The sequence below is a fragment of the Celeribacter sp. genome, assembly GCF_048261515.1.
GTDB lineage: Bacteria > Pseudomonadota > Alphaproteobacteria > Rhodobacterales > Rhodobacteraceae > Celeribacter.
Genome location: NZ_JBLXFZ010000005.1, coordinates 114,403 through 298,919, shown reverse-complemented (window position 1 = coordinate 298,919; position 184,517 = coordinate 114,403). Strand labels below are relative to the sequence as shown.

Sequence of the window (184,517 nt, the reverse complement as noted above, 5' to 3'; positions counted from 1 at the left end):
GCGGGATGGAGCAGCCCGGTAGCTCGTCAGGCTCATAACCTGAAGGTCGTAGGTTCAAATCCTACTCCCGCAACCAGTTTTAGCGAATGACCGTTCGCTACTAAGCCCGCCTCCAAGGCGGGCTTAGTTGTGTTTAGCATCTCCAATAGCTTACCGCGTAGTTCAAGCGTGTGATGCTCCGCATCCCCGTCCCAGCTTACAACAACCGTGTCGATCAGATTGTGCAGTTCATCCGCAGCTGAGCCCGCCACGGCCTCGTCGCGGAGCAGCAACAAGAATGCCGATCTGTGGGCATAGAGGACTGAAAGTTTTCTGATGAACCGTTCCCAGCCATTCAGCGCAAATGCCCGTAAAAAAGGGCACCCGAAAGCGCCCTCTGTCTTGTCAGTGTTACCGCAGCCTTAGTACGGGCTGTCAGGGAAGTAGTAATGCTCGGCGTTTTCGGGTGTTGCGTCGATCGTGTAAACACCCGATACGGGAACGTTTTCCATGATGCCCGCCACGGTCATTTCAAGAACCGTACTCACCATTGCTGGCGGATAGAGCGCGTCGACGGGGATCATAGGATCGCCGTCCATGACTCGTTTGATCATGTCTTTGGAACCGGCGCCGCCGATGATGTATTTGATGTCGTCGCGCTGTGCTTGTTCGATGGCTTGAAGGACCCCAACAGTCATGTCGTCATCCTGACACCAGACCACATCGATATTGTCATATTTTGTCAGGTAGTACTGCATCACGCGGAACGCATCGTCGCGGTTCCAGTTGCCGAACTGGCGGTCGAGGATTTTGACGTTCGAACCTTCGATCCCCGCGTCGAAACCATCCTGACGTTCTTGGTCGATGGGGATGGGCATGCCACGGATGACAACGACTTTCGCATCGGGATCGCGCTCGGCAATGTACTTGCCGGCCACTTCACCCAGAGCGAAGTTGTTCCCTGCAACATAGAGGTCGCGCACGGAATTGTCGTTGACCGACGGCGCGCGGTCTACGAGGGCGACGAACTTGCCGTTGTTCTTGATCTGACGGATTGCGTTGACCAACGGGTCGGGATCGGTCGGCAGGATCACAAGAGCGTCGATGCCCTGAATTTCGAGGTCTTGCAGTGCGTTTGCCTGCGACCCTGGATCGGGTGAGGTCTCACGATCACGTCGAGATCGGGATAGGCGGCTTCGAGTTTCTCAGCCACGCGGTTTGCGTGATAGACGACGCCTGCGGTCCAGCCGTGGTCAGCAGCGGGGATGGAGACCCCGATCTTTGTATCGGCAGTTGCGATACCCGCGAAAGACACGGTTGCGAGCAATGCAGCGAGAAGTGATTTCTTCATTGTACTTCCTCCCTAGATCGGGCGCGTTACGTGAGACCGGCGCCCGTTGCGGTCTGTCTATGCCTTCCGTGACAGCAAGCGCTGAACCAGCATGGCACTGATGATGATCGTGCCTTGAATGGCGCCGATCAGATATTCGGAGATGAAGTTGGACAGCAGCATGATGTTCCCGACCAACTCCAGAATGAATGCACCGCAGATCGTGCCCCAGACACGTCCTGCGCCACCCTTGAGCGCGGTGCCTCCGACGACGACGGCGGTGATTGCTTGTAGCTCCCACATCATGCCGGTGGTGGCAGAAGTGGAGCCAAGGCGTGGAACGTAGAGCACCACCGCGATGGCAACGCAGATACCTTGAATGATGAAGGCATACATCCGCACGCGGTCCGCCATGATCCCAGAATAGCGGGCGACATCACGGTTCGATCCAACGGCGACCACGTGGCGACCGTAGCGGGTGCGATACATAATAATGGCGGCAACGACCGTAATAGCGAGGGTCATCCAGATCGGGAAGGGCAGGCCGAGGATGCGTCCAAAGTAGACGGGGCGATAGATGTCCTGCTGTTCGAAGGAACTCAGAGTAATCGCGCCACCCTACGACAGCCATGTCGTCAGGCCGCGAAAGATCCCCATGGTGCCGAGAGTAACGATAAAGGGTTCTATCCCACCCCAAGTCGTCACTGCGCCGTTGAAGAAACCACAGGCCGCGCCGAGGACAATGGCAACGACAATGGCGGCGAGCACCATCAGCCGCGGGTCTTCAATGATGCCCGAATTCATGAACAGGATCATCACCGAGGCGACAAAGGCCACCATAGAACCGACTGACAGGTCAAGGTCGCCCGGCGATATGACGAAGGTCGCGCCGATAGCGATGATCGCGATAAAGGTCGAACGCGTAGCCACATTGGCGAGGTTGGCGAGGTTGATGAAATTCGGGTTCACCAAAGCCCCTACGATCAGCAAGAGTATCAGGGCCACAAAGGGCGCCATGGCGCGCATGTCTAGGGATTGGAATGCCGATGCTGCCGATTTCCGTCTACGGTTTTGGTGTCGCCCACGTCTGTCTCCCTTGAGGTAGGTGCGGTCTTTTCGCCGCTCAACTCGCCTGCCGCAGGCCAGCGGCCGCGCGCATGATTTGGTTTTCGTTCACATCGTCACCGTTGAGGATTTCGACCAAGGCCCCCTCGCGCATCACGGCGACGCGCGTGCACATGCCGATAATCTCGGGCATCTCCGAGGAGATCATCACGACGGAGTGCCCTTCGTGGGCAAGCACCGAAATGAACTCGTAGTTCTGTTGCTTGGTGCTCACGTCGATCCCGCGGGTCGGTTCGTCGATGATGACAATCTGCGGCTCCATCTCCATGATCTTGGCGAGCAGGAGCTTTTGCTGGTCGCCGCCAGACATGCGACCGACAGTGATCCATTGATCGCGTACGCGAATGTCGAAGCGTCGTTTCGCGCGCTCCATGACCTTGGCTTCGCTGGCTGGGGAGACAAGACCGTGGCGACCGTGCAGGTGCAGTGATTGCAGAGTCAGGTTTGGGGTCATCATGTCGTGGAGGATCAGGCCCTTTCCCTTGCGATCCTTGGTCATGTAGGTCAGCCCCACGTCGGAGGAGGCGTCCATGTCCTCGGGCGGAAGTGGTTTTCCGTTGACGTGAACCGTGCCGCTCGTGCGCGTGTGCAGGCCCGCGACAGCCTCCATCAATTCCGTCCGCCCCGAGCCTATGAGGCCCGAAAATCCGAGGATCTCCCCGCGCCGTAATTCGAAAGACGCATTGCGAACGAAACCAGTCGAAACACCGTCCACCGTTAGGACAACATCGGCGTCGACATCGGGTTCGCGCTTCGTGGGGTAGAGGCTGGAAAGTTCGCGCCCGACCATGAGTTGCGCAATTGTTTCTCCGTCGAGATTCTTCGTGGGCGCTGTTTTCACCCATTGCCCGTCACGCAGGACGGTCACGCGGTCGGTCAGTTCCATGACCTCGCCGAGCTTATGCGAGACGAAGACGAAACTGGTGCTTTGGTCGCGGAGCTTGCGGACCTCGGCAAACAGGCGTGCCACTTCGTCTTGGGCCAGAACGACCGCGGGTTCATCCATGAAAATCACCCGCGGATTTCGGCTGATCGCCTTGGCGATTTCGACCATCTGTTTGTCGGCGCTTGTGAGGTCAGAGATCAGGGCATTTTAGTTGATCGAGGCACCAAGTTCATCGAGAGCCTTGCGCGTGCGGCGTCTCATTTCCGCGCGATCAAGAAGTCCGAACCGCGTGATCTCCCGTCCCAGAAAGAGACATTCGGTCACGGTAAGATGCTCGGCGAGGTTCATCTCTTGGTGGATCAGGACCATGCCGAGTGCCTCGGCCGTGCCATCAGGGGGCAGGACCACGTTCTCGCCATCAAGGATCAATTCGCCCGATGTGGGAGCTTCAAAACCTGAAAGGATTTTTTCCAGCGTGGATTTTCCTGCGCCGTTCTCCCCCATGAGTGCGTGGATTTCGCCCTCGCGAATGTCGAAGTCGATGCTGAAAAGCACGGGAACTTCGCCGACTGATTTCGATACCCCACGCGCAGCAAGCACCACGGGACGCCTGTCGGCGGCTGTGTCTTTTATAAGTCCTCCCAAGAGCTCCTCAACTCCCGTAGAGGAAGTCGGTAAACCTTTTCATCACCCATGTAAAGCTTTACATCCGTACGCCAAGACTAGCCACAGGAGGCGCTTTCTGCCAAGAGCTTTGCACGGTGGAGCGGAGATTTGGTCGGAGGAGACGCATTTGGCACCGAAGGGTCAGGCTACGATTGAGGACGTTGCACGCATCGCGGGGGTGTCGATTGCCACCGTTAGCCGTGCCGTTCACTCGCCTGATCGGGTCGCCAAGACCACGCGTCAAAAGGTCAATCAGGCCATTCTGGTCACGGGCTACACCACCAATGCCATGGCTCGCAGTCTCCGAATGGGCCGTTCCAACATCATTCTCGTTCTCGCGCCTGACATTGGTGATCCGAATTTTACGTCGACGCTCATCGGGATCGAAACACAGGCGCGCTCAATGGGACATGCGATCTTGATCGGCCATACGCAGAACGATCCCGAACGGGCCATCGACTACCTGCGCTACCTGACATCGCATAAAGCGGCGGGGCTGATCCTGTTTACGGGACGCCTGCCCGAGACGGATCTGATTAGTGCAGTGCCCCTGCCGCCTACGGTCGCGGCCTTCGAGCCGATCCGCAACACCGCCTACCCTTACGTTGGCGTCGATGACAAAGCGGGTGGGCGCAAGGCGACCGAGCATCTTCTGGCTGCGGGACATAGGCGGATTGCATTCGTCGGGGATGCTCAGGCCCGCGTTGCCTACAAACGGCGGCGCGACGGTTACGATCTGGCGATGGACGCCGCGCGGGTGCCGATGGATGACAGGCTGGTTGTCGAGGGGGACGGGTCGATCGAAAGCGGTCGCCATGCGGTCGAGCTACTTTTCATGCGCGACCAGTTGCCCACGGCCTTCATGTGCGTGAATGACAGCACTGCCATCGGCGTTATCAATGCCTTGGCGGCGCGTGGCTATAATGTGCCGCTCGATTTCTCTGTCACAGGGTTTGATGATGTGCCGCAAGCGACCTACGTCACGCCACCGCTCACCACGATCCGCCAACCGCGCTCGATCATTGGTAAGACCGCAATCGAGCGCCTGTTCAAAATGATCGAGGGCGAAGACGGGGCGTCGGTGCCGCGCGAGGAGTTGATTGCTCCAGACCTGATCCTTCGCGGCTCGGTGACGTCCCCGAACGGGCGCTTTGATCGCTAAAGCCTCCTCCCTGTTTGTCGCGTAAGGGTGGCGTTGCATGTCCTGTTGGTGCCGCGCGGCGCTTCCCCTTTTCTTTGGTCTTGTTTCAAGGTCGGCGTGACCACTATCCTGCAGGAGTTCGAAACGCAGGGGCTTGCGGGTGTTGAGGCTGTTGGGGATGCGCTTGAGGCGGAAACCAACAGTGACGCGTGCCGCCCCGAGATCGCCGCGCATTTTGCGTGGAGAGACAGGAAGGAAGTCGCTGTATGACACTCGCCAGCCATGTGCGTACGCTCGGGCGCGGGCCAGGGCGCTCGCGCTCATTGGCATTTGACGAGGCGCGGGATGCGATGGCCGAAATGCTGTCCGGTGATGCCGCGCCTGAATCTGTGGGCGCACTTTTGATGCTCTTGCGGATGAAGGGCGAGGAGACGCAGGAGATTGCGGGCTTTGTCTCTGCTGCCCAAGAGAGCCTGCCAGAATTGCCGCCAGTGGATCTGGATTGGTCGAGCTATGCGGCAGGGCGCACGCGGGGTCTGCCGTGGTTTCTTCTCTCAGCGCGTCTGGTCGCGGCGAGTGGTCATCGCGTTTTGATGCACGGATTTAACGGGATTGACGGGGCGGTGCGCGACGGGCTGGCACCCGCAGGTGTGCCCGTTGCCGAAGCGCCAACCGAAGTGGGGCGGCTGCTTGATGCGGACAACCTTGCCTATCTCCCGTTGGAGACCATCTCACCCGCCCTTTTCCACCTGCTTGGCCTGAGACCGAAGTTCAACCTGCGATCTTGTGTCAACACGGTCTGTCGCATGTTCAACCCCGCTCGCGCGCCGGTGAGTGTGCAGGGTGTGTTCCATCCCCCCTATCGCTTGCTCCAGTCGGATGCGGCGGCGCTCTTGGGGTGGGATGCGATGACGGTGATCAAGGGCGGCGGCGGGGAATTCGAGCGCAATCCCGCCAAGCCGGTCGCTGCCTTCGGCCTGCGTGGCGGTGCGGCGTGGGAGAAGACCGAGCCCGCTCTGATTGAAGTTGCAACGCGGATGAATGACGGGCCCGACCCAACAACGACACTTGCGGGCCTGTGGTCGGGCGAACAGCGTGACAGCTATGCGGAAGCCGTGGTGATTGGCACGGCGGCGCTGGCACTTGATGCGCTCGGTGTGGCAAATCCGCTGGACACCGCGCGCAATCTCTGGGACGACCGAGGTTAGCTTCTGCGTGATCCTGCCGATTGAGGAAGGCCTTCGATGAAAAGTTTCCCGATGTTTTTTCGCACAACCGAGCGCCGTATCGCGGTGATCGGAGGAGGCGAACAGGCGGCGCAAAAGACACGGCTCCTGCTCAAAACGGATGGGGAAATAGTGCTTTTCGCCCCCGAAATCGATGCAGAGCTTAAGGCCGTGGTCGACGAGGGGCGCGCGATCTGGGATCAATCGCCCATGCGCCCCGATCTTTTGGGCGATGCAGTGTTGGTCTTTGTTGCGACGGGTTGTCCTGGTGCGGATGCCAGCTATCACGCACTGGCGAAGGCAGCAGGGTGCATCGTTAATGTCGTGGACCAGCCGCACCTGTGTGACATCATCACTCCCTCAATCGTTGACCGTGATCCTTTAGTTGTGGCCATCGGCAGCGAGGGAACCGCACCCGTACTCGCGCGCCAAACCAAAACACGGGTGGAGGAATTGCTTGATCCCAGCCTCGGCGGGTTGGCTGCCTTTGCCGGTCGGATGCGGGGCGCGGTGGCGCAGCGTGTGCCACGCGAGGGACGGCGGGCGTTCTGGCGTTGGGTCTTCGCGGATGCGCCGCGCCGTGCGTGGGTGCGGGGCAGGGAGCGCGATGCGATTGCTCTGGTAAAAGGTGCCATCGACGCGGGCGGCGCGCCGCCATCCGCGGGAGAGGGTGTGTTGAGCTTCATCACCATGGCTACACCCGAACGCGACTTGCTGACCCTGCGCGCGGTGGAGCGGCTTCAGAACGCGGATGTGATTTTCTACGATGCCACGGTGAATACCGACGCGCTCGAACTTGCTCGGCGCGATGCGGAGCGGGTGCTGTTGGGCACGGATGGTGCTGCGATGGTTCTGGCAGCAGCACAAGAGGGGCAGTCCGTTGTTTGGTTGCAAACAGTTCCCACACCCGCGCATGAGGCGGAAGCGCGCGCGGCTGGGATCACAGTTGAGGTTTTGCCAGTCGTGTCCGAATGACTCGCGACGCTTTCCACATTCCCTGACGGACGATCGTGCGGGCGAGTGAGCGCAAGGGGAACTCGCTGCGGATCAGATCGAGTACCTCGTCCTCGTTCAGCCGCGCAATGCGGGCCACGCTCTTGTCCCATTGGGCTGCGTCATAGGTGGCAATGCGGCGGTTTGCGGCGAAGCCGATGCGGTAGTTTTTCCCAAAGGCTTTACGGCATTCACGCTCGTACCGTTCCAGCGGTGTGCGGCGTCCTGTAGCAAGTGTGTCGGCCAGAGCTGCGCCCAGAACCCTCCCGTATTTGATCGCGAACCGAATGCCTTCGCCGACCGTCGGCGTGGCGAAGTTGGCCGTGTCGCCGACGCGAATGACATTTCCGTGGAGCAGCGTTGGCGCGTAGGGAACGGAAGGGATAACGCCTGCATTGGTCTGAACCAGCGGGCCAAGCTCAAGGTCGTGGGCGCGGAGGAATTCGGGGGTTACAACCGTGTCGTAGACCTCGCGCGGAGAGATGTCGTGGTCGGGCTGGATGATGCCGACGCCGATGCGGATATGGTTGTTGGGTGCGGGGAAAATCCACCCGTAACCCGCGCGCACATCGCCACCGACGAAGAGAACCGCGCGGTCTTTCGGTGCAGAGATGATCTCGAACTCACGCTCGATCCCAACCCCTGTGCGTTCGGGGCGCGTGTCTATGCCAAGAGCGGTCAGCACTGCGTGCGGGGTGCCCGATGCGTCGACGATGTAACGGGAGCGAACGGTTTGGGTGTCTTTTGCCCCGAGGGCGCGGATCTCACTTTCGTAACCCTCGGCGGTCTCGTGTGTGGTGATGAATTTCGTGCCCGTCAGAATGGTGGCTCCCGCCGCGCGCGCGTCATCGGCGAGCCATTGATAGGTCGCGGTGATGTCGAGAACTGCGAGTTTGCGGCGGGTGAGGTGGTGGAGAGAGCGGGCGTTATCGGAGCGAATATCGAGTGTGTTGATGGTGTTGTAGAGATGGGGCGGGACACCGAGCGCCTCCATATCGTCCACGAAGGTGCCGCCACTGGTCCGCACAGGGCGTCCGATCTCGCGGTCTTGATGCACGACGAGCACACGGGCGTGGGGCGCAAGCGTTTGCGCCGTGGCCAGACCAGCCGGGCCGCCGCCCACAATCAACACATCACAGGTCACTGTCTCGCTTGGCATTCCGTCACCGCAAACTATTAACATCCGAACGCGCTTATACGCAGGCGGCACGCACTTGGCGAGATGGTGCGTGTGGCACTGCTCAATCGGCGGTTGGAATGGTGGGCGTTCTGACGCATAACGAGGCGGATTCAATGCGTTTTTCGAAAGGGCTGGCGATGACTGCTATTGACCTCATCATTTTTGATTTCGACGGGGTCGTAGTGGACAGCGAGGTGATTTCGGCCAACATGCTCATCGATGAACTGGTGGGCTATGGTGTCGAGATCGACAACGCATATGTTGCGCGGCACTTCCTCGGCCGCAGCTATCCCGTAGTGATGCAGCAAATCCGCGATGAGTTCGGTGTGGTCCTGCCGGACGGTTTCGAGGAGGACTATCGCGCGCGGCTGATCGCGGCATTCGAAGCAGGCCTGACGCCGATGCCGCATGTGCGTGATGTGATCGAGAGATTGGCTGTGCCTTATTGTCTGGCGACGAGTTCCAGTCCCGCTCGGTTGGAAAATTCGCTTGGTGTCGTCGGCTATACCGATCTGTTTTCGGGCCGGGCCAACACGGCGAGCGAGGTGAAACGGGGCAAACCTGCGCCTGATCTGTTCGAATATGTTGCTGCGAATGCGGGCGTTCCTCCCGAGCGGTGTCTCGTGATTGAGGATTCTCTGGCGGGCGTGCGGGCGGGTCTGGCGGCAGGGATGCAGGTCTGGCGCTTTGTCGGAGGGAGCCACCTCTCGGGCATGGACTATCCGCGCGATCCATCTGCCGAGCCTCATCGGACGTTTGCAAGTTTTGAGGAATTCTTCCAGATTGCACCACAGATTGAAAAGAAAGGCTGTGAGGCATGAGCAAGGACAGTGGCGAGGATGGTGATCGATCCGCGCGGGCATTGGCGGCGCGCGCGGCGTGGCTGTCGCATGTCGGTGGCATGACGCAAGACCAGATCGCTGTCGAGCTCGGCATTTCGCGCCAACGAGCCCAAAGGTTGGTGGCGCGGGCTGCTGCCGAAGGGCTGATCCGTATCCGTATAGATCATCCACTTGCCGATTGCCTCGAACTCGAACGTCGTCTGAAGCGCCGATACGAGTTGAATTCGGTGCGTGTTGCGCCAGCGCTCGGAGCAACAGCCGACCCGACGCACGGACTGGCGACCTTCACAGCGCCGCTTTTCGAAAAGCTGGTCAGTGAAGAGGTGCCGCAGGTCTTTGCGCTTGGCACGGGGCGGACGCTCAACACCATCGTGGACCAGATGCAGGCGGTCGATGGGGCGCATCACAAGTTGGTTTCGCTCATCGGGAACGTGTCGCCAGATGGCTCGGCCTCTTTTTACGAAGTTATCATGAAGCTCGCCGAAAAGGTGGGGGCGACATACTATCCGATGTCGGCTCCCGTGGTGGCACGCACGGACGAGGAAATGGCGCTCTATCGTTCTCTGCCGCATGTTAAATCCGCCCGCGCTCTGGCTGAACATGCCGATGTCGCGTTGGTCGGGATCGGGCAAATGGGTGCCGATGCGCCGCTGTTTGTCGACGGGTTCATTTCCGAACCTGAACTGTTGGAACTTCAACGTGCGGGGGCAGCTGGCGAGATTTGCGGGCATGTCTTCGACGCCGACGGCGTGCTGATCGATCACCCGCTCAATCACCGGATGGTCGGGGTCTTTCCGAGTGTCTCGGCAATGCGTGTGATGTGCATTGGCGGAGGTGAGAAAAAGATTCCCGCGCTCCGCGCCGCGCTTGGTGGCGGCCTGATGTCCGACTTGGTCACTGACGAGCGGACGGCCCAAGCCCTTCTAAAATAACCAAAACCCGAATTCCCCAAACTGCTTTGGTAGAAGCAGCTTGACAAGAATCATGGGATTGGTTGAATATTTGCCCATGAGGTGAGCAAATGCTCATTCATGACTGGGAGGAAACCATGACCAAAACGTTCCGCGCCCTATTGGGTGCAACGGCAGTGACGGCTATTGCCGCAACCGCCTATGCCGACACCATCACCATCGCCACCGTGAACAACGGTGACATGATCCGCATGCAGGGTCTGACCGATGATTTCACCGCGAAAACAGGCCACGAAGTCGAGTGGGTAACTCTTGAGGAAAACGTCTTGCGCCAGCGCGTGACGACGGACATTTCCACCAAGGGCGGTCAGTTCGACATCATGACCATCGGCATGTATGAAACACCGATCTGGGGTGCCAACGACTGGCTCGTGCCGCTCGACGATCTTTCCGAAGAATATGACGTAGACGACATCTTGCCCGCAATGCGCGGCGGTCTGTCCGTGGATGGTACGCTCTATGCAGCGCCTTTCTACGGCGAAAGCTCGATGATCATGTATCGCACAGATCTTATGGAAGCAGCTGGCCTTGAAATGCCCGATGCACCGACTTGGGACTTCGTGGCGGAAGCGGCGCGCGCGATGACCGACCGGGATGCGGAAATCTACGGCATCTGTCTGCGCGGTAAAGCGGGCTGGGGCGAAAACGTGGCGTTCCTCACTGCAACGTCTAATGCCTTCGGCGCACGCTGGTTCGACGAGGACTGGAACCCGCAATTCGACTCCGACGCATGGGCCAACACGCTCAACTTCTACATTGACCTGTTGAACGATGCAGGCCCTCCAGGTGCGGCCAACAACGGGTTCAACGAGAACCTCGCGCTGTTCCAGCAAGGTAAATGCGGCATGTGGATCGACGCAACGGTTGCAGCGTCCTTCGTGACCAACCCCGATGACTCGACCGTGGCAGACAAGGTCGGCTTCGCGCTGGCACCTGACGCGGGCCTTGGAAAACGCAGCAACTGGCTGTGGGCATGGGCGCTTGCGATCCCCGCAGGCACGCAGAAGGAAGATGCGGCCAAGCAATTCGTCGAATGGGCAACCTCGAAAGCCTACATCGAACTGGTTGCAGAGAAAGAAGGCTGGGCCAACGTTCCTCCTGGTGCGCGTATCTCGCTCTATGAGAACGAGAACTACAAGGACATCCCCTTTGCCAAGATGACGCTCGAAAGCATCCTCTCGGCTGATCCGAACAATCCGACGATTGATCCGGTGCCATACGTTGGTGTCCAGTTCGCTGCGATCCCCGAGTTTGCAGGGATTGCAACGCAGGTCGGTCAGGAGTTCTCCGCCGCTCTCGCAGGTCAGCAAACCGCCGAGGAAGCCCTCGAAAAGGCGCAAGAGTTGACCAACGAGGAAATGGAAGCCGCTGGCTACAAATAAGCCTCCCTAGGCTCGACGTCGGGGACCGTGCACGCGGTCCCCGATACTTCCGACGACAAGACACAAGCCAAGCCCGTTCCGCATCATTAGCGGGGTCTCGACGCGAAGGATCAGCGCATCCTTTGTCTCTGGACCGGTGACAGCCGATCTTATTCCGAGCTACCCAAGGAGCCCGACATGGCGACCCAACATTCGAGATCCGCGGCCCGCCTGATGGTCATGCCCGCAGTTATTGTGTTGTTCCTGTGGATGATCGTGCCACTGGGGATGACGCTTTACTTCTCCTTCATGGACTACCGCCCCATGCGCGGTGTCTTCGATTGCTGCGTCGGGTTTGACAACTACGCGCGGTTCATGTCGTCGGGGTCGTTCTGGGACGCCGTTTCTGTGACGCTCGCCATGGTCGGAGGCATTCTGGCCGTGACGGTCGTGGGCGGGGTTGCGCTGTCGCTTCTGCTTGATCGCCCGATGTGGGGGCAGGGGATGGTGCGCATTCTGGTGATCGCGCCTTTCTTCGTTATGCCCACGGTTTCTGCGCTGGTGTGGAAGAACATGTTCATGAACCCCGTGAACGGCCTTTTCGCGCACCTTTGGAAATTCTTCGGCGCGCAGCCCGTGGACTGGTTGAGCCAAGCGCCGCTCTTCTCCATCATCTTTATCGTGTCTTGGCAGTGGCTGCCCTTTGCAACCTTGATCCTGTTCACCGCGATCCAGTCGCTTGACAGTGAACAACTGGAGGCTGCAGAGATGGATGGTGCGCCCGCGCGCTCACGGTTCATCTACATCATTCTGCCGCACCTGAGCCGTGCCATCACGGTTGTGATCCTGATCGAAACCATCTTCCTGTTGTCGATCTTTGCGGAGATTTTCGTGACCACGGGCGGCGCCTTCGGCACCCGAACCCTAACCTATCTCATCTTCCAGAGGGTGATCGAGAGCCAGAACATCGGCCTCGGCTCCGCAGGCGGTATCTTCGCTGTCATTCTCGCAAACATCATCGCGCTCTTCTTGATGCGCATCGTTGGCAAAAGCCTCGACTCCTAAGGAGGACACACTATGACGCGTGCAGTCTCGCATCAGAAGAAAGCCTTCAACACCGCAGTCGCGTGGGGTGTGGCCTTGCTCATCTTCTTCCCGATCCTCTGGATCATTCTGACCTCGTTCAAAACCGAGGCCACAGCCATCGCCGATCCGCCCGTCTTCCTGTTCTTCGACTGGACGCTGGAAAACTACACGGTCGTGCAAGAGCGGTCCGACTACGGGCGTTTCCTGTGGAACTCGGTGGTGCTTTCGGTCGGGTCGACCATCATCGGCCTGATCATTGCCGTGCCTGCCGCATGGGCTATGGCCTTCGTGCCGGGACGTCGGACCAAAGACGTGCTGATGTGGATGCTCTCGACCAAGATGCTGCCCGCCGTCGGCGTCCTCTTTCCAATCGTGCTGATCGCGCGGACGTTCAATATCTACGACAGCTATGTCCTGTTGATCGGGGTGCTGACGCTCATCAACCTGCCGATCATCATCTGGATGCTCTACACCTACTTCAAGGAAATCCCAGGTGAGATCCTTGAGGCGGCGCGGATGGACGGGGCGAACCTGCGCAACGAGATCCTCTATGTGCTCACGCCGATGGCGGTGCCTGGGATCGCATCCACCATGCTGCTCAACATCATTCTCGCGTGGAACGAAGCTTTCTGGACACTCAACCTGACGACCATTGATGCGGCTCCGCTGACCGCGTTTATCGCCAGCTACTCCAGCCCTGAAGGCCTGTTCTACGCCAAACTTTCCGCAGCCTCCACGATGGCGATCGCTCCGATCCTCATCATGGGCTGGTTCAGTCAAAAACAACTCGTCCGAGGCCTGACCTTCGGCGCGGTGAAATAAGAGGGATTACCCATGGGACGCATCACACTTGACAAGGTGAGTAAAGCCTTCGGCGATGTCGAAGTTATTCCGCCGCTGGACCTGACAATCGATGACGGGGAATTCGTTGTCTTCGTCGGCCCCTCGGGCTGCGGTAAGTCTACCCTTTTGCGCCTGATTGCGGGGCTTGAGGATGTGTCGGGCGGCCAGATTCGCATCGACGGTGAGGACGCAACCATGGCACCGCCCGCAAAGCGTGGGTTGGCGATGGTGTTCCAGAGCTACGCGCTCTACCCGCACATGTCCGTGCGCAAGAACATTGCCTTCCCGATGAAGATGGCGGGCATCCCGAAAGAAGAGCAAGACCGCCGTATCGAAAGCGCGGCCAAGGCTCTGAACCTTACCGACTATCTCGACCGCCGTCCCGGTCAGCTTTCTGGCGGACAGCGCCAGCGTGTTGCGATCGGCCGTGCCATTGTGCGTGAGCCTGCGGCCTTCCTCTTTGACGAGCCGCTGTCCAACCTTGACGCCGCACTGCGTGTGGGGATGCGTCTGGAGATTTCCGAGCTGCACAAGCGCCTTGATACCACGATGATCTATGTGACCCACGATCAGGTGGAAGCCATGACCATGGCGGACAAGATTGTTGTGTTGCGCGCGGGTGTGATCGAACAGGTCGGCAGTCCGCTGGAACTCTACCGCACACCGCGCAACCTCTTCGTCGCTGGCTTTATCGGATCGCCGAAAATGAACCTCCTCGGCGGCGCGATTTCTGCGAAATATGGCGTAGCCACCATCGGCATCCGTCCCGAGCACCTGAACATTGACGCCAAGGAGGGCGCTTGGAAAGGCACCGTTGGTGTCTCAGAGCATCTCGGGTCCGACACCTTCTTCCACGTTGCGCTTGAGGGTGTTGACGAGCCGCTTACCGTGCGGGCTGGTGGCGAGGTTCAAATGACCTATGGCGATACTGTCTACCTCACCCCCGATGAGAAGCATCTGCACCGCTTTGGCGCGGACGGACTTCGGATCGCCTGAGGACGTCAAGAATAACAAGAAATGCGGGACGTGCGCTCAGGCACGCGCGGCGGCAACTGCGATCTTCCCGCGAGAAATGGACATACGGGTATGAAGCTTTCCAACGCCACACTCGCGGCACTTCCTGATCAGATCAAGCGCCCCACCTATGACCGCTCCTCGTTGAGCGCGGGGATTGTGCATATCGGTCTGGGTAACTTCCACCGTGCGCATCAGGCTTGGTATCTGCACCGTCTGATGGAGCAGGGAGCGGCGCAGGACTGGGCGATTGTCGGAGCAGGTGTGCGGCCCTACGACGAAACCATGCGCAAGAAGATGGCGGCGCAGGACTATCTCACCACGCTTATCGAGTTGGACCCCGCGAGCAGTTCTGCAGAGGTCACAGGCTCGATGATTGACTACGTGCCTGTCGAGGAGGGCAACGGTCCGCTCATTGAGCGGATTGCGCAACCCGATATCCGTATCGTAGCGCTGACTGTGACGGAGGGAGGATATTTTATCGACCCTGCCACGCAGAGGTTCGATCAGAGCCACCCTGATATCATCCACGATGCGACACACCCCGAACGCCCGCGCACCGCATTCGGCGCGATGGTTGCAGCCCTTAAGCTCCGTCGAGATCGTGGTGTTGGTCCCTTCACAGGGCAATCCTGCGACAACATTCAGGGCAACGGCGCGATCTTGCGTCAGACCGTCGTGACGCTTGCAGGCATGTCCGACCCCGATCTCGCCGCATGGATCGACGTAAATTGCTCGTTCCCGAACTCGATGGTGGATTGCATCGTGCCCGCCACGGGGCCGCGCGAGCTAGAGATCGCCTCCGACCTTGGTGTTGAGGATCAGGTGCCTGTCACCCACGAGAATTTCCGCCAATGGGTGATCGAGGATGACTTCTGCGCGGGTCGCCCCGACTGGGATCGTGTGGGCGCGACGTTCAGTGATGACGTGCATGCCTACGAGATGATGAAAATCCGAATCCTCAACGGCGGACATCAGGTGGTGTCGACGGCGGGTGAGGTGCTTGGTGTCGAAACTATCGCGGGCTGTATGGAGCATCCGTTGATCGCGGCGCTCTTTGACAAGGTGGAGCGCGAGGAGATCATGCCCAATGTCGCGCCCGTGCCCGAGTTCACTCCCGAGGAATATGTCTCCCTGATCGCCACGCGGTTTGCCAATCCGAAGATTGTCGACACCACACGGCGTGTGGCCTTTGACGGGTCGTCGCGCCAACCGGGGTTCCTCATTCCCTCCGCGCGCGAGAGCCTCGCGGCGGGACGTCCGGTCGAGGGGGTGGCGTTGTGTTCCGCAATATGGGCGCGCTATTGTCTCGGCACGCGTGAAGATGGTTCCGAGGTCGCACCAAACGATCCGTTTTGGGACGATCTGACTGCACTTGCGCAACGGGCGAAATCCGACCCCGCCGCGTGGCTGTCGATGCGTCATGTCTATGGGGATCTGGCTGAGGACGCAGGTTTCGCTGCGCCCTTCTCCAAATGGCTGACGCTGATCTATGCCGAGGGTGTCGAGGCCGCGATCAAAGCCTACATCGCCTAAGCGCGACGCAGAACGCGGGCCAAGGAAACTACTGCGAAAATCACGGCAGCCGTGCTCACGATCGTGGGCCCCGTAGGCGTGTCGAACTGATAGGCCGCGCCGATCCCGCCGGTCACTGACAGAGCGCCCACCCCGAGCGCGATCAGTGCCATCGCTTCGGGGGAGCGGGCAAAGGGGCGCGCGGCGGCGGCAGGGATGAGCAGGAGCGCAACGATCAGCAGCACACCGACGACCTTGATCGCGGTGCCGACTACAAGCGCGAGCGCAATGGATAGGCCCACCTGCTCGCGCAGGGGGGATATGCCTGCCGAGGCGGCCAGGTCGGGGTTCAGCGTGGCGGTCAGGAGCGCCTGCCACCGCCATGCGAGCAGAGCCAGAACCAGTGCCGCCCCACCCCAGATCACCGCCACATCGGTTCGGTTCACGGCCAGAATGTCGCCAAAGAGGTAGGCGTTCAGGTCGACGCGTGCCCCTTGGATAAAGGAAACTGCGACCAGTCCGATCGCCAGCGACGAATGCGCCATGACGCCGAGTAGCGTGTCGATTGCCAACCCGCGCCCGTCGAGTAGGGACACGGTCAGAGCCATGATAAATGAAACCGCCAAAACACCCGCAATGACCGAGATATTGAAGGTCAGGGCGAGGGCCACACCGAGCATGGCCGCATGGGCCGTCGCGTCGCCGAAATATGCCATGCGCCGCCACACAACGAAGCAGCCAAGTGGCGCCGCGGCGAGGACAACGCCGAGCCCTGCAAGAATGGCGCGCGTCAGAAAGTCGTCGAGAAGGCTCATGCCGCATCTCCCGTGTCGTCGTGTTGGTCGTGCTCGAGGTTGTTCGGGTCGTGGTGGTGTGTGTGACTGTGCTGGTGGCGGTACAGTGCCAATGCGCCATGCGTCCCTCTACCGAACAGGGCGCGGTACTCGGGTGCGGAGGCGACATGCTCTGGCGCGCCTTGGCAGCAAACGTGTCCGTTGAGGCAGACCACCCGATCAGAGGCCGCCATGACAACGTGCAACTCGTGGCTGACCATCAGGATGGCGGCGCCTGTATCTCGACGAACCTCTTCGATCTGGTCGTAAAAATCCGCAGATCCCGCTTGATCGAGGCCCTGAGTCGCCTCGTCGAGAATGAGCAGGTCGGGACGGCACAGAAGTGCGCGCGCCAGAAGGACGCGCTGGAACTGGCCGCCCGAAAGATCCGTCATGCGGTGATAGCACAGGTGCCCCGCGCCCGCGCGATCAAGCGCGGCATGGATGGTGGCGTGGTCCACGCGTTTGGGCAGGCTCATGAACCGCTTTACAGTGAGGGGCAGAGTCGGGTCGATATGCAACCTCTGCGGCACATAGCCGATCCGCAAATCAGGTGCGTGTTCTATTTGGCCCCGCGTTGGCTTGATCGCCCCGATGACGGTGCGCAGAAGGGTGGATTTTCCCGAGCCGTTCGGGCCTACAATTGTGAGAATTTCACCGCGATCAATGTGGAGGGAAATGTCATGCAGCACCTCCCGCCGACCAAGAGTTACCGAGATGTTTTTCAGTGTGATGAGGCTCATGCCGTTTCCTCGCAGGTGCAGCTCGGGCAGCGCCCCTCGATCTCGATCACGGCCTTTTCGATAGTAAAGCCCGTGGTCTCCGCCAAGGTAGCGAAGCGGCCTGTTTCGATATCGGTTCCCGCTTCGGCCACTGTTCCGCAAAGTCTGCAAATCAGGAAGGCGGGTGTATGGCACTCGTCGGGATGGGTGCAAGCGATAAATGCGTTGAGCCGCTCTACCTTATGCGCAAAGCCGTTTCGGGTCAGGAAGTCGAGCGCACGATAGGCGACGGGCGGTTGCGAGCCGAACCCCGCGTCGTGTAGCCGCTCCAATACATCGTAAGCGCCGAGCGCACGGTGTTCTTCCAACAGGATTTCGAGTGCCTTTTTGCGGACGGGGGTCAGGTTCAACCCATGATCCGTGCACATCTTCTCAACCTGCGTGACCGTGTCCTGAACGCAGTGGTTGTGGTCGTGTTGGGCGAATCCGACGGTGGGCATGGGGTTCTCCAGATGGGTAACGGCTTTGCAATTCCCTATAGAGGGGGATTGATGTGTTATACTATATCATCTATCAAGTCGCCTCGTCCAGATTTCACACCTCGGAGACCCATACGATGAATAACGTTCCGCTGTTCCGGTTCGCCCTTGCGGGCGTCATGGCCACCCTTTCCAGTCCGGCTCTTGCCGATGCGCCCAAAGTTGTGACTGACATCGCCCCGATCCACGGCCTTGTCGCGCGCGTGATGGACGGTGTTGGCACGCCTGATGTCCTTCTGCCCCCTGGAGCGTCGGCCCACCACTATTCGATGCGTCCCTCGGATGCGCGCGCAGTGCAGAATGCGGATATTGTGATTTGGACGGACCCGTATCTGTCGCCATGGTTGGGGGAAACACTGGAGGGTATCGCCCCTGATACAGAGCAGGTTGTTCTGGGCGGGGTCGAAGGTACCCTTCAACTGCCGTTCCGTGAAAGCGCAGTGTTTGACTTGCACGATCATGACGAAGATGAGCATGATCACGACGAACATGCGCATGATGGTCACGACCACGACGAAGACCATGATCACGACGATCATGAGGATCACGATCACGACGACGATCACGATCATGACCATGAAGCGCACGATGACCACGATCACGATGATGCTCATGACCACGACCATGATCACGAAGACGCAGAGCATGCCGATGACCATGACGAACATGAGCATGATGATCATGACGATGCTCATGAGCACGATCACGTCCACGGGCCCTACGATCCGCACCTGTGGCTGTCGCCCGACAACGCAATTCTCTGGCTCGACGTGATCGCACAGGAACTGGCCGAGATTGATCCCGAAAACGCCGAAACTTACCGCGCGAATGCGCAGGCGGGGCAAGGCGAGATTGCTGATGCGGTGGACGCTGTTGCCGCGCGCATTGATGCCCTCGACGACGTGCGTTTCGTCGTGTTCCACGATGCCTACCGCTACTTCGAAGACCGTTTCGGCATTGAGGCCGTTGGTGCCATCTCGATTAGCGACGCATCCGCGCCCAGCCCCAAGCGTCTCAGCGAAGTGCGTGACGCGGTCAAAGATGCGGGCGTGAACTGCGCCTTCTCCGAGCCGCAATTTTCGCCGAAACTGGTTGATGCTGTGACCGATGGTCTGGACGTGACGAAAGCCGTTCTTGATCCGCTCGGTTCGGACATCGCGCTTGGCAGCACCTTCTATGTGGAATTGCTCGAAAGCTTCGCGACCGCGTTCGAGAGCTGCGAGTAAATCGGCAACTGAGGATGTAAAGCGGAACGGCACCTGAGCGGGCATTTCTTTCGTCGCCCCTTGTTTGGCGCCCTGTGCCGCTTTACATCCACCTCATGAACCGATTAGTTCCCTTCCGAAAATCGCCGCCGCGCGTAAACGTGGTGCGCCTTCACGGCGCTGTTACAACACGTCGCGGCGGTCTTAATGACGTCACGCTCGCGCCCGTAATCGAGCGTGCGTTTCGCAAGGGGAAGCCTGCTGCCGTGGCGCTTTCGATCAACTCGCCTGGCGGTTCCCCTGTCCAATCCTCCCTTATCGGCGCGCGGATTGCGCGGCTGGCGAAGGAAAAAGGCGTGCGCGTCTATGCCTTCATCGAGGATGTCGCGGCGTCGGGTGGTTATTGGATCGCTTGTGCCGCCGACGAAATATTTGCCGATCACAGCTCGATTATCGGCTCGATTGGCGTCATCTCGGCAGGTTTCGGCTTCGACGATTTCATCTCCCGCCACGGTATCGCGCGCCGCGTCTATACCTCGGGCGGCTCCAAGAGTCAGCTTGACCCATTTCGCCCCGAAAACCCCGACGATGTGGCGCGCCTCAAAGACCTTCAAGGCGACGTTCACGAGGCCTTCATCGCGCATGTCAAAAAGGCGCGCGGAGAGACACTTTCCACTGATGTCGAATTGTTCGATGGAAGTTTCTGGACAGGGCAACGCGCGGTCGACCTTGGGCTGGCCGACGGGATTGATCATCTCGTGCCGCACATGAAACACGTGTTTGGCGATAAGGTGCGCCTGTCGGTTTTCGGCCCGAGGCAGCCCTTTCTGACACGGTTCGGCGCGTCAATTTCCGAAGGCGCTGTGTTGGGCGTAGAGGAGCGTGTGCAATGGGCGCGGTTCGGTCTCTGACATGATTTTCAAAATTATCAGTCTGTTTCTCGTCTTCATCATGGTGTTAGCCGTATTCGGGCGCTTGCGTTTTCCTGGTCAGGCGAAACTTGCTTCGCGCAAATGCCCTGACTGCGGACGGTATCGGATTGGATCGGGCGATTGCGCCTGTCGAAAGGGGCGGCCCTGATGGACTTCCTGATTGCCTTAGGCGGGCTGGTGATCTTGTTGATTGCGGGCGACACATTGGTGCGCGGGGCAGTGAACCTGTCGTTGCGTCTTGGCGTGCCGGCCCTGATCGTGTCCCTGACGATTGTGGCCTTAGGCACCTCCGCGCCAGAACTTCTGATCTCGATCTCCGCAATCTATGACGGCGTTCCTGACCTCGCGCTTGGTAATGTGGTGGGGTCGAACACGGCGAATATCCTGCTCGTCCTTGGTATACCCGCCATCATTTCAACTCTGCGCGTGACCGATGACAGCTCCCGTGTGAGCTATTTGCAGATGATCGGTGCCACGCTTCTCTTCATCGTTCTGGCCTTTGTGGGCCCATTCACTTGGGTGTCGGGGTTGATCCTGCTGGGCGCGCTGACGGCGATGCTCCTCCATGCAGCCTATTCCGCCCGCTGCCATCGTAACGAAGCCATCGCTGCGGCAGCCTGCTGCGAGGAAGAGTTGGAAGGGGCGGACCCGCATATGTCGTGGTTCCGCATTATGACCTTCCTCTTGGTGGGCTTGATCGGCCTGCCACTTGGCGCGGAACTGCTCGTGCGGGCGTCTGTGAACATCGCGCGCGCCTTTGATGTGTCGGAGACGGTGATCGGTCTGACGCTGGTTGCGCTTGGCACATCGCTGCCGGAGCTGGCGACAACGGTCATGGCTGCGCTGCGCCGTGAAACCGATGTGGCGCTCGGCAATGTGATCGGGTCGAATATGTTCAACCTCCTCGGCATCATCGGTGTTGCGAGCCTCTTCGGGGATATTCCTGTCGATCCTTCGGTGCGGTCATTCGACATCTGGGTGATGCTGGGAGCCTCTCTCGTGTTGGGGGCCTTCGTGCTGCGAAAGGCCGATATCACGCGCACTTGGGGCATCGTTCTTTCGGCGCTCTATGTGGTTTATATCGCTTGGGTTATCGTTTAGCGCTCGCGCCGCGCGGTATTGGGGCACCACACACGAGGCCTGCTCATTCCCTCGATCTGCGCGCTTCTGCCGCAAGTTGTGCACGGGGCGCGAATTCCCTCCGCCTGTGTAAATAAAATGTAAATAGTTTCAATGGGTTGCGTGAGGCGCTCTAAAGTTCACAACAATTACAATGAGTTATTGCTGTGCTTAAAAAGTGGGCAAATCGTGGAAGCGGCAGCGTAGCAACGAAAATCTGCCGTTCACGAAAACTTATCTTCAGAGTTATCCACAAAAACAGTGGATGAGTTTCCTCTTGCGGTGGAGCCGCTAAGATTGCAGAGCGCATTGGGAATCACGGGCAGGGCCAAATGGACGCTGACGCTGGAAAAACTGAGCAGGATGCACCACCGCGCGGCCATGCGGTGATCGAGGGCTATCTGAAAACGCTTGACGGATCGCCGGGCGTCTATCGGATGCTCGATCCCGAACACAACGTGCTCTACGTCGGCAAGGCGCGACACCTCAAGAATCGCGTATCCAACTACGCACGCCCCCACGGCCACTCGCCGCGCATTGCTCGGATGATCTCCGAGACAAGCCAGATGATGTTCCTGACGACGCGCACAGAGACCGAGGCGCTGTTGCTTGAACAGAACCTCATCAAGCAGCTCAAGCCGCGCTACAACGTGCTTCTGCGCGATGACAAATCCTTCCCCAATATTCTGGTGACGAAGGACCACGATTTCCCCGCGATCACCAAGCATCGCGGCGCGAAGAAACGGAAGGGGGCCTACTACGGCCCGTTCGCCAGTGCGAGCAACGTCAATTCGACCCTGAACCAGTTGCAGAAAATCTTCCTCCTGCGCAATTGCTCCGACAGTGACTTCGCCACCCGCACGCGCCCGTGTCTCCAGCATCAGATCAAACGCTGCGCCGCGCCCTGTGTGGGCAAGATATCGGAGGTCGACTATGCCGAGCTGGTCGCGGAAGCGGAGCGGTTCTTGCAGGGCAAGGACACCGGGCTACAGGCCAAGCTCGCCAAAGAGATGAGCGAGGCGGCCGAGGCGATGGAGTTCGAGCGTGCCGCCGCATTGCGCGACCGTATTCGCGCGATGACCTCTGTGCAGACCTCGCAGGGCATCAACCCGCGCACCGTGCGTGAGGCGGATATTCTGGGGCTGCACATGGAAGGTGGGCAGGCCTGTATGCAGGTCTTCTTCATCCGCGCGAACCAGAACTGGGGGAATCGCGATTTCTACCCGCGTGTCGGCAATGACGTGTCTTCGGCGGAGGTCATGGGCGCGTTCATCGGCCAGTTCTATGACAAGAAGGAACCGCCGCGTCAGTTGATCCTGAGCCATGATGTAGACGACAAGGAGTTGCTGGAAGCCGCTCTATCGGAAGCAGCAGGGCATCGGGTCGAGATCCTCGTTCCGCAACGGGGGGAAAAGTCGGAACTGGTCGCGGGCGCGGTGCGCAATGCGCGTGAAAGCCTTGGTCGCAAGATGAGCGAAAGCGCGGCGCAGGCGAAGTTGCTTAAGGGCGTTGCGGAGGCTTTCGGGCTCGATGAGCCTCCCGCGCGGATCGAGGTCTACGACAACTCCCATATTCAGGGCGCACACGCAGTTGGCGCGATGATCGTGGCGGGACCAGAAGGGTTCATGAAATCCCAGTACCGCAAGTTCAATATTCGAGGTGACGAGATCACGGCGGGTGACGATTTCGGCATGATGAAGGAAGTTTTGACCCGCAGGTTCCAACGTCTGTTGAAAGAAGATCCCGAGCGTAAAGGCGAGAATTGGCCCGAACTATTGCTCATTGATGGTGGCGCGGGGCAGGTCTCGGCGGTCCATGAGATCATGCGCGATCTAGGTGTGACGGATATCCCGATGGTCGGCGTGGCCAAGGGGGTGGATCGTGACCACGGGAAAGAAGAATTTCACCGCATAGGCCAGCGCCCCTTCGCCCTGCAACGCAATGATCCCGTGCTCTACTTCATCCAGCGCCTACGCGACGAGGCGCACCGCTTTGCCATCGGCACGCACCGTGCGAAACGGTCCAAGGCCATCAGCGCCACGCCGCTTGACGATGTGCCTGGCGTGGGGGCTGCGCGCAAACGGGCGTTGCTGGCGCATTTCGGTTCGGCAAAAGCGGTGTCTCGCGCCCACCTTGCGGACCTCAAGGCCGTTGACGGAATTTCCGAGAAGGTGGCGCAGACGGTTTACGACTTCTTCCATGAGGGCGGATAAGCCTGTAAGCAGGATGCTATGACCTGGAATATACCGAATATACTCACCGTCTTTCGCTTGCTCTGTGCTCCTGGCATTGCGCTGGTGTTCTTGTTCCTGCCGCATCCTGTTGCTGACTGGCTGGCCTTGGGGCTGTTCGTCGGGGCGTCGTTGACGGATTTCGTGGACGGCTACATCGCGCGCGCGTGGAACCAGATGTCGCGCTTTGGGGCGATGCTTGATCCGATTGCGGACAAGGCGATGGTCGTTACCGCGCTTGTCGTTCTGGCGATGAATTTCGGCCCCACACCGCTCATCATTTTCCCCGCCGCATTCATTCTGTTGCGCGAGACATTCGTTTCGGGATTGCGCGAGTTTCTGGGCACGACGGCGGGGCTGTTGAAGGTCACGAAACTGGCCAAATGGAAAACCACGGCGCAGATGGTGTCGATTGCTATCCTGTTGAGTTACGGACTGTTTTCGCACTACGTCGGCATGGGCACCTTCGGCATGGACGGGGCCACGATCGACGGGATTCTGGCGGGAGAGATTGCCGACGAGACAGGGCTGCGGTGGAAGTATTACGGCATGGTCTGGTCCTATGGCGGGGGGATCACCCTGCTGTGGGTCGCGGCGCTTTTGACGGTCATCACGGGGATTGACTACCTTCGCAAAGCGATGCCCTTCCTTAAGGAACCTACCGATGATTGACGTGCTCTATTTCGCATGGGTGCGGGAGCGGATCGGGGTGCCTCGGGAGCGGGTGGAGACGGGGGCTGCGACTGTGGCTGGTCTGGTCAATGAGCTGAAAGCCCGCGACGAGAGATATGCCTTTGCATTCGGTGACTTAGGCTCTTTGCGCGTGGCGGTGGATCAGGAATTGACCGACTTCGATGCCTCGCTTGACGGTGCGCGTGAAGTGGCATTCTTCCCGCCGATGACAGGGGGCTGACATATGATCCCGCAAGTGCGCGTGCAGGCCGAGGATTTCGATCTGGCCTGCGAGCTTGAGGGCTTCGGGACGGGGGCCAATACGGGCGCAACTGTCTCATTTACGGGACGGGTGCGCGACGATACGGGCGATCTGCAACACCTTGAAATTGAACACTATCCTGCCATGTGTGAGGCGGCGATTGAGGCCATTGCACAGGAGGCTGTGACGCGCTGGGCGCTGACCGATTGCCGTGTCATACACCGCTTCGGCGCGATCCCAGTGGGCGATCAGATCATGATGGTTGCGACCGCCGCGCGGCACCGAAAGGCGGCATTCGAGGCTGCCGAATTTCTGATGGATTACCTTAAATCCCGCGCGCCTTTCTGGAAGAAGGAAGTGACCAAATCGGGCACCTCGTGGGTCGAAGCCAAGGATGAGGACGAGGCGGCGCTAAGGCGCTGGTAAAACACCGAAAACCCCTGTCGGACATCCGTCGGCTATGCGTCGGACATCTGTCGGACCCCTGCGCGCGTTGCGTTCATTCCTTCACTGAGCCACGGCACATGAAAAAGGCGCCCCCGCAAGGGCGCCTTTCGTTGTCTTGATGCGCCTCGGCGCGATCCCTTAGCCGAGCGTCGGCATGGTGAATTCGGGATCGGTACGCTGACCCGTGGGCCAGCGCTGCGTCGTGGTCTTGATGCGGGTGTAGAAACGGACACCCTCCATCCCGTGCATGTGGTGATCGCCGAAGATCGACGCTTTCCAGCCACCAAAGGAGTGGAAGGCCATCGGCACGGGGATCGGAACGTTCACGCCGACCATGCCAACTTCGATGTCCTGCGAGAAGGCGCGGGCGGTGTCACCGTCACGGGTGAAGATCGCGGTGCCGTTGGCGTATTCGCACTGGTCGATCAGAGCCACTGCGTCGTCATAGGTGTTGCGGCGCACGACCGAGAGGACGGGGCCGAAGATTTCCTCTTTCCACAGACGCATGTCGGGCTCGACATTATCGACGAGCGAACCGCCGATGTAGAAGCCGTTCTCGTAGCCTTGCTTGTCCTGCTTGAACTCACGACCATCGACGACGATTTTCGCGCCTTCGGCTTCGGCACCGTCGAGGAAGCCATGGATGCGCTCAAGCGATTGCGCGGTGACGATGGGGCCCATGTCGGAGTCTTTGTCCGTGGACGGGCCGACTTTGAGCGATTCGATCATCGGTGTCAGTTTCTCGATCAGTGCATCTGCCACAGCGTCGGTGACGGGAACCGCCACGGAGATCGCCATGCAGCGTTCGCCAGCCGAACCGAAGGCCGCGCCCATGAGAGCGTTTGCAGCCATGTCGAGGTCGGCGTCGGGCATGATGACCATGTGGTTTTTCGCGCCGCCAAGAGCCTGAACGCGCTTGCCGTTCGCGGTGCCTGTCTGGTGGATGTATTGCGCGATGGGCGTGGAGCCGACGAAGGAGATGGCTTTCACGTCAGGATGCTCAAGGAGCGCATCCACGGCCACCTTGTCGCCTTGGACCACGTTGAACACACCATCAGGCAGGCCCGCTTCTTTTAGCCATTCTGCGAGCAGGAGGGAGGCGGAGGGGTCACGCTCGGAGGGCTTCAGGACGAAAGTGTTGCCCGTGACCAGTGCTACGGGGAACATCCACAGCGGCACCATGGCGGGGAAGTTGAACGGGGTGATCCCCGCGACAACGCCGAGTGCCTGGCGGATGTTGAAGCTGTCTACATTGGTGCCGACGTTCTCGGAGAACTCGCCTTTGAGGAAGCTCGGTGCGCCGACTGCAAATTCGACGACTTCGATGCCGCGGGTCACTTCGCCGAGCGCGTCGTCATGGGTCTTACCGTGTTCGGCAGAGATGGCACGTGCGAGGTCTTCGGCGCGGTCCCACAGGATGTTCTTGAACTTGTCGAGGATGCGGGCGCGGCGCAGGGCTGGAGTTTTGGACCATGCGGGCCAAGCGGCTTTCGCAGCGGCAACGGCGGCGTCGACCTCGGCGGTGGACGCAAGCGCGACGGTGTTGGCCTCTTCACCCGTAGCAGGGTTGAAGACGGGCTGGTTACGGCCAGACGTGCTTGCGACGCGGGCGTTGTTGATGAAGTGGGCAATCTCGGTCATGGGTCTCTCCATTGGTCCTATTGAGGGCACGATAGAGTTTGTGGAATTGTTTGTATGCACGTCAAATATTGCTTTTCGATATGCATATACGCATAACAGGAAAAGATAGCGGGGCAGATGGCAACGGCAGGAGCGTGTGATGAATTGGGATGACGGGCGGATATTTCTGGCCGTTGTGCGCGCGGGCACGCTTTTGGGTGCTGCGCGGGCAGTCGGGCTTAATCAGGCGACCTTGAGCCGGAGGCTCTCGGCGCTGGAGGCGGATTTGCAGACCACACTGGTCGTGCGCGGGCCATCGGGGTGTCGCGTGACGGAGGATGGTGAGGCGCTGGCGGCGCGGCTGGAGCGGGCGGAAAGCGCGGTTCTGGAGGGGCAGGCGCTTTTTGCTGCTGATCGCACGAAGCCCAGCGGTGTGGTTCGGATCGGTGCGCCAGACGGGTTTGGGGTCTCATATCTCTCGCCGCGTCTTGCGCCGCTGTTGGACCGTTACCCTGACTTGCGGATCGAGTTGGTGCCCATCCCGCGCAGTTTCTCGCTGTCACAGCGGGAGGCGGATTTGGCGATCATGGTGGGGCGTCCGCAAAAGGGGCGGTTGGTGGCGCGCAAGCTCACGGAGTATTCGCTCGGGCTATATGCGTCGCGGAGTTACATCGCGCGTCACGGCGTGCCTGATGCGGCGCGGGATTTCGAGGGGCATCGGGTGATCGGCTATGTGGAGGATCTGCTGTTTTCGCCGTCGCTGGACTATGCCGCCGAATACTTTGGCGGGATCGCGCCGCAGCTTGGAATCGCCTCGGCGGTGGCGCAGATGCAGGCGGTGAAGGCGGGCGCGGGGATTGGCGTGTTGCACGACTATCTGGCGTTGTCCGAGCCTGATCTGGTGCGCCTTGAGACGCCGCTATCGACGCGGCGGGAATACTGGCTGGCCTATCACGAGACGCAGAGGGAGTTGCGCCGCCTCAAGGCGGTGGTGGCCTATATCACGGAGTTGGTGAGCGCGAACCGCGATTGGGTTCACGAGGGGTAGCTCAGCCTGCGGCGTTGATGCGCTCGATGTAGCTGCGCAGTTCCTCGGCCTCTTGGCGTGCCTCGCGCAGACCGTCCATCGCCGCACCCAGTTCCGCCTCGGTCTGGCTCAACTGGTTGGTGATTTCGGCTTCGCGTTGCTGGAAGTAGGCGACCGCCTGATCGCGTTGTTCCTCGGCTTCGTGGAGTTGTTGCGCCATCTGGTCGAGGTCGGACATATCGCCCTGTCCGACGCGAACGAAACGGTGAACGATCCAATGCGCGAACCATCCCATCAAGAAGGCCAGAAACAGCACAATGGCCGTGTAGATGATCATCTCGGTTCCGTTCATTCCGTCTCTCCCTCGTCCGTCGCTTCGGCGTCGGTGTCAGTTTCTGCGGGCGCGTCTGTCGCCTCGTCGCTTTGTTCTTCGTCTGCTGCCGCGTCGTCGCTTGCGTCGTCGGTCATGGCGGCGTCATCTGTTTCTTCGGTTTCGCTGGTCGCCTCAGTCGCGTCCGCTTCGTCGCCGTTGTCGTCCGCTGCTTCGTCCGTAGTCTCGGCAGCACCTGCGAGTTTGAACTCGATGCGGCGGTTGGCCTCGCGGCCTTCTTCGGTCTCGTTGGTGGCGATCGGATGGGCTTCGCCATAGCCGACTGCGGTGAAGTCGACGCTGACCACGCGGCGCGCGATCAGGGCGTTGAGCACGGAATTGGCGCGGGCCTGACTCAGTTGCAGGTTCATCTCTTCGCGGCCCTGACTGTCGGAGTGGGCGCCGATTTCGATCTCCATGTTCTCACAGTTCTCGAAGGCTTTTGCGAGGCGGTCGAGCGTGTCGGTGGAGCTGGCGTCGACATCGGTGGAGCCAGGGGGGAAGACGATCTTGGCCGACTGGATCACCGCATTGGCGCGGTCGACGCATTCTTGTGGTTCGGGCAGGTCGAGGACGGGATCAAGCTTGCGGACGTATTCCACTTCGATGTCGAACTCGGAGCCTGATCCCAGTTTCTCGGCCAGAAGCCGCGTGATGAGCGCCTTGCCATCGGGGTCGCCCGTGCGGCCACGGATGCGGACGTGATCCTCTTTCATCGTGACCGAGCCGTTTTGAAGCTGTGCGAGGGCTTCGATGGCGGCGAGTGCGCGGATCGACCAGCCCTGCGGCAGATCGGTGTCCTGACGCAGAGCGGAGTAAACCGTGTTCGCGCCGAAGGCGGCTTTTGCATAGGCTTCGGTGGCGGTTTGGGTGCGGTCGTCGGGGATGCGACCGCGCAGTTGGACCTGCCCTTCGGGGGAGCGGATGGCGAGGAATTGCGGGGCTTCCTCGGCCTCGTCGGTCTCAGGCTCGGGCAGGCGTGCGTGCAGGGTGAAGCTGTCGGGCAGGTCGGCTTCCAACTCGCCCGCGACCTTGTCGAAGAGAACGGTGGAGGTGCCTGCGGTGCCTATGAGAGAAACCTCACCGTCGGAGAAAGTGACCGTGCCCGTGCCAAGCTCGGCAACCGCGCGCATGGCACCTTCAACGATAGCGGCCCAGTCGTCGGTCGGCGCGCCGAGACCGATGACACAGGAGGGATCGCTGACGCCAAGGGCACGTGCGGCGGCAATCAGGCGGGCATGACCTTCGGGTGTCTCCACCGAGCAGGCATCAAAGCGCGCACCCTCTTCGTCGATCAGGAAGCGCACGGTAAAGGGCGTGATGACGGGGCGCGGGGCGGCCACGTCGATGGTCACGTCGATCCCGTTGGGGCTCATCTCATGCAGCGCGCGTTCGAGCCGTGCCTTCTGCTCCTTGCTGTCGGCCAGAGCGGTCACGTCGATCCCGTCGGCAGCCAGCGAGATTTTCGAGCGCGGCAGGCGTTCGATGGCCTCAAGGCCAAACTCGGCAACATCCTCCCATGCGGGCGGGATCGGGTAGTCGGCCTGTTCGAGAAGATCGGCTACGGCACCTGTCGAGGCGGCTTTCTCAACGGAGCGGATAAAGGCCTCGCGGTCCCATTGCGTCGGCACGAGGCCGATGAGGGAAATGCCGTGGTCGTTGCGCAGGATCTCCATGGAGAAGCGCGGCGCGCCGATGGATTCGCGGGCTTCCATGTCCATCACGTTGATCACACGGGCGGGATCGACAACGTGACCTGCGGCGCGCTGGGCGGCGAGTTGGGTGCTTTCGTCGGGGGCGGTGCCTGACAGGACGACCTGTAGCCCGTCTGTTTGCACCTCGACCCAGTTGAACCCTTCGACAGCGAGCTTTTCCTGAACCGCGTTTTGGGAGACCGTTTCGATGGCCCGTGTGCTGAAATTCGCACCGACCAAAGACATCGCAGCAGCGAGAACGAAAGCAACGACGGTCGGCACGAAGGAAGATAAGCGCATGGACGGGGGCTCTGCTCTCGGTTTATGTGGTTTGCCCTTCTCTTAGGACGATACTCGTTAACCCGCAATCACACGAACACAGAAGTGGCAAGAAATAGCGCAGCGAGAAGGCCCGCGTCGCGGTTGCTTCGGAAAAGATGCAGGCATCTATCGGTGTTGTCTATGTCAAGACGGGAGAGTTGCCACGCCATATGCCAGCCCATTGCCCAAGGGGCGCCAATGGCGACAACGAGGGAGAGAACGCCGCCTTCTGACAGTGCTTCAACCACGGCGCCAGTCATCAACAGGACGGTGGCGATCAGGAAGCGTTTAAGCCAACGCGCGGTGTCGTCGCCAAAGAGGCGCGCGGTGGATTTCACACCGATGAGGGCATCGTCCTCTTTGTCTTGGTGGGCATAGATCGTGTCGTAGAACAGGGTCCACGCCAGTCCCGCGAGGTAGAGGAAGACGGGCGCGGCGTTGAGTTCACCCGCCACGGCGGCATAGGCGAGAAGCGCACCCCAGTTGAACGCAATGCCCAGAAAGACCTGGGGCCACCATGTGAAGCGTTTGGCAAAGGGGTAGATCGCGACGGGGGCGAGGGAGACGAAGCCGAGAAGAATCGCAAGGGGCCCGAATGTCAGCAGGATGCAGAGGGCCAGCAGGGCTTGCAGGCACATCCAAGCCAGCGCCTGTTTCGTGGAGACCTGTCCCGAGGGGAGGGGGCGGGAGCGGGTGCGCGCCACGCCCGCGTCGATCTTGCGGTCGGTGATGTCGTTCCATGTGCAGCCCGCGCCGCGCATCAGCCACGCGCCGAGCGCACATCCGATCATGATCCAGAGGGTGCGGGGTGTGAACCCGCCCGCCTGTGACGCGGCCAGAAGCGCCCCCCACCAGCATGGGATGAGCAGTAGCCAAGTGCCCACGGGACGGTCCGCGCGGCTCAGGCGCAGGTAGGGGCGCGACCATTGCGGCGCGTAGTGGTCCACCCAGTTCCCACGAACGGCGTCGAAAACCTGTCCCTCGGTTTCTGGTCCATCGCTCTCTGGCGTTACGCGGTCATCGGTCATATATCGGTCTCATGGTTGAAACGAAAATCCGTCTCTTTGTAGATCACCCTTTGGCCGAAGGGCAAACCGTTCCTCTGGATCGGGACCAGTCGCATTATCTCTTTGGCGTGATGCGTCAGGGCGAGGGGGCGATGATCGCGCTTTTTAACGGGCGCGATGGAGAGTTTGCCGCTGAAGTGACGCGCGCGCACAAGAAGGCGGGGGAGTTGACCTGTCGGGTCAAGACCCGCGATTTGCAGATGCCGCCCGACCTGTGGCTTCTATTCGCGCCGATCAAGAAGGCACGCACGGATTTCATCGTCGAGAAGGCCGCCGAGATGGGTGCCGCGAAGATTTGTCCCGTACAGACGGAGTTCACCAATTCCGAGCGCATCCGTCAGGACCGTTTGCAGGCGCATGCGTTGGAAGCCGCCGAGCAATGCGGCGGGACTTATGTGCCTGAAGTGACGGGGTTGGAGAAGCTCGACCGTGTACTGGCCGACTGGGATGCCGAGCGTCAGATCATGTTTTGCGACGAGGCGCTTGTCGGCGCGGCGCAGACCTTGAGCGCGGTGAAGGGGGGCAAATGGGCCATCCTCATTGGGCCGGAGGGTGGTTTTTCTGAAGCCGAACGCAAGAGGCTTCACGCGCTTGATTTTGCCCATGCGGTCTCGCTCGGGCCGCGTATCCTGCGTGCTGACACGGCGGCGGTGGCGGCCTTGACGCTTTGGCAGGAACATTTGGGGGATTGGTCCTGATGCGCCCTGAAGTGCAAGCTCTCCTGTGGCGTTGGCGCGAAGTGATCGTCGGGGGCGTAGTTGTTGCGCTCTTGTTGTGGTGGGCGTCGGCGTCCTTTGGTGTGGTCCGCTGGGTCGCGCTGGGCGCGAGTGCGGTTGCCGTGATCTTTGCCATTGCCGCAATCCAGCGCGCGCGGTTCAAGGGCGCGTCGGGTGGTTATGGTGCGGTTGAGGTGGACGAGGGGGTGGTGAGCTATCTCACGCCTATGGGCGGCGGGCAGGTGGAGATTGCCGATCTGACCTGCGTGCTGCTCCTGCCTGCCGAACGCGGCCCCGCCCATTGGCAGATCGAAGCATCGGGACAGACCCCGCTCCAGATCCCTCTGGATGCGCATGGGGCAGACAAATTGTTTGACGTTTTCGTGACCTTGGAAGGGATCGAGACCGAGAAAATGCTACGGCAGTTGAAGGCTGCGCCGAAATCGCCAGTGCAGATATGGCGCAAACGCACAGTCTCCGTGCATTGACTTCCCGCGCGTTACAGCACAACTCTTCCTTCAATTCTCTACCCTAGATCCGATCGGAGACCTCCATGTCCATACCCCAAACCGGCGGCGGCCTGATCGAAAGCCACGACGATCTTGTGACTTTCCTTGCCAGCGGGTGCAAACCCGAAGCCGATTGGAAGATCGGCACGGAGCACGAGAAGTTCGGCTATTGTCAGGACACGCTGAAACCGCTGCCCTATGACGGAGACCGCTCGATCAAGGCGATCCTTGAGGGGTTGCAGGACCGTTTCGGATGGAACCCGATTTTCGAGGGCGAGTATCTCATCGGTTTGGAGTTGAACGGCGCGAATATCTCTTTGGAGCCGGGCGGTCAGTTGGAACTGTCGGGCGCTCCGCTCGATACGATCCACCAGACCTGTGACGAGGTGAACGAACACCTGCGCGAAGTGCAATCGGTGGCCGACGAGATCGGTGGCCGCTTCATCGGTCTGGGCTTTGCGCCGCATTGGACCCACGACCAAATGCCGCTGATGCCCAAGGGGCGTTACAAGCTCATGGATGCCTATATGGACAGCGTGGGCGAGACAGGGCGCGACATGATGCGGCGCACCTGCACGGTGCAGGTGAACCTCGATTTCGGCTCTGAAACGGACATGGTGCAGAAGTTCCGCACCGCGCTGGCGCTGCAACCCGTGGCCAATGCGCTCTTCGGCAATTCGCCGTTCAAGGAGGGCAAGCTCAACGGGCATAAGTCGTGGCGCGGGCGGATCTGGAAACACCTCGACGAGGCACGCACGGGGATGCTGCCCTTTGTCTTTGAAGACGGCATGGGGTTTGATCGCTACGTGGATTACGCGCTCGATGTGCCGATGTATTTCGTCTACCGCGACGGTCAGTATATCGACGCGCTGGGCATGTCCTTCCGCGATTTCCTCAAAGGCGAATTGCCTGCCCTGCCAGGTGAAAAGCCGACGCTGAGCGACTGGGCCGATCACCTGACGACGATCTTCCCTGAAGCGCGGATCAAGAAGTATATGGAAATGCGCGGTGCCGATGGTGGCCCGTGGCGGCGCCTGTGCGCCTTGCCCGCTTTCTGGGTTGGCATGATGTATGACCAGAACGCGCTGGATGCGACGACGGATATGATCAAGGGCTGGACGCCCGAATTCCGCGAGGAGCTGCGCGTGGCGGCCTTTACCGACGGGATGGCGGCGGAAGTGGACGGGGTCAAAATGATGGACCTTGCCCGCCAATGCGTCGAGATCGCGGATGCGGGACTTACTGCGCGCGGGCGCGAAGGGGCGGGCGGGCTTGTTCCCGACGAGACCCACTTCCTCAACGCGCTCAAGGATACCATCGAGACGGGGCAGGCCCCTGCCGACGAGTTGATCGAACGGTTCGAAGGCGACTGGAACGGTGACGTGACCCGCGTCTTCGGCGAGTATTCTTACTAGGCGCGTTTAGCCCTTTTTACCGATCTTGGTTTCCGTACCCGCCTTCAGCCGCGCGATGTTTTCGCGGTGCTTGAAGAAGATCAGGCATGACAGGACCAGCACGAGGATTGCGCCGTGCAGGTGATAGAGCCATGCGGTGTAGATCGGTGCGAGCAGGGCGGCAATGAGGGCGGAGAGCGACGAGTAGCGCGTGATAACCGCCACGGCGAGCCATGTCGCACAGGCCATCAGGCCCACGGGGAAAGACAGGGCGAGGAGCGTGCCGAGGAAGGTCGCCACGCCCTTGCCGCCTTTGAACTTCAAAAACACAGGGTAGAGATGGCCGAGCATGGCGCAAAGCCCCGCGATGCCTGCCGCCTCCTCGCTGATCAAACGCGCGAGCAGCACGGCGGCGGCACCCTTGCCGCTATCACCTAAAAGCGTGAGGAAGGCGGCGAGTTTGTTGCCTGTGCGCAGGACGTTGGTCGCTCCGATGTTGCCCGACCCGATGGCACGCAGGTCACCAAGGCCGAAGAGCTTCGCCATGGCGATGCCGAAGGGGATGGAGCCGAGCAGGTAGGCGAGGACTGCGGTGACGATGAGCATGGCTATTCTCCGAAGACGCGGTTGCCCGCAACCCAAGTGCCCAGCACACGCCCTTGCAGGCGGGCACCGTCGAAGGGCGTGTTTTTCGATTTCGAATTGAGCGCGAAACGGTCAAGCACGAAGGGCTGGTCGGGATCGAACAGCACCAGATCGGCGGGTGCGCCGACCTCAATCGTGCCCGCATCGAGGCCGAGGCGGCGGGCGGGATTGAGCGACATCGCACGCCAGAGCATCGGCAGGGTGATTTGATCCGCGTGAACAAGACGCATCGCGGCGGGCAGCAGGGTTTCCAGCGCGACCGCCCCCGATGCCGCTTCCTCAAAGGGCAGGCGTTTGCTTTCCTCGTCCTGCGGGGTGTGCATCGAGGAGATCACGTCGATCAGGCCATTGGCCACCGCCTCAACCATGGCAAGGCGGTCGTCTTCGGACCGCAGCGGCGGTTTGACTTTGAAGAAGGTGCGGTAGTCGCCCACGTCCAACTCGTTGAGTGTGAGGTGGTGGATCGAGACACCAGCGGTGACATCGAACCCGTTTGCCTTCGCCCGTTCAAGCGGCGGTAGGGCGCGGGCGGTTGTGATCTGATCGAAGTGGTAGGAGACACCCGTGATCTCGACGAGCGCAATGTCGCGGTCTATGCCCATGCGTTCGGCCATAGGCGAGACAGCGGGCAACCCGCGCAGCGTGGCGAATTTTCCAGAGGTTGCGGCGGCACCCTGCGATAGGGTGGGATCTTGTGGATGGCCGATGACGAGTGCGTTGCAAGAGCGCGCATAGGTCAGTGCGCGGACCAACACCTTTGCGTTGCCGACAACGTGATCGCAATCTGTGAAAGCCACGGCGCCCGCGTCCTTCATGAAGCCGATTTCGACCATTTCCTGACCTTCGCGGCCCTTGGTCAACGCGGACATGTGGTGGACGTTTACAATCGCATCGGTGGAGGCGCGGCGGGTGACGAATTCCAGCGTTTCTGGCGTGTCGATGGCCGCGAGCGTGTCGGGGCGTGTGATCATCGTGGTGACACCGCCCGCGGCGGCGGCGCGTCCTGCGGAGGCGAAGCTCTCTTTATGACGCTCGCCAGGTTCGGAGACTTTCACGCCGAGATCAACGATCCCGGGGGCGAGGCATTTGCCACCGCAATCCATGTGATCGCCTGTCGGTGGTGTGCCTGTGCCGCGTGCCGTGATGACGCCGTTTTCGATTGTGAGCCAGCCGATCTCGTCGGTCAGGGCTTCGGGGTCGATCAGGCGGGCATTGGTAAACGTCGTCATGCGATGCCTTTCTGGATATCGCGGATCTGTTGGAAGACAGCATGCGCGTTCTGGATATAGTCAAAGGACGGGGTGGCAATCGGGCGACCGCCATTGAGTGAGCGCGCGGCGGCCCGAAACCGTATGGTGCCAAAATTTGCGTCGTTAACTTCGATGACGGTATTGGGCGTGATGCGCAGTGCGTTGAGCGTGCGTCCGATAAAAGGGAAGTCGCGGGCGATGAACGCGCGACGGTTTGTGAGGGAATACCATGTGCGTTTACGCAAGTAGGGGCGAACAACTATCGGGGCGAGGGCAATATACATACCGATCGCAAAATGGATTAGGCCAAACATCCAGAATGGCCCCGCATTTTGCGCGGCGGTTCGCATGTAGAGGTAGGCGAAACCTGCGAAGAGCGCCCCAAAGGTCATCAAGGCTACCTGTCGCCCCGACAGGTGAATAGTGTCATCGGGCTGGCCCTGCCATAAGACCTGCTCGTCATTCGCCAGAAGGTCGTCCCAGCCGCTGCTCATCCCGCCACCCATACGAAGGCTGCGACGAAAATCGCGAGGAAGATCAGAACAACGGTTGCCACCATGCCGCCAATGCGTGCGTCGCTCTTGGGTGGTTTGCCCTGCGCGAGCATCCCTTCGGCGCCTGCGCTTTCTAGGCGCTGCATGGAGGGCACTTCGGGCGCGGTGCCGTAACGCCCGATCAGGGTGAAGGGCGGCTCGGGGGCGAATTTGGTGTTGGAGGTGGCGAGTGCTTTCGAGTAGATCAGGCACAGGCTGCCTTCCAGCGCGTCGAGTCTCTGCGCGTCGGATGCATTCACGTCCATGCCGTTGGCATCCGCGACATATTTGGCCAACCCGTATTCGGCGATGGTGCTGGCATCGAAGCGTTCGACATGAGCGGGGTCGGGCGCGGTCCACAGGCCAAGCGCCTCGGCCAGTTCGGCAGGTTCCATCGCGTCGAGCGCCTCGGCGGGCATGTCCACGGCAAAGACCCAGACCATGCGCTGATGGCCTTCGGGGATGATCGCAGCTTCGCTCACACCATCACCCCTTGATTGGCGGCCTCGCGTTCGGCCCGCAGGTTGCGCGCCAGCAGGTCCATCGCGGCCATGCGCACGGCGACACCCATTTCCACCTGTTCCTGAATGACCGAGCGGTTGATGTCGTCGGCGATTGTACCGTCGATCTCTACACCGCGGTTCATCGGGCCGGGGTGCATGACAATGGCATCGGGTTTGGCGTGGGCGAGTTTCTCGGCGTCGAGCCCGTAGCGGTGGTAATACTCGCGCTCGGATGGGATGAAGCCGCCGTCCATGCGTTCTTTCTGGAGCCGCAGCATCATCACCACGTCCACGTCCTGTAGCCCCTCGGCCATGTCGTCGTAAATCTCGCAGCCGAATTCGGCGAAATGGGCGGGCACCAGCGTCGGCGGTCCGACGAGGCGGACGCGGTTTTCCATCTTGCCCAGAAGGATCAGGTTGGAGCGCGCCACGCGGCTATGGGCCACGTCGCCGCAGATCGCGATGTTGAGACGGTGAAGCCGTCCTTTGGCGCGGCGAATCGTCAGCGCGTCGAGAAGCGCCTGCGTAGGGTGTTCATGTTTGCCATCGCCCGCGTTGAGCACGGCGGCGTTGACCTTTTGCGCAAGCAGATCCACCGCGCCCGAATGCGGGTGGCGGACCACCAGAAGATCGGGGTGCATCGCGTTGAGCGTGAGCGCCGTGTCGATCAGGGTTTCGCCCTTTTTGATCGAGGAGGCCTGCATCGCCATGTTCATCACATCCGCGCCGAGCCGCTTGCCCGCGAGTTCAAAGGAGGCCTGCGTGCGGGTGGAGTTTTCGAAGAACATGTTGATTTGCGTCAGCCCTGCAAGCGCATCGGAGTGCTTGTTGGCGCGGCGGTTGAGATCGACGTAGCTTTCGGCCACATCCAGCACTGTCTTGATTTCGTCGGGATGGAGCGGCTCGATCCCCAGAAGGTGTTTCTGTCGGAATGCCATATGTGCCTCCCCCTCGTGCTGCGGTGCGGTTGCTTCGCTTATAGAAACTGACGCCTTTGGCGGCAATGGCACTTTGTCGTGCCGTGGCATCGTGGCGGATTTACCTTCACGCGCGGGCAGGGTAGCGTATCGCCATGAACGCCGCACTTGATCAGATGGACTATTGGGACGCCCACGCTCTGCTGGAATGGCAGATCGAATTGGGTGCCTCCGATCCGATCAGCGAGGCGCCGATCAATCGTTTCGAGGTGCCGAAAAGCGCACCCAAACCCGCCGCGAAAGCCGCCACGCCACCCGCGCCCGTGGAGACCCCCGAGGTCGATCCGCAGGCCGAGGCCGTGGCCGCAGCAAAGCGGGCGGACAGCCTCGACGCGCTGCGGGCGGAGATGAATGCCTTTGCCCATTGCGATCTCAAGAAGGGCGCGCGCAATCTGGTGTTTTGCGATGGTGATCCGCGTGCGCGGGTGATGGTCGTTGGCGAGGCGCCAGGCCGCGAGGAGGACAGGCAGGGCAAGCCCTTCGTCGGGCGCTCTGGCCAGTTGCTCGACAAGATGTTCGAGGCCATCGGGTTGAGCCGCGGGGCCGATGATCCCGCCAGCGCGCTCTATATCACCAACACGCTGCCTTGGGCGCCGCCACAAAACCGCGATCCGAGCAACGAAGAAGTGGCGATGCTCAAGCCGTTCTTGCTGCGCCATATTGAGCTGGCTGATCCGAAAGTGCTCGTTCTCGTGGGCAACTGGTCGTGCCATGCGCTTTTGGGCAAAACGGGGATCACGAAGCTGCGCGGGAATTGGGCGGAGGTTCTGGGGCGTCCCGCAATGCCGATGACGCACCCCGCCTATCTCCTTCGGCGTCCCGAATTCAAGCGCGAGGCATGGGCTGATCTGCTCGAAATCCAAGCCCGTTTGCGCGGCCTCTCCTGAACCTTTCGAAAGAGCCAGCCATGTCAAAGATAGATGAGAGCAAAGAGTTCATTCCCGTGCGCATTGCCGTGCTGACGGTTTCCGACACGCGCGGGATCGCGGAGGACAAATCGGGCGCGGCCTTGGTCGAGATGATCGAGGCGGCGGGGCATGTGGTGGCCGACCGCAAGATCGTCACCGACGACCGCGCCCTGATCCGCGACATGCTGGCGGCGTGGATTGCGGATGCGGGTGTGGATGTGGTGATTTCGACGGGCGGCACGGGGCTGACGGGGCGCGATGTGACCGTCGAGGCACACCGTGATGTCTATGAGAAGGAAATCGACGCTTTCGGCACGGTGTTCACCATTGTCTCGATGCAGAAGATCGGCACCTCCGCCGTGCAGTCGCGTGCGACGGGTGGGGTTGCGGGGGGCACTTATCTCTTCGCCTTGCCCGGATCGACGGGAGCGTGTCGCGATGCGTGGACCGAAATTCTGCAATACCAGCTCGATTACCGTCATCGCCCCTGCAACTTCGTCGAGATTATGCCGCGTCTTGAAGAGCACAAACGGCGCAAGTAGTGCCTGCATAATGCACTCATCGCAAAATTTTGTGCGAGGAGGCAAAAAATTCTCGATCTAAGGGAAGTTCTGTCGCGTATCATAAGCGCGTTGCGCCGTATGTTTTGCGGGCTATCTTTTGTGGACGACGCATTTTCGAGGAGTTTTCATGCGCTTTCTCCGCCGATCCCTGACCGGTCTTTTTCTTTTGTGCCTCACCGTAGGTTTGCTCGCTGCGGGGGGCTACCAGTTTTATGCGTCCATCAAGGAACGTGCCTCCGCTGAAAGCAGGCCGCGTGCCGCGCGCGAGCGCCAGTTTGCGGTGAATGTGGTGACGGTAGAGCCGTCGCGCCTTGTTCCAGTGCTGTCGACCTATGGCGAAATCCGTGCGCGCAAGACGCTTGAATTGCGGATGCCTTCGGGCGGGCGGATCGTTGAATTGAACCCTGCTTTCGAGGAGGGCGGATCGGTGTCCGAAGGGGACGTTTTGATCCGCGTTGATCCGACTACGGCACAGGCGGCGTTGCGTGTGGCCGAGGCCGATTTGCAGGAGGCCGAAGCCGAGCGCGCCGATGCCGAGAATGGCGTGGCGCTGGCCGAGGATGATCTGGCGGCAGCGCAGGCGCAGTTGGATCTGCGCAGTGCGGCGCTTGCACGTCAGGAGAACCTTTCGGAGCGGGGCGTGGGCACGGCGAGCGCGGTTGAGACCGCAGCCCTGTCGGAAGCCAGTGCGCGTCAGGCGGTCTTGTCACGTAGGCAGGCGCTGGCCAGTGCGAAGGCGCGTCTTGATCAGGCGGCGACGGGCGTTTTGCGGGCCGAGATTGCCTTGGACGATGCGCGCCGCGCGGTCGAGGACACGGCGCTTGTGGCGAGTTTCGACGGGATTCTGACGGGTGTTTCCGCCGCGCTTGGCGGGTTGGTGAATGCCAACGAACAGGTCGGGTCGTTGATTGCGCCCGACGAGCTTGAAGTGGCGTTCCGTATTTCCACCGAGCAATACTCACGTGTCGCGGGTGGGGCGGGTGTGCCCGATCTGCCCGTCACGGTGTCGCTTGATGTCTCTGGCGTGAACCTTTCCGCGCAAGGACGTGTGACGCGCGAGAGTGCTGCCGTTGGCGATGGTCAGACGGGGCGGCTTTTGTTCGCCGCGCTTGAGGATGTGGCAGGGCTGCGGCCAGGTGATTTCGTGACCGTTGAGGTCGAGGAGGCGCCGCTAGAAGGGGTCGCCCTTGTACCCGCCAGCGCCGTGGATGCGGCGCAGACTGTGCTCGCGGTAAGCGCCGAGAGCCGTTTGGAAGTGATCGATGCGCCTGTTCTGCGCCGTCAGGGCGATGAGGTGATCATCGACGCCCGCGCCGTGGCGGGGCGGCAGATCGTGGCCGAGCGTAGCCCGCTTCTGGGCGCGGGCATTCGGGTGCGGGTCAACGGAGCAGAAGAGGGCGCCGATGGTGCCGAAGCCGCCGCGCCCGAAGGACGGCCCTCGGGTGGCGAGTTGGTGGAGCTTGACGAGGAACGCCGCGCCAAGCTGATCGCCTTTGTCGATAGCAACACGCGGATGCCCGAAGAGGCTCGCGCGCGGATCAAGGAGCAATTGTCTGCCGAGAAAGTGCCTGCGGAACTGATCGAGAGGCTCGAAAGCCGTATGGGGGCATAAATCATGACGGCACGTTTCGAGGCCGCAACGGGCGGCATCCTGTCCTACTTCACCCGCCACCGCACGGCGGCGAACCTTGTGTTGGTGCTGCTTCTGGCGGCGGGTCTGTTTGCACTTCCCAACATGCGCGCGCAGTTCTTTCCCGATGTGGTCGTGGACAGTGTGCGCGTCTCCGTTGCGTGGGACGGGGCGGGAGCCGAGGATGTGGATCGCGGCGTGGTGCAGGTGTTGGAGCCTGTGTTGCTTGCGGTCGAGGGGGTGGCGGAAAGCACATCGCAATCCTCCGAAGGGCGCGCCAACATCACGCTCGATTTCGAGCCGGGATGGGATATGCAGCGTGCCGCCGACGATGTGGATGCGGCGATTGATGGTGTGACCAACCTGCCTGACGGGGCCGATGACGTTACCGTGCGGTCGGGCGGCTGGTCGGATACGGTGACAAACGTGGTGATCACGGGGCCTGTGGGTCTCGATCAACTGGCGCGTTTTGCCGACGAACTCATTTCGCGGCTCTTTAGCGAAGGGGTGACGCGGACCTCCGTGTCGGGTGTGGCTGCGCCTGAAACGATTGTCGAGGTGGCGACCGTCGATCTGATCAAGCATGACGTGAGCATGGCTGATATTGCCAGTGCCATCGGTGCGCAGAGCGATTCCAGTCCTGCGGGGGATGTCGGTGGCGGCGCCTCGCGTGTGCGTGCGGGTGTCGAGAAACGTGCCGCCGATGAAATCCAAGCTATTGTGCTGCGCTCCGATCCCGACGGGTCGAAGCTGTTGATCGGTGATGTGGCGACGGTGCGTGTCGAGGGGATCGACCGCAACGAGGCGTTTTTCGTCGGCGACAATCCTGCTGTTTCTGTCCGTGTGGCGCGCTCCGATCAGGGCGATGCGATCGAGATTCAGGGCAAGGTGGAAGATGTCATCGCCGAGATGGAGTTGACCCTGCCGCAAGGGGTGACGCTCGATCTTTTCCGAACGCGGGCGGAGGCCATTCAGGCGCGGTTGGAGATTCTGGTCAACAACGGCGCAATGGGGCTCGCACTGGTCGCGTTGCTGCTGTTTTTGTTCCTCAACGCGCGCACGGCGCTTTGGGTCGCGGCGGGTATTCCTGTGGCGATGCTTTCGGCCATTGCGTTGATGTATGCGGCGGGTTTGACGCTCAACATGATCTCGCTGTTTGCACTCATCATCACGCTGGGGATCGTCGTGGATGACGCCATCGTGGTTGGCGAACACGCCGATTTCAGGGCGCGGCGGCTCAAGGAGAAACCTGTGGAGGCCGCCGAACGCGCCGCGCGGCGGATGTTCGCGCCAGTGTTTTCCTCGACCATGACGACAGTGATCGCCTTCTTTGGCCTCACGGCGATTTCTGGCCGCTTCGGTGATCTGATTTCCGACATTCCCTTCACGGTGATCGTGGTGCTTATCGCCTCGCTGGTGGAGTGCTTCATCATCCTGCCCAACCACTTGAGCCACTCGATTGCCAGTCACGACAAGGTGCATTGGTATGACTGGCCTTCGCGTAAGGTGGACAAGGGGTTCCGCTTCGTGCGCGAACACCTGTTCCGTCCGTTCATCACCTTCGCGGTGCAGATGCGCTATCCCGTGGTTGCGACGATCTTCGTGTTGCTGGCCTTCGAGGTGTCGCAACTGATCACGGGTGCAGTGCAGTGGCGGTTCTTCAACTCGCCCGAGCAGCCCGTGATTTCGGGCAATTTCGCTATGGCGCCCGCAGCTTCGCGCGAGGACAGCCTGGAGATGATGGCCGAGTTGCAACGTGCGACGGATGCCACGGCTGAGCAGATGGAGGCAGAATATGGTGTCAATCCGCTAGCCTATGTGATCGCGCAGGTCGGAGCGAACACGGGGCGCGGTCTGGCAGGTGCGGATACCAAGGAGAGCTACCAGCTTGGCGGGATTTCCATCGAGTTGATTGATGCAGACCTGCGGCCCTATTCGTCTTTTGCCTTCGTCGAGGCGCTTCAGCAGAATGTGGTCAATCACCCGATGGCCGAAACGGTGACATTCCGCCGCGGGCAATTCGGGCCGGGTGGGGACGCGATTGATGTGCAACTTTTCGGTGCGGATGCGGAGACGTTGAAAGCCGCAGCAGAAGCGTTGAAAACAAGTCTCGCACAGTTTCCCGAGGTGTCCGCGCTGGAGGATAGTCTGTCCTACGACAAGGAAGAGTTGATCCTTGAACTGACGCCGCAGGGCGAGGCGCTCGGCTTTTCCATCGACACCTTGGGCCGTACGCTGGCCAACCGTTTGGGCGGGATCGAGGCGGCGAGCTACCCCGACGGGACACGCACGGCAACCGTTCGGGTGCAACTTCCCGACGATGAATTGACCGCCGATTTCCTCGACCGCACGCAGATGCGGGCCGCGTCAGGGCAATATGTGGCGCTGGCCGATATCGTGTCGGTGACGCGGCGCACGGGATTCTCCACGGTTCGGCGCGAGAACGGATTGCGGCTGGTTTCGGTGACGGGGGATCTGAGCGAGGACGACCCCGCCCGCGCCACGGAAATTCAGGAGCAGATCACCGAGGAGATCATTCCCCTTATCGAAGAGGATTACGGCGTGACCTCCCGCATTTCGGGTCTTTCCGAACAAGAGAACCGCTTCCTGTCGGATGCCTTGTTGGGGCTGATGGCGGCCATGTTGGGGATCTACCTGACGCTGTCGTGGATATTCTCAAGTTGGACACGGCCCGTTGTGGTCATGGCTGTGATTCCCTTTGGGCTGATCGGCGCGATCCATGGACATGCGATTTGGGGGATACCTTTGTCGATGTTCTCGGTGGTGGGTCTCATCGGCATGACGGGGATCATCATCAACGACGCGATTGTGCTGGTCACTACGATTGACGAATACGCCGAGGAGCGCGGGTTGATGCCTGCCGTGGTTGACGCGACTGTGGATCGTCTGCGTCCAGTGTTCCTTACCACGATGACGACCGTTCTTGGTCTCGCGCCGCTGCTTTACGAAGGGTCGGCGGATGCGCAGTTCCTCAAGCCCACAGTGGTGACGCTGGCCTATGGGCTCGGATTCGGCATGGTGATCGTTCTGGTTCTGGTGCCTGCTATCGTGATGATGCAGCTCGACACGGGCCGCGGTATGGCAGCGATGCGTCGTGCGCTTTCCAATCCGCGCAAGCTTGGAATTGCGGGCGCATCGTCCGTGGTTGCCCTGGTCGGTGCGGTTGCGCTCTTTGCCCTGACGGTTGGTCAGGTGGTCGTCGCGGGTGCTTTGCCCGAGGCGCTCGGTGGCGGGGGGCTTGTCGCGGCGATCGGGTTGTATGTGGGTGGTCTTCTGGTCGCCTTCACGCTCGTCTATGCCATCGGCTCGCTGGCGCTTTGGCGCAGACGCGCGCGGTGAAGCCGGACCTCTTTTCGTCGGCTATCTGAACGTTACCCGCCTGTGCAGCCGCGCGCCTCGTAGGCCGTGCCTTCGTCGATCACTGTGATGGTCAGGGTGCTGCGGTCGATGGCGAAGGGCGCGGCTGTGGGCGGCACAAGGTCCGAGGTGGCTGTGACGCGCGACCCGTCTTGCGTGATGGTTGCCTCCGAAACCCAGACATCGTGGTCGGGGTGTTCGATCACTGCCACGACCTGATTGCCGATTTTGGGCAGGTTCAGTGTGGCCGCGATTCGCATCCCGTCCTTGATCGCATCTGCGGCGCATTTCGCGCCAGTTACGGTGTGGGGGCGCTCGGCGAGCGCGGCGGTGATGCGCGGGTCGGGGGCTGTGTCGGTAGCATCGAGCGTTGTTGCGAAGGCCGAGGTCATGGGCATGCAGATGTCCATACACACGCCGTAGGAGATTTCACCCGAAAGCTCGATGTTGCCTGCGGCGTCTGGGACGATCTCCACAGGAAGCACCAGCGCGTCCTCGTAGCCGATATAGCGCATTCCGTTCTGGCCATAGACCGTCGGGACGGGCCAGTGCAGCCCCACTCCCGCAAGATTGTCCGAGCCGCCCCAGTCGAAACGCGGCGGGATGCCTGATCCGCCAGGCGCGCGCCAGTAGGTGTGCCACCCTTCTTTAAGCGTGATTTGCAGCGCGGCCATGTGGTTGCCGTTTTTCATGCGCCAGCCGGGCAGGACCGTGACCTGTGCGAGATCGTCGGAATCCATGGCGGTAGCAGCGTGAGGTGCCGTTGTGGCCGTCCCGATGGCAAGCGCGCAGAGGGCAGCGTAGAGGGGGGTAATGCGTGTCATGGCGATCTGTATAGGCGGCAGCGTGCACACTCAAAACTCACATTTGAGCGACTGGCCGTTACAATTGGCGGGCTGTGGCTTGGATGCCGATCTTTTCGCCATGGCACCCTTGCGCCCGCACGGGAAGTGATGTGTGCTGGTGCCATGACCAAACCGCTTGATCAAAATCTGACCGGAAAACTCCTTGTGGCTATGCCAGGCATTGGCGATCCTCGCTTCGAGGGATCCGTGGTGTTCCTTTGCGCACATTCTGACGAAGGAACGATGGGGTTGGTGATCAACCGCACGGCCGATGGGGTTGAGGCCGATGATGTGTTCGAGCAACTCGATATCACGGCTGATGGTTTGAATGCGCCGTTGGAGGTGCATGTGGGCGGACCTGTCGAGATGGGGCGGGGATTCGTTTTGCACTCGACGGATTATCGCACCGAAATGGCGTCGATGGAGGTGAGCGAGGTCTTCTCCATGACCGCCTCGCAGGACATTCTCGTCGACATCGCCAGCGGTCGTGGCCCGCGCGACAGGCTATTGTGTCTGGGCTATTCGGGATGGGGCCCTCATCAGCTCGAAGAAGAGATTGCGGCCAACGGCTGGCTTGTTTGCGACGCATCGCCCGACATCGTTTTCGAGGCGGAAAACGGCGAGAAATGGCACTCCGCCCTGCGCTCTTTGGGCATCTCGCCTGCGCTATTGTCGGGAGATGCGGGGCACGCGTGACGCAGCGTTTGGGTTGGACGGTGCCTTGCTGTGGTTAAAACTCCCGCCATGTTCGCGGCCAATTGCCCAGCGACCCGATACGATCCGAGGAGATGCCCATGGCTTATCGTGCCCCCGTAGACGACACCCTCTTTATCCTGAATTCCGTTGTGGATTATCACCGCGTCAGCGCGACCGAGCGGTTTGAAGATGCGGATTTCGATACCGTTTCGGCGGTGCTGCATGAGGCGGGCAAGCTCGCATCGGACGTGGTGGCTCCGCTCAATCGCGGTGGCGACCTGACCCCCGCGAAGCTTGAGGGTGATGTTGTGCGCACCTCGCCCGGCTTTGGTGATGCTTTTGCTGAGATCGGTGCGGGCGGTTGGATCGGGATGCTGGCGGACCCTGAGAACGGTGGTATGGGGCTGCCTCTCTCGGTGGCTTCAGCGGTCAATGACATGCTGTCGGGCGCGTGCCTGTCGCTCGCGCTCGCACCGTTGATGTGCCAAGGGCAGATCGAAGCGCTGGAACATCATGCGAGCGACGAGATCAAGGCGACCTACCTGCCCAAGCTCGTCAGCGGCGAATGGATTGGCACGATGAACCTCACCGAGCCAGGCGCGGGCTCGGACGTTGGTGCGCTGCGCTCCAAGGCGGAGCGCAATGGTGACGGCACCTATTCGATCACGGGTCAGAAGATCTTCATCACGTGGGGCGATAACGATTTTACCGAGAACACCTGCCACCTCGTGCTGGCGCGACTGCCTGATGGGGTTGAGGGGACCAAGGGGATTTCCCTCTTCATCGTGCCCAAGCTCTTGCCCGATGAAGAGGGCAAGCCAACGGTTCCCAATGGCACGAAGGTTGTGTCTCTGGAGCACAAGCTCGGTATCCACGGCTCGCCCACCTGCGTAATGGAATACGACGGTGCGAAGGGCTGGCTCGTGGGCGATGAGCACAAGGGCATGAAATGCATGTTCACCATGATGAACAACGCGCGCCTTGGTGTGGGGATGCAGGGCGTCGGCGTGGCCGAGGCTGCGACGCAACAGGCGCATTCCTACGCGATGGATCGCATTCAGGGGCGCTCGCCACTGGGTGCTGATGGTACGGGTGCAATCATTGACCACGCGGACGTGCGCCGCATGTTGGCCACGATGCGGGCCGAGACATTCACCGCGCGCGCGATATCTCTGGCCTGTGGTGTGGCACTCGATCTTGGTCGGTCCGACGCGGATCAGGCCGCGCGCGGTGCCTTCCTTATTCCGATTGCCAAGGCCTTCTCGACCGATATCGGCCACGAGGTCGCCCAACTCGGTGTGCAGGTCCACGGTGGCATGGGATACATTGAGGAGACAGGTGCGGCGCAATATGCTCGCGACGCGCGGATCACCTCGATCTATGAGGGCACCAACGGCATTCAGGCGATGGACCTTGTGGGCCGCAAGTTGATGGATGGCGGCGAGGCGGCGTTCGCACTTCTCGACGAGATCCAGTCCTTTGCCGAAGACGCACGTGGCGATTTGCCCGAGCTGGCCGAGCCTGTGTGGGGCGCTGCCGAAACTCTGCGCGAGGCGACCGAAGCGGTTCTGGCGCAAGAGATGAATGATCGTTTTGCAGGGGCAGTGCCGTTCCTGCGCGCCTATGCGCGTGTGCTTGGCGGCCATTTCCATCTCAAGGCGGCTATGGCAGAAGGGGGCGATAGCGCGCGCGGGCGTCTGGCACGGTTCTATGTGAACCGCCTGTTGCCCGAGCATGTTTCCCTTTTGGCCCAATCCCGCATCGGCGCGCAGGACATCTATGCGCTCGCGCCCGATGATTTGATGTAAAGACCTGATATGACCGCACCGATCCGCACGCCCTTTGATCCGCCTGAAGACGGTGCGACACGCACAATTGCCGATGGCGTGGTCTGGGTGCGGATGCCATTGCCGAAGCCTTTGGGGCATGTGAATTGCTTCCTCTTCGACGAGGGTGACGGCTGGACCCTCGTTGATACGGGGCTGGACACGAAGACTTCGCGGCGTATTTGGCGCGGGATTTTGGACGACCTCGGCGGCAAGCCCGTGACGCGGGTTATCGCGACGCACCATCACCTCGACCATGTCGGTCTTTTGGGGTGGTTCATGGAGCAGGGCGCTGAACTCGTAACGACCCGCACTGCCTACCTTATGGCAAGGATGCTGCAACTGGACGTTCAGGAGGAGTCAACGCCACAGATGTTGGCGTTCTGGCGGTCCTGCGGAATGGATGCAGATATCTACGCCGAGCGCGCCGCCGAACGTCCGTTCAACACTGCGGATGCCGTGGGGCCGATCCCATTGGGATATACGCGCATCGAAGACGGGGGCGAGATTGCCATCGGCGGGCGTCTTTGGGATATCCGCTGCGGAAACGGGCACGCGCCCGAACATGCGACCTTCTGGAGCCGTGACGGAGATTTGGTGATCGGTGGTGATCAATTGCTTGGTGCGATTTCGCCCAACCTTGGTGTCAGCGCGACTGAACCTGCCGCCGATCCCGTGGGAGAATGGCTGGCATCCTGCGAGGCGTTTCGCCCATTCGCCACGGACCAGCAACTGGTGCTCGTCGGGCACAAGCACATCTACACGGGCCTGCCCGCGCGGCTGACGCAGTTGATCGACAACCATCACAGTGCGCTGGAGCGCCTGATCAACCATCTCGACACTCCGCGCACGGCCTGTGACTGCTTCGATCCGCTCTTCCGCCGTCCGATCAAGGCGGGGGAATACGGGCTGGCGATGGTCGAGGCGATGGCGCATTGCAACCATTTATTCGCGCGCGGGCTTGTCACGCGGGACGTGAGCGAGGATGGTGCAGTCCTGTGGAAACGTGTCTGAGGACGGCCGTGGGAGATGCGCGATGGATGAGAAAATTGTAACGGCGGCGGAGCTTGCCGAGGCGGACGTGCTCCCACACGCGCGAGCGGTGCATTGTGATCCCAATGCCGCTCAAACTGCCGAGCAGAAACCATTGCCCAAGGCCGTGGCACGCAAGTCGGTGGAGGAGAAAAGCCCCGCTGAATGGGCCTACGAACGCCTCATCCTCTACATTAAGAATTTCGAAGAGCAGCTCGATGAGGAACACGAGGTCGCCATGGGGTTTGCGGGCTCGTCTTCGGGTGCGATCCGTATCGAGGGCATGGGCTTTTTCGATCCCGATATCGTCACTTTCTACGGCTCTGACGAAAGCGGGGCACGAACGCAGCTGATCCAGCACGTCACACAGCTCAACGTCATGCTGCGTGCCATGCCCAAGCAGGCGCCGACAGCCAAGCCGATGCGGATCGGGTTCCGTTTGGCGGCAGATCTCGAAGCCGAGGACGTGGGTTGACCCCATGCCCTGCCTGCGGCGATAGAACGGGTGACAGCGCGCGCAATATCCGCTAATTGATCGACAAACACGCTCACTTACGACACCAAAAAGGAATACGCACGATGGCCGAACACAAGCATGGCGAAATGGACACTTCGGTTCAGGAAAAGACCTTTGCAGGCTTCCTCAAAGCTTCGACCTACGTGGCGGGTGTGAGTATCGCGATCCTCGTTTTCCTCGCGATCTTCAACTCGTAACTCTTAGACAGCGGGGCGATGAAGATGGGTTTTCGCAAAGTAATCGCCCTGTTGGCTCTTTTGGGCCTGACGGCCTGCGGCGCCGCCGAGCCGATCTGGGCTCCGCAAACTGAGGTGGATCGCGCCGTTTACGTTCACGGCGGCCAGCCCACGCTGACGCTGTTCACGGTGGTATCCAACGGGAGTGGTTCGGGTGCGCATTCGGGCCTGATGGTCAATGCCCCGTCGCAGCGTGTGCTGTTCGACCCCGCGGGCACTTTCCAGCATCCGCACCTGCCCGAGCGCAACGATGTGCATTACGGCATGACGGACAAGGCGGTTGATTTCTATATCGATTACCACGCGCGTGAGACCTACCACGTGGTCAAGCAGACCGTTCCCGTTTCATCGCAGGTTGCGCAACTGGCACTGTCCCGCGTCCAGTCCTATGGCGCCGTGCCCAAGGCGCAATGTGCGCAGAGTATTTCCGACATTCTGTCCGGCCTTCCCGGTTTCACGGATGTGCCGCGCTCGATGTTCCCGAAAAAACTCATGAAGTATTTCGAAGCGCGACCAGACGTCACGCGCGATGTGACCTACGACGATTCGCCTGACGAGAACGGCACCATTCGTGCCCCTGACTTGCGGCTTCCCGTGGTTCTGGCCGCTGGCTGATGCGTGGCGGTGTGTTCAGCCGATGAGCGCGCCCGCACCGAAGAACAGGCCGAAACCTGCAATGATCGCGTAAAGCACGTTGCGCGTCGTTAACCCTACCACAAGTGTGACCAATGCGGCGGCAAGCTGCATCGGATCGGATGCCCCGTCCGAGGGCACGAGCATGGGCGCAACCACGCCAGGCAGGACGGCGACGGGCGTATAGCGGAGCATCCGCAACAGCCATGGCGGCAATGTGCGATCCCCAATCAACCCGATGAAGGACAGGCGGATGAGGTAGGTGCCCACCCCCATTGCGATGATGATGATCCAGATGTCCTGCGGTGTCTTGTCCATCACATTTGACCCTTGTCTTTCGCAAGGCGGCGCTTGTCGGTCCAGACCTCGACCTGTGCGCCGACCACGAGGGCGATCACAGCGGCCACGAGCAGCCCTGTGCCGAAGGGCATGAAGGAGAGGGCGATCACGAGGGTCACGGAAGTCGCAGCCGCCGCGATATGCGCTGCGCTCTTGAGCATCGGTGCGACAACCGCGAGGAAGGTCAGGGGCACAGCGAATTCAAACCCTACATCAGCGGAGATGCGGTCGCCTACGAGTGCGCCCGCCAATGTCGCGACATACCAGACCAGCCCCATCGGAATCCCGACCCCGAAGAAATAGGATATCTTGTCGGTGGCGCTTCTTTCGGGTTCGCGTTCGTAGGTGATCATCGAAAGCGCATAGGGCTGATCGAAGAGCGTGTAGGCGCCCAAGGCCCGCATCCAGAACGGCGCCTTGCCGATGTGCGGGGTAAGCGAGGCGGAGTACATCGCCATGCGCAGGTTCACGGCGAGAGCCGTGACAATCACCACGATAGTCGGGGCGTTCTCGTTCATCAGTTGCAGGGCCGCCAATTGCGAAGCGCCCGCGATCACTAGGACGGAGAAGCTCATGACTTCAATGATGTTCAGCCCTGCCTCTGTCGCAATAGCGCCGAAAATCGCGCCGAAAGGCACGATGACGATGTAGAAGGGCAGGCTGTCGAGGAAACCGCGTAGGAAGCGGTCGGGGTGAAAAACGGCACTCATGTGATCAGTCGAACGTCCCCGTTACGCGGCCCATCAGCATGAATGCGCGGGCGGTGCGGGTGTTGGAGAGGGCGGCGATCTCTTCATCCGTGGCTGTGGCCTCGAATTCGGCCAGAGTGCGGTCGAATTTGCGCAGGAAGTGATGCACGGCGTCTCGGAAAATTGCGTCCTGCTTCATGCGCGCGGAGGCGAGTGCAAGCGAGGAGCGATCCCGAACGCCGCCCAGAGCGGCTACTGCCACGCCCCGTTCTCCTTTTGCGAACTTGCGCCACACTTCGGGGCGGGCGCGGTCGGGTGTGAGGTCGTCCATGTAGATCCCGTCTTGGCTCAGGAGCGTCAGCACGTCCTGTGCGGCATGGACCAACTGGCTCACCTTGCGGTCCGAGAGTGCACGGCGAAGAGCGCGGAAGCCCTCTTTGTCCTCGGTGGTCTCGGGGAAGTTCAACGCCTTGATAAAATCCGCGACAGATAGCGGCGGGGCCAGAGCTTCGGACGGGGTGCCAAGTGCCAGCATTCCCTGCTGGTCGGTGGCGGCAGGTGCGGGAATGGCGAGTTTGTCCTCTGCGGGCGTGGATTGCGGGCGCACGGAGGTGAACATGGCAAGCGTGGTTTCCGTCTTGCGCTGCGCCGCGACGATCTCTTCAAGCTTCTTTTCAACGGTCGGGTTGGACGCGCCCGAGTTCTGCTGGCTTAGGTAAGATGCGCGCATGGCGGAAATGGTGGCCTCAAGGCGACGGCTCTCCGCGCGCATCGTAGCAGAGGCCCGTACCGCAAGGGCACCTACCCAGATCATTGCAACTGGCATAAAGACCGCGATCAGAATCATCACGAAACGGATGCTGTCGAAGGACGTTTCCGTTTCGCCGCTATCCACAAAGAGGAAAAAAACCGCTGTCATGGCAAGCCAGACCGCCGACAAAGCGCCGGCGATAATTTCGGTTGCAGTGATGCGGGCATCGTCAACGGGGCGCTGATACACTCCGAGTTCGACGCGATGTGTGCCTTTTTCGTCGGGCAATTCGGCCTCCGAGACCGTGTGCGATGACTTAGATATACTCAATCTTGAGGATTTCGTAACTCTTGTCACCACCTGGGGTGCGAACTTCAACACTGTCGCCCTCTTCTTTGCCGATGAGTGCACGGGCAATGGGCGACTTGATGTTGAGCAGACCACGTTCGATGTCGGCCTCGTATTCGCCAACAATCTGGTATGTCTTCTCTTCGTCGGTGTCCTCATCGACGATTGTAACCGTCGCGCCAAATTTCACCGCACCCGAAAGGCTCTTGGGGTCGACCACTTCGGACAGCGAGATGATGCTTTCGAGTTCCTTGATGCGGCCCTCAATGAAGGACTGCTTCTCGCGCGCGGAATGGTACTCGGCATTCTCCGACAGGTCGCCCAGCTCGCGGGCTTCCGCGATGGCTTTGATGATGGCAGGACGCTCAATGGACTTGAGCTGTTTGAGTTCTGCAGAAAGGGCGGTGTGGCCCTCGCGGGTCATCAGAATCTTATCCATGTCGTCTTCTCTCAAGGCACGCTTTAGCACGAAAAAAACGCAGCGCCGTGGGGGCGGCCGCGCATTGAACTTTGATTTTGTTGACGCACACCAGACCTGTTTAAGCGAGCGATTGCAAGAGGCAAGCGCGTACGGGAGATAAAAATGGCGAGACACTCGGCAGGGAAGCGCGCACGGCGGCAGTCGTTGGGTCGTTCGGCGTCATAATGGGAGGTTAATGCGGCGGTGCGGCAATTTTTCCGCTTTAAACTGAGCAGAACGCAACGAAATTCGTCATCTGAAATTGACCCGCCCCGTGCATCGCGGTTACTTGGTCGCCGTGAAAGCCTGATTGAGGGGGAAATAAAATGTCGAACATTGAACGCGAAGCGATGGAATATGACGTCGTGATCGTGGGTGCGGGCCCTGCGGGCCTCTCCGCTGCCATCCGTCTCAAGCAGTTGAATGAGGATCTCAACGTCGTTGTTCTCGAAAAGGGCTCCGAGGTTGGGGCGCATATCCTTTCGGGTGCGGTGCTCGATCCCTGCGGTCTGGATGCGCTGATTCCCGATTGGAAAGAGCGCGGCGCGCCGATCAAGACGGCCGTGAACCAAGATAATTTCTATCTTCTGGGCGAGGCGGGTCAGGTTCGTGTCCCCAACTTCCCGATGCCGCCGCTGATGAACAACCACGGCAATTACATCGTCTCCATGGGCAATGTGTGCCGCTGGATGGCCGAGCAGGCCGAAGAGATGGGCGTCGAGATTTTCCCGGGCATGTCTTGTTCCGAATTGGTCTATGGCGAGAATGGTGAGGTCAAAGGCGTGGTTGCGGGCGAGTTCGGTAAGAACCCTGATGGCACGCCCTCGGAAGCCTACGAGCCTGGTATGGAATTGCTCGGCAAATATGTCCTGATCTCGGAGGGCGTGCGCGGCTCTCTGGCCAAGGAGGTCATTGCGAAATACGACCTCTCGAAAGGCCGCGACGTCCAGAAATTCGGGCTGGGCATGAAAGAGATCTGGGAAATTGATCCCGACAAGCACAAGGAAGGAACGGTCACGCATACGATGGGCTGGCCCCTTGGTGGTAATGCCGGTGGCGGCGGCTTCATCTATCATGCTGAGAACAATCAGGTGTTTGTGGGCTTCGTGGTGCATCTTAACTACCAGAACCCGCATCTCTTCCCCTACATGGAATTCCAGCGAATGAAGCATCACCCGATGGTGGCCGAGCTTCTTAAGGGCGGTAAGCGCGTGGCCTATGGTGCGCGTGCAATTTCCGAGGGCGGGTATCAGTCGATGCCGAAAGCAGCCTTCCCTGGCGGGGCGCTGCTTGGTTGTTCTGTCGGCCTCGTGAATGTGCCGCGGATCAAGGGCAACCACAACGCGATGCTCTCGGGCAAGGCGGCCGCCGAGCATGTCGTCGAGGCGCTCAAAGAGGGGCGCGCGGGCGATACCTTGGAGGGATACGACAACGAATTGCGCACGGGTGCCGTGGGTCGTGACCTCAAGCGTGTGCGCAACGTCAAGCCGCTGTGGTCGAAACTCGGCCTGACCGCGTCGCTGGCTCTTGGCGGGTTCGATATGTGGACTAACAACCTATTTGGCTTCTCGATCTTTGGTGCGCTCAAGCATGGCAAGACGGATGCCGCGGCCACGGGCAAGGCCGCCGATTTCAAGAAGATCGACTACCCCAAACCTGATGGCATTCTGTCGTTCGACAGGCTGACGAACGTGTCCTTTGCGGCGACGAACCACGAGGAAAGCCAGCCGTCGCACCTGCGCGTGGCCGATCAGAACGTGGCGATCGAAGTGGACTATAAACAGTTCGCGGGCCCGTCGCAGCGCTACTGCCCTGCGGGTGTTTACGAATTCGTCGGGGAAGATGGTGAGGCGCCGAAGTTCGTGGTGAATTTCCAGAACTGCGTGCATTGCAAAACCTGCGACATCAAGGAGCCAAGCCAGAACATCACATGGACGGTTCCGCAGGGTGGGGATGGTCCGAACTACCCCAATATGTGATTGCCACGCCCGCGTGAGAAAACGTGATGAAGAACGGGGGCGCATTGCGCCCCCGTTTGCGTTGCGGACCTCTGAGTGGGTCGATAGGGTCGGGGTAACAGATCGTTTGGATCGAAAAGGAGCGGCTAAGTGAAGACTGGCAATACCTCGAAACTGTTTGCACTTGTCGTGGCCCTTTGCGGATTGGGAAGTGTCCCAGAGGTCGCTCGGGCGGAGGTCGCTGCGGGGGCCTATCTGGCCACGCGACAGGCGACCTTTGAAAATGACTTTACCGAGTTAAGCCACTACGCCACCCGTGCACTTGTGAGTGCGCCCAAAGATCCGCAACTGCTTGAGGCGCTTATCGCCGCGAATATGTCGCGCGGGGAGTTTGCGGGCAATGTCGCGCAGGCGCGGGCGCTTCTGGCGCAGGAGCCGTCCAATCAGGCGGCAAGCATGTCCCTTATCACCACCCAGTTCGCCGAAGGAAACTACGACGCTGTGCTGGAGACCTATGCGGCGGGTGCGGCGATCTCTCCCGTGGTGGATGAGTTCGTGAAATCATGGGCCTTGGTTGGTCAGGGAAATATCGGTGCGGCCTTCGAGGGGTTTGATCAGGCGGTGAAGAATGAACCCGCCGCCAACTTCTTTGCCCCCTATAACAACGCGCTGGCCTATACATTGGTTGGCGATTTCGAGACGGCGGAGAAACTGCTCGCCGAGGATGCCGTTGCCCAGACCCGCGACAGTCTGTTGTTGCGTATGCAGTTGCTGAGCCAACTTGAGCGCGGGAATGAGGCGCTGGTGTTGTTCGATGCCATGCTGGGCGATACCGCTGACCCTGAATTGATCTCCACGCGGGAGCGTTTGGAAGCGGGGGAAAGGCTGCCCGTGACCGCAATCTCCAGCGCACAGGACGGATTGGCGGAAGTGTTCTACGCCGTCGCGCTCGCTCTCACGGCCGGTGAAAGCGATGCCTTCACGCTGCTCTATGCGCAGATGGCGTTGGAACTTCGCCCCGACCGTGCGCAGTATATCCTTCTGGTCGGGGAGCTTCTTGAAAAGCTGGAAAACTACGAACTCGCGGCGGGTGTCTACGCCAAGATGTCGTCAGATGACCCCAACTATCACCTCGCCGAACTTGGCCGCGCCCGCACCCTGCGTGAAGCGGGGCGCGAGGATGCCGAGTTGGAAGTTCTGACGCAATTGTCGAAAAACCGCCCCCAGATCGCGGATGTGCATGTAGCCCTTGGTGATGCGCTGCGGCGTCGGGATGCGCATGAGGAGGCGGTTGAGGCCTATACCAAAGCAATCGATCTCGTCGAAACGCCGACCCGTGCGCAATGGCCACTCTTCTTCACGCGCGGCATTGCATACGAGCGTCAAGGGAAATGGCCGAAAGCCGAGGCCGACTTGCGCAAAGCGCTCGAACTGGAGCCTGGGCAGCCTTCGGTTCTGAACTATCTTGGCTATTCGTTTCTGGAGATGAAAATCAATCTCGACGAGGCGATGGACATGATCCGCAGGGCGTCGAATGCGCGGCCCAATGACGGCTATATCACCGACAGTCTGGCGTGGGGGCTTTACCGTCTGGGCCGCTATGAGGAGGCTCTGCCGCCGATGGAACGCGCGGTCGAGTTGATGCCTGTGGACCCGATCGTCAACGATCACCTTGGCGATGTGTATTGGGCTGTCGGGCGCGAGCGCGAAGCGCGGTTCCAGTGGCAGCGTGCTATGTCCTTTGACCCCGAAGAGAAAGACGCCGAGCGTATCCGTCGCAAATTGGATATCGGTCTTGATCGCGTCTTGATCGAAGAGGGCGAAGAGCCTACACGCCCTGTTAATGACCGTTAAGCTATTTGCACCTGCTAAAATCAACCTGACGCTGCACGTTACGGGGCAGCGCGCGGATGGCTATCACCTTCTCGATAGTCTGGTTGTTTTCGTCGATGCGGGGGATCAGATCGCAGCGCAAGCGGCGGATGTGTCCAGCCTTGAGGTGACTGGCCCTTTTGCTGGTGGTATCCCGACAGGCCCCGACAATCTCGTGATGAAAGCGGCGGAGATGGCGGGCGTGCCTATGGCAATGACGCTCGACAAACGCCTGCCGCCCGCCTCGGGGATCGGGGGGGGGTCTGCGGATGCGGCGGCAGCATTGAAGGCGGCGGCTCGGCTCAGGGGACGTCCTGCCTCCGCAGAAGATGTCCTGTCACTCGGTGCTGATGTGCCCGTGTGTATGCGTGCCGCGCCTGCACGAATGAGGGGCGTCGGCGAACTGGTGGATCGTGTCCGTTTGCCCGCGCTTCACATGGTGCTGATCAACCCGCGCGTGGAAGTTCCGACTCCTGCGGTATTTGCCCGCCTTGCGGACAAAGAGAACGCGCCGATGCCTGAAGCCCTGCCAGAGTTTCCCGACGGGATCGCTCTTGCCGACTGGCTTTCGACACAGCGAAACGATCTCGAAAAGCCCGCGACCAAGGTTGCGCCGGAAATCGGCGCGGCCCTGACCGCACTCGCGCTGATGCCTGATGTGTTGATGGTGCGAATGTCGGGGTCTGGGGCCACCTGTTTTGGCCTCTTTGAAGACCGTGAGAATGCCGAGCAGGCCGCGCGAAATATTGCGGAGGCCAATCCGTGGTGGTGGGTGAAATCGGCAAGCACCTTGCCGTCTGTATGATCTCTAGCGCAGTCGCGCGACAACGTAATCCGCGATATCGGCAAGCATCGTTTTGATCTCGCCATCGGGCACGGCGTTCAGTGCAGCCTTTGATCGATCCGCCCATTCCAACGCAACATCGCGTGTCTCGTTGAGCGTGTCGTGTGCGGTCAACAGCGTGATCGCGTGGTCGAGGTCGCCGTCGCGCTGATCGCCCTTGGCGATGGTGCGCTGCCAGAAGGCGCGCTCGTCGGCGTCGGCTTTCGCCACGGCCTTGATCAGTGGCAGGGTCAGTTTGCGTTCGCGGAAATCGTCACCGATATTCTTGCCCGTTTGCTCCGTGCCCCAGTAATCGAGCAGGTCGTCAACAATCTGGAAAGCGATGCCAAGCGCATCGCCGTAGTCGAAGAGCCCTTGGATCACCTCTTCGCTTTCGCCCGCCAGAACGCCGCCAACCTGTGTCGCAGCGGAGAAAAGCGCCGCGGTTTTGCCGCGCACAACCTGCAAATAGACGTCTTCCGTGGTGGAGAGATCCTGCGCTGCGGTCAGTTGAAGCACTTCTCCCTCGGCAATCGTCGCGGCTGCGTTCGACAGGATACGCAACACGCGCATGTTCTCGCTATCGGTCATCAACTGGAACGCGCGGGCGAAAAGGTAGTCGCCGACCAGCACCGAGGACTTGTTGTCCCAGAGCAGGTTCGCGGTTGGCCGTCCGCGCCGCTGTCCGCTTTCGTCAACGACATCATCGTGCAGAAGCGTCGCCGTGTGAATGAACTCGACAGTGGCCGCGAGGTGGATGTGATAGGGGCCATCGTAGCCGCAGGCCTTCGCGGAGGCGAGTGTCAGCATGGGCCGCAGCCGCTTGCCTCCTGCCTCGATCAAATGGGCTGTGACTTCGGGAATGCGCGGTGCGTGTTCCGAGGACATACGCTCGCGGATCAACGCATTGACGTCCGCCAATTCGGGCGCGAGGAACGCTGCGAGGCGTTCGTGTGGTTTGTCCGTCACTTTATCCAAACCCATGTTGCTCCATCCCGAATGCTCATCCGCTCGACAATCATGGCGCCATGCCATTTAATCGAGAGTATGAAACAGCTTCTGCGCACAAATGACCCGACCCAGATCGTATTCGCCAAGGCACTCTTGTCGGGGGAGGATATAGACTGCTTTGAAATGGACGTCCATACGAGCATATTGGAAGGCAGCATCGGCATTTTGCCGCGCCGCCTTATGGTTGCCGATAGGGATTTGTTCATCGCGCGGGCTGTGCTCAAAGACAATGGATTTGAACTGGAGGACGTGTGAGCGACCTTCGATCCGAGACCTGCGACGCATTTTTGGGCGGGCGGGTTCAGCTTTTCCAGCCCGCACAGGGGTATCGCGCGGGCGTCGATCCTGTCCTTCTGGCTGCGGCCTGCCCCGCGCAGGAAGGTCAGAGCATTCTGGAGCTTGGGTGCGGGACGGGCGCGGCAAGCCTCTGCCTCGCCGCGCGGGTGCCTGATCTCACGATAACCGGGGTCGAACTCCAGCCCGAATATGCGGCCTTCGCGCGTCGGAATGTCACAGCCAATGGCGCGGCGATGGAGGTGGTCGAGGCGGATTTACGCGCGCTTCCGCAGGCGTTGCGGGAGGTGAGTTTTGACCACGTCATCGCCAACCCGCCCTACTATCGACGCACGCGCTCGACGGGATCGCGGGACGCGGGGCGCGATGTGGCGCTCGGAGGGGATACGCCCCTGTCCGATTGGGTTGACGTTGCCGCGCGCCGCGCCGCGCCGAAGGGCTATGTGACCTTTATTCAGGCCGCTGACCGATTGGCCGATCTCCTGCGCGCATTCGATGATCGCCTTGGCTCGATCCGTATCCTTCCAATCCAGCCCCGCGAAGGTCGCGCTGCGCAGTTGGTCATTGTGCAGGCGCGCAAGGGCGGGCGGGCCGATCTGGTGATGGAGGCGCCACTGGTCATGCATGTTGGAGCGCGCCACGAGCGCGACGGTGAGAGCTATACGGCCCGCGTTGCTGAAATTTTGCGCAACGGCGCATCTATTACGTGGAAATGACTAAACGCTTTGGCAATATTTCGCGCGGCACCATCTTAGGGTCACTTTGTTACTTTTCAAGGGCGTGACACGACTCGAATTCTATGCTGCAATCGTCATGTAGCTTTTACAATGGAAGCCGCACTTAACAGAAGGGAGACGACATGAGCTTGAGTTCGCATCTGGAAGAACTGAAGAGAAAACACCAATCCCTGTCCGAAGCCGTCGAGGCCGAGCAACGTTCGCCGGGCACTGACGCGCTCCGCATCACTGAACTCAAAAAGCAGAAACTGCGCATAAAAGAAGAGATTTCCCGCCTGTCGACGTCCTAGCCAGACACGCAGAACCTTCAGCGGTTCTGTCGGCCTGCGATGGCCGCCAGAGCCGCGCCCACGGAAATCAGGATTGCGGATGCGGCCAAAACGAGCTGTGGCTCTGCAATCCCTGCCGCGACAAGAGCGGCAGTCGACAGCAAGGGGGCGGCGTAGGACGCCGTTCCCAGAAGCTGGATATTCCCTTGCTTCACACCGATATCCCACACGTAGAATGCCAATCCAACGGGTCCGATACCGAGAGCAAACATCGAGGCCCAGCCAAGGTTGGTGCTAGGCCATGTCGTGGTTTCAAGGCAAAGATGCGCTACGGTTGAGAGCACGGCTGCGGCAAGACAATAGACGGTGACGGAGAGGCTCGGCACCGATCCGAAGCGCCGCGAGATCACCGAATAGCCCGACCACGTTAGCGCACAGCCGATTGCCAGCATGTAGCCCAAAGCGTGATCGCCTGAGAAGGCCGCACCCCGCGCGATGAGAAGTGCTGCGCCAGCGAAGGACAAGAGTGCGCCCAGAATGTGCAGTGGGCGCAGGTGTTCGCCTGGAAGAAGGCCCGAGAACAACACGATGAGTAGCGGCCAAAGATAGGCGATCAGACCCGCTTCCGCAGGTGGCGCGGCCCGTAGGGCGGAGAAATAGAGAAAATGGTAGCCAAATAGCCCGACCGTTCCGAAGGCGTAGACCCCCAGCGGTACGCGTGTCAGGGCGCGCCATTGCCCTGTGACAGTGGTCCAGACGGCACCGATGGCCCCGCCGATGGCGAAGCAAATGGCGTTCAGTTGCAAGGCGGGCACCTCGACCGCACCCACGGTGAAGAGGGCGAGAAGTGCCCACATGAGGACGGCGGTGAACCCGATGAGAGTGGCGTTACGTTTGGTCATATCCGCATTAAGCGCGAAGTGGCGCGGAAGACAAGAAAAAGGCCGCCCCGAGGAGCGGCCCATCCGAATTTCATTTGCGGGATATCCCGCGTCCGAGCCTAGACGAAGAACTGCGCGCCGTTGGCGGAGATCGTCGAGCCGTTGATGAAACCCGCATCGTCGGAGACGAGGAACGACACGCAGCGCGCAATTTCTTCGGGCTCACCGAGGCGTCCTGTGGGAATCTGGCTGATGATCGACTCGCGGACCTTTTCGGGTACGGCCATAACCATTTCCGTCGCAATATAGCCCGGGCAAACGGCGTTGGCAGTGATGCCTGCGCGCGCGCCCTCTTGTGCGAGCGATTTGACGATGCCCAGATCGCCTGCTTTGGTCGCGGCGTAGTTCACTTGTGCGAACTGGCCTTTTTGACCGTTGATCGAGGAGATGACCACAACGCGACCGAATTTGCGTTCCCGCATACCTGGCCAGATGGGGTGAACCGTGTTGAATACGCCTGTGAGGTTCGTGTCGATCACCTGTTTCCACTGGTCGGGCGTCATTTTGTGGAAGGGTGCGTCGCGGGTGATGCCCGCGTTGGCAACAACAACGTCGATAGGGCCAAGATCGGCTTCGACTTGTGCGATCCCTGCTTTGGATGCGTCGTAATCGGCAACATCCCATTTGTAGGTCTTGATCCCGGTTTCGGCAGTGAAGGCGGACGCTGCTTCGTCATTGCCTGCGTAAGATGCGGCGACGGTGAAACCGTCCGCTTTGAGCGCCTTGGAAATGGCCGCGCCGATGCCGCGCGATCCCCCCGTAACGAGTGCTACTCTTGCCATGGTTTCCTCCTCCACAGAGCAATTATGAAAATATAATTTCGTCCAGTGCGCAATAAAATTGCGCACTGGATTTTATGTTTAGTCGCGTTCGACGCAGAGAGCAACCCCCATGCCGCCGCCGATGCAAAGGGTCGCAAGACCTTTTTTCGCGTCGCGTCGCTGCATTTCGAAGAGCAGGGTGTTGAGGATGCGCGCACCCGATGCGCCAATGGGGTGGCCGATGGCGATTGCGCCGCCGTTGACGTTGACCACGGCGGGATCCCAATCCATGTCCTTGTTCACCGCACAGGCCTGCGCAGCGAAGGCTTCATTGGCTTCCACGAGGTCGAGGTCGGAGGCTTTCCAGCCCGCTTTTTCGAGCGCCTTCTTTGAGGCGTGGATCGGGCCGGCGCCCATGATCGCGGGGTCGAGACCCGCGGTTGCGTAGGATGCGATCCGTGCGAGCGGTTGGATGCCGCGTTTGGCGGCGTTTTCAGCGCTCATCAGGAGAACGCCCGCCGCGCCGTCATTGATACCCGAAGCGTTGCCCGCGGTGACGGAGCCTTCGCGATCGAAAGCGGGGCGCAGCTTTTGCAGGCTTTCGAGCGTTGCGCCGTGGCGGATGTATTCGTCTTTGTCGACGATGGTCTCACCTTTGCGGGTCTTCACGGTGAAAGGGACGATTTCGTCGTCAAACTTGCCCGCCTTCTGCGCGGCTTCGGCTTTGTTCTGGGACGCGAGGGCGAATTCGTCCTGCTGTTCGCGGGAGATCTCCCACTGATTGGCGACATTCTCGGCGGTGATACCCATGTGGTAGCCGTTGAATGCGTCCCAAAGGCCGTCCTTGATCATCGAGTCAATGAACTTCATGTCGCCCATTTTGTGACCCGCGCGCAGGTTGGCGACGTGGGGGGACATGGACATGTTTTCCTGACCGCCCGCGCAAACGATATCGGCGTCACCCAGCAGGATGTGCTGCGTGGCGAGGGCAACCGTGCGCAGGCCAGATCCGCAGACCTGATTGATGCCCCATGCGGCAGATTCCTGTGCGAGACCCGCGAGGATGTGCGCCTGACGGGCGGGGTTTTGGCCCTGACCGCCTGTGAGGACTTGACCGAGAATGGTCTCGGATACTTCGCCTTTCTCGATGCCCGCGCGTTCGACAAGCGCTTCGAGCACTGTCGCGCCCAACTCGTGGGCGGGGGTGTTTGCGAAAGAACCCGAGAAACTACCAACGGCAGTACGGGCGGCGGAAGCGATTACGACATTGGTCATGGTGGCTGACTCCAGATTGAACCTGTCAAGAGACTGCCTAAACAAGTCGCGATACGCAACTTTATTGCGTCTCTATCGCTCAAAGCTCTATTGTGCGCGCGCAGCATAATCAACCGTAGCGGGCGAATGTTGCCGAAATGTTAGCGATAAATCGCTGGTTATTCCGCTATCCTGCCATTTGTGCCGCGGCCTTTTGACGCCAAGGTGGGTCAATCGTCGCCGCGCCAAAGTAATGGCCCTGAAGGCAGTCGACCCCAACGGAAAGCAGGTAGGCGGCGTCTTGTTCAGTCTCGACGTATTCCGCGACGGTGAACATATCGAAATGACGCGCCACGGACAAAAGCGCCTCCACGAGGATTTGGTTGTCAGGGTTGTCCGCGATGCCACGGATGAACGCCCCGTCAATCTTGATCAAGTCGAAATAGAAATCCTTGAGATACCGGAATGCCGTGTAACCCGCGCCGAAGTCGTCAAGCGCGAAGGAAATTCCATTCGCTTGTTGTCGCTTCATGAAAACCGTCACGAGGTCAGGCATGATCATGGCCGATCCTTCGGTAATCTCCAAAATGAGGCGTTCGCCTATGGTTTCGTCCACATCAAGAAAGGTTTCCAGCGTGTCATTCCAGCGCTGATACCCGATGGAGCGCGCCGACATGTTGATCGACAACCGCAATTCAGGATTGTCGCGCAATGTTTCCAGCCCCAGTTCCAAGGCGAGACAGTCTAGTAGACGCCCCGTTTCGGTCGTCTCCGCCGTGTCGATAAACTCGCGCGCGGGGATCACCCGTCCCTGATCGTCAAGGACGCGGATCAGACCTTCGTAGAAAGCGGGGCGGTCGGGGCGCACGGATTGCACAACAGGTTGGAAGGCAAGCAAAACCTGTTTCTTACGAATGGCGGATCTGACCATGTCCAGCGTATTCTTGTCACGCTCCGCAATCGCTGCGGAGAGTGGAGAGTCCATTTCGCTCCCTGGGAAACTGTAGTTCATATTGCACACCCTTGTTGGTTTCTGGTCCGGCCACTTCGGATCTTGGATGGAGAGCCTAAACAGCGGGTTAATTGCCAAGTTTGTCGGGAATTTTAGGAAGAATCGTAAAGGGCGGGATTCTCTAGAAAACCGCAAAAGATCGGCGGAATTTGTGAAGAGTTTTACTGATTACGCATCTGTCGCCGCAGGGAAAGGGTTTGTCACAACCCGCCTCGAATCGAACGCTGCATTAACCGAATCGAAAGAGTGCAGCGGTTAGGTCTCGTCGATGATGAACTGAAGGTGAGCGATGAACATTCAATCTCCAACGACAAGTTATGTAGGGTCGAGCGACGAGATGCCCTTCGACATATCCGAGGTCTTCTTCTCGCGTACGGACGAGCGCGGCGTGATCCAAGCGGGCAACGATGTCTTCCGACGCATTTCCGGATACAGTTGGGACGAATTACTGAATGCACCACACAAGATCATTCGCCATCCTGATATGCCCAGTGGCGTGTTCCACATTCTCTGGGACCGTATCAAAAGGGGTTTGCCGACGGGGGCCTATGTGAAGAACAGGGCGAAGGACGGCCGCTACTATTGGGTCTTTGCGGTCGTGTCGCCCGTTGAGGGAGGCTATCTCTCCGTGCGGTTCAAACCCACGTCTCCTCTACTGGATACCGTGCGCGCCGCCTACTTCGAGGCGCGTGCGGCGGAGATGGCGGATAATCTTACGCCTGCACAAAGTGCTGCGCGCATTGAGGGCGGGCTCCGCGACCTTGGGTATCGGACCTATGCGGCCTTTTCTTCTTTTGCCATTGCTAATGAAGTCATCGCGCGCGATCACGGGTTGGGCCAACCTGATGACCCGCGTCTGCGCAGTCTTAGGGATCTGTTGCCTGAATTGCGCAAGATCGACGAAGATCAGCGGGCCCTCTTTGCTGCCTTCGATGCAATCCGTGGCGTCCCATCGAATATGCGGATCGTGGCTTCGCGGCTTGAACCTGCGGGTGGGCCGATATCTGCGATCTCGCAAAACTACCGCCTGATGTCGAGCGAAGTGACCGAGCACCTTGGTGTGTTTCTGGCGGAGGGCGGGGAGACAAACCTGTCCACGTCCATTCTGGATCGTGTATTCCACGCATTGTTCCTGACGGCGACCACGCGTGTGCAACGCGAAGTGCGTGATGTGGCGGAGCAGGACATGAAGGCAGGCAAGGAAAGCAACAGGTTTGCTGAGGAGCTACCGCTTCTGACCGACCTGTTTGATAGCTACGCCCGTCAGGCGGCGGACATGCTAAGCGCGGTCTATAGTGATATTTCCCAACTGGCGCTTTCTGCCAAAGACCTCAAGCAAATGGTGACGGGGCTCGATTCGATCCGCGTGCTTTGCCGCGTCGAGGCGGGGCGGCTGGGATCGAACTCTACCGCATTGACCCCCGTGATCACCCAGTTGGACCGATTTCACGCCGATATCGAAGAGACGTTGGAGCGCATCATGTACAACTCAGACACTGTGAAGGCTTTGGTCGAGGCTTCAATTCCGCGATCCCTTGACGGAAGGGCAAATGACGACCGTCCGCGCGGGGCGGCCGCTTTGTTGAAATAGACTGGTAACGAGGTTGCGGCTACGTCAGGGCTGCGCGCCGCTGTTACTCGGCGGCAACTGTTTCGAGAATGGCGATTGCGGCATCGGAGGCCCAATCCGCGTCGCCTTGCAAGCGCGCAACTTCGTTTCCGTCGCGATCAATGATCACCGTCACGGGCAGGCCAAGCACGGCCATGTCGCGGGCCAATGTGCTTTTCGGGTCCAGTGCCGTTTCAAGATGCGCGATTTCGGCTTCTTCGAAGAATCGTTCGATCGCAGGTTTGGGGTTGTGGCCTGTCGCTACAGGCAGGACATGAACCCCGCGCCCTTCAAAATGTTCCGCGAGCGCGTCAAGGGCGGGCATTTCGTGTCGGCATGGCGCACACCACGTGGCCCAGAAGTTCAGCAACACCACATCGCCACGGTAGTCCGCAAGCGCGAGTGGCGCGCCGTCAAAGGTGGTGAAACCCTCGTCGGAGACCGCTTCGGGCGTGCTGTGAACGGCCAGTTTTTTCATATCTCCCGTGCGCAACGCGTCGAGCGTTGCCTTGTCCGCCGCGCTGGCGGGAATTGCACAGAGGCCGAGGGCCGTGTAGAGGGTGGCGGCAACAAGATTTTTCAACATGCGGGACAGGTCCATGGGTGACAAGAAATCCAATGCGATGTGGGGCGGGCGTTTTGCGGCCGGACCCGACGCGATCATGGAAGCGATAAACGCCTCTATCGGTTTCGACAAGCGGCTCGCGTCTCAAGATATTGCCGGCTCCCGCGCACATGCGCAGATGCTCGCCCAACAGGGTATCATCGAAGCTAACGATGCCGAGACCATTCGGGAAGGGCTTCTCACGGTATTGTCAGAGATCGAGGGCGGCACGTTCGAATTTTCCACGGCGCTCGAAGATATCCATATGAACGTCGAGGCGCGGCTCAAGGAGATCATCGGGGAGCCCGCAGGTCGTTTGCACACGGCGCGTTCGCGCAACGATCAGGTCGCGACCGATTTCAAACTCTGGACCCGTGAACAGATCGACGCGGCGATTGACGGGCTTGAAGCTCTGATCCGTGCATTGATCGCTCAGGCCGAGGCCGGTGCAGATTGGGTTATGCCGGGCTTTACCCATCTCCAGACCGCGCAGCCCGTCACGTGGGGGCATCACATGATGGCCTATGTCGAGATGTTTGGTCGTGACATGTCTCGGTTCAAGGACGCGCGGGCACGGATGAATGAAAGCCCGCTGGGGTCGGCGGCGCTCGCCGGTACGGGCTTCCCGATCGACCGCCATGCAACTGCGGAGGCACTTGGGTTCGACCGCCCGACAGCTAACTCGCTCGATGCCGTGGCCGACCGTGACTTCGCGCTGGAGTTCCTGTCCTGTGCCTCGATTGCGGCGATGCACCTGAGCCGTTTCTCCGAGGAGCTGGTGATCTGGTCCTCGGCGCAGTTCAAATTCGTCACCCTGTCCGATCGCTTCTCGACAGGTTCGTCGATCATGCCGCAGAAGAAAAACCCTGACGCCGCCGAGTTGATCCGCGCGAAAGTGGGACGCATCATGGGGGCGATGGTCGCACTCTTCACGGTGATGAAGGGGCTGCCGCTGGCCTATTCCAAGGACATGCAGGAAGACAAGGAACAGGTCTTTGACGCCGCAGACAACCTCATGCTCGCACTCGCTGCGATGACGGGGATGGTATCGGACATGAACGCTAATGTTGATAACCTCCGTGCGGCGGCGGCAAGCGGTTTCTCGACGGCGACCGATCTGGCCGACTGGTTGGTGCGCGAGGCGGGAATGCCGTTCCGCGAGGCCCATCACGTCACGGGCGCGCTTGTGGCGATGGCCGAGGAGAAGGGCTGCGATCTGCCTGATTTATCGCTTGAAGAGATGCAATCGGTAAACGCGGCCATCACAATCGGCGTGTTCGACGTGTTGACGGTTGAAAATTCCGTCAAGTCGCGCACAAGCTATGGTGGCACGGCTCCCTCACAGGTGCGTGCGCAAATCGCTCGCTGGAAAGAGGTGTTGGGATGATCCGTTTTGCAATTACTTTGATGTCGCTGGGGCTGCTCGTTGGGTGTGGCGTCGATGGCGAACCGAGCAAACCCGTGGTGACGGGGAAGCAGACCTTTGGTGTGAATTCCAGCACGGGTGCTTACACCAACACGCAGATCGGGATCACCTTCCCCGCTAACTGAGTTTTGCAGCCCCAAGCATCGGGGCGCGCCGTGACCCCGAGGGCCTGTCCACATGGATCATTTTCTTTATCGCGACGGTGTGCTGCACGCCGAAGACGTTCCCGTGACCGACATTGCTGCGGCGGTCGGTACGCCGTTTTACGTCTATTCAACCGCGACCCTGACCCGTCACTTCCACCTTTTCGACGAGGCGTTGGAGGGTATGGATCACCTCGTGTGCTTCGCGATGAAATCCAACTCCAACCTCGCGGTGCTCAAGCTATTGGGCGAGATGGGTGCAGGCATCGACGTGGTGTCTATGGGCGAATATCTCAAGGCGAAGGCCGCGGGCGTGTCTGGGGACCGCATTGTCTTTTCGGGCGTGGGCAAGACCCGCGACGAGATGCGCGTAGCGCTTGAGGGCGGTATCCGTCAGTTCAATGTCGAGAGTGAACCCGAACTGGAGGCGCTCAACGAGGTGGCCATCTCTCTCGGTGTGACCGCGCCGATTGCGCTTCGCGTGAACCCTGACGTGGACGCGAAAACCCATGCCAAGATCGCCACGGGCAAGAGCGAGAACAAGTTTGGCATTCCGATTGCTACCTGTCGCGAGGTCTATGCGCGTGCGGCTGCGATGGATGGCATCGACGTGGTCGGGATTGATGTGCATATCGGGTCGCAACTGACACAGTTGGAGCCTTTCCGTCTGGCCTTCACCAAGGTGGCCGAACTCACGGAAGCCCTGCGCGCCGATGGCCACAACATCCGCCGGCTTGATCTTGGTGGTGGCTTGGGCATTCCTTACGAGCGTTCCAATGACGCGCCGCCCTTGCCACTGGAATATGGCGAGGTGATCAAGGAGACCGTCGGTCATCTGGGCTGCGAAGTCGAGATTGAGCCGGGCCGCTTGATTTCGGGGAACGCGGGGATTCTGGTGTCTTCGGTGATCTACCTCAAGAATGGCGAAGGGCGCGATTTCCTGATTGTCGACGCGGCGATGAATGACCTTGTGCGCCCGTCGATGTATGACGCGCACCACGACATCGTTTCTGTGGTCGAGGCAGAGGCGGCGGTGGATCAGCACCCCGTCGATATCGTTGGTCCCGTGTGCGAAACGGGCGATACATTCGCCAAAGCGCGCAATATGCCGCCGCTGGCATCGGGTGATCTCGTGGCCTTCCGCTCGGCGGGTGCTTACGGGGCGGTGATGGCGTCGGAATACAATTCGCGCCCGCTCATTCCCGAAGTTCTGGTCCACGGCGATCAATTCGCTGTCATTCGCGCGCGTCCGACCTTTGACGAGATGATAAACCGCGATACCATTCCTGAGTGGCTTTGAGGTTGTCGCGGGGTGCCGCGATGCGTGACGGTCACGAACGGAAGGACCGATGCATCTGAACACCGATCTCCCTGACTGGCTGCACAGGCGGCTGCGGACCACGCTTGGCGTGACCCGTTGGGGGATGATTTACGAACGTGCGGCACAGGCGTTCTGGCCCTTCTTCTCTATTGTATTTGCGGCTTCTGGCCTGATCCTTCTGGGCGTTCACGAGCGCCTTGGTGACTGGGTGCTTCTGGCGGTGTCAGTTGCGGTCGGCGTTGCCGCATTGGCCAGTTTGATTCTTGGGGTGCGCGCTTTCGTTCTGCCGCGTGAGGCGGAGGTTGTCGCGCGGGTCGATGCCCGCCTCAAAGGCCGCCCGTTGCAGGCCCTGTCGGATACCCAGGCCACGGGGCAGGGCGCGGAGGCGAGTGATGCGCTTTGGGCCGCTCATATGGAGCGAATGGCCGCGCGCGTGGCCGATGCCGCCCCCGTGCCGCCCGATCCCGAGTTGTCCCCGCGCGATCCATATGGCCTTCGTCTTGTTGCGCTTTGCATTTTGGGAATGGGTGTCCTCTTCGGCTCCGTTGAACGTGCGCAGACCGTGGTGCGCGGCTCGACAGGTGACGAGATTGCAATGGGGGCGATCTGGGAAGGCTGGATCACGCCGCCGCGCCACACGGGCAAACCTACTCTTTACATGGCCGATCTTGATGACCGCTTTGATGCGCCAAAGGGCTCCGAAGTGACCCTGCGCCTCTACGGCGTCGGTGAGGATGGCCCCGCGTTGGAAATCCGCGAAACTGTTTCGGGGGACGAGACCAGTGCAGCCACGGATTTCGCAGTGCAGCAGGCGGGTCAGATCGAGATCGACGGACCGTCGGGGCGTCTCTACAACGTGGCTCTCGTGCCCGATGAGCGCCCCACGGCGGAGCTTGTGGGTGAGATGACGCGCGCGGCAAGCGGTGAGACACGACAGGATTTCCGTCTTACCGATGATTTCGGCGTGGTGCGTGCGGTGATGACCATCGAGCGTGATCTGGATGCCGTTGTACGCCGCTATGGCTTTGTCGTTGATCCCGAACTGCGCGCGCCCCTTGAGGTAAATGTGGTTTTGCCGCGAACGGGAGATCGGACTGAGATCGAGGGCGTGTTCGCCGAGAATTTCTCACTGCACCCGTTTTCAGGCCTGCCCGTGATGCTCTCACTCACGGCCTATGACGCCACGGGGCAAGCGAGCAACGAGGCGCTCGGCGAAGCGATCTTGCCAGGGCGGCGGTTTTTCGATCCGCTTGCGGCGGCTTTGATCGACGTGCGGCGCGAGCTTCTTTGGAACCGTGCAAACGCGACCCGCAATGCGCAGGTGTTGCGGGCGGTGAGCTACCAGCCCGAAGAGGTGATCGACGATCCCGCGCTGATCCGCAGGCTTCGGGCAGTGATCGCAAAGCTGGAGAGTCGCCCAGAGCCTATGCCCGATGCGCTGGTCGATGAGATTGCCACGGAGTTGTGGGATCTTGCGGTCGAACTGGAGGACGGCGAACTCAAGGAGGCACTGGAGCGTCTGCGCCGCGCGCAGGAGCGTCTGCAACAGGCAATGCGGGACGGAGCATCGCAAGAAGAGATTGCGAAACTGATGGACGAATTGCGCGAAGCGACCCGCGACTATCTCCAGCAGCTTGCCGAGCAGCAGGGGGAGGACGGCGAAGGTGCCGACCAGCCTGACAACGGCGAGACAATTGAGATGACGGGCGACCAGTTGCAGGAGATGATGGATCGCATTCAGGAGTTGATGGAGCAAGGCCGCATGGCCGAGGCACAGCAACTCATGGATCTGCTCAACCAGATGCTCGAAAACATGCAAGTCTCCCAGTCGCAGGACGGTCAGGGTGGCGATGGTGGTCCCGCGATGCAGGGAATGCAGGACATGCTGCGCGACCAGCAGGAGTTGAACGACGACACCTTCTCGGACCTGCAAAACCAGTTCAATGAGGAATTCGGCGGCGAGCAAGGTCAGCAACAGGACGGCGAGCAACAGAACGGTCAACAGCAGGATGGTCAACAACAGGGCAACGCGAATGAGCAGGGCGACGGGCAACTTGATCGCGGTGATCTGGCCGACCGACAAGAGGCACTTCGCCGCGAGTTGCAGCGTCAGCGCGGGTCTATTCCTAGCGGGCCGAACGGAGAGGCTATTGGTGAGGCGCTGGATGAGGCAGATCGCGCGATGGATGATGCTGAACAGGCGCTTCGCGAGGGAGATCTGTCAGGCGCGCTCGACAGTCAGGCCGAAGCGATGGAGTCGCTGCGTGAGGGTATGCGCCAGCTTGGTGAGCAAATGGCGCAGAATGGCGAGCAGGATGGCGATGCACAGCAGGGTCGTGCTGGCGGCCTGAACAGCGGATCCGAACGGCGCGACCCGCTCGGGCGCTCTCCTGGCGACACAGGGCAATTCGGCACTGACGATGAATTTGCGCAGGGCGAGGATGTCTATCGCCGTGCCGAAGAGCTTTTGGAAGAGATCCGTCGCCGCTCCGCCGAACAATCGCGCCCCGAAGAAGAGCGCGATTATCTGGAACGGTTGCTCGACCGGTTCTGAATTAAGGGGCCGTCAGAAAGGGCGCGTTATTCGGAGGCGGCCTCGGCCCCTGATGTGAGGCTCGAGAGCAGGCCGTCAAGACTATCCGATAGCTGCGCCATCACGCCATCAAGCCCCGTGCGGAAGCCATTGGCCGCCGTTACATAAGCCTCCATTGTGCCAGCCAGTGCGGGCACCTTCTCGGCAATCGTGGGTGCGAACATATAAAGCACCACCAGCGCGATGGCGATTACTACGAGCGGTATGAATACGCGGCGGAAACTGCTGCGCTCGCGTGTGCGGAGAGTTTCTTCGTCTGGAACGGTGCCGTCGGGGTCACGCTCGGACGTTGCGCTGAGGGTGGAGTTGATCTCTTCGATATCGGGTAGGAGGTCGCGGCGTTTGCCGTGCGCGGCCCCTGCGATCAATGCGGGATCGGATGACGGGTCCAGTCCGCGCAGACGCGCCATTTTCTCGCGCAGACCTTGCCCTGCATCGCCATCTGCCGCGGCGTTGTCGATGCCGAGATCGGGTTGGCTTTCGAGCGTGTCAGTGGAGGCAGCAGGGGCGCTGAACTCCCGCTCTTCGCGCAGGATGTCGCGAATGTCGTCGCTGATCGTGGTCGCTGGTTTCGCACCCGTCGCGGGTTCGAAGTCGTCGGCTTCATCCTCGTATTCTTCCGCTTCGTCGAAGGTGTCGTCTTGCGCCTGCTCAGAGGCAAAAGGCGATGCCTCGCTCTGATCCGCTTCCGCGTCGGAGGCAAATGCGGCAACCGCTTCGGCAATCGCGGCGTCGTCCGCGTCATCGGAGGCGCTGTCATCAGTATCAAGCGCTTCGGAAATCTCCGCGCGCACGTCCTCAATGTCATCGTCATGAGAGAAGGCGGGGGCACTTGCTATGTCGGGTGTATCCGTCGCCGATGCCGCCTCGATGGACGTGTCGCTTTCGTGGGGCGCGGCCTCTTCGGCCTGAGGAATATCCAGTTCCCCGTCGTCAGCGGTCAACTCGACGCCCTGTTCGGCCGCCGTTTCATGATCGAGGTGGGCGGGACGCTGGAACCACGTGTGGCCACAGTTAGAGCACTGAACATCGCGTCCCTGCTCAGGAATGACCTTCTCGTCAACTTCGTATTGCGCGTCGCAATTCGGACAGTTTAACCGCATAAAATCCCCGTCCACGATACTTCTGTGCCGTGGTATAGCCTTTGTGTTTTCCCAAAAGGTTAACGAATGAGATGGGATTGTCCATGATTTTGGGTTAGTTCGATTGAATCACTCTCGGTGGTGAGGCAAAACTGTCGCGAATAGCAGGGGCGTATCGGAGCCAAAACGGAACGACGTTTAGGCATTTTACGAGCAGGGGTTCAAGGTGATTGAGTTTCACGATGCAGCGTATGGCTACGGGGGGCAGGAGCTTCTCACGGAGATGACCCTGACGCTCGCGCCAGGATCGTTCCACTTCCTGACGGGGCCGTCGGGCGCGGGCAAAACAACCTTTCTCAAGCTGTGCTACCACGAACTTCAACCCACGGCAGGGCGGGTGACGATCTTCGGTCAGGACACGCGCACGCTAGAGCGTGATGACGTGGCGCATCTGCGTCGCAAGATCGGCGTGGTGCATCAGGATTGCCAGTTTCTCGACCATCTCGACCTGCGCGCGAATGTTGCGCTTCCACTGACGGTTTCGGATCGTCCGATCGTTGAGCAAGACCTTGGCGATCTGCTGCAATGGGTTGGTTTGGCGGAGCAGGTCGGCGCCCGTCCTCCCGAATTGTCGGGCGGGGAGCGGCAGCGTGCGGCGCTGGCTCGTGCTGTGATCATGTCGCCGGATGTGATTATCGCCGATGAGCCGACGGGTAACGTGGATTGGGACATGTCGATGCGACTGTTGCAGCTCTTGGTCGAGCTGAACCGCATGGGTAAGACCGTGGTGATCGCGACGCATGACCTTGGCCTGATCCGCGCTGCGAAGGGACAGGTCGCTGCGCGGGTTCTGCGCATCGACAACCGACGTATTCAACAGGCGGGGGTGGATCTGTGAAACGTGTTCTCCTGCCATTCCTGAGAGGTGACGAAGGCGCGCATGATCGCGTTGTGCCACCCTCTGGTTCGACGGCACAACTGACGGTGATCACCTCCGCGGCAATGGCGTTTCTGGCGGTCTTTGCCATGGCACTGTCGATTGCGACAGGGCGGTTGGCCGACCAATGGGGCAGCGAATTGGCAAGAGCGTCCACGGTTCGCATTTCCGCTCCGCAAGAACAGGTTACCGCACAAGTTGAGGCCGCGCTTGAGGTGCTCGACACCACGCCAGGCGTGGCGCGGGCGCGAGAGATAACGGCCGAGGAGCAGCGCGCGCTTTTGGAGCCGTGGTTCGGCCCGTCCCTTCCTGTGGAAGAGCTGCCGCTGCCCGCGATGATCGAGGTGATCGAAACCGATGAGGGTTACGATGCCGAAAGCTTGCGACTGCGACTGGCTGGCGAGGCGCCTGGTGCGGTGCTCGACGATCACTCGCGCTGGCGGCGTCCACTGATCAAGGCCGCTGATCGTCTGCGTTTTCTGGGCCTGATCTCGCTGGTTCTGATCGGCGTGGTGACGGCGGGTATGATTACGCTGGCGGCCAACGCCGCTCTGGCGGCCAATGGTCAGGTGATCCGCGTCCTGCGTCTTGTTGGCGCGACGGATCGCTACGTTGCCCGCGCCTTCGTGCGGCGTTTTACCCTGCGCGGGTTCACGGGCGCGATTGTTGGCACCTTCTTCGGCGCGGTGGCGATTGCGCTTCTGCCCGAAGCGCAGATTGAGGGCGGCTTTCTCACGGGGCTAGGGTTTCAAGGGCTTGATTGGCTCTGGCCGCTGGTCATCCCGCCGCTCGCCGCATTGGTCGCCTACGCCGCGACACGCATTGCCGCCGTTCAGGCGCTTCGGAGGTTGAGCTAATGCCCTACCCGATCCAATGGGTGCTTTCCCTGATTTTCGTCGTGCAGATGTATGTCGCGATGGTCGTTCTGGCGATCTTCTTCACGCCGATGGTTTTCTTCAAACGCGACATGGCATTCACAGCGGTGCATACCTATTGCAATTGGGTGCGGTTCTCCGCGCGAATGCTGGTGGGGCTGCGGTCGGAAATTCGTGGTGAAGTGCCGACCGATGAGGTGATTATCGCCTCCAAGCACCAGAGCTTCTTTGACATCATCCTGATCACCTCCGCGGTGCCGCGCCCGAAATTCATCATGAAAAAGCAGATACTCTGGACGCCGATTGTGGGCTTCTATGCCAAGCGGATCGGCTGCATTCCCGTCGATCGTGGCAAGCGGGGGCAGGCCGTGCGCAAGATGGTGGCGGATGTGCGGTCTGGCGCGGCGATGCCCGGTCAGTTGATCATCTTCCCGCAAGGCACGCGTGTCGCGGCGGGGGCTCAGAAGCCCTACAAAGTCGGCGCGGGTGTGCTTTACGAGCAGACAGGTCAGGCCTGCGTGCCTGCGGCGACCAATGTCGGGGTTTTCTGGAAACGGCACGGGATATACCGCGGACGCGGGTTGGCCGTGGTCGAGTTTCTGCCTCGGATCGAGCAGGGGTTGGAGATCAAGGCGTTCATGGCGCGTCTTGAGGACGAGGTCGAAGCGAAATCCAATGCGCTCATGGCGGAGGCGGGATTTGTGTTGCCGTCCCTCGATGGACGGGACGCGGCGCAATAGAGGAAATCACGGGCGGAATTTGCGCGCCCAACCCAAAGCAAAAGGCGACCCGTTTGGGTCGCCTTTTTCGTGTCTCGGGTGTGATCGCGGCTTAGGCCGCCAACCCCTTTGAGCCGATGTTGAGAAATTTCTTCCGGCGCTCTTTGACGAGGGTCGCGGGCTTCTTTTTGGCCAGTGGGGCGAGCATGGATTCAAGCGCCGTGCCCACGGCCGCAATCGTGGCTTCGCGGTTTCGTTGCGCGCCTCCGAGGGGTTCGGGGATGATCTGGTCAATGACGCCGAGTTTGTGGAGATCCTGCGCGGTCAGGCGAAGTGCTTCGGCGGCCTCGCGCATCTTCTCTGCATCTTTCCACAGGATCGACGCACAGCCCTCGGGCGAGATCACCGAGTAGACCGAATGCTCCAGCATCGCGACCTTGTTGGCTGCGGCGAAGGCAACTGCGCCACCCGATCCGCCCTCACCGATGATGACCGACAGGACGGGCACGCCGAGTTCGAGGGATTTTTCGGTGGCGCGCGCAATGGCTTCGGATTGGCCGCGCTCCTCCGCCCCTTTGCCAGGGTAGGCGCCGGGCGTGTCGACCAGCGCGATCACAGGCAGGCCGAATTTGTGAGCCAGTTCCATCAGGCGCACTGCCTTACGATACCCTTCAGGGCGGGCCATGCCGAAGTTGCGCTCGATGCGGCTTTTGGTGTCGTGGCCTTTTTCCTGACCCAGCACGACCACGGGGCGGTCATTGAACCGCGCCAGACCGCCCATAACGGCATGGTCGTCGGCGAAATTGCGGTCGCCTGCAAGCGGGGTGAACTCGGTGAAGAGCGCCTCGATGTAGTCTTTGCAATGCGGACGGTCGGGGTGGCGCGCGACCTGACATTTCCGCCACGGTGTGAGGTCTTTGTATAGATCCTCAAGCATTTTCGCGGCCTTCTTGTCGAGGGCGGCGGCCTCCTTTTCGACATCCATCTCTTCGTTGGCGCGCGCAAGCGCACGCAGTTCTTCGGCTTTGCCTTCGATTTCCGCGAGGGGTTTTTCGAATTCGAGATAGTTGGTCATAGAATGCTCCGAAGCGTGGTTTCCCCCGTATATGGCGATTTTGGCGCCGCTTCGCAACGTGCATTGCACGAAACCGCGGGGCTTGTGGAGCCTCGCGGTTTGATGCGTTTTGCGGGATCACGCCGACGGATGCGTCGAGAGTGGGTCCTATTATGCGTGTCGGCGGCGCTAGTGGCCTGCGATCAACTCGGCCTGAGCGACGATCACTTCTGCCTGTTTGATCGAGGCGATATCGACGAGCCGCCCCTTGTAGACTGTCGCGCCCTCGCCGTTGGCCTTTGCCTGTTCCATGGCAGCAAGGATGTCGCGGGCTTCGGCAACCGCGGCCTCGGACGGGGTGAAGACCTCGTTGGCCAGCGCGATCTGTTTGGGGTGGATTGCCCATTTCCCAACCATGCCAAGCGTAGCCGAGCGGCGGGCTTGGGCGCGGTAGCCCTCGTCGTCGGAGAAGTCCCCGAACGGGCCGTCGACGGGCAAAAGCCCATGCGTGCGACAGGCAGCGACGATGGCGGTCTGTGCCCAATGCCAGGGGTCAGAATAATGGCGCGTGTCGCCGTGGAGCATGTAGTAGTTCTCCTGCGTTCCGCCGATCCCCGTTGTTTGCATCCCCATGGAGGCGGCGAAGTCGGCAGCGCCGAGGCTGATTGCTTCCATGCGCGGCGAGCTTGCCGCGATTTCCTCGACATGCGCGATGCCTGCGGCGCTTTCGATGATGGCCTCGAAGGCGATTTTCTTTTCCCGCCCCTTGGCGCGCTCAATGGCGGTGACGAGCGCGTCCACCGCGTAAACGTCCTCGGCGCAGCCCACTTTCGGGATCATGATTTGGTCCAACCGTTCGCCCGCCTGTTCAAGAAGATCGACCACATCGCGATACCAGTAGGGCGTGTCGAGCGAATTGATACGCACGGACAGCGTCTTCGTCCCCCAGTCAATGGTGCTGATTGCTTCGATAACATTGGCGCGCGCGGCGTCCTTGTCGGAGGGGGCGACGCTGTCCTCAAGATCGAGGTTGATCACATCGGCCTCGGAGGCAGCCATCTTCGGGAAGAGCTTGGTGTTCGATCCGGGGCCGAAGAGCTGGCAGCGGTTCGGTCGTGCGGGTGGGGTAGGTTGCAGGCGGAAGGACATGGGCTAGGTTCCCTTCGGTAATGATGTTTCTACATTGGTTGTCGGATTGTTATAATCTTGCGTTTGCATTTGCAACATGCGATTTCGCGCATGCAGAAATTTGCAATGTGATCATGAACAAGGGAGGGGCTGTATTGTGGATTTTGTGGAAACCCGTTGGAAGGTGATCGTGGCTTTGCGTGAAAACGGAGTCATTCCAGCCTATCCCATCTGACAGATGGGATTCGAGGACTGGATTGCTTTGCGTGGTAGATTTACCCACAAAGACGCCATATTTCGGGATAATCTCCCGTAAAGAGCTCTCAGAGCACCATAAGTGAAAGCACCTTGCGTCGAGGGTGCGGCATCCTGCGTGCGAAAACGCATTCAGGAGAACTGCCATGATTGAGACGCCGTATCTGCTTTTCCTCGGAGACGCCCCCGATCAACTCGCCGCTAAAGTTGCGCAAGGGATCAAGGATTGGAGACCTGAATACGCTTTGGGTCAATTCCGTATGGAAGGGTGCAAGGCCGATATGGGTCTGCCTGATATGGACCTCAAAGCGGCGAAAGCGGCAGGGGCAAAGACGTTGGTGATCGGCGTGGCAAACCGTGGTGGCGTGATCAGCCCCGCGTGGAAAAAGGTTTTGGTCGCCGCGCTCGAAGAGGGCTTCGATCTGGCCAGCGGCTTGCACAATCTGCTGCGCGACGAGGCGGACCTTGCCGCCGTGGCCGAAGCCTGCGGGCGCCAGTTGCATGACGTGCGCGTGCCCTCCGTCGACTACCCCATTGCGACAGGTGTGAAGCGGACAGGCAAACGCTGCCTCGCTGTGGGCACCGATTGTTCCGTGGGCAAGATGTATACCGCTCTGGCGATGGATAAAGAGATGAAGGCGCGTGGGGAGAAATCTTCGTTCCGCGCAACGGGTCAGACAGGTATCCTGATTACGGGCGATGGTGTGCCGCTCGACGCTGTGGTTGCGGACTTCATGGCGGGTTCGATCGAGTATCTGACGCCTGACAATGATGAGGACCATTGGGACATGATCGAGGGGCAGGGGAGCCTGTTCCACGTTTCCTATTCTGGCGTCACCATGGCGCTCATTCACGGCGGCCAACCTGATGCGCTGATCCTGTGCCATGAGCCGACCCGTGACCATATGCGCGGTCTGCCCGACTATGATGTGCCGACGCTTCAGGCGCTGCGCGACACGGCGCTGCCTCTGGCTCGCTGGGCCAACCCTGCCTGTGAAGTCGTAGGTATTTCGGTGAACACCCAGCACTTGAGCGAGGAAGACGCGCGGACCTACATTGCGAAGGTCGAAGCGGAGATGGGGCTTCCCACCGTCGATCCATTCCGTGATGGCGCGGGCCGACTTGTGGATGCGCTCGTGGGAAAGCATAACGCCCTCGCAGCGCAGTAACGGGGGCGAATATGACCATTACAGTTTCAGCGGAGGCATTCGCACTGGCGGAGGCCTTCGTCATCTCGCGCGGATCGCGGACCGAGGCGAAGGTTCTGACCGTGCGTGTCTCTCGCGATGGCGTGACGGGGTGGGGCGAATGTGTGCCCTATGCTCGCTACGACGAAACACTCGACAGCGTCACGGAGCAAATCGCGGCCCTTCCCGACGACATCACACGTGCGGCGCTGCAAGATGCGCTGCCCGCTGGCGCGGCACGCAATGCCGTGGATTGTGCGCTTTGGGATCTGGAGGCGAAGCAGGCGGAAAAACGTGTTTGGGAACTCGCGGGCTTGCCCGCGCCCGTGCCGCAGATAACGGCCTACACGCTCTCGCTCGGTGAACCCGACGCGATGGAACGCGCGGCGGCGAAGAACGCGGCGCGGCCCCTGTTGAAAATCAAACTAGGCACCCCTGACGACATGCCTCGACTGGAGGCCGTGCGACGCGGCGCTCCGAAATCGCGGATCATCGTGGACGCCAATGAGGGATGGACGGCAGAGGTTTATGCCGATCTCGCCCCCCATCTCGTGCGGCTCGGCGTCGAGCTCGTGGAGCAGCCCCTGCCCGCAGGTGAAGACGACATGCTTGCGGAGATCGAGCGCCCGTTGCCCGTCTGCGCCGACGAGAGTTGCCACGACCGCGCGTCCCTGCCTGCACTCAAGGGCAAATACGACATGGTCAATATCAAGCTCGACAAAACGGGTGGACTGACGGAGGCGCTCAAGCTGCGCGGTGCGGCGATTGCGGAGGGCTACGGGATCATGGTCGGCTGTATGGTCGGCTCCTCACTGGCCATGGCTCCCGCCACTTTGATCGCACAAGGCGCGGCAATCGTGGACCTTGACGGCCCCCTGCTTTTGGCCGAAGACCGTCCCCACGCTTTAACATTTGACGCAAAGGGCGTTCATCCGCCTGTCGCAAAACTATGGGGATGACCCCGAGAAAGGAGACCGAAATGAGCCAGATCGTTTACGTAAACGGAGACTACGTGGCCGCGGCGGACGCCAAGGTTTCGGTTTTTGATCGCGGGTTCCTGATGGCCGATGCGGTCTACGAGGTGACATCAGTGATCGGTGGGAAGATCGTCGATTTCGACGGTCACGCCACGCGTCTTCAGCGTTCGATGCGCGAGTTGGACATGGTCCCGCCCGTCACGATGGACGAATTGCTCGCCATCCACCGCGAGCTGATCACCCGTAACAATCTCGACGAGGGCGGCATCTACCTCCAGATCACACGCGGTGCGCCGACCGAGCGCGACTTCGCGTGGCCTGATCCCGAGGAAGTGCCTTGCGGCATCGTGCTCTTCACCTTCTCCAAGCCGCTGGTGGACAGCAAGGTGATGGACGAGGGGATCAAGGTTGTCTCCCTGCCTGATGAGCGCTGGGGCCGCCGCGACATCAAGACGACCCAACTTCTCTACCCGTCCTATGCGAAGATGCAGGCCAAGAAGCAGGGCGCACAGGACGCGTGGCTCGTCGAGGACGGTTTTGTGACCGAGGGCACGGCGAACAACGCCTATATCGTCAAGGATGGCACGATCATCACCCGCCAGCTTAGCAACGACATCCTGCACGGGATCACTCGCGCAGCGATCCTGCGTTTTGCGAAAGAGGCGCAGATGAAGATTGAGGAGCGCCCCTTTACCATCGCCGAAGCGCAAGAGGCTGACGAAGCCTTCGTGACCTCCGCTACGGGCTTCTGCCAGCCAGTGATCGAGATCGACGGTGCGCAGATTGGTTCGGGTGTTCCCGGCAACATCTCCAAGCGCCTGCGCGAGATTTACACTGCCGAGATGACCGCCGCCGCGATCTGATCGGACAGTCCAGAATGTCAAAGCCGCCCGTGTCTTGCGACGCGGGCGGTTTCTTTGTGACGGCGTGATCGAGCCTCTCGTTGCTCTTTCGCCCATCCCGGCGAAAATCATTTGGAGCAAACGGAAGGAAGTCGCGTGTTGGGTGGCATGTTGTCTGCCCCAAGGGCGACAGCCTAACTGTCCGAGGGCCCAACGTTTTCGTTAAAGGATTTTTGGAACGCGGCCTGCGTCGCGGCGTCTGCCTCCGTCTGGTGGGTGTTCTTCCATTCGTCGTAGGGCATTCCGTAGAAGATTTCGCGCGCTTCCTCTTTGGACATTTCAATCCCGCGTTCGTTGGCGGCCTCCTGATACCAGCGGCTGAGGCAGTTGCGGCAAAAGCCCGCGAGGTTCATCAGGTCGATATTCTGCACGTCCGTGCGCTTCTCCATGAGATGCGCGCGCAGGGTGCGAAAGGCAGCGGCTTCGAGTTCGATACGTGTCTGGTCGTCCATGTCTGACTCCTGTGGCGCGACTATCGGGATAGCCGGTCGAGGGTTCGGGTGAGGATGGGGGCAAGTAGATGCGCCCATTTCTTTTGTGCTTCGGGGGTCTCGATCAGGTCGGAACGCAGCTCGATCAGGACGTTGAGCCGCCCGTGACGCAGCGCATGGGTATCAACGGCATCACCGCGCAGAGACCCATCGTAGGGTTCATTGTCGCCGATCACCAGCCGCTCGCCAAGGGCTTCCGCCTCCGCTTTGAGTGTCGGGTCATTCTGTAACTCGTCGATCAGCGGATCGGTGAAGCGCTTGTCGTAGGCTGATAGGATGCCGATCTGCCACGGACGACGCGGCCGGCCCTTGAGTTGCGGGGTAAAGCTGTGGACGGCACAGATCACCACATCCTCGCGCGCGGCGGCGAGCGCCTCGTAGGCGTCGTGATAGGGGCGGTAGTAGGCATCGATGCGGCGGGCGATTTCGTCGGGGCCTGCGTCGCGATTGGCGGGGATCACCGAGCCGTCATAAATCTTGCGCACCAGTGTCGGGTCATCCGCGCCACGGTTCGGGTCGATCACCAGACGGGAGAAATCACTCAGAATCGCAGGGCTGTCGAGCAGCTTGGACAGTTCCAGCGTCACCCCCTTCGCGCCCACGTCATAGGCGATGTGGCGTGCCATATCGGCCTCTGGAATGCCCAAGGTGCCGCCGAATTCGGGCGGAATGCGATTGGTCGCATGGTCGCAAGTCAGCAACCAACGGCTCTGCCGCGCCCGTCCTATTATCTCGAATGCGGGGATATCGGTCATTTTTCCTTCATCCGCAGGCTTCATACCTGCCTTATGCCCCCAGTTCTGAAAGGGCCAGTTGTGCCGCTCACTGGTTTACGGCATAGAGGGGGTGGCCCATCGATAAAAAATGAACGACCGAAAGGATGCAAGGCAGTTATGAGACGCCTTCGGAATGTAAAAATCGTGGCCACGCTCGGCCCCGCTTCGAATGACTATGAAACGATCCGCGCGCTTACGGAGGCCGGAGCGGATGTGTTCCGTCTCAACATGAGCCACGGCGATCACGACGAAATCCGCGTGCGCCACGAGATCATTCGCAAAGTTGAAGCCGATCTGGGACGCCCGATCGCTATTCTGGCCGACCTTCAGGGGCCGAAGCTTCGCGTGGGCAAATTCGCCTCTGGCGCGCACGATCTGGAGGAGGGCGACAAGTTCCGCCTCGATCTCGATCCCGCTGATGGTGACGGCAAACGTGTTCAACTCCCGCACCCCGAGATTTTCGCGGCGCTTCGGCCTGGTGCGAACCTGCTCGTGAACGACGGGAAAATCCGTCTGCAAGTCGAAGACTGTGGCGAGGATTTCGCCGAGACCGTTGTCACTGTCGGTGGCACGATCTCCAACCGCAAGGGCGTGAACGTGCCCGATGTGGTCCTTCCGCTTGCCGCGCTGTCCGAAAAGGACCGCAAGGATCTCGAGTTCACCTGCGAACTTGGTGTCGATTGGGTTGCGCTGTCCTTCGTGCAGCGTCCCGAAGACATGATCGAGGCGAAGGAGCTGGTCAACGGCCGCGCTGCCGTTCTTGCAAAAATCGAGAAGCCGTCGGCGGTCGAGAACTTCGACGATATTCTCGCTGCATCCGACGGTATCATGGTGGCACGTGGGGATCTTGGTGTTGAACTGCCTGTTCAGGCCGTGCCCCCGATCCAGAAACGCCTGATCCGCAAGTGCCGCGCCGCGGCCAAGCCGGTGATTGTCGCTACGCAGATGCTCGAAAGCATGATCGAAAGCCCGATGCCAACCCGCGCGGAAGTGTCCGACGTGGCGACCGCGATCTATGAGGGCGCAGATGCCATCATGCTCTCGGCAGAATCGGCTGCGGGTAACTACCCGATCGAAGCTGTCACGACGATGAGCAACGTGGCCAAAGAGGTCGAGAACGACACGGTCTACCGTGATGTGATCGACGCTTCCCGTTCGCGCGTGAACAAGGAAAGCGTGGCCGATGCCGTGGTTTCTGCTGCACGCGAGATCGCGGAAACCACCAATGTGAAGGCTATCGTTTGCTATTCCGAGAGCGGCACGACCGCCGCTCTTACCGCACGCGAACGTCCGCATGTGCCGATTATCGCCATGACTTCGCGCCGCAATACCGCGCGCAGGCTCTGCCTCTACTGGGGTGTGCATTGCGTGATGACGGGTGAAATCGAGCGGTTCAAGATGGCTGTGGTTAACGCGGCGCGCGCGGCCCGCACGTCTGGCTTTGCAACCGAGGATGACAATATCGTCGTCACCGCGGGTATCCCCTTCAACCAGCCTGGATCGACGAATATCCTGCGTGTCGCACCTTGTGAGGAACGCTTGATTTTCAATTCCGATCCCGAATAATAGCGCCATTTCAACGGTGCTAGGGGACGGCTGAGCCATGGATACCGATCTATTTCTCGTTCTTGGGGTGGGCATTGCCGTTCTGGCGCTGCCCGCCATCATCGGCGCGTTTTCGGAGAGCCGACCGCCACGTGCGGCGGCAATCATGGTGATGATCGGCGGTGGCCTCATCGTCCTTGCCGTCAGTCAGCACCCGGGCGGCTATTCGCTGCGTGAGGTGCCTGACGCTCTGACCCGCGTGATCGGGCGCTACTTCTAGGCGTTTCGATCATCGGTGATCTATTTCTGGCGCCCCTTGGGGAAAACACCTCCAAGGGGCTTGCCAAACCCCCCGTTGCCCTGTAATTGCACGCGCTCATGGTGCGCGGCCGGCCATTAGGCATGCCGAGTCGCGCGAAACAACCATCGAAACGATAGGAGATGGAAATGCCCAAGATGAAGACCAAATCTAGCGCCAAGAAGCGCTTTAAAGTGACCGCCACTGGCAAGGTCATGGCAGGTCAGGCCGGCAAACGCCACGGCATGATCAAACGCCACAAGAAATTTATCCGTGACGCACGTGGCACGACCACGCTCTCCGCACCCGATGCGAAGATCGTGAAGTCCTACATGCCCTACGACCGCTAATAGGAGGCCTGGAATATGTCCCGCACCAAAGGTGGTACCGTCACCCACGCCCGTCACAAGAAAGTCCTCAAGGCCGCGAAAGGTTACTACGGCGCACGTAGCCGCACCTTCCGCACTGCCACGCAGGCTGTCGACAAGGCCAACCAATACGCAACCCGCGACCGTAAGACCCGCAAGCGCAACTTCCGCGCCCTGTGGATCCAGCGTATCAACGCGGCTGTGCGTTCGCACGATGAGGCTCTGACCTACTCGAAGTTCATCAACGGCCTGTCGCTGGCTGGTATCGAAGTGGACCGTAAGGTTCTCGCCGATCTCGCCGTGCACGAGCCCGAAGCGTTTGGTGCCATCGTCGAAAAGGCGAAGGCCGCGCTCTAAGCGTTTCCCTTAGGGGATTTGCAAATTTTGGAAGCCGCGGACCTCTTTGGGGTCTCGCGGCTTCTTGTCTTTCAGGCCACCCGTGATACCAAGCGGGGGACGACGGAAAAGAGGGATCGACATGGACGATCTGAAGAACAAATACCTCACTGCTATTCTTGCGGCTGGGGACGAAGCGACGCTTGAGGACATCCGCCTGAAAGCGGTCGGCAAAAAGGGCGAAGTTGCGCTCAAGATGCGCGAGTTGGGCAAGATGACGCCCGAAGAGCGTCAGGTCATGGGGCCGAAGCTCAACGCGTTGAAAGACGAAATCAACTCCGCGCTCGCGGCCAAGAAGGTCGCGCTGGAGGATGCCGCACTTGAGGAGCGTCTGGCTGGTGAATGGCTCGATGTGACCCTGCCTTCGCGTGCGCGCCGCGTCGGGACGATCCACCCGATCTCCCGCGTCTCCGAAGAGATTTACGCCATCTTTGCCGATCTCGGTTTCGCCGTGGCCGAAGGGCCGCAGATCGAGGACGACTGGCACAACTTCGACGCGCTCAACATCCCGCCGCATCACCCCGCGCGGCAGGAGCATGACACCTTCTACATGCACCGCGACGAAGGCGACGATCGCCCGCCGCATGTGCTGCGCACCCACACCAGCCCCGTGCAGATCCGTACCATGCTGGACCAAGGTGCCCCCGTGCGCGTGATCGCCCCCGGCCGTGTTTACCGCTGCGACTATGACCAGACGCACACACCGATGTTCCACCAAGTCGAGGGCATGGCCATCGACAAGGACATCTCCATGGCGAACCTCAAATGGGTGCTCGAAGAGTTCTACACCGCCTTCTTCGGTCGCCCCGTCAAAACCCGCTTCCGCGCCTCGCACTTCCCCTTCACGGAGCCTTCCGCCGAGGTGGATGTGCAGTGCAAATGGGAAAACGGCACCGTGACCGTGGGCGAGGGCGACGACTGGCTCGAAGTTCTGGGCTCGGGCATGATGCACCCCAACGTGCTGAAATCTGGCGGAATCGACCCGAAAGAATGGCAGGGCTTTGCTTTCGGCATGGGGATCGACCGCCTCGCGATGCTGAAATACGGCATTCCCGACCTGCGGGCCTTCTTTGATAGCGACCTGCGCTGGCTTCGCCACTACGGCTTTAGCGCACTGGGCACGCCGACGCTGGCGGGAGGGATTCACGGGTAGAAATCGCGGGGTGTCAGCCCCGCGTCACGCCCGACCCGCCCCATGGGCGGGCGTGAACGCCCACCCCGGGTCGCGCGCGCCGCTCGTCCCTTTGAAATTTAACTTCTCCCACTAGGAGACCCGACTATGAAATTCACACTCTCCTGGCTCAAAGAGCATCTGGAAACCGAGGCGAGCCTCGATGACATCCTTTACGCCCTGACCGATCTCGGGCTTGAGGTAGAAGGCGTCGAGAACCCGCGTGAAAAGCTCAAGGGCTTCAAGCTGGTCAAAGTCAAAGAGGCCGAGAAGCACCCCGACGCAGACAAGCTGCGCGTGTGTCAGGTCGAGACCGACGAGGGCATGACCCAGATCGTCTGCGGCGCACCCAATGCGCGGGCGGGGATCACGGCGGTTCTGGCCAAGCCGGGCATGTATATCCCCGGCCTCGACATCACCATTTCCGTGGGCAAGATCCGTGGCGTCGAAAGTCACGGGATGATGGCCTCCGAGCGCGAGTTGGAGCTTTCCGACGAGCATAACGGCATCATCGAACTTGAGGGCGGTGAGGTCGGACAGGAGTTTGCCGATTATCTGGCCGAACGTGACCCGTCCAAGGTCGATCCCGTCATCGAGATCGCCATCACCCCCAACCGCCCCGACGCGCTTGGCGTGCATGGCATCGCCCGCGATCTGGCGGCGCGTGGACTTGGCACGCTGAAACCGCTCAAGGCCGAAAAGGTCGAGGGAAGTTTCCCCAACCCGATCCCAGTGACCATCACCGAGGACGGCGCTGACGGCTGTCACGTTTTCGCGGGACGCCTCATCAAGGGCGTGAAAAACGGCCCTTCCCCGCAGTGGTTGCAGGACCGTCTGAGCGCCATTGGCCTGCGCCCGATTTCTGCGTTGGTCGATGTGACCAACTTCTTCACCTACGACCGCAATCGCCCGCTGCACGTCTTTGACGCGGCCAAGGTCGAGGGCGGCCTGACCGTGCATCGTTCGAAAGGCGGCGAGGAACTGGTCGCGCTTGACGAGAAAACCTACACATTGCCCGAGGGCGTGATGGTGATCTCCGCAGGTGGCAAGGTCGAAAGCATCGCGGGCATCATGGGTGGCGAGGAGACTGGCTGCACCGAGGAGACCGTGGACGTCTATCTTGAGGCCGCTGTCTGGAACACGCTCGACATCGCCAAGGGTGGCCGCGCGCTCAAGATCAATTCCGACGCACGCTACCGCAACGAACGCGGCATTGATCCCGCCTACAACATGCAGGCAATCGAGGACGCAACGCGGATGATCCTCGACCTGTGCGGCGGCGAGCCCTCCGAGGTTGTTGTCGCGGGCGAGGTGCCCGATGTGTCGCGTGCCTACCATCTCGATACCGACCGAGTGCAGTCGCTCGTCGGCATGGAAATCGCCCCCTCCCGTCAGGTCGAAATCCTTGAAAGCCTCGGCTTCGAGATGGATAGCGACATGGCGAAGGTGCCAAGCTGGCGTCCTGATGTTCTGGGCGAGGCCGATCTTGTCGAAGAGGTCGCCCGCGTCGAGAGCCTGACCCATCTTGAGCCGAAGCCGATGACGCGCCCTGCGGGCGTGGCGAAACAAATCCTGACGCCGATGCAGGTCCGCGAGAGCGCGGCCCGTCATCAGGCCGCAGGTCTGGGCTACAACGAATGCGTGACCTATTCCTTCATCGACAGTAAATCCGCGGCGCTCTTTGGTGGCGGTTCCGATGCGGTGAAGCTGGAAAATCCGATTTCGTCGGAAATGAGCCACATGCGTCCCGATCTTCTCGCGGGTCTGTTGCAGGCGGCGAGCCGCAATCAGGCGCGTGGCTTCGGCGATCTGGCGCTTTTCGAGTGCGGTCCTGCCTTCCAAGGTGGCGAGCCGGGTGAGCAGCATTTGCAACTCGCGGGGCTTCTCGTCGGGGCAACGGGGCCGAAGGACGTGCATGGCGCGCGTCGCGTGGTTGACCTCTTCGACGCCAAGGCCGACGCCGAGGCGGTGCTGTCCGCTATCGGTGCCCCCGCCAAGGCGCAAATCCTGCGCGACACCGCGCCGTGGTTCCATCCGGGACGGTCGGGAAAAATCTGTCTCGGACCGAAAAAGGTTCTGGCACAGTTCGGTGAGTTGCACCCGAAAGTGCTCAAGGAAATGGGCGTCAAAGGCACGGCTGTGGCCTTCACCGTCTACCTCGAAAACGTGCCGATGCCGCGCGGGAACAAGGTGGCGCGGGCGGCCTTCTTCACCAATGACCTGCAAGCGGTTGAACGCGATTTCGCCTTTGTCGTGGACAAGGACGTGAGTGCGCTCGACGTGATGAATGCAGCGGGTGGCGCGGATAAGGCACTGATCGAGGAAGTGCGCCTGTTCGACGAGTTCATCGGCGGCAGCCTTGGCGAGGGCAAGAAATCGCTGGCCATCACCGTGCGCATTCAGCCCCAGACCGATACGCTCAAGGAGAAAGACCTTGAGGAACTCTCGGCCAAGGTCGTGGCAAAAGTCGAGAAAGCCACGGGCGGCGTATTGCGTGGGTGAGAGGCGAAGTCGCCGCTACACATCATTGGCGCATTAAGCGCGCAGACAAGAAAAACGCCCGCATGAACAGCGGGCGTTTTTTGCGTTTCAGGGGTGTCTACTCTGGCCGCGCAGGGATGTTTTTCGCGCGTTGCACCGCGTCACGGGCAAAGAAGCGCTCAACATAGGCCGGCACGTTGGTCAGGGAATTATATCCCGTGATCTCCTTGGCCCCGTAGAAGTCCAGCGCATTGAGCCACGGTGCCAGCGCCATATCGGCGATGGAATAGTCGTCCACGATCCACTCGCGCCCCTCAAGGCGCTTCTCCACCACATTGAGCAGGCGGTTGGCCTCGTTCACGTAGCGGTCGCGCGCGGTTTTGTCCTCCATCGCGGCGCCTGCGAATTTGTAGAAGAACCCCAACTGCCCGAACATCGGACCGACCCCGCCCATCTGGAACATCAGCCATTGCAGCGTCTCGTAGCGTTTGACGGGGTCTTTGGAGAGAAATTTCCCCGATTTCTCCGCAAGATAGATCAGGATCGCGCCGCTTTCGAAAAGGGCGACCTGCTGACCATCGGGACCATTGGGGTCAACGATTGCGGGGATCTTGTTGTTGGGGTTGAGCGACAGGAAGGCATCGCTCTTCACATCCGCATCCGACAGGGTGACGAGGTGCGGCTCATAGTCGATGCCCATTTCCTCCAGCGCGACGGAGGCTTTCACCCCGTTGGGCGTGGGGTAGGAGTAGAGTTGAAGTTTCTCTGGCGTCTGTGCGGGCCAGCGTTCCGTGATGGGGTGGGAAATAGAATTGGTCATTTATGCTCCATAGATCGCAAGTTTTTTCGCAGCGTCATCTCTCATCTAAGGCTCTGCCAGAACGGAAAAAAGTGCTGCCGTCTGTGCATCATCGTGCTAAGCAATGTGCGTAGGTGCGGTCACATGTCGCACCTTGTGGTGGGAATTACGAAGGGACAAGTTCCATGCTCAAAGAATTCAAGGACTTCATTGCCAAAGGCAATGTGATGGATATGGCCGTCGGTATCATCGTCGGTGCGGCCTTTACCGCGATCGTGAAATCGATGGTCTCCGACCTGATCAACCCGATCATTGGCATCTTCACAGGCGGTCTGGACTTCACCAACCGCTACACCGTGATCTCCGGCGACGTTGCTCCGGGCACATCGCTTGAAGCGGCGCGTGAGGCGGGGGCATCTGTCTTTGCTTACGGTTCGTTCATCATGGCCGTGATCAACTTCCTGATCATCGCATTCGTGGTGTTCATGCTAGTGCGCTACGTCAACAAGGTGAAAGCCGCCGCCGAGAAGCCCGAAGAGGTCGAGCCCGAGGTCGAATCCGGCCCAAGCGAGCTGGACGTTCTTCTGGAAATCCGCGACTCTCTCGCGAAGAAGTAAGCAGCTCTCTTCAGAGAAAAAGCAGGCCCGCCGGAGAAATCCGACGGGCCTTTTGCGTAGGGCAGAGATTTTCGGAGCCACCCTACGACTTGGGGGACACACGTGAAGTAATACGCGCAGCGGAAGGGTTTCCGTCGCGGGTTGCGCAAAAAATATTCCTGTGGGACAGTTTTGCGTGAATGCACGGCTTTGCGGGAGAAATGCGCGCTATGACAGAGCTTGATGAAATGGATCGCCGCATCTTGCGCGAGTTGCAGCGAAGGGGGCGTATCTCCAACGCCGATCTCGCCGTGGCCTGCCATATTTCACCCTCTGCCTGTCACCGCCGAATGCAGCGGTTGGAAAACGAAGGCATCATCCGCGACTACGTGGCGCTGCTCGATCCGCGTCTGGTGGATCGTCGCTCCACCGTTTTCGTCGAGGTGACGCTCGACAGTCAGGCCGATGAAACGCTGGCTGCTTTCGAGCGTGCCGTGCGCGGGGTTGAGGATGTTCTTGAATGCCACCTGATGGCGGGACGGGCCGATTACATGCTCAAGGTGGTGGCCTCGGACACCGAGCACTATGCACGCATCCACCGTCATCTGGTGCGCCTTCCAGGCGTGCAGAAAATGCAGTCGTCCTTCGCGATGCGCACCGTGTTCAAGACCACTGCGCTCCCCGTCTAGGCATTGCCGTTTTTGCAAATGCCGTCGAGCGTGCTAGGTTCGACGCTGTCGCATTTGGGAGGAGGCGACGTCATGAAACGGATAAACCACGCAGATACCATCATTTCTACCGTCGAATCGGGGGCCGTTGGCACCCGCCTGACCGCCTCTTGGCGACGGTCGGTGAAGAAGCATGGGCTTGATCCTGCGGTGGTCGCCGCACCGCGCCGTTTTGAACAGCGCGACTTGGAAGAGCGTCGGCAAAGGCTTGGCGCGTTCATGAATGTTGCCACGCCGAAACTGGATCAACTGTTCCAAATGGTCGGCCAGACGGGCTGCTGCGTTTTGATGACCGACCATGAGGGCGTGGTGCTTGACCTGCGTTCAACCGATGGCGATGCGCCGATCTTCGACGATTGGGGCCTGTGGTATGGGGCCGATTGGTCCGAGGCCGCCGAGGGCACCAACGGGATCGGCACCTGTCTGGTCGAGGAACGTCAGGTGTCCATTCACCGCGACGAGCATTTCATGGCGCGGAACACCTCGATGTCCTGCATGGATGCGCCGATCTTCGGCCCTGATGGTGCGCTGATCGCGGCGCTGGACGTGTCGTCGTGTCGTGCGGACCAGACCGAAGCCTACACCCGCCTGATCGCAGGCGTTGTTTCCCAGACCGCCAAACAGATCGAAACCGAAGCCTTCCGCGCAGCCTTTCCCAAGGCACGGATCGTCACCTCGCCCGAGGAGCGCCCCGAAGGCGCGGTGCTTCTCGCTGTGGACAGTGATGACCTGATTATCGGGGCCACCCGCGCCGCGCGGCGGGCGTTTGGCTTCGGACAGGTCGGCTCATTCGATCCGCGCCCCGCGTCAGATGTGCTTGGACGGGACACCTCCGCCTCTGCGCTTGAACGCGCGGAACGGGCGGCGCTCAAACGTGCGATTGCGCGGGCAGGGGGCAACCTGTCGGCGGCGGCGCGCGCGCTCGGAATCGGTCGCGCCACGCTTTATCGCCGCATGAAACGCCTCGGACTCGACGGCTGATCCTTCAAAAATCCGACCAACTGTCTCACCTGTGAGACACATTGCCTGTGCCCGATGCTGTGGCGGGGCTGACGTACGGTGCGTATTGGGACACCTTCTCCGACATACGGCGTGGAGTACGCCGCAATTCAACGAGGAGGATACCCTATGAACGTGCAGTCCAAAGTTGACCTGTATTTCACCAACCCTTTCAAAGCCCGCTACGACAACTTCATCGGCGGCAAATTCGTGGCTCCTGTGGGCGGCGAGTATTTCGACAACATCACGCCGATCACGGGCCAGAAGGTCTGCGAAGTCGCGCGTTCTGGTGCGGCTGATGTCGAGGCCGCTCTCGACGCCGCGCACGCAGCGAAGGTCGCATGGGGCGCCACGTCTGCCGCGGAACGCTCCAACGTTCTGTTGAAGGTCGCGGATCGTATCGAAGAAAATCTCGACCTGATTGCCACCGCCGAGACATGGGACAACGGCAAGCCCATCCGCGAGACCACCGCGGCCGACATTCCGCTTGCTGTTGACCACTTCCGTTACTTCGCGGGCGTGCTGCGTGGCCAAGAGGGCACCATGTCGGAGATCGACGCTGACACCGTGGCCTACCACTATCACGAGCCGCTGGGCGTCGTGGGTCAGATCATCCCGTGGAACTTCTCGATCCTGATGGCCGCGTGGAAACTCGCGCCGGCTCTGGCCGCTGGTAACTGCATCGTGCTCAAACCCGCCGAGCAAACTCCCGCCGCCATCATGGTTGTCGCCGAGTTGATCGCGGACCTTCTGCCCGATGGTGTGCTCAACATCGTCAACGGTTACGGTGCCGAAGTCGGTGCGCCGCTCGCTCGCTCGCCCCGCATTGCCAAGATCGCCTTCACGGGTTCGACTCAAACGGGCCGCATGATCATGCAATACGCGACCGAGAACCTGATTCCCGTGACGCTCGAACTGGGCGGCAAGTCGCCCAACATCTTCTTCTCCGATATCATGCGTGAGGACGATGCGTTCCTCGACAAAGCTGTTGAGGGCTTCGTGCTCTTTGCCTTCAACCAAGGCGAGGTTTGCACCTGCCCGAGCCGCGCGTTGATCCAAGAGGATATCTACGACGAGTTCATGGCCCGCTGCATTGAGCGTGTGAAAGCGATCAAACAGGGTGACCCGCGCAACATGGACACCATGGTTGGTGCGCAGGCGAGCCAAGAGCAGCAGGACAAGATCCTGTCCTATCTCAACATCGGTCGCGAAGAGGGTGCGGAAGTGCTCACGGGCGGCGATGCGGCGAAGTTCGACGGTGACATCACCAACGGCTTCTACATCCAGCCCACGGTCCTCAAAGGCGACAACTCCATGCGGGTGTTCCAAGAGGAAATCTTCGGCCCCGTTGTGTCGGTCACGACCTTCAAAACCGAGGAAGAGGCGCTGCAAATCGCCAATGACACGATGTATGGCCTCGGTGCTGGCGTGTGGTCGCGTGATGCGAACACCTGCTACCGCTTCGGTCGCGCCGTTGAGGCGGGCCGTGTGTGGGTCAACAACTACCACGCCTATCCTGCCCACGCCGCCTTCGGTGGCTACAAGCAGTCGGGCATTGGCCGCGAGAACCACAAGATGATGCTGGACCACTACCAGCAGACCAAGAACATCCTGATGAGCTACAACCCCAACAAGCTCGGGTTCTTCTAGAACCGCACGGATACCAAAACTTGTTGCGCGCGAAATTCCATCCCCCCGTTTCGCGCGCGCTCCCAAGGCGGCGGCCATCGTGGTCGCCGCCAAATTCTTACCCGAAAAGGAGCGCGATATGACTGTTCAAGGATCTGTAAAACGTGTGGTGGCAACCGAGGCGGCGCAGTCGCTTCTGGCGGAGATACGGGCCGATCATGGCGCGGTGATATTCGTGCAATCGGGCGGATGCTGCGATGGATCTGCGCCGATGTGTTTCAAGGCGGGCGACTACACGGTCGGATCGCGCGACATCCTTCTGGGCGATGTTGAGGGGGCCGAGGTCTGGATTTCGCCCTCACTCTTCGAGATATGGCGCTCCAGCCAGATGATCCTCGACGCAGGCCCCGGTCGTGGCGCGGGCTTCTCGCTCGACACGGGGCGCGGTCAGTGTTTCCAGTCGAAATCGCGGCTGATGGATGAGGACGAACTGGCCGCACTTGAGAGCGACTAACGCCGCGTCCCGCCGAGATCGGTTCACCAATCCACGCCAGCACGCATGGACAAACGCTCTCAAACCCTATAGAGGAACGCTTTGATGCGCGGCTTCTTCGCGCGACGTTTGGATGTTCCCCTATGAAAATGCCCCTGTCCGACGCGCTATCCGAGCGCGGCTATGAAACTTTGACCGACGTGCAAACGGCGGTCACCGCACCCGAGCTTGCGCAAGCCGACCTTCTGGTCTCCGCGCAAACCGGGTCGGGCAAGACGGTGGGCTTTGGACTTGCCATTGCCGAGACGCTGCTTGGCGATGCGGATGCCTTCGGCCCCGCCGCCGCCCCCCTGTCACTGATCATCGCGCCGACGCGCGAGTTGGCGATGCAGGTGGCGCGCGAATTGCAATGGCTCTACGCCAAGACGGGCGCGAAGGTCGTGACCTGTATCGGCGGTATGGACGCTCGCAACGAGCGCCGCGCCCTCGAACGCGGTGCGCATATCGTTGTCGGCACACCTGGCCGTCTGCGCGACCACATCACGCGCGGTGCGCTCGACCTCGACGACATCCGCGCGATTGTGCTTGATGAGGCCGACGAGATGCTTGACCTCGGCTTCCGCGAAGACCTTGAGTTCATGCTGGGCGCCGCCCCCGCCGACCGCCGCACGCTGATGTTCTCGGCAACCGTGTCCAAGTCAATCAGCCAGATCGCGTCCAATTTCCAGCGCGACGCGAAACGGATTTCCACCGTCTCCGAACGCAGCCAGCACACCGACATTTCCTATCAGGTGATCCAATGTGCGCCGCGTGACGCGGAACACGCCATTATCAACCTGCTGCGCTATCACGACAGCCAAACGTCCATCGTCTTTGCCAACACCCGCGCCGCCGTGGCGCGTCTGACCGCGCGGTTTGCCAATCGCGGGTTCTCGGTTGTGAGCCTCTCGGGCGAGTTGTCGCAAGACGAGCGCAGCCACGCCTTGCAGGCGTTGCGTGACGGGCGCGCGCGTGTCTGTGTGGCCACAGATGTGGCCGCGCGGGGCATCGACCTGCCCAATCTGGAGCTGGTGATCCACGCCGATCTGCCGACGAATACCGAAGGGCTTCTGCACCGTTCGGGCCGCACAGGCCGTGCGGGACGCAAGGGTATCTCCGCGCTGATCGCGCCCGATAACGTCGCCCGCAAGGCCTCGCGCCTGCTGGGCTGGGCGAAGGTCGAAGCCGAGTGGAAACCCGCGCCGAGCGCCGAGGACATCCTCGCGCTGGACGAGAAACGTCTTCTTGATGATGACGCGTGGAAGGAAGCACCGAGCGAGAGCGAAACTGCATTCGCCGCGACGCTTCTAGAAAAATACACCCCCGAGCAGGTCGCCGCAGCCTGCCTGCGCCTCTACCGCGCGGGCCTGTCGGCCCCCGAGGATATCAATGCCCACACAGGTGGCGGTCCCGCCGCCGCTCGCAAGCAAGACCCGCGTGCTTCTTTTGGCCCTTCGGCATGGATTTCGCTTTCTGTCGGACGTGACAAGAACGCCGAGCCGCGCTGGCTCCTGCCGCTCATGTGTCGCGCGGGCAATCTGGAGAAATCCCAGATCGGCAAGATCAAGATGGAGGATCGCGAGACCTTCGTCGAGTTGAAGGCCGATGCCATCGACGGCTTCTTCGCCGCGCTGAAAGCCAATGGCGAGTTGGAAGATGAGGTCTATGCGACCCGTGTGCAGGGCACGCCGACCTTCTCGCGCGGTCCTGCGCCCGCAGGCAAGCCGAAGTTCGCAGGCAAGGGAAAGCCCAAAGGTGGCCGTCCCTATGACAAGCCCAAGTTCGACAAACCGCGCGGCGACAAGCCGAAATACGACAAGTTCGAAAAGCCCGCCCGCAAGGAACGTGACGACGAAGTGCACGCGCCCGCCAAAGGGAAGAAGCCCTATAAGGCCAAGGGTGACAAACCGCCCTTCCAAAAGGATGGCGGAAAGCCCAAGGGCAAAGCTGACGGCAAGCCCGCAGGCAAGCCGAAAGCCAAATACGCCAAAGATGGCGCACCGAAGAAACCGCACCGCAAGGGCGCGAAATACGGTAGCGGCAAAGGTGGCCCCAAGGGCGGCGACGCGCGGCCCGTGCGCAAGGGCTGACGCTCGCGCAAGGGCACGCAGCGCCCGACCAAGCGACCCACAAGTGAAAACCCCCGCAGCTAAAGCCGCGGGGGTTTTTAATGACTGAGCTCCCGATAGGGGAGTTTCGTCCGTACGTCAGATCTTAGAGAAGACCTTCACGCTGTGCTTTTTTACGAGCCAGCTTGCGAGCACGGCGGACGGCTTCAGCCTTCTCGCGCGCTTTTTTGACGGAGGGTTTCTCGAAATGTTGCTTGAGCTTCATTTCACGGAAAACGCCTTCGCGTTGGAGCTTCTTCTTCAGAGCACGGAGTGCCTGATCGACGTTGTTATCACGAACGCTAACCTGCATGTGGTGTCACCACCTTCCTAAGTTAGATTTGCAAGAGATTGCAGGAAGTGGCCATATAGCAAAGCGGACCTAGGTTGTCTACAGTGTCCTCACTGACCCAAGGAGTGTTCCGATGAATACCACCGCTTACATTGATCCCACACGGGAAAAGCTGCTTGATGCCGCGATTTCGCACGTCGTTTTCGACGGGTGGGGGCCTGAGACCTTCCGCAATGCAGTGGCTGATTCGGGTTTCTCGGAGACTTTGGCACGTGTGGCTGCGCCGCGCGGCTCGGCGGATCTGGCCGCCGCCTATCACAAGCGCGGGGATCGCGAGATGATCGCGGCGCTGGAGGCGGCTGATCTCTCCGAAATGCGCTTTCGCGACAGGATCGCCGAGGCGGTATGGCTGCGCCTGATGGCGGTGGACCGCGAATTGGTGCGCCGTGGTATGGCGCTCTTCTCGCTGCCGCATTACGCGCCCGAGGGAACGCGGCTCGTCTTGGAAACCTGCGATGCGATATGGACCGCGCTTGGCGACACCTCGCGGGATGTGAACTGGTATACGAAACGCGCGACCCTTGCGGGCGTCTGCGGCTCGACGGTGCTCTACTGGCTTGGCGACGAAAGCGAAGAGTTTGCCGACACCCGCGCCTTCCTCGACCGCCGTATCGACAATGTGATGCAGTTCGAAAAGGTCAAAGCGCAGGTGCGCGAGAACAAGGCGCTCTCGCCGCTGCTCGCCGTGCCCAATGCCATTCTCGGCGCGATCAAGGCCCCTGCGGGCGTGGGGCGCGACGACATTCCCGGAACCCGTTCGTCCGACACATAGCCGACAGATGTCCGACGGATAGCCGACACCATTCAGACAGCGAAATTCAGACTGCGAACCACCACGGAGAGATCCCTATGCCCCTTCCCGACACCATGCGTGCCGTTGAAATTGCACGTGCTGGAGGACCAGATGTCCTGACCCCTTGCACACGTCCAGTGCCGGACGCAGGCGCAGGGGAGATCGTCATAAAAGTGGCCTTTGCAGGCGTGAACCGCCCCGACGCTTTGCAGCGGGCAGGGCTCTACAACCCGCCGAAAGGGGCGTCCGACCTGCCTGGTCTGGAGGCGTCTGGCGAGGTGGTTGCCGTGGGAAAAGGCGTTACAGAATGGGCACTTGGCGATCAGGTCTGCGCCTTGTTGCCTGGTGGCGGGTATGCCGAATACGTGGCCACCCCCGCCGCACACGCGCTGCCCGTTCCTGAAGGGTTGACGCTGGAACAGGCGGCCTGTCTGCCCGAGACATTTTTCACCGTGTGGTCGAATGTGTTCGAGCGGGGACGTTTGCAAGCAGGTGAGCGTTTTCTGGTCCATGGCGGCACATCGGGCATCGGCACCACCGCAATCCAACTCGCCCGCGTCTTCGGTGCACGGGTATTCGCCACAGCTGGAACAGCGGAAAAATGCAATGTCTGCAGTGAGTTAGGCGCAGAACGAGCCATCAACTACCGCGACGAGGATTTCGTAGACGTGATGCGCGCGGCGGGTGGTGCCAACCTGATCCTCGACATGGTGGGCGGCGATTATATCCCCCGCAATATCAAGGCGTTGGCGGATGACGGTCGCTTGGTAAACATCGCTTTTCTCCAAGGCGCGAAGGCGGAAGTGAATTTCGCACAGATGATGATGCGGCGGCTCACGCTCACGGGCTCCACGCTGCGCCCACGGTCCAACATCTATAAGGCGGAAATCGCGCAAGCTTTGCACGCGCAGGTCTGGCCCCTCCTGAGTGCGGGCCGTGTCGCGCCCGTGATGGACAGCACATATCCGCTCGAACAGGCGGGCAAGGCACATGCGCATATGGAAGCGGGGAACCACATCGGGAAGATCGCGCTCTCCGTGGGCTGACGCGCCTCTTGCGTAGCCCTTGTGCGGGCGTTGGTGTGGCATGTGGCTATGCATTTGCGCGACTATGCGCGGAATGTCGGAGGAGACCCAAATGACACGCACAACAACCGTCGGCCCCATGCCGCAAATCGGCTACGGCACTTGGAACCGCGCGGAGCAGGAATGCTACGACGGCGTCGTTGCCGCGGTGGAGGCGGGGTATCGTCACATCGACACCGCCGAAGGTTACAACAACGAGGAATTTGTCGGGCGCGCGCTCAAGGATACGGGCCTGCATCGCGACGACTATTTCTTGACGACGAAGGTCGCGCCCGAGAGCTTTGGACCTGGTCAAATTCGTCCGCACGTTGAGGCATCCTTGGAGAAGCTGGGCGTTGATCGCGTTGATCTGCTGCTCCTGCACTACCCGTCGATTGGCGATGAATATGAGATTGAGGACTTCATAGCGCAGTTCGCCGCAGTTTATGACGCGGGTCTGACCTCGCATATCGGCGTGTCGAATTTTACCAAGCGCCACCTCGACCGCGCGGTTGATCTGTTGGGTGTGCGCCCTCTCGTGACCAATCAAGTCGAATGCCACGTCTTCATGCAAAACCGCCCGATCGTCGACCATACGAGGGCGAAGGGTATATCGACCACTGCCTATTCACCGCTGGCGCGCGGGGCCGTGGCCGATGACCCAGTGATAGCCGAGGTGGCGGCGAAATACGGCGCGACCAACGGTCAGATCGCGCTGGCCTTCCTGATGCACGAGGGGCACATCGTGATCCCCTCATCGGCGCGAAAGGAGCGGATAATCGAAAATCTCGCGGCGGGCGAAATCGAACTTGACGCGGGCGACATGGACAAGTTGCGTGGCCTTGAGAAAGGTATGCGTTTGGTTAACGGGCCGTGGTGCCCTCAGTGGGATGTGTAAGATGCAGACGAGACGGTTGGGAAAAACAGGTATTGATGTCAGCGAGATCGGCCTTGGTTGCTGGCAGTTCGGCGGCGATTTCGGCCCGACCGAGGACGCCAAATCTCTGGCGACCATGGAACGGGCGAAGCTGGCGGGTGTTACCTTTTTCGACACTGCGGATGTATACGGTGGCGGACGCTCCGAGAGGGTGATCGGCCAATTCCTGAAGGACAATCCGGAGATCAAGGTCGCGACCAAACTCGGCCGCAATGGCGAAATTTACGACAGTGCGTTCGACATCGACACGGTCCGCGCGCATCTCATGGCGAACTGCGAGAACCTTGGTGTCGAGGCAGTTGATCTGGTTCAACTGCACTGCATTCCGACCGAGCGACTTCGTGACGGGGCGGTGTTCGACGTGATGGAGGCGCTCAAATCCGAAGGCCTGTGTCGCAACTGGGGCGCCTCCGTGGAGACCATTGAGGAGGCGCATCTGTGCCTTGCACACGAGGGTCTTGCCACGCTCCAGATCATTTTCAACCTGTTCCGTCAGGATGCCGCATGGGAACTGTTCGACACGGCCAAGGCCGCGGATGTCGGTATCATCGTTCGTCTGCCTCTCGTGTCAGGGTTGTTGTCGGGCAAGTATTCTGCGGACACCGCGTTCGACGCGAGCGATCACCGCAATTACAATCGCGACGGCGCGGCCTTCTCTGTGGGTGAGACATTCGGCGGGATCCCGTTCGAGACGGGGGTGGAGCTGGTGGCGGGCTTGCGCGAGCTTTTGCCTCTGGGCGTGCCGATGGCGGAAACGGCGTTGCGTTGGATACTAGATCACGACGCAGTTTCGGCCATCATCGCGGGGTGTTCCTCGCCCTCACAGGTCGAGAGCAACGCAAAGGCTTCCGCTGCCGCGCCCTTACCCAAGGCCCTCCACGATGTGCTGCGCGATTACTATCTGCGCGAGGTGAAGCCTCATGTGCGCGGCGGAATCTAGAGCCTAGTCAATCGCCTCAAGGAACGCATTGTCCAAGGTGCAATCGGCTTGGACATCCGCGCCGCAGTCCCGTGGCTCAAGGTCGGGCGTGAAGCAAATGCGCACCTCCTGAATGCGGTTCGCCTTGCAGGTCACGGTGACGCCTTCGGCGGTCAGGTCGGGATTATCCATGAGAAAGGCCTCTTCGATCACCGAGGCAGGTAGGGTCACATCTCGGTCCAGTTTACGCAGCACTTCCGGTCGCGTCACACTCTCATAGGCGTCTCTTGCAAGGTCAAAGTAGATCTCCGCTTCCAGCCCCGAACAGCGCCCGTGTTTCTTCCATTGATACCACGCGGCGCCGTCGGTTCCCATGATGTCGGCCATCTCCCGTGTCTCGCGCCGCGAAGGATCGCGCGCGGCGGTGTGGCAATAGGAGGGCCAACCGTTTTCGTATTGCGGCCAAAGCCCGTGCATGACCCAGCCCAGCGGTCGGTCACATTGCGGGGAATTGCGCGCCTCACCTTCCAATGCGCACCACGTCGGCGACCAAGACAGCGCCAGCACGTAGTAGTCGAAATCACCTGCCCGCTCGCCATCCGCCGCAGCAGGGCTGGCCCATGACAGGGCAGCAAGGGCCAGTGCAGTAACCAAACGTTGACGCATTTTCTCTTTCCTCTTTTGCCGAACGGCACTATACAGCGCGCAAGTTCCCCGACAACGAGAACTCTTCCCGAAGCGGGAAAGCCTTTTCAGGCGACGGAGAAGTTGTATGCGGGGGTTGGCTGTTTAAGGAGATGGTTCCATGGCAAAACCGATTATGGCGAAAGCGACCGCCGTCTGGCTCGTGGACAACACGACGCTGAGCTTCCTCCAGATTGCGGACTTCTGCGGTCTGCATGAATTGGAAGTGCAAGGCATTGCGGACGGCGACGTGGCTGCTGGTGTGAAAGGGTTCGACCCGATTGCAAACAACCAGTTGACGCAGGAAGAGATCAGCGCCGCCGAGGGCGATCCCACCAAGCGTCTCAAGCTCAAGCACAACCCCGCAGCCATCGGCGAGGAGAAACGTCGCGGTCCGCGCTACACGCCGCTATCGAAACGTCAGGACCGTCCCAACTCGATCCTGTGGCTGGTGAAGTTCCACCCCGAACTGGCCGACTCGCAGATCGCCAAACTCGTCGGCACGACCAAGCCGACGATCCAGTCGATTCGCGAGCGGACCCATTGGAACATCGCAAACATGCAGCCGATTGATCCCGTGGCTCTTGGCCTGTGTAAGCAGAGCGAGTTGGATGCCGCCGTTCAGAAAGCCGCCGCGAAACGCGCTGCCGAAGGTGCGGCCATGACGGATGACGAGCGCCGCAAATTGCTCTCCACCGAGCAGTCGCTTGGCATGGAAGCGGAGCCGAAAATCCCGACCGCGATTTCCGGTCTTGAGGCCTTCTCGCTTGCGGGCGACAGCTCGGATGAGGACGAAGAGGACAAGAGCGTCCCAGACGCCGACAGCTTCTTCAACCTGCCCGACAATGGCGATGAGGATGACGACGACGACAAGTAAGTTGGTCGCAAAGATTTATAGAGAGGCCCGCTGTGATTGGTGGGCCTTTTTCGTGTTCTGATGTCGGGTCAGACGCCTTTGCGGGCCCGTAGCGCGGCGGTGATGGTGCCATCGTCGAGGTAGTCCAACTCGCCGCCAATCGGCACCCCTTGCGCCAGCGATGTAATTTCGCAGCGTCCCGCCAACTCGTCGGCGATGTAATGCGCGGTGGTCTGGCCGTCGACGGTGGCGTTGAGCGCAAGGATCACCTCGCGGATCTGTTCATCGCCCACACGTCGCACGAGGTGGGGAATGCGTAGGTCTTCGGGGCCAACGGCATCGAGCGCCGAAAGCGTCCCGCCCAGCACGTGGTAGCGCCCGCCGAACACCGCTGCGCGCTCCATTGCCCACAGGTCGGCCACATCCTCAACCACGCAAATCTCGCCGTTCGCGCGCTTCTCGGAGGCACAGATGTCGCAAATGTCGGCGGTTCCGATGTTCCCGCACTGGGTGCATTCGCGCGCGTTTTCCGCCACGGTTTGCATGGCGGTTGCAAGCGGCCCCATGAGCCGCCCGCGTTTCTTGATCAGGTGAAGGACAGCACGACGGGCCGAGCGCGGGCCCAGCCCTGGCAAGCGTGCCATCAGGTCGATCAGCGCCTCGATATCCTGTGTCGCGTCCCCCACGAGTGCGCTCTTTAGAACGGCATCTTGAAGTCAGCGGGCAGGCCGAGACCTTCGGTCACTTTGGCCATTTCCGCCTGCGCCCGCTCACCTGCTTTCGCCTGCGCGTCTTTGATCGCGGCGAGGATCAGGTCTTCGACCACTTCCTTTTCGTCGGGTTGGAAGATCGACGGGTCGATATCGAGCGCGGTCAATTGACCTTTGACGGTTGCTGTTGCCTTCACCAGCCCCGCGCCGCTTTCGCCCACGACGGTCATCTCGTCCATCTGTTCCTGAAGGTCGGCCATCTGCTGCTGCATCTGCTTGGCCTTCTTCATCATTCCGGCCATGTCGCCGAGATTTCCAAGTCCTTTGAGCATCGTGTTATCTCCTGTGTTTCGGTGGGGATCAGTCCTCTTCGAAGGGATCCCATTCATCTTCGACTTCTTGCAGGGCTTCGCCCGCTGCCTGTTCGGCGATTTTCTCGGGTGTGCGGATATCGGCGATTTTGGCGTCGGGGAAAAGCTCGAATACCTTCGCGACCATCGGGTGGGCGCGGGCTTCTTCTTCCAAGGCAATGCGTTCGGCGTCGCGGACCTCGCGGATCGTGCGGGTGCCCTCGGGAGCTTCGGCGATGGAAACGCCCCAACGGCTGCCCGTGAAGCTCTGTAGGCGGCTTGCCAGTCGCGCGGCAAGATCGGCGGGTGCGTCGCCGTAGGGCTCGAACTCGATGAAGCCCGGACGGTAGCGCGCAAGGCGCACGTGGCTTTCAATATCGATCAGGAGCTTCACGTCGCGGTGGTGGCGGATCAACTCGACGATATCCTCGAACCGCCCGTAGCGGGCCAGCGCCATGTCAGGTGCTTCGGCGGGCGCGATCTGTGCCGACATGCTCGGTGCGTGGGTCATTCCACCGCCACCCGAAGATGGACCGCCCGCGCCGCGTGCATCGGTCGTGCCACCGCCTGCGGGCACGCCGCCGCCGCCAGCAGGGCCAGAGGGTGGGCGAGGGGGCGGGTTCTGCTCGTTGAGCTTGCGCACGAGGTCTTCGGGCATAGGCAGATCAGCCACATGGGTCAGGCGAATGATCGCCATCTCGGCGGCCATCATCGCGTTCGGTGCGGCTGCGACTTCTTCCAGCGCCTTGAGAAGCATCTGCCACATGCGCGACAGCACTCGCATGGGGAGCCGCTCGGCCAAGGTCAGACCGCGTGTGCGTTCGTCTGGGGAGACTGTGGGATCTTCGGCGGAGCTTGGCGTGATCTTGATCACCGAAATCCAGTGGGTGATGTCGGCCAGATCGCGCAGCACAGCCAGCGGGTCGGCCCCGTCGGCATACTGGCTTCCGATCTCTTCGAGCGCGGCGGCTGCATCGCCTGCCATGATCATGTCGAAGAGGTCGAGCACGCGTCCGCGGTCGGCAAGGCCCAGCATCGCGCGGACCTGCTCGACGGTGGTCTCGCCCGCGCCGTGGGAAATCGCCTGATCCAGAAGCGAGAGAGCATCCCTCACGGAGCCTTCGGCGGCCCGTGTAATGAGCGCAAAGGCGTCTTGCGCCACTTGCGAGCCTTCTTTCTCTGCGATCGAGGAGAGGTGGTTCATCATCACTTCCGGCTCGATCCGCCGCAGGTCAAAGCGTTGGCAGCGGGACAGGACCGTGACGGGCACCTTGCGGATTTCGGTCGTTGCGAAGATGAATTTGACGTGGGCGGGCGGCTCTTCGAGGGTCTTGAGGAGCGCGTTGAATGCGCTCGTCGAGAGCATGTGCACCTCGTCGATGATGTAGATCTTGTAGCGCGCAGAGGCGGCGCGGTAGTGCACGCTGTCGATGATCTCGCGGATATCGCCCACACCGGTGCGCGAGGCGGCGTCCATCTCCATCACATCGACGTGGCGGCCCTCGGAAATCGCAACGCAATGCTCGCAGACACCGCAAGGCTCGGTCGTGGGCTTGCCGTTGCCGTCGGGGCCGATGCAATTCATCCCCTTGGCGATGATCCGCGCAGTGGTGGTTTTCCCCGTGCCGCGAATGCCCGTCATGATGAAGGCCTGCGCGATGCGGTCAGCTTCGAAGGCGTTCTTGAGCGTGCGGACCATTGCGTCCTGACCGATCAGATCGGCAAAGGTTTCGGGGCGGTATTTCCGCGCGAGAACCTTGTAGCCTGTGTCTTGATCGCTCATGTGGATGCTCCCCTTTGTCCGCCTAAAGGTAAGGGCGGCGGCGGCTACCCGCAAGCGCGTTTACCCGCCGCGTTTGGCGTTTTTGGCCTTCTTCACCGACTTGACCATCTTGGAGAACTTGCGCCCACGTGCGCGGCTTTCGGCGATGGTCTCGGAGTTGTGGGCGTCCTCGTCGCGCAACTTGCGCCAGCGCTCCACACGTTCGGGGTCCAGCCGCCCCTCCTCAATCGCTGCTTTGATCGCGCAGCCTGGTTCCGTGTCATGTTTGCAGTCGGAGAATTTACACGTCGCGGCGAGGTCGGTGATGTCCTCGAAAAGGGTCGCGATCCCTTCGGCTGCGTCATGTAAAGCAAGCTCGCGCATACCTGGCGTGTCGATGAGCCAGCCCCCGCCGCGCATTTGATACATCGAGCGGGAGGTCGTCGTGTGACGGCCCTTGGCATCATCCTCGCGGATGTCGCCGATTTCGATGTCGAGGCCAGTGAGGCCTGTGGCAATCGTGGATTTGCCCACGCCCGACGATCCGACGAGTGCAATGGTCTGCCCTTCGCCGCAATAGGTTTCAAGCCGTGCGAAATCCTCGGCGTCTTTGGCGTTGATCACCAGAACATCCGCGCCGTCATAGATCGCGGCTGCGCGGCCCTTGTAGACTTCGGCGGGCATGTCCTCGGGTTTGTCGGCCTTGGTAACGACGATGACGGGATGAACCTCGGCTTCGATGGCCAGCGCGAGGTAGCGTTCGATCCGCGCCTCGTTGAAGTCGTGGTTGCACGATGTGGTGATGAAGAGCGTATCGACGTTGGCCGCGATAAGTTGCGGTTTCGCCTCAACGCCCGCTGCCCGTCGCGAGATCAGGGTCTTGCGGTCGAGCACACGGATGATGCGATCGGCATCGGCCAGAGCGAAGTCACCAACGGCAAAATCGGATGCGACCAACTCACCCGTGAGCGCGCGTTCGGAGCGGTTAAGTGCGGCGTCGAGGATCACCACTCCACGGCGGCGCACTTCTGCGATGCGCACGGGCGTGAGGGTTTCGAATTCTTCGGGTGTGAGTTGGCTGGTGAACGTCTGCGTCCAGCCGAGTGTTTTCAGGTCATGTGTCATTGGACTGCCTTGCAACATGCAAAAAACATCCCCGAACCGCGAGGGCGACAGGGGTGTGCAATCTCGGACGAACCTGAAATGGAAATGGTCTCAGCGCAGGCGTGCCCGAGTAGGGGTGATCACAACAAACATCAATGGCCCTCCTCGGTCTGGCGTGGCGTCTTAGGGTGAGAGGCTGAACAACGACCCAAGCGGAATTCGTTACGGCTGCTTCCTTCCGGACCTGACCGGGTTGGCGAAGTGCTTGCCCGCGCCAACCTCTCGAAGTGTCAGATAAGTGACGTGGCGCGGATTCGCAAGTGTATGCCGCACCTGCCCGCGATGAACCGTCAGCTCTGTGGCCGTTCCGCCCACCCTGCAAAGATCTTCTCCAGTGCGACAACGATGTAATAGAGCACGATCCCGAGGAAGGCCAAGGCGATCAGCACCGCGAACATCAGTGGGTAGTCCGCATTGATCTTGCCGCTGTCAAAGAGGTGGCCGAGCCCGCGTCCATGGGGTTCCACGATTTCCATCAGGTTTGTGCCGATGAAGGCGAGTGTGACCGCCACTTTCAACGCGCCGAAAAATTCGGGCAGTGTTTTGGGCAGGGCAATTTTCCAGAAGATCGTCCATTTGCTCGCCCCGAGCGCGCGCAGGATGTCACGGTATTCGGGTTCCAGCGTGGACAGGCCAATGGAAACGGCGACAGATATCGGGAAGAAGGAGATCATGAACGCGATCAGGATTGTGTTGAAATCATGTTGTCCGATAAAGATGAGCGCGATTACAGGAACGACGGTGGCTTTCGGAATGGCGTTGAAACCGACAAGCAGCGGATAAAGCGCATCGCGCATGGTGCGAGAGAAACCCATCAGCATTCCGATCAACGTGCCAAAGATCACCGCCACCAAGAGGCCAACGACTGTGCGCCAGAGGGTCTGCCACCCATAGATCAGAAACAGGTTCCAGTATTTCGTATAAGCGGGGATCAGGTCGGAGGGAGAGGCCATTTTGTAATTCGGCCAGTTGTTAAACCAGACGATGAATTCCCAGAACGCCAGAAATACGAGAATGGCGAGGGCGGGGGTTGCGAACTTGCGCCACTGTTTCATACCTGCGCCTCCTTTTCGGGTACGGCTCGGCCTTGTGCGATTTCGATCTGCTGGCGCAGGATATGAAGCATGTCAGCGGCTTCCTTGGTGTAGAGCACGTCGATGTCTGTGCGCCCGCCAAGTTTCACATCCATCACGTATTGCGTGGTGGCGGGGCGGCCCGAGAGGACGATGACCTCATCGGCGAGATAGACGCTTTCGCGCAGGTCGTGAGTGATGAGGACGCCCGTGAACGGCTCTTCTGTGCGCAAGGCGTGCATCGTCTGCCACAGGTCTTCGCGGGTAAAGGCATCAAGTGCGCCGAAAGGTTCGTCCATGATCAGCACATCGGGCTTGTGGACGATGGAGCGGCATAGCGAGGCGCGCTGGCGCATCCCGCCCGAAAGCTCCGAGGGACGTTTGTCGCCAAAGCCCTCAAGCCCCACGAGGGCGAGCAATTCGTCTGCGCGGTCCGTCTTTTGCTTTCGCGTCATTTTATTGGGCACGATTTCCAGCGGCAGGATCACGTTCTCACGGATCGTCCGCCATTCGAGCAGTACTGGGTTTTGGAAGGCCATGCCGACAGTCGCGCGGGGTGACGTGACCTTTTCGCCATGGAGCCAGACCTCACCTGCGTCGGGCTTCATCAATCCAGCCACAAGGCGCGTCAGGGTGGATTTCCCGCACCCGGAAGGGCCTACCACGGCGGCAAAGTCGCCTTCGGGGACGGAGATGTTGAGGTCGTCGAGAACGGGAAGCGGGCCCGCATCCGTCTGATAGGCGTGGGTGACGCCCTTGATGTCGATGAGATTTGTCATGGGGCTGCCCTCGGCTGGAACGGTCGGGCGGGCCGCGTGAGCAGCCCGCCGTGAGGTCGCGTTTACTTCAGCATTCGTACGGAAGCGTCAGGCAGATAGGCATCCGTGAAGTAGGCCGAGGCATCGGGTTCGTTGTTGAACTCATAGACCATTTTCATCTGTTCCAGCGCGGAGGCGAACCGGTCGTCGTCAATGTCACCAAGACCGTTTTCCATCACGTAATCGGTGGCCACGTTGGCCTCGATCGCCAGCTCAAGACGGCGCGTTTCAAGCTCCGCATCGGAGGCGGGGTTGCGTTCGATCATACTGTCCACGGCGGCGGCAGGATCCGCGATTGCGTCTTTCCACCCTGCGGCGATGGCCGTCAGGAAACCCGTAATGATCTCGGGGTTGGCTTCGGCGTAGTCGGTATTGACGATGATCGCATTGCCGTAGAGGTCGAGGCCGTAATCCGACATGAGAATGGTCGAGATGTCGTCCTCTGGCACGCCAAGGCGCACGAGGTTGAGGTAGGACGAGAAGGAGAAGCCAGTCACGGCGTCAACTTCACCCTCGGCCAGCATCGGCTCGCGCGTCGGGAAGCCAACGGGCTCGACGGTGATTGCGTCCATGTCGAGGTCGTTCTCGGTTGCGAAGATCGGGAACTGTGCCCATGCGCCATCGGGCGGCGGTGCACCCAGCACGTGACCTTCGAGGTCTTTGGGGGCTTCAACTCCGAGCGACTTGCGCCCGACGATTGCGAAAGGCGGGGCATCATAGATCATCATCACGGCGGTGACGGGCGCGCCTTCGTTCTGGTCAAGGAATTTGATCAGCGAGTTGATGTCGGCGAAACCTACGGGGAAGGCACCAGTGGCCACTTTCGGGATCGCGTCGAGCGAGCCTTGGCCCGCGGAGATTTCCACGCTGAGATCGGCGGCAGCGAAATGGCCGTTGTCGATGGCGGCGAAATAGGGTGCGGATGGTCCTTCGAATTTCCAGTCGAGTGCGAAAGGCAGGTCGGTTTCCGCAAGGGCTGCGGTGGCGACGAGGGCAAACGCGGTAGATGTAACAAGTGTTCTGACAGTCATGATATCCCCTTTGTGACCCGTACGGGTCTGTCGTTGCATCGCGCTAAGTGTGGTCTGCGTCGCCACCTGCGGCGATCAAGGGTTGGCGCATCTTGCCCAAAGGCGGACAGATGAATACGCAAATGGCGCGCTATTGAGCAGCTTGGCGCATAATTAGGCACAAAGAAAGGGGTTTCTCCCGCTTTCCCTTACGTTAGCCAATTTCGAGTCGGAAGCGGGCGAACCCTTGGGGCGTGTCTCCCAGATCGGATACGCGGTAGGCGGACAGCTCGTCGAGATGCGCGCGCGCTTGTGGCGAGGTGTCGAATAGGACCGAGGTGTTTTCAAGCGAGCGAAACCGCCATCCTGACGTAGTGTCGAAACGTATCTGGTCGTGGGTTCGGATGTAGTCGTAGAGGACATCGCGGTTGCTCTCGGCGCATTCCAGAATGGTTGTTGTTCCATCTGCGCCAGGAAATCCGCCGCCGCCGCTCGCGCGATAGGAGTTCGTCGCCACGACGAAGTTCTGGTCGTCGCGCACGGGTGAGCCGTTGTAGCTCAGTTTGGAGATACGTCGATGCTGCGCGTCCGTCACATGCCTTAGCGCGTCGAAGCGCGCGGGTTGGCTTAGGTCTATCTCGTAGTCAACGCCGTGGATCACTTCGAAGGCATAGGTGGGAAAGTCGGGGTTGAGCAAAAGGGTGTTGTGGCTCCCGATCTCGATGCGGTTGAACATGCTTGCGGACATCTCCAGCCAGTCGCGCAATTGTGCGCCCGTGATCCGAACGGCGCGCAGTGCATTGGGGAAGAGGTAGAGGTCCGCGATATTGCGCAGGGTCAGAGGGCCTTTTGCGACATTCGTGTAGTGATCTGGCCCGCTGCGTCCTCCCGCTTTGAGCGGTGCGGCGGCGGAGAGGATGGGCAGGTCGGCGTATTCGGTGTCCGCCAGGCGCGCCTTGATCCGCCACGCCTGAGCCTGTGCGACGATGCGGAGGGAATAGTCCGTGGTCACGTGGCAGAAAAAGGAATGCAGTGCGCGGTCAGTGGAGCCTGCAGCGCGACGGATATAGGCCAACGTGCGGTCGTGGTGCATTTGCACCTTCTCTATCACATAGGGATCGCTTTCGACTTGTGGGGATACCGCCCCGACCTCGTTGCGGGTGGCGATCGGACGGGTCGTCGTCTCGGACGCCGTCACGCGCCAACCCTCACCGTCGTGGTCGAGCAAGAGGTCGATCACCCCTAGGTGCGACCCCCAGAAGCCAGCCATCACGGCGGGCTTGCCGTGGATGGTCCCCTTGTCCACGTCCACCGCTTTGTAAGAAGCGAATTGGGGAGAGGGGAAGACGAGGTGTGAGTGACCCGTTGCGATGGCGTCGATGCCGTCAATGGCTGCCAGTGGGATGGCGGCGTTCTCCATGCCCGCCACTGCCTTTTCGCAGCCGATCCCCGAATGGTTGAGGGCCACGATAATATCGGCCCCGCGCTCTTTCATTTCTGGGATATAGGCTCGCGCGGTATCTACAATGTCGCGGGTGACAACGTTGCCGTCGAGGTGCGCCTGGTCCCACGTCATGATTTGCGGCGGCACGAAGCCGATGATGCCGATGCGCAGATCGTGGCTCTTGCCTTTTCCGTCGATAACCTTGCGGTCGAGCAGGACGTAGGGTTTGAGCAGGGTTTGATCCTTGAGCGGCTCTGCACCTCGATGCTTGACGACATTGGCGGAAACCACGGGGAAGGCGGCGGCTGCGAGTGATTTGAGTAGGAAGCCCAGCCCGTAGTTGAATTCGTGGTTGCCTAGCGTCGAGGCGTCGTAGCCAAGCAGGTTCATGGCGGAGATGACGGGGTGTTCGTCGCCTTCGCGGAACCCGTGCTCGAAGGCGAGGTAGTCGCCCATCGGGTTGCCTTGCAGGAAATCGCCATTGTCGACCAGTATCGAGTTGGCGGCTTGGGCACGTGCGGTGGCGATATGGGTTGCCGTGCGGGCCAGTCCCGCCGTGTCTACCGGCCTGTCGGCATAATAGTCGTATGGGAAAACATGCACGTGGAGATCGGTGGTCTCCATGATCCGCAAATGCACTGCATTCTCGCGCGAACAGGTGCTGAAGGGGTGCAGGTCTATCACGGAAGGACGTCCCTTCTGGTCGGTTGGAGCCCTGTCATTTCTCGCGGGTCCGAGCGTTTGGTTCGGCTGCTCGCCGTCTGAAGGAGGGATCAATGCGCGGTTTGCGCTTCTTTTTAGGCATCCCTGACGCGGCTGCAGTCGAGAATCTAGATTGGACTCAAAGGCATGTAAACAACCAAAAGGCGAGTGGGGCGTGGGTTGCCATCGAGTAGCCGACCGTTTCCCACTGCCTTTTAGCGCCGCGCAGGGCGCGTTGCGTGGCTCATTCGTAAGGCATTGAGGCATTGTGAACACCTGAAAATACACGCTGCGCACAATGGTAAATTTGCGCATTTTCTTCTGTCCAATTGTCTTGCGGATATGGTCCAATAATCCGATAGTCCCGCCCGGGGCAAAGAGGTGAAAGAGAAGCGATGAAGTTCTCCACGCGTCACGATATCGACGCACCAATCGAGTATGTGTTCCAGCGGATCACCGATTTCGAAACCTTGGAGCGGCAGGCGTTGCGCCGAGGGGCAGGTGTGTCCCGTAAAGACCCCAGTTTTCCGCGCGGTGTCGGGATGGAATGGGACATCGAAGTGCCCTTCCGCGGCAAGGTTCGTAAGATGTCAGCGGAATTGACCAAGCTCGAAGCCCCCACATCACTTGAGGCCAAGGCCGAGTCGGACGGCCTGAATATGACGCTCGATATCGAATTGGTTGCTCTGAGTAGGGCGCGCACGCGGATGGTTCTGGGATATGACGTGCGGCCGAAAACCCTTGCGGGACGAATCATCATTCGCTCGGTCAAATTCGCAAAAGGCACAATGGATCGTCGGTTCGAGCGCAAGGTGGCGGCGTTTTGCGAGGGTCTTAGCGACAACTACTCGAAAATGCGCAAGGCATAACCTGAGCGCCCGAGCCGCGCTAACTGGCCTGCGCGCTTTAGAGCCGCATGCCTACTTGCGGCGCGGATCGGCGGGATAGACGCCAAGGATCTCTACCATCTCCGTGAAGTAACTCAACTCGTCGAGCGCAAGACGCACGTTGGCGTCATCGGGGTGACCTTCGATATCAGCGTAGAATTGGGTGGCGGAGAAGTTTCCGTCCACCATGTAGCTCTCAAGTTTGGTCATGTTGACGCCGTTCGTGGCAAACCCGCCCATGGCCTTATAAAGCGCGGCGGGAATGTTGCGTACGCGGAAGACGAAAGCCGTCACCATCTTCTCAGCACGGCGGCTGTGGTCGGGTTCTTTCGACATGACGAGGAACCGCGTGGTGTTGAGTTGGTGGTCCTCAACGTGGCGGGCCAGGATGTCGAGATCGTAAATTTCCGCAGCAACCTCAGAGGCAAAGGCGGCCTCGGTCGGGTCGCCCAACTCGGCCACGGCGCGCGCTGCGGCGGCATTGTCGATCCAGTTAAGTGTCTCCAGACCGTGTTCCTTGACGAAGTTGCGGGCCTGACCGAGCAACACTGACATCGAGCGCACGCGCTTGATGCCGTCGAGAGACGCGCCGCGTGGGGCCAGCAGGTTCACATGCACCCGCACGAAGGTCTCGTCGATAATATGCAAACCCGACTCGGGTAGCAGGTGATAGACATCCTGTACGCGTCCGTAGGTCGAGTTCTCCACTGCGATCATGCCCAATTCGGCCTCGCCCGAACGCACAGCGTCCATCGCATCCTCAAAGGTTGCACAGGGAACGGGGGTAAAATCGGGGCGGGAATCTTTGCAGGCTTGGTGGGAATAAGCGCCAAGTTCCCCCTGAAATGCGATGCGTTTGGCCATTTTCGCCCCCGTAAACGGAAAAGTTTCTATGCGATGTCGTTTAGTCGCGGGTCTTATACCTTGAAAAGCACTAGGGGAAGCGGATAGATAGCGCGCGACGAATGCACCAAAACGGGACGCGACATGTTCGACACTATGACCCTTACAAAGATCGTCGGTGGTATCTGCGGCACCTTCCTGATCTTCCTCTTCGCCAACTGGGGCGCTGAGACCATTTATTCCATGGGTGGCGGTGGCCACGGCGACGAGCATGCTCAAGCCTACGTTATCGACACTGGTGAAGACGAAAGCGGCGCGGCCGAAGAAGAAGTTGTCGAAGTTGCATTCGCCGACGTTCTGGCAACGGCTGACGCGGGTAAAGGCGAGCGCGTGTTTGGCAAGTGTAAGGCCTGCCACAAGCTCGACGGCAGCAACGGCACAGGGCCGCACCTCGATGGTGTTGTGGACCGTGACATCGCAGCAGTCGGCGACTTTTCCTATTCCGACGCTTTGACAGGTCTTGAAGGCGCATGGGATGCCGAGGCACTTAACGGGTTCCTCACCAACCCCAAAGACTACGCACCAGGCACGAAAATGTCCTTTGCTGGTCTGAAGAAGATCGAGGATCGCGCAAACCTCGTGGCCTATCTGGCGACCGTTCAGTAAGCCTGCCCGCGCTTGGCGCGGACGCAGTCAAAATTCCGAGACCCCCGTGACGTTGTCGCGGGGGTTTTCGTTTGGCGGGTGCCGCGCGCGTGATCATAGGTGCGGCAATCGGGAGCAATGCGTCGTCACGTTCAGTTTACCCGATCACCTTTCCTCACGGACGCTCAACTTGACGGTTGGAAGTCATGCAATTTCGCGCCACATTGGGCAAAATGAAGAAAATGCGACGGACGCGGGCCATTCCGCGAGTAGAACCGTCGTGCCAGTCGTGGAGGTTCCAAATGGTCGAAGCCCGTCGATACGGTGTTGCAGGTATCCTTGCCGCATCCCTTGCGTTCTATGCGCAACCAATGGTGGCGCAGGATGCGGATGTCACTATCGCATCGTGGTATTCCAACTGGGGCGTTGTGAAGTATCCCGAGCCCTTCGAGCATCTTGATTACGTCAACCCCGATGCGCCGAAAGGCGGCGAGATTTCGATCTGGTCCATGGGCGATTTCGACAGCTTCAACCCCTATGCCCGCGACGGCGTGGCGGCCCCGTTGCCGTCGATCTACTATGAGAGCATTCTTACGGCGACGGCGGACGATCCATATGGCGCTTACTGCTATCTGTGCACCACAATGGAGTATCCAGACAGCCGCGATTGGGTGATCTTCAACTTGCGCGACGATGTGCGTTTCTGGGACGGCACCATTATGGACGCCGAGGACGTTGCCTTCTCCTTCAACCTGTTCATCGAACAAGGCATCGCCGAGTATCGAACTGCGGTCGAGAGCTATATCGATCATGTTGAAGTGCTCGGTCCGAACAAGATCAAATTCACCTTTACCCAAGAGGCGCCGCGCCGCGATGTGGTGACATTCGCGGGCGGCACGGTGGTGTTCTCGAAAGACTGGTTCGAGGAAACAGGGACGCGCCTCGACAAGCGGTCCGACACGCCCTTCATGGCGACAGGGCCCTACCAACTCGACAGTTTCGAATACTCCCGCCAGCTCGTGCTAAAACGTGATCCCGACCATTGGGGCAAGGATCATCCGCTTAACGTCGGACAGAACAATTTCGACACCATTCGTGTGGAGAGCTTTGCCGATAGTGCCGCCGCATTCGAGGCCTTCAAGTCGGGTGAATACACCTTCCGCATCGAGAACTCCTCGAAAGAATGGGCGACGAGCTACAACTTCCCGTCTTTCTCCGATGGCTATGTCGTGAAAGAAGAGGTGGCCGATGGGTCTATTGGATCTGCGCAGAGCTTCGTTTTCAATCTCGACGATCCGAAGTGGCAAGACCCGCGCGTTCGCGAGGCGATCGGGTTGATGTTCAACTTCGAATGGTCAAACGAGACCCTCTTCTACGGTCTCTATGAGCGGGTGAACTCCTTCTGGGAAAACTCCGATCTGGAGGCGACCGGCACGCCATCGAAGGGCGAATTGGCTCTCTTGCGCCCACTGGTGGACGAAGGGCTTTTGCCCGAAAGCATCCTGACCGAGGAGGCAGTAATGGCTCCCGTATCGGGGGCACGTGCACTGGATCGCGGCAACCTACGCAAAGCGGCCGCGCTCCTTGATGAGGCGGGCTGGACCGTTGGATCGGACGGGATGCGCGCGAAGGACGGGCAGGCGCTCGATCTTGTGGTGCTCGGCTATAGCCCCGCCTTTGACCGCATCATCAATCCCTTCGTCGAAAACATGCGTGCGCTCGGCATCGACGCGAGCCTAGAGCGGGTCGATACTTCGCAATATGTCGAACGTCGCCGTTCGGGTGACTTCGATCTTGTGAATCATTCCTTTGCCATGGGGTTCGAGCCAGGATCGGGTCTACGTCAGTGGTTCAGCAGTTCCACCGCCGACGATTCCTCGCGCAATCTGATGCGCCTGCGCAGCCCCGCGATTGACCGCCTTGTCGAGACGGCGATCACGACGGAGACGCTTGAGGAACTGACGGTTGCGGTCCATGCGCTCGACCGCGCCCTGCGCGCAGAGGCGTTCTGGATTCCGCAGTGGTATAAGGATGTGCATACGGTTGCCTATTTCGACGTATTCGCGCATCCCGATGATGAGATCATGCCGCCTTACGCATTGGGTTATCTCGACTTCTGGTGGTATGACGCGGAAAAAGCCGAGGCACTCAAAGCCGCCGGCGTATTGAAATAAGAGGCAGGAGCGCGCCCAAATGGGAGCCTATATCCTTCGGCGGATTTTGCTGATCATTCCGACGTTGTTCGGGATCATGGTCATCAACTTCGCGCTGACCCAATTCGTGCCTGGCGGCCCGATCGAACAAGTCCTTGCCAATATGGAGGGACAAGGTGATGCCTTTACCGCGATCACGGGTGGTGCGGGGGATGCGGGTATCCAATCCGACCTAGCTGCCGAATCTGCGGGTGCGGCGTCAGGGAGCGGGTCGAAGTATGTCGGCGCACGCGGGCTGCCACCCGAGTTCATTGAGGATCTGGAGCGCCAGTTCGGCCTCGACAAGCCGCCGCTCCAGCAATTCCTGCACATGATGTGGAATTACATGCGCTTTGATTTCGGGGAGAGCTATTTCCGTTCACAAGGCGTGTTGGAAATGGTCTGGGAAAAGCTGCCTGTCTCGATCACGCTGGGTCTCTGGGCGACTGTGATTTCCTACATGATCTCCATTCCTCTGGGTATCCGGAAGGCCGTGCGGGACGGGTCGCGGTTCGACACATGGACTTCGGCCGTGATCATCGTGGCCTATGCGATCCCTGGTTTCCTCTTCGCGATCATGTTGCTCGTGCTGTTTGCGGGCGGGTCGTATTGGCAGATTTTTCCGCTGCGTGGCCTGACTTCCTCGAACTTCGATGAGTTGTCGCTCTGGGGCAAGATTGTGGACTACCTGTGGCACATCACGTTGCCCGTGCTGGCCTCGCTCATCTCCTCCTTCGCCACGCTGACCTTGCTCACGAAGAACTCCTTCCTCGACGAGATCCGTAAGCACTATGTCGTCACCGCCAAGGCCAAGGGGCTGACCGAAAGTCGAGTGCTCTATGGCCACGTATTCCGAAACGCGATGCTGATCGTGATCGCTGGTTTCCCGTCACTTTTCATCTCGGTGTTCTTCGGCGGCTCAGTGATTATCGAAACGCTCTTCTCGCTCGATGGTCTGGGCCGAATGGGGTTCCAAGCCGCTATCCAGCGCGACTATCCTGTGATCTTCGGGACGCTGTTCTTCTTCGGGCTGATCGGCTTGCTCATCAATATCGTGTCGGACCTGATGTATGTCTTTGTCGACCCGCGGATCGATTTTGAAAAGAGGGAGACCTGACATGCGCCTGTCCCCTCTGAACCAGCGCCGCTGGCGCAATTTCAAATCGAACCGCCGCGCATATTGGTCGCTGATCCTGTTTTCGATCCTTTTCGTCCTGTCGCTCTTTGCCGAGTTTCTCGCAAACGACAAGCCGATCCTCGTGAACTACCGCGGCGACATCCGTGCGCCGATTTTCAAGTTCTATCCAGAGACAGCCTTCGGTGGCGATTTCCAGACCGAAGCCGTCTACCGCTACGCCGAGGTGGAATGCCTGATTGTGTCGGGTGGATTGGTAGAGTGTTTCGACGACCCCGAAGGTATCATTGAGGACGCGCAGGACGGTTTGGTGAATGGCGAGGAGATCGAGAAAGGTTGGCTGCTTTGGCCGCCGATCCGCTACTCCTTCAACACGCAGGTCGAGGGGCCGGGAGCCGCACCAAGCCCGCCGACCAAGCAGAACTGGCTGGGCACGGATGACACCAAGCGCGACGTGGTTGCGCGGGTGATCTACGGCTTCCGCCTGTCGATCCTCTTTACCATTATTGTGACCGTTGTGGCCTCGATCATCGGCATCACGGCTGGCGCGATCCAAGGGTTCTTCGGCGGGCGCACGGACCTCGTGTTCCAGCGCGTTCTGGAGATATGGGGGTCGATGCCCTCGCTCTATGTGATCATCATCCTGTTTGCGATATTGGGACGAAGTTTCTGGCTCCTTGTCTTTGTCACCATCCTCTTCGGCTGGCCTGCACTGGTGGGCGTGGTGCGGGCGGAATTCCTGCGGGCGCGCAACTTCGAGTATATTCGCGCGGCGCGTGCGCTTGGCGTGTCGAACTGGACGATCATGCTCCGCCACATGTTGCCCAATGCGATGGTGGCGACGCTGACGCTTTTGCCCTTCATCGTGACGGGGACCATCGGCACGCTCGCCTCGCTCGATTTCCTTGGCTTTGGCCTGCCGTCCTCCTATCCCTCGCTCGGTGAGCTGACGCTACAGGCCAAGCAGAACCTGCAAGCGCCGTGGCTCGGCTTCACCGCCTTCTTCACCTACGCGATCATGCTGTCGCTGCTCGTCTTCATCTTTGAAGGGGTGCGCGATGCCTTCGATCCGAGAAAGACGTTCCAATGAGTTTGCTGGAATTCAACGACCTGCGGGTGTCCTTCAAACAGGATGGCGGCCTTGTCGATGCGGTTAAGGGTGTGTCCTTTTCCGTGGGCGAAGGGGAGACGGTGGCTCTGGTCGGAGAGAGCGGGTCGGGCAAGTCGGTGACGGCGCTCTCCTCGGTCAATCTGCTGTCGGACAACGCGGTCATCGACGGGTCGATCCGCTACGGCGGCGAGGAGCTTGCTGGGGCCTCCGAGGCCAAGCTGCGCAAGATACGCGGCAACGACATCACCTTCATCTTCCAAGAGCCGATGACCTCGCTCAACCCGCTGCACACCATCGAAAAGCAGCTCTCCGAAATCCTTTTGGTGCATCAGGGTATCACGGGGACGCAGGCGCGTGAGCGGATCATCGAGTTGCTCGACAAGGTTGGCATCCACGACCCCGCCTCGCGGCTCAAGGACTATCCCCACCAGCTTTCGGGTGGGCAGCGTCAGCGAGTGATGATCGCCATGGCGCTAGCCAACGGTCCCGACCTTCTCATTGCCGATGAGCCGACCACGGCCCTTGATGTGACCATTCAGGCGCAAATCCTCGAACTGCTGCGTGAGTTGCAGGCGTCCGAGGGGATGTCGATGCTCTTCATCACCCACGACCTCAACATCGTGCGCAAACTGGCCGACCGTGTGTGCGTGATGAAGGGGGGCGAGATCGTGGAGCAGGGGGAGACTGCGGCGATTTTTGATGCACCATCCCATCCCTACACGCGGATGCTTCTGGAGGCTGAGGCGACAGGGCGGCCCGCGCCCGTGCCTGAAAAGGCCGAGGTGGTGGCAGAGACCAAGGATTTGCGCGTCTGGTTCCCGATCCAGCGCGGGTTGATGCGCCGCACGGTGGGTCATGTGAAGGCGGTTAATGCCGCGACCTTCTCCGTGCGCGAGGGCGAGACACTTGGCGTCGTTGGCGAGAGCGGGTCGGGCAAGACCACGCTGGCGCTTGCCATGATGCGGTTGATCTCGTCAGAAGGGCCTGTCGTGGTTCTGGGGCAAGACATTCAGGGCTGGAGAAGCAAACAGATTCGCGGCCTGCGCGCCGATATGCAGATCGTCTTCCAAGACCCCTTTGGCTCACTGTCGCCGCGCATGACCGTGTCGCAGATCATCGCGGAAGGGCTGGGAGTGCATGGGCTTGGCCAATACCCCTCCGAAGAAGAGGCGGTCATCGAGATCATGCAGGAGGTCGGTCTCGACCCCGACACACGCCACCGCTACCCGCATGAGTTCTCGGGCGGTCAGCGGCAACGGATCGCCATCGCCCGCGCGATGATCCTGCGCCCTCGTTTGCTGGTTCTCGACGAGCCGACCTCTGCGCTTGATATGACGGTGCAGGTTCAAATCGTTGACCTGTTGCGCCATCTTCAGGAGAAACACCGCCTTGCCTATCTCTTCATCTCCCATGACCTGCGCGTGGTGCGGGCGTTGAGCCATAAGGTGATGGTGATGAAGCGCGGCGATGTGGTCGAGGCCGGGTCTGCCGACGCCATATTCGACAACCCGAAAGATCCCTACACGCGCGCACTTGTGGCGGCGGCTTTCGATCTCAAAGTTGAAGAGGGCGCCAGCGTATAACCGCTCGCGCCCCCGTCTGGTGAACCTTGAAAATTCGCAGTGCGGGTCAGGATGGGCCGATGGGGTCGCAATCAACTCCGCGCGCCGAGAGGCGGCGACAGGTCATGCTCGCGAGATCTTCCGTCAGGCCAAGGAAGTTGGCCTGATATCCACGGTTGGATTTGACCACCTTGCGCAGGGCGCCGTCGAGCATGGCGGTTTCTGACAGAGCCGTTTTCAACAGAATCTTCCGCGCTTCGTATTCGGTGCCATAGGTGCCGATGTTCACACCCCAATGGCGTGAACCTGATGTAGAAATGCGGGTCACAACTTCGGGGGCCGTCTCGACCACCTCGGTCGGAAGCGCGGTTGCAATCGCGGAGGTCGGCTCAATCGACGCCAGTTGTACGCGCGGACGCGGCTTGGGTGTGATTGAGGGCGGTGTTTCGGCGCTTACTTCTGCGGCGGTCTCAATGGCCTCGTCCATGATCTCGGAGGCTTCAGCGGTGGCGGCCTCGGCAGAGGCCAGAACAGCAGCCTCTTCCTCCGCTGCGGTCACGGCGTTCAGAATGTCGTCAGACATGGCCAGAAGCATGGTCTCTTCCTCGGGGTCAAAGCCTCGTTTGGGGCGTGGTGTCGGGAAGGGGCTCTTGGTGATTGTCATGTCTACGCGAATGATCTTGGACGCAACGCGCGGTGCGGTCTGGTCGCCCGCAACAATGATTTCGTCGCCACTCGAGCCATGACCCAGATAGGGAGGCTTCTTGGGCTTGATCACCGCGGCGCTGCTTGGTGCGCGTTTGAAGCCGAGGTCCATCAGTTCAGCTACGCGCGCGTTCCGCGATGCGGTTGAGCGGCCGCCGAAGACGGTGGTGATGATCCGTTCGTTGCCGCGCTTTGCGGAGGCGGTCAGGTTGAAACCTGCAGCGGAGGTGTAGCCCGTCTTGATCCCGTCGGCACCTTCGTAGCTCGCCAGAAAGCGGCGGTTGGTGTGATAAACCGTGGTGCCGCCAGCATCGGTCGAGACGCGGGAGAAGATGTTGTAGTATTCGGGGTAGTCGTAGAACAGGTGGCGGCCCAGAACGCTCATGTCGCGTGCGGTGGACAGATGCCCTGATTCCGTTAGGCCGTGGGCATTCTTGAAGGTGGTGCGCGACATGCCAAGCGCCTTAGCGGTGCGGTTCATGCGGCGCGCAAAGGCGGCCTCCGACCCTTCAATGGCCTCGCCGATGGCGGTGGCCGCGTCATTGGCCGATTTAACAGCTGCGGCACGGATGAGGTATCGCAGTTTGATTTTCTGACCCGCACGCAGGCCTAGTTTCGATGGCGGTTCCGCAGCGGCATTGCGAGAGACAGTGACGAGCGTGTCCAGACCGATTTCCCCGTGTTCAACCGCCTCGAAGGCAATGTAGAGGGTCATCATCTTGGTGAGGGATGCGGGGTGCAATCGGGTATCCGCATTTCGGGAATGGAGAACTTTTCCGTTACGCGCATCCATTACAAGGGCGGCATACTCGGCAGCGACGACTTTTGTCGTCACACCGACCAGCATGGCAAACGCCACCAGCAATAGCGGAAATACGCGTCCTGTCACGGCACGCAGGTTTCCCCGCGCTCGCACGTCGCTCAACATCATAACACTGCCTCATTCTATCGGATCGTTTCGCCCGACTTAATTGAAACAAGGCTAGCACGACTTCCGAGCTGAGAAAACCGCCAATTTTCAAGGGGTTTGGAGGCGTGCATTGACGCAACGCCAAATGTAGTGTTCGCCTTGTTGCGCCCCACTACATGCTGAAAAATTTTTTGCCAGGAAATTGCGACCCGTTTTTGCCCTAGCCTGAAATTTCGGCAATGAGCTTTGGAAGGGCCACGAGATCGTCGAGGTGACGGTAGCGCGGATTGTCCTGTGGCGGCTCTGCGTGTTCGATGGCCCATGTGATATTATGCGGCACGTAAACGCCCCAAGCGCCCGCTTCGATCGGGGGAATGACATCGGACTTCATCGAATTTCCGACCATAACGGCGGCATGTGGGTCGACGCCGTGTCGTGCGAAAATGTTCCGGTAGACAGGGGTCGTTTTGGTCGAGACGATTTCGACGCCGTCGAACAGGTCGCCCAAGCCCGATTGCGCCAGTTTGCGTTCCTGATCGAGCAGATCGCCCTTGGTCACAAGCAGGATATCGTGGTTGCTTGCAAGCTCGGTGACGGTTTCTTTCACGCCGTCGAGCAGGTGGATCGGATGCGCGAGCATCTCTTGGCCAGCGGCGACCAGTTCTTTGATCACCGAAGCGGGCACGCGCTCTTCGGTTACATCAATGGCCGTTTCGATCATGGACAGGACAAAGCCCTTGATGCCGAATCCGTAATGGCCGAGGTTGCGCCGCTCTGCGTCCAGAAGCCGTTCGGCCAGATGGTCGCGTTCCGTGTAGTCCGCGAGCAGATCGGCAAAGCGTTCTTGCGTCACGCGATAGAAGGCTTCGTTCTCCCAAAGCGTGTCATCCGCATCGAAAGCGATGGTGGTGATCGCCCCGTTTTGGGTGGATGAGGCGGTTTTCGGCGTTGTCATAGGCGGTCTCCCTTAACGCTTTCGAGATAACCCTCTTTATTGATGCCATAAAGGGGCTATATACATCGCCCTTAGTGGAGCCCTTTGACGGGGCAGGAATTTGACCGAAATGGAGATGGCCGCGTGACACTCGTGCCGCACATGATGTCTGACGATGACGGTGACCGTTTCGACGACGACGGTGGCACCGCGCTTGCAACCAAGCCGAAGCCGAAGACCAAGCGTCCCCCGCTCTACAAGGTGATGCTCCTCAATGATGATTACACACCGATGGAGTTCGTCGTTCTGGTGCTGGAACGGTTTTTCGGGATCGGACACGCGCAGGCCACCGAGATCATGCTGACCGTTCACAAGAAGGGGCTGGCCGTTGTTGGCGTGTTCCCCTTCGAGATAGCGGAGACCAAGGTCAGTCAGGTCATGGACTTCGCCCGTCGTCACCAGCACCCGTTGCAGTGCACTATGGAAAAGGAAGAGTAGCGCGGTTCGCCGTGCCCTCCCGTCATGCTTTCCGATCGCCTCCCCCTCGTCCTGTCGGGCCAACCTGTCCCCGCTCGTGTGGTCGTCATCCGTCCGCGCGCGCATGATGACTTGAGCGCCTTTGAAGGGGCGCAGGTGCAGGTGGTGACGGGTTTCAAGCCAGACTTCGACCATTTTGACCGCCTCGGTTTTGGTGCGCGCGTGGATATCGAGGGAACCTTCGACCTCGCCGTGGTATGTGTCCCGCGCGCAAAGGCTCAGGCGCGTGCGCTGATCGCCGCCGCAAGTGCCTGTGCGGGCAGCGTGATCGTGGATGGTCAAAAGACTGACGGGATCGACAGCATCACCAAAGATATCAAGAAGCGTGCCGAGAGTATCGAGGTTGTATCAAAGGCACATGGCAAATCGGTCCGCTTCTCGGGAGGCGACTTTTCCGACTGGGCCGACACTGGGCCGCTTTCCGTCATCGACGGGTTCGAGACGCGGCTTGGTGTGTTCTCTGCTGATCGTATCGATAAGGCATCCGCGCTTCTGGTCGAGACCCTACCTGCGAAATTGCCGCAGACACTGGCCGACCTCGGGGCTGGTTGGGGCTTCCTTTCGCGCCACATCCTGACGCGCGATGCCGTGACCGAATTGCATGTCGTCGAGGCGGAGAGGGCGGCGATTGATTGCGCTCGTGCCAATGTCTCCGATCCGCGCGCGCAGTTTCATTGGGCAGATGCCACGACATTCAAACCGCCGCATCTTCTGGGCGGTGTCATCATGAACCCGCCGTTTCACACCTCGCGTGCGGCCGATCCCTCGTTGGGTCAGGCATTCATTGCGGCGGCGGCGGGGATGCTTGCGCCCAACGGTCAGCTCTGGCTTGTCGCCAACCGACAATTGCCCTATGAGGCCGCGCTCACGGCACATTTTGCTCGCACCACCGAAATCGGCGGAAACGCGGGCTTTAAGGTGCTTCACGCGGAGAAACCCTTCCGAAACGGACGGGGCCGTGTCTAGGCTGGACGCGAACAGAATCGGAGAGAGCCAATGAGTTTCTCGATCGCAGGAAAAACCGCCATCATCACCGGAGCCGCCAACGGAGTGGGACTGGCCATTGCGCGCCATTTCGTCGACCAAGGGGCGAACGTGATGTGCGCGGACATGGACGAGGCTCGGTTGATTTCGGAGCTGGGCGAACTGGCCAAGGCCGAAGATGCGCGGGTGTCCTATTTCGCGGGCGATCTGCGTGAAAAGCTAACGGTGGCGAACCTGTTGTCGGCGACGATGGACGAGTTTGACGCGGTGGATATCCTCGTGAATGCCTCGCGTCAGGTTGCGCCGACTGTCGATCCTCTCTGCCCCGAGGATGACAATGTTGCTGCCTTGATCGAGCAGAACCTGATGACCTCGCTGCGGATGACACAACAGGTCGCGAAGTGGATGATCAAGAACGCGGATGACAGCGTAGATGACGAGGAGCCCATCGGTTCGATCATCAACCTGTCTTCCGTAGCGGCTCGTATGGCACAGCCAGGCTTGCTGGCCTTCTCGGTTTCCTGTGCGGCTGTGGAGCAGATGACCCGATCGATGGCGGTCTCGCTGGCACCGCACCGCATTCGCGTGAACGCCGTGGCGTTCGGGTCGGTGCTCAGCGCTAGCATGCAAGACCTGCTAAGCGAGGAGCCTGAATACCGCGAGAAGATCCAAGCGGGCACACCGCTCGGTCGTATTGCGCCACCCTCGGACGTGGCCGAAACCGTGCAATATCTCGCCTCGCAAGGATCGAATTTCGTGACGGGTCAGGTGCTCACCGTTGACGGCGGGCGCAGCGTCCTCGATCCCGTAAGCGCCCCGACGCATTAGGGCGGTGACGGGCGCGGATCACTCGGGGAACTCTGCCTTACACGCCGCGATATCGCTTTCTGCTTTCACCGCCAGCTCGGCTTCCTTGCGTTCAAGGCTGGCCAGCTTCGCAGCTTCGGCGTCCAGATCAATAGCTACCCGTTTTTCGATCGTCTCGACGACGGGGCGTTCGCAGTAGATTTTGGAGCCGTCGGGGCGCACATCACAAACCTGCCGTTCGATCTCGACCACTTCGGTCTCAACCAGCGCGTAGCCACGTGCGATATTTCCGCGCGCCTCTTCGACAAATCCGCGCACCGTGCGCAGGTCGTAGGTGGCGCGCGAGATGCACATCTGTTGCTCCGAACAGGCCGCCAGAAGGGGCAAAAGGGCAATAGGGGCGAACCAGCGCATGACGAGAGACCTCCGTGTTTTGGGTGATCAGACTATAGCGTAGTTTCGGTGACGGGAAAGCAGGCTTGGCAGGGTTAGCGCGTTTCTGCTACCTCTGCGCGGCCATTAAGTCGCACATGGAGAGCCGATATGACCACCGCAGCCCCCGACGGGATGATTGACCAGAAGGCCCGCGCCTCCGCGTGGTTCCGCGCCCTACGCGATCAGATCGTTGCAGCCTTTGAAGCGGTGGAAGACAGTCATAACGAGGGGCCATTTGCGGACAAGCCCGCAGGACGTTTCGAGGTCACCGAAACAAAGCGCGCTGCGGATGATGGTGGCGACGCGGGCGGAGGTCTGATGTCGGTGATGCGTGGCGGGCGCGTGTTCGAGAAGGTCGGCGTGAACGTCTCGACCGTCTATGGCGAATTGGGTGCACGGGCGCAGGCCGCGATGGCGGCGCGCAAGGGCATTCCAGGCATGGCGGATGATCCGCGTTTCTGGGCGTCGGGCATTAGCCTCGTGGCGCATATGCAGAACCCGCACACGCCTGCTGTCCACATGAATACCCGCATGTTCTGGACGCCGCACGCATGGTGGTTCGGAGGTGGGTCCGACCTGAACCCTTGCATCGAGTATGACGAGGACACGGCAGAATTCCACGCCACGCAGAAAGCGCATTGTGACCGCCACGATCCCGATTACTACCCGCGTTACAAGGCGTGGGCGGACAAATATTTCTACATCCCGCACCGCAAGCGCGCGCGCGGTGTTGGTGGCATCTTTTTCGACGATCACAATACGGGCGATTGGGAGAAGGATTTCGCCTTTACCCAAGATGTGGGCCGTGCCTTCCTGCCTGCGTTCCTTGGCGTGACCGAGAAGCGGCGGAACACTCCGTGGGCAGAGGCCGACAAGGAGGCGCAACTGGTCCATCGCGGGCTCTACGCCGAATACAATCTGGTCTATGATCGCGGCACAAAATTCGGGTTGGAGACAGGGCACGATGCCAACGCCGTCCTGATGAGCCTCCCGCCGCTGGCCAAGTGGATTTAACCTCACACGCAGCGGACCAACGGACGGGCGCGCCTAGCTGAGTAACGCGTCGAGGGTGTGCCAATGGACGGGATAAGATTGCACGGGTTCGCCGTAGAGCAACTCATCCTGAGCCGCACCGAACTCGCCGCCCATTTTCCGATAGAAGCTCACCGCTTGCTGGTTGTCGGTGATGACGGTGAGGTAGGTGCTGTCGTGACCTCGGTCTCGTAGAGCACGGGCCGCTTCGCGCATCAGGGCGGCACCGATGCCGCTGCGTTTGCGGGTAGGATCGACGTGGAGATTGTCGATATAGGCGGGACTCTTGTCGCCCAACACGTAGATGAAACCGACGACGATGCCGCCATCCTCCGCGACCAGACAAATATTGTCGCGCGGGATGTCCGCTCCGACCCATTTCGCCTTGAGGTCTCGTTCGACGGGTGCGCCGAGGTAATCGTCGGAGAGCAGACCTTTGTAGGCCACGCGCCAGCTTGTGACCTGAATGGCCGCAACGGCGGGCAGGTCTGCTTGGACAGCGTGGCGTATCAGCATCATTGGTTCTCGCGAAGGGTCTCGATCATCAGGGCGACGTTATCAGGGTCGGCATCGGGCGTGATGCCGTGGCCGAGGTTGAAGATATGCGGCCCCTTGGAAAAAGTGTCGCGGATATGGCGCACTTCGTCAACAAGCGCCTGACCGCCCGTCACCATGTGGGAGGACTTGAGATTGCCTTGAACGCAGCCGTCCTTCTGCACATTGGCGGCCCCCCATTCGGGGCTGACCGAGTTGTCGAGCGCGACACAATCGACACCCGTTTTGGCATGGAACCCGATGTAGCCGTCCCCTGCCTCGCGCGGAAAGCCAATGACAGGGATGCCAGGGTGGCGGGCCTTGAGTTCCGCCGTGATCTTGCGTGCGGGTTCTACGGCGTATTTCTCGAAGGCCTCGCCCTTGAGGCTGCCCGCCCAGCTGTCGAAAATCTTGACGACTTCCGCGCCCGCTTTGATCTGCATGTCGAGGTACTCAATCGTGGCATCGGTGAGCAGGTTGATAATCTTTTCGAAGAGCGCGTTGTTGTCTTCACGCAGCGCATGTGCGGGCCCTTGGTCGGGGGTGCCCCGGCCTGCGATCATGTAAGTTGCCACGGTCCACGGCGCGCCTGCAAAACCGATGAGCGTGGTCTCTTTCGGCAATTCGCCCGAAAGGATGCGCACGGTTTCGTAGACGGGGGCGAGCTTGTCGTGGATGTCGTCCTTGCCTTTGAGGGGGGCGAAATCGTCCTCGCTTTGAATCGTCGACAGGCGCGGTCCTTCACCCGTGACAAACCACAGATCGGCGCCGAGCGCCTGTGGAACAAGCAAAATATCGGCAAAGAGGATCGCAGCGTCGAAGCCGAAACGGCGGATAGGTTGCAAGGTCACTTCGGCGGCAAGATCGGGCGTGTAGCACAGGCTCAGGAAGTCCCCCGCCTGCGCCCGCGTCGCGCGGTATTCGGGCAGGTAACGGCCCGCCTGACGCATCATCCAGATCGGTGGCACCTTCTGAGTTTCGCCTTTGAGCGCTTTGAGGATCGTTTTTTCGGTCATGCCTGCCTCCCGTGGGTGTGGCCTCCCTCGTCCCTTTCCTGTGCGCATTTGTCAAGCATACCATGCCTTGTCAGGCGCATCCGTCGCAGGTAAGCCATGGCTATGACCTATACGCTTCCAACCCCCGCCAAACCGCTCAAGATCGGCACCCGTGGATCGCCGCTTGCGCTTGCTCAGGCCCACGAGACACGCGAGCGCCTGATGGCGGCGCATGACCTTTCGAGCGAGTGCTTCGAGGTCGTCACGATCTCAACTCGTGGCGACCGCGTTCAAGACCGCTCGTTGCGTGATCTGGGCGGCAAGGGGCTGTTCTCGAAGGAAATCGAGGACCGCTTGATGACGGGCGAGGTGGATATTGCTGTCCACTCGACGAAGGATATGGCCGTGGTGCAGCCTGAGGGGTTGGTGCTTGATACCTTCCTGCCGCGCGAAAACCCCTTTGACGCGTTCATTACGCTCGACGGGATAGCGCTGTCCGATTTGCCCAAAGGGGCGGTCGTCGGTTCGTCGTCCTTGCGCCGCAAAGCGCAGCTGCTCAACAAGCGCCCTGATCTTGTTGTGGTCGAGTTCCGTGGCTCGGTGCAGACCCGTCTACAAAAGCTCCGTGACGGGGTTGCGAATGCGACTTTTCTTGCGATGGCTGGGCTTAACCGCCTTGGTGCGTCGGAGGTGCCGCGCGCGCCTGTCACGGCTGACGAGATGCTTCCCGCCATTGCGCAGGGTGCGATTTCCGTTGAGCGCCGCGCTGACGACGAGATGGCCGAGCATCTTCTTGCCGCGATCCACCATGTTCCGACTGCGCAGATCATGGCCTGTGAACGTGCCTTCCTGCAAAAGCTTGACGGTTCTTGTCAGACGCCGATTGCGGGGCTTGCCACGATTGAGGGCGATCAAATCCGTATGCGCGGCGAAGTTTTGCGCACGGACGGTTCAGAATCCCTGATGGACGAAATGGTTGCCCCGATTGCCGATGGTGCGGCAATGGGCGTCGAGATGGCGAGCAAGTTACTGGAGCGCGCGGGGCAGGACTTCTTCGACTGGAGGTGAGCGCGGCTCACTGCGAAAGCGTTGGATCGTGCGAGTCCGCCAGTCGCAAGACCACGCCCGCAAGCAGCGCCAATCCCGCCGCCATCATCATCACCACACCATAGCTCGCAATCGCGGTGCCGACCCAAAAGGTCGCGCCCGCGATGAGTTGGCTTGTCACCTGATTGACCGACTGCAGCGACGAACTCGCGCCAGGCCGATGTGCGAGCAGGTCTTGGAAATAGGCAATCGGCAGGGTCAGGAGCGCCGCAGCGCCCATGGCCGCAGGCACCGCGAGAAGCCAGACGTAATCCGTCCCCGCAAGCATGGGGAAGGTGAGCAGGAATACCGCATAGATCACAGCAGCGCCCAAAAGTGCCGTGCTTTTTGATACGCGTTGCGTCACGAGGGGCAGAAGCATCATAAACGGAATTTCCAGCCCCGCGATGAGAGCCGCCAGCCGTCCCGTGCGGGCCGTGCCGTTCGGATGTGCCCCGTCGAAAATGAGGCCCATCGTTTGCATATAGGTCGTGTTGGCCGCGACCAACGCGGCGATCAGAAAGAGGCGCACGGTCACGCGCGGGTGGAACAGCTCGGACATGGAGGCGCGAAAGGACAGGCCCGATTTCTCCTCGATACCGCCTTCGGTTCCGTCCTTTGGCATCAGGGAGAGCAGCACCAGAAGTGACAGGACAGAGGCGGCGGACATGCCAAGGTAGAGCTGTATCAGGTCGGCGTCCTCGACAATGACCAGCGACCACAGCGGCAGGACCACGATGAAGGGCAGGGCGAAGCCCGCGCGGATGATTGACATCACCGCGTCACGTTCGTGCGGCGCGCGTTCATTTACGGCGACCCGTGCAATGGCGAATATCTGGCCCATGAGCGAGAAGCCCACAGGGATCAACAGGCAGGCCGCGATCACATACATCGCGGGGGAGCGGGTGAGGTAAACGAGGACAAAGGCGGATGATGAAATCGCGCCCGAGACCAGCGCGGTGGTGTAGCGCGAGGCCCATTGGTCGGTGATGATCCCGACGTAGATGGAGGCCGCCACCGACATTGCCGCGCCAACGATCATGATCGCCGCGAATTGCGGGTCCGAGAAGCCGAAGAGCTTGATCGCGATGAGGCCTTGATAGGGGGCGATAGAAGCGGCAATCGCACCGATGCACATCATCGACAGCGCCGCGGCGCGCAGCCTACGCGACCCCCAGACCACACGCAGCGTCGAAATCATGGCAGAACTTTTCCGGGGTTGAGAATGCCCTTGGGGTCTAGGGCCGCCTTGATCGCGCGCATGGTGTCGAGTGCTGCGGGATCTTTCCTGCGGCGCATGGAGGCGAGCTTGGACACGCCGATACCATGTTCGGCGGAGAAGGAGCCGCCCATTTCCTGCACGATGTCCTCGACGGTTTCCATCACTGCGTCTGCCAGTTCGGTGTCATCGCGCGACGGGTAGACGGTGTAATGCACATTCCCGTCGCCGAGGTGGGCGACGGTGCAATCGGTCACGTCCGCGTCCAGTGCCCTGAGCCGCGTGATGGCTTCGTCAAGGAAGGCGGCCACACGGTCCACGGGCAGGCAGAGATCGTTGATGACGAGAGGCTTTGTGTTGGTGCTGATCTCGGCGGCGGCCTCTCGCATTTCCCACATCAGGCGGCGTTGCGCCTCCGAGCCTGCGAGGGCAGCGTCGGTCACCAGCCCCTCCTCAAACATCTCGCCCAGTGTCTCTTCCAATTGGGCCACCAGCGGCACGGTTCCGTCCGCGTCAGTCGCGCAATCGCGTGGCACGGTCGAGCCTACTTCGAGAAAAACCGTGTGTTCGGCGTCATAGCCCAAGGGCGGTGTTAGGTCGGGACGGTAGGCCTTAAGGCGAGCCATGTAGTTGGCGGGCATGTATTCGAAAGCCTCCACCATCCCGCCCGTGTGCAGTTGCAGGGTGTTCAACAATTTCAGCGCGCCATCGAGCGACGGCACCGTGACCATTGCCGTGGCATAGGCGCGCGGGTCGGGGACGAGCTTGAGCACGGCGGCGGTGATGATGCCGAGCGTGCCCTCCGAGCCGATCATCAGGTCGCGCAGGTCGTAGCCCGAGTTGTCCTTGTGCAATTCGCTCATCAGATCAAGCACCCGTCCGTCCGCCAGAACGACTTCGATGCCCAGCACCAGATCGCGGGTGTTGCCATAGCGCAGAACGTTCGAGCCGCCCGCGTTGGTGCCCAGCGTCCCACCGATCCGTGCCGACCCCTTTGCGCCAAAGGTCATCGGGTATTTGAGCCCCGATCCTTCCAGATGTTCGTGAAGCTGTTGCAGGATCACGCCCGCCTCCACAATCGCGATGCGTGCGTCTGCCCGAACCTCGCGGATGGCATTCATCCGCTCCAGAGAGACGATCAGAGCCCCTTCGGCGAGCCCTGCACCCGTCAGGCCCGTGTTGCCCGCCAGAGGAACCACAGGCGTGCCGGTCTCATGGGCAAGGGCCATGATACGCGACACCTCGTCGGTGGTCGCGGGGCGTGCGACGGCGAGAGGCGTCGACAGGTATTTGCCGATCCAGTCGCGGCCATAAGGCGCGGCATCGTTGCCTGTCAGAACATCGGGTGTAATCGCGCGTAGGCGGTCGAGAAATTCCATGTAAGCCCACTCCTTGATCCCTTGGGTCGCGCAAGAGATTGCGGAAAACGGGCGTGGCGGCAAGCGCTGTTCTCTCGCACCTGCCCCGACATAAATGCGCGGGCGGGGTGTCAGACCGCCGAGGAGTGCTTCGCCGCGCTCATGTCATAGGCATCGAAATGGCGCGCGATCATGCGGGTCAGGGGGCGTGCGTGGTCGAGGATTATGATCTCGTCGGCGGTCACGGTCAGCATATCGGGGAATGCTGTGGCAACATCTTCGCCAAAGGACTTGAACTCGGCCTCAGAGGTGCCAAAGCGTGTGTGCAGGTCGAGCCGCGACACGCGGAAATCGCACATCAAGGCCTCGATGATCCGTCCGCGCAAATGGTCTTCGTCGCTAAAGATGTGTCCCTTGGAAATCGGAAGCTGCCCTGCGCGCACCGCTTCTTGATACTTCGAAGTGGAGGGTTGGTTCTGCGCATAGCCCTGCGGATATTTGGCGATGGAGGAAGCGCCAACGCCGATCATCGCGGCGCATTTGTCGTCGGTGTACCCTTGGAAGTTGCGGCGCAATGTGTCGGTGCGCTGCGCCACTTCCAATCCGTCCCCCTTACGGGCGAAATGGTCGATCCCGATCTCGGCATAATCATCCCAAACGAAGAGATCGCGTGCCACATTGAATAGCGTCAGCCGCTCTTCGGGCGTGGGTAACTCGTCGGTCGGTATCAGCGACTGGCGGCGCGCCATCCATGGCACATGGGCGTAACCGAAGAGGGCGACGCGGTCGGGCGATAGACTTAGAAGTTTTTGCACCGACTCCGCGATTTTTTCGGGCGTCTGCCCGGGAAGCCCGTAGAGAATGTCGGCATTGAGCGACCGAATGCCGCGGCTGCGCAACCCGTCAACGGCGTCTTTCGTGGTCTCGTAGGACTGGATGCGACCGATGGTCTCCTGAATGGTGGGATCGAAATCCTGCACGCCGATGGAGGCGCGATTCATTCCTGCGGCAGCCAAGGCATCAAGGCGCGAATCGTCGATTTCGTTCGGGTCGATTTCGACGGAGAATTCGTAGTCCTCAGCGAAGGGGGCGACATCCGCTATTTTGCCTGCCAGTTTGGCAATCATCTCTGCTTCAAGCAGGGTCGGTGTGCCTCCGCCCCAATGGAGGTGGCCAATGGTAAGCCTCTCGGGAATAAAAGATTTTATCAGGTCCAACTCCGCAATAAGCGTCTCGACATAGGCCGCAACGGGGCCCGTGGTCGAGGTCCCTTGCGTTCGGCACGCGCAAAACCAGCACAGGCGCCGACAGAAGGGGACATGCACGTAGAGCGATACGGGCTGCGCGGGATCGAGTGCACCGAGCCACTGCGCGACATGATCACTGTTCACGTCGGTGTTGAAGTGCGGGGCCGTCGGATAGCTCGTGTAACGAGGGACACGAGCGTCAAAAAGGCCGAGTTTGCGGAGTTGCGTGTGCGTATTCATACGCGTAGGCTTTAGGGGATAAGAAGCTGGGCGCATTGACCCAGATCAAGAATGACGAGTGCACACGAATGACCGACACTATTTTCGATCACAAGGATTGCGGCACTTGTCCGATCCGCCACCGAGCTGTTTGCGCGCGGTGTGAAGCCGACGAACTCGAGATCCTTGAAGGCATCAAATATTACCGGTCGTATGAAGCGGGGCAGCCGATTATCTGGTCGGGCGACCGCATGGATTTCGTGGCGTCTGTGGTGACGGGTGTGGCCTCGCTCAGTCAGGCGATGGAGGACGGGCGCACGCAGATGGTTGGCCTCCTCTTGCCGTCGGATTTCCTTGGCCGTCCAGGCCGAGATGCAGCGCCCTATGACGTTGTGGCCGTTTCAAACCTGACTCTGTGTTGTTTCCGTCGCAAACCGTTTGAGCAGTTGATGGATCGCACGCCGCACATTGGGCAACGTCTTTTGGAAATGACGTTGGACGAGTTGGATGCTGCGCGGGAGTGGATGCTCATTCTGGGACGCAAAACCGCGCGTGAGAAGATTGCCTCACTAATGGCGATTATCGCCCGCCGTGAAAGCTCCCTTGCGTTGAAGAAGATGGAAGACGGCATGGTGTTCGAATTGCCGCTGACACGCGAGGCGATGGCGGACTACCTCGGCCTGACGCTGGAAACCGTGTCTCGTCAAATCTCCGCGCTCAAACGCGAGGGCATCATTCAGCTCGAAGGTAAGCGCCGCGTTGTTATCCCTGATTTTGATCGGCTCCAGATTGAGACGGGCGACGATTCCGATGGCGGTTTGATGATATAGGCCCTCACCCTTCGGAGGCACCTAAAACGGGCTTTCCCAAAGAAAACGCCCCGCCAACGTGAGTTGAGCGGGGCGCATTTTGGGTTGGCGGATGGCTTAGTGTGACATCAGCACGGGCACCTTGGAGGATTCGAGCATGTTGCGCGTGGCGCCTCCCATGATCGACTCACGGAAACGGGAATGCCCATAGGCCCCCATAACCAGAAGGTCGGCGTCTTTATCGCGCACATGGCGCTCAAGCACATCAGCTACGCGCGGCATGGTTTTGGCCAACACCGAAACCTCTGCACGTACCCCGTGGCGCACAAGCATTTGGCAAAGCGTACCACCAGGATCGGAGCGGTCGGGGCCGTGTTGCGGCGGGTCGATGATGGTGATGTCCACGAGGTTGGCGTTCTGAAGCACGGGCAGGGCGGCGCGAATCGTCCCCAGTGCCTCGACGCTTTCATTCCATGCTACGACGACGCGATCAATTTTTTCGGGCAGGTCGGTTTCGTCGGGGATCACCAGAACAGGCACGTGGCCCGAAAACAGTGCGGCTTCCAGAATTTCTTCATGCTCGTGGCCGCGGCCGGGTCCGTAGGGGCGCGGGAGGACAACCACGTCGGAGAAGCGCAGGAAATGCGCCAACTGTGGAGTGAGCCCCGCCATTTGTGCGGTCATTGCATTGGCCACCCAAGGAATGTCCTCGCCGTTGAGACGCGCGGAGACTTTTTCTTCGAGCGCCTGACTGTCGGCTTGGGCCTGTTTGAGATTGTCCTGCAATGCCATTGCGTTGGTGCCCGCGTAGTAGAACCCAGGTTGGGTGCGGTCTAGGCCGAGGCAGATGATGTCGAGATGCGCATCCTCACGCCGCGCGAGAGCCACAGCGGCCTCGAGCGCATGGGTGTCGGCCTCGAAATCGCAGACGACGGTGGTAACGGTCTTGAAGGGCATGACACACCTCCTTCGGAGTGACTTGTTGAAATTTACAGGATGCAGTCTGATGGATTGTACGGGGTTCGGCATTGATTGAGATCAACAGGTTGAAAGCAAATTCGCGCAGGGGTTGTGAAAGGCCCGCCCTGTGACACAATGCGCGGATGATTGTCATGGGCAAAGGCGACCTGATTGGCTAAACGGCGCTCGGAATGAGGCAAATCAGTGCGTGAGGACATTTTTCGTTAAATCGAAATGCTTTGACTCAGATCAAGGAGGGTGGCGGGGTTGTGCTGCACACCCCAAACTGTCGAAACCTGTGTCCGAACAGGAAATGACGATGCCTTGTCCAGAGGCACAGAACGAAGGGACGCAACATGTGGAACTATATAAAGCTGGCGGTGCTCGGACTCCTTGTAGTCCTGCTGGGCCTTGCCGCGAACTACGGGCGTGATTTTGCATATCAAGTGCATGCGCTCATCTTTATGGCCGCTGCGGCCATGACATTCATCTTTACCCTGCGCACGGCGGGAGAGGTCAAGCCTGCCGCGACTGGTTATCTTGACGGTGTTGTGCGCTATGGTGTCATCGCCACCGCTGGTTGGGGTGTTGTGGGCTTCCTTGCAGGGACGTTCATTGCTTTCCAACTCGCTTTCCCCGCGCTCAACTTCGAGTGGGCACAGGGATATGCAAACTTCGGGCGCCTGCGTCCGCTGCACACTTCGGCGGTGATCTTTGCATTTGGTGGGAACGCGCTTATCGCGTCGTCCTTCTATGTGGTGCAGCGCACCTCTGCAGTCCGCCTTTGGGGCGGCAATCTCGCTTGGTTCGTTTTTTGGGGCTATAACCTGTTCATCGTGCTGGCGGCGACAGGCTATCTCCTTGGCGTAACCCAGTCGAAAGAATACGCAGAACCCGAGTGGTATGTGGACTTGTGGCTCACCATCGTCTGGGTCGCCTATCTTCTGGTGTTCCTCGGCACGCTGATGACCCGCAAGGAAAAGCACATCTACGTGGCGAACTGGTTCTACCTGTCCTTTATCGTGACCATCGCGATGCTGCACATCGTCAACAACCTCGTCGTCCCCGTGTCGTTCCTCGGATCGCGCTCGGTAATGTTGATGGCGGGTGTTCAGGATGCGATGACGCAGTGGTGGTATGGCCACAACGCTGTGGGCTTCTTCCTGACGGCTGGCTTCCTTGGGATGATGTACTACTTCGTGCCGAAACAGGCCGAACGTCCCGTCTTCTCTTACAAGCTGTCGATCATCCACTTCTGGGCGCTGATCTTCCTGTATATCTGGGCGGGTCCGCACCACCTGCATTACACGGCGCTGCCTGACTGGGCATCGACGCTTGGTATGGTGTTCTCCGTGATCCTGTGGATGCCCTCGTGGGGCGGCATGATCAACGGTCTGATGACGCTGTCTGGCGCATGGGACAAGCTGCGCACCGATCCTGTGATCCGCATGATGGTGATCTCGATCGGCTTCTACGGCATGTCGACCTTCGAAGGCCCGATGATGTCGATCCGCGCGGTCAACTCGCTGTCGCACTACACTGACTGGACCATCGGTCACGTCCACTCTGGCGCGCTCGGCTGGAACGGTATGATCACCTTCGGGATGCTCTACTTCCTCGTTCCCCGTCTGTGGAACCGCGAACGCCTCTACTCGCTCAGCCTCGTGTCTTGGCACTTCTGGCTCGCGACTATCGGCATCGTGCTCTACGCCGCATCCATGTGGGTGACGGGGATCATGGAAGGCCTGATGTGGCGCGAAGTGGACAGCCAGGGCTTCCTCGTGAACGCCTTTGCAGACACCGTGTCGGCCAAGCATCCGATGTATGTGATCCGTTCTTTGGGGGGTGTCCTCTACTTGGTCGGCTCGCTCATCATGGTCTACAACCTCATCATGACGGTTCGTCGTTCGCCTGCGAAGGCTGACGCACCCGTCATGGCAGCAGCAGAATAAGGGGAGCTTAGCAAATGGGACTTCTTGATAAACACAAGATCCTCGAAACCAACGCGACCCTGCTGCTTGTCGGCTCCCTTCTGGTTGTGACCGTCGGCGGCATCGTGGAGATCGCACCTCTCTTCTACCTCGAAAACACCATCGAGGATGTGGAGGGCGTGCGTCCCTACTCGCCGCTGGAGTTGACGGGACGTGAAATCTACATCCGCGAGGGTTGCTACGTCTGTCACTCGCAGATGATCCGCCCGATGCGCGACGAGGTTGAGCGTTACGGTCACTACTCGCTGGCAGCGGAGAGCAAATACGATCACCCGTTCCAATGGGGATCTAAGCGGACAGGGCCTGACCTTGCCCGTGTGGGTGGCCGTTACTCTGACGAGTGGCACGTTGACCACCTGACCGATCCGCAGTCCGTTGTGCCTGAGTCGGTCATGCCGAAATACGGCTTCCTCGCGGACAACTACATCGAGCCTGAATACGTGCAGGATCTGATGAAAACTCACCGTCTCGTTGGCGTTCCCTACACCGACGAGATGATCGAGGCCGCTGATGAGGACTTCATCGCCCAAGCCGACCCGTGGAGCGACTACGACGCTCTTCTGGAACGCTATCCGGGTGCGCAGGTTCGCAACTTCGACGCGCAGGAAGGCATCACCGAGATGGATGCTCTGATTGCCTACATGCAGATGCTTGGCACGCTGGTCGACTTCTCGACCTTCACGCCTGACGCATCTCGCTAAGGAGGCTGCAGATGGACTATCACATCCTTCGCGAAATTGCCGATAGTTGGGTCTTGTTGGCCATGTTCGTGTTCTTCATCGGCGTTATTGTCTGGGCCCTGCGCCCAGGCAGCAACCGCCAACACCGCGACGTCGCCAATTCCATCTTCCGCAACGATGACCAACCGGCCAACTCTGAGGAGGCTCAGCCATGAGCAATCAAGATAAGAACCAGGTCGAAACGACCGGTCACTCCTGGGACGGGATCGAAGAGTATAACAATCCCCTTCCGCGCTGGTGGCTGTGGACATTCTACCTGACCATCATCTGGGGGATCGGCTACACCATCGCCTATCCCGCGTGGCCCTTGGCCAAGCAAGCAACCGCTGGTCTGCTCGGGTATTCGACCCGCGCCGAAGTGGTCGAGAAGATCGCCTCTTTCGAGGAAATGAACGCAGCCGTGGAGGCCGAACTGGCCGCCGCCGATGTGACCGAAGTTGCCGTGGGGACCGACGTCCACAACTACGCCATCAACGCGGGTGCCGCTGTGTTCCGTGCCAACTGTTCGCAGTGCCACGGTTCTGGTGCCGCGGGCAACGTGGGCTATCCCAACCTGCTCGACAACGACTGGTTGTGGGGCGGTACTGTGGACGAGATCGCCTATACGATCCAGCACGGCGTGCGTAACGAGACCGACGATTCGCGTTACTCCGAGATGCCGAAATTCGGTGCCGACGAGCTTCTCGAAGACGAACAGATCACGCAGGTGGTCGAGCATGTTCTCGCCATCTCGGGTCAGGAACACGACGCCGCGCTTGCGGCCGAGGGGGCCGTTGTCTTTGAAGAGAACTGTGCGGCTTGTCACGGCGAGGACGGCACGGGTGACATCTATCAAGGTGCCCCAGATCTGGCCGATGCGATCTGGCTCTACGGCGGTGATCGCGAGACGATCACCGACTCGGTCTACAACGCCCGTTTCGGCGTGATGCCCGCATGGGGTGAGCGCCTCAGCCAAGCCGAGGTCAACGCAGCCGCGCTTTACGTCCACAATCTGGGCGGCGGCGAGTAAACCTGAACGGAATCCGGGTGGTAACATCCGGGTTGCGGCACCGACCCTTGATCCTGTTCGCGCGTTTCTTCAGGGTCGGTGCCAATCAAATTACCCAAACGCCGTGGTCTAAAGGATCGCGGCGTTTGTTTTTGGGTGCGGGGTTTGCGTGCTTTTCAACCCGATGGGCGGGACGGGACATAATGCCACGCGCATAAAGACGCGTTTATGATACATCTTTGGCGGGCGGTGCCGGGTCTCTTGATCCACATCAATGCTACAAACGGGTCCGCCCCCCATTAAGAAGCAAACGCGAACAGTGCAGAAGGCTGCTCCCTATGAGCTCTACAGACAACGCCCCGAAACTCTACGAGGCTCGTGAACCCGTCTTTCCACGCCGTGTGAAGGGACAGTTCCGCACGTTGAAATGGCTGATCATGGCCGTGACTTTGGGCATCTACTACCTGACGCCTTGGATTCGTTTCGACCGTGGCCCGAACATGCCCGATCAGGCGGTGCTTATCGACATGGCCAACCGTCGTTTCTTCTTCTTTTGGATCGAGATCTGGCCGCATGAATTCTACTTCATCGCGGGCCTCTTGATTATGGCGGGGCTTGGCCTTTTCCTGTTTACCTCTGCTGCGGGGCGGGTCTGGTGTGGCTATGCTTGTCCGCAGACCGTCTGGACCGATCTCTTCATCCTTGTCGAACGCTGGATTGAGGGCGACCGTAACGCGCGCCTGCGCCTGCATCGTCAAAAGAAAATGGATTTCCGTAAGGCTCGTCTGCGCGTGACGAAATGGGTGGCTTGGCTCCTGATCGCGATGGCGACGGGGGGTGCGTGGGTGTTCTATTTCGCAGATGCTCCAACGCTGCTTGTCGATCTCGTCACCTTCAACGCCCATCCGCTCGCCTATGGGACGGTTCTGGTTCTGACGCTGACGACCTTCATCTTCGGCGGGTTTGCTCGCGAGCAGATCTGTATCTACGCCTGCCCTTGGCCGCGCATTCAGGCCGCGATGATGGATGAGGACACGATTGTCGTGGCCTACCGTCACTGGCGCGGGGAGCCGCGCGGCAAGCATCGCAAGAGTGCCGAGGCGGGCGAGTTGGGTGACTGCATCGACTGTATGGCCTGTGTGAACGTTTGCCCCATGGGCATCGATATCCGCGACGGTCAGCAACTCGAATGTATCACCTGTGCGCTTTGCATCGACGCCTGTAACGAAATGATGGACAAGATTGGCAAGCCGCGCGGTCTGATCGACTATATGGCGTTGACCGACGAGGCGCGTGAAATCAGCGGGGAACCAATCAAATCCGTTTGGAAGCACATCTTCCGCCCGCGGACGATCCTTTACACCGTGCTTTGGGGGGGCGTGGGACTGGCGCTTGTTCTGGCGCTCTTCGTGCGGCCCGATATCGGCCTGACCGTTGCGCCCGAACGGAACCCGACCTATGTGATGCTTTCCGACGGCTCGATCCGCAATATCTACAACGTGCGTATCCGCAACAAGAATGGCGATGTCCGCCCCTTCCGTGTTAGCGTGACGGGCGATCCGTCCTTGCTCGTCGAAGTCGAAGGCGTGCCCTACGATGTGGTCGATGTGGGTGCCGATGAAATGCTCCAACAGCGGGTCTACGTCATTGCGCCCGCAGGGTCGGAACCCGCCACGAGCGATCGCACCGAGTTCACGCTCTGGGTGACGGATATGACGAACAACGACCGTGCGAGCGAGAAGACGGTCTTCAACGGACGGGGTCAATAATATGGCTGTAGAACACAACAACGAGACCGACAGCGGTTTCAGGATCACGGGCTACCATGTGTTCGGTGCGATGGTGCTGGCCTTCGGTATCATCATCGCGGTCAATGTCGTGATGGCCGTGAGCGCGGTTCGGACCTTCCCTGGTCTCGAGGTTGCTAATTCCTATGTCGCCTCGCAAACTTTTGACGTGGAGAAAAGCGCGCAGCTTGCGCTTGGTTGGACCGTTGATGCGGGCGTAGAGGGAGATACCTTCCGCGTGACGATCACCGACGAGGCGGATGCGCCCGTTGAGGTCGCTTCGATCGGCGGCACCATCGGACGGCCGACCTCTGTGGTTGACGACCAGACGCCCGAATTCACCTTCGACGGCACGGCCTATGTCGCCAAGACGGGTGTGCTGGGTGAGGGCAACTGGAACTTCCGCATGGTCGCCGAAGCTGCCGATGGCACGCAATTCAAACAACGGGTCGTGTTCTACGTGAAGCACTGACCCCCAACCCTCGGGGAAACGGAAGCGCGCGATGTCCGACGTCCAGATCTCTGCCTGTCCGGCCTGTGTGGCCGCGCCTGCCGCTGAGGATGCGGCTCATGCCCGTGATGTGCGCGATGCGCGGATCATCCTGTCTTTGCCGACTGCGCATTGCGCGGCCTGCATCTCCGCTGTTGAGCGCGAGTTGGTCAAGCATGAGGGCGTGCGGGCGGCGCGGGTGAACCTGACGCTCAAGCGCGTGGTGGTGGATGCCGATGATACGGTTTCGACCGATGCGCTGATCGAACGGCTCAAGGGCATTGGCTACGAGAGTTTCGAACTGGACGCCTCGGTAATTTCCTCGACCGAGACCGACAAGCGTGGACGTGCGATCCTGACGCGGATTGCCGTATCGGGCTTTGCGATGATGAACGTCATGCTGCTCTCCGTGGCGGTGTGGTCGGGGGCATCGGATGCGACTCGCGATATGTTCCATTGGATTTCCGCGACGATTGCGCTGCCCGCGATTGCCTATGCCGCGCAGCCGTTCTTTGCCTCCGCTTGGTCGGCTCTGCGCGTGCGGCGGCTCAACATGGATGTGCCTATTTCGCTGGCGATCCTTCTCGCGGCGGGCATGTCGATTTACGAAACCGCCCATTCGGGCCAGCACGCCTATTTTGACGCAGCGCTCTCGCTGACCTTCTTCCTTCTGTCGGGCCGCTATCTTGACTACCGCACCCGATCTGTGGCCCGCTCGGCGGCCGAAGAGCTCGCCGCCCTCGAAGTTCCGCGCGCAACAATGTCGGATGGCACCGTGCGGCAAATTTCCGATGTAGCTGCGGGCGATGTTGTTCGGGTCGTTCCTGGCGCGCGGGTGCCCGTGGACGGGATCGTGGAAGAAGGAGCCTCCGAGTTGGACCGCTCGCTTCTGACGGGTGAGAGTCTCCCTGTCGCGGCGGATGTCGGCACGGTCGTGAGCGCGGGTGAGATCAATCTCACTGGGCCACTGCTCGTGAAAGTGACGGCGGCGGGCGAGGACAGCTCCTTGCACCGCATGGCCGATCTGGTCGCCATGGCCGAAACTTCGCGCAACCGCTACACCTCGCTGGCCGACCGCGCCGCGCAGGTTTACGCCCCCGCAGTGCATCTTCTCGCGCTGGCGGCTTTCATCGGTTGGGCATGGGCGACGGGCGATTTTCGCCTCGCCACCAATATTGCCGTGGCTACTCTCATCATCACCTGTCCTTGTGCGCTTGGGCTGGCGGTCCCTGCTGTGACCACTGCCGCGTCGGGGCGCTTGTTCCGTGCAGGGATGTTGATCAAGTCGGCCACCGCTCTGGAACGTTTGGCCGAGGTGGATACGGTGGTCTTTGACAAGACGGGCACCCTGACAGAAGGCGCGCCCGAATTGGCCAACCTCGACGCCATCGCACCGCGTGATCGTGCTGTTGCTATGGCGTTGGCGGCGGGTTCGGCGCATCCCCTTTCAGCTGCACTCTTTGCCGCCTGCCGCGCTTCTGATGTCGTGCCAGCCACTGTTGAGAATGCCCGTGAAGTTCCGGGGCAGGGGATTGAAGCGCAGGTTGATGGTGCCCGCGTCCGTTTGGGCCGTGCGGCTTGGATCGGGGCCGATCCAGTTGGGCAAACCGCGACCTATATGCGCGTGGGGGATGCCGAGCCTGTGGTGTTTACCTTCGTCGATCACCTGCGCGACGGGGCTGCGCAGGCTGTGGCCGACCTCAAGGCGCAGGGCAAGGATGTGGTTCTCCTGTCGGGGGACGCCCCCGCCGCCGTGGCCGAGATCGCAGCGCGGGTCGGCATTGATGCTTGGGAGGCCGAGTGCCTGCCCGAAGGCAAGGCCCTGCGCGTGGGCGAATTGAGCCGCACGGGTCGCAAGGTTCTGATGGTGGGTGATGGCCTCAACGACACCGCAGCACTGGCCGCCGCCCATGTCTCGATTTCGCCCGCCTCTGCCTTGGAAGCCACCCGCGTTGTGTCGGATGTGGTGCTGCTTGGCGGATCGCTTGCGCCGCTTGGTGAGGCCGCACAGGTTGCCGTGGCAGCCACTCGCCGCATCAAAGAAAACTTCGCCATTGCGGCGGGCTACAATGCCATCGCGATCCCGCTCGCTCTCGCTGGTTTCGCCACGCCACTGGCGGCCGCGTTGGCCATGTCGACCTCCTCGATCACCGTCTCACTCAACGCGCTCCGCCTGCGCGCGCGTAAGAAGAAAGGGGCAGCGCAATGAACGTGCTTGTCTATCTCATCCCCGTGTCGATCTTTCTGGGCGGGTTGGGGCTGGCTGCGTTCTTCTGGTCGATCCGCACGCGGCAATTCGACGACCCGCAGGGCGACGCCGAGCGCATCCTGACGGACGATTACGACGACCATCCCAAAGAGTGACGCTGCTCAGGAGGCGGGGTCGACACGCTCCACAAGCTCCAGAACCTTCGGCCCGATGGCTTCGACGATCACCGCAACGCCTTTTTCGTTCGGGTGGATGCCGTCGAGTTGTAGGTGGGTCTTGAGCGTTTCGGACATGTCTCCGAGTGCTTCCAGCGGGGCGAGGAAACTGTCGACGTAAACCGCGTCGAACTCTTCGGCGAGATCGGCGTAGATTGCCTCGAACTCCTGCTTATACTCCGCACCATAGTTGCCTGGCGCGGTGATCCCGATGATCATCATAGGCAACCCTTTGGCCGCGCCGCGCTCCATGATCGCGTACAGGTTTGCACGCGCCACTTCGGGCGGGATCCCGCGCAGCACGTCATTGCCGCCGAGCGCCACGATCATCGCGTCGATTTCGTCGGAAAGGGTCCAGTCCACGCGGCTCAAACCGCCCGCCGTGGTGTCGCCCGACACGCCCGCATTTACCACCGTCGCTTCTGCGCCTTTCGCGTCGAGCCAGCGTTGCAGTTGAGCGGTAAAACCATCCTGCGCCATCAACCCGTAGCCCTGCGTCAGACTGTCGCCCAAAGCCGCGATCCGCAGGTTTTCGGCACTTGCCGCGGCGATCCCGCCTAAGGTTAGGCAAACGGAAAGGAAAATCGCACAAGCCTGCTTGCTCATGCGGCCCGCGACCCCATATCCAAGTGACACGAATTCAAGGATTTCCTCCATGCCCGATGCGATCATTTCCCTGACCGACGCCACGCTTGCTCTCGATGGCAACGCGGGGCGGGTCGAGATACTCCACGGCATCACGCTGGATGTAGCGCGCGGGGAGACCGTGGGGTTGATCGGGCCATCTGGATCGGGCAAGTCGTCTCTCCTTATGTTGCTCGGCGGTCTGGAGCAGGCCAGCGGTGGAACGGTGTCGGTCTTGGGTCACGATCTCACGGCGATGTCGGAGGATCAACTGGCCCGCTTCCGTAGGGATCATATGGGGGTGGTGTTCCAGTCTTTCCACCTCATTCCGACAATGACCGCGCTGGAAAATGTCGCCACACCTTTGGAGCTTGCAGGGGTCAAGGATGCTTTCGAACGAGCTCGCGAGGAGTTGGATGCCGTCGGTCTGGGCGCGCGTCTCGATCACTATCCGTCCCAGATGTCGGGCGGTGAGCAGCAGCGTGTGGCCCTTGCGCGTGCCGCCGCGCCGCGCCCTGAAATCCTGCTGGCCGACGAGCCAACGGGCAATCTTGACGGGGCCACGGGAGAGGCGATCATGGAGTTGTTGGCTGAGCTGCGCGACCGTCATGGATCAACCCTCGTGATCGTGACCCATGCTGCCGATCTCGCCGCGCGCTGTGATCGCATTGTGCGGCTCAGAGACGGGCGGATTGATGCGGCGGAGGTGTCGGCGTGAGGGCAAAGATCGCATGGCGCATCGCGCGCCGCGAGTTGCGTGCGGGCCTGCAGGGCTTTCGCATTCTCGTTCTTTGCCTTGCGCTTGGTGTGGCCGCAATCGCCGCCGTGACCTCGGTGCGAGAGAGCATTTCGCTTGGCCTCGCGCGCGAGGGGGCCAGCCTTTTGGGTGGCGATGCGGAGATGGAGTTTACCTATCGTTTCGCCACCGATGAGGAACGGGCGTGGATGGCGAACGAAGCCGATGCCTTGTCCGAAATTGCCGACTTCCGCTCCATGCTCACGCGCGGCGACGAGCGCGCCCTGACGCAGGTGAAGGCAGTCGACGGTGCCTATCCGCTTCTTGGCACGGTGCAGCTTGACCCGCCGATCCCTCTGGACGAGGCCCTGTCGGGCGACGGGGAACTGGCGGGTGCGGTGCTTGATCCGATGCTTTTTGGCCGCCTCGGCTTGGATGTTGGGGACGAGATTTCTATTGGCGGAGTGCCGTTCATCGCTTCGGCGCGGATTGTGCGCGAGCCGGACAACGCCGCAGCGGGGTTCTCGCTCGGACCGCGTTCGATCGTGGCGCTTGATGCCCTTGAGGGGACGCAGCTTCTCTCAGCGGGCACCCTGTTCGAAGCGGCCTATCGCCTTGATTTGCCCGAAGGCACCGACCTTGCGGCGCTGGAAGAGCGCGCCAAAACGGAGGTTGCCGATGGCGGGTTCCGCTGGCGTGACGCACGCAACGGTGCGCCAGGTGTGAACCGTTTTGTCGAGCGGCTGTCATCGTTCCTTGTGCTTGTTGGGTTGGCGGGTCTGGCCGTGGGTGGTGTTGGTGTCTCCTCGGCTGTGCGCGCCTATCTGGATCGCAAGACAACTGTGATCGCCACACTGAAAACGCTTGGAGCCGAACGGGCGACGGTGCGTATGGTGTATTTGATGCAAGTCGGCGTTCTGACGCTGGTTTCTGTCGCGGCGGGGCTTGTGTTGGGCGCGGCAGCGCCGCTGATCGCAGGTCCGCTTATAGAGGCGCGCCTGCCTGTGCCCGTGGTTGCGGGGCCGCATATCGGGCCTCTTATCGAGGCCGCGCTCTATGGTTTCATCGCTGCGGCCATTTTCGTTCTGTGGCCCTTGTCGCGTGCCGAGCAAATCCGTCCCGCCGCTCTCTATCGCGATGCGCAATTCGGTCTGCGCGGGCGGCCTCGTCCTGTCTATCTCGTCATCATCGGGGCGTTGCTCGCACTGCTCATGGGTGCGGCAATTCTCTTCACCGACAGTGGGCGACTGGTGATCTGGTCTTTCGCTGGGGTCGCTGCCGCTTTCGCGCTTCTGGTGGTTTGCGCCATGGGGGCCTCCGCGCTTGCCCGCCGATTGGCGCGGCTCAAGTTCGTGCGGGGGCGGACGGGGCTGCGCAGCGCGCTTTCTGCGGTTGGCGGGCAGGGGGGTGAAACTGTCTCGGTCGTCCTCTCGCTCGGTCTCGGTCTGGCCGTTCTCTCTGCTGTCGGGCAAATCGACTACAACCTGCGCAGTGCCATTTCACAAGACCTCCCTGACGAGGCTCCTTCCTATTTCGTTGTCGATATCCAGCCTGCTCAGATCGACGGCTTCCTCGCTCGTCTCGATGCCGAAGAGGGGGTGACGGCATATGAAACTGCGCCGATGTTGCGCGGGATTATCACGCGGATCAACGGTCAGGACGCCGAGGCCTATGCTGGCCCGCATTGGGTTATTCGCGGTGATCGCGGGATCACCTATTCCGCGACAATGCCAGAGAATGCCACGCTCACGCAGGGAGAATGGTGGCCCGAGGATTATGCGGGCGTGCCGCAAATCAGCTTCGCCGCGCAAGAGGGCGCGGAGATGGGATTGGAACTCGGCGACACGATGACAGTTAACGTTCTGGGGCGCGACATCACAGGCACGATCACCTCCTTCCGCGAGGTGGATTTCTCAGGTGCGGGGATGGGGTTTGTCCTGTCGATGAACCCCGCTGCATTGCAGGGCGCTCCGCATACCCATATCGCGACCATCTATGCCGAGCCAGAGGCCGAGGCTCCTTTGGTGCGCAGCCTGTCGAAAGCCTATCCCAACATCACGACCATTTCGGTCCGCAATGCAATCGACCGCGTTGTGTCGATTGTCGAAGGCATCGCTGCCGCCACCACGCTGGGCGCGCTGGCGACCCTTGTGACGGGGGCGGTCGTGTTGGTCGGTGCGGCGGCGGCGGGTGAGGACAAGCGGCGCTACGAGGCGGCAATTCTGAAAACCCTCGGCGCAAGCCGCGCACGCATTCTGGCGAGTTTTGCGCTGCGGTCGCTTCTGATGGGACTGGCGGCGGCGGCGGTTGCCTTGGTCACGGGCGCTTTGGCGGCTTGGGCGATTATGGAGTTCGTGATGGATGCGACATTCCGACTGTCGCTGACCTCCGCCCTTGCTATCGTCTTTGGCGGGATCGGGCTGACGCCCGTAACCTCAACCGTGTTTTCGTGGCGTGCGATGCGTGTGCGTCCCGCGCAGGTGCTCCGCGCGCAAGATTGAGCCTGTCAGACGGGGCGATGCGCGGAATCATGTACGCCCTGCCGTAGCGTCAGTATTTGGTGGGTGATTAATAGTTGCTCGTGACTTGCCGAATTTGCCTACAAATTGTGCGTTTTCGCCCAGTCCATCATGTTTCGCATGTGATCTAGGCGGGTTTTAGGGTGTCACAGGGCTGTGATCGCGCAAGGCTGTCCTCGGCGCGCAGACAGGGCAATCGGCTCGGGGGGCGTGCAAAGAAAAAGCGGTGGTAGCCTGACTTGCCGGTCGCCACCACCGCCGAATGCAACACATAGCGCTGCAACGGGAAATGTAGGCGTCTTTGTCAGAAATACAAACAGTAACCTTTTACCTGTTCCTGACAGCGCCCATTGTCGTGCCCGCAGCGTTCCAACAAGGGAACCTGGACGTGAAATTGAATATGAAAGCAACATTGGCCACGGCGCTGCTCGCCTCTACTGCGATGGCAACCGCCGCTTCGGCCGATTGCCCTGTCAAAGTCGGCGTGCTGCACTCGCTGTCTGGCACGATGGCAATTTCTGAGACCACGCTCAAAGATACCGTCGAGATGCTTGTCGAGGATCAGAACGCCAAGGGTGGCGTGCTGGGCTGCGAGATCGAGGCGGTCGTTGTCGACCCTGCCTCCGACTGGCCGCTCTTTGCCGAGAAAGCACGCGAACTTCTGACCGTGCATGAGGTTGACGTGATCTTCGGCAACTGGACGTCCGTGTCGCGGAAATCTGTGCTGCCCGTGATCGAGGAACTCAACGGCCTGCTCTTCTACCCCGTGCAATACGAGGGTGAGGAAAGCTCCAAGAACGTCTTCTACACAGGCGCCGCGCCGAACCAGCAGGCGATCCCCGCCACCGACTATTTCCTCGATGAACTCGGTGTCGAGAAATTCGCGCTGCTCGGCACGGACTACGTCTACCCGCGCACCACGAACAACATCCTCGAAAGCTACCTCAAGTCGAAGGGCATCGCGGAAGAAGACATCTTCGTCAACTACACGCCCTTCGGTCATTCCGACTGGTCCAAAATCGTCTCCGACGTGGTGGCACTTGGCGCGGACGGCAAGAAGGTCGGCGTGATCTCCACCATCAACGGTGACGCGAACATCGGTTTCTACAAGGAGCTGGCGGCGGCGGGCATTTCCGCTGACGACATTCCCGTTGTGGCCTTCTCTGTGGGTGAGGAAGAGCTTTCGGGTCTCGACACTTCCAACCTCGTCGGGCACCTCGCTGCGTGGAACTACTTCCAGTCTGCCGACACCGAAGCCAACGCCGAATGGGTCGCCGCGTGGAAAGAGCGCATGGGCGAAGACCGCGTGACCAATGACCCGATGGAGGCGCATTACATCGGCTTCAACATGTGGGTGAACGCGGTTGAGGCTGCTGGCTCGACAGACGTCGATGCAGTCCGCGCGGAGATGTATGGTCAGGAGTTCCCGAATCTGACAGGCGGCACTGCGGTGATGGGTGTGAACCATCACCTCTCCAAGCCCGTGTTGATCGGCGAAATTCTTGAGGACGGTCAGTTTGACATCATCTCCGAGACCGATCCGGTTCCTGGCGATGCATGGACCGACTTCCTGCCCGAGAGCGCGGTACTGATCTCCGATTGGAAAGACCTCGGCTGCGGTATGTACAACACCGAGACCGAGACCTGCGTGCAGATCAAATCCAACTACTGATGTGATCTGAACCACCACTTCAGGAGGGCGGCCTATGCGCTGCCCTCCCACTCTCCAGATTAAAGAAGATCCCCAATGATCCGCTTTCTCGCCGCCCTGTGTCTATGCGTCGCGTCTCTTGCGAGCGCCGCCAGCGCTCAAGACCGCACGATACAGGATGTGCTGTCCGAGCACGCCGAAGTGATCGTCAAATCCTCCCGTAAGACCATTGCGCCCGCCATCGACGCGCTTGCAAATTCCGGCCTTCCTGCGGCGCAGAGTGTCCTGCAACAGTGGCAGGAAAAGAACATGTGGTTCGTCGAGGACGAGGGGGTTTTCTACTACGGCGAGGAGGTCGATCGTTCGACCTACAACCTCTACGACTTCGAGGATGGTGCGCTTGTGGGCGCTTATGACAAGGGCGACCTCAAGCAACTCAAGCCCAACTCGGGTATCCGTGCGATGATCGGTGCGGCGCTGGTCCAGTTCCAACTCAACGACCCCGATCCCATCCGCCGCCGCGAGGCGCTTCTGGCCATCCAGCGGGACGGTGAGGCCAGTCATTTGGCTCCGCTTCGTGCGTCGATCGAGGGCGAAAGCGATCCCGATATCCGCGCTTTGAAAGAGACCACAGAGCGGCTTTTGACCATTTCCTATGGCGAGGACGAAGCCTCCCGCGTCGCCGCAATCGAGGGCTTCCGCGGGGCTCTGTCACTGGACGCCCGCGCAGCGCTCAATCCCGTTATGGCTACACGTATCGTGCTGGCCGAGGGTTTGCCTGACAATGCGAACGTAAAGGGTGACGTGAAGGCGGGGAGCGAAGCGCTGCCGATGGAACGCGCCTACGAGATGCTTGTCGAGGCGGGTTCTGTCACGCCGATGCCGACACTGGACGAGCGCAAGGCCGCGCTTGAGGCCAATATCGTGGACGGTGCGGTTGTGGGAATACCCGTCTCCGAACTTGATACACAAGAGGCTCGCGACCGTGCTTATGCGGCGCTCGCCGAGGCGGGTATGGTGCCTGCCTTTGATCCAGACATGACGGTGGAAAAGGCCGTATCGGGCGCGGAATTTGTCGAGGTCTACCGCGAGCCTTCCTCCGCCGTCACCAACGCCGCCGAGGAGACGCTCAAGTCCATCAACCGCGCCGTGAGTATCAACCAGACGATGGACCTGATGCTCGACGGGTTGTCGCTGGCCTCGATCTATTTCCTCGCCGCCATCGGCCTTGCCATCACCTTCGGCGTGATGGGGGTGATCAATATGGCCCACGGCGAGTTCATCATGATGGGGGCCTACACTGGCTATGTGGTGCAGCAGATCGTCCCCGACTACACTGTCTCAATCATCCTCGCGATCCCACTTGCCTTCGCCGTGACCTTTGCCGCAGGTGTGGCGATGGAACGGCTGATTATCCGTTGGCTCTATTCGCGCCCACTTGAGACGCTTCTGGCCACATTCGGTGTGTCCATCGCCTTGCAACAGATTGCTAAGAACATCTTCGGCACGCAGGCCCGCCCGCTCACTTCGCCCGCTTGGTTGGACGGCGCGCTGGTCTTTAATGACGTGGTGGCGATCTCCTACATCCGCATCGCGATTTTCGTTCTCGCGCTCGTGTTCCTCGGGGTCTTCCTCTTCATCATGAAGAAGACGCGGCTTGGCCTTGAAACACGCGCCGTGACGCAAAATCCGCGTATGGCGGCGTCGATGGGGATCAATCCTGACCGCGTGAACATGCTGACCTTCGGGCTTGGTTCCGGCATCGCGGGGGTCGCAGGGGTTGCCATCGGGCTCTATGCGAAAGTCACCTCCGAGCTTGGATCCGACTACATCGTGCAGAGCTTCATGACCGTGGTGGTCGGCGGTGTTGGCAACATCTGGGGCACGCTTCTTGGTGCGGGGCTGATCGGCTTCCTGCAAAAGGGGATCGAGTGGCTCAATCCGTCCAACACGCTGGCGGCGCAGACCTACATGATCGTCTTCATCATCATCTTCATTCAATTCCGACCCAAGGGCATCATTGCTCTCAAGGGCCGCGCGGCGGGGGATTAAGCTCATGGACTTTCTCAAGAAAAACCCCTCGCTCCCTGTGGTCGTCGCGGCGCTTCTGATCTTTACCCTCGCGGTGACGTTCATGTCGGAGGCCTATGGTGCGGGGGCGATTTCAACCTCTTTCGTTAAGACATTGGGCAAGACGCTCTGTCTCGCACTGGTCGCCATCGCGATGGATCTGGTCTGGGGCTATACGGGCATCCTGTCGCTTGGCCACTTCGCCTTCTTCGGCTTGGGCGGCTACATGATCGGCATGTGGCTGATGTATGCACGCACCGAGTTGATCGTGGCGGGGTCGCTGTCAGGTGGGGCGCTTCCGCCGACGGACGCGGAGATTTCCGACGCCATCGGGACGCAGATTTTCGGCGTTGTCGGCTCGTCGGATTTCCCGCTGGTGTGGATGTTCGCGCATAGTTTCTGGGCGCAGATCGCGTTGGTCGTGATTGTCCCAGGCGTGCTTGCACTGGTCTTCGGCTGGCTGGCCTTCCGCTCGCGGGTGACGGGGGTGTATCTCTCCATCCTGACGCAGGCCATGACGCTCGCGCTCTCCCTCTACCTTTTCCAGAACGACAGCGGGCTGCGTGGCAACAACGGGCTGTCGGGCTTGCAGAACCTTCCTGGCGCGGATGGCATTTCGCAGGACTACATCTCCATCTGGTTCTTCTGGGCTTCGGCTTTCGCGCTGCTCGTGACCTACCTGATCGCGGCTTTCGTCGTGTCGGGAAAGTTCGGCTCGGTTATTCGCGGCATCCGCGACGACGAGGCGCGGGTGCGCTTCCTCGGCTATTCGGTCGAGGGGTTCAAACTCTTCATCTTCGTGCTCACGGCCGTGATCGCGGGTATCGGGGGCGCGCTCTATTATCCGCAGGCGGGCATCATCAACCCCGCTGAAATCGCGCCCATTGCCTCCATCTATCTCGCTGTTTGGGTTGCTATCGGCGGGCGCGGGCGTCTCTATGGCGCGGTGATCGGTGCGGCCTTCGTGTCGCTGGTCTCCACGTGGTTCACAGGCGGGCAGGCCCCCGACATTCCACTGGGCTTTTACACGATCAAATGGGTGGACTGGTGGCAGGTGATCCTCGGCCTTTCCTTCGTCCTCGTCACTCTGTTCGCACCCAAGGGCATCGGCGGTCTGGTCGATCTGATTTCCGAGCGTGTATCTCCCAACCGCGGCGGTGCGCCGCTGGGGCCTGATGCGGGCAGCCTTCGTGAACAGGAGGCCGAGAAATGAGCCAGCTTCTTGAAGTCTCTGGCGTTTCCGTCTCCTTCGACGGGTTCCGCGCGATTAACAACCTTTCTTTTTCCATCGGCCACGCCGAAATGCGGGCTATCATCGGGCCGAACGGTGCGGGCAAGACAACGTTTATGGATATCGTGACGGGCAAAACAAAACCCGACGAGGGCACGGTTCTCTGGGGCGACCTGTCGCGAAACCTGATCGGGATGAATGAGGCCAAAATCGCGCGCATTGGCATCGGGCGGAAGTTCCAGCGCCCCACGGTTTTCGAGGACCAGACGGTGTTCGAGAACCTGATGATGGCCGTGCGCAATGATCGTTCGCCTTTCAAGGTACTTTTCTTCAAACCGAAGCCCGAGGATGTTGCCAAGGTCGAGGAACTGGCCGGTGAGATCGGGCTTTCCGACCAGTTGGAGCGCAAGTCGGGTGAGTTGAGCCACGGACAGAAACAATGGTTGGAAATCGGGATGCTGCTCGCGCAAGACCCCAAGCTGCTCCTCGTCGATGAGCCTGCGGCGGGGATGACGCTGGGCGAACGAGAGCACACCACGGATATTCTCAAGGAAGCGGCCAAGACCCGCGCGGTGGTGGTGGTGGAGCATGACATGGACTTCGTGCGCCGTCTCGAATGCAAGGTGACGGTACTGCACGAAGGGTCGGTTCTGGCCGAAGGGTCGCTTGATCACGTGACGAAAAATCAGGACGTCATCGACGTCTATCTGGGGCGGTAAACAATGTTGGATGTCAAAAACCTCTCGCTGCACTACGGTGGATCGCAAATCCTCTATGACATTGATCTGGAGGCTAAGGCGGGCGAAGTAACCTGCGTCATGGGCACAAACGGTGTGGGTAAGACCTCGCTGCTGAAGGCCGTCGGCGGATCGCATCCGCGCTCGGGCGGGTCTGTCACGCTGGATGGCGAGGATGTGGGCCGTGCAAGCTCGGACCAACTGGCCAAAAAAGGTGTCGCCGTGGTGCCGCAGGGGCGCATGATCTTCCCGCTCCTCACTGTGAAGGAGAACCTTGAGACGGGGTTCACCTGCCTGCCGCGCGAGGAGCGGTTCATTCCCGACGAGGTGTTCGAACTCTTTCCGATCCTAAAGGACTTCATGCATCGTCGCGGCGGTGATCTGTCGGGCGGTCAACAGCAGCAACTCGCCATCGCCCGCGCGCTGATCATCAAGCCGAAACTGCTCCTGCTTGACGAGCCGACCGAGGGCATCCAGCCCAATATCATCCAGCAAATCGGACGCGTGATCGCGCTTTTGCGGGAGCGCGGGGACATGGCGATTGTGCTGGTGGAGCAGTATTTTGAGTTTGCTTACGATCTGGCCGACAAGCTCGTATTCATGGAGCGCGGCCGTGTAACCTCGCGCCACGACAAGGCTGATATTTCCAAAGAACAAGCCGCCGAAGTCTTCCGCATTGCCTAGTCGGGACGCCCGACTTCGCGGTTGTCTGTACCGTTAGGGTGCAAGCCCGCGTAGGAAAAGGGCGATGGCGAATTGAAGTCGTCGCTCTTTCTCGCGCTCGGATGTAGGCGAGGCGTCGGGTTGAAGCAGGTGCGTGAGAGGATTTTCAAGCGCCATGTCCATCAGCAACTCAACGGCTAGATCGACATCGTTTCGGGATAGGGAAATTTCACCGCTTTCGCTGGCACGGAGAAGTTCGGCACGCAAGAAACCTGACAAAGTCCCTTTGCTTGACGTGTAAAGGTTGTAGGCCAGATCGGGGTAGGTTCGCGCTTTTGCAATCACGGATCTCAAAAGTTCGAGTTTGTTCTGATCCGCGCTCGACGGTGTGTTGAAGCGCAGCAAAATTGACAGGCGTTCACTGAGCGGCAAGCCGCGCTCTTCGTCCTTGAGCGGTAGGAATATTGTGTCCGAAACATTGATGATCGCACGGACAAGCAATTCCTCGCGGCTTTTAAAGATTTCGTAGACCGTGCGTTTCGACATGCCCGCTTTTTCCGCGATTGCGGTCATCGTTACTTTGTCGAAGGGCGTCTCTAGCAGGAGTTGCGCAGCCGTGCGCAGAATGGCGGCCTCGCGGGCGGCGTGGTTCATTTGCGGTGGACGCCCGCGGCGCGCCTTTTCGCAATCAGAGGGCAGCTCACCGGATATGTCCTTGCCTGTCATAAATTTTCTCCAGTCGGCATCGAAACACGCTTTACAAAACTATCGGGTTTTCTTTATTACCCCGCAAGCGTGTATTCCCGTTCACCGTCCGAGTCGATAGTTGCCGTGACGATTATTCTGCGCCATGGCCATGCGCCGCGATCTCTAAATTTCTGGAGCTTATCTCAATGCCTCATTCACTTATCGCTCCGCTGAGCCGACTGGCTGCTGCGTTCATACTGGCCGTGGGCCTGCCTTTGGGGGCGCTAGCACAAGCTGGTATGCCTCCGTCGCCCGTTACTGTCGTGACGCTAGAGGCGAACGACGTGACATTGACGGCCTCTCTGCCAGGCCGCGTGGCCGCCTCGTCCGAGGCGCAGGTGCGTCCGCAGGTGAACGGTCTTATTCTGGAGCGTCTCTTCATCGAGGGGCGCCCCGTTGAAAAGGGTGATCTTCTCTACCGCATCGACGCCGCCTCCTACGAAGCTCAGAAAACCGCCGCCGAAGCACAGCTTGCACAAGCCAACGCCTCGCTGAGAGCGGCTCAACTGGAATTCGATCGCCAGCAGGAATTGAAATCGCGAAGCGTTGTCTCCCAACAAAATCTCGACAATGCGATTTCGGCTCTCGAAATTGCCAAAGCGAACGTAAAGGTGGCCGAGGCCCAAGTGTTGGTGGCTGAGATCGATCTCGAGCGCACGGACATCCGCGCGCCGATCTCTGGCGTTGCAGGGTTGAGCGATGTCAGCGTTGGTGCGCTTGTAACCTCGGGACAAGCAACGCCGTTGACCGTGATCCGCACACTTGATCCTGTTTACGTCGATGTCACGCAGGCCGCCGCCGATATGTTGCGCTGGCGCCGTGCGCAGGGTGGGGAAGGGTTCGCCGAAGGGCTTGGTCAGGTTGTTGAACTCAAGCTGGCCGATGGCTCGACCTACGAGCATCAGGGCAAGCTCTCTGCCGCCGAACCCCACGTTGACGAGGGAACGGGAACGATTGTGCTTCGTCTGTCCTTCCCCAATCCAGACGGTTTCCTTTTGCCGGGTATGTATGTGCAGGTCGATATGCCCCAAGGCGTGTTGAGCGATGCGATACTGGTGCCGCAGCAAGCGGTCACGCGTGACCGTCGGGGCGAGCCTACGGCCTTGGTGGTTAACGAAGAAAATGTTGTCGAGCAGCGCAAACTTACGGTTTTGCGCGACCACGGCACCGACTGGGTTGTGACTGAAGGCGTCGAAGCAGGGGAGCGTGTCATTGTTGCCGGCCTGCAGAAAGCCGCGCCTGGTGCGCCCGTGGTCCCACAAGAGCAAGGGGCTGCAGCCTCTTCCGCTGAAAACAACTAAATTCAAGTCTGAGAGCATCCCATGGCACGATTCTTCATTGACCGACCTATCTTTGCATGGGTGATCTCAATCCTGATAATGGGCCTCGGCCTGTTGTCGATAAACACGCTGCCTGTCGCGCAGTATCCCCAGATCGCACCGCCATCGGTGACGATCCGCGCGACATATCCGGGTGCGTCCGCCGATACGGTCGCCAACACGGTGACGCAGATTATCGAGCAGCAGATGACGGGTCTCGACGGGATGCGCTATGTATCGTCGTCCTCCACGTCCTCTGGATCCGCAACGATCACGCTGACCTTCGAGACAGGTACCGATCCAGACATTGCGCAGGTTCAGGTGCAAAACAAATTGGCGCAGGCGACACCCCTGTTGCCAGAAGCGGTGCAGCGACAAGGTGTGACGGTTCAAAAGTCGTCGGCGGGATTCCTGATGGTGATTGGCTTGATCTCCGAGGGCGGAAACATGGATCAGGCGGATTTGTCGGATTACCTTAACTCCAACCTCGTCGATGCGTTCAGCCGTATCGAGGGGGTCGGCGGCACACAGGTATTCGGTGCGAAATACGCCATGCGGATCTGGCTCGACCCCTCGAAGTTGGCGGCATTTGATATGGCGCCATCGGATGTTGTGGCCGCCGTTTCCTCCCATAACGCGCAGATTTCAGCAGGCTCATTCGGTTCGCTTCCGTCTGTAGATGGTCAGGCGTTTACCGCGACCATTACCGCGCAGTCCCTTTTGGAAACGCCCGAAGATTTCCGCAATATCATTCTGCGCTCTGAGGCCGACGGCGGGCTTGTGCTCTTGGAAGATGTGGCGCGCGTCGAGATTGGCGCGGAAAACTACATGGCCATTGCCCAGTATAATGGCCAACCCGCGTCAGGCATGGCCGTTCAACTGGCTCCGGGTGCAAACGCGCTCGATACATCCAAGCGGGTGCGCGAGAAGATTGAGGAATACGCGGAGTTTTTCCCTGACGGCGTGAAGTACGTCATCCCCTATGACACGACACCATTCGTCGAAATCTCGATCCACGAAGTGCAGAAAACGCTGATCGAAGCCATTGTGCTCGTGTTCTTCGTGATGCTGCTCTTTTTGCAAAACCTGCGTGCGACGCTGATCCCCACACTTGCCGTGCCGGTTGTTATTCTCGGAACCTTCGCGATTTTGGGTGTGTTCGGCTTTACAATCAACGTGCTGACCATGCTTGCCTTGGTACTTGCCATCGGTTTGCTGGTGGATGACGCGATTGTTGTGGTGGAAAACGTCGAACGTATCATGGAGGAAGAGGGGCTCTCGCCACGCGAGGCCACGCGCAAATCCATGGATCAGATTACGGGCGCCCTGATCGGGATTGCCCTCGTGATCTCCGCCGTGTTTATCCCGATGGCCTTCTTCGGTGGCTCGACGGGTGTGATCTACCGTCAGTTTTCGATCACCATCGTCTCTGCGATGATGCTGTCTGTTCTGGTGGCCTTGACGCTGACGCCCGCACTTTGCGCGACTTTGCTGCGCAGCAAGGATGTCGAGCACGCCAAACGCGGTCCCTTTGCATGGTTTAACAAAGCCTTCACCAAACTCTCTGGTGGCTATGGCTGGACGGTGAACTATGTCATCCGTCGTCCGTTGCGGATGCTTCTTGTCTACGGTCTCATTGGCGGGGGCATTGTCTGGCTTTTCATGCAAACGCCCACGGGCTTCCTGCCTGACGAGGATCAGGGCATCATGCTTGCGCTGGTTCAGGGGCCGTCGGGCTCCACGGCCGAGAATACACTCAAGGCAACGAAGCAGATTCAGGACCACTTCATGAACAATGAAGCGGACTCCGTGGATTCCGTGTTCTCCGTTGTTGGCTTCTCCTTTGCGGGTGCGGGCCAGAACAACGGCTTGGCGTTTGTCAGGTTGAAAGACTGGGAAGAACGTCAAAGTCCCGCGCAATCGGTTCAGGCCATTGCGGGGCGTGCTTTCCCCGCCATGATGGGCATACAAGAAGCGATGGCCTTCCCGATTGTCCCGCCCGCTGTGACCGAACTGGGCAACGTCTCGGGTTTCGACTTCTACCTTCAGGCGCAGAGCGGCCAAAGCCACGAAGAGCTTCTTGAGGCGCGTAACGCCGTTTTGGGCATGGCGGCACAAAGCCCGCTCATTGCGTCCGCACGGCCCTCGGGACTGGAGGATGCGACGCAATACAAACTGGACATCGATTGGCGAGCGGCAGGGGCCATGGGTGTATCTCCCGCGAACATTGGCAACACATTGGCGATCGCCATGGCGGGCACCTATGTTAACGACTTCAATGACAACGGACGCACCAAACGCGTGTTCGTTCAGGGGGAAGCCGACTCACGCGCAACGCCTGCGGACCTTCAGCGCTGGCGGGTGCGGAATTCGGCTGGCGAATTGGTGCCCTTCTCGAACTTCGCCAGCGAAAGGTGGGTTTACGGCCCCCAAGGTCTATATCGCTACAACGGCACGCCCTCGATGCAAATTCAGGGGTCGCCCGCGCCAGATGTTTCCACGGGTGAGGCCATGCAGGAGATCGAACGCATTGTCGATCAGCTGCCCGGTTTCGCGGTCGCATGGACCGGCCTTTCATTGGAAGAGCGCGATTCGGGGTCGCAGGCACCGTTGCTTTACGCATTGTCTCTTGCCGCCGTATTCTTCTGTCTGGCGGCTCTCTACGAGAGCTGGGCTATCCCTTTCTCGGTCATGCTGGCGATGCCTGTCGGTATTCTCGGCACCCTCTTCACCGCATGGCACTTCGGCTTCCAGAATGGAGTGTTCTTTCAGGTCGGTCTTTTGACGGTTATCGGTCTCACGGGTAAGAACGCCATTCTCATTGTCGAATTCGCGCGAGAGCAAGTGGACAGCGGCAAAGATCTTTTCGAAGCTGTTCTGACGGCTGCACGATTGCGTTTCCGTCCCATCATCATGACCTCGCTGGCCTTCTCTTTGGGTGTTGTCCCGTTGGTTCTTTCCTCAGGCGCGGGTTCAGGCGGGCGTCGCGCGGTTGGTTCCGCAGTTCTGGGCGGAACAATCACGGGGACATTGCTCGGGATTTTCTTCGTGCCGCTCTTCTTCCTGCTGATACGCAAGACGCTCACCCGACGGGTGAAAGACGCCACCTAGCCGTCTCAACACAATCGCAATTAGCCGCCGGTTTTCTGGCGGCTTTTTGCGAGCTGTGTATGAAGCACGGTGGCCAGAGGCGTTGCAAGCAAACCCACGCGGGTCGGGCCATATGCTTGTGGCCGCGCAGTATTTCCGAGACTGGGGGGGATTTGGTAGCGGAGGAGGCTACCGAACCCCTTTCTCGTTATTTCTCAAAATTTTTCTAAATATCTAATAATTATTGGAATTTAGTAGTTTCATGCTATCGTCCCTTCTCATCGTAATTCATGTTTTTTCGATCCAAAGTGTGGGAAAAATGATGGGAAGAGATTTGGAGCTTTCACCCTATGTCACGTCTAACTGTTAAGTCTATCGCAAAGCTTGAGGAGCCTGGAATGCATGGGGACGGACAGGGGCTCTACCTGAGAGTAGGGGCCAGAGGGGCGAAGTCATGGGTGCTTCGGACAATGGTTCACGGCCGCCGGCAAGATTTAGGCCTTGGATCTGCTTCATTGGTTTCTCTCGCTGAGGCGCGGGAGGAAGCGTATAGGCTCCGCAAAATCGCGCGTTCCGGCGGTGATCCGAAAGCGAGTCGAGGCAAAGTTCGGGCATTGACCTTTGAGGGCGCCGCCCGTGCCAAGCTCAAGGAGCTGGAGCCTACTTGGAAGAACTCTGGTCATGGGAAGCGCTGGCTCTCGTCTCTCGAAGCCTATGCTTTTCCACTCATCGGCGATCGTCAAATTCAAACACTTGAAACTGCGGACGTGTTGAACGTTCTCACGCCAATCTGGGCCGCGAAGAACGACACTGCCCGACGAGTGAAGCAACGCATGTCTGTGATCTTTGATTGGGCGAAAGGGAAAGGGCATTACGACAATGAGAACCCGGTCAATGGTGTGGAACGGGTGTTGCCTCCTGTGAAGAAGCGGGCAAAGCATATGCCTGCTTTGCCGTGGGCGGACGTTCCATCGTTCTTTGCCGAGCTTGGAGAACGTGAAGGTGTTTCTGCGCGATGCCTCTCCTTCCTCATCCTGACCTGTGTGCGATCTGGTGAGGTGCGTGGGGCGCGCTGGGCGGAAATTCGGGGCGATGTGTGGGAAATACCGGCAGAGCGAATGAAAGCGGGCGTAGCGCACCGTGTACCTCTCTGTGCTGGCGCTCTGGAAGTGCTGGAGCAGGTTCGGGGTTTGGATGAAGACTTGATCTTTACAAGTGCCCAGCGCGCCCCAAAGGGCCCGGCGCGGCAAATGTCCGACCCGGTATTCAAACGCCTCCAAGATCGAATGGGGCGCAATGGTTTCACCGTGCATGGGTTTCGGTCGTCTTTCAGGGATTGGTGCAGCGAGAGCGCTCATGCCGATCGAGAAGTTGCAGAAGCGGCACTGGCGCACTCCCTCGGTAACAAGGTAGAGCAGGCATATGCGAGGAGCGATTTGTTCGAGCGTAGGCGGAGCTTGATGAATGCTTGGGGACGTTTTGTCACTCGGCAAGACGGTGAGGTCGTGGAGCTCGTTCGGGCATGAGAGAACGTTATCTTGCGCCACTAGAACGTTTGGGATGGTCTAGAGTCTGCTTGAAGGCGCCAAATTTTGCCGCTGAAATTGGTCACCGCATATTGACGGCCACTGAGTGGGACAAAGGTAGGCGCTTTAAATCGGATTTAGCTGCCTTGGAACGCATTTTGCGTGGGGTACGTGAGGTATCGCTAGGTTTTCACGAGCTTTCCGAAGAGCAAAGCAGGATGATTAATTTTCAAGCCAGTCGATATGCTGGTGCTGACATTGAGGCCGCTTCAGAAGATCATATTTCAAGACTATTCGAGATTCTTGAACCGATTGCGAGTTCGATGTGGCTAGGCTCTGAAGAGTTGGTGGAAAATATTCAGAAACTTCCTCATCACAAGAAAAATTGGCCTGCCTTTGAAATTGCTGAGGCAATTGCTGAGCTATATGTTGTGGGGGTGGGGACGAGGCCGACGCTGGGTAAAGATCAAGCATCATCCGAGATCAACGGAAAGTTTGCTGAAGTCACCTTCGAAGTGTTCGACATTTTGGATGTTTCGGTTTCTCGTCAAACGATTCAGCCATTTAAAAGAGCTGTTGCTCGGTTGGATGCCGAGAAGATGCGCCGTCTTCAATCTTTGAGAATGCACGGAGGCCGGAAGGCCTCACTGGTAACTGGAGAGATCAACGGGAACAGAATATCACTGTTTTATGACTTTGATCTACAGACAGGTCGGCGCCTAAGCGACCCTTCCAAGGGGGAATAGGCGCAAGAAATTTATTTCTATTGCCCTTTTCTCATTTCGGTTCGTCTTTGGTTCTTTTGTTGCATCTAATCCAAAGCAAAGGTGCAAAAATGGAAGATCATAAACAAACCTGCTCTACCGAGGGCTGTCCTGAAGATACGCGCAAACTCCTCTCTGTGAAAGAAGTGGCGTCGATCACTGGTCTGGGCGTTTCAACTATCTGGCGCAATGCTAAGTTGGGGACATTCCCAAAACCTATCGCAGTCTGCGGAATGAAGCGCTGGCGCACAGTGGATATTGCGCGGCTAGTCGGGTCCGATGCGTCAGATCCGAATGCACAATCCCCGCGGCAAAGCCAGAATTGAGGGCCGCAAGATGTTCTACAATGAGAAAACCCCGGCCTGCTGTGGTGAAGCTGGCACGGGGCGGGAAAACGCGTTTGATAGACCGACGCTTGCTCCCCGTTCAGCAGAAGTTGCGTCCTACGATAAATCGCATCGAGAGACAGATGAAAATTACCTAGGCGTAATTGTGCGGGAAGGCGACTGGCGCGTGATCGCCTGTCGCGATGGTATCCAATGGATTTTGCAGCGCCGGAGGCGCTCGGAGAGGGCGGCTGGAGTGCGATGGGTGGCTGTCGGCTACTATATCGCTCGCGATCCATTGATTGGGCGCTGGCGCAAAGAAACAGGCATGTCGTCGCGAGGACTTCACGTACTGCCTTCATCTATCCCGCCAAAACGAGCGAGAGTTCTGAGAGGTGAGGCATGACTAGGAAGAAGCCTCGAAAGAATTATGGCCGAGGTCCCGAGAGCGGCCATTGGACGAAAATGGAGCGCTCGACAATGCAGACCGAAGCTTGGCGGGCACTCTCGCCTGTTGCACAAGCGCTTTACGTTTGGCTCAAACTGGAGTGGCATGGGCCCGACAACAACAATAATGGCAAAATACGTCTGAGTGTGCGACAGGCTGGCTATCTTTTGGGGGTTGCGCGCGCAACTGCTGCACTGGGTTTCCATGACTTGCAGGCAAAGGGGTTCACGGTGCTGACAGAGCCGGCGTCTCTTGGGTATTCTGGCGCGGCACGCCCTCCAGCTTTTGAATTAACCGAAATTGCCTTGCCATATGGAGCAGAAAGGGGAGGCAGAAGGCTCTACAAGAAATGGCGGGAGGGACATGACTTTCGTGTTCATAAGGCAAGGGCTAACAACCTTAGTGGTGCGAACGGAAAAACAAAATCCCATCATAAAAATCATGACAGCACCGTCATAGAAATGATGTCGGAAAGGAAAATCACGTCATGAAACCTATGACAGGCCGTCATGAAAAGTATGACGAAAAGCCCCGTTTCTCGAACCTTCGCGTCATAGAATTCATGACATCCTTATCCTACCACATGCAGGGGGTGTAATCAGACATGCCTTTTAGAGATGAAGAAAAGTCATAGGCCCAATTTCTCTGCCGGATTAAGTAGATCTGACGCCTGAGGTTACGGAACAGCCTAGGTTGTTAAATCTGATGGCGCGGCGTTTCTTCAGGAGAGCCCGATTGTGTCGGCGCTGTCGCGTGAGCCGCTTGGCGGCGATGATGAATATGATCCCGAATGCTACTCGTGGATCGATATTCAAGGGATGGAATGCGATGATCACTTTTCCAGTTACATGTTTGCCCACAAAGGCAAAGACACGATTTCGATCACGTCGGAAAATGAAAGCGAGCTTGCAGACTTCCGAACGCTGAATGCTTCAGGTGGAATGAGATCTTTGGGACACGTGGGTACTGCAATCCTGTTGCTTACGCTGCGGCACCCTAGTGGTGCGGCGGTGAAGGATACCACCGCACGCACAGGTGCTTGATGTGTGGACGGTGTGACTGTCTCAGGATACACGCGCCTGCACTGAGATTTTTTCACACTCGACGGTGCCGTGATCTTCGGCAGGGCGCTCGCGCCTTGCCGCCCTTGAGTGCCACGAGAACAATGATCTACAAAATTACATGGGCGAGCGGCCAATGTCTGCGCATGGATATACAAGCCGATCCTGAGCGCACTGCGAATGGACTTAGCAAGGAGAAAGATCGAAATCGGTTTGTGTGGTTGGCGCTTGCGAGGATTGCTCTGAAACGCTTGAATGCAAACGCGTATTACGAGGAGGAAATATGTCAAATCTTGTTGCCGTTTTTTTAGACAAAGTCACAAAAATTTATTCTACGGGGGCCGCGACAGAACACTCGTACCGTTCGGCCATTGAGGATTTATTCTCAAACCTGAGTGACACCATTTCCGCACTCAACGAACCTAAGCGGGTAAAATGCGGCGCACCTGATTTCATCATCCAAGACGGCGACATCGTCATTGGCCATGTTGAAGCAAAAGACCTGCACATTGGTCTGCGCGGCATGAAGGATGCGAACAAAAACCAACAAGATCGTTACCGAAAAGCGCTTTCAAATCTTATATACACCAATTGCCTTGATTGGGACTTCTATCGTGACGGCGAACTCTATGCCTCTGTGACAATCGCTGATTTCGTCATGGGCATTCAGCCCAAACCGGATCAATTTGATACCTTTGAACACCTCCTGCGGGACTTCATCGCACAACGTCCACAAACGATAACCTCGCCCAAAAACTTAGCCGAGCGCATGGCGGGCAAGGCTATTTTGATCAAAGACGTGCTGCAAAACGCTTTGCTCGAAGATGAGGACAAACAAACCGAATTGGCAGGGCAGTATCACGCGTTCAAAGAACACCTGATCCATGACATTACCCCAAAAGACTTCGCGGATATTTACGCCGAAACCGTCGCCTACGGCATGTTTGCGGCGCGTCTACACGACCAAACCCTCGATACCTTCGATCGCCACGAGGCGCTCGAACTCCTGCCCAAATCAAACCCGTTCCTGAGGTCTCTGTTTGGTTATATCGCGGGGCATGACCTCGACGAGCGGATCAAATGGATCATCGACGACTTGGCCCGCGTGTTCCGAGCCGCCGACGTTGCCAAACTCATGGAGAACTTCGGTAAGCTCACAGGGCAAAACGACCCGTTCCTGCACTTCTATGAGACCTTCCTCGCCGCCTATAATCCCGCCAAGCGCAAGGCGCGCGGCGTCTGGTATACGCCCGAACCTGTGGTGAATTTCATTGTGCGCGCGGTCGATGACGTACTCATAAACGAATTTGGCCTCCCCGACGGCCTTGCCGACACGTCGAAAATCTCGATTGACTGGGACACGGGCCAAGTCGCGCGCAACAAGGACGGCACACTCTCCAAGCGCGGCAAGAATGTCATCATCAAGAAAGACGTCCACCGCGTTCAAATCCTCGACCCTGCAACGGGAACTGGCACTTTCTTGGCCGAGGCGATTAAGCAAATCGCCCCCAAGGTTAAAGACGTAGCCGAGGGCATGTGGTCGCCCTACATCGAGAAAGACTTAATCCCGCGCCTGCATGGCTTCGAGCTGCTCATGGCTTCCTACGCGATGTGCCACATGAAACTGGATATGATCCTGACCGAACTGGGCTACAAACCCACAGGCACCCCGCCGCGCCTTGGGGTCTACCTGACCAACTCGCTCGAAGAGGGTGAAGCCGCAAACCAATCACTCCCCTTTGCGCAATGGCTGTCCAATGAGGTGAAGGAGGCAAACACCGTCAAGCGCGATATGCCGATCATGTGTATCATGGGCAATCCGCCGTATTCGGGTATTTCAACCAACAAGGGTGAATGGATCACGAACCTCATTGACGACTACAAATACGTTGATGGCGAACACTTTGGCGAGCGCAAGCATTGGCTGAATGATGACTACGTAAAATTCATTCGGATGTCTGAAAATCTGATTGAAAAGAACGGTGAAGGCGTGCTGGGCTTTATCACCAACCACGGCTACCTCGACAACCCGACATTTCGCGGGATGCGCTGGCATTTGATGCAAACATTCGACAAGATTTATGTGCTGGATCTGCATGGGAATGCCAACAAGAAAGAGGTCACACCTGAAGGCAAACCCGACAAGAACGTTTTCGACATTCAGCAGGGCGTAGCAATCATCATTGCTATCAAGAAAACCAAAAAATCCCAAAAAATGGCTCAGATTTTTCACGGTGACCTTTGGGGCGCGCGAAGCGCAAAGTATTCCGAATTGAACTCTGCAACATTGGCAAAATTCGATTTCGATCAATTAGAATGTGCCCCCCCACAGTACGCATTTGTTCCACGCGACAATCGACTATCCACGGAATATGAAAGGGGAATTTGTCTTGCTAATTTCATGCCTCAAAATGTTACAGGGATTGTCACTGCAAAAGATGGGCTTGTCATTGATTTTTCTAAATCTGAATTGACTGATCGAATTTCAGCGTTCGCCGATCCTACCAAGTCTGATGACCAAGTTCGATCCGAGTTTTTCCCGAATAAAAAGGCGGGAAAATACCCTGCTGGTGATTCTAGGGGATGGAAGCTTCCAGAAGCGCGAACTCAACTCCAAGCCAGTGTTTGGAGTGATGACATCCAAAAAATGACTTATCGCCCGTTTGATCAGCGTTGGATATTGTACCGTCCGGATATGGTAGATTGGGGCCGCTTCGAGTCAATGCCACACCTACTTCGAGAAACAAACTATGCAATGATCTTTTCACGGCAAGCGGTCAGAACGGGCGCACCTCCAGTAAACGTTTTGGTATCAGCGGACATTTTTGACAACCGAGGCGTCTATAGCAACAAGGGTATTGCGCAGGCTGCACCCCTCTACCTCTACCCCGACGAACAAGATCTCGATCAAACACGTCACGTGAACTTTGATCCCAAGTTGTGGAAGAAGCTCCAAGCCAAGGCCAAACATCCGACCCACGGCATCCCAGACGAGGTGCAGACCTTCGACTACATCTACGGCGCGCTGCATTGCCCCGCCTACCGCGAGACCTATGCGGAGTTTCTCAAAATCGACTTCCCCCGCATCCCGTGGCCCGCGACACCCGATGAATTCTGGGACGTCAGTGTCAAGGGCGCGCAGCTACGCAAGCTCCACCTCATGGACCCTACAGCAGTGGGCAAAGCACCCTATCCATTCAAGGGCGAGGGTGACGGTGTTGTTGGCAAGCCGGAATTCAAAAACGGGCGCGTCTACATCAACGACACCCAGTATTTCGATGCCGCCTCAGAGGTGTCGTGGGGCTTTTACATCGGCGGCTACCAGCCCGCGCAAAAGTGGCTCAAAGACCGCAAGGGCCGCGCTTTGTCTTTTGACGATGTGAAACACTACCAGAGCATTCTGAAAATCTTGTCGGAAACGGATCGGATTATGAAAACGATCACGATGGATCTGGGCGCTGCCAAGAGTGAGGAAAATAATGTTTAAGTGGATATGGAAAATAGTCCTCGTCGTCATTGTCGGCGTTGTCGGCTATGTCGCGTACGATAGCTACAGAAGCGGCTATTTCAACCTGCCCGACTTCGATGAAAACTCCTACGCCATTTCGTTCAAAAGCGGTCTACGCGGCATTGTCGTCGATCCTGACATTCCTGAACAAAACCTGAAACAGTCAGATTTTTTTAGGCGTCTACACTTGGTAGATAAAGAAAGGCGTTACCTCGGCGTGCCGTTTGATGTTCCTGCATGGTTTGAGGATGCTTGGGCCATTTGTGAGACGCCAAGCGGCGAACAAATTGAATGGGTGGACCAAACAATGCCCGAGAACTGGGCGCAGTCGCTCAGCGGCGCGCGTCTTGATGCATTCTGCACTCTACAAGTCGATGGTAAAGTAATGCCCCGTGGCCTGATCTATTCTGTCCCTAGACTTTAGCGGTTCCACCACGAGGCACAACGAGCTGCGCCGCCGTATCCAACAACTCCCCAAAAGCACCCCAAGCGTACAAGAACTGGAGGTCGCGAAATCGGAGGGCGCTGGGCTCGTCAAAGCGTAGTACTAATCGCAAAAGGAGCATTGGCTTGGCTGGCTTGCCGAATAGGAGAGCAAAGGAGATTGTCGCCGCAACGAGGCAACCAGTCTTCAAGACGGGTTCTATGCATAGAGCTTTGTGTGTTGCCCAACTTGGCCACGCTTATGTGAGTGCAATAAGCGTCACACAGAGAGACGCATGTCGCTTTAGAGCCATTCTTCGGCTGTTCCCGTGGGACAGAGCTGACCTACAATTTCTGGAAGCAATGAAGTGGCGGATACTTCGTATTTAGCTGGGGTTTGTGTCGCATTGTAGATGCGGTGTTTCATGCGACGAGTTAGTAGTCCCTCCACTTTCCGAATAGATTTATTTTCCAATGCGGAACAAGCCCAGACACGTCATTATAGTGCAGCATGTCAATTCAATTTCAAAATCGCTTTACGCACGTATTCGATTCACGAACCTAGTGCTTGCAAGCTAAAATTGGGAGAATGGTTTCTGAGAGCTGAATTAGGGTTTCTTTCCGCGGCTTTCCTCGGGTTGGCTTCGCTACGGTCCCCGACGATAATTCGGCAGAAAAAATTTGAATGACCCTTTATGGCCTGTGATGAGGGGCGAGGCATGGATGGAAGTTCAGGTGCGCCGTTTTTGGGGGCGGGGTGCGCTTCGCCCATATGAAAAGGGGGTGGGTGGGGCGGCTCGCTTCGTGCCTGCATGTCCCGCATGCCGATACATTTAAGCGGGTTGGATTACGGTGCATGATCCAACCTTAACTCTTGAGTTGCTGCGACAGTGGGGTAGTCGCCTGCGCTATCAGATCGCCAATCGGGCAATCGTTGTGCGGGCGCACTGCATGCTGGCGAGCTTCCTTCCTTCGATCTGGTCGCGCCACAAGGCTCCTTCGACCCATTTAGCCCTTCGAGTGCGCACCAAGCCTCGCCTCTCACCTATCGGAGCTTACCTCAATTGAGGGCTGCGTGATTGTCGCTCTGTCTTGAGGTTTCGCTACAACGTGGGTGGGTTCTGCATGCTCAGGGTGTAGTTATGGGTTTGTTTTTTTAACGAAAACGCGGTTGAAACTCCAAGGGCATTGTTTCGTATGCCACGTTCCTATGCCTCCCGCTACGCAGTGAGGGGATTTGTCCTCACTCAGAGCGACTTGGCCTAGTCTCTTAGCGTGTGCGCTTTTCTTTAAACCGGGCTCGATTTGAGGCGTAAGGGCGCCGGGCTTCTATTAGCTCTATGCATAAGGTTTGGCACCAGAGAGCGGGTGTTCTTGCGTTTGGAAGGCGGTGCATCTCCACCAGCATACCAATGTATCCGTCCGCACTTCCTGCAGCAGCTTTTACGTCCTTTTGTTCTAGTCCCAGTTCGACATGCCGCCGCCGGAGTTAGTTAACAAGCTTGGCATAAGGATCATAATGGGCGTCTTCCGATACCGTAGGATGCGGTTTGGGAGGTGGGCCTAACGAGATAGGTGGAAGCGAAAAATGCGCGCTGCAGTTCGGTGCACAGCAACGTAATGAGATTGCCTCTGGCGAAACTTGCCCAACGCTCCAGCCGCAGCGCTGCGCGTATCTAAACCATTCTGAAAGTGTCATGATGAAGCAGCGCGTTACGAGCTGCCTGTCAGCATGATGCTGAGCGTGACCGGATCACAAATATGTGTCAGCTTTTCAAGCGCTCCGGCAGAATTCCAGCGAGGGCTGTAATTCCGCCGAGTTTCTTTTCGCAGTGCACAGTGTCGAGTTCGGTCAAGGTGTCTTCGAGCAACGGGGAGAGCTCGCGGCATTGTAGTGCCAAGTGGTAAATTACTTGGTCAGGAGGCACTTGCGGGCGGGGGGTGGACATTCGGATCTCCATTTCCCTGTTCGAGCGCCATGAGAGGCCGCGGATTCTTTCGAGAAATCGGAGATTGGGCCGCAGGCGAACCGTCTGCCGAAGTGTGGGAAAGATGATGGGAAGAGAATGCAGCGATCCGAAAATTGCTATAGTTTCAGTATCTTGATGTGAGGGTATGGTAGCGGAGGAGGGACTTGAACCCCCGACACGCGGATTATGATTCCGCTGCTCTAACCAACTGAGCTACTCCGCCGAAGTGCCGCGTAGGTAGACGCTCGCGCGCGAGGGGTCAAGAGGGAAATTGGCGCTTTTCGAGAGGGAATTGCGGGCCTGCGCGTGTCGGCTGCTTTGACGGGCCGTAATCGGTTTTGTTGACGGTTTCGATCCGTGGGTCAAAATCAGTGATTCACGCCGCGTGCGAAACGTTTTAGGCTCGCGCGGACATCAATAGCGAGGCGCAGATGACGGCGGGCAAGTGGGACTTCTGGATTGATCGCGGCGGGACGTTTACGGATGTAATTGGACGTGCGCCTGATGGTGTGCTGCATAGTCACAAGCTACTCTCCAACAACCCCGAGCGTTACCGCGACGCCGCCGAACAGGGTATTCGCGACCTTTTAGGATTAGAGAAGGGCGAGCCTATCCCTGAGGGGCGGATTGCGTCGGTGAAGATGGGGACAACTGTTGCCACCAACGCACTTCTTGAGCGTAAGGGGGAGCGGGTTCTGTTGCTCATCACCCAAGGCTTCGGCGACCTGCTGCGCATCGGATATCAGACGCGGCCCGACCTTTTCGCGCTCGACATCAAACGGCCCGATCTTCTGTATGACCGCGTGGGCGAAATTCCTGAACGCCTCGCCTCTGACGGATCAGTTGTGACGCCGTTGGATGAGGCCGCGACCCGTGCGGCGCTGCAAGGAGCCTACGACGATGGTATCCGCGCAGCGGCGATTGCCTTTCTGCACGGCTACCTCGAACCCGCGCATGAGCTGCGTGCCGCGGAGATTGCGCGCGAGGTCGGCTTTACCCAAGTGTCCACGTCGCATGAGGTCTCGCGCCTGGCCAAGCTTGTGGCGCGTGGAGACACCACCGTTGTCGATGCCTATCTTTCCCCCATCCTGCGGCGCTATGTTGCGCAGGTGGCGGAGGCGCTCTCATTGGGGTCATCCTGCGAGCGGCTTTTGTTCATGCAGTCGAATGGCGGGCTGACCGATGCGGAGCTTTTCCAAGGGCGCGACGCCATCCTGTCAGGGCCAGCGGGCGGTATCGTCGGCATGGTGCGCACGGGTGAGGCGGCGGGATTTGATCGCCTGATCGGCTTTGACATGGGCGGCACCTCGACGGATGTGAGCCACTACGCGGGGCTCTACGAGCGGTCATTCGAGACAGAGGTCGCGGGCGTGAGAATGCGCGCGCCGATGATGGATATCCACACGGTCGCGGCGGGCGGCGGGTCGATTTGCTCTTTTCGTGATGGACGGTTGCAGGTCGGGCCCGAAAGCGCGGGTGCCGACCCCGGACCCGCCGCCTATCGCCGTGGCGGGCCGCTGACTGTCACCGATTGCAACGTCTTTCTGGGCAAACTCTCGCCCGACCATTTCCCCCATGTTTTTGGCCCGAACGGAGATGAGCCGCTGGACGTGGAAGCGGTTGTGCGCGGCTTCGAGACCCTGACGGAAGAGATCAACGCCGCGACGGGGCAGGCGCTTTCCGCGCAGGAGGTGGCCGAAGGGTTCCTGCGGATTGCCGTCGACAATATGGCCAATGCGATCAAGAAAATCTCTGTCGAGCGCGGGCATGATGTGTCTGGCTATGCGCTGCAATGTTTCGGCGGCGCGGGCGGGCAACATGCCTGTCTGGTTGCGGATGCTTTGGGGATGCGCCGCGTATTGATCCATCCGCTCGCGGGGGTGTTGTCGGCCTACGGGATGGGGCTTGCGCAGGTCAGAGCGATGCGTGAGCAGCAGGTGGATTTGCCGCTTTCCGAACTTGAACGGGCCGCCGAGATTGCCGCGCGTCTGGAGGCGGAGGTGCGCGAGGAAGTGGCCGCGCAGACCGTTGCCTCGACGCGCGTCGTGACACGGGCGCACCTGCGTTATGACGGGTCGCATCAGACCTTGGATGTGGCTTATTCGGATGCGGCGACGATGGCGGAGGACTTCCACGCGGCGCACCGTGCGCGTTTTGGTTTTGCCCGCGAGGGGCGTGACGTGATCCTCGATATGATTGCTGTGGAGGCTATTGGCGAGACGGGGGAAAATCCCGCCTCCGTGCCGATGCCTGAGACCCCTGCGGCGCCTCGCGCCACGCTTGATGTGCGCGCGACGGGGTGGGGGCGTGTGCCGCTCTATGCGCGTGAGGACTTGCCGCAAGATGCGCGGATCGAAGGACCAGCGATCATTACCGAACCCACTGGCACCAATGTGATCGAGCCGAACTGGACCGCGCAGGTCGATGCGCTTGGCAATCTCGTTCTGACCCGCAACGCGGCGAAGGGCGAGGTGGCGCGGGCGGATACCGAGGCCGATCCGATCCTGCTTGAGGTGATGTCCAATCTCTTCATGTCGGTGGCCGATCAGATGGGGGCAACGCTCGCCAACACCTCGTGGTCGGTGAACATCAAGGAGCGGTTCGATTTCTCTTGTGCGATCTTTGACGGGGCGGGTGATCTGGTTGCCAATGCGCCCCATGTGCCCGTGCATCTGGGGTCCATGTCGGACTCTATCCGCACGGTGATCCGCCTCAATCCTGACGTGCAAGAAGGCGATGCTTTCGTGCTGAATTCGCCCTATCGCGGTGGGACGCATTTGCCCGATGTCACTGTTGTTACACCAGTTTTCGTGCCTGAGCTGGGGGATAAGCCTGCCTTCTGGCTGGGGTCGCGTGGGCATCACGCCGACATTGGCGGGCGCACGCCCGGATCGGCACCGCCCGACAGTCGCACGATTGAGGAAGAGGGCGTGTTGATCGACAACGAGCGGCTTGTCACGCGCGGGGATTTCGAGGAGGAGCGGATGCGTGAGCTTCTGTCCTCTGCTCGCTATCCCGCTAGAAACATAGAACAAAACATCGCGGACCTTCAGGCGCAGGTGGCGGCGAACGAGACGGGGAAAACCGCGCTTCTTCAAGTGGTTGAACGCTATGGGGCGCAGGTGGTTGCCGCCTATATGGACCATGTGCAGACCAATGCGGAAGAGGCTGTGCGCGGGGTGATCGACCATTTGTCGGACGGGGAATTTACATATCCGATGGATGACGGGTCACAGATCAAAGTGGCGGTGCGTGTGGATCGCAAGGCGCGGCGTGCGACGGTCGATTTCACGGGCACAAGCCCGCAGCACGCGGGTAATTTCAACGCGCCGCTGTCGATTTCTCGCGCCGTAGTTCTCTATGTTTTCAGGACGTTAGTGGGCAAAAACATCCCGCTCAACGAGGGGTGTCTGGCGCCTTTGGATATTGTGGTTCCTGAAGGCTCCATGCTCAATCCGCGTGCGCCTGCAGCCGTTATCGCGGGCAATACGGAGGTGTCGCAGGCGGCGTGTAATGCGCTGTTCGGGGCGCTGGGGGTGATCGCGGGGAGCCAAGGGACGATGAATAATTTCGTCTGGGGCAACGCGGATTTCCAGAACTACGAAACCATCGCGGGCGGCACGGGGGCGGGGCCAAATTTCGACGGTTGCGACGCGGTGCAGAGCCACATGACCAACACGCGCATGACCGATCCAGAAATTCTGGAGGCGCGTTTTCCTGTGCGTTTGCAAGAGTTTAGCATTCGTCGCGGTTCGGGCGGTGACGGCGCACATCACGGCGGTGACGGAGCGGTGCGCCGCCTTGAATTCCTTGAGCCTGTGACCGTCACAACGCTCTCGTCGCACCGTGTCGTTGCGCCCTTTGGTGTGGGTGGAGCGCAGGGTGGGGCGGTTGGTGTTAACTATGCGATCATGCCCGATGGGACGCGCGTAGACCTCAAGGGAAACGACGAGATTGACCTGCCCGCAGGCGGTGTTTTCGTGATGGAGACACCTGGTGGCGGGGGGTATTCCTGAAGCGAAAACCCGTGACGGACATGCGTCGGCTATGTGTCGGACATCTGTCGGACCCCTGCGAGCGTTGCGTTCAGGGTTTGGCGGAGGCTGACGCGCTCAGGAAATGATCCACGGGGCGTCGAAGACATGCTCTTCGAGGTTCGGGGTCTCCCCGATCCTGTCGACCACCGCAAACAGCCCGTTACCCGCCAGCGGCGTCAGCACGCCATGCCATGTTCCGCGATGGAAATTGATCCCCTGCGCCCCGTTGGTCACAAATGCCTTCGGCGTGGCGTCGGGGGCATCGGCGACGATGACCAGAAACGGATCGGCGGACATGGGGATGAAGGCCTGCGACCCCTCGGGGTGTCGCTCGATCAGATCGAGCGTATAGGGCAGAGCCCGCAGGGTGGCGTGGAAGATCGAGATGCCGACACGCCCGCCCGTCTGTTCGCTCACGTCGATGGTGGCGCGGTCGTGGTATCGACCGCACTGGCCCGCGTTGATGATCTTGTCGGCCTCGCCCCGCGCGTCGAGCACATCGCCATAGGGCGCGAAGGCCTCGACGGTGAGTGGCTCTATGGAGACGCGGCGGCTCATTGGCGCGGCCCGCCGAGATCAAGGGACACGTGGCGGTTCACGTCCTTGTAGAGCAGGTAGCGGAACGGTTCGTCCCCCGTGGCGATACAGGCCTGCGGGCAGAAGGCACGCAGCCACATGAAGTCACCCGGTCCGACTTCGACCCAATCCTTGTTGAGCAGGTAACGCGCGGTGCCTTGCAGCACGTAAAGCCCGTGTTCCATCACATGGGTCTCGGCAAAGGGAATGCGGCCACCCGGTTGGAAGGTCACGATATTGGCGTGGAAGTCGTAGCGCATATCAAACGGGTCGAAGAAGCGCTGCGTCGCCCATGCGCCGTTGCTGTCGGGCATCGGCGTGGCGGTGATATCGCTCTCGTGAATGACGAAGGCTTCGAGCGGGTTGAGGCTTTCGATGCGGTTGTAGCGTTTGCGAATCCAGTGGTAGCCGCAGGGGGCGTCCGAGGTGTTCCAGATTTCCCAATGGGCGCCCGCAGGGATAAAGGCGAAATGCCCCGCCGTGAGGGTCTGACGCGCGCCGCCGATGGACAGGCGCACTTCGCCAAAGGCGACGAAGATGGCCGCCTGTGCTTCGCGGTCGGGTTCGGGATCGGCGCAGCCGCCACCGGGGGACAGTTCCACGGCATATTGCGCGAAGGTTTCGGCAAAGCCCGTCAGGGGGCGTGCCAGCACCCACATGCGCATCCCGTTCCATCCGGGCAGGAAGGAGGTGACGATATCACGTTGGGTGTTCGCGGGGATCACCGCGTAGGCTTCGGTGAAGACAGCGGTGCCTTCGGGGTTTTCGTTTTGACCGGGCAAGCCGCCCGGAGGAAACGCATAGGTCATATTAGGTCTCATTTCACGCCGAACAACTCGCGCAGGCGGTGCCAAGCGATACGTTCCACTTGGGCGCAGGCCGCGTCAAATTCGGTCTCTTTGGAGTGCTCCAGTCGGGCGTGGAACGCCGCGAGGATCGACTCCTTGGTATTGTCTTTCACCGCAATGATAAAGGGGAAGCCGAATTTTTCGGTGTATTGCGTGTTGAGTTTTTCAAAGGTGGCGCGTTCCTCGTCGGTGAGCGCGTCGAGACCTGCGGAGGCCTGTTCCGAGGTGCTCTCAGGTGTGAGCCGTTTGGCGGCGGCGAGTTTGCCCGCCAGATCGGGGTGGGCGGTCAATACGCCGAGTTTGGCCTCATGCGAGGCACGGCGGAAGGCGCGGCAGAGCGCGGAGTGGGTGCCGATCCATGTGTCATGTGCGGGCCCGAGTTCGAGCGCGTGGGCGTCTTCGGCCACCCAAGCCGAATGTTCGAAGATGCCGCCGAATTTGGCCACGTAATCCGCTTTCGACATTTGCGAGGGGCGCTCAAGGCGGCTGTGCGGATGGGTCTTTGCCCAATGTTCGGCCACGTCGATACGGCGCGGGGTCCAGACATCGTCGAAGCCCTTGATGTAGTCGATGAACTTTTTCAGCCCCGCGAGTTTCCCAGGCCGTCCGATGAGGCGGCAGTGCAACCCGATGGACATCATTTTGGGCGTGTGTTCGCTGCCTTCGGCGTAGAGCGTGTCGAAGGCATCGCGCAGGTAGGTGAAGAACTGCTCGCCCGTGATGTAACCCGGTGCGGTGGCGAAGCGCATGTCGTTGGCTTCGAGCGTGTAGGGGATGATGAGCTGGTCGCGGTCGCCGACTTCAAGCCAATAGGGCAGGTCGTCGTCATAGGTGTCGGAGATGTAGTCGAAACCGCCTTCTTCGGCGACCAGACGCACGGTGTTCTCCGAGCAACGGCCCGTATACCAGCCGCGCGGGCGGGTACCTGTGACTTCCGTGTGCAGGCGGATGGCCTCGGCAATCGCGGCGCGTTCTTCGGCTTCGGGCATGTCCTTGTGTTCGACCCACTTCAGCCCGTGAGAAGCGATTTCCCAATCGGCCTCCTGCATCGCGGCGACCTGTTCGGGGGAGCGGGCCAGAGCGGTGGCCACGCCGTAGATCGTGACGGGAATATCCGCGCCCGTGAACAGGCGGTGCAGACGCCAGAAGCCCGCACGTGCGCCGTATTCGTAGATGCTTTCCATGTTCCAGTGGCGCTGCCCCTGCCATTGGGCGGCACCCGCGATGTCGGAGAGGAAGGCCTCGGAGGCGGCGTCACCGTGAACCACGCAATTCTCGCCGCCCTCTTCGTAGTTGAGCACGAATTGCACCGCCACTTTCGCCCCGTTCGGCCACTTCGGATCGGGCGGGGTGGCGCCGTAGCCTTGCATGTTGCGGGGGTAGCGGGGCGGGGTCGTGGTCATGGGTGAGATCGCTCTTTTTGTTGCTGAAGGAAAGGGCAGTTCCCCTCCCTTGTAGCTGACGCGGCGCGTTCATTCCAATTCATTGATTGCGAAAAGTCGCCGATTGCGACAGCCTAGGCGGGAACAGCCGCGTGAAAGGGCAATTAAATGGCAGAAGGCTACCTGACCACACATGTTCTCGACACCGCAAAAGGCGTGCCCGCGTCAGGGTTGCGGATCGAGTTGTTTCGTCTTGAGGGCGAGGGGCGCGTGGCGTTGGCCGAGATGACGACCAATGCCGATGGGCGCACCGACAGCCCCATTTTGCCGAAAGAGGCATTTTCGACGGGCACCTACGAGTTGGTGTTCCATGCGGGCGACTATCTCGCCGCGACGGGGCAGGCGGGTGATGCGCCGATGTTTCTCGATGTGATTCCGATCCGCTTTGGCATCAGCGACGAGGGCGCGCATTATCACGTGCCGCTTCTGCTGTCCGCCTTTGGCTATTCCACCTATCGCGGGAGTTAACATGTTGCTCTACCCTGTTCTTCTTGAATGGCTCGAATTCGCCGTGCGTTGGCTGCACGTGATCACCGCGATTGCGTGGATCGGGTCGTCTTTCTACTTCATCGCGCTTGATCTGGGACTGCGCTCGCCCATCGACAAAAACCATAAGGCGAACGGCGAGGCGTGGCAGGTTCACGGCGGGGGGTTCTACCACATCCAGAAATACATGGTCGCGCCCGAGCGGATGCCCGAGGAGTTGACGTGGTTCAAATGGGAGAGCTATGCGACGTGGCTGTCGGGCTTCGCGCTGATGATCCTGACCTACTATCTCGGCGCGGAACTGCTCCTCGTTGACCCCAATGTGCAGGACATCCCGCCATGGGTGGCGGTGTTCATCTCCGTGGCTTCGCTGGTCTTTGGCTGGGTGCTTTACGACACGATCTGCAAATCGAAATTCGGGGAGGACAACACGCGGCTGATGATCCTGCTCTACATCATCCTCGTGGCGATGGCGTGGGGCTATACGCAGGTGTTCAGCGGTCGTGCGGCCTTCCTACATCTCGGCGCTTTCACTGCAACGGTGATGTCGGCCAACGTGTTCCTCATCATCATTCCCAACCAGAAGATCGTGGTGAAAGATCTGATCGCGGGACGTGCGCCCGATCCCAAATACGGCAAGATCGCCAAGCAGCGCTCGACGCATAACAACTACCTGACGTTGCCCGTGCTGTTCATGATGCTGTCCAATCACTACCCGCTGGCCTTCGCCGCCGATTACAACTGGCTGATCGCGGCATTGGTGTTCCTGATGGGTGTGACGATCCGCCATTTCTTCAACACGATGCACAAGCACGAAGGGATGCTGTGGTGGACGTGGGGCGCGACGGCGGTTCTCTTCGCGGCGGTTATCTGGCTGTCCACAGCGGGTATCTACGGGCAGGATGATGCGAGCGAGGATGTCAGTGCCATTGGCCCCTACTCGCAGCGTTTTGTCGCGGCAGCAGGCTTTGACGAGGTGCACGAGATCGTCACCTCCAATTGCTCCATGTGCCATGCCAAAGAACCCGCTTGGGAGGGAATGGCCTCCCCGCCCAAGGGTGTGCGTCTGGAGACACCTGCGCAGATCGCGACTCATGCCAAGGATATCTGGATGCAGGCGGGGGCAACCGATGCGATGCCGCCCGTTGGCACCTACATGACGCTTGACGACGACAGCCGCGCGGCGATCCGTTCGTGGTATCAGGCGGGGCTGGAGCAGCCGCGCCCCGAGTTCAAACTCTGGTAAAGGACCAGACGGTTTCCTGACGGTAGGTCTCGCCCGCGCGAAGCACACAGGACGGGAAATCGGGCTGGTTCGGCCCATCGGGCCAGCGTTGCGGCTCAAGCGCCACGCCGCAGAAGGGGCCATAAGGTTTGCCGTTCAACCCGACAAAGGGCGCAGAGTTCTGCTCGCCTGCATCGTAGACCTGTAGCCCGGGCTCGGTTGTGTCGATCCGCATGGAGACACCGTTCTGACCGGTGAGCGTGCAGGCGTGATAGAGCGTGCCACTTTCGGCGGGAGTGTCTGCGAGGCACAGGTTGTGATCAACCCGCGCGGTCGTCCCGCCCAGCCCGCGACCCGCGCGGAAGTCGAAATCGGTGCCCGTGACATCGGCAACACCCGTGGGGATGTTGGCTTCATCGACGGGGGTGTAGCGGTCGGCGGGGATGGTCAGCGTTGCCGTGTCCGCGCTCGCGTGTCCGTCGAGATTCCAATAAGAATGGTTGGCGATATTGATAAGCGTATCGCCGTCCGTCTCCGCCTCGATCACCATGCGCAGGTGGGCGGGGGCATCCACGGAGAACCGCGCGCGCAGGCGGCGGTTGGCGGGGAAGCCTCCCTTGCCGTCTTCCAGATCGAGCGTCAGGACCGCTTCGCTTTTCGTCAGGCTCTCCACGGCCCAGATCTCGGTATGCAGCCCCTCACGCCCACCGTGCAGGCAGGTCGTGCCTTCGTTGGCGTCAAAGGTGAGTTCGCGCCCGTTGAGCGTGGCCGTGGCGCCTGCGATACGGTTTGCCACAGGGCCGACGAGCGCGCCGAAATAGGCCAGTGGCCCCTCGTAGGCGGCAACTTCGCGCGCGCCGAGCGTGAGGCTGTGATCGACGCCTTTTAGGCGCACGTCATGGAGCGTGGCGCCGAGCGTGAGGATGGTCGCGGAAAGATCGCCCGCGTGGAGCGTCAGCGCCTCCACTGTGCGCCCGTCGCGGGTCTTTCCGAAGGATGTCCTCATAGGATGACGCGATGCTCCTGCTGGCCTTTTACGTCTGTCTCGATGGCAAAGGTCTGGCCATGCGCGGCGGCGTCCTTGTCCAGCCCGTCAGCGGCGGAGGTGACGAAGAGTGTGGTGCCATCGGGGCCGCCGAATGCGGGGCATGTGGTCTGGCTCGCGTCTACGGAGAGATGGCGCAGCTTGGTTCCATCGGGGCTGTATTGCGTGACGCCCCATCCTTCCCACTTGGCGTTCCACAGATTTCCTTGCGCATCCACGACCGCGCCATCGGGGTTTTCCGCATCCTTGATGAATGGGTGGGGATCACCTTCGGGCCAACCGTCAGCATCCAGTGCGACACGCATGATGGTTTGTGTGGCTGTGTCGGCGAAATAGGCGGTGCGGCCATCGGGGGCGAAGCAGATCGCGTTGGAAATTGAAATGTCACCGAAAAGCTTGGTTAATGCGCCATCGAAGTAGCGGTAGATCGCGCCCGCTTTCGGTTCTGCGTTCTTGCCCATGGTGCCGATCCAGAAGCCTCCCTGCGGGTCGGCACGGCCATCGTTGGAACGAGTCGCATCGTTGTCGGCTTCTAATGCGCAGACAAATTCGGTCTCCCCCGTATCGATGTCGAACTTGGAAAGGGCGGTTTCGGATGCAATGAGCAGGGTGCCGTGGTCGATCCATCCCGCGGCGGAAACAAACTCGTCGAACTGCCATTCCATCTGTTCCCCGTTCTCGACGGTCAGCAGGCGGTGTCCGATGATGTCGAACCAGAAAAGCTGGCCGCGTTCGGGGTGCCACAGCGGGCCTTCGCCCAATGCGCAGGCGCGGGTGTCATAGGTGGATGCGGTCATGTCGTGGCCTCGTCATATGCGGCCACCGTTTCGCGTGCGCGGGCTGCGACGTCGGACACGGTCATGCCAGGTTTGTAGAGGGAGGAACCCATCCCGAAGCCGTCCGCACCCGCAGCGATCCATTCGGACATATTGCCCGCGTCCACACCACCCACGGCGTAGACCTGCGTTGTTTTGGGGAGCACGGCACGCACGGCCTTGAGACCATCGATGCCGAGTTTGAAGGCGGGGAAGATCTTAAGGCCATCGGCGCCTGCGTGGAGGGCGGCGAACATTTCGGTCGGGGTCAGCACGCCGGGCCAGCTTTGCATACCATGTGCCTTGGTCGCGGTGATGATCTCGGGGTTGCAGTCAGGGGAGACAACGAGTTTGCCGCCCGCCGCGCGGACCTGTGCCACGTCCGAAAGCGTCAGCACTGTGCCCGCGCCGATCAACGCCGTGTCGCCAAAGGCGTCGGCCATGCGGCGGATGCTCTCGAAAGGATCGGGCGAGTTCAGAGGCACTTCGATCCGCGTGATGCCGTTCTCGATCAGGGCGGCGGTCACGTCGCAGGCCTCGTCGGGTGTTACGCCGCGGATGATAGCGATGAGAGGGCGGCCAAAGTCGGTGTCACTCATGAGGATGCTTTCGAATTGCGATAGGCGGCGGTCAGGCCAGCCAAGGTGAGTTGGGTCACATCAGCGCGCTGGGCGGTGATGCCTTGAGCGTCGAGCGCGGTGGCGTAGCGGTCGCACAGGCGCGCATCCCCGACCAGCGCCACGTTCTGGCCCAGCCAATAGGGCTTTGCGGCGGCGATCTCGGCGCCGATGAGGTAGCCCGACAGGCGGGCGGTGGCTTCGGCGGTCGATTGCGTATCCACAAGCCCGCGCGCACGGATGCCGAAGAGTTTCGAGGCGAGCTTCTCGGGGCGTGACAGCGTGTCGGAGAGCGCCTCGGCAAAGGCTGCGTCGTCCCATTGTTCGCTATCGATGGAATGGCGCAGAACGGTATGGCCCGAGAGCGCGGCGAACATCTCGCCCGTCATGAAGGTCTGGAACGAGACGATCTCGCCCGCGCTGACATGCGCCCATTTCGTATGGCTTCCAGGCAGGCAGATGACGCCGTCGAAATTGGGATGGAGCGCGTGGAAGCCCGCGATCTGGGTCTCCTCGCCGCGCATGACATCGGCGGGGTTTAGTTGGCTCACGCCGCCAAGAATGCGCACGTCGATGCGCGGGGAGGCCGTGGCGACAGGGGTTGTCGCGGCGGTTTCGGGTTTGCATGGAACGGCTGCGTAGCCCGCATCGGCCCAGCCCTGCGCCGCGCCAGCCATGCCGCAGACCACGATGCGGATCGGTGTGGCGCGCGTGTCGAGCCAGTCGGCGATGAGGGTCATCAGGGTGGGTTCGAACTCGTTGCGCTCAAGGCGGCCCATGCCCTGATCGGAGCGTATCTCGGCAAGCGCTTCGCCCGCCTCCGACATGGCCCAGACGCGCAGCGACGAGGTGCCCCAATCCACGGCAATCCAATCGGCGTTTACAACCAAGGCACTCCTCCCAAAGCGCGGACCGCGAGGGCCCAGTCAAAAGTCATATCTTTTGTAGTTGTTATCAACGCAGGCGGGTGGGATTGCAATGTGCAACTACGCGGATCAGCTCCGCAGCTCGGCGGGGTAGCCCGCTTCTTGCAAGGCGTTGAGCACGGCGGCGTTGCCTGCGGTCGAGCGCACCTCGATCTCGCGTGTTTCCATGTTGGCGTCCACTTCAACGCCATCGTCAACGGCCTCAAGGGCTTCGGTGATCGCGGCGGTGCAATGGGCGCAGCTCATGTCGGGGACGGAAAATATGGCCATATCGGGCTCCTGTCTGGCAATGGTTCGCGCGTCATTTGCGCGTGGGGCGGGGTCATCCGCCGCAGGGGTAGGGCTCCGCGATCGGTTGACGTTTCTGCGCCCTGCTCCCTATCTAGGATTTCAGGACTTCCGCGCCAAGGTCAACTGTTGAGACTGGCCCGCGGCTTAAAATGTGAAGCCCCGACCCGACGGCCCCGAACCCAAGGCCCGCCATTGACGGCCACTGATCCAAGGAGAGACAGATGCAGACCCTACGTCTTAGCGTTGACGGGATGACTTGTGCTTCCTGCGTGGGGCGTGTGGAGCGGGCCTTGCGCGGCACGGAAGGCGTGGCCGAGGCGCGGGTCAATCTGGCGACCGAGCGGGCAGAGATTGACTATGATGCTCCTGCGGATTTGGAAGGTCTGATCGCGGTGCTCGATAAAGCGGGCTACCCCGCGCGGGTCGAGAGCATCGTTCTGGATGTCGAGGGCATGACGTGTGCCTCCTGCGTTGGCCGTGTCGAGCGGGCGCTACTTGGCCTGACGGGGGTGCGCGCGGCGCGGGTGAACCTCGCCGCCGAAACGGCGACCGTTGATGTCCTCGCGGGCGTTGTCACGGCGCAGACCCTTATCGCGGAGATCGGAAAGGCAGGCTATGCGGCGACACCGCGCGCGGCGGGAGAGGCGCAGGTGGATCGTAAGGCGGACGAGGCACGTGGATTGCGGCGGCGACTCGTCTGGGCGGCACTGCTGACCCTGCCAGTGTTCGCAGTCGAGATGGGCGGGCATCTGCTGCCGTCGTTCCATCACTGGTTCATGGGCCTTGTTCCGCTCGGTCCGTGGCGTTGGGTGCAATTCGCGCTGACGCTTGCGGTGCTGGCGGGACCTGGTCGGATGTTCTTTGCCAAGGGGATTCCGTCGCTCTTGCGCGGTGGTCCCGACATGAATGCGCTCGTGGCCATGGGGGCGGGCGCGGCCTTTCTCTACTCGACTGTCGTGACGGCGGCACCATCGCTGCTGCCCGTACAGGCGCGCAATGTCTATTTCGAAGCGGCGGCGGTGATCGTCACGCTGATCCTGCTGGGCCGCTATCTGGAGGCGCGGGCCAAGGGTCGCACGGGGGCTGCGCTGCGCAAGCTGGCGGGGCTGAAGGCCACAACCGCGCGGGTGGAGCGTGACGGCGCGGTGGTCGATGTGCCGATTGACGCGGTAGCTGTGGGCGATGTCCTGCACCTGCGTCCAGGCGAACGGGTGGCGGTTGATGGTCGGGTTGTCTCGGGCGAGAGCCATGTTGACGAGGCGATGATCTCGGGCGAGCCGATCCCTGTCGAGAAAGCCGAGGGTGCGCCGCTTGTCGCGGGCACGGTCAATGGCGAGGGGGCGTTGGTCTATCGCGCGGAGAAGGTCGGCGGCGACACGATGCTGGCGCAAATCATCCGCATGGTCGAGGAGGCGCAGGCGGCGAAGCTCCCGATTCAGTCGCTGGTCGATAGGGTGACGATGTATTTCGTGCCAGCGGTCATGGCGATGGCCGCGCTCACGGTTATGGTGTGGCTGGCCGTTGGGCCCGATCCCGCGCTGCAATTCGCGCTGGTGGCGGGGGTGTCGGTCCTGATCATCGCCTGTCCCTGCGCTATGGGGTTGGCAACGCCCACCTCCATTCTGGTTGGCACGGGACGGGCGGCGGAGTTGGGCGTTCTTTTCCGCAAGGGCGATGCTTTGCAAGCGATGCAGTCGGCGCGGGTGGTGGCCTTTGACAAGACCGGCACGCTTACGGAGGGAAAGCCCGAAGTGACGGAGATCGTGTCGCTGTCGGGCGGTGAGGCGGACGTGCTGGCTATGGTCGCCAGTGTCGAGGCGCGCTCCGAACATCCGATTGCGCGTGCGATTGAACGGGCGGCGCAGGCGCGGGGCCTGACCCTGCCTGAGGTGGGAAAGGCACGGGCGATTGCGGGTCACGGTATGCGTGCCGATCTGGACGGGCGGCGCGTGTTGATCGGCAATGCGCGGCTGATGGCGCGCGAAGGAGTTGAGGCGGGTGCGTTCGAGGGGCCACTAGAGGATTTGGCGCGCAAGGGGCGTACGCCTGTTCTTGTAGCTGTGGACGGGGAGGCGGCGATGGTGTTTGGCATTTCTGACCCGTTGCGGCCCGCGTCTAAATCCACCGTGGCCGCGTTGCAAAAACGTGGCCTGACCGTGGCGATGATCACGGGCGACACCGAACGTGCCGCACAGGTGATTGCCGATGACCTCGGGATCGGGGAAGTGCAGGCGGAAGTTCTGCCGAAGGGTAAGGCGGAGGCCATCGAAGAATTGCGCGCGCGTTTCGGTCCCGTGGCCTTTGTTGGTGACGGGATCAACGATGCGCCCGCGCTGGCGGCGGCGGATGTCGGCGTGGCGGTCGGGTCGGGAACGGATGTGGCGATCGAGGCGGCGGATGTGGTGTTGATGGGGGCGGACCCTTCGGCGGTGCTGACAGCCCATGAGGTGAGTCGCGCCACCATGCGCAACATCCGCCAGAATCTCTTCTGGGCCTTTGCCTATAATGTCGCCCTGATCCCCGTCGCGGCGGGGGTGCTTTACCCCGTTTGGGGCGTTCTTCTATCTCCAATGCTCGGTGCAGGGGCCATGGCGGCCTCTTCAGTGATCGTTGTGAGCAATGCATTGCGCCTGCGCGCGATTGGAGATACTCACTAACGTAATGGTTGTGTGATGCTCGTGCAGCGCTGATCATCGGTTGTGCAAAATCGCGTCTTTCCCTTGAAATTCGCATTTTCCAATATCTGCGCACGACCCCAAGAGCTTGCGTGATGCGAGCCAGTTTCCCAGCTATCTGGTGGGGAATAGGGGCTTTTTTGTGTCAAACGCTCAAAATTTCCTTCCAAGTGATTCGCTCATCCGTTAAGTTCTCCCGAAACGGTATGTGCGCAAAAAGGCCGTTAAGTGCCTGCGCTTCACACGAGCAGAAGTGAAAATAAACATGTTGGGTTTGCAGTTCTCCGTCCGCACCTCTGCGGGCGATATCGATTCGGGTAGCCTCTCGTTGGGAGGTGACAGTGAAACCATCAGGATGGCGGGCATCTCCGATATTTCGCTGAACACCAGTGCAGCGGCGATTTCGGGCTATACGCGTGAAGGCGGCGATCTGGTGATCACGTTGGTCGGGGGCAAGACGATCCGCCTCGAAGGTTTCTTCCTTGGTGAGGAGAAGGAGCTTTTGCTTTCCGAACACGGTCAAATGACCCATGTCGAATTCTACACCGAGGCGGAAGGCGATCTGGCGGCGACCTATGCGAATGTCGATCTGTCGGGCAAGTGGAGCGAATACGACCAACTGGCCTTCCTTGACCTCGAACGGATCGAGCCCGTTGTGGCGCCGATCGCGGCGGGCTTCAATCCGCTGCTCGGTCTGATCGGTGGCGGCGGCGCTGCGGCCGCTGCGGTCATTGGCGGTGGTCTCGGCGGTGGAGGCGGAGGCGGTGATACGGCTGCCCCCGATATCACGATCACCGACGGGACAGAAAGCACGGGCGACCTGCTCAACGGCGAGGACTATGACAGCGGCAGTTTCGACATCTCGGGCGAGAGCGAAGCGGGCGCGACGGTTGATGTGACCATCGGCGACACGACGCAGAGCACGGTGGTGGACGAGAACGGCAACTGGAGTGTGACCTTCCCCTCCGAGACTGTGACCGAGGGTGAATATGAGACAGACGTGACGGTGGTCGTCACCGATGGTGCGGGTAATTCATCGAGCGTCACTGATAAGCTCGTCGTGGACACCGAGGCCGAGCTTCTGACCTTCGACACGGTGGCGGGCGACGATATCGTCAACATTGACGAGGCGTCGGGCGCGGTGAGCGTGTCGGGCACGTCTGAGGCGGGCGCGACCGTGGTCATCACGATGGAGGGCCAGACCGCGACCACAACGGTGGCCGAGGACGGCACGTGGAGCGTCACCTTTGATGGCACGCAGTTCCCTGCGGGCACCTATGACAGTACGATTTCCGCAACCGTCACTGATGCGGCGGGCAATGCCGCGAGCTACAGCCACGTGGTCCATGTCGATCTGGAAGCGGGTCTGACCGTGGATGCAGGTTCGGCGGGCGGCGATGGCATGGTGAACGCTGGCGAGATGACAGGCGGCGTGGTGCTCAACGGCACGGGCGAGGCGGGGTCCACGGTTGTGGTCACAGTCGAAGGTGTCGAGCGCACCACGACGGTCGCGGGCGATGGCTCGTGGTCGGTGACCTATGAGCCCGGCAGCCTGCCCGAAGGCACCTACACCGCGCAGGTCACAGCGGTTTCCATGGATGCGGCGGGCAACAGTGCCACCACCTCGGGCACCTTTGAAGTCGATACCGAAATGTCGTTGGCCATCAACGGCGGACATTCGGGCGGCGACGAAGTGATCAACGCTGACGAGCGTGGCGGCGATCTGACCTTTAGCGGCACATCGCAACCCAATGCGACCGTTGTTGTGACCATCGAAGGGGTCGAGATGACCACCTCCGCCAATGAGAGCGGTGTGTGGTCCGTGACGCTCCCTGCGGGCTCTGTGCCCGAGGGCGAATACGACACGATCCTCAGCGCGGTTGCGACCGATGCAGCGGGCAATACCGCGACCACCTCCAGCACTGTGCGTGTCGATACGGTCGCGGGCGATGTGGCCTTGTCGTCGAACCCTGTCGAGGGCGACGACGTGATCAACTACGTGGAAGCATCCGATGGTGTCTGGATCACGGGCACGGCGACGCCGGGTCTGGATGTGGTGGTGACGCTGGGCGGTGCAAGCCACACGGTGCGCGCCACTTCGGGGGGCACATTCGCGGCAAAATTCGCGGCTTCCGAAGTGATCGAAGGCGAGTATGCCACCGAGGCCACGGCGACGATCACCGATGATGCGGGTAATACCAAGACCGTGACCCGCGCGGTGGATGTCGATACTTTTGTCCACAATTTCAACATTATGTCCTCCTATGGCGGGACTGACGATCTGGTCAATCACGCCGAGGCACAGGCGGGTGTGACGCTTTCGGGCGTGGTTGAGGCCAATTCCGAGCTCGTCATCACCGTGGGTGGCACCAACCACAACGTCAGCGCCGATGGCGCGGGCAACTGGTCGCTGACCCTGCCCGCGATCACCTTCCCTGCGGGTGAGGGGGATATTCCGTTGACGATCAAAGCGACCGACCCTGCGGGCAACGTCGACCTTCTGACCGATACGATTGCCTATGACACCATTGTCACCGCGCTTGGCATGAGCGGCGGTGTGGGTGGCGGTGATGCCACGTTCAATGCTGCCGAAATGGCGGCGGGCGTAACGCTGACAGGCACGGTGGAACCCGGATCGGAAGTCTGGGTCACGACGCAT

Annotated in this window: 171 protein-coding genes, 1 tRNA gene, 1 other RNA gene and 2 pseudogenes (1 of these 175 running past the window's edge); 108 read left to right on the top strand and 67 right to left on the bottom strand. The window is 60.1% G+C overall.

The window, feature by feature from the left end; translation table 11 throughout:
• Positions 1–401: 401 nt before the first annotated feature.
• From ACN0SC_RS11335 to ACN0SC_RS11315, 5 genes and pseudogenes are all read right to left on the bottom strand, one after another.
• The gene (locus ACN0SC_RS11335; protein ID WP_417249798.1) at positions 402–1,085 is read right to left on the bottom strand and encodes a substrate-binding domain-containing protein; all 684 of its coding nucleotides are present in this window, start codon (positions 1,083–1,085) and stop codon (positions 402–404) included.
• Positions 1,070–1,330 carry a hypothetical protein gene (locus ACN0SC_RS11330; protein WP_417249790.1) on the bottom strand — a complete coding sequence of 87 codons (261 nt, stop codon included), beginning with the start codon at positions 1,328–1,330 and terminating at the stop codon, positions 1,070–1,072. Before ACN0SC_RS11330 ends, ACN0SC_RS11335 begins: the two co-directional genes overlap by 16 nt.
• A gap of 57 nt (positions 1,331–1,387) precedes the next feature.
• Positions 1,388–2,239: pseudogene (locus tag ACN0SC_RS11325) on the bottom strand (ABC transporter permease).
• Positions 2,240–2,432: 193 nt separating this feature from the next.
• Complete coding sequence (locus ACN0SC_RS11320; RefSeq protein ID WP_417249789.1) at positions 2,433–3,440, bottom strand: ATP-binding cassette domain-containing protein; 1,008 nt, start codon at positions 3,438–3,440, stop codon at positions 2,433–2,435.
• Positions 3,441–3,527: 87 nt separating this feature from the next.
• Complete coding sequence (locus tag ACN0SC_RS11315; protein WP_417249788.1) at positions 3,528–3,965, bottom strand: ATP-binding cassette domain-containing protein; 438 nt, start codon at positions 3,963–3,965, stop codon at positions 3,528–3,530.
• Positions 3,966–4,113: 148 nt separating this feature from the next.
• Here ACN0SC_RS11315 and ACN0SC_RS11310 point away from each other — a divergent pair, with 148 nt between their 5' ends.
• From ACN0SC_RS11310 to ACN0SC_RS11295, 4 genes are all read left to right on the top strand, one after another.
• Entirely contained in the window at positions 4,114–5,148 is a 1,035-nt protein-coding gene (locus ACN0SC_RS11310; protein ID WP_417249787.1) for a LacI family DNA-binding transcriptional regulator, read from the top strand.
• Between the two features lie 96 nt (positions 5,149–5,244).
• Complete coding sequence (locus ACN0SC_RS11305; RefSeq protein ID WP_417249786.1) at positions 5,245–5,397, top strand: hypothetical protein; 153 nt, start codon at positions 5,245–5,247, stop codon at positions 5,395–5,397.
• Positions 5,394–6,335 carry a glycosyl transferase family protein gene (locus ACN0SC_RS11300; protein ID WP_417249785.1) on the top strand — a complete coding sequence of 314 codons (942 nt, stop codon included), beginning with the start codon at positions 5,394–5,396 and terminating at the stop codon, positions 6,333–6,335. The genes ACN0SC_RS11305 and ACN0SC_RS11300 overlap by 4 nt, the downstream gene beginning before the upstream one ends.
• Before the next feature lie 51 nt (positions 6,336–6,386).
• Entirely contained in the window at positions 6,387–7,328 is a 942-nt protein-coding gene (locus ACN0SC_RS11295; RefSeq protein ID WP_417249784.1) for an NAD(P)-dependent oxidoreductase, read from the top strand.
• Here ACN0SC_RS11295 and ACN0SC_RS11290 read toward each other — a convergent pair.
• On the bottom strand, positions 7,294–8,505 hold the full coding sequence (locus ACN0SC_RS11290) for an NAD(P)/FAD-dependent oxidoreductase (protein ID WP_417249783.1): 1,212 nt from the start codon (positions 8,503–8,505) through the stop codon (positions 7,294–7,296). The two genes, ACN0SC_RS11295 and ACN0SC_RS11290, sit on opposite strands and share 35 nt — an antisense overlap.
• A gap of 134 nt (positions 8,506–8,639) precedes the next feature.
• Between ACN0SC_RS11290 and ACN0SC_RS11285 the strand changes: the two genes are divergently transcribed.
• The 7 genes from ACN0SC_RS11285 to ACN0SC_RS11255 all read left to right on the top strand — a co-directional run bounded on the left by ACN0SC_RS11285 (position 8,640) and on the right by ACN0SC_RS11255 (position 16,179).
• On the top strand, positions 8,640–9,347 hold the full coding sequence (locus ACN0SC_RS11285; protein ID WP_417249782.1) for an HAD family hydrolase: 708 nt from the start codon (positions 8,640–8,642) through the stop codon (positions 9,345–9,347).
• Positions 9,344–10,300: a sugar-binding transcriptional regulator gene (locus ACN0SC_RS11280; protein WP_417249781.1), complete on the top strand. Its 957-nt coding sequence runs from the start codon at positions 9,344–9,346 to the stop codon at positions 10,298–10,300. The genes ACN0SC_RS11285 and ACN0SC_RS11280 overlap by 4 nt, the downstream gene beginning before the upstream one ends.
• Positions 10,301–10,416: 116 nt before the next feature.
• Positions 10,417–11,721, top strand: a complete 1,305-nt coding sequence (locus ACN0SC_RS11275) for an ABC transporter substrate-binding protein (RefSeq protein WP_417249780.1) — start codon at positions 10,417–10,419, stop codon at positions 11,719–11,721.
• Positions 11,722–11,898: 177 nt separating this feature from the next.
• Positions 11,899–12,765, top strand: a complete 867-nt coding sequence (locus tag ACN0SC_RS11270; protein WP_417249779.1) for a carbohydrate ABC transporter permease — start codon at positions 11,899–11,901, stop codon at positions 12,763–12,765.
• A gap of 12 nt (positions 12,766–12,777) precedes the next feature.
• Positions 12,778–13,608 (top strand): carbohydrate ABC transporter permease, encoded by an 831-nt coding sequence (locus tag ACN0SC_RS11265; protein WP_417249778.1) that lies wholly within the window; start codon positions 12,778–12,780, stop codon positions 13,606–13,608.
• A gap of 12 nt (positions 13,609–13,620) precedes the next feature.
• Positions 13,621–14,625 (top strand): ABC transporter ATP-binding protein, encoded by a 1,005-nt coding sequence (locus tag ACN0SC_RS11260; protein WP_417249777.1) that lies wholly within the window; start codon positions 13,621–13,623, stop codon positions 14,623–14,625.
• A gap of 90 nt (positions 14,626–14,715) precedes the next feature.
• The gene (locus ACN0SC_RS11255; RefSeq protein WP_417249776.1) at positions 14,716–16,179 is read left to right on the top strand and encodes a mannitol dehydrogenase family protein; all 1,464 of its coding nucleotides are present in this window, start codon (positions 14,716–14,718) and stop codon (positions 16,177–16,179) included.
• Here the strand turns inward: ACN0SC_RS11255 and ACN0SC_RS11250 are convergent.
• Genes ACN0SC_RS11250 through ACN0SC_RS11240 form a run of 3 tightly spaced genes read right to left on the bottom strand, consistent with a single transcriptional unit; the run spans position 16,176 to position 18,213 of the window.
• Positions 16,176–16,973: a metal ABC transporter permease gene (locus ACN0SC_RS11250; RefSeq protein ID WP_417249775.1), complete on the bottom strand. Its 798-nt coding sequence runs from the start codon at positions 16,971–16,973 to the stop codon at positions 16,176–16,178. The two genes, ACN0SC_RS11255 and ACN0SC_RS11250, sit on opposite strands and share 4 nt — an antisense overlap.
• Positions 16,970–17,734, bottom strand: a complete 765-nt coding sequence (gene znuC, locus ACN0SC_RS11245; protein WP_417249774.1) for a zinc ABC transporter ATP-binding protein ZnuC — start codon at positions 17,732–17,734, stop codon at positions 16,970–16,972. Before znuC ends, ACN0SC_RS11250 begins: the two co-directional genes overlap by 4 nt.
• Complete coding sequence (locus ACN0SC_RS11240; protein WP_417249773.1) at positions 17,731–18,213, bottom strand: transcriptional repressor; 483 nt, start codon at positions 18,211–18,213, stop codon at positions 17,731–17,733. Before ACN0SC_RS11240 ends, znuC begins: the two co-directional genes overlap by 4 nt.
• 116 nt (positions 18,214–18,329) lie before the next feature.
• Here ACN0SC_RS11240 and ACN0SC_RS11235 point away from each other — a divergent pair, with 116 nt between their 5' ends.
• From ACN0SC_RS11235 to ACN0SC_RS11205, 7 genes are all read left to right on the top strand, one after another.
• Positions 18,330–19,478, top strand: a complete 1,149-nt coding sequence (locus ACN0SC_RS11235) for a zinc ABC transporter substrate-binding protein (RefSeq protein WP_417249772.1) — start codon at positions 18,330–18,332, stop codon at positions 19,476–19,478.
• A gap of 95 nt (positions 19,479–19,573) precedes the next feature.
• Positions 19,574–20,368 (top strand): S49 family peptidase, encoded by a 795-nt coding sequence (locus ACN0SC_RS11230; protein WP_417249771.1) that lies wholly within the window; start codon positions 19,574–19,576, stop codon positions 20,366–20,368.
• Positions 20,369–20,536: 168 nt separating this feature from the next.
• On the top strand, positions 20,537–21,490 hold the full coding sequence (locus tag ACN0SC_RS11225; protein ID WP_417249770.1) for a calcium/sodium antiporter: 954 nt from the start codon (positions 20,537–20,539) through the stop codon (positions 21,488–21,490).
• A gap of 350 nt (positions 21,491–21,840) precedes the next feature.
• Positions 21,841–23,721 carry an excinuclease ABC subunit UvrC gene (uvrC, locus tag ACN0SC_RS11220; RefSeq protein WP_417249769.1) on the top strand — a complete coding sequence of 627 codons (1,881 nt, stop codon included), beginning with the start codon at positions 21,841–21,843 and terminating at the stop codon, positions 23,719–23,721.
• Positions 23,722–23,739: 18 nt separating this feature from the next.
• A complete protein-coding gene (gene pgsA / locus ACN0SC_RS11215) occupies positions 23,740–24,411 on the top strand; it encodes a CDP-diacylglycerol--glycerol-3-phosphate 3-phosphatidyltransferase (protein WP_417249768.1) in 672 nt (223 codons plus the stop codon).
• The gene (moaD, locus tag ACN0SC_RS11210) at positions 24,404–24,652 is read left to right on the top strand and encodes a molybdopterin converting factor subunit 1 (RefSeq protein WP_417249767.1); all 249 of its coding nucleotides are present in this window, start codon (positions 24,404–24,406) and stop codon (positions 24,650–24,652) included. Before pgsA ends, moaD begins: the two co-directional genes overlap by 8 nt.
• Before the next feature lie 3 nt (positions 24,653–24,655).
• Complete coding sequence (locus ACN0SC_RS11205; protein WP_417249766.1) at positions 24,656–25,099, top strand: molybdenum cofactor biosynthesis protein MoaE; 444 nt, start codon at positions 24,656–24,658, stop codon at positions 25,097–25,099.
• 159 nt (positions 25,100–25,258) lie between these two features.
• Here ACN0SC_RS11205 and ACN0SC_RS11200 read toward each other — a convergent pair whose 3' ends face one another.
• On the bottom strand, positions 25,259–26,761 hold the full coding sequence (locus ACN0SC_RS11200; RefSeq protein WP_417249765.1) for a CoA-acylating methylmalonate-semialdehyde dehydrogenase: 1,503 nt from the start codon (positions 26,759–26,761) through the stop codon (positions 25,259–25,261).
• A gap of 139 nt (positions 26,762–26,900) precedes the next feature.
• Here ACN0SC_RS11200 and ACN0SC_RS11195 point away from each other — a divergent pair, with 139 nt between their 5' ends.
• Positions 26,901–27,788, top strand: coding sequence for a LysR family transcriptional regulator (locus ACN0SC_RS11195; protein ID WP_417249764.1), 888 nt, complete (start codon positions 26,901–26,903; stop codon positions 27,786–27,788).
• Between the two features lies 1 nt (position 27,789).
• On the opposite strand, the gene ACN0SC_RS11190 is transcribed toward ACN0SC_RS11195, so the two are convergent.
• The 3 genes from ACN0SC_RS11190 to ubiA all read right to left on the bottom strand — a co-directional run bounded on the left by ACN0SC_RS11190 (position 27,790) and on the right by ubiA (position 31,180).
• On the bottom strand, positions 27,790–28,119 hold the full coding sequence (locus tag ACN0SC_RS11190; RefSeq protein WP_417249763.1) for a hypothetical protein: 330 nt from the start codon (positions 28,117–28,119) through the stop codon (positions 27,790–27,792).
• Positions 28,116–30,131, bottom strand: coding sequence for an OmpA family protein (locus ACN0SC_RS11185; RefSeq protein WP_417249762.1), 2,016 nt, complete (start codon positions 30,129–30,131; stop codon positions 28,116–28,118). Before ACN0SC_RS11185 ends, ACN0SC_RS11190 begins: the two co-directional genes overlap by 4 nt.
• Positions 30,132–30,199: 68 nt before the next feature.
• Positions 30,200–31,180 (bottom strand): 4-hydroxybenzoate octaprenyltransferase, encoded by a 981-nt coding sequence (gene ubiA, locus ACN0SC_RS11180; RefSeq protein ID WP_417249761.1) that lies wholly within the window; start codon positions 31,178–31,180, stop codon positions 30,200–30,202.
• Positions 31,181–31,191: 11 nt separating this feature from the next.
• Here ubiA and ACN0SC_RS11175 point away from each other — a divergent pair, with 11 nt between their 5' ends.
• From ACN0SC_RS11175 to ACN0SC_RS11165, 3 genes are all read left to right on the top strand, one after another.
• Positions 31,192–31,917 carry a 16S rRNA (uracil(1498)-N(3))-methyltransferase gene (locus tag ACN0SC_RS11175; protein ID WP_417249760.1) on the top strand — a complete coding sequence of 242 codons (726 nt, stop codon included), beginning with the start codon at positions 31,192–31,194 and terminating at the stop codon, positions 31,915–31,917.
• On the top strand, positions 31,917–32,423 hold the full coding sequence (locus tag ACN0SC_RS11170; RefSeq protein WP_417249759.1) for a hypothetical protein: 507 nt from the start codon (positions 31,917–31,919) through the stop codon (positions 32,421–32,423). Before ACN0SC_RS11175 ends, ACN0SC_RS11170 begins: the two co-directional genes overlap by 1 nt.
• Before the next feature lie 65 nt (positions 32,424–32,488).
• On the top strand, positions 32,489–33,859 hold the full coding sequence (locus ACN0SC_RS11165) for a glutamate--cysteine ligase (protein WP_417249758.1): 1,371 nt from the start codon (positions 32,489–32,491) through the stop codon (positions 33,857–33,859).
• Positions 33,860–33,865: 6 nt separating this feature from the next.
• On the opposite strand, the gene plsY is transcribed toward ACN0SC_RS11165, so the two are convergent.
• The 5 genes from plsY to ACN0SC_RS11140 are packed head-to-tail and all read right to left on the bottom strand — an operon-like array spanning position 33,866 to position 37,707.
• A complete protein-coding gene (plsY, locus tag ACN0SC_RS11160; protein WP_417249757.1) occupies positions 33,866–34,444 on the bottom strand; it encodes a glycerol-3-phosphate 1-O-acyltransferase PlsY in 579 nt (192 codons plus the stop codon).
• Positions 34,445–34,446: 2 nt separating this feature from the next.
• A complete protein-coding gene (gene pyrC / locus ACN0SC_RS11155) occupies positions 34,447–35,712 on the bottom strand; it encodes a dihydroorotase (protein WP_417249756.1) in 1,266 nt (421 codons plus the stop codon).
• Positions 35,709–36,227, bottom strand: a complete 519-nt coding sequence (locus ACN0SC_RS11150; RefSeq protein ID WP_417249755.1) for an aspartate carbamoyltransferase catalytic subunit — start codon at positions 36,225–36,227, stop codon at positions 35,709–35,711. Before ACN0SC_RS11150 ends, pyrC begins: the two co-directional genes overlap by 4 nt.
• Positions 36,224–36,748 carry a hypothetical protein gene (locus ACN0SC_RS11145; protein ID WP_417249754.1) on the bottom strand — a complete coding sequence of 175 codons (525 nt, stop codon included), beginning with the start codon at positions 36,746–36,748 and terminating at the stop codon, positions 36,224–36,226. Before ACN0SC_RS11145 ends, ACN0SC_RS11150 begins: the two co-directional genes overlap by 4 nt.
• Positions 36,745–37,707, bottom strand: coding sequence for an aspartate carbamoyltransferase catalytic subunit (locus tag ACN0SC_RS11140; protein WP_417249753.1), 963 nt, complete (start codon positions 37,705–37,707; stop codon positions 36,745–36,747). The genes ACN0SC_RS11145 and ACN0SC_RS11140 overlap by 4 nt, the downstream gene beginning before the upstream one ends.
• A gap of 134 nt (positions 37,708–37,841) precedes the next feature.
• On the opposite strand from ACN0SC_RS11140, the gene ACN0SC_RS11135 reads away from it, so the two are divergent.
• From ACN0SC_RS11135 to ACN0SC_RS11120, 4 genes are all read left to right on the top strand, one after another.
• Positions 37,842–38,633: a uracil-DNA glycosylase gene (locus tag ACN0SC_RS11135; protein ID WP_417249752.1), complete on the top strand. Its 792-nt coding sequence runs from the start codon at positions 37,842–37,844 to the stop codon at positions 38,631–38,633.
• Between the two features lie 20 nt (positions 38,634–38,653).
• A complete protein-coding gene (gene moaB, locus ACN0SC_RS11130; protein WP_417249751.1) occupies positions 38,654–39,196 on the top strand; it encodes a molybdenum cofactor biosynthesis protein B in 543 nt (180 codons plus the stop codon).
• A 148-nt stretch (positions 39,197–39,344) separates the two neighbouring features.
• On the top strand, positions 39,345–40,829 hold the full coding sequence (locus ACN0SC_RS11125) for an efflux RND transporter periplasmic adaptor subunit (protein ID WP_417249750.1): 1,485 nt from the start codon (positions 39,345–39,347) through the stop codon (positions 40,827–40,829).
• A gap of 3 nt (positions 40,830–40,832) precedes the next feature.
• Positions 40,833–44,207, top strand: coding sequence for an efflux RND transporter permease subunit (locus tag ACN0SC_RS11120; protein ID WP_417249749.1), 3,375 nt, complete (start codon positions 40,833–40,835; stop codon positions 44,205–44,207).
• Positions 44,208–44,239: 32 nt separating this feature from the next.
• Here ACN0SC_RS11120 and ACN0SC_RS11115 read toward each other — a convergent pair whose 3' ends face one another.
• Positions 44,240–45,049 (bottom strand): protein-disulfide reductase DsbD domain-containing protein, encoded by an 810-nt coding sequence (locus ACN0SC_RS11115; protein WP_417249748.1) that lies wholly within the window; start codon positions 45,047–45,049, stop codon positions 44,240–44,242.
• A gap of 144 nt (positions 45,050–45,193) precedes the next feature.
• Here ACN0SC_RS11115 and ACN0SC_RS11110 point away from each other — a divergent pair, with 144 nt between their 5' ends.
• The 6 genes from ACN0SC_RS11110 (at position 45,194) to ACN0SC_RS11085 (ending at position 49,992) form a co-directional block, all read left to right on the top strand.
• Entirely contained in the window at positions 45,194–45,766 is a 573-nt protein-coding gene (locus tag ACN0SC_RS11110; RefSeq protein WP_417249747.1) for a YqgE/AlgH family protein, read from the top strand.
• Positions 45,767–45,864: 98 nt separating this feature from the next.
• Positions 45,865–47,574 (top strand): acyl-CoA dehydrogenase, encoded by a 1,710-nt coding sequence (locus ACN0SC_RS11105; RefSeq protein WP_417249746.1) that lies wholly within the window; start codon positions 45,865–45,867, stop codon positions 47,572–47,574.
• 9 nt (positions 47,575–47,583) lie between these two features.
• A complete protein-coding gene (locus ACN0SC_RS11100) occupies positions 47,584–48,606 on the top strand; it encodes an MBL fold metallo-hydrolase (RefSeq protein WP_417249745.1) in 1,023 nt (340 codons plus the stop codon).
• A gap of 22 nt (positions 48,607–48,628) precedes the next feature.
• Complete coding sequence (locus ACN0SC_RS11095) at positions 48,629–49,099, top strand: DUF6173 family protein (RefSeq protein ID WP_417249744.1); 471 nt, start codon at positions 48,629–48,631, stop codon at positions 49,097–49,099.
• Positions 49,100–49,203: 104 nt separating this feature from the next.
• On the top strand, positions 49,204–49,338 hold the full coding sequence (locus tag ACN0SC_RS11090) for an aa3-type cytochrome c oxidase subunit IV (protein WP_417249743.1): 135 nt from the start codon (positions 49,204–49,206) through the stop codon (positions 49,336–49,338).
• Between the two features lie 24 nt (positions 49,339–49,362).
• Positions 49,363–49,992, top strand: coding sequence for a hypothetical protein (locus ACN0SC_RS11085; RefSeq protein ID WP_417249742.1), 630 nt, complete (start codon positions 49,363–49,365; stop codon positions 49,990–49,992).
• 15 nt (positions 49,993–50,007) lie between these two features.
• Here the strand turns inward: ACN0SC_RS11085 and ACN0SC_RS11080 are convergent, their stop codons facing one another.
• The 4 genes from ACN0SC_RS11080 to greA are packed head-to-tail and all read right to left on the bottom strand — an operon-like array spanning position 50,008 to position 52,576.
• Positions 50,008–50,328, bottom strand: coding sequence for an AzlD domain-containing protein (locus ACN0SC_RS11080; RefSeq protein WP_417249741.1), 321 nt, complete (start codon positions 50,326–50,328; stop codon positions 50,008–50,010).
• A complete protein-coding gene (locus ACN0SC_RS11075; RefSeq protein WP_417249740.1) occupies positions 50,328–51,059 on the bottom strand; it encodes an AzlC family ABC transporter permease in 732 nt (243 codons plus the stop codon). The genes ACN0SC_RS11080 and ACN0SC_RS11075 overlap by 1 nt, the downstream gene beginning before the upstream one ends.
• Positions 51,060–51,063: 4 nt before the next feature.
• The gene (locus ACN0SC_RS11070; protein WP_417249739.1) at positions 51,064–52,077 is read right to left on the bottom strand and encodes a hypothetical protein; all 1,014 of its coding nucleotides are present in this window, start codon (positions 52,075–52,077) and stop codon (positions 51,064–51,066) included.
• Between the two features lie 28 nt (positions 52,078–52,105).
• On the bottom strand, positions 52,106–52,576 hold the full coding sequence (gene greA, locus ACN0SC_RS11065; protein WP_417249738.1) for a transcription elongation factor GreA: 471 nt from the start codon (positions 52,574–52,576) through the stop codon (positions 52,106–52,108).
• 347 nt (positions 52,577–52,923) lie between these two features.
• Between greA and ACN0SC_RS11060 the strand changes: the two genes are divergently transcribed.
• From ACN0SC_RS11060 to ACN0SC_RS11050, 3 genes are all read left to right on the top strand, one after another.
• Complete coding sequence (locus tag ACN0SC_RS11060) at positions 52,924–54,576, top strand: 4Fe-4S dicluster domain-containing protein (RefSeq protein ID WP_417249737.1); 1,653 nt, start codon at positions 52,924–52,926, stop codon at positions 54,574–54,576.
• Positions 54,577–54,705: 129 nt separating this feature from the next.
• A complete protein-coding gene (locus tag ACN0SC_RS11055; RefSeq protein ID WP_417249736.1) occupies positions 54,706–56,409 on the top strand; it encodes a tetratricopeptide repeat protein in 1,704 nt (567 codons plus the stop codon).
• The gene (locus ACN0SC_RS11050) at positions 56,399–57,232 is read left to right on the top strand and encodes a 4-(cytidine 5'-diphospho)-2-C-methyl-D-erythritol kinase (protein WP_417249735.1); all 834 of its coding nucleotides are present in this window, start codon (positions 56,399–56,401) and stop codon (positions 57,230–57,232) included. The genes ACN0SC_RS11055 and ACN0SC_RS11050 overlap by 11 nt, the downstream gene beginning before the upstream one ends.
• A 3-nt stretch (positions 57,233–57,235) precedes the next feature.
• Here ACN0SC_RS11050 and ACN0SC_RS11045 read toward each other — a convergent pair whose 3' ends face one another.
• Positions 57,236–58,234, bottom strand: coding sequence for a polyprenyl synthetase family protein (locus ACN0SC_RS11045; protein WP_417249734.1), 999 nt, complete (start codon positions 58,232–58,234; stop codon positions 57,236–57,238).
• A gap of 63 nt (positions 58,235–58,297) precedes the next feature.
• On the opposite strand from ACN0SC_RS11045, the gene ACN0SC_RS11040 reads away from it, so the two are divergent.
• The 3 genes from ACN0SC_RS11040 to ACN0SC_RS11030 all read left to right on the top strand — a co-directional run bounded on the left by ACN0SC_RS11040 (position 58,298) and on the right by ACN0SC_RS11030 (position 59,582).
• The gene (locus tag ACN0SC_RS11040; protein ID WP_417249733.1) at positions 58,298–58,516 is read left to right on the top strand and encodes a DUF2007 domain-containing protein; all 219 of its coding nucleotides are present in this window, start codon (positions 58,298–58,300) and stop codon (positions 58,514–58,516) included.
• The gene (locus ACN0SC_RS11035; RefSeq protein WP_417249732.1) at positions 58,513–59,271 is read left to right on the top strand and encodes a tRNA1(Val) (adenine(37)-N6)-methyltransferase; all 759 of its coding nucleotides are present in this window, start codon (positions 58,513–58,515) and stop codon (positions 59,269–59,271) included. Before ACN0SC_RS11040 ends, ACN0SC_RS11035 begins: the two co-directional genes overlap by 4 nt.
• A gap of 143 nt (positions 59,272–59,414) precedes the next feature.
• Positions 59,415–59,582, top strand: coding sequence for a YdcH family protein (locus ACN0SC_RS11030; protein WP_417249731.1), 168 nt, complete (start codon positions 59,415–59,417; stop codon positions 59,580–59,582).
• 17 nt (positions 59,583–59,599) lie between these two features.
• On the opposite strand, the gene ACN0SC_RS11025 is transcribed toward ACN0SC_RS11030, so the two are convergent.
• The 4 genes from ACN0SC_RS11025 to ACN0SC_RS11010 all read right to left on the bottom strand — a co-directional run bounded on the left by ACN0SC_RS11025 (position 59,600) and on the right by ACN0SC_RS11010 (position 63,502).
• Positions 59,600–60,463 carry a DMT family transporter gene (locus ACN0SC_RS11025; protein WP_417249730.1) on the bottom strand — a complete coding sequence of 288 codons (864 nt, stop codon included), beginning with the start codon at positions 60,461–60,463 and terminating at the stop codon, positions 59,600–59,602.
• Positions 60,464–60,561: 98 nt separating this feature from the next.
• Positions 60,562–61,284 (bottom strand): acetoacetyl-CoA reductase, encoded by a 723-nt coding sequence (phbB, locus tag ACN0SC_RS11020; RefSeq protein ID WP_417249729.1) that lies wholly within the window; start codon positions 61,282–61,284, stop codon positions 60,562–60,564.
• Between the two features lie 78 nt (positions 61,285–61,362).
• Complete coding sequence (locus ACN0SC_RS11015; protein ID WP_417249728.1) at positions 61,363–62,538, bottom strand: acetyl-CoA C-acetyltransferase; 1,176 nt, start codon at positions 62,536–62,538, stop codon at positions 61,363–61,365.
• A gap of 166 nt (positions 62,539–62,704) precedes the next feature.
• Positions 62,705–63,502, bottom strand: coding sequence for an EAL domain-containing protein (locus ACN0SC_RS11010; protein ID WP_417249727.1), 798 nt, complete (start codon positions 63,500–63,502; stop codon positions 62,705–62,707).
• A gap of 316 nt (positions 63,503–63,818) precedes the next feature.
• Here ACN0SC_RS11010 and ACN0SC_RS11005 point away from each other — a divergent pair, with 316 nt between their 5' ends.
• On the top strand, positions 63,819–65,120 hold the full coding sequence (locus ACN0SC_RS11005; RefSeq protein ID WP_417249726.1) for a PAS domain-containing protein: 1,302 nt from the start codon (positions 63,819–63,821) through the stop codon (positions 65,118–65,120).
• Positions 65,121–65,163: 43 nt separating this feature from the next.
• On the opposite strand, the gene ACN0SC_RS11000 is transcribed toward ACN0SC_RS11005, so the two are convergent.
• A complete protein-coding gene (locus tag ACN0SC_RS11000) occupies positions 65,164–65,724 on the bottom strand; it encodes a TlpA disulfide reductase family protein (RefSeq protein ID WP_417249725.1) in 561 nt (186 codons plus the stop codon).
• Between the two features lie 13 nt (positions 65,725–65,737).
• Between ACN0SC_RS11000 and argH the strand changes: the two genes are divergently transcribed.
• From argH to ACN0SC_RS10980, 4 genes are read left to right on the top strand one after another with little or no spacing between them, the layout of a single operon-like run.
• Positions 65,738–67,129: an argininosuccinate lyase gene (gene argH, locus ACN0SC_RS10995; protein ID WP_417249724.1), complete on the top strand. Its 1,392-nt coding sequence runs from the start codon at positions 65,738–65,740 to the stop codon at positions 67,127–67,129.
• Positions 67,126–67,293 carry a hypothetical protein gene (locus ACN0SC_RS10990; protein ID WP_417249723.1) on the top strand — a complete coding sequence of 56 codons (168 nt, stop codon included), beginning with the start codon at positions 67,126–67,128 and terminating at the stop codon, positions 67,291–67,293. Before argH ends, ACN0SC_RS10990 begins: the two co-directional genes overlap by 4 nt.
• A 52-nt stretch (positions 67,294–67,345) precedes the next feature.
• A complete protein-coding gene (gene lysA, locus ACN0SC_RS10985) occupies positions 67,346–68,611 on the top strand; it encodes a diaminopimelate decarboxylase (protein ID WP_417249722.1) in 1,266 nt (421 codons plus the stop codon).
• 49 nt (positions 68,612–68,660) lie between these two features.
• Positions 68,661–71,186, top strand: a complete 2,526-nt coding sequence (locus ACN0SC_RS10980) for a TIGR02302 family protein (RefSeq protein ID WP_417249721.1) — start codon at positions 68,661–68,663, stop codon at positions 71,184–71,186.
• Between the two features lie 26 nt (positions 71,187–71,212).
• On the opposite strand, the gene ACN0SC_RS10975 is transcribed toward ACN0SC_RS10980, so the two are convergent.
• Positions 71,213–72,328 (bottom strand): zinc-ribbon domain-containing protein, encoded by a 1,116-nt coding sequence (locus tag ACN0SC_RS10975; protein ID WP_417249720.1) that lies wholly within the window; start codon positions 72,326–72,328, stop codon positions 71,213–71,215.
• A 262-nt stretch (positions 72,329–72,590) separates the two neighbouring features.
• Here ACN0SC_RS10975 and ACN0SC_RS10970 point away from each other — a divergent pair, with 262 nt between their 5' ends.
• From ACN0SC_RS10970 to ACN0SC_RS10960, 3 genes are read left to right on the top strand one after another with little or no spacing between them, the layout of a single operon-like run.
• Positions 72,591–73,205 (top strand): cell division ATP-binding protein FtsE, encoded by a 615-nt coding sequence (locus ACN0SC_RS10970; protein WP_417249797.1) that lies wholly within the window; start codon positions 72,591–72,593, stop codon positions 73,203–73,205.
• A complete protein-coding gene (locus ACN0SC_RS10965) occupies positions 73,202–74,101 on the top strand; it encodes a cell division protein FtsX (RefSeq protein WP_417249719.1) in 900 nt (299 codons plus the stop codon). The genes ACN0SC_RS10970 and ACN0SC_RS10965 overlap by 4 nt, the downstream gene beginning before the upstream one ends.
• Positions 74,101–74,859, top strand: a complete 759-nt coding sequence (locus ACN0SC_RS10960; protein WP_417249718.1) for a lysophospholipid acyltransferase family protein — start codon at positions 74,101–74,103, stop codon at positions 74,857–74,859. The genes ACN0SC_RS10965 and ACN0SC_RS10960 overlap by 1 nt, the downstream gene beginning before the upstream one ends.
• A 91-nt stretch (positions 74,860–74,950) precedes the next feature.
• On the opposite strand, the gene ACN0SC_RS10955 is transcribed toward ACN0SC_RS10960, so the two are convergent.
• The gene (locus ACN0SC_RS10955) at positions 74,951–75,913 is read right to left on the bottom strand and encodes an acetyl-CoA carboxylase carboxyltransferase subunit alpha (RefSeq protein ID WP_417249717.1); all 963 of its coding nucleotides are present in this window, start codon (positions 75,911–75,913) and stop codon (positions 74,951–74,953) included.
• Between the two features lie 168 nt (positions 75,914–76,081).
• Positions 76,082–77,041 carry an L-malyl-CoA/beta-methylmalyl-CoA lyase gene (locus ACN0SC_RS10950; RefSeq protein WP_417249716.1) on the bottom strand — a complete coding sequence of 320 codons (960 nt, stop codon included), beginning with the start codon at positions 77,039–77,041 and terminating at the stop codon, positions 76,082–76,084.
• A 380-nt stretch (positions 77,042–77,421) separates the two neighbouring features.
• On the opposite strand from ACN0SC_RS10950, the gene dgcN reads away from it, so the two are divergent.
• Genes dgcN through ACN0SC_RS10935 form a run of 3 tightly spaced genes read left to right on the top strand, consistent with a single transcriptional unit; the run spans position 77,422 to position 80,302 of the window.
• The gene (gene dgcN / locus ACN0SC_RS10945; protein WP_417249715.1) at positions 77,422–78,444 is read left to right on the top strand and encodes an N-acetyltransferase DgcN; all 1,023 of its coding nucleotides are present in this window, start codon (positions 77,422–77,424) and stop codon (positions 78,442–78,444) included.
• Positions 78,445–78,455: 11 nt separating this feature from the next.
• The gene (gene dgcA / locus ACN0SC_RS10940) at positions 78,456–79,421 is read left to right on the top strand and encodes an N-acetyl-D-Glu racemase DgcA (RefSeq protein WP_417249714.1); all 966 of its coding nucleotides are present in this window, start codon (positions 78,456–78,458) and stop codon (positions 79,419–79,421) included.
• Between the two features lie 20 nt (positions 79,422–79,441).
• Complete coding sequence (locus ACN0SC_RS10935) at positions 79,442–80,302, top strand: D-amino-acid transaminase (RefSeq protein ID WP_417249713.1); 861 nt, start codon at positions 79,442–79,444, stop codon at positions 80,300–80,302.
• Positions 80,303–80,475: 173 nt separating this feature from the next.
• On the opposite strand, the gene ACN0SC_RS10930 is transcribed toward ACN0SC_RS10935, so the two are convergent.
• A complete protein-coding gene (locus ACN0SC_RS10930; RefSeq protein ID WP_417249712.1) occupies positions 80,476–80,793 on the bottom strand; it encodes a DUF1244 domain-containing protein in 318 nt (105 codons plus the stop codon).
• A 20-nt stretch (positions 80,794–80,813) separates the two neighbouring features.
• Positions 80,814–81,587, bottom strand: coding sequence for an N-formylglutamate amidohydrolase (locus ACN0SC_RS10925; RefSeq protein ID WP_417249711.1), 774 nt, complete (start codon positions 81,585–81,587; stop codon positions 80,814–80,816).
• A 138-nt stretch (positions 81,588–81,725) separates the two neighbouring features.
• Between ACN0SC_RS10925 and pyk the strand changes: the two genes are divergently transcribed.
• The 6 genes from pyk (at position 81,726) to pheT (ending at position 87,888) form a co-directional block, all read left to right on the top strand.
• Positions 81,726–83,174, top strand: coding sequence for a pyruvate kinase (pyk, locus tag ACN0SC_RS10920; protein WP_417249710.1), 1,449 nt, complete (start codon positions 81,726–81,728; stop codon positions 83,172–83,174).
• 37 nt (positions 83,175–83,211) lie between these two features.
• A complete protein-coding gene (locus tag ACN0SC_RS10915) occupies positions 83,212–83,433 on the top strand; it encodes a hypothetical protein (protein ID WP_417249709.1) in 222 nt (73 codons plus the stop codon).
• A gap of 167 nt (positions 83,434–83,600) precedes the next feature.
• Complete coding sequence (rpmI, locus tag ACN0SC_RS10910) at positions 83,601–83,801, top strand: 50S ribosomal protein L35 (RefSeq protein WP_058247396.1); 201 nt, start codon at positions 83,601–83,603, stop codon at positions 83,799–83,801.
• 15 nt (positions 83,802–83,816) lie between these two features.
• A complete protein-coding gene (gene rplT, locus ACN0SC_RS10905; protein WP_417249708.1) occupies positions 83,817–84,176 on the top strand; it encodes a 50S ribosomal protein L20 in 360 nt (119 codons plus the stop codon).
• 121 nt (positions 84,177–84,297) lie between these two features.
• Entirely contained in the window at positions 84,298–85,368 is a 1,071-nt protein-coding gene (pheS, locus tag ACN0SC_RS10900; RefSeq protein ID WP_417249707.1) for a phenylalanine--tRNA ligase subunit alpha, read from the top strand.
• A 126-nt stretch (positions 85,369–85,494) separates the two neighbouring features.
• Positions 85,495–87,888 (top strand): phenylalanine--tRNA ligase subunit beta, encoded by a 2,394-nt coding sequence (pheT, locus tag ACN0SC_RS10895; protein ID WP_417249706.1) that lies wholly within the window; start codon positions 85,495–85,497, stop codon positions 87,886–87,888.
• Positions 87,889–87,985: 97 nt separating this feature from the next.
• On the opposite strand, the gene ACN0SC_RS10890 is transcribed toward pheT, so the two are convergent.
• Entirely contained in the window at positions 87,986–88,687 is a 702-nt protein-coding gene (locus ACN0SC_RS10890) for a glutathione S-transferase N-terminal domain-containing protein (protein ID WP_417249705.1), read from the bottom strand.
• 164 nt (positions 88,688–88,851) lie between these two features.
• On the opposite strand from ACN0SC_RS10890, the gene mscL reads away from it, so the two are divergent.
• The 6 genes from mscL (at position 88,852) to ACN0SC_RS10860 (ending at position 95,240) form a co-directional block, all read left to right on the top strand.
• On the top strand, positions 88,852–89,283 hold the full coding sequence (gene mscL / locus ACN0SC_RS10885) for a large conductance mechanosensitive channel protein MscL (protein WP_417249704.1): 432 nt from the start codon (positions 88,852–88,854) through the stop codon (positions 89,281–89,283).
• A gap of 209 nt (positions 89,284–89,492) precedes the next feature.
• Complete coding sequence (locus tag ACN0SC_RS10880) at positions 89,493–89,951, top strand: Lrp/AsnC family transcriptional regulator (RefSeq protein WP_417249703.1); 459 nt, start codon at positions 89,493–89,495, stop codon at positions 89,949–89,951.
• A gap of 72 nt (positions 89,952–90,023) precedes the next feature.
• Positions 90,024–90,971 (top strand): GAF domain-containing protein, encoded by a 948-nt coding sequence (locus ACN0SC_RS10875; RefSeq protein ID WP_417249702.1) that lies wholly within the window; start codon positions 90,024–90,026, stop codon positions 90,969–90,971.
• Positions 90,972–91,118: 147 nt separating this feature from the next.
• Positions 91,119–92,639: an aldehyde dehydrogenase gene (gene adh, locus ACN0SC_RS10870; RefSeq protein WP_417249701.1), complete on the top strand. Its 1,521-nt coding sequence runs from the start codon at positions 91,119–91,121 to the stop codon at positions 92,637–92,639.
• Between the two features lie 118 nt (positions 92,640–92,757).
• Positions 92,758–93,132, top strand: a complete 375-nt coding sequence (locus tag ACN0SC_RS10865) for a DUF779 domain-containing protein (protein WP_417249700.1) — start codon at positions 92,758–92,760, stop codon at positions 93,130–93,132.
• Between the two features lie 122 nt (positions 93,133–93,254).
• The gene (locus tag ACN0SC_RS10860) at positions 93,255–95,240 is read left to right on the top strand and encodes a DEAD/DEAH box helicase (RefSeq protein WP_417249699.1); all 1,986 of its coding nucleotides are present in this window, start codon (positions 93,255–93,257) and stop codon (positions 95,238–95,240) included.
• Between the two features lie 124 nt (positions 95,241–95,364).
• Here the strand turns inward: ACN0SC_RS10860 and rpsU are convergent, their stop codons facing one another.
• On the bottom strand, positions 95,365–95,571 hold the full coding sequence (gene rpsU / locus ACN0SC_RS10855; protein WP_043871123.1) for a 30S ribosomal protein S21: 207 nt from the start codon (positions 95,569–95,571) through the stop codon (positions 95,365–95,367).
• Between the two features lie 112 nt (positions 95,572–95,683).
• Between rpsU and ACN0SC_RS10850 the strand changes: the two genes are divergently transcribed.
• From ACN0SC_RS10850 to ACN0SC_RS10835, 4 genes are all read left to right on the top strand, one after another.
• On the top strand, positions 95,684–96,382 hold the full coding sequence (locus ACN0SC_RS10850; RefSeq protein WP_417249698.1) for a COQ9 family protein: 699 nt from the start codon (positions 95,684–95,686) through the stop codon (positions 96,380–96,382).
• Between the two features lie 77 nt (positions 96,383–96,459).
• On the top strand, positions 96,460–97,449 hold the full coding sequence (locus ACN0SC_RS10845; RefSeq protein WP_417249697.1) for an NAD(P)H-quinone oxidoreductase: 990 nt from the start codon (positions 96,460–96,462) through the stop codon (positions 97,447–97,449).
• Between the two features lie 91 nt (positions 97,450–97,540).
• Entirely contained in the window at positions 97,541–98,365 is an 825-nt protein-coding gene (locus ACN0SC_RS10840; RefSeq protein WP_417249696.1) for an aldo/keto reductase, read from the top strand.
• A gap of 1 nt (position 98,366) precedes the next feature.
• Positions 98,367–99,344, top strand: coding sequence for an aldo/keto reductase (locus ACN0SC_RS10835; protein WP_417249695.1), 978 nt, complete (start codon positions 98,367–98,369; stop codon positions 99,342–99,344).
• 3 nt (positions 99,345–99,347) lie between these two features.
• Here the strand turns inward: ACN0SC_RS10835 and ACN0SC_RS10830 are convergent, their stop codons facing one another.
• Positions 99,348–99,989, bottom strand: coding sequence for a ribonuclease T2 family protein (locus ACN0SC_RS10830; RefSeq protein WP_417249694.1), 642 nt, complete (start codon positions 99,987–99,989; stop codon positions 99,348–99,350).
• 139 nt (positions 99,990–100,128) lie between these two features.
• On the opposite strand from ACN0SC_RS10830, the gene ACN0SC_RS10825 reads away from it, so the two are divergent.
• The gene (locus ACN0SC_RS10825; protein ID WP_417249693.1) at positions 100,129–100,884 is read left to right on the top strand and encodes a DUF1013 domain-containing protein; all 756 of its coding nucleotides are present in this window, start codon (positions 100,129–100,131) and stop codon (positions 100,882–100,884) included.
• A gap of 68 nt (positions 100,885–100,952) precedes the next feature.
• Here the strand turns inward: ACN0SC_RS10825 and recR are convergent, their stop codons facing one another.
• From recR to ACN0SC_RS10780, 9 genes are all read right to left on the bottom strand, one after another.
• Complete coding sequence (gene recR, locus ACN0SC_RS10820; RefSeq protein WP_417249692.1) at positions 100,953–101,549, bottom strand: recombination mediator RecR; 597 nt, start codon at positions 101,547–101,549, stop codon at positions 100,953–100,955.
• An 11-nt stretch (positions 101,550–101,560) separates the two neighbouring features.
• Positions 101,561–101,905: a YbaB/EbfC family nucleoid-associated protein gene (locus tag ACN0SC_RS10815; RefSeq protein WP_417249691.1), complete on the bottom strand. Its 345-nt coding sequence runs from the start codon at positions 101,903–101,905 to the stop codon at positions 101,561–101,563.
• Between the two features lie 28 nt (positions 101,906–101,933).
• Positions 101,934–103,706: a DNA polymerase III subunit gamma/tau gene (locus ACN0SC_RS10810; RefSeq protein WP_417249690.1), complete on the bottom strand. Its 1,773-nt coding sequence runs from the start codon at positions 103,704–103,706 to the stop codon at positions 101,934–101,936.
• Positions 103,707–103,766: 60 nt separating this feature from the next.
• Positions 103,767–104,810: a ribosome small subunit-dependent GTPase A gene (gene rsgA / locus ACN0SC_RS10805; protein WP_417249689.1), complete on the bottom strand. Its 1,044-nt coding sequence runs from the start codon at positions 104,808–104,810 to the stop codon at positions 103,767–103,769.
• Positions 104,811–104,976: 166 nt separating this feature from the next.
• Positions 104,977–105,073, bottom strand: an RNA gene (gene ffs, locus ACN0SC_RS10800) — signal recognition particle sRNA small type.
• A 66-nt stretch (positions 105,074–105,139) separates the two neighbouring features.
• The gene (locus ACN0SC_RS10795) at positions 105,140–105,904 is read right to left on the bottom strand and encodes an ABC transporter permease (protein WP_417249688.1); all 765 of its coding nucleotides are present in this window, start codon (positions 105,902–105,904) and stop codon (positions 105,140–105,142) included.
• On the bottom strand, positions 105,901–106,701 hold the full coding sequence (locus tag ACN0SC_RS10790) for an ABC transporter ATP-binding protein (protein ID WP_417249687.1): 801 nt from the start codon (positions 106,699–106,701) through the stop codon (positions 105,901–105,903). The genes ACN0SC_RS10795 and ACN0SC_RS10790 overlap by 4 nt, the downstream gene beginning before the upstream one ends.
• A gap of 62 nt (positions 106,702–106,763) precedes the next feature.
• The gene (locus ACN0SC_RS10785) at positions 106,764–107,771 is read right to left on the bottom strand and encodes an ABC transporter substrate-binding protein (RefSeq protein WP_417249686.1); all 1,008 of its coding nucleotides are present in this window, start codon (positions 107,769–107,771) and stop codon (positions 106,764–106,766) included.
• Between the two features lie 193 nt (positions 107,772–107,964).
• A complete protein-coding gene (locus ACN0SC_RS10780; protein ID WP_417249685.1) occupies positions 107,965–109,878 on the bottom strand; it encodes a bifunctional 2',3'-cyclic-nucleotide 2'-phosphodiesterase/3'-nucleotidase in 1,914 nt (637 codons plus the stop codon).
• A 413-nt stretch (positions 109,879–110,291) separates the two neighbouring features.
• Here ACN0SC_RS10780 and ACN0SC_RS10775 point away from each other — a divergent pair, with 413 nt between their 5' ends.
• On the top strand, positions 110,292–110,765 hold the full coding sequence (locus ACN0SC_RS10775; protein ID WP_417249684.1) for an SRPBCC family protein: 474 nt from the start codon (positions 110,292–110,294) through the stop codon (positions 110,763–110,765).
• A 51-nt stretch (positions 110,766–110,816) separates the two neighbouring features.
• Here ACN0SC_RS10775 and ACN0SC_RS10770 read toward each other — a convergent pair whose 3' ends face one another.
• Complete coding sequence (locus tag ACN0SC_RS10770) at positions 110,817–111,647, bottom strand: prephenate dehydratase (protein ID WP_417249683.1); 831 nt, start codon at positions 111,645–111,647, stop codon at positions 110,817–110,819.
• Positions 111,648–111,770: 123 nt separating this feature from the next.
• Here ACN0SC_RS10770 and ACN0SC_RS10765 point away from each other — a divergent pair, with 123 nt between their 5' ends.
• From ACN0SC_RS10765 to ACN0SC_RS10745, 5 genes are all read left to right on the top strand, one after another.
• Entirely contained in the window at positions 111,771–112,292 is a 522-nt protein-coding gene (locus tag ACN0SC_RS10765; protein ID WP_417249682.1) for a c-type cytochrome, read from the top strand.
• Between the two features lie 281 nt (positions 112,293–112,573).
• Entirely contained in the window at positions 112,574–114,445 is a 1,872-nt protein-coding gene (locus tag ACN0SC_RS10760; protein ID WP_417249681.1) for an extracellular solute-binding protein, read from the top strand.
• A gap of 19 nt (positions 114,446–114,464) precedes the next feature.
• Entirely contained in the window at positions 114,465–115,580 is a 1,116-nt protein-coding gene (locus tag ACN0SC_RS10755; protein ID WP_417249680.1) for a microcin C ABC transporter permease YejB, read from the top strand.
• A gap of 1 nt (position 115,581) precedes the next feature.
• A complete protein-coding gene (locus tag ACN0SC_RS10750; RefSeq protein ID WP_417249679.1) occupies positions 115,582–116,688 on the top strand; it encodes an ABC transporter permease in 1,107 nt (368 codons plus the stop codon).
• Complete coding sequence (locus ACN0SC_RS10745; protein WP_417249678.1) at positions 116,685–118,292, top strand: ABC transporter ATP-binding protein; 1,608 nt, start codon at positions 116,685–116,687, stop codon at positions 118,290–118,292. Before ACN0SC_RS10750 ends, ACN0SC_RS10745 begins: the two co-directional genes overlap by 4 nt.
• A 46-nt stretch (positions 118,293–118,338) precedes the next feature.
• Here ACN0SC_RS10745 and ACN0SC_RS10740 read toward each other — a convergent pair whose 3' ends face one another.
• Together ACN0SC_RS10740 and ACN0SC_RS10735 are read right to left on the bottom strand one after the other, a co-directional pair.
• A complete protein-coding gene (locus ACN0SC_RS10740; RefSeq protein WP_417249796.1) occupies positions 118,339–119,904 on the bottom strand; it encodes a serine hydrolase in 1,566 nt (521 codons plus the stop codon).
• A 202-nt stretch (positions 119,905–120,106) separates the two neighbouring features.
• On the bottom strand, positions 120,107–120,841 hold the full coding sequence (locus tag ACN0SC_RS10735) for an HAD family hydrolase (RefSeq protein WP_417249677.1): 735 nt from the start codon (positions 120,839–120,841) through the stop codon (positions 120,107–120,109).
• A gap of 144 nt (positions 120,842–120,985) precedes the next feature.
• Here ACN0SC_RS10735 and clpS point away from each other — a divergent pair, with 144 nt between their 5' ends.
• Genes clpS through ACN0SC_RS10720 form a run of 3 tightly spaced genes read left to right on the top strand, consistent with a single transcriptional unit; the run spans position 120,986 to position 123,169 of the window.
• Positions 120,986–121,318 (top strand): ATP-dependent Clp protease adapter ClpS, encoded by a 333-nt coding sequence (gene clpS / locus ACN0SC_RS10730; protein WP_417249795.1) that lies wholly within the window; start codon positions 120,986–120,988, stop codon positions 121,316–121,318.
• A 24-nt stretch (positions 121,319–121,342) separates the two neighbouring features.
• Complete coding sequence (locus tag ACN0SC_RS10725; RefSeq protein ID WP_417249676.1) at positions 121,343–122,323, top strand: class I SAM-dependent methyltransferase; 981 nt, start codon at positions 121,343–121,345, stop codon at positions 122,321–122,323.
• 30 nt (positions 122,324–122,353) lie between these two features.
• Entirely contained in the window at positions 122,354–123,169 is an 816-nt protein-coding gene (locus ACN0SC_RS10720) for an SDR family NAD(P)-dependent oxidoreductase (RefSeq protein WP_417249675.1), read from the top strand.
• 18 nt (positions 123,170–123,187) lie between these two features.
• On the opposite strand, the gene ACN0SC_RS10715 is transcribed toward ACN0SC_RS10720, so the two are convergent.
• Positions 123,188–123,562, bottom strand: a complete 375-nt coding sequence (locus tag ACN0SC_RS10715) for a hypothetical protein (protein WP_417249674.1) — start codon at positions 123,560–123,562, stop codon at positions 123,188–123,190.
• Between the two features lie 129 nt (positions 123,563–123,691).
• Between ACN0SC_RS10715 and hemF the strand changes: the two genes are divergently transcribed.
• Positions 123,692–124,597: an oxygen-dependent coproporphyrinogen oxidase gene (hemF, locus tag ACN0SC_RS10710; protein WP_417249673.1), complete on the top strand. Its 906-nt coding sequence runs from the start codon at positions 123,692–123,694 to the stop codon at positions 124,595–124,597.
• A 33-nt stretch (positions 124,598–124,630) separates the two neighbouring features.
• On the opposite strand, the gene ACN0SC_RS10705 is transcribed toward hemF, so the two are convergent.
• Entirely contained in the window at positions 124,631–125,134 is a 504-nt protein-coding gene (locus ACN0SC_RS10705) for a GNAT family N-acetyltransferase (RefSeq protein WP_417249672.1), read from the bottom strand.
• Positions 125,131–126,165: a uroporphyrinogen decarboxylase gene (hemE, locus tag ACN0SC_RS10700; RefSeq protein WP_417249671.1), complete on the bottom strand. Its 1,035-nt coding sequence runs from the start codon at positions 126,163–126,165 to the stop codon at positions 125,131–125,133. The genes ACN0SC_RS10705 and hemE overlap by 4 nt, the downstream gene beginning before the upstream one ends.
• Positions 126,166–126,267: 102 nt before the next feature.
• Between hemE and hemC the strand changes: the two genes are divergently transcribed.
• Positions 126,268–127,212, top strand: a complete 945-nt coding sequence (gene hemC, locus ACN0SC_RS10695) for a hydroxymethylbilane synthase (RefSeq protein WP_417249794.1) — start codon at positions 126,268–126,270, stop codon at positions 127,210–127,212.
• 7 nt (positions 127,213–127,219) lie between these two features.
• Here the strand turns inward: hemC and ACN0SC_RS10690 are convergent, their stop codons facing one another.
• The 3 genes from ACN0SC_RS10690 to hemN all read right to left on the bottom strand — a co-directional run bounded on the left by ACN0SC_RS10690 (position 127,220) and on the right by hemN (position 131,294).
• A complete protein-coding gene (locus tag ACN0SC_RS10690; protein ID WP_417249670.1) occupies positions 127,220–128,431 on the bottom strand; it encodes an MFS transporter in 1,212 nt (403 codons plus the stop codon).
• Positions 128,428–129,828, bottom strand: coding sequence for an FAD-binding oxidoreductase (locus ACN0SC_RS10685; RefSeq protein WP_417249669.1), 1,401 nt, complete (start codon positions 129,826–129,828; stop codon positions 128,428–128,430). The genes ACN0SC_RS10690 and ACN0SC_RS10685 overlap by 4 nt, the downstream gene beginning before the upstream one ends.
• A 110-nt stretch (positions 129,829–129,938) precedes the next feature.
• On the bottom strand, positions 129,939–131,294 hold the full coding sequence (gene hemN / locus ACN0SC_RS10680) for an oxygen-independent coproporphyrinogen III oxidase (RefSeq protein ID WP_417249668.1): 1,356 nt from the start codon (positions 131,292–131,294) through the stop codon (positions 129,939–129,941).
• A gap of 68 nt (positions 131,295–131,362) precedes the next feature.
• Between hemN and fnrL the strand changes: the two genes are divergently transcribed.
• Positions 131,363–132,103, top strand: a complete 741-nt coding sequence (gene fnrL, locus ACN0SC_RS10675; protein ID WP_417249667.1) for a transcriptional regulator FnrL — start codon at positions 131,363–131,365, stop codon at positions 132,101–132,103.
• A 96-nt stretch (positions 132,104–132,199) separates the two neighbouring features.
• Here fnrL and ACN0SC_RS10670 read toward each other — a convergent pair whose 3' ends face one another.
• Positions 132,200–133,039 carry a universal stress protein gene (locus ACN0SC_RS10670; RefSeq protein ID WP_417249666.1) on the bottom strand — a complete coding sequence of 280 codons (840 nt, stop codon included), beginning with the start codon at positions 133,037–133,039 and terminating at the stop codon, positions 132,200–132,202.
• A gap of 359 nt (positions 133,040–133,398) precedes the next feature.
• Between ACN0SC_RS10670 and ccoN the strand changes: the two genes are divergently transcribed.
• The 8 genes from ccoN to ccoS all read left to right on the top strand — a co-directional run bounded on the left by ccoN (position 133,399) and on the right by ccoS (position 141,402).
• Positions 133,399–134,994: a cytochrome-c oxidase, cbb3-type subunit I gene (ccoN, locus tag ACN0SC_RS10665; protein WP_417249665.1), complete on the top strand. Its 1,596-nt coding sequence runs from the start codon at positions 133,399–133,401 to the stop codon at positions 134,992–134,994.
• 14 nt (positions 134,995–135,008) lie between these two features.
• Positions 135,009–135,734, top strand: a complete 726-nt coding sequence (ccoO, locus tag ACN0SC_RS10660) for a cytochrome-c oxidase, cbb3-type subunit II (RefSeq protein ID WP_417249664.1) — start codon at positions 135,009–135,011, stop codon at positions 135,732–135,734.
• Between the two features lie 11 nt (positions 135,735–135,745).
• Positions 135,746–135,928 (top strand): cbb3-type cytochrome oxidase subunit 3, encoded by a 183-nt coding sequence (locus tag ACN0SC_RS10655; RefSeq protein WP_417249663.1) that lies wholly within the window; start codon positions 135,746–135,748, stop codon positions 135,926–135,928.
• Entirely contained in the window at positions 135,925–136,782 is an 858-nt protein-coding gene (gene ccoP, locus ACN0SC_RS10650) for a cytochrome-c oxidase, cbb3-type subunit III (protein ID WP_417249662.1), read from the top strand. The genes ACN0SC_RS10655 and ccoP overlap by 4 nt, the downstream gene beginning before the upstream one ends.
• Before the next feature lie 317 nt (positions 136,783–137,099).
• Positions 137,100–138,530, top strand: a complete 1,431-nt coding sequence (gene ccoG, locus ACN0SC_RS10645) for a cytochrome c oxidase accessory protein CcoG (protein ID WP_417249661.1) — start codon at positions 137,100–137,102, stop codon at positions 138,528–138,530.
• A gap of 1 nt (position 138,531) precedes the next feature.
• Positions 138,532–139,020 carry a FixH family protein gene (locus ACN0SC_RS10640; RefSeq protein ID WP_417249660.1) on the top strand — a complete coding sequence of 163 codons (489 nt, stop codon included), beginning with the start codon at positions 138,532–138,534 and terminating at the stop codon, positions 139,018–139,020.
• Between the two features lie 31 nt (positions 139,021–139,051).
• Positions 139,052–141,247 (top strand): heavy metal translocating P-type ATPase, encoded by a 2,196-nt coding sequence (locus tag ACN0SC_RS10635; protein ID WP_417249659.1) that lies wholly within the window; start codon positions 139,052–139,054, stop codon positions 141,245–141,247.
• Positions 141,244–141,402 carry a cbb3-type cytochrome oxidase assembly protein CcoS gene (gene ccoS / locus ACN0SC_RS10630; RefSeq protein WP_417249658.1) on the top strand — a complete coding sequence of 53 codons (159 nt, stop codon included), beginning with the start codon at positions 141,244–141,246 and terminating at the stop codon, positions 141,400–141,402. The genes ACN0SC_RS10635 and ccoS overlap by 4 nt, the downstream gene beginning before the upstream one ends.
• 6 nt (positions 141,403–141,408) lie before the next feature.
• Here ccoS and ACN0SC_RS10625 read toward each other — a convergent pair whose 3' ends face one another.
• Positions 141,409–142,119, bottom strand: a complete 711-nt coding sequence (locus ACN0SC_RS10625) for an arylesterase (RefSeq protein ID WP_417249657.1) — start codon at positions 142,117–142,119, stop codon at positions 141,409–141,411.
• Between ACN0SC_RS10625 and ACN0SC_RS10620 the strand changes: the two genes are divergently transcribed.
• The 7 genes from ACN0SC_RS10620 (at position 142,118) to urtE (ending at position 151,714) form a co-directional block, all read left to right on the top strand.
• Complete coding sequence (locus ACN0SC_RS10620) at positions 142,118–142,804, top strand: ABC transporter ATP-binding protein (protein WP_417249656.1); 687 nt, start codon at positions 142,118–142,120, stop codon at positions 142,802–142,804. The genes ACN0SC_RS10625 and ACN0SC_RS10620 overlap by 2 nt on opposite strands.
• Positions 142,801–145,323, top strand: coding sequence for an ABC transporter permease (locus ACN0SC_RS10615; protein WP_417249655.1), 2,523 nt, complete (start codon positions 142,801–142,803; stop codon positions 145,321–145,323). Before ACN0SC_RS10620 ends, ACN0SC_RS10615 begins: the two co-directional genes overlap by 4 nt.
• Positions 145,324–145,741: 418 nt before the next feature.
• Positions 145,742–147,013 carry an urea ABC transporter substrate-binding protein gene (gene urtA / locus ACN0SC_RS10610; RefSeq protein WP_417249793.1) on the top strand — a complete coding sequence of 424 codons (1,272 nt, stop codon included), beginning with the start codon at positions 145,742–145,744 and terminating at the stop codon, positions 147,011–147,013.
• Positions 147,014–147,088: 75 nt separating this feature from the next.
• The gene (urtB, locus tag ACN0SC_RS10605; RefSeq protein ID WP_417249654.1) at positions 147,089–149,044 is read left to right on the top strand and encodes an urea ABC transporter permease subunit UrtB; all 1,956 of its coding nucleotides are present in this window, start codon (positions 147,089–147,091) and stop codon (positions 149,042–149,044) included.
• 4 nt (positions 149,045–149,048) lie between these two features.
• The gene (urtC, locus tag ACN0SC_RS10600) at positions 149,049–150,275 is read left to right on the top strand and encodes an urea ABC transporter permease subunit UrtC (protein ID WP_417249653.1); all 1,227 of its coding nucleotides are present in this window, start codon (positions 149,049–149,051) and stop codon (positions 150,273–150,275) included.
• Positions 150,272–151,012, top strand: coding sequence for an urea ABC transporter ATP-binding protein UrtD (gene urtD, locus ACN0SC_RS10595; RefSeq protein WP_417249652.1), 741 nt, complete (start codon positions 150,272–150,274; stop codon positions 151,010–151,012). Before urtC ends, urtD begins: the two co-directional genes overlap by 4 nt.
• A gap of 3 nt (positions 151,013–151,015) precedes the next feature.
• Positions 151,016–151,714, top strand: coding sequence for an urea ABC transporter ATP-binding subunit UrtE (urtE, locus tag ACN0SC_RS10590; protein WP_417249651.1), 699 nt, complete (start codon positions 151,016–151,018; stop codon positions 151,712–151,714).
• A gap of 33 nt (positions 151,715–151,747) precedes the next feature.
• Here urtE and ACN0SC_RS10585 read toward each other — a convergent pair whose 3' ends face one another.
• A complete protein-coding gene (locus ACN0SC_RS10585) occupies positions 151,748–152,419 on the bottom strand; it encodes a TetR/AcrR family transcriptional regulator (protein WP_417249650.1) in 672 nt (223 codons plus the stop codon).
• Between the two features lie 167 nt (positions 152,420–152,586).
• Here ACN0SC_RS10585 and ACN0SC_RS10580 point away from each other — a divergent pair, with 167 nt between their 5' ends.
• The 10 genes and pseudogenes from ACN0SC_RS10580 to ACN0SC_RS10535 all read left to right on the top strand — a co-directional run bounded on the left by ACN0SC_RS10580 (position 152,587) and on the right by ACN0SC_RS10535 (position 164,906).
• On the top strand, positions 152,587–153,741 hold the full coding sequence (locus ACN0SC_RS10580; RefSeq protein ID WP_417249649.1) for an efflux RND transporter periplasmic adaptor subunit: 1,155 nt from the start codon (positions 152,587–152,589) through the stop codon (positions 153,739–153,741).
• A 21-nt stretch (positions 153,742–153,762) separates the two neighbouring features.
• Positions 153,763–156,870 (top strand): efflux RND transporter permease subunit, encoded by a 3,108-nt coding sequence (locus tag ACN0SC_RS10575; RefSeq protein WP_417249648.1) that lies wholly within the window; start codon positions 153,763–153,765, stop codon positions 156,868–156,870.
• 329 nt (positions 156,871–157,199) lie between these two features.
• Positions 157,200–157,436 (top strand): annotated as a pseudogene (locus ACN0SC_RS10570) (Arm DNA-binding domain-containing protein); the annotation flags it as partial.
• A gap of 27 nt (positions 157,437–157,463) precedes the next feature.
• Positions 157,464–158,375, top strand: a complete 912-nt coding sequence (locus ACN0SC_RS10565) for a tyrosine-type recombinase/integrase (protein ID WP_417249792.1) — start codon at positions 157,464–157,466, stop codon at positions 158,373–158,375.
• Complete coding sequence (locus ACN0SC_RS10560) at positions 158,372–159,121, top strand: hypothetical protein (RefSeq protein WP_417249647.1); 750 nt, start codon at positions 158,372–158,374, stop codon at positions 159,119–159,121. Before ACN0SC_RS10565 ends, ACN0SC_RS10560 begins: the two co-directional genes overlap by 4 nt.
• Before the next feature lie 89 nt (positions 159,122–159,210).
• Positions 159,211–159,465 (top strand): helix-turn-helix transcriptional regulator, encoded by a 255-nt coding sequence (locus ACN0SC_RS10555; protein WP_417249646.1) that lies wholly within the window; start codon positions 159,211–159,213, stop codon positions 159,463–159,465.
• Positions 159,466–159,945: 480 nt separating this feature from the next.
• Positions 159,946–160,404, top strand: a complete 459-nt coding sequence (locus ACN0SC_RS10550) for a hypothetical protein (RefSeq protein WP_417249645.1) — start codon at positions 159,946–159,948, stop codon at positions 160,402–160,404.
• A gap of 246 nt (positions 160,405–160,650) precedes the next feature.
• A complete protein-coding gene (locus tag ACN0SC_RS10545; protein WP_417249644.1) occupies positions 160,651–160,956 on the top strand; it encodes a hypothetical protein in 306 nt (101 codons plus the stop codon).
• 301 nt (positions 160,957–161,257) lie between these two features.
• Positions 161,258–164,461, top strand: coding sequence for a type ISP restriction/modification enzyme (locus ACN0SC_RS10540; protein WP_417249643.1), 3,204 nt, complete (start codon positions 161,258–161,260; stop codon positions 164,459–164,461).
• Positions 164,454–164,906 (top strand): hypothetical protein, encoded by a 453-nt coding sequence (locus ACN0SC_RS10535; RefSeq protein ID WP_417249642.1) that lies wholly within the window; start codon positions 164,454–164,456, stop codon positions 164,904–164,906. The genes ACN0SC_RS10540 and ACN0SC_RS10535 overlap by 8 nt, the downstream gene beginning before the upstream one ends.
• A 2,115-nt stretch (positions 164,907–167,021) precedes the next feature.
• Here the strand turns inward: ACN0SC_RS10535 and ACN0SC_RS10530 are convergent.
• Positions 167,022–167,098: transfer RNA gene (locus ACN0SC_RS10530), tRNA-Met, on the bottom strand.
• Between the two features lie 208 nt (positions 167,099–167,306).
• On the opposite strand from ACN0SC_RS10530, the gene ACN0SC_RS10525 reads away from it, so the two are divergent.
• Positions 167,307–170,891 carry a hydantoinase B/oxoprolinase family protein gene (locus ACN0SC_RS10525; protein WP_417249641.1) on the top strand — a complete coding sequence of 1,195 codons (3,585 nt, stop codon included), beginning with the start codon at positions 167,307–167,309 and terminating at the stop codon, positions 170,889–170,891.
• A gap of 96 nt (positions 170,892–170,987) precedes the next feature.
• On the opposite strand, the gene ACN0SC_RS10520 is transcribed toward ACN0SC_RS10525, so the two are convergent.
• Genes ACN0SC_RS10520 through puuE form a run of 3 tightly spaced genes read right to left on the bottom strand, consistent with a single transcriptional unit; the run spans position 170,988 to position 173,739 of the window.
• The gene (locus ACN0SC_RS10520; protein ID WP_417249640.1) at positions 170,988–171,470 is read right to left on the bottom strand and encodes an ureidoglycolate lyase; all 483 of its coding nucleotides are present in this window, start codon (positions 171,468–171,470) and stop codon (positions 170,988–170,990) included.
• On the bottom strand, positions 171,467–172,297 hold the full coding sequence (locus tag ACN0SC_RS10515) for a bifunctional allantoicase/(S)-ureidoglycine aminohydrolase (RefSeq protein ID WP_417249639.1): 831 nt from the start codon (positions 172,295–172,297) through the stop codon (positions 171,467–171,469). Before ACN0SC_RS10515 ends, ACN0SC_RS10520 begins: the two co-directional genes overlap by 4 nt.
• Positions 172,298–172,305: 8 nt before the next feature.
• Positions 172,306–173,739: an allantoinase PuuE gene (puuE, locus tag ACN0SC_RS10510; protein ID WP_417249638.1), complete on the bottom strand. Its 1,434-nt coding sequence runs from the start codon at positions 173,737–173,739 to the stop codon at positions 172,306–172,308.
• A gap of 147 nt (positions 173,740–173,886) precedes the next feature.
• Between puuE and uraH the strand changes: the two genes are divergently transcribed.
• Both uraH and ACN0SC_RS10500 read left to right on the top strand, forming a co-directional pair.
• The gene (gene uraH / locus ACN0SC_RS10505; RefSeq protein ID WP_417249637.1) at positions 173,887–174,246 is read left to right on the top strand and encodes a hydroxyisourate hydrolase; all 360 of its coding nucleotides are present in this window, start codon (positions 173,887–173,889) and stop codon (positions 174,244–174,246) included.
• Position 174,247: 1 nt separating this feature from the next.
• A complete protein-coding gene (locus ACN0SC_RS10500; protein ID WP_417249636.1) occupies positions 174,248–175,510 on the top strand; it encodes a urate hydroxylase PuuD in 1,263 nt (420 codons plus the stop codon).
• On the opposite strand, the gene ACN0SC_RS10495 is transcribed toward ACN0SC_RS10500, so the two are convergent.
• The 5 genes from ACN0SC_RS10495 to ACN0SC_RS10475 all read right to left on the bottom strand — a co-directional run bounded on the left by ACN0SC_RS10495 (position 175,497) and on the right by ACN0SC_RS10475 (position 179,162).
• Positions 175,497–176,495 (bottom strand): aldose epimerase family protein, encoded by a 999-nt coding sequence (locus ACN0SC_RS10495; protein WP_417249635.1) that lies wholly within the window; start codon positions 176,493–176,495, stop codon positions 175,497–175,499. The genes ACN0SC_RS10500 and ACN0SC_RS10495 overlap by 14 nt on opposite strands.
• A complete protein-coding gene (locus ACN0SC_RS10490; protein ID WP_417249634.1) occupies positions 176,492–177,331 on the bottom strand; it encodes an SMP-30/gluconolactonase/LRE family protein in 840 nt (279 codons plus the stop codon). The genes ACN0SC_RS10495 and ACN0SC_RS10490 overlap by 4 nt, the downstream gene beginning before the upstream one ends.
• Positions 177,328–177,948, bottom strand: a complete 621-nt coding sequence (locus tag ACN0SC_RS10485; protein ID WP_417249633.1) for a 2-dehydro-3-deoxy-6-phosphogalactonate aldolase — start codon at positions 177,946–177,948, stop codon at positions 177,328–177,330. Before ACN0SC_RS10485 ends, ACN0SC_RS10490 begins: the two co-directional genes overlap by 4 nt.
• Positions 177,945–178,856: a 2-dehydro-3-deoxygalactonokinase gene (locus tag ACN0SC_RS10480; protein WP_417249632.1), complete on the bottom strand. Its 912-nt coding sequence runs from the start codon at positions 178,854–178,856 to the stop codon at positions 177,945–177,947. The genes ACN0SC_RS10485 and ACN0SC_RS10480 overlap by 4 nt, the downstream gene beginning before the upstream one ends.
• Before the next feature lie 105 nt (positions 178,857–178,961).
• Positions 178,962–179,162, bottom strand: coding sequence for a heavy-metal-associated domain-containing protein (locus ACN0SC_RS10475; RefSeq protein ID WP_417249631.1), 201 nt, complete (start codon positions 179,160–179,162; stop codon positions 178,962–178,964).
• A gap of 242 nt (positions 179,163–179,404) precedes the next feature.
• Here ACN0SC_RS10475 and ACN0SC_RS10470 point away from each other — a divergent pair, with 242 nt between their 5' ends.
• Complete coding sequence (locus tag ACN0SC_RS10470) at positions 179,405–181,840, top strand: heavy metal translocating P-type ATPase (RefSeq protein WP_417249630.1); 2,436 nt, start codon at positions 179,405–179,407, stop codon at positions 181,838–181,840.
• Positions 181,841–182,123: 283 nt separating this feature from the next.
• Positions 182,124–184,517: the 5' portion of an Ig-like domain-containing protein gene (locus tag ACN0SC_RS10465; RefSeq protein WP_417249629.1), read on the top strand. It continues 762 nt past the right edge of the window; only the first 2,394 of its 3,156 coding nucleotides appear in the window; it begins with the start codon at positions 182,124–182,126; its stop codon lies beyond the right edge, outside the window.

Coding starts and splice junctions, on each gene's coding strand:
- ACN0SC_RS11235 (WP_417249772.1), top strand. CDS start 18,330: ATGAATAACGTTCCGCTGTTCCGGTTCGCCCTTGCGGGCGTCATGGCC.
- ACN0SC_RS11290 (WP_417249783.1), bottom strand. CDS start 8,505: ATGCCAAGCGAGACAGTGACCTGTGATGTGTTGATTGTGGGCGGCGGC.
- ACN0SC_RS10735 (WP_417249677.1), bottom strand. CDS start 120,841: ATGACAACGCCGAAAACCGCCTCATCCACCCAAAACGGGGCGATCACC.
- ACN0SC_RS11240 (WP_417249773.1), bottom strand. CDS start 18,213: ATGCCCACCGTCGGATTCGCCCAACACGACCACAACCACTGCGTTCAG.
- mscL (WP_417249704.1), top strand. CDS start 88,852: ATGCTCAAAGAATTCAAGGACTTCATTGCCAAAGGCAATGTGATGGAT.
- ACN0SC_RS10830 (WP_417249694.1), bottom strand. CDS start 99,989: ATGCGTCAACGTTTGGTTACTGCACTGGCCCTTGCTGCCCTGTCATGG.
- fnrL (WP_417249667.1), top strand. CDS start 131,363: ATGACCGACACTATTTTCGATCACAAGGATTGCGGCACTTGTCCGATC.
- plsY (WP_417249757.1), bottom strand. CDS start 34,444: ATGCTCATCGTCACCGCAGTCCTCGCCTACCTGCTCGGCTCCATCCCC.
- ACN0SC_RS10495 (WP_417249635.1), bottom strand. CDS start 176,495: ATGAGGACATCCTTCGGAAAGACCCGCGACGGGCGCACAGTGGAGGCG.
- ACN0SC_RS11230 (WP_417249771.1), top strand. CDS start 19,574: ATGAACCGATTAGTTCCCTTCCGAAAATCGCCGCCGCGCGTAAACGTG.
- ACN0SC_RS11080 (WP_417249741.1), bottom strand. CDS start 50,328: ATGGACAAGACACCGCAGGACATCTGGATCATCATCATCGCAATGGGG.
- ACN0SC_RS10970 (WP_417249797.1), top strand. CDS start 72,591: ATGACCCTGACGCTCGCGCCAGGATCGTTCCACTTCCTGACGGGGCCG.
- ACN0SC_RS11005 (WP_417249726.1), top strand. CDS start 63,819: ATGAACATTCAATCTCCAACGACAAGTTATGTAGGGTCGAGCGACGAG.
- ACN0SC_RS11250 (WP_417249775.1), bottom strand. CDS start 16,973: ATGAGCCTTCTCGACGACTTTCTGACGCGCGCCATTCTTGCAGGGCTC.
- ACN0SC_RS10560 (WP_417249647.1), top strand. CDS start 158,372: ATGAGAGAACGTTATCTTGCGCCACTAGAACGTTTGGGATGGTCTAGA.
- ACN0SC_RS11125 (WP_417249750.1), top strand. CDS start 39,345: ATGCGCTTTCTCCGCCGATCCCTGACCGGTCTTTTTCTTTTGTGCCTC.
- dgcN (WP_417249715.1), top strand. CDS start 77,422: ATGATTGAGACGCCGTATCTGCTTTTCCTCGGAGACGCCCCCGATCAA.
- ACN0SC_RS10835 (WP_417249695.1), top strand. CDS start 98,367: ATGCAGACGAGACGGTTGGGAAAAACAGGTATTGATGTCAGCGAGATC.
- ACN0SC_RS10750 (WP_417249679.1), top strand. CDS start 115,582: ATGCGCCTGTCCCCTCTGAACCAGCGCCGCTGGCGCAATTTCAAATCG.
- ACN0SC_RS11300 (WP_417249785.1), top strand. CDS start 5,394: ATGACACTCGCCAGCCATGTGCGTACGCTCGGGCGCGGGCCAGGGCGC.
- phbB (WP_417249729.1), bottom strand. CDS start 61,284: ATGGCAAGAGTAGCACTCGTTACGGGGGGATCGCGCGGCATCGGCGCG.
- znuC (WP_417249774.1), bottom strand. CDS start 17,734: ATGAGCCTCATCACACTGAAAAACATCTCGGTAACTCTTGGTCGGCGG.
- ACN0SC_RS11330 (WP_417249790.1), bottom strand. CDS start 1,330: ATGAAGAAATCACTTCTCGCTGCATTGCTCGCAACCGTGTCTTTCGCG.
- ACN0SC_RS10585 (WP_417249650.1), bottom strand. CDS start 152,419: ATGACAGGCAAGGACATATCCGGTGAGCTGCCCTCTGATTGCGAAAAG.
- ACN0SC_RS10860 (WP_417249699.1), top strand. CDS start 93,255: ATGAAAATGCCCCTGTCCGACGCGCTATCCGAGCGCGGCTATGAAACT.
- ACN0SC_RS11320 (WP_417249789.1), bottom strand. CDS start 3,440: ATGGATGAACCCGCGGTCGTTCTGGCCCAAGACGAAGTGGCACGCCTG.
- ACN0SC_RS11275 (WP_417249780.1), top strand. CDS start 10,417: ATGACCAAAACGTTCCGCGCCCTATTGGGTGCAACGGCAGTGACGGCT.
- urtD (WP_417249652.1), top strand. CDS start 150,272: ATGAGCCAGCTTCTTGAAGTCTCTGGCGTTTCCGTCTCCTTCGACGGG.
- ACN0SC_RS11095 (WP_417249744.1), top strand. CDS start 48,629: ATGGATGAGAAAATTGTAACGGCGGCGGAGCTTGCCGAGGCGGACGTG.
- ACN0SC_RS10915 (WP_417249709.1), top strand. CDS start 83,212: ATGGATACCGATCTATTTCTCGTTCTTGGGGTGGGCATTGCCGTTCTG.
- ccoO (WP_417249664.1), top strand. CDS start 135,009: ATGGGACTTCTTGATAAACACAAGATCCTCGAAACCAACGCGACCCTG.
- ACN0SC_RS11165 (WP_417249758.1), top strand. CDS start 32,489: ATGTCCATACCCCAAACCGGCGGCGGCCTGATCGAAAGCCACGACGAT.
- ACN0SC_RS11060 (WP_417249737.1), top strand. CDS start 52,924: ATGTCGAACATTGAACGCGAAGCGATGGAATATGACGTCGTGATCGTG.
- ACN0SC_RS10670 (WP_417249666.1), bottom strand. CDS start 133,039: ATGCCCTTCAAGACCGTTACCACCGTCGTCTGCGATTTCGAGGCCGAC.
- ACN0SC_RS10485 (WP_417249633.1), bottom strand. CDS start 177,948: ATGAGTGACACCGACTTTGGCCGCCCTCTCATCGCTATCATCCGCGGC.
- ACN0SC_RS10890 (WP_417249705.1), bottom strand. CDS start 88,687: ATGACCAATTCTATTTCCCACCCCATCACGGAACGCTGGCCCGCACAG.
- ACN0SC_RS11200 (WP_417249765.1), bottom strand. CDS start 26,761: ATGACCGAGATTGCCCACTTCATCAACAACGCCCGCGTCGCAAGCACG.
- ACN0SC_RS10770 (WP_417249683.1), bottom strand. CDS start 111,647: ATGGCCAAACGCATCGCATTTCAGGGGGAACTTGGCGCTTATTCCCAC.
- ccoP (WP_417249662.1), top strand. CDS start 135,925: ATGAGCAATCAAGATAAGAACCAGGTCGAAACGACCGGTCACTCCTGG.
- ACN0SC_RS10635 (WP_417249659.1), top strand. CDS start 139,052: ATGTCCGACGTCCAGATCTCTGCCTGTCCGGCCTGTGTGGCCGCGCCT.
- ACN0SC_RS11185 (WP_417249762.1), bottom strand. CDS start 30,131: ATGCGCTTATCTTCCTTCGTGCCGACCGTCGTTGCTTTCGTTCTCGCT.
- ccoG (WP_417249661.1), top strand. CDS start 137,100: ATGAGCTCTACAGACAACGCCCCGAAACTCTACGAGGCTCGTGAACCC.
- ACN0SC_RS11050 (WP_417249735.1), top strand. CDS start 56,399: ATGACCGTTAAGCTATTTGCACCTGCTAAAATCAACCTGACGCTGCAC.
- rpmI (WP_058247396.1), top strand. CDS start 83,601: ATGCCCAAGATGAAGACCAAATCTAGCGCCAAGAAGCGCTTTAAAGTG.
- ACN0SC_RS10520 (WP_417249640.1), bottom strand. CDS start 171,470: ATGAGCCGCCGCGTCTCCATAGAGCCACTCACCGTCGAGGCCTTCGCG.
- ACN0SC_RS10470 (WP_417249630.1), top strand. CDS start 179,405: ATGCAGACCCTACGTCTTAGCGTTGACGGGATGACTTGTGCTTCCTGC.
- dgcA (WP_417249714.1), top strand. CDS start 78,456: ATGACCATTACAGTTTCAGCGGAGGCATTCGCACTGGCGGAGGCCTTC.
- ACN0SC_RS10925 (WP_417249711.1), bottom strand. CDS start 81,587: ATGACCGATATCCCCGCATTCGAGATAATAGGACGGGCGCGGCAGAGC.
- ACN0SC_RS11140 (WP_417249753.1), bottom strand. CDS start 37,707: ATGGCATTCCGACAGAAACACCTTCTGGGGATCGAGCCGCTCCATCCC.
- ACN0SC_RS11225 (WP_417249770.1), top strand. CDS start 20,537: ATGGACTTCCTGATTGCCTTAGGCGGGCTGGTGATCTTGTTGATTGCG.
- ACN0SC_RS10865 (WP_417249700.1), top strand. CDS start 92,758: ATGACTGTTCAAGGATCTGTAAAACGTGTGGTGGCAACCGAGGCGGCG.
- ACN0SC_RS11295 (WP_417249784.1), top strand. CDS start 6,387: ATGTTTTTTCGCACAACCGAGCGCCGTATCGCGGTGATCGGAGGAGGC.
- ACN0SC_RS11195 (WP_417249764.1), top strand. CDS start 26,901: ATGAATTGGGATGACGGGCGGATATTTCTGGCCGTTGTGCGCGCGGGC.
- ACN0SC_RS10850 (WP_417249698.1), top strand. CDS start 95,684: ATGAATACCACCGCTTACATTGATCCCACACGGGAAAAGCTGCTTGAT.
- pgsA (WP_417249768.1), top strand. CDS start 23,740: ATGACCTGGAATATACCGAATATACTCACCGTCTTTCGCTTGCTCTGT.
- ACN0SC_RS10625 (WP_417249657.1), bottom strand. CDS start 142,119: ATGGAGGAAATCCTTGAATTCGTGTCACTTGGATATGGGGTCGCGGGC.
- ACN0SC_RS11000 (WP_417249725.1), bottom strand. CDS start 65,724: ATGTTGAAAAATCTTGTTGCCGCCACCCTCTACACGGCCCTCGGCCTC.
- ACN0SC_RS10580 (WP_417249649.1), top strand. CDS start 152,587: ATGCCTCATTCACTTATCGCTCCGCTGAGCCGACTGGCTGCTGCGTTC.
- hemF (WP_417249673.1), top strand. CDS start 123,692: ATGACCACCGCAGCCCCCGACGGGATGATTGACCAGAAGGCCCGCGCC.
- ACN0SC_RS10525 (WP_417249641.1), top strand. CDS start 167,307: ATGACGGCGGGCAAGTGGGACTTCTGGATTGATCGCGGCGGGACGTTT.
- ACN0SC_RS10640 (WP_417249660.1), top strand. CDS start 138,532: ATGGCTGTAGAACACAACAACGAGACCGACAGCGGTTTCAGGATCACG.
- ACN0SC_RS11270 (WP_417249779.1), top strand. CDS start 11,899: ATGGCGACCCAACATTCGAGATCCGCGGCCCGCCTGATGGTCATGCCC.
- ACN0SC_RS11260 (WP_417249777.1), top strand. CDS start 13,621: ATGGGACGCATCACACTTGACAAGGTGAGTAAAGCCTTCGGCGATGTC.
- ACN0SC_RS10745 (WP_417249678.1), top strand. CDS start 116,685: ATGAGTTTGCTGGAATTCAACGACCTGCGGGTGTCCTTCAAACAGGAT.
- argH (WP_417249724.1), top strand. CDS start 65,738: ATGGGTGACAAGAAATCCAATGCGATGTGGGGCGGGCGTTTTGCGGCC.
- moaD (WP_417249767.1), top strand. CDS start 24,404: ATGATTGACGTGCTCTATTTCGCATGGGTGCGGGAGCGGATCGGGGTG.
- ACN0SC_RS10515 (WP_417249639.1), bottom strand. CDS start 172,297: ATGACCTATGCGTTTCCTCCGGGCGGCTTGCCCGGTCAAAACGAAAAC.
- uvrC (WP_417249769.1), top strand. CDS start 21,841: ATGGACGCTGACGCTGGAAAAACTGAGCAGGATGCACCACCGCGCGGC.
- ACN0SC_RS11105 (WP_417249746.1), top strand. CDS start 45,865: ATGGCTTATCGTGCCCCCGTAGACGACACCCTCTTTATCCTGAATTCC.
- ACN0SC_RS10880 (WP_417249703.1), top strand. CDS start 89,493: ATGACAGAGCTTGATGAAATGGATCGCCGCATCTTGCGCGAGTTGCAG.
- ACN0SC_RS10720 (WP_417249675.1), top strand. CDS start 122,354: ATGAGTTTCTCGATCGCAGGAAAAACCGCCATCATCACCGGAGCCGCC.
- ACN0SC_RS10765 (WP_417249682.1), top strand. CDS start 111,771: ATGTTCGACACTATGACCCTTACAAAGATCGTCGGTGGTATCTGCGGC.
- ACN0SC_RS11115 (WP_417249748.1), bottom strand. CDS start 45,049: ATGACACGCATTACCCCCCTCTACGCTGCCCTCTGCGCGCTTGCCATC.
- urtA (WP_417249793.1), top strand. CDS start 145,742: ATGAAAGCAACATTGGCCACGGCGCTGCTCGCCTCTACTGCGATGGCA.
- ACN0SC_RS10930 (WP_417249712.1), bottom strand. CDS start 80,793: ATGGACGACCAGACACGTATCGAACTCGAAGCCGCTGCCTTTCGCACC.
- ACN0SC_RS11025 (WP_417249730.1), bottom strand. CDS start 60,463: ATGACCAAACGTAACGCCACTCTCATCGGGTTCACCGCCGTCCTCATG.
- ACN0SC_RS10975 (WP_417249720.1), bottom strand. CDS start 72,328: ATGCGGTTAAACTGTCCGAATTGCGACGCGCAATACGAAGTTGACGAG.
- rpsU (WP_043871123.1), bottom strand. CDS start 95,571: ATGCAGGTTAGCGTTCGTGATAACAACGTCGATCAGGCACTCCGTGCT.
- ACN0SC_RS10815 (WP_417249691.1), bottom strand. CDS start 101,905: ATGCTCAAAGGACTTGGAAATCTCGGCGACATGGCCGGAATGATGAAG.
- rplT (WP_417249708.1), top strand. CDS start 83,817: ATGTCCCGCACCAAAGGTGGTACCGTCACCCACGCCCGTCACAAGAAA.
- ACN0SC_RS11015 (WP_417249728.1), bottom strand. CDS start 62,538: ATGACCAATGTCGTAATCGCTTCCGCCGCCCGTACTGCCGTTGGTAGT.
- ACN0SC_RS10950 (WP_417249716.1), bottom strand. CDS start 77,041: ATGTCCTTCCGCCTGCAACCTACCCCACCCGCACGACCGAACCGCTGC.
- ACN0SC_RS10555 (WP_417249646.1), top strand. CDS start 159,211: ATGGAAGATCATAAACAAACCTGCTCTACCGAGGGCTGTCCTGAAGAT.
- ACN0SC_RS10935 (WP_417249713.1), top strand. CDS start 79,442: ATGAGCCAGATCGTTTACGTAAACGGAGACTACGTGGCCGCGGCGGAC.
- ACN0SC_RS10475 (WP_417249631.1), bottom strand. CDS start 179,162: ATGGCCATATTTTCCGTCCCCGACATGAGCTGCGCCCATTGCACCGCC.
- pyk (WP_417249710.1), top strand. CDS start 81,726: ATGAGACGCCTTCGGAATGTAAAAATCGTGGCCACGCTCGGCCCCGCT.
- ACN0SC_RS10845 (WP_417249697.1), top strand. CDS start 96,460: ATGCCCCTTCCCGACACCATGCGTGCCGTTGAAATTGCACGTGCTGGA.
- ccoS (WP_417249658.1), top strand. CDS start 141,244: ATGAACGTGCTTGTCTATCTCATCCCCGTGTCGATCTTTCTGGGCGGG.
- lysA (WP_417249722.1), top strand. CDS start 67,346: ATGGATCATTTTCTTTATCGCGACGGTGTGCTGCACGCCGAAGACGTT.
- ACN0SC_RS10500 (WP_417249636.1), top strand. CDS start 174,248: ATGTTGCTCTACCCTGTTCTTCTTGAATGGCTCGAATTCGCCGTGCGT.
- ACN0SC_RS10705 (WP_417249672.1), bottom strand. CDS start 125,134: ATGATGCTGATACGCCACGCTGTCCAAGCAGACCTGCCCGCCGTTGCG.
- ACN0SC_RS10550 (WP_417249645.1), top strand. CDS start 159,946: ATGCAGACCGAAGCTTGGCGGGCACTCTCGCCTGTTGCACAAGCGCTT.
- ACN0SC_RS11100 (WP_417249745.1), top strand. CDS start 47,584: ATGACCGCACCGATCCGCACGCCCTTTGATCCGCCTGAAGACGGTGCG.
- ACN0SC_RS10955 (WP_417249717.1), bottom strand. CDS start 75,913: ATGACCAACTATCTCGAATTCGAAAAACCCCTCGCGGAAATCGAAGGC.
- clpS (WP_417249795.1), top strand. CDS start 120,986: ATGTCTGACGATGACGGTGACCGTTTCGACGACGACGGTGGCACCGCG.
- adh (WP_417249701.1), top strand. CDS start 91,119: ATGAACGTGCAGTCCAAAGTTGACCTGTATTTCACCAACCCTTTCAAA.
- ACN0SC_RS10875 (WP_417249702.1), top strand. CDS start 90,024: ATGAAACGGATAAACCACGCAGATACCATCATTTCTACCGTCGAATCG.
- ACN0SC_RS11135 (WP_417249752.1), top strand. CDS start 37,842: ATGAACGCCGCACTTGATCAGATGGACTATTGGGACGCCCACGCTCTG.
- ACN0SC_RS10575 (WP_417249648.1), top strand. CDS start 153,763: ATGGCACGATTCTTCATTGACCGACCTATCTTTGCATGGGTGATCTCA.
- rsgA (WP_417249689.1), bottom strand. CDS start 104,810: ATGACACATGACCTGAAAACACTCGGCTGGACGCAGACGTTCACCAGC.
- ACN0SC_RS11010 (WP_417249727.1), bottom strand. CDS start 63,502: ATGGACTCTCCACTCTCCGCAGCGATTGCGGAGCGTGACAAGAATACG.
- ACN0SC_RS11280 (WP_417249781.1), top strand. CDS start 9,344: ATGAGCAAGGACAGTGGCGAGGATGGTGATCGATCCGCGCGGGCATTG.
- pheS (WP_417249707.1), top strand. CDS start 84,298: ATGGACGATCTGAAGAACAAATACCTCACTGCTATTCTTGCGGCTGGG.
- ACN0SC_RS11205 (WP_417249766.1), top strand. CDS start 24,656: ATGATCCCGCAAGTGCGCGTGCAGGCCGAGGATTTCGATCTGGCCTGC.
- ACN0SC_RS11045 (WP_417249734.1), bottom strand. CDS start 58,234: ATGGGTTTGGATAAAGTGACGGACAAACCACACGAACGCCTCGCAGCG.
- ACN0SC_RS11265 (WP_417249778.1), top strand. CDS start 12,778: ATGACGCGTGCAGTCTCGCATCAGAAGAAAGCCTTCAACACCGCAGTC.
- ACN0SC_RS10795 (WP_417249688.1), bottom strand. CDS start 105,904: ATGAAACAGTGGCGCAAGTTCGCAACCCCCGCCCTCGCCATTCTCGTA.
- ccoN (WP_417249665.1), top strand. CDS start 133,399: ATGTGGAACTATATAAAGCTGGCGGTGCTCGGACTCCTTGTAGTCCTG.
- ACN0SC_RS11190 (WP_417249763.1), bottom strand. CDS start 28,119: ATGAACGGAACCGAGATGATCATCTACACGGCCATTGTGCTGTTTCTG.
- ACN0SC_RS11110 (WP_417249747.1), top strand. CDS start 45,194: ATGACCAAACCGCTTGATCAAAATCTGACCGGAAAACTCCTTGTGGCT.
- ACN0SC_RS10960 (WP_417249718.1), top strand. CDS start 74,101: ATGCCCTACCCGATCCAATGGGTGCTTTCCCTGATTTTCGTCGTGCAG.
- urtE (WP_417249651.1), top strand. CDS start 151,016: ATGTTGGATGTCAAAAACCTCTCGCTGCACTACGGTGGATCGCAAATC.
- ACN0SC_RS10825 (WP_417249693.1), top strand. CDS start 100,129: ATGGCAAAACCGATTATGGCGAAAGCGACCGCCGTCTGGCTCGTGGAC.
- puuE (WP_417249638.1), bottom strand. CDS start 173,739: ATGACCACGACCCCGCCCCGCTACCCCCGCAACATGCAAGGCTACGGC.
- ubiA (WP_417249761.1), bottom strand. CDS start 31,180: ATGACCGATGACCGCGTAACGCCAGAGAGCGATGGACCAGAAACCGAG.
- ACN0SC_RS10740 (WP_417249796.1), bottom strand. CDS start 119,904: ATGTTGAGCGACGTGCGAGCGCGGGGAAACCTGCGTGCCGTGACAGGA.
- urtB (WP_417249654.1), top strand. CDS start 147,089: ATGATCCGCTTTCTCGCCGCCCTGTGTCTATGCGTCGCGTCTCTTGCG.
- ACN0SC_RS10685 (WP_417249669.1), bottom strand. CDS start 129,828: ATGGAATTTCTCGACCGCCTACGCGCGATTACACCCGATGTTCTGACA.
- ACN0SC_RS11030 (WP_417249731.1), top strand. CDS start 59,415: ATGAGCTTGAGTTCGCATCTGGAAGAACTGAAGAGAAAACACCAATCC.
- urtC (WP_417249653.1), top strand. CDS start 149,049: ATGGACTTTCTCAAGAAAAACCCCTCGCTCCCTGTGGTCGTCGCGGCG.
- ACN0SC_RS11120 (WP_417249749.1), top strand. CDS start 40,833: ATGACGGCACGTTTCGAGGCCGCAACGGGCGGCATCCTGTCCTACTTC.
- ACN0SC_RS10990 (WP_417249723.1), top strand. CDS start 67,126: ATGATCCGTTTTGCAATTACTTTGATGTCGCTGGGGCTGCTCGTTGGG.
- ACN0SC_RS10690 (WP_417249670.1), bottom strand. CDS start 128,431: ATGATTTCGACGCTGCGTGTGGTCTGGGGGTCGCGTAGGCTGCGCGCC.
- ACN0SC_RS11090 (WP_417249743.1), top strand. CDS start 49,204: ATGGCCGAACACAAGCATGGCGAAATGGACACTTCGGTTCAGGAAAAG.
- ACN0SC_RS10535 (WP_417249642.1), top strand. CDS start 164,454: ATGTTTAAGTGGATATGGAAAATAGTCCTCGTCGTCATTGTCGGCGTT.
- ACN0SC_RS11085 (WP_417249742.1), top strand. CDS start 49,363: ATGGGTTTTCGCAAAGTAATCGCCCTGTTGGCTCTTTTGGGCCTGACG.
- ACN0SC_RS11170 (WP_417249759.1), top strand. CDS start 31,917: ATGCGCCCTGAAGTGCAAGCTCTCCTGTGGCGTTGGCGCGAAGTGATC.
- ACN0SC_RS10715 (WP_417249674.1), bottom strand. CDS start 123,562: ATGCGCTGGTTCGCCCCTATTGCCCTTTTGCCCCTTCTGGCGGCCTGT.
- ACN0SC_RS11175 (WP_417249760.1), top strand. CDS start 31,192: ATGGTTGAAACGAAAATCCGTCTCTTTGTAGATCACCCTTTGGCCGAA.
- ACN0SC_RS10755 (WP_417249680.1), top strand. CDS start 114,465: ATGGGAGCCTATATCCTTCGGCGGATTTTGCTGATCATTCCGACGTTG.
- ACN0SC_RS10490 (WP_417249634.1), bottom strand. CDS start 177,331: ATGACCGCATCCACCTATGACACCCGCGCCTGCGCATTGGGCGAAGGC.
- ACN0SC_RS11040 (WP_417249733.1), top strand. CDS start 58,298: ATGAAACAGCTTCTGCGCACAAATGACCCGACCCAGATCGTATTCGCC.
- ACN0SC_RS10775 (WP_417249684.1), top strand. CDS start 110,292: ATGAAGTTCTCCACGCGTCACGATATCGACGCACCAATCGAGTATGTG.
- ACN0SC_RS10810 (WP_417249690.1), bottom strand. CDS start 103,706: ATGAGCGATCAAGACACAGGCTACAAGGTTCTCGCGCGGAAATACCGC.
- ACN0SC_RS11255 (WP_417249776.1), top strand. CDS start 14,716: ATGAAGCTTTCCAACGCCACACTCGCGGCACTTCCTGATCAGATCAAG.
- greA (WP_417249738.1), bottom strand. CDS start 52,576: ATGGATAAGATTCTGATGACCCGCGAGGGCCACACCGCCCTTTCTGCA.
- ACN0SC_RS10655 (WP_417249663.1), top strand. CDS start 135,746: ATGGACTATCACATCCTTCGCGAAATTGCCGATAGTTGGGTCTTGTTG.
- hemN (WP_417249668.1), bottom strand. CDS start 131,294: ATGAATACGCACACGCAACTCCGCAAACTCGGCCTTTTTGACGCTCGT.
- ACN0SC_RS10790 (WP_417249687.1), bottom strand. CDS start 106,701: ATGACAAATCTCATCGACATCAAGGGCGTCACCCACGCCTATCAGACG.
- pyrC (WP_417249756.1), bottom strand. CDS start 35,712: ATGACGACGTTTACCAATGCCCGCCTGATCGACCCCGAAGCCCTGACC.
- ACN0SC_RS11285 (WP_417249782.1), top strand. CDS start 8,640: ATGCGTTTTTCGAAAGGGCTGGCGATGACTGCTATTGACCTCATCATT.
- ACN0SC_RS11150 (WP_417249755.1), bottom strand. CDS start 36,227: ATGAGCAGCGGCTGGGACGACCTTCTGGCGAATGACGAGCAGGTCTTA.
- ACN0SC_RS10725 (WP_417249676.1), top strand. CDS start 121,343: ATGCTTTCCGATCGCCTCCCCCTCGTCCTGTCGGGCCAACCTGTCCCC.
- ACN0SC_RS10840 (WP_417249696.1), top strand. CDS start 97,541: ATGACACGCACAACAACCGTCGGCCCCATGCCGCAAATCGGCTACGGC.
- ACN0SC_RS10980 (WP_417249721.1), top strand. CDS start 68,661: ATGCATCTGAACACCGATCTCCCTGACTGGCTGCACAGGCGGCTGCGG.
- pheT (WP_417249706.1), top strand. CDS start 85,495: ATGAAATTCACACTCTCCTGGCTCAAAGAGCATCTGGAAACCGAGGCG.
- hemC (WP_417249794.1), top strand. CDS start 126,268: ATGACCTATACGCTTCCAACCCCCGCCAAACCGCTCAAGATCGGCACC.
- moaB (WP_417249751.1), top strand. CDS start 38,654: ATGTCAAAGATAGATGAGAGCAAAGAGTTCATTCCCGTGCGCATTGCC.
- uraH (WP_417249637.1), top strand. CDS start 173,887: ATGGCAGAAGGCTACCTGACCACACATGTTCTCGACACCGCAAAAGGC.
- ACN0SC_RS10760 (WP_417249681.1), top strand. CDS start 112,574: ATGGTCGAAGCCCGTCGATACGGTGTTGCAGGTATCCTTGCCGCATCC.
- ACN0SC_RS10620 (WP_417249656.1), top strand. CDS start 142,118: ATGCCCGATGCGATCATTTCCCTGACCGACGCCACGCTTGCTCTCGAT.
- ACN0SC_RS10785 (WP_417249686.1), bottom strand. CDS start 107,771: ATGACTGTCAGAACACTTGTTACATCTACCGCGTTTGCCCTCGTCGCC.
- ACN0SC_RS11075 (WP_417249740.1), bottom strand. CDS start 51,059: ATGAGTGCCGTTTTTCACCCCGACCGCTTCCTACGCGGTTTCCTCGAC.
- hemE (WP_417249671.1), bottom strand. CDS start 126,165: ATGACCGAAAAAACGATCCTCAAAGCGCTCAAAGGCGAAACTCAGAAG.
- ACN0SC_RS10540 (WP_417249643.1), top strand. CDS start 161,258: ATGTCAAATCTTGTTGCCGTTTTTTTAGACAAAGTCACAAAAATTTAT.